The 230,686-nt window shown below is 54.5% G+C and carries 179 protein-coding genes and 2 tRNA genes (2 of these 181 cut by a window edge); 93 read left to right on the plus strand and 88 right to left on the minus strand.

Annotated features, from left to right (window positions below; translation table 11 throughout):
• Together EU557_RS04130 and EU557_RS04135 are read right to left on the minus strand one after the other, a co-directional pair.
• A protein-coding gene (locus EU557_RS04130; protein ID WP_135529129.1) for a sodium-translocating pyrophosphatase crosses the window boundary here: on the minus strand, positions 1-828 show its beginning. The gene continues 1,401 nt to the left of window position 1, outside the view; the window shows 828 of its 2,229 coding nt (coding positions 1-828); it begins with the start codon at positions 826-828; its stop codon lies beyond the left edge, outside the window.
• A gap of 199 nt (positions 829-1,027) precedes the next feature.
• Positions 1,028-1,942 (minus strand): M20/M25/M40 family metallo-hydrolase, encoded by a 915-nt coding sequence (locus tag EU557_RS04135; RefSeq protein ID WP_135529130.1) that lies wholly within the window; start codon positions 1,940-1,942, stop codon positions 1,028-1,030.
• A gap of 394 nt (positions 1,943-2,336) precedes the next feature.
• Between EU557_RS04135 and EU557_RS04140 the strand changes: the two genes are divergently transcribed.
• Positions 2,337-3,305, plus strand: coding sequence for a tol-pal system protein YbgF (locus EU557_RS04140; protein ID WP_245326161.1), 969 nt, complete (start codon positions 2,337-2,339; stop codon positions 3,303-3,305).
• A 10-nt stretch (positions 3,306-3,315) separates the two neighbouring features.
• Positions 3,316-4,686, plus strand: coding sequence for a hypothetical protein (locus tag EU557_RS04145; protein WP_135529132.1), 1,371 nt, complete (start codon positions 3,316-3,318; stop codon positions 4,684-4,686).
• Here EU557_RS04145 and EU557_RS04150 read toward each other — a convergent pair.
• Entirely contained in the window at positions 4,638-5,705 is a 1,068-nt protein-coding gene (locus EU557_RS04150; protein WP_135529133.1) for a glycosyltransferase family 4 protein, read from the minus strand. The genes EU557_RS04145 and EU557_RS04150 overlap by 49 nt on opposite strands.
• A gap of 170 nt (positions 5,706-5,875) precedes the next feature.
• On the opposite strand from EU557_RS04150, the gene EU557_RS04155 reads away from it, so the two are divergent.
• Positions 5,876-6,805: a glycosyltransferase family 2 protein gene (locus tag EU557_RS04155; protein ID WP_135529134.1), complete on the plus strand. Its 930-nt coding sequence runs from the start codon at positions 5,876-5,878 to the stop codon at positions 6,803-6,805.
• 1 nt (position 6,806) lies between these two features.
• Positions 6,807-7,955 (plus strand): dTDP-4-amino-4,6-dideoxygalactose transaminase, encoded by a 1,149-nt coding sequence (gene rffA, locus EU557_RS04160; protein ID WP_135529135.1) that lies wholly within the window; start codon positions 6,807-6,809, stop codon positions 7,953-7,955.
• Positions 7,956-7,976: 21 nt separating this feature from the next.
• Here the strand turns inward: rffA and EU557_RS04165 are convergent, their stop codons facing one another.
• From EU557_RS04165 to EU557_RS04215, 11 genes are all read right to left on the minus strand, one after another.
• Positions 7,977-9,212, minus strand: coding sequence for a glycosyltransferase (locus tag EU557_RS04165; protein WP_135529136.1), 1,236 nt, complete (start codon positions 9,210-9,212; stop codon positions 7,977-7,979).
• 22 nt (positions 9,213-9,234) lie between these two features.
• Positions 9,235-11,091 (minus strand): asparagine synthase (glutamine-hydrolyzing), encoded by a 1,857-nt coding sequence (gene asnB, locus EU557_RS04170; protein WP_167855083.1) that lies wholly within the window; start codon positions 11,089-11,091, stop codon positions 9,235-9,237.
• 72 nt (positions 11,092-11,163) lie between these two features.
• The gene (locus tag EU557_RS04175) at positions 11,164-12,075 is read right to left on the minus strand and encodes a glycosyltransferase family 2 protein (protein ID WP_135529138.1); all 912 of its coding nucleotides are present in this window, start codon (positions 12,073-12,075) and stop codon (positions 11,164-11,166) included.
• A 30-nt stretch (positions 12,076-12,105) separates the two neighbouring features.
• On the minus strand, positions 12,106-13,035 hold the full coding sequence (locus EU557_RS04180) for a glycosyltransferase family 8 protein (protein WP_135529139.1): 930 nt from the start codon (positions 13,033-13,035) through the stop codon (positions 12,106-12,108).
• A gap of 17 nt (positions 13,036-13,052) precedes the next feature.
• On the minus strand, positions 13,053-13,859 hold the full coding sequence (locus EU557_RS04185; protein WP_135529140.1) for a glycosyltransferase family 2 protein: 807 nt from the start codon (positions 13,857-13,859) through the stop codon (positions 13,053-13,055).
• Positions 13,856-14,749: a hypothetical protein gene (locus EU557_RS04190; protein WP_135529141.1), complete on the minus strand. Its 894-nt coding sequence runs from the start codon at positions 14,747-14,749 to the stop codon at positions 13,856-13,858. Before EU557_RS04190 ends, EU557_RS04185 begins: the two co-directional genes overlap by 4 nt.
• On the minus strand, positions 14,746-15,744 hold the full coding sequence (locus EU557_RS04195) for a hypothetical protein (RefSeq protein ID WP_135529142.1): 999 nt from the start codon (positions 15,742-15,744) through the stop codon (positions 14,746-14,748). Before EU557_RS04195 ends, EU557_RS04190 begins: the two co-directional genes overlap by 4 nt.
• Before the next feature lie 61 nt (positions 15,745-15,805).
• Positions 15,806-16,933 (minus strand): glycosyltransferase family 4 protein, encoded by a 1,128-nt coding sequence (locus tag EU557_RS04200; protein WP_135529143.1) that lies wholly within the window; start codon positions 16,931-16,933, stop codon positions 15,806-15,808.
• A 62-nt stretch (positions 16,934-16,995) separates the two neighbouring features.
• Positions 16,996-18,003: a glycosyltransferase family 2 protein gene (locus EU557_RS04205; protein WP_135529144.1), complete on the minus strand. Its 1,008-nt coding sequence runs from the start codon at positions 18,001-18,003 to the stop codon at positions 16,996-16,998.
• Positions 18,004-18,068: 65 nt separating this feature from the next.
• Positions 18,069-19,838, minus strand: a complete 1,770-nt coding sequence (locus EU557_RS04210) for an ABC transporter ATP-binding protein (RefSeq protein WP_135529145.1) — start codon at positions 19,836-19,838, stop codon at positions 18,069-18,071.
• A 161-nt stretch (positions 19,839-19,999) separates the two neighbouring features.
• The gene (locus EU557_RS04215) at positions 20,000-20,944 is read right to left on the minus strand and encodes a glycosyltransferase family 2 protein (RefSeq protein WP_135529146.1); all 945 of its coding nucleotides are present in this window, start codon (positions 20,942-20,944) and stop codon (positions 20,000-20,002) included.
• A gap of 442 nt (positions 20,945-21,386) precedes the next feature.
• Between EU557_RS04215 and EU557_RS25685 the strand changes: the two genes are divergently transcribed.
• Together EU557_RS25685 and EU557_RS04220 are read left to right on the plus strand one after the other, a co-directional pair.
• Positions 21,387-21,563 (plus strand): hypothetical protein, encoded by a 177-nt coding sequence (locus EU557_RS25685; RefSeq protein ID WP_210115975.1) that lies wholly within the window; start codon positions 21,387-21,389, stop codon positions 21,561-21,563.
• A 467-nt stretch (positions 21,564-22,030) separates the two neighbouring features.
• Positions 22,031-22,885: a glycosyltransferase gene (locus EU557_RS04220; protein ID WP_135529147.1), complete on the plus strand. Its 855-nt coding sequence runs from the start codon at positions 22,031-22,033 to the stop codon at positions 22,883-22,885.
• A gap of 449 nt (positions 22,886-23,334) precedes the next feature.
• Here the strand turns inward: EU557_RS04220 and EU557_RS04225 are convergent, their stop codons facing one another.
• From EU557_RS04225 to asnB (EU557_RS04305), 17 genes are all read right to left on the minus strand, one after another.
• Positions 23,335-24,141, minus strand: a complete 807-nt coding sequence (locus EU557_RS04225) for a glycosyltransferase (protein ID WP_135529148.1) — start codon at positions 24,139-24,141, stop codon at positions 23,335-23,337.
• A 26-nt stretch (positions 24,142-24,167) separates the two neighbouring features.
• Positions 24,168-25,403: a glycosyltransferase family 4 protein gene (locus EU557_RS04230; RefSeq protein WP_135529149.1), complete on the minus strand. Its 1,236-nt coding sequence runs from the start codon at positions 25,401-25,403 to the stop codon at positions 24,168-24,170.
• A 26-nt stretch (positions 25,404-25,429) separates the two neighbouring features.
• Positions 25,430-26,329: a glycosyltransferase gene (locus tag EU557_RS04235; protein ID WP_135529150.1), complete on the minus strand. Its 900-nt coding sequence runs from the start codon at positions 26,327-26,329 to the stop codon at positions 25,430-25,432.
• 9 nt (positions 26,330-26,338) lie between these two features.
• The gene (locus EU557_RS04240; protein ID WP_135529151.1) at positions 26,339-27,697 is read right to left on the minus strand and encodes a protoporphyrinogen/coproporphyrinogen oxidase; all 1,359 of its coding nucleotides are present in this window, start codon (positions 27,695-27,697) and stop codon (positions 26,339-26,341) included.
• Positions 27,698-27,704: 7 nt separating this feature from the next.
• Complete coding sequence (rfbH, locus tag EU557_RS04245) at positions 27,705-29,027, minus strand: lipopolysaccharide biosynthesis protein RfbH (RefSeq protein WP_135529152.1); 1,323 nt, start codon at positions 29,025-29,027, stop codon at positions 27,705-27,707.
• A 64-nt stretch (positions 29,028-29,091) separates the two neighbouring features.
• Entirely contained in the window at positions 29,092-30,006 is a 915-nt protein-coding gene (locus EU557_RS04250) for an NAD-dependent epimerase/dehydratase family protein (RefSeq protein WP_135529153.1), read from the minus strand.
• Positions 30,003-31,076: a CDP-glucose 4,6-dehydratase gene (gene rfbG, locus EU557_RS04255; protein WP_135529154.1), complete on the minus strand. Its 1,074-nt coding sequence runs from the start codon at positions 31,074-31,076 to the stop codon at positions 30,003-30,005. Before rfbG ends, EU557_RS04250 begins: the two co-directional genes overlap by 4 nt.
• Before the next feature lie 2 nt (positions 31,077-31,078).
• Complete coding sequence (gene rfbF, locus EU557_RS04260) at positions 31,079-31,849, minus strand: glucose-1-phosphate cytidylyltransferase (RefSeq protein ID WP_135529155.1); 771 nt, start codon at positions 31,847-31,849, stop codon at positions 31,079-31,081.
• Between the two features lie 177 nt (positions 31,850-32,026).
• A complete protein-coding gene (locus EU557_RS04265; protein WP_135529156.1) occupies positions 32,027-33,139 on the minus strand; it encodes a DegT/DnrJ/EryC1/StrS family aminotransferase in 1,113 nt (370 codons plus the stop codon).
• Positions 33,136-34,110, minus strand: a complete 975-nt coding sequence (locus EU557_RS04270) for a glycosyltransferase family 2 protein (protein ID WP_135529157.1) — start codon at positions 34,108-34,110, stop codon at positions 33,136-33,138. The genes EU557_RS04265 and EU557_RS04270 overlap by 4 nt, the downstream gene beginning before the upstream one ends.
• 64 nt (positions 34,111-34,174) lie before the next feature.
• Complete coding sequence (locus tag EU557_RS04275; protein ID WP_135529158.1) at positions 34,175-35,035, minus strand: GNAT family protein; 861 nt, start codon at positions 35,033-35,035, stop codon at positions 34,175-34,177.
• A 62-nt stretch (positions 35,036-35,097) separates the two neighbouring features.
• The gene (locus EU557_RS04280) at positions 35,098-35,493 is read right to left on the minus strand and encodes a sugar 3,4-ketoisomerase (RefSeq protein WP_135529159.1); all 396 of its coding nucleotides are present in this window, start codon (positions 35,491-35,493) and stop codon (positions 35,098-35,100) included.
• A gap of 88 nt (positions 35,494-35,581) precedes the next feature.
• Positions 35,582-36,568, minus strand: a complete 987-nt coding sequence (locus EU557_RS04285; protein WP_135529160.1) for a UDP-glucuronic acid decarboxylase family protein — start codon at positions 36,566-36,568, stop codon at positions 35,582-35,584.
• Positions 36,569-36,618: 50 nt separating this feature from the next.
• The gene (locus EU557_RS04290) at positions 36,619-37,968 is read right to left on the minus strand and encodes a UDP-glucose dehydrogenase family protein (RefSeq protein WP_135529161.1); all 1,350 of its coding nucleotides are present in this window, start codon (positions 37,966-37,968) and stop codon (positions 36,619-36,621) included.
• Between the two features lie 26 nt (positions 37,969-37,994).
• On the minus strand, positions 37,995-39,272 hold the full coding sequence (locus EU557_RS04295) for a hypothetical protein (protein WP_135529162.1): 1,278 nt from the start codon (positions 39,270-39,272) through the stop codon (positions 37,995-37,997).
• 1 nt (position 39,273) lies between these two features.
• Entirely contained in the window at positions 39,274-40,032 is a 759-nt protein-coding gene (locus tag EU557_RS04300) for a glycosyltransferase family 2 protein (RefSeq protein ID WP_135529163.1), read from the minus strand.
• Positions 40,033-40,072: 40 nt separating this feature from the next.
• Positions 40,073-41,980 carry an asparagine synthase (glutamine-hydrolyzing) gene (asnB, locus tag EU557_RS04305; protein ID WP_135529164.1) on the minus strand — a complete coding sequence of 636 codons (1,908 nt, stop codon included), beginning with the start codon at positions 41,978-41,980 and terminating at the stop codon, positions 40,073-40,075.
• Between the two features lie 127 nt (positions 41,981-42,107).
• On the opposite strand from asnB (EU557_RS04305), the gene EU557_RS04310 reads away from it, so the two are divergent.
• Positions 42,108-42,638 (plus strand): acyl-CoA-binding protein, encoded by a 531-nt coding sequence (locus tag EU557_RS04310; RefSeq protein WP_135529165.1) that lies wholly within the window; start codon positions 42,108-42,110, stop codon positions 42,636-42,638.
• 87 nt (positions 42,639-42,725) lie between these two features.
• On the opposite strand, the gene EU557_RS04315 is transcribed toward EU557_RS04310, so the two are convergent.
• Entirely contained in the window at positions 42,726-44,135 is a 1,410-nt protein-coding gene (locus tag EU557_RS04315) for an FAD-binding oxidoreductase (protein WP_135529166.1), read from the minus strand.
• Between the two features lie 192 nt (positions 44,136-44,327).
• Between EU557_RS04315 and EU557_RS04320 the strand changes: the two genes are divergently transcribed.
• From EU557_RS04320 to EU557_RS04330, 3 genes are all read left to right on the plus strand, one after another.
• Complete coding sequence (locus EU557_RS04320) at positions 44,328-44,855, plus strand: C40 family peptidase (protein WP_135529167.1); 528 nt, start codon at positions 44,328-44,330, stop codon at positions 44,853-44,855.
• A gap of 142 nt (positions 44,856-44,997) precedes the next feature.
• Positions 44,998-48,417, plus strand: a complete 3,420-nt coding sequence (locus tag EU557_RS04325) for a TonB-dependent receptor (protein WP_135529168.1) — start codon at positions 44,998-45,000, stop codon at positions 48,415-48,417.
• 278 nt (positions 48,418-48,695) lie between these two features.
• Positions 48,696-48,953 carry a hypothetical protein gene (locus EU557_RS04330; protein ID WP_135529169.1) on the plus strand — a complete coding sequence of 86 codons (258 nt, stop codon included), beginning with the start codon at positions 48,696-48,698 and terminating at the stop codon, positions 48,951-48,953.
• A 4-nt stretch (positions 48,954-48,957) separates the two neighbouring features.
• Here EU557_RS04330 and EU557_RS04335 read toward each other — a convergent pair whose 3' ends face one another.
• Both EU557_RS04335 and EU557_RS04340 read right to left on the minus strand, forming a co-directional pair.
• Positions 48,958-51,156 carry a bifunctional alpha,alpha-trehalose-phosphate synthase (UDP-forming)/trehalose-phosphatase gene (locus EU557_RS04335; RefSeq protein WP_135529170.1) on the minus strand — a complete coding sequence of 733 codons (2,199 nt, stop codon included), beginning with the start codon at positions 51,154-51,156 and terminating at the stop codon, positions 48,958-48,960.
• A gap of 74 nt (positions 51,157-51,230) precedes the next feature.
• Positions 51,231-52,061, minus strand: coding sequence for a cyanophycinase (locus tag EU557_RS04340; RefSeq protein ID WP_135529171.1), 831 nt, complete (start codon positions 52,059-52,061; stop codon positions 51,231-51,233).
• A 1,032-nt stretch (positions 52,062-53,093) separates the two neighbouring features.
• On the opposite strand from EU557_RS04340, the gene EU557_RS04345 reads away from it, so the two are divergent.
• Together EU557_RS04345 and EU557_RS04350 are read left to right on the plus strand one after the other, a co-directional pair.
• Positions 53,094-56,609, plus strand: coding sequence for a TonB-dependent receptor (locus tag EU557_RS04345; protein ID WP_135529172.1), 3,516 nt, complete (start codon positions 53,094-53,096; stop codon positions 56,607-56,609).
• 167 nt (positions 56,610-56,776) lie between these two features.
• Positions 56,777-56,850: transfer RNA gene (locus EU557_RS04350), tRNA-Ala, on the plus strand.
• Positions 56,851-57,062: 212 nt separating this feature from the next.
• Here EU557_RS04350 and cysK read toward each other — a convergent pair.
• Positions 57,063-57,983 (minus strand): cysteine synthase A, encoded by a 921-nt coding sequence (gene cysK / locus EU557_RS04355; protein ID WP_135529173.1) that lies wholly within the window; start codon positions 57,981-57,983, stop codon positions 57,063-57,065.
• A gap of 88 nt (positions 57,984-58,071) precedes the next feature.
• On the minus strand, positions 58,072-58,902 hold the full coding sequence (locus tag EU557_RS04360; protein ID WP_135529174.1) for a serine O-acetyltransferase: 831 nt from the start codon (positions 58,900-58,902) through the stop codon (positions 58,072-58,074).
• Between the two features lie 185 nt (positions 58,903-59,087).
• Between EU557_RS04360 and EU557_RS04365 the strand changes: the two genes are divergently transcribed.
• Positions 59,088-59,429, plus strand: a complete 342-nt coding sequence (locus EU557_RS04365) for a cupin domain-containing protein (RefSeq protein WP_135529175.1) — start codon at positions 59,088-59,090, stop codon at positions 59,427-59,429.
• Positions 59,430-59,760: 331 nt separating this feature from the next.
• Complete coding sequence (locus EU557_RS04370) at positions 59,761-62,664, plus strand: T9SS type A sorting domain-containing protein (protein ID WP_135529176.1); 2,904 nt, start codon at positions 59,761-59,763, stop codon at positions 62,662-62,664.
• Positions 62,665-62,733: 69 nt separating this feature from the next.
• On the opposite strand, the gene EU557_RS04375 is transcribed toward EU557_RS04370, so the two are convergent.
• Positions 62,734-64,719, minus strand: coding sequence for a peptidylprolyl isomerase (locus EU557_RS04375; RefSeq protein WP_167855084.1), 1,986 nt, complete (start codon positions 64,717-64,719; stop codon positions 62,734-62,736).
• Between the two features lie 160 nt (positions 64,720-64,879).
• Entirely contained in the window at positions 64,880-65,953 is a 1,074-nt protein-coding gene (locus EU557_RS04380) for an MJ1255/VC2487 family glycosyltransferase (RefSeq protein ID WP_135529178.1), read from the minus strand.
• A gap of 212 nt (positions 65,954-66,165) precedes the next feature.
• On the opposite strand from EU557_RS04380, the gene EU557_RS04385 reads away from it, so the two are divergent.
• Entirely contained in the window at positions 66,166-67,869 is a 1,704-nt protein-coding gene (locus EU557_RS04385) for a sensor histidine kinase (RefSeq protein WP_135529179.1), read from the plus strand.
• A gap of 49 nt (positions 67,870-67,918) precedes the next feature.
• Positions 67,919-68,326, plus strand: coding sequence for a response regulator (locus tag EU557_RS04390; RefSeq protein ID WP_135529180.1), 408 nt, complete (start codon positions 67,919-67,921; stop codon positions 68,324-68,326).
• Positions 68,327-68,437: 111 nt separating this feature from the next.
• On the opposite strand, the gene EU557_RS04395 is transcribed toward EU557_RS04390, so the two are convergent.
• Positions 68,438-69,379, minus strand: a complete 942-nt coding sequence (locus EU557_RS04395) for a hypothetical protein (protein ID WP_135529181.1) — start codon at positions 69,377-69,379, stop codon at positions 68,438-68,440.
• Between the two features lie 373 nt (positions 69,380-69,752).
• Between EU557_RS04395 and EU557_RS04400 the strand changes: the two genes are divergently transcribed.
• From EU557_RS04400 to EU557_RS04415, 4 genes are all read left to right on the plus strand, one after another.
• On the plus strand, positions 69,753-71,237 hold the full coding sequence (locus tag EU557_RS04400; RefSeq protein ID WP_135529182.1) for an FAD binding domain-containing protein: 1,485 nt from the start codon (positions 69,753-69,755) through the stop codon (positions 71,235-71,237).
• Positions 71,238-71,472: 235 nt separating this feature from the next.
• On the plus strand, positions 71,473-73,782 hold the full coding sequence (locus EU557_RS04405; RefSeq protein ID WP_135529183.1) for a xanthine dehydrogenase molybdopterin binding subunit: 2,310 nt from the start codon (positions 71,473-71,475) through the stop codon (positions 73,780-73,782).
• Positions 73,743-74,219 (plus strand): hypothetical protein, encoded by a 477-nt coding sequence (locus tag EU557_RS04410; RefSeq protein WP_135529184.1) that lies wholly within the window; start codon positions 73,743-73,745, stop codon positions 74,217-74,219. Before EU557_RS04405 ends, EU557_RS04410 begins: the two co-directional genes overlap by 40 nt.
• A gap of 82 nt (positions 74,220-74,301) precedes the next feature.
• Complete coding sequence (locus EU557_RS04415) at positions 74,302-75,297, plus strand: XdhC family protein (RefSeq protein WP_135529185.1); 996 nt, start codon at positions 74,302-74,304, stop codon at positions 75,295-75,297.
• A gap of 193 nt (positions 75,298-75,490) precedes the next feature.
• On the opposite strand, the gene EU557_RS04420 is transcribed toward EU557_RS04415, so the two are convergent.
• The 4 genes from EU557_RS04420 to EU557_RS04435 form a co-directional block, all read right to left on the minus strand.
• On the minus strand, positions 75,491-76,093 hold the full coding sequence (locus EU557_RS04420) for a DUF4136 domain-containing protein (protein WP_135529186.1): 603 nt from the start codon (positions 76,091-76,093) through the stop codon (positions 75,491-75,493).
• A gap of 60 nt (positions 76,094-76,153) precedes the next feature.
• Positions 76,154-76,651, minus strand: coding sequence for a GNAT family N-acetyltransferase (locus tag EU557_RS04425; RefSeq protein ID WP_135529187.1), 498 nt, complete (start codon positions 76,649-76,651; stop codon positions 76,154-76,156).
• A gap of 114 nt (positions 76,652-76,765) precedes the next feature.
• Entirely contained in the window at positions 76,766-77,719 is a 954-nt protein-coding gene (locus tag EU557_RS04430) for a bifunctional helix-turn-helix transcriptional regulator/GNAT family N-acetyltransferase (RefSeq protein WP_135529188.1), read from the minus strand.
• Positions 77,720-77,864: 145 nt separating this feature from the next.
• Positions 77,865-79,742 (minus strand): ABC transporter ATP-binding protein, encoded by a 1,878-nt coding sequence (locus EU557_RS04435; RefSeq protein ID WP_135529189.1) that lies wholly within the window; start codon positions 79,740-79,742, stop codon positions 77,865-77,867.
• Between the two features lie 344 nt (positions 79,743-80,086).
• Here EU557_RS04435 and EU557_RS04440 point away from each other — a divergent pair, with 344 nt between their 5' ends.
• A complete protein-coding gene (locus EU557_RS04440) occupies positions 80,087-81,691 on the plus strand; it encodes a hypothetical protein (RefSeq protein WP_135529190.1) in 1,605 nt (534 codons plus the stop codon).
• Between the two features lie 78 nt (positions 81,692-81,769).
• Here EU557_RS04440 and EU557_RS04445 read toward each other — a convergent pair whose 3' ends face one another.
• Positions 81,770-83,452 carry a catalase gene (locus EU557_RS04445; RefSeq protein ID WP_135529191.1) on the minus strand — a complete coding sequence of 561 codons (1,683 nt, stop codon included), beginning with the start codon at positions 83,450-83,452 and terminating at the stop codon, positions 81,770-81,772.
• Positions 83,453-83,631: 179 nt separating this feature from the next.
• Between EU557_RS04445 and EU557_RS04450 the strand changes: the two genes are divergently transcribed.
• From EU557_RS04450 to EU557_RS04475, 6 genes are all read left to right on the plus strand, one after another.
• Positions 83,632-84,813 (plus strand): MFS transporter, encoded by a 1,182-nt coding sequence (locus tag EU557_RS04450; RefSeq protein ID WP_135529192.1) that lies wholly within the window; start codon positions 83,632-83,634, stop codon positions 84,811-84,813.
• 180 nt (positions 84,814-84,993) lie between these two features.
• The gene (locus tag EU557_RS04455) at positions 84,994-85,758 is read left to right on the plus strand and encodes a class I SAM-dependent methyltransferase (RefSeq protein ID WP_135529193.1); all 765 of its coding nucleotides are present in this window, start codon (positions 84,994-84,996) and stop codon (positions 85,756-85,758) included.
• A 161-nt stretch (positions 85,759-85,919) separates the two neighbouring features.
• A complete protein-coding gene (locus EU557_RS04460; RefSeq protein WP_135529194.1) occupies positions 85,920-87,950 on the plus strand; it encodes a DUF3857 domain-containing protein in 2,031 nt (676 codons plus the stop codon).
• 321 nt (positions 87,951-88,271) lie between these two features.
• Positions 88,272-90,329: a transglutaminase family protein gene (locus tag EU557_RS04465; protein WP_135529195.1), complete on the plus strand. Its 2,058-nt coding sequence runs from the start codon at positions 88,272-88,274 to the stop codon at positions 90,327-90,329.
• Between the two features lie 2 nt (positions 90,330-90,331).
• Complete coding sequence (locus EU557_RS04470) at positions 90,332-92,287, plus strand: DUF3857 domain-containing protein (RefSeq protein ID WP_135529196.1); 1,956 nt, start codon at positions 90,332-90,334, stop codon at positions 92,285-92,287.
• A 272-nt stretch (positions 92,288-92,559) separates the two neighbouring features.
• The gene (locus tag EU557_RS04475) at positions 92,560-96,156 is read left to right on the plus strand and encodes a reprolysin-like metallopeptidase (protein ID WP_135529197.1); all 3,597 of its coding nucleotides are present in this window, start codon (positions 92,560-92,562) and stop codon (positions 96,154-96,156) included.
• A 67-nt stretch (positions 96,157-96,223) separates the two neighbouring features.
• Here EU557_RS04475 and EU557_RS04480 read toward each other — a convergent pair whose 3' ends face one another.
• From EU557_RS04480 to EU557_RS04490, 3 genes are all read right to left on the minus strand, one after another.
• Positions 96,224-98,338 carry a ComEA family DNA-binding protein gene (locus EU557_RS04480; RefSeq protein WP_135529198.1) on the minus strand — a complete coding sequence of 705 codons (2,115 nt, stop codon included), beginning with the start codon at positions 98,336-98,338 and terminating at the stop codon, positions 96,224-96,226.
• Positions 98,335-99,243 (minus strand): PorV/PorQ family protein, encoded by a 909-nt coding sequence (locus tag EU557_RS04485; protein ID WP_135529199.1) that lies wholly within the window; start codon positions 99,241-99,243, stop codon positions 98,335-98,337. Before EU557_RS04485 ends, EU557_RS04480 begins: the two co-directional genes overlap by 4 nt.
• 151 nt (positions 99,244-99,394) lie before the next feature.
• Positions 99,395-101,689 (minus strand): S46 family peptidase, encoded by a 2,295-nt coding sequence (locus EU557_RS04490; protein WP_135529200.1) that lies wholly within the window; start codon positions 101,687-101,689, stop codon positions 99,395-99,397.
• Between the two features lie 171 nt (positions 101,690-101,860).
• Here EU557_RS04490 and yidD point away from each other — a divergent pair, with 171 nt between their 5' ends.
• From yidD to fbaA, 3 genes are all read left to right on the plus strand, one after another.
• Complete coding sequence (yidD, locus tag EU557_RS04495) at positions 101,861-102,082, plus strand: membrane protein insertion efficiency factor YidD (RefSeq protein WP_135529201.1); 222 nt, start codon at positions 101,861-101,863, stop codon at positions 102,080-102,082.
• Positions 102,083-102,211: 129 nt separating this feature from the next.
• Positions 102,212-103,093, plus strand: coding sequence for an SdiA-regulated domain-containing protein (locus tag EU557_RS04500; RefSeq protein ID WP_135529202.1), 882 nt, complete (start codon positions 102,212-102,214; stop codon positions 103,091-103,093).
• A gap of 168 nt (positions 103,094-103,261) precedes the next feature.
• Complete coding sequence (gene fbaA / locus EU557_RS04505) at positions 103,262-104,350, plus strand: class II fructose-bisphosphate aldolase (protein ID WP_135529550.1); 1,089 nt, start codon at positions 103,262-103,264, stop codon at positions 104,348-104,350.
• Positions 104,351-104,434: 84 nt separating this feature from the next.
• Here the strand turns inward: fbaA and lgt are convergent, their stop codons facing one another.
• The 5 genes from lgt to EU557_RS04530 all read right to left on the minus strand — a co-directional run bounded on the left by lgt (position 104,435) and on the right by EU557_RS04530 (position 109,979).
• On the minus strand, positions 104,435-105,427 hold the full coding sequence (gene lgt, locus EU557_RS04510; RefSeq protein ID WP_135529203.1) for a prolipoprotein diacylglyceryl transferase: 993 nt from the start codon (positions 105,425-105,427) through the stop codon (positions 104,435-104,437).
• Positions 105,428-105,572: 145 nt separating this feature from the next.
• Positions 105,573-107,507: an NAD(+) synthase gene (gene nadE / locus EU557_RS04515; protein ID WP_135529204.1), complete on the minus strand. Its 1,935-nt coding sequence runs from the start codon at positions 107,505-107,507 to the stop codon at positions 105,573-105,575.
• A gap of 137 nt (positions 107,508-107,644) precedes the next feature.
• Entirely contained in the window at positions 107,645-108,367 is a 723-nt protein-coding gene (rnc, locus tag EU557_RS04520; protein ID WP_245326162.1) for a ribonuclease III, read from the minus strand.
• A gap of 26 nt (positions 108,368-108,393) precedes the next feature.
• A complete protein-coding gene (fabF, locus tag EU557_RS04525; protein ID WP_135529206.1) occupies positions 108,394-109,641 on the minus strand; it encodes a beta-ketoacyl-ACP synthase II in 1,248 nt (415 codons plus the stop codon).
• Positions 109,642-109,742: 101 nt separating this feature from the next.
• Positions 109,743-109,979 carry an acyl carrier protein gene (locus EU557_RS04530; RefSeq protein ID WP_019948606.1) on the minus strand — a complete coding sequence of 79 codons (237 nt, stop codon included), beginning with the start codon at positions 109,977-109,979 and terminating at the stop codon, positions 109,743-109,745.
• Positions 109,980-110,141: 162 nt separating this feature from the next.
• Between EU557_RS04530 and EU557_RS04535 the strand changes: the two genes are divergently transcribed.
• Both EU557_RS04535 and pyk read left to right on the plus strand, forming a co-directional pair.
• Entirely contained in the window at positions 110,142-110,570 is a 429-nt protein-coding gene (locus EU557_RS04535; protein ID WP_135529207.1) for an IPExxxVDY family protein, read from the plus strand.
• Positions 110,571-110,752: 182 nt separating this feature from the next.
• The gene (gene pyk / locus EU557_RS04540; protein ID WP_135529208.1) at positions 110,753-112,192 is read left to right on the plus strand and encodes a pyruvate kinase; all 1,440 of its coding nucleotides are present in this window, start codon (positions 110,753-110,755) and stop codon (positions 112,190-112,192) included.
• A 295-nt stretch (positions 112,193-112,487) separates the two neighbouring features.
• On the opposite strand, the gene rpsT is transcribed toward pyk, so the two are convergent.
• Positions 112,488-112,745: a 30S ribosomal protein S20 gene (gene rpsT, locus EU557_RS04545; protein WP_135529209.1), complete on the minus strand. Its 258-nt coding sequence runs from the start codon at positions 112,743-112,745 to the stop codon at positions 112,488-112,490.
• A gap of 251 nt (positions 112,746-112,996) precedes the next feature.
• Complete coding sequence (locus EU557_RS04550) at positions 112,997-113,587, minus strand: DUF4142 domain-containing protein (protein ID WP_167855085.1); 591 nt, start codon at positions 113,585-113,587, stop codon at positions 112,997-112,999.
• A 415-nt stretch (positions 113,588-114,002) separates the two neighbouring features.
• On the opposite strand from EU557_RS04550, the gene EU557_RS04555 reads away from it, so the two are divergent.
• Positions 114,003-114,989: a YheT family hydrolase gene (locus EU557_RS04555; RefSeq protein WP_135529211.1), complete on the plus strand. Its 987-nt coding sequence runs from the start codon at positions 114,003-114,005 to the stop codon at positions 114,987-114,989.
• Positions 114,990-115,018: 29 nt separating this feature from the next.
• Here EU557_RS04555 and EU557_RS04560 read toward each other — a convergent pair whose 3' ends face one another.
• The 5 genes from EU557_RS04560 to EU557_RS04580 all read right to left on the minus strand — a co-directional run bounded on the left by EU557_RS04560 (position 115,019) and on the right by EU557_RS04580 (position 119,511).
• The gene (locus EU557_RS04560; RefSeq protein ID WP_135529212.1) at positions 115,019-116,395 is read right to left on the minus strand and encodes a serine hydrolase; all 1,377 of its coding nucleotides are present in this window, start codon (positions 116,393-116,395) and stop codon (positions 115,019-115,021) included.
• Positions 116,386-116,838 (minus strand): MarR family winged helix-turn-helix transcriptional regulator, encoded by a 453-nt coding sequence (locus EU557_RS04565; protein ID WP_135529213.1) that lies wholly within the window; start codon positions 116,836-116,838, stop codon positions 116,386-116,388. Before EU557_RS04565 ends, EU557_RS04560 begins: the two co-directional genes overlap by 10 nt.
• Positions 116,839-117,072: 234 nt before the next feature.
• On the minus strand, positions 117,073-117,705 hold the full coding sequence (rsmG, locus tag EU557_RS04570) for a 16S rRNA (guanine(527)-N(7))-methyltransferase RsmG (protein ID WP_135529551.1): 633 nt from the start codon (positions 117,703-117,705) through the stop codon (positions 117,073-117,075).
• A 76-nt stretch (positions 117,706-117,781) separates the two neighbouring features.
• Positions 117,782-118,399, minus strand: a complete 618-nt coding sequence (locus tag EU557_RS04575) for an RNA polymerase sigma factor (protein ID WP_135529214.1) — start codon at positions 118,397-118,399, stop codon at positions 117,782-117,784.
• Positions 118,390-119,511, minus strand: coding sequence for a glycosyltransferase (locus EU557_RS04580; protein ID WP_135529215.1), 1,122 nt, complete (start codon positions 119,509-119,511; stop codon positions 118,390-118,392). The genes EU557_RS04575 and EU557_RS04580 overlap by 10 nt, the downstream gene beginning before the upstream one ends.
• 165 nt (positions 119,512-119,676) lie before the next feature.
• On the opposite strand from EU557_RS04580, the gene tgt reads away from it, so the two are divergent.
• The 3 genes from tgt (at position 119,677) to EU557_RS04595 (ending at position 123,008) form a co-directional block, all read left to right on the plus strand.
• Positions 119,677-120,807: a tRNA guanosine(34) transglycosylase Tgt gene (tgt, locus tag EU557_RS04585; RefSeq protein WP_135433374.1), complete on the plus strand. Its 1,131-nt coding sequence runs from the start codon at positions 119,677-119,679 to the stop codon at positions 120,805-120,807.
• Positions 120,808-120,881: 74 nt separating this feature from the next.
• On the plus strand, positions 120,882-121,961 hold the full coding sequence (locus EU557_RS04590) for an LptF/LptG family permease (protein ID WP_135529216.1): 1,080 nt from the start codon (positions 120,882-120,884) through the stop codon (positions 121,959-121,961).
• 132 nt (positions 121,962-122,093) lie between these two features.
• The gene (locus EU557_RS04595) at positions 122,094-123,008 is read left to right on the plus strand and encodes a DMT family transporter (RefSeq protein ID WP_135529217.1); all 915 of its coding nucleotides are present in this window, start codon (positions 122,094-122,096) and stop codon (positions 123,006-123,008) included.
• Positions 123,009-123,089: 81 nt separating this feature from the next.
• On the opposite strand, the gene ispE is transcribed toward EU557_RS04595, so the two are convergent.
• Positions 123,090-123,902 (minus strand): 4-(cytidine 5'-diphospho)-2-C-methyl-D-erythritol kinase, encoded by an 813-nt coding sequence (gene ispE / locus EU557_RS04600; RefSeq protein WP_135529218.1) that lies wholly within the window; start codon positions 123,900-123,902, stop codon positions 123,090-123,092.
• Positions 123,903-123,969: 67 nt separating this feature from the next.
• On the opposite strand from ispE, the gene EU557_RS04605 reads away from it, so the two are divergent.
• From EU557_RS04605 to EU557_RS04615, 3 genes are all read left to right on the plus strand, one after another.
• Positions 123,970-124,626 (plus strand): sugar transferase, encoded by a 657-nt coding sequence (locus tag EU557_RS04605; protein WP_135529219.1) that lies wholly within the window; start codon positions 123,970-123,972, stop codon positions 124,624-124,626.
• Positions 124,623-125,336: an acetyltransferase gene (locus tag EU557_RS04610; RefSeq protein ID WP_135529220.1), complete on the plus strand. Its 714-nt coding sequence runs from the start codon at positions 124,623-124,625 to the stop codon at positions 125,334-125,336. The genes EU557_RS04605 and EU557_RS04610 overlap by 4 nt, the downstream gene beginning before the upstream one ends.
• 150 nt (positions 125,337-125,486) lie before the next feature.
• A complete protein-coding gene (locus EU557_RS04615) occupies positions 125,487-126,641 on the plus strand; it encodes a DegT/DnrJ/EryC1/StrS family aminotransferase (protein ID WP_135529221.1) in 1,155 nt (384 codons plus the stop codon).
• Positions 126,642-126,752: 111 nt separating this feature from the next.
• Here EU557_RS04615 and EU557_RS04620 read toward each other — a convergent pair whose 3' ends face one another.
• The 3 genes from EU557_RS04620 to atpD all read right to left on the minus strand — a co-directional run bounded on the left by EU557_RS04620 (position 126,753) and on the right by atpD (position 129,842).
• A complete protein-coding gene (locus EU557_RS04620; RefSeq protein ID WP_135529222.1) occupies positions 126,753-127,877 on the minus strand; it encodes a trans-sulfuration enzyme family protein in 1,125 nt (374 codons plus the stop codon).
• A 133-nt stretch (positions 127,878-128,010) separates the two neighbouring features.
• The gene (atpC, locus tag EU557_RS04625; RefSeq protein WP_135433355.1) at positions 128,011-128,256 is read right to left on the minus strand and encodes an ATP synthase F1 subunit epsilon; all 246 of its coding nucleotides are present in this window, start codon (positions 128,254-128,256) and stop codon (positions 128,011-128,013) included.
• An 80-nt stretch (positions 128,257-128,336) separates the two neighbouring features.
• Positions 128,337-129,842, minus strand: a complete 1,506-nt coding sequence (gene atpD, locus EU557_RS04630) for a F0F1 ATP synthase subunit beta (protein ID WP_135529223.1) — start codon at positions 129,840-129,842, stop codon at positions 128,337-128,339.
• A gap of 267 nt (positions 129,843-130,109) precedes the next feature.
• Between atpD and EU557_RS04635 the strand changes: the two genes are divergently transcribed.
• The 4 genes from EU557_RS04635 to pth all read left to right on the plus strand — a co-directional run bounded on the left by EU557_RS04635 (position 130,110) and on the right by pth (position 133,006).
• Positions 130,110-130,182, plus strand: a tRNA-Gln gene (locus tag EU557_RS04635).
• A 179-nt stretch (positions 130,183-130,361) separates the two neighbouring features.
• Positions 130,362-131,291 (plus strand): ribose-phosphate pyrophosphokinase, encoded by a 930-nt coding sequence (locus tag EU557_RS04640; protein WP_135529224.1) that lies wholly within the window; start codon positions 130,362-130,364, stop codon positions 131,289-131,291.
• Positions 131,292-131,647: 356 nt separating this feature from the next.
• A complete protein-coding gene (locus EU557_RS04645) occupies positions 131,648-132,220 on the plus strand; it encodes a 50S ribosomal protein L25/general stress protein Ctc (RefSeq protein ID WP_135529225.1) in 573 nt (190 codons plus the stop codon).
• Between the two features lie 222 nt (positions 132,221-132,442).
• Complete coding sequence (gene pth / locus EU557_RS04650) at positions 132,443-133,006, plus strand: aminoacyl-tRNA hydrolase (RefSeq protein WP_135529226.1); 564 nt, start codon at positions 132,443-132,445, stop codon at positions 133,004-133,006.
• A 167-nt stretch (positions 133,007-133,173) separates the two neighbouring features.
• Here pth and metG read toward each other — a convergent pair whose 3' ends face one another.
• A complete protein-coding gene (metG, locus tag EU557_RS04655; protein WP_135529227.1) occupies positions 133,174-135,219 on the minus strand; it encodes a methionine--tRNA ligase in 2,046 nt (681 codons plus the stop codon).
• Positions 135,220-135,430: 211 nt separating this feature from the next.
• On the opposite strand from metG, the gene EU557_RS04660 reads away from it, so the two are divergent.
• From EU557_RS04660 to EU557_RS04705, 10 genes are all read left to right on the plus strand, one after another.
• Positions 135,431-136,054, plus strand: coding sequence for a hypothetical protein (locus EU557_RS04660; protein WP_135529228.1), 624 nt, complete (start codon positions 135,431-135,433; stop codon positions 136,052-136,054).
• A gap of 147 nt (positions 136,055-136,201) precedes the next feature.
• A complete protein-coding gene (locus tag EU557_RS04665) occupies positions 136,202-137,554 on the plus strand; it encodes a sigma-54-dependent transcriptional regulator (protein ID WP_135529229.1) in 1,353 nt (450 codons plus the stop codon).
• A gap of 137 nt (positions 137,555-137,691) precedes the next feature.
• On the plus strand, positions 137,692-138,819 hold the full coding sequence (locus EU557_RS04670; RefSeq protein ID WP_135529230.1) for a TlpA disulfide reductase family protein: 1,128 nt from the start codon (positions 137,692-137,694) through the stop codon (positions 138,817-138,819).
• Between the two features lie 360 nt (positions 138,820-139,179).
• On the plus strand, positions 139,180-139,254 hold the full coding sequence (locus EU557_RS26075; RefSeq protein WP_425351918.1) for a potassium-transporting ATPase subunit F: 75 nt from the start codon (positions 139,180-139,182) through the stop codon (positions 139,252-139,254).
• Positions 139,255-139,325: 71 nt separating this feature from the next.
• On the plus strand, positions 139,326-141,026 hold the full coding sequence (gene kdpA / locus EU557_RS04680) for a potassium-transporting ATPase subunit KdpA (protein WP_135529231.1): 1,701 nt from the start codon (positions 139,326-139,328) through the stop codon (positions 141,024-141,026).
• Between the two features lie 75 nt (positions 141,027-141,101).
• The gene (gene kdpB / locus EU557_RS04685; protein WP_135529232.1) at positions 141,102-143,147 is read left to right on the plus strand and encodes a potassium-transporting ATPase subunit KdpB; all 2,046 of its coding nucleotides are present in this window, start codon (positions 141,102-141,104) and stop codon (positions 143,145-143,147) included.
• 58 nt (positions 143,148-143,205) lie between these two features.
• A complete protein-coding gene (gene kdpC / locus EU557_RS04690; protein ID WP_135529233.1) occupies positions 143,206-143,775 on the plus strand; it encodes a potassium-transporting ATPase subunit KdpC in 570 nt (189 codons plus the stop codon).
• A 116-nt stretch (positions 143,776-143,891) separates the two neighbouring features.
• Positions 143,892-145,025: a porin gene (locus EU557_RS04695; RefSeq protein WP_135529234.1), complete on the plus strand. Its 1,134-nt coding sequence runs from the start codon at positions 143,892-143,894 to the stop codon at positions 145,023-145,025.
• Between the two features lie 17 nt (positions 145,026-145,042).
• On the plus strand, positions 145,043-146,224 hold the full coding sequence (locus EU557_RS04700) for a sensor protein KdpD (protein WP_135529235.1): 1,182 nt from the start codon (positions 145,043-145,045) through the stop codon (positions 146,222-146,224).
• Between the two features lie 237 nt (positions 146,225-146,461).
• A complete protein-coding gene (locus tag EU557_RS04705) occupies positions 146,462-148,228 on the plus strand; it encodes an ATP-binding protein (RefSeq protein ID WP_135529236.1) in 1,767 nt (588 codons plus the stop codon).
• On the opposite strand, the gene EU557_RS04710 is transcribed toward EU557_RS04705, so the two are convergent.
• The 3 genes from EU557_RS04710 to msrB form a co-directional block, all read right to left on the minus strand.
• Positions 148,221-148,583, minus strand: a complete 363-nt coding sequence (locus tag EU557_RS04710; RefSeq protein WP_135529237.1) for a hypothetical protein — start codon at positions 148,581-148,583, stop codon at positions 148,221-148,223. The two genes, EU557_RS04705 and EU557_RS04710, sit on opposite strands and share 8 nt — an antisense overlap.
• A 174-nt stretch (positions 148,584-148,757) precedes the next feature.
• Positions 148,758-149,555 carry a DUF3050 domain-containing protein gene (locus EU557_RS04715; protein WP_135529238.1) on the minus strand — a complete coding sequence of 266 codons (798 nt, stop codon included), beginning with the start codon at positions 149,553-149,555 and terminating at the stop codon, positions 148,758-148,760.
• A gap of 207 nt (positions 149,556-149,762) precedes the next feature.
• Entirely contained in the window at positions 149,763-150,338 is a 576-nt protein-coding gene (msrB, locus tag EU557_RS04720; RefSeq protein WP_135529239.1) for a peptide-methionine (R)-S-oxide reductase MsrB, read from the minus strand.
• A gap of 257 nt (positions 150,339-150,595) precedes the next feature.
• Here msrB and typA point away from each other — a divergent pair, with 257 nt between their 5' ends.
• The 7 genes from typA to EU557_RS04755 all read left to right on the plus strand — a co-directional run bounded on the left by typA (position 150,596) and on the right by EU557_RS04755 (position 161,754).
• On the plus strand, positions 150,596-152,404 hold the full coding sequence (gene typA / locus EU557_RS04725; protein WP_135529240.1) for a translational GTPase TypA: 1,809 nt from the start codon (positions 150,596-150,598) through the stop codon (positions 152,402-152,404).
• 114 nt (positions 152,405-152,518) lie between these two features.
• Complete coding sequence (locus tag EU557_RS04730; protein WP_167855086.1) at positions 152,519-153,472, plus strand: hypothetical protein; 954 nt, start codon at positions 152,519-152,521, stop codon at positions 153,470-153,472.
• A gap of 179 nt (positions 153,473-153,651) precedes the next feature.
• A complete protein-coding gene (locus EU557_RS04735; RefSeq protein WP_135529242.1) occupies positions 153,652-154,332 on the plus strand; it encodes a response regulator in 681 nt (226 codons plus the stop codon).
• On the plus strand, positions 154,329-155,693 hold the full coding sequence (locus EU557_RS04740) for a sensor histidine kinase (RefSeq protein WP_135529243.1): 1,365 nt from the start codon (positions 154,329-154,331) through the stop codon (positions 155,691-155,693). Before EU557_RS04735 ends, EU557_RS04740 begins: the two co-directional genes overlap by 4 nt.
• A 166-nt stretch (positions 155,694-155,859) precedes the next feature.
• Positions 155,860-157,185: a TolC family protein gene (locus EU557_RS04745; protein WP_135529244.1), complete on the plus strand. Its 1,326-nt coding sequence runs from the start codon at positions 155,860-155,862 to the stop codon at positions 157,183-157,185.
• A 164-nt stretch (positions 157,186-157,349) separates the two neighbouring features.
• A complete protein-coding gene (locus tag EU557_RS04750; protein ID WP_167855087.1) occupies positions 157,350-158,432 on the plus strand; it encodes an efflux RND transporter periplasmic adaptor subunit in 1,083 nt (360 codons plus the stop codon).
• A gap of 208 nt (positions 158,433-158,640) precedes the next feature.
• Positions 158,641-161,754, plus strand: a complete 3,114-nt coding sequence (locus EU557_RS04755; RefSeq protein WP_135529246.1) for an efflux RND transporter permease subunit — start codon at positions 158,641-158,643, stop codon at positions 161,752-161,754.
• Positions 161,755-161,853: 99 nt separating this feature from the next.
• Here the strand turns inward: EU557_RS04755 and EU557_RS04760 are convergent, their stop codons facing one another.
• The gene (locus EU557_RS04760) at positions 161,854-162,135 is read right to left on the minus strand and encodes an acylphosphatase (protein ID WP_135529247.1); all 282 of its coding nucleotides are present in this window, start codon (positions 162,133-162,135) and stop codon (positions 161,854-161,856) included.
• Between the two features lie 104 nt (positions 162,136-162,239).
• Here EU557_RS04760 and nagA point away from each other — a divergent pair, with 104 nt between their 5' ends.
• From nagA to EU557_RS04775, 3 genes are all read left to right on the plus strand, one after another.
• Positions 162,240-163,373: an N-acetylglucosamine-6-phosphate deacetylase gene (gene nagA / locus EU557_RS04765; protein WP_135529248.1), complete on the plus strand. Its 1,134-nt coding sequence runs from the start codon at positions 162,240-162,242 to the stop codon at positions 163,371-163,373.
• Positions 163,374-163,559: 186 nt separating this feature from the next.
• Positions 163,560-165,740 (plus strand): TonB-dependent receptor, encoded by a 2,181-nt coding sequence (locus EU557_RS04770; RefSeq protein ID WP_135529249.1) that lies wholly within the window; start codon positions 163,560-163,562, stop codon positions 165,738-165,740.
• A gap of 74 nt (positions 165,741-165,814) precedes the next feature.
• Positions 165,815-166,558, plus strand: a complete 744-nt coding sequence (locus tag EU557_RS04775; RefSeq protein ID WP_135529250.1) for a YqjF family protein — start codon at positions 165,815-165,817, stop codon at positions 166,556-166,558.
• 1,260 nt (positions 166,559-167,818) lie between these two features.
• On the opposite strand, the gene EU557_RS04780 is transcribed toward EU557_RS04775, so the two are convergent.
• From EU557_RS04780 to EU557_RS04790, 3 genes are all read right to left on the minus strand, one after another.
• The gene (locus EU557_RS04780) at positions 167,819-168,241 is read right to left on the minus strand and encodes a hypothetical protein (RefSeq protein WP_135529251.1); all 423 of its coding nucleotides are present in this window, start codon (positions 168,239-168,241) and stop codon (positions 167,819-167,821) included.
• Positions 168,242-168,531: 290 nt separating this feature from the next.
• Positions 168,532-169,041, minus strand: a complete 510-nt coding sequence (locus EU557_RS04785; RefSeq protein ID WP_135529252.1) for a hypothetical protein — start codon at positions 169,039-169,041, stop codon at positions 168,532-168,534.
• Positions 169,042-169,128: 87 nt separating this feature from the next.
• Positions 169,129-169,908, minus strand: a complete 780-nt coding sequence (locus EU557_RS04790; protein WP_135529253.1) for a DUF1223 domain-containing protein — start codon at positions 169,906-169,908, stop codon at positions 169,129-169,131.
• A gap of 262 nt (positions 169,909-170,170) precedes the next feature.
• On the opposite strand from EU557_RS04790, the gene EU557_RS04795 reads away from it, so the two are divergent.
• From EU557_RS04795 to EU557_RS04805, 3 genes are all read left to right on the plus strand, one after another.
• Entirely contained in the window at positions 170,171-170,893 is a 723-nt protein-coding gene (locus tag EU557_RS04795; RefSeq protein ID WP_135529254.1) for a cytochrome b/b6 domain-containing protein, read from the plus strand.
• A gap of 3 nt (positions 170,894-170,896) precedes the next feature.
• Positions 170,897-171,697, plus strand: a complete 801-nt coding sequence (locus EU557_RS04800) for a molybdopterin-dependent oxidoreductase (RefSeq protein WP_135529255.1) — start codon at positions 170,897-170,899, stop codon at positions 171,695-171,697.
• A 305-nt stretch (positions 171,698-172,002) separates the two neighbouring features.
• Positions 172,003-172,635 carry a DoxX family membrane protein gene (locus EU557_RS04805; RefSeq protein ID WP_245326178.1) on the plus strand — a complete coding sequence of 211 codons (633 nt, stop codon included), beginning with the start codon at positions 172,003-172,005 and terminating at the stop codon, positions 172,633-172,635.
• On the opposite strand, the gene EU557_RS04810 is transcribed toward EU557_RS04805, so the two are convergent.
• Positions 172,632-173,435: a TrmH family RNA methyltransferase gene (locus EU557_RS04810; RefSeq protein ID WP_135529257.1), complete on the minus strand. Its 804-nt coding sequence runs from the start codon at positions 173,433-173,435 to the stop codon at positions 172,632-172,634. The genes EU557_RS04805 and EU557_RS04810 overlap by 4 nt on opposite strands.
• 185 nt (positions 173,436-173,620) lie before the next feature.
• On the opposite strand from EU557_RS04810, the gene EU557_RS04815 reads away from it, so the two are divergent.
• From EU557_RS04815 to EU557_RS04870, 12 genes are all read left to right on the plus strand, one after another.
• Positions 173,621-175,135: a sensor histidine kinase gene (locus EU557_RS04815; RefSeq protein WP_135529258.1), complete on the plus strand. Its 1,515-nt coding sequence runs from the start codon at positions 173,621-173,623 to the stop codon at positions 175,133-175,135.
• A gap of 30 nt (positions 175,136-175,165) precedes the next feature.
• Positions 175,166-175,576, plus strand: a complete 411-nt coding sequence (locus EU557_RS04820; RefSeq protein ID WP_135529259.1) for a response regulator — start codon at positions 175,166-175,168, stop codon at positions 175,574-175,576.
• 537 nt (positions 175,577-176,113) lie between these two features.
• Positions 176,114-177,106, plus strand: coding sequence for a hypothetical protein (locus EU557_RS04825; protein WP_135529260.1), 993 nt, complete (start codon positions 176,114-176,116; stop codon positions 177,104-177,106).
• Positions 177,107-177,414: 308 nt separating this feature from the next.
• Positions 177,415-180,153, plus strand: coding sequence for a PAS domain-containing sensor histidine kinase (locus EU557_RS04830; protein WP_167855088.1), 2,739 nt, complete (start codon positions 177,415-177,417; stop codon positions 180,151-180,153).
• 12 nt (positions 180,154-180,165) lie between these two features.
• Positions 180,166-180,585: a response regulator gene (locus EU557_RS04835; RefSeq protein ID WP_135529262.1), complete on the plus strand. Its 420-nt coding sequence runs from the start codon at positions 180,166-180,168 to the stop codon at positions 180,583-180,585.
• Positions 180,586-180,769: 184 nt separating this feature from the next.
• Positions 180,770-181,519 (plus strand): endonuclease III domain-containing protein, encoded by a 750-nt coding sequence (locus tag EU557_RS04840; protein ID WP_135529263.1) that lies wholly within the window; start codon positions 180,770-180,772, stop codon positions 181,517-181,519.
• Between the two features lie 71 nt (positions 181,520-181,590).
• Positions 181,591-181,791 (plus strand): DUF5683 domain-containing protein, encoded by a 201-nt coding sequence (locus EU557_RS04845; protein ID WP_135529264.1) that lies wholly within the window; start codon positions 181,591-181,593, stop codon positions 181,789-181,791.
• 9 nt (positions 181,792-181,800) lie between these two features.
• On the plus strand, positions 181,801-182,073 hold the full coding sequence (locus EU557_RS04850; protein ID WP_135529265.1) for a DUF167 domain-containing protein: 273 nt from the start codon (positions 181,801-181,803) through the stop codon (positions 182,071-182,073).
• Positions 182,074-182,153: 80 nt separating this feature from the next.
• Complete coding sequence (locus tag EU557_RS04855) at positions 182,154-182,951, plus strand: ZIP family metal transporter (protein WP_135529266.1); 798 nt, start codon at positions 182,154-182,156, stop codon at positions 182,949-182,951.
• Positions 182,952-183,099: 148 nt separating this feature from the next.
• Positions 183,100-184,467 (plus strand): ATP-binding protein, encoded by a 1,368-nt coding sequence (locus EU557_RS04860; RefSeq protein ID WP_135529267.1) that lies wholly within the window; start codon positions 183,100-183,102, stop codon positions 184,465-184,467.
• A 19-nt stretch (positions 184,468-184,486) separates the two neighbouring features.
• Complete coding sequence (locus EU557_RS04865; protein WP_135529268.1) at positions 184,487-185,767, plus strand: tetratricopeptide repeat protein; 1,281 nt, start codon at positions 184,487-184,489, stop codon at positions 185,765-185,767.
• 37 nt (positions 185,768-185,804) lie between these two features.
• A complete protein-coding gene (locus tag EU557_RS04870) occupies positions 185,805-187,013 on the plus strand; it encodes a tetratricopeptide repeat protein (RefSeq protein WP_167855089.1) in 1,209 nt (402 codons plus the stop codon).
• A 132-nt stretch (positions 187,014-187,145) separates the two neighbouring features.
• Here EU557_RS04870 and EU557_RS04875 read toward each other — a convergent pair whose 3' ends face one another.
• The 3 genes from EU557_RS04875 to EU557_RS04885 all read right to left on the minus strand — a co-directional run bounded on the left by EU557_RS04875 (position 187,146) and on the right by EU557_RS04885 (position 191,115).
• The gene (locus EU557_RS04875; RefSeq protein ID WP_210115978.1) at positions 187,146-188,528 is read right to left on the minus strand and encodes an ammonium transporter; all 1,383 of its coding nucleotides are present in this window, start codon (positions 188,526-188,528) and stop codon (positions 187,146-187,148) included.
• Between the two features lie 419 nt (positions 188,529-188,947).
• Positions 188,948-190,144, minus strand: coding sequence for a threonine synthase (locus EU557_RS04880; protein WP_135529271.1), 1,197 nt, complete (start codon positions 190,142-190,144; stop codon positions 188,948-188,950).
• Positions 190,145-190,209: 65 nt separating this feature from the next.
• On the minus strand, positions 190,210-191,115 hold the full coding sequence (locus tag EU557_RS04885; RefSeq protein ID WP_135529272.1) for a LysR family transcriptional regulator: 906 nt from the start codon (positions 191,113-191,115) through the stop codon (positions 190,210-190,212).
• A gap of 486 nt (positions 191,116-191,601) precedes the next feature.
• On the opposite strand from EU557_RS04885, the gene EU557_RS25920 reads away from it, so the two are divergent.
• The gene (locus EU557_RS25920; protein WP_135529273.1) at positions 191,602-195,933 is read left to right on the plus strand and encodes a DUF2339 domain-containing protein; all 4,332 of its coding nucleotides are present in this window, start codon (positions 191,602-191,604) and stop codon (positions 195,931-195,933) included.
• A gap of 85 nt (positions 195,934-196,018) precedes the next feature.
• Here EU557_RS25920 and EU557_RS04895 read toward each other — a convergent pair whose 3' ends face one another.
• A complete protein-coding gene (locus tag EU557_RS04895) occupies positions 196,019-196,918 on the minus strand; it encodes a M28 family peptidase (RefSeq protein ID WP_245326164.1) in 900 nt (299 codons plus the stop codon).
• Positions 196,919-197,094: 176 nt separating this feature from the next.
• On the opposite strand from EU557_RS04895, the gene proB reads away from it, so the two are divergent.
• Together proB and EU557_RS04905 are read left to right on the plus strand one after the other, a co-directional pair.
• Entirely contained in the window at positions 197,095-198,186 is a 1,092-nt protein-coding gene (proB, locus tag EU557_RS04900) for a glutamate 5-kinase (protein WP_135529274.1), read from the plus strand.
• Between the two features lie 317 nt (positions 198,187-198,503).
• Positions 198,504-199,754 (plus strand): glutamate-5-semialdehyde dehydrogenase, encoded by a 1,251-nt coding sequence (locus EU557_RS04905; RefSeq protein WP_135529275.1) that lies wholly within the window; start codon positions 198,504-198,506, stop codon positions 199,752-199,754.
• Positions 199,755-199,925: 171 nt separating this feature from the next.
• Here EU557_RS04905 and EU557_RS04910 read toward each other — a convergent pair whose 3' ends face one another.
• Together EU557_RS04910 and EU557_RS04915 are read right to left on the minus strand one after the other, a co-directional pair.
• Positions 199,926-200,456 (minus strand): RBBP9/YdeN family alpha/beta hydrolase, encoded by a 531-nt coding sequence (locus EU557_RS04910; protein WP_135529276.1) that lies wholly within the window; start codon positions 200,454-200,456, stop codon positions 199,926-199,928.
• 125 nt (positions 200,457-200,581) lie between these two features.
• Positions 200,582-201,013, minus strand: coding sequence for a hypothetical protein (locus tag EU557_RS04915; RefSeq protein WP_135529277.1), 432 nt, complete (start codon positions 201,011-201,013; stop codon positions 200,582-200,584).
• Positions 201,014-201,123: 110 nt separating this feature from the next.
• On the opposite strand from EU557_RS04915, the gene EU557_RS04920 reads away from it, so the two are divergent.
• The 3 genes from EU557_RS04920 to EU557_RS04930 all read left to right on the plus strand — a co-directional run bounded on the left by EU557_RS04920 (position 201,124) and on the right by EU557_RS04930 (position 208,130).
• A complete protein-coding gene (locus EU557_RS04920; protein ID WP_135529278.1) occupies positions 201,124-206,694 on the plus strand; it encodes an alpha-2-macroglobulin family protein in 5,571 nt (1,856 codons plus the stop codon).
• A 19-nt stretch (positions 206,695-206,713) separates the two neighbouring features.
• Entirely contained in the window at positions 206,714-207,211 is a 498-nt protein-coding gene (locus tag EU557_RS04925; RefSeq protein WP_135529279.1) for an outer membrane protein assembly factor BamE domain-containing protein, read from the plus strand.
• A gap of 151 nt (positions 207,212-207,362) precedes the next feature.
• Complete coding sequence (locus EU557_RS04930) at positions 207,363-208,130, plus strand: protease inhibitor I42 family protein (protein WP_135529280.1); 768 nt, start codon at positions 207,363-207,365, stop codon at positions 208,128-208,130.
• Between the two features lie 96 nt (positions 208,131-208,226).
• On the opposite strand, the gene EU557_RS25695 is transcribed toward EU557_RS04930, so the two are convergent.
• The 3 genes from EU557_RS25695 to EU557_RS25705 are packed head-to-tail and all read right to left on the minus strand — an operon-like array spanning position 208,227 to position 210,972.
• The gene (locus EU557_RS25695; RefSeq protein ID WP_210115979.1) at positions 208,227-209,453 is read right to left on the minus strand and encodes an S-layer homology domain-containing protein; all 1,227 of its coding nucleotides are present in this window, start codon (positions 209,451-209,453) and stop codon (positions 208,227-208,229) included.
• Between the two features lie 7 nt (positions 209,454-209,460).
• Positions 209,461-210,600: a S8 family serine peptidase gene (locus EU557_RS25700; protein WP_210115980.1), complete on the minus strand. Its 1,140-nt coding sequence runs from the start codon at positions 210,598-210,600 to the stop codon at positions 209,461-209,463.
• A 3-nt stretch (positions 210,601-210,603) separates the two neighbouring features.
• Positions 210,604-210,972 carry a hypothetical protein gene (locus tag EU557_RS25705; protein ID WP_210115981.1) on the minus strand — a complete coding sequence of 123 codons (369 nt, stop codon included), beginning with the start codon at positions 210,970-210,972 and terminating at the stop codon, positions 210,604-210,606.
• A gap of 352 nt (positions 210,973-211,324) precedes the next feature.
• Here EU557_RS25705 and pbpC point away from each other — a divergent pair, with 352 nt between their 5' ends.
• The 5 genes from pbpC to EU557_RS04960 all read left to right on the plus strand — a co-directional run bounded on the left by pbpC (position 211,325) and on the right by EU557_RS04960 (position 221,350).
• Positions 211,325-213,709, plus strand: coding sequence for a penicillin-binding protein 1C (gene pbpC / locus EU557_RS04940; RefSeq protein WP_135529281.1), 2,385 nt, complete (start codon positions 211,325-211,327; stop codon positions 213,707-213,709).
• A 740-nt stretch (positions 213,710-214,449) separates the two neighbouring features.
• On the plus strand, positions 214,450-215,802 hold the full coding sequence (locus EU557_RS04945; RefSeq protein ID WP_135529282.1) for a TolC family protein: 1,353 nt from the start codon (positions 214,450-214,452) through the stop codon (positions 215,800-215,802).
• Positions 215,803-215,826: 24 nt separating this feature from the next.
• On the plus strand, positions 215,827-217,005 hold the full coding sequence (locus EU557_RS04950) for an efflux RND transporter periplasmic adaptor subunit (protein WP_135529283.1): 1,179 nt from the start codon (positions 215,827-215,829) through the stop codon (positions 217,003-217,005).
• A 98-nt stretch (positions 217,006-217,103) separates the two neighbouring features.
• Positions 217,104-220,331: an efflux RND transporter permease subunit gene (locus tag EU557_RS04955; protein ID WP_135529284.1), complete on the plus strand. Its 3,228-nt coding sequence runs from the start codon at positions 217,104-217,106 to the stop codon at positions 220,329-220,331.
• Positions 220,332-220,432: 101 nt separating this feature from the next.
• The gene (locus EU557_RS04960) at positions 220,433-221,350 is read left to right on the plus strand and encodes an alpha/beta hydrolase (RefSeq protein ID WP_135529285.1); all 918 of its coding nucleotides are present in this window, start codon (positions 220,433-220,435) and stop codon (positions 221,348-221,350) included.
• Positions 221,351-221,378: 28 nt separating this feature from the next.
• Here the strand turns inward: EU557_RS04960 and EU557_RS04965 are convergent, their stop codons facing one another.
• Complete coding sequence (locus EU557_RS04965) at positions 221,379-221,846, minus strand: hypothetical protein (RefSeq protein WP_135529286.1); 468 nt, start codon at positions 221,844-221,846, stop codon at positions 221,379-221,381.
• A gap of 217 nt (positions 221,847-222,063) precedes the next feature.
• Here EU557_RS04965 and EU557_RS04970 point away from each other — a divergent pair, with 217 nt between their 5' ends.
• The gene (locus EU557_RS04970; protein WP_135529287.1) at positions 222,064-222,942 is read left to right on the plus strand and encodes an EamA family transporter; all 879 of its coding nucleotides are present in this window, start codon (positions 222,064-222,066) and stop codon (positions 222,940-222,942) included.
• An 89-nt stretch (positions 222,943-223,031) separates the two neighbouring features.
• Here EU557_RS04970 and EU557_RS04975 read toward each other — a convergent pair whose 3' ends face one another.
• Both EU557_RS04975 and EU557_RS04980 read right to left on the minus strand, forming a co-directional pair.
• Positions 223,032-224,714 carry an OmpA family protein gene (locus EU557_RS04975; protein WP_167855090.1) on the minus strand — a complete coding sequence of 561 codons (1,683 nt, stop codon included), beginning with the start codon at positions 224,712-224,714 and terminating at the stop codon, positions 223,032-223,034.
• 294 nt (positions 224,715-225,008) lie between these two features.
• On the minus strand, positions 225,009-225,320 hold the full coding sequence (locus EU557_RS04980; RefSeq protein WP_135529289.1) for a hypothetical protein: 312 nt from the start codon (positions 225,318-225,320) through the stop codon (positions 225,009-225,011).
• Between the two features lie 183 nt (positions 225,321-225,503).
• Here EU557_RS04980 and EU557_RS04985 point away from each other — a divergent pair, with 183 nt between their 5' ends.
• Together EU557_RS04985 and EU557_RS04990 are read left to right on the plus strand one after the other, a co-directional pair.
• Positions 225,504-226,034 (plus strand): glycine zipper 2TM domain-containing protein, encoded by a 531-nt coding sequence (locus EU557_RS04985; protein WP_135529290.1) that lies wholly within the window; start codon positions 225,504-225,506, stop codon positions 226,032-226,034.
• A gap of 104 nt (positions 226,035-226,138) precedes the next feature.
• Positions 226,139-226,600 (plus strand): YybH family protein, encoded by a 462-nt coding sequence (locus tag EU557_RS04990; RefSeq protein ID WP_135529291.1) that lies wholly within the window; start codon positions 226,139-226,141, stop codon positions 226,598-226,600.
• 88 nt (positions 226,601-226,688) lie between these two features.
• On the opposite strand, the gene EU557_RS04995 is transcribed toward EU557_RS04990, so the two are convergent.
• The 4 genes from EU557_RS04995 to EU557_RS05010 form a co-directional block, all read right to left on the minus strand.
• A complete protein-coding gene (locus EU557_RS04995; RefSeq protein ID WP_135529292.1) occupies positions 226,689-227,591 on the minus strand; it encodes a manganese catalase in 903 nt (300 codons plus the stop codon).
• A gap of 183 nt (positions 227,592-227,774) precedes the next feature.
• Positions 227,775-228,185, minus strand: a complete 411-nt coding sequence (locus tag EU557_RS05000; protein ID WP_135529293.1) for a DUF779 domain-containing protein — start codon at positions 228,183-228,185, stop codon at positions 227,775-227,777.
• 74 nt (positions 228,186-228,259) lie between these two features.
• Positions 228,260-228,631: a hypothetical protein gene (locus EU557_RS05005; protein WP_135529294.1), complete on the minus strand. Its 372-nt coding sequence runs from the start codon at positions 228,629-228,631 to the stop codon at positions 228,260-228,262.
• A gap of 140 nt (positions 228,632-228,771) precedes the next feature.
• Complete coding sequence (locus tag EU557_RS05010; protein ID WP_135529295.1) at positions 228,772-230,298, minus strand: aldehyde dehydrogenase family protein; 1,527 nt, start codon at positions 230,296-230,298, stop codon at positions 228,772-228,774.
• Between the two features lie 180 nt (positions 230,299-230,478).
• Between EU557_RS05010 and EU557_RS05015 the strand changes: the two genes are divergently transcribed.
• A protein-coding gene (locus EU557_RS05015; protein ID WP_135529296.1) for an AraC family transcriptional regulator crosses the window boundary here: on the plus strand, positions 230,479-230,686 show its 5' end (the start). It continues 719 nt past the right edge of the window; 208 of the gene's 927 nt are visible here — the first part of the coding sequence; its start codon is at positions 230,479-230,481; its stop codon lies beyond the right edge, outside the window.

A 230,686-nucleotide genomic window follows, 5' to 3' on the forward strand; every position in this document is an offset into this window, starting at 1 on the left:
GATGGGGGAAAGCCCCTGAAACTGGTCTCCGCGGGCTACTACTTCACGGCCCAGCACCATGGTGGCAAGAATGGTGGCTACATACGAGCCGAACAAGTCGGCACCCATGCCAGCTACATCGCCCACGTTGTCGCCCACATTGTCGGCAATGGTAGCGGGGTTGCGGGGGTCGTCTTCCGGAATGCCTGCCTCTACTTTGCCCACGAGGTCGGCCCCCACATCGGCAGCTTTCGTGTATATCCCCCCTCCTACCCGTGCAAAGAGCGCAATGCTTTCAGCCCCCAGCGAAAAACCCGTTAGCACTTCCAGCGCCGTTTCCATCTCAACGCCATTGGCCCCGCCATTCCGGCTCACCACGAACATCTGATAGAATATAATAAACAAGGAACCCAGGCCCAGCACTGCTAGGCCTGCTACCCCCATTCCCATGACCGAACCACCCGAAAATGATACGTTCAGTGCATTGCTCAGGCTTGTACGTGCGGCCTGCGCCGTGCGCACATTTGCCTTAGTGGCAATCTTCATCCCAATAAAGCCCGCCAGCGCTGAGAATATCGCCCCCACCAGAAACGCCCCCACAATAATGGGGCTCGACTTCTCACCAGTGCTTCCCAGGTAGAACAGGAAAGCACTTGCAATCAATCCAAAAATCGTCAGCACCCGGTACTCCGCTTTCAGGAACGCGAGGGCTCCGTCAGCGATGTAGCCAGCTATTGTGCGCATTCGTTCGTCGCCGGCATCCTGACGAGAAACCCAGCCTGAGCGCACCCAGGTATACAACAAAGCCAGCACACCAAGCGCTGGCACCACGTAAAGAACATTCATCATACACGGTGGGAATAGGGTGAGGTATTGGGTTGGAGACTGACGGAACTGGATTCTGAAGGTAAAATAGAAGTTATTGCCTAATCCCCAAGCTTTCAGTCACTAACAGGAAGCTTTGCCGCTCCGCCGTTCCCCTTCAGCACATAAAAAAGCCGCCCAGGATTTACTAGGCGGCTCTTTCGTCACGAAGGGGCTATACGTATTATAGCTTTTGCATCAAGACTTGGTATAAGGCGAGCATGCTTTCGATGTCGCGCTTATCTACTATTTCATCCGGCGAGTGCACATTATCTTCTGGTGCTCCCACAAAACACCAATCCCAAGGTTGTGAGCCATGCTGTAATTCTTTAGCATCAGAGCCGCCACTACCTTCTACCTCCAGCTGATGCGGCACGCCAGCTGCTTGCGCAATTCGTCGGATGCGCTCCACATAACTGCGGCGCGGAACAAGAGAGTCGCGCAGGGAAATAACGACGCCTTGGCCAGGGTGCACTCCTTCTGTTACCCATGTGATGTCTGAAATCAGGGCTTGCCGTACGCCATAAGTTTCATAAATGTATTTAGCCAAGTAGGCCACCGATCCGCCACCGTGCTCTTCCCAACAGGAGAAAACAACGATGCCATCTTGCAGGGTCTCACACAAGCGGAGCGCATTCCACACTCCTAGCCGATTATCTAAGTAGCAACTCTGTACAGTAGTGTCTGTTTCCCGGAAGTCGCACTGAAATGTAAGCTCAGTACCTCGTTCAATCTCTCTACTATACACATAGCTCAATGCTCCACTCCGCTCATCTACTATAAGTGTGCATTCTATTGGCCCTTGTGAGTCCTGTCCCACTAACCTATAGCCCGATTCAGCATCCGGTCCTCCAATTCTTACCAGTTGATTACCGTACCGGACAGTAAACCCAATGCTGTCTATATGCGCAAAAACTGCCGTACGCGGCTTACCAAATACAAGAATAATACAATCCTGAAACTCTTCTCCATATACAACGGTTGGTTGATTCTGCCAACTCTGCTTATTCTGTTGAATATAGTTTAGTAGGTATTCAGATAAAGGGGCTTCATTGCCAGAGGGTGCTGCAATCTGACAAAGGGTGTGTAAAAGCTTCATAGCGCGGGGCTTATTTGTCCAAAACCAGGATAAAAGTCCTAATTTAGCCTTTCCGGAGGCAGTTTCGCCAGCTAGAAGTGTAAGGGCGAAGTCGACATTAGTAGTGATTATGATTCAAATACTCCGTTTTATCCTGTTGCTCTTCCTGCTGCCATTATCGGTTTGGGCACAGCAATCCGGAACAAACCATTCTCCCCTACCAGACACAACTCGGCAAGTGCAACTTGAGAACGTAGATGTTGCACCTAATGCTGTTGATACAAAGGGCTGGCTCTTGCTAGATAAAGATATCCAGACTGAGCTTGAAGGCGCAGTATATAACCTATACAACTTCAAGTACGACAAGGCTGAGCGCCAATTTCGCTCCTTGCGGCGCCGCTATCCGAACCACCCTATGCCTTACTTTCTGCTAGGCCTCAGCACCTGGTGGAAAATCGTCCCGACCAACAACCAGACGAAACAGTATGACAAGCTGTTTTTCGCCTACATGGATACGGCCATCACGAAGGGTGAGCAGCTCTACGAAGCCGATAAACACAACTACGAAGCTTGTTTCTTCTTAGCTGCTGCGTACGGTTTTGATGGTCGCCTGCACGCCGACCGCCACGACTGGCGCAAGGCTACTGTCAGTGCCAAGCGTGCTCTAGAATATCTTGAAATCAGCAAGGAAGCCAATGGGCTAAGCCCGGAGTTCCTGTTCGGCCAAGCGCTGTTCAACTATTACGCCGTTTGGATTCCGGATAACTACACGCTGCTGAAGCCGGTTCTGCTATTCTTCCCCAAAGGCAATAAAGCTCTAGGCCTGCAGCAGCTTCGCAACGTTGCCGACAACGGATTTTATGTAGGCCCAGAGGCTCGGGTTTTCCTGATGAAGATCCTGTTAAACGAGGAAAATAAGCCTGAAGCGGCTTTGCCCATTGCTCGTTATATGGCTTCTACCTACCCTGACAATGCCTACTGCCAGCGATTCTATGCCTTGGTTTGCTTTAACCAGGGGGAGTTTCGGGAATGCGAACGAGTGAGCCGAGAGATTCTTGACAAGCTAAATCAGGGCCTTCCCGGCTATGAAGCCATAAGTGGACGCTATGCCACCTACTTTCTAGGCTGGCTAATGCAGAACAAGTACAAGGACTTCACAAAGGCCAAAGACTATTACTTACGCTGCATCGTTTTCGCAGAAAGTACAGCCGAGACTAGTGGTGGCTTTTACCTGTATGCCAACCTTGCCCTTGCACGTATGGCTGATAAAGAAAAGGACACTAAAGCCGCAATACGCTACTATTCTGTTGTTCGCGATAAATCGGAGCGCAATTCGGAACAATACAATGAGGCGAAAGCGTATTTAAAGAAGAACAAACAGTAGCCTTCAGCGCATGGAATTAAAAGACCTTTTTCTTACCCCGCTATATCTAGGCCTGTTCTATGGGTTAGCATTTGCGCTACGCAAACGTTTCACTAACGCGCTAACAAGAAAATACTTTATTCCAGCCCTTTCGGTTAAATTTTTAGGAGCTATCGGGCTAGGATTAATATATCAATTCTACTACAGCGGTGGAGATACATTCAACTATTTTAATCATGTAAAGACTGTTTATGGAGCTTTTACAGATTCACTAACAGTTGGATTAAAACTACTGTTATCACATGGCGAATACGATCCAGAAACTAACCGTTACGCGGTTATGATGGAATGGTATCGAGCTCCTACTGAATTTTTTGTAATAAAAGTTGCCTCTTTCTTCGCTCTATTTTGCTTTAATACATACACCGTAATTGGCTTGTGCTTTGCATTATTTAGCTTCACAGGAATGTGGGCCATGTACCTCACTTTCATAAGGATATTTCCATTAGCTTATAAAAAACTTGCCATAGCTGTATTCTTTTTACCATCTGTATTTTTTTGGGGGTCTGGCTTAGGCAAGGATTCCCTGTGTATGGGAGCTTTAGGTTGGGTGTTTTACGGCTTTTATCATGCGATAATCCGTCCTCGCAACATGGCTACTGCTCTGTCAATGGGAATATTAGGAGCTTACATTATCGCTTCTGTTAAGATATATATTCTGCTCTCCTTTCTTCCGCCAGCACTTTTTTGGGTATTCAATGAGTACAACCAGAAAATCAAGTCAAGTGCATTACGCCTTATTCTAAAGCCTCTATTTATTGGGCTAGGGATAGTGGTAGGAGCGTTGGGTGCTAGCAGTCTTACAGCCGGAGATGAAAAATACGATATTGAAAAAATAGGTGAGAGGAGTAAAATCAACAACTACTATCTCACGCAACAGGTAGCAAGTGGCTCGGCGTATAACATCGGCGAGTTTGATGGCTCTGCGTCCTCTATTGTAAAAGTGGCGCCTCAGGCAATAGTAGTATCTCTTTTTCGCCCCTTTCTATTTGAAGCTCGAAATCCTGTGATGCTACTATCGGCGTTAGAGGCTACACTATTTATTTACCTCACTGTTAGTTTATTTTACAAGACAGGTATTTTAAAAAGCTTTAAATTAATTGGTGGTGAGCCAATATTATCCTTCTGCTTTATTTTTTCAATAATATTCGCCATCGGAGTGGGCGTAAATAGCGGCAACTTTGGCACATTAGTACGCTACAAAATTCCGCTGATGCCCTTTTACCTGGGCGCACTTTATATTATGCAATTTAAAGCGAGAGCACCTAAGCGGGTGGTTTCGCGGCGGCCAGTTCAAGTGAATAACGCCAGAAAATTGGGCCGGTTAGCCGTTACCGAGTAGCGCTCCTCAATAGTTAAACGCGCATTGTGGCCTAGCTCGCTCCGCAAAGCAGGCGTTTGCAGCAGTTTGCGCAAGGCACTTTCCCAATCCGCGGCATCTGAACAGACGTAGCCGTTGTAGCCATCCTGTACTACTTCAGTATTCATGCCTACTGGTGAAACTAGTGCCGGCTCCCCCAAAGCCATGTACTGAAGCGCTTTAAAGGCACATTTTCCTTTGGCCCAAATGTCGTCTTCCAGTGGCATCAAGCCCACATGAAAGTGCAGTAGATCCGCAATTTCGGTTTCCTTTTTCCACGGCACATACACCAGCGACTTAAGCGGCAGACGCGGCGGCTGATTGGAAATGACCCGAAACTCGAAGTCAAATTCCTGCTCCAGCTTGCTTAGTACGGGCACCACTTGCTCTATATACTTTAGCGTGGAGTGGGTGCCCGTCCAGCCAATTACTAAGCGGTCAGGAGTCAACTGATTGCGCACTTTATTGTGCAGATGCACCGTATCAATCGTTGTGGGGTTTACTACTACCCGGCTGTTGAATTGCCGGGCGTAGGCAGCTAGGTACTCATTGCCACAGCTCACCTTATAAGCCCACCGGCAGATACTTGCCACCTTATGATGCCACTTCACTCCAGCTACTATCTTATTTGCGTCTGAGGTATTGGGTAGCCAGATGGCATCGTCAAAGTCGTAGATTACCTTTTTTCGTAACAACTTAGCTATTAGCCACTCGAATACAGGCGGGCCAATAGGCGAGGCTTCCCTATGAATAAATACGTAGTCGTATTGAGGTACACTGAATAGCAAGGCAAACCGGCGCAGAAAGCCCAATACAATACCTGTTGCCTTAGCGAATGCATGGCCTGGCTTATACAGAATATCCCAGGTAGCTAGATCAATAAACGAAGCAAGCAGCCACGTATGCCCTGCCTCCGTGAGCAGCGGTAAGTATTGCTCAAACCGAAAGCGCTGAGAAGGTGCTTTCCCTGCCGGATACGGCACCACAAAAAGTATTTTCATATTTCTTTAGAAGCAAAAGATACTGGCCTAGCCTACTGGCAAGTCCGAGCGTAGCAGACAAAGGTACAAGATGCCTTACGTGTTATAGATGCTAGGCCCGCATTCGCGCGTTAGTATCTTTGATACACATCTGGGAGCTTCCGTGCCACCGATGCCTGAGCCTTTATTGCATGCTGTCTCCTACCCCCTACCTTTCCATTGTCAGCCCGGTGTATCACGCCGAGCACACGCTGCTCGAGCTGGTTCACCGCCTAGAGGCCGCTTTGGCAGGTGCAGGGCTGTCATATGAAATTATTCTGGTAGATGATGGTAGTCCTACGCCCGACTGGCCAATCATTCAGCAGCTTGCTACCCGCAGCGCGCAGGTAATAGGTCTCCGGCTCTCCCGAAATTTTGGGCAACACCACGCCATCACGGCGGGCCTGGCAGCGGCCCGGGGGGAGTGGATAGTTGTAATGGACTGCGACCTACAGGACCAGCCCGAAGAAATTGGGCGTCTGTTGAAAAAAGCGCAGGAAGGGTATGAAGCCGTATTAGCTAGGCGTGGTCAGCGTACCGATACATTCCTAACAATCTGGCTAGCGCGAGCTTTCTACCGTGTCCTCGGTTACCTCACAGGTCAGGATCAGGACCCGGAGGTAGGCAACTTCGGCATTTATCATCGGCGGCTCATTGATACCGTTTTGCAACTCCAGGAAAGCACGCGGTATTTCCCTACTATGGTACGCTGGGCTGGCTTTCGACAAACTTCCCTCTCCGTACCGCATGGCGTAAACGGTAGGCCACCTTCTTATACCCTATCACGTCGGTTTCAACTGGGCTTAGATATATTATTATCTAATTCTGACAAACCTCTCCGCTTGACTGTATTCTTAGGTCTGCTACTGGCTTGTGGTGCGTTTATCTTGGGCTTAGTTATGCTAATTCGTGCTTTCCTAGGTCGAATTGACGTGTTAGGCTACGCAAGTCTGATTGTCTCGATCAGCTTCTTCTCAGGTATCATTATAACGGTACTTGGCATCGTGGGTCTTTACGTCGGTAAAACGTTCGAGGGAGTTCGTAACCGCCCCTTGTATGTAATTGCCGAAACTACGTCGTAGTATGCCTTCTACTTCGCTCGATTATATTCCGTTTAACAAGCCTTACCTAGTTGGAAATGAGCTGCGCTACATTGCGGAAGCAGCCGCTTTAGGAAAGCTATCGGGCAACGGCATCTTTACACAACGCTGCCAAGACTTTTTCCAACGGGAATACGGATTCACACGGGCGCTGCTGACCAATAGTGGCACGGCAGCACTGGAGATGGCGGCGCTGCTACTAGACCTACAGCCCGGCGACGAGGTTATCCTACCATCCTTCACATTCACTTCTACCGCCAATGCGTTTCTGTTGCGCGGCGCCACCTTACGGTTTGCCGATAGCAGCCCTGACCACCCCAACATTGCTCCCGCAGAAATTGCCCGGCTGATTACCCCCAAGACACGCGCCGTAGTAGTAGTACACTACGCCGGAGTAGCCTGCGACATTGCCGCTATTCTCCCCTTAATTGAGCAACACAACCTCGTGTTGATTGAGGATGCCGCCCAAGCTATTGAATCATATCACCTAACCCGGAGACTGGGTTCCATAGGCCACTTGGCGGCCTTTTCCTTTCACGAAACCAAAAACATCAGTGCCGGCGAGGGTGGCCTACTAGCCATCAACGATTCTCAATTTGCCGACCGGGCCGAAATTATTTGGGAGAAAGGCACTAACCGCGCCGCCTTCTTCCGGGGCGAAACGGCCAAGTACCAATGGGTTGATATTGGCTCATCTTTTCTGCCGTCTGAAATGACAGCTGCCTTCCTGTGGGCCCAGTTGGAGCAGCGCCAGCGCATCCTGCAGCGGCGCCTACAGCAATGGACAACCTACGAGCAGGCTTTTGCTCCCCTGGCTGGTATAGGCCTACAGCTCCCATTTATTCCGGCCTACGCCAGCGCCCACAATGGCCACATTTTTTACCTGATTTGCCGCTCCGTAGAAGAGCGACAGCAGCTAATTCAACACTTGGCTGATCAAAACATTCTTGCCGTTTTTCACTACCAACCGCTTCATAGCAGTCCATATTTTCATCCCAGATACGCGGGACCAGCTCTAGGCCAGGCGGAGAACTACGCCCAACGACTAGTGCGCCTGCCCTTATACTTTGAGCTAAGTGAACAGCAGCAGACCCGTATCATCAACTGCGTGCTGAACTTTTACACTACCTAATAATTCAAGCGGGCTACACGCCTACTGGCCTAGCAGGCGCCTATACTCGCCCCGATACCGCCCAATAGCCGTTTCCAAGTCGTAATACTCCTGCGCTTTCTGCCGCAGACGCGCACCGTCTTTTTTGAGCAGTTCCGGAATGCTGCGGGCCGCCGCTTCGTAGCCGGCCGCATTCAGTTCAGACACCACAGTACCGCCATCCGTCTGCCTGATAATATCGGCTACGTCACCCACCCCGTCGTTGCAAATGACAGGTAAGCCCATAGCTAGAATTTCCCCAAGCTTGGTGGGTGAGCTGGCTTTTTTAGAATAGCTCTGCTTGATAAAAAACAAGTTTAGATCAGAGGCAGCCACCAGTTCTGGCACTTCTTTACGTGTGGCGGGCCTCACAATAAAGTCAGTTTCGGCCAGGCCAGTCACCTTACGCGCTGCTGCCAGTACCATTTCCTTCGGCTCTTGCGTGATGAACAGCATTTTTGCGCCTGAGTACTGCTGCTTAATCACGGCAAACTGAGCTAGCATCTCATCAAGCAGATACCACGCTCCAATTGACCCCAAGTAGCTAATCACCAACTCCTCCGCGCCATAACCTAGCTTCTGACGTGCTATCTGCCGGTCTTGAACCGTCAGCAAGGGGAATACTGAAAAATCGGCGCTACAAGGAATAACGGTGATAGGCGTGCCAGGATAGGAAGCCCAAGTCTGCATTTCCCCCTTGCCGTTTTCCGTCAGGCTAATGATGCCATCGGCAGCAGCAATAAACTCCGCCTCTTTACGCTTATACGTGCGGTAAGCGCGGCGATAAATGGGGCTTTGCAAATTCCACATGCCCCCTTCTACCCTCTCATCCACCCAGAACCCGCGCATGTCAAACAGAAATTTGACTCCAAACTTCTGCTTCAATAAAAGTCCAACCTCTGCACTGACGTAGCTGCGGCAATGGCTCATATCAAACTGCACCTCCTTATGCAGAGCCAGCGCCTTTTGCCGCAGCTGATACCGGTCGTAGAACTTAGCAAGTACGGGCGGCTTCCGCGTAAAAAAGATGTACTCCCAGCGAATTCCCGCCCGCTCAGTTATCTCCCGAATAGTTTTTTCGTGCTGAGCAAACCGCTCTTTCTTCTCGGTAGACAGTAACGTAACTTGATAGCCAGCCTGCGACAAGCCCACCAGGTACGGCAGTACCTGCGACTGGCCTAGCGGGTCTGTCATGCCGTCGTAAGAAATAAATAGAACGCGGGGCGCAGTTGAACTCATGGTACTGTGTAAAGAGAGAATATTAAGCAGTCAACTGATGCGTGGCAGCCCACTGGTGCAGTACAATCAGCAGCCACACACGGTTGTAGAGGTGGTCTTCGCCACCTTCAAAGCGTTGCACTAGCTCCCGCACTATTTCTGGCCGCACAAAGCCTACGCGCTCCAATACCGTCGGATTTAAGTATTCCTCAATAAGGTAGTGTAAGTCCTTTTTCAGCCAAGTTCCCAGCGGAATAGAGAAGCCCCACTTCGGCCGATCGAAGATGTGCGCAGGTACGTAATCATACAACACCTGCTTGAGCAGATACTTACTGACCCCGTTCTTCACTTTCAGGGCCGGGTCCAGGTTGAGGGCAAACTCCGCGATACGATAGTCGAGCAACGGCCCTCTCGTTTCCAGCGAATAACGCATTGATGCCCGGTCCACCTTCACCAATAAATCGTCCTGCAGGTAATACTGCATATCGAAGATGGCCTGCTGCTCAGCGGGTGTTAAGGTACGCGGGCTAGGCCACTGCTCGGGAAGGGCAGGTAGATCGCTCATGCCGGGCCGCAACAGTTTCTCAACTTCTTTTTCTGAGAACAGGTACTGCTCTTGTGAGAATATGTGGCTGCGAAGCCGCTCCTGGGCCGGATAGTTCAGCAGATCAGCCACCCGCTTATAGCGGTTGTTCATCTGCTGCATCACAAGCCGAGCCGGATGGCGCAACAGGTTCACGCTACCCTTAGCCAACCTGTTGGCCCAGGTATACATGCCGTACCCGTGAAACAGCTCGTCCCCTCCGTCCCCCGACAGTGCCATGGTTACGTGTTGCCGGGCCAGCTTCGATACCATCAGCGTCGGCACCGCCGAAGAGTCGGCGTACGGCTCATCATAGATAGTGGCCAGCTCCGCCATGCTGTCGCGGGCCTCTCGCTCCGTTACCGTGAAGCTAAGGTGATCAGTGCCGAGATGCTTGGCAACTGCCGCTGCGTAGCTCGACTCATTGTGCTTAGCAGAGTCAAAGCCAATCGAGAAAGTTTTTACCGGTGTGGCCGACACATCCTGCGCCATGGCTGTCACCAGGCTAGAGTCAATGCCGCCACTAAGAAAGGTGCCGAAAGGCACGTCGGCAATCATACGGTACTGCACGGAGCTATGCACGAGGTCATGCAACTGCTTTTTAGCCTCTTGCTCATCCCGCAGCACTTCAGCGCCAATCTTCTCTTCTAGCTTCCAGTAGCGTTCTTCGTTGAACTGGCTCCCATTCACCCGAATGTGAGCCCCAGAATCCATCTTCTTAATTTCATTGTAGATGGAACGGGGCCGCGGAATGTAACCGAGGTATAGAAATTGATTTACAGCGGCCTTATCTACAGTTAGTCGTTGCCGGATAGACGCCAGATTTACCAGGGATTTCAATTCCGACGCAAATGCGAAGGTATTAGCTTCCAAATAATAGTAGATGGGCTTTTTGCCCAGTCGGTCCCGAAAGACATCCAGCTGCTTTGTCTGCTTATCATAGATAGCAATAGCAAACATGCCGTTGAGTTCCTGCACAAAATCAGGCCCCAGCTTTACAAAGGCCTCCAGAATCACCTCTGTATCGGAAGTTGTGCGCATGTGCAAGCCTAGCCGGTCACGTATTTCTTGGAAATTGTAGACTTCTCCATTGAAAATAGTAACATAACGCTCGTTGTGCGAAAACATCGGCTGATTGGCCGCCGAGGATAAGTCCAGGATGCTTAGGCGCCGGTGGCCTAGGCCTATCTGCCCATCAAAATAAAAGCCATCCGCATCAGGCCCCCGATGTGCCAGACACGTGGTCATATTCCGCAGCATCTCTTCCGTGAAAGATGAGGCCGACGTACGATTCAAAAAACCAGCAATACCGCACATGGGAGAAAAAAAGGTATAGACAAGAAAAGAGCCGCTAGTAAGCGGCCCGGTTAACATGCGAAGAACGAGCAATTAAGAGCGTTTGGCAACCTTCTTCAGGAGGTTTACTCCCCCAACACCGATCAGACAGCGGGCCACTAATATGGTCGCCTGCCGAGCAGATAATGCTGGCAACGCTTTCCACGCGTATTGCAGCGCCTCTGCCCGGGCATCAGCAGCATACGCATGAATAGCACAAAGGTAGTAAATGTGCCCTAGCAGTTGCTGCCGCTGCTCCACCGTCAGGTGCAAATGTTGATCAAACCAAGGTGGCAACTTCAGCCAGCGGTTTGTCATCGTACGATAGTCAGCCCGCATCGACCGACTATCATGGTCATTCATGATAATTGTTACCGCGTCAACTAAGTATAATTGATCATGCTCCATATTCTGCAGCATAAACATCCAGTCTTCTATTGAAGCGTAGGTTCTATCTTCTTCAAAGAGAATCAACCCTGGATTTTCTCGGCGAACAGCAAAATTGCAGGCCACAGGGTTGCCATGCAGAAATAGGTCGAGCCCATAATAGCTAGCGGGCCGAGTAGCAAGGTCACTATCAATCAGGTGCCCATTCCGCTCTAGTTGAAACTTACAAGCAATGAAGTTGGGCTGATCTTGCTCATAGATTGCCTGATACAGTACAGCTAAATGATTTGGGTGCCATCGGTCATCTGAGTCAAGAAACAAAACATACTTACCACGAGCATGTGCTAGACCATAGTTACGAGCTGCCCCCCGTTCGGCATTCTTTTTTGGCAGATATTGCAAACGCCTATCCGCCAGCAAAGGCTCAACTACCTCCGCTGTGGTATCTGTACTTCCGTCGTCCACCAATAAAACCTCAAAGTCATTAAACTCTTGTCTAAAAACAGACTTAATTGTGTCAGTCACGAAATCTGCTCGATTGTAAGACGGAATGACAACAGAAAAATAAGGAGACACCATTCTTGAGAAAGCTAGCAAGAGAAAATCACCTTAACGCAGCAGCGTTTTAATACGTCGCCACTGTTGGCCTAAGGCAGGATTATCCATGTAAAGCTCACGCAAGCGAATACGAAGCAATGCAGGAACTTTCGATATAGAAAAATCAGAATACACTTTCTTATTCTTACTGGGCGAGCGCTGTAAATAATCCTGATACAGGTACCTGAACCTATTTTGACAAAGCATCGTCCACGGACGTTGTAAAGTAAAATGCAAAATTATTTTATCCTGTAAGAAACGGTTGAATTGCTTATGTGATAAGTCTTCAGGAATGTATGAATAAAGAGTATTAAAGCGCGAATCAATTTTTTTCCAATTGCCTATTAGCACAGCATTTAAGGCACATTGATCAACAAACTTAATTCTCTCAGGAAACTGCAATAAATATTCAAATGCTTTTTCAGTAATTTGCTGCCGACGCCACTCAGCTAAATCCATATATAACACACCAGAATTAAAGTAATCTCCCTCTTGTGTTATACCAAGCAGCGGCTGATTTTTCACCCAGTTGTCATAGACAGCAGCTACAGGCCTCCCTTCCAGCTCAAGCAAACTAAATTGCCGCAAATCGCCTACTACAAGTGTATCTGTATCTATATAAAGGAGATTTTCTACCGACTCTGGCACTAAAAAAGGAAAGAAAAGTCGATAATAAACCGCTGCCGTCCATGTGCCAGACAGCACGAATTTGCTAACTATATCCTGATCAATTGTATAAAATACAATGCTCGAATTAAATGAATTAACCCACTGCTGAATAAAACTTTTACAATCTTCATCAATTCCACTAACCACAGCATGCAGGCATATTAAATTATGCCTATTATTATCATAAATAGAACTTGCTAGTGCATAAAATTGCGCCAGATAATTTTTATCGAATGCAAGTGCCACATGTACCGCTGGCAAAGTCGAATCCATTCTTTCCAAGGTTGGTCTTACAACAATTTATTCACAAGCCTTATCATAACTCTATGCAAATAACCATAATTGCTTTTCATAAAAATTTGCTCATTCTTTAACATCATTTCGTTTTTAGCACCTGAGCTTCCACCCATTAAATGAACAACTTCAGCATCAGCAAAAAAGTGAATCTCATAACCTAACTTCTTAATATCCCAACACCACTGCATATCTTCATAATACATAAAGAATTTATCATCTAATTTTTGCCCTGGTAATTGATTCAAAATAGAGGCCGAAAACATAAAAAAAGCTCCCCATACCCAATCTGCTTTAACAGTTTTCTGGTGATCAAAAAAAGCACCCAGCAGTATTTCCCCGCTTATAGATTTCGGAACCAACTTTTGAAGTCGAAGTATTTCCGCTAAAGGCACGAAAACTGATGGAAAACGTTGAGCTACCGCCTGGTGCTGACCATCAGGATATACTAACCTGGCCGAAACAACTCCTGCAGCCGGAGTTCTCTCCATGTAGTCAAATACCTTGTGAATTGCATTATCCTTTAAATATGTATCGCTATTAAGTAGCAGTATATAGCGTCCAGTCGCACGTTGAATACCTAGGTTATTACCACCGGCAAACCCTACGTTCTCTACACTTTGAACTAAAATCAATTCAGGAAATTCATCCTTAAATAAAGAGGGGTTTATTTGTGTAGAAGCATTATCTACAAGAATTACCTCAATGCTTATATTTCGTGTATTCGCATATACCGAAGCTATACATTGCCTTGTCAATGCATAGGTATTATAATTGATTACAACAACAGAAACATCAATCATGCCGACGGAAAAAATCTACTAAACACACTTTTTATTCTAGATATCCATCTAGAATTACGCATAGCCAAAGCCAATTGACCAGGTCGCTCTAAAGGATTGTTCACATAATAATTCACAATATCATTTATAGAATCTCCTTCTATAAATATCAATTTTGGCCAATTTCTTGGATAAATAGGGTGAAAATTCACAAAGCCACGGTAATTATCTTCCGTCAAACTTTCCCAAAATTCTATATATCCGTTTATATCGAAATCATTAGAATGACCCCAATTTCGAACTTTTTGTTCTATTTCTTGTGAAGTCCTTGCCCAGGATTGATGAATTATTTCGTAAGGCACCAACACGTTAAACCAATCACTAATCCTAGCATGTTTATAAGCTGGCTTATTAGTTGCAGCTCCAATTATTTCTGAAGAAGCAAATTTTTCTGCTTCAACGGCCAGAAAACCTTTTTCTAGTTTTTTGAATAATGTAATAGATGGGCAAATTATATTAACTGGATAACTGAAGCTTGAATTTCTTAGCCATTGAGCAAACTTTCCAAAATTCACAAAATACTCATCTGCGTCAAGCTGCACGTGCCACCCTCCAGGGCCCTGGTGTTCAGCCATCAATTGACGTTGCCTTGAATCGTTCTCAATAGGCGTAAGCTCGGGCTTGTAAAACACATCTTCGTATACATCTATCTTATTCTTGTAATCTAATTTCTTTATAAGTTTTCTAAAACCTTGTTCGTCAAATAAAAATTCTTTTCCTGACCAACCTACTCTATTTTTGTCAATAGATATGCAAATCTTGTCTGCATCTTCATAAACTATTGGCAAAGATTGTTCTAATAGATACCAATCGTAGGCAACCACAAAACCCACCTTTATTTCATTCTTCATTTAGATTGGGCAAAAAATTGCTTTGAATGGTACAGCAAATCCTTTAAAAATGCCATATCTATCGAAAATTGGCACAAAAGTTTAAATGAATAGTAATAACCTAACTTATATTTTTTTTCATTAAAAGACTGTATAGCATGATCTTTTATGGCCAAGTGATGTGTAGCAAATAGTATTGGTAATGAAGTAGAGTACTTTTTGATATCGTATAGTTTTTTTTCTATATTTCTTGATTGGAATTGTTTATTTAGATATGTTGGCAGCAGCGAATCAATAATTTCTTTTTGTACTCTATGCCAATAATGATAAACATATTGATCACAGGGCTCTAGTTGAGTACGAGTTTGAAGGATGAGTGAAAACGCAGACTGCTCACTCCCATGACTTTTGCTAGGTGGGTAAAACTCATCTGTCAAACTATATACATCAGGTAGCCATGATGCCACCTGATACGGCAAACCCATAACCCCAGCATTCCAAGAAGCTTGCTGAGCAGTATATGACTCAACACCTTGGCTTGTAATAAATGTTTTACTCTCAATTAAATTTAGAAATGCTCTTTGCGTCTGTCCAGCTGGTAATGGCGCTTCCCGGCATGACTCGAAAGGATACTCTAATAAGTGCATAAAGCTTTTTCCGGGGGTGAAAGACTTCATCCATAGCGTAGCATCTTCAATAAAAAAAGTATCAGAATCGATATAAAGTATTGTTGCCTCAGGATACAGCAGAAACGTTTCCTCAATCAACGCAATCTTCATGCGATGTAGAAAATCAATTCTGCCACGCATGCTCTTCATCTTTTCAGGAGTTAGATGTACATAATGCACATCAATGTCTGACAGGTATTGCTGAAAGAAAGTGGAGTTGTCAGTGAAGATTACTGTTTTAACCACTTTTTTATCTCCACTGTATCTCGCCCAAAAACTTAGAACTGCGAAGACAGCTCGTCTATATTCGCTTTCCTTACCAAAGGACTGGGTTACAAGTAGATACATAATAGCAAAGAAGGTACAAGAGCTTGAAGTATGTATTGCAGAGTTGTCAAGAAATGAGCTACTATTCACAATACAGCTGTTCCAAAGCGCAAAGATATCTCTTTAGAGTAAACTGTTCTGCCACCACACTAACACCAGCTACTCGCAGCCGCTCACACAATACTGGATCGCTTAGCAAGCGCTCTATTGCTTTGTATATGGCCTCACTATCCATAAAGGGCACTATTAAAGCGTTGTCTTCATGTCGAATAAACTCTGGCGCAACTCCTGACAGCGTGAATACAGAAGGTATTCCAGAAGCCAGCGCTTCCACATATGTCTGCCCAAATGCTTCACTATGATCTGCGATTGGTGTGTGAACGTAAACATCGAATAGTTGATATAATGACACCAAATCATTCTCAAACGGTACCTGCTTGTAAGCATCCTTGGAGAGATATTGTTGAAGCAAAGCCTGAACCTGAGCATGATAATCTCCTTGGGCATTGGCTAGCACCAGCAGGGCTTTAGGGTACTTCTTCCGCAACTCTGCAAAGGCGGGAATGATATACTGAATACCCTTGAGCTCAGTCTGCCGGGCTATTACTCCTACGACTGGGTAAGAGTCATTTATTGCATATTTAACTCGCAAGGCAGCTACCTGATCGGCTTGGGGTTGCATAAACATGGCTAAGTCAAAGCCATGATGAATAAGCCGCACTTTACTTGGTGAAACTTGCTCCTGCTTTATTAGGACTTGCTTCACCATCTGGGTAATAGCCACAATGTGAGTAGCCAATGTATTCGTAAAACGGTCGTAGTATACTGCCCGGGGAAAGTACTGGTGGTGGTAGGTTGAGTGGTGCCGAGTTAAAATTCGCTTGGGAATGCCTAAGAACCGAGCAGCCAACAGACCTACTACGTTAGCGTCAAATAGGTGTGTGTGTACTACCTGAGACTGCCATCGCTTTAATTGCGCCTTTACCGCAACAATAGCACTGAATAAATCAGATTTACCACGGTATGACACTCTCACCACTGGCAAACCACGCTCACGCAAAAAACGCTCTAACTCCGTATCTACTGTATTTAGCAATATGAATGAAAGCTCGATCTTTTGTTTATCTAAAAAGGAAGCAATCCATTCAAACGATAGGGCCTTATTTATATGCGCGATTACATAGGTAACGCGAACTGGAGAAGAAGCCACTTTGTGTAGAATTCCTTATGTTAGAAGAGCAATTAAAACTTTTTGCAAATAGAAAGCATTATTTATCTACTTATTTTTGCTAGCATCTTATCACCTACAAACTGCCGAATACCACTCAACTTATTGCTAAAAAGAAATTTTGAGAATTCCCTGACGAATTTCCTCGCAAAGCCCGGATAAACTTGTGCTAGATTGTGATATATCTCATAATTACGTTGTAACGGAATCCGGTAATTAACCATGCCATAAAACCATTTTGGCAATAGACCATTTACCTTTATCTTATATAAGGCCGGATCAGGATTAAACCTTTTAAGTTTAACCATCATTTTTGCTTCTTCAGCGAAAGCTACTCCGCTCACCAAAGTTGCGCTTCGCACGTTGTTTGTATGCTGACGGAAATAGTTTAATGGCTCGGCCACAAAAGCTACATTCGTTATGGCAAGCATACAAGACCAGAACCACCAGTCACCTGACAGTTTCATAGTCGCATCAGCAGGGCCAACCTGATCACTCACGCTTCTACGCAATACAGCAGCGCTGGCATTAGGGATAACGCACATCAGCGGCATATAGCGTTGCACTAGCGTTAGACCAGGCATTACAAAGTCCTGCTCCCACAGTTGAGGGTCAGTGCGCCTGAAACCAAGGCGATGGTTGATATGATTTAAGTTGCCATTCTCATCTACGTCAGTAGACATACAGTACACTATTCCTATCTTAGGATTAGCATCAAGCTTGGCAGTTAGGACCTCTAAGAAGCGAGGATCGGCATAGTCATCGCTTTCTGCAATCCAGATGTACGGAGCCCGGGCTTCCGCAAACCCTTTGTTCCATTGTTTAAAAGTACTACCGCTGTTCTGCTCGTTATAGATTGTACGAATTCGGTCATCTTTTTGAGCATATTCGTCAATCACAGCACGACTGTTATCTGTAGAGCAATCGTCTAAAATAAGAATATCTAGATCTTCTTCTGTCTGATTTAATACACTTTCAATTCGCTGAGGCAGGTACTTAGAGTGGTTATAATTCGGAATTACAACAGTTACTTTAGGTTTTGCAGAAGCCATGTTGCAACACGTAAATTTATCTGAAAGCAGTTAAGAAAATATCAAAGAACTCTTACAATAAGCACTCAGTTGGCGAGGACATTTCTTACAAGTTCATCGTACGTTCGTTCTGCAATTAACCTACCGTCTTTCATTTCATATATTTTTGTACAGTCACGTAGGGTTGTGATTCGATGAGCTATTATAAAAATAGTTATATCAGTAGTAGCTAAACGACTTATAGCTTCATTCACTTCCCGCTCAGTTTCATTATCAAGTGCACTGGTTGCTTCATCCATAAGTAGGATTTCAGTACGCTTATAAAGTGCGCGTGCTATGCCAATACGCTGCCTTTGTCCACCAGAAAGACGTGAACCTCGTTCTCCAATAAGTGAATTTATCCCATCGGGTAGTGATTGTACAAAATCAGCTAATGAAGCCTGCTCAATGGCATATTGCAACCGTTGCTCATCCACATTTTTGTCGGCTAAAGTTATGTTGTCCCGAATAGATGCTTCCATTAAGAAAGTATCTTGTTTTACATAGCCCACAAGACGATACCAAGCGTCCAGATTGTGCTCAGTTAACGGATGGCCATCAATGAGTAACTGACCTTGTTGCTCTTCATAAAAGCGAAGCAATAGGTTCATCAACGTAGTTTTTCCTGAACCAGAAGATCCAACTAACCCTATACGCTCACCTTTGCTTACTTTAAAAGATATATTGTTAAGGACAGGTTTGATTGTTTCTGGAAATGCAAAAGTGACGTTGCGTAATTCAATTGAATGTTCAAATACCAACGGCTGTTGTAACGGTGCTACTTTTTCTTCCAAATGCCTATGCAAGCTTAAGTTATCGAATACAAACCTATGTTGCTTTAGGGAAACCAAGGACAAAATCAAGCGATTAACAGAGGGCATCAAACGGTATGCTGCAGCTGCAAACAAGCCGATAATAGTTACCAAATTTTCAGTATTTTCTGAGATCAGAAGGGAGTATAGAAAAATAGTAGCAACTGCGAGAATTGCCACCATCTCAATCATTTTGAGCGGCAGTTGGCTATATAAGTAAGAAACAGCTTCTAAATCTTGTAGTTCCTCTTGGTTCTCAAGCACCTTGTCTTTGACTTGAAATTGTTTGCCTGCTAATTTAAGCTCAACGTATCCAGCAAAGGCTTCTGACATTAGTTTGAAAGTAACCGGTTTCAAGACATCTGCTCTGATGCCTATACGCATGGACCTATTGCGCAGTACACGATATGTGAGAGAAGTAGCAGGGCCTAACACTACTGCTAATACAAGAAATAAAGCTGGTTGATAAATTAATATTGCAATTACGATAACTAGAGTTACAACTAATTCAGAAAAAAATTGAAACAACTGCCTTATTATTCCATTCACAAAAATCTGAGGCACTCCAACTGTGTAATGAATAAGATTAGAAGTACCTACTCTGCTAAAGTCCCAAAACGACAGATTATTATACTTACCAAGCTGGTTATTAACTACCTTCAAAGCAATTTCAGCAGTAAAACGCACCTGTTGATAATTTACTAAAGTAGTAAATGCATTTTTAACCAAAAAGAATATTATTAATCCTATAATCAGGAAGACTAGGAATGTTTTCTCCGATTGAAAATGCAAAGCATGATATACCCAATTAGTAATAGAGTTACGAAAAATTGAACCCGGGCGCGAAGCAGCTATAATAATGGGAACCAGTGAGGCTAGTCCAAATACATCTATTACAGATGACAATATTAATAGCAGAAACATCCAGGCAGCCTTGCGCTTTTGAACACTGGACAAATAGAACAGGAAATTGCGAACCGATTCGCTAATAATACCTTGGCTCATTCTTTTGTGTAAATGAAAATGCCTCTGCTGCAACTTATATCGTCAACCTTGTAATAGGCACTTTTTTCGCTACAAGCTGAACATGGTGGCCCTGAGTCGAGAGTTCTCAAGATTTGAACCACAAAGATAGGCAAACCCTAGCGATAGATGCTTCCAGAGGTCTACTCAGTGCGAGAACCTTTGTAGTATCCCGTGTATAAGGCTGTTCCCAGCAATAGATTAGTAATTCGAAAGTATAAAGGATCGAATGCTTGTTTATTAGGTATGAGTGTAAGTAGCTTCATTAAGAGTGGACGCAACACTGCGGTTGTAGTATATACACCCGACTTCAAGAACCCGTAGTGATATGCTAATTCGATATGACCAAGTTCAACTGCTACTCGTCGCGTTTCACCTCCACGTTGCCGACGAGATAACCAAGCCTGAACATTCATTCTATCAGCCTCATTATGATACATTGTGCTGGCAGGGTAGATATAAGGCTGAATATGGTTTTTTTCTAACCGTTGACTAAATTCATGATCCTCAAATCCTGCATGAGGAAAGTTCTCGTTATACCCGCCTACTAGCTCGAAGTCTGCTTTGCGAATAGCAAGATATTGGCTCGTAACCCCGGTAGCCGCAAACAATTGTTGGTCGTCCCAAGGTAATCCGCGACACCATCCTTTTAAAGAATCAAAACCATAGTAGTGCAGATAACGCCCAAATTGAGTACTCTGCACATACGCCTGTAGCTCTGGCGGATATATCCAGTTTAAGTTAAAGCACTTTGGCTGATGCGCGTACTGTTGATGCAACTCTAAAGTGGCCTTGATGTTATCTGCATTAATCCACATATCGTCATCCATGAATACTAGCAAGTCGGCGGCGGCTTGCTTACCGCCAAGGTTACGGGCTGAAGCCACACCACTTCTCGGATTGTCAATTACCCGAACTTTATCTTTGTATTCATTAGGAAGAGAAATGCTTTCTGTCTTTGAATCATTAATAATAAGCACCTCTGCTTCGATGCCTTTCAAGGCTCTGTAAACTCTTTCTAGAGTAACCGCCAGGATAGCTTTACGGTCTTTTGAAGCAATGATGAGACTTAACGTAGCTACAGACATGAGAACAATGAACTCTGATTGCGTAAATTATAAGCAAAGTTACACTGCTATGCTTTACTCTGGAGTAGTCCGGTAAAAACGGACAGGAAGTTAAGATATATTGACCTGGAAGTCGTACTCAAATTGGTGCGGTGAGCGGCAGGTTGGAGCAGAGGGTCGCCGGTCGAGGTTGAAGTATGTATCGAGATGGTAGGCTACTCCAATCGGGCTTCTTCGAAGTAGCAAATGGTGCCGCCGTGGGGCTACAATTCGCTTTTGAGCGTGCTCCAACCAGCCTCCTAGGTGTTAGTATACGCCGCGGTACAGCCGGCTATTGATAACTAGCACCGGCACTTTTGAGATGTGCGTTCGCGGCAAACTGGGCTGGTGTATTGACTACCGCGATTAGCGTAGACAACTAGGCTTGCTGATGGATAACGGCGGCAGTGTCAGGGCCTACTCTATGGCTGTGAACGTCAGCGCGAAGATATCTGTTAGCGAGGTACCAGTCCGCCACCTGCCGCGGATGACCATCGCGCTAATGAACAATAGCGCAGGGAATGGTGCAAAAAGCAGCGGTGGCCGCAACCTGCTCGATAAACTGGCACTGCTCATGATTGAGGTAGCTGCGAGAAAATAGTCACGGCGTTTTCTCCTCCTGATCCATGCATTTGAGTTAGGCGCACGAGCGCGCTTCATCTTGTCACTTTCCGCCCTGCGGAGCACGGCCTCAGCTAAGGGCCGGCGCTGCCAGCGGCCGAGCAAGACAGATATTATTCTCTGGGCATGGGCCACGTCTGTTTGCAGTGTGTCAGCGGCTGCTTAGCATACACAATCAGCTTAAAGAGCTGACGTATCTTTCTTGAGGATTTGCAACAAGCCTCTTAGGAATATTTTACTGATTATGAGTAGAGTAAGGCAATACTTCATATTGTCTTTTTTACTCAACTACTTCTTTCGATCAGTTGCATAAAATCACTGATAGAACAAGATTTTTAAACGTTCCAAGACAGGTTAGTATTTGTCTAATCAAACTGCTTCGTACTGCAAAGCTATAGCTTACTTATCTTTGGACCTTCTCAAAGGCATTTAGGCCATAACCTGCTCATGATATCAATAGTAATCTGCTCACGTGACCCGCAAACTCTAAGTGATGTCAGCCAGGATGTAGAAGCTACCATTGGCGTTCCTTACGAGATCATTGCTATAGACAATAGTCAAGGCAAGTACGGAATTTGTGCAGCGTACAATGCAGGAGCGGAACAAAGCAAATATGATATTCTTTGCTTTATGCACGAGGATATCAAGTTTCTAACCCCTAACTGGGGTACTATCGTAGTGAGAACTTTCCAAGATAAATCTATCGGGGCGATTGGAGTAGCCGGTAGCACTTACGTGCCTGTTGCACCTTGCCCATGGTGGGAAACCGGAGAAAGCAACAACAGAACTTATATTTCCCATACTGTAGAAGATACTATTCAAGAAAAGTTTTATAAGAATCCTAATAATGAATCACTCTCTGATGTAGTAGTTTTAGATGGTGTGTGGATTTGCACACGTCGCAGAATATGGCAGCAAAGCCCTTTTGATGAAAAAACTTTCCCAGAATTTCATTTTTATGATGTTGATTTTTGCAGTGAAGTTTATAAAAATCATAGAGTGTGTGTAACTTTTGATATACTAATAGAACACTTTTCTCATGGCACCTTAAATAGTAGCTGGGTAAAGAACGCTCTCAAGTACTATAAAAAGAGAAGCAAGGAATTACCATTAGGTAAAACCACGTATAGTGAAGAAGAAATGAAGCTCATCAACGAGGCGTTATACATCAAATTTATATACAGATTAAAGGAAGTTTCCGTAAAGCGAAAGGTAATAGCGAAATATGTTTATAATCTCTTCCTTCTACAACCCTTTAAAAAGGACAGTTTATATCATGTTAAGCAGCTTTTAAAAAGATAACCTTTATTATTAGTTTAATTTCAGATATGAGATTCTCACTAGAGTATATCGATTAACATTTATTACTATATTATATACGACAACTCCATCCTATCTGCGTAAGGTCTCTATATTAATAATACGCCTTTACATGACGACTTCCAGGTGCCAAAAGAGTTGAGAGTGAACTTCTAGATATCTAGAAGTTCACTCTCAACTCTTTTGGCTGTCTATATTGTAGTTCGATCAATGCAGAATTATTACTATTTACAAATAAATATGGTAGCGCGATAAATAGTCTACCAATACTAAAGCATTGCGCAATGCTCCTTACAAGTAACACAACGCAATGTTTTTATACTGCATTTTACAATGTAAATATTGCATACCACAACATATACTGCGAACTTAATTACGCTATTTTAATTACCTGCAATTTATACTTTACAAGAGCATAAATTGACTGTAATTTACAAGCCACGCCCTAACAGCAGCTTAACAATAGCTTTAGCCTTGTGCTTATTGATATAGTTAAACTTATTAGAATCGTGGAGTAGATGTGAAACAATTTTATAGCTATGTTTTTTATAAATATATTCTTTATTTAGCTCATGCTTATTATCGACATTTGTGACTAACATCGAACCAATAGTTACTCTATAGTAGAAGCATAATTCATCTAGAAAATAAAATCTTCCTCCTAAAAGGAACATATTAACCCACAGTTCCCAATCCTCATGCCCCATGGCAGGCATATTGCCATCATAGCCTCCTGCTTTTTCCCACATTGACTTCTTGTAGATAGCACAAGCATCAATATAGTTGCAGTCAACCATACGATTAAAATCAAATTCACCAACATAGTTATTACCAACATTTCGTACGCCATCATTTTCACCGAAAAACACAGAGTTACCATAAACAACGTCTATAGACGAGTCATCATCCAATATAGCAACAGCTTTAGTGAGATAATTAGCATGTAGCCTGTTATCGCTATCTAAAGGAAGAATATATTTCCCTTTCGCTAAAGCTATACCATTATTCCTCGCTGCGGCTAGGCCAGCATTGGGCTGTTGAATAACTTTGTACTTCTGAGTTGCCAGTTCTTTTATTTTTGTTTTAGTTAGTTCATCTGTTGATCCATCATCAACGATTATTATTTCATAGGCAAGATCACCGGCATTTTGCTCAATGCTCGAAATAGCCTCTTGAATGTAGGCGCCATGGTTGTAACATGGAATAATTATTGAAACTACCACACGGTTGAAGCTCATGATTTAAAAGCAAAGGCAAAACCCAATTATCTAGCTGTTTTTAATACTAATTGGTTGTAATAGCCTTCCATTACCCCCCCTATCTTCTCTTGATTATACGCTTGCAGCACTTTATGACGCGCAGCTTTTCCTAAGCTAGTACGTAGTTCAGGATCTTTTAGCAACTTAATAATGGCATTTGCTATTTCACGAGGTTGCATAGGGTCAACTAGTAAACCTGCTTCGGGTGAGCTGAGCATATCATACATCCCTCCCTGCTTGCTTGCCACAATGGCCCTACCGGCACTCATAGCTTCTAAGCACACATTAGGAAAGTTCTCCCATATACTCGGAAATACGCAAACGTCGGCTTGGGCTAATAACTTAGGAATTTCGGGGGCAATAGCTTGGGTGAACTCTAACTTGCTTTCATAGCCTGGCAAGTTCTTCTTGATGTACTCATCCATCATCATGCCTGGGACAATGGATGCTATAGGCTTTCCAACAAAGGTGAATGTAACATCAGGTACAGCCTCGCATACATACGGAATGGCCTTGGTCAATTCTACCAAGCCCTTCCGTATTTCTAGCCGCCCAATGAATGTAACTTTTTTAGTGACTGGATTCGCTGCAATTGGAATTTCTAGGAACTTCTCATTAGGTATAAAGGGGTAAGGGACGTTGAATATTTTCTCTCTAGGTATACCCCACTTTTCAGACACGTGGTCTCCAAGCGAAATGGAAGGCGTATGAATTTGATCGGCAATAGCTGTTACCTGGTAATCAATATCATTGATATCCTTTTTCCAGATATGTTGCTTCCAGTAAGGTTGGCGTATTTCTCCTCTTAGTAGGCCTCCTAGTATGTATCTGAGCTTTTGAGAGCCAGATAAGAGAATGTTGTACGTGAAGTTTATTTCATGGATGAATTGAGTTGGCGTATGCAATTTCACTACCATAGGTAGGGTTGAGAAACGCCTCTTTATTTCATATCCGTCGCCTTTATACTCTGGCGATTCTATCAGATCAAATTTGTCTTTGAGATGCCGCTCTTCAAAAACCGGCAGCACCAGCTTCGGAAACGCCTGCGTGTTATTGGTATGAATCCGGTGAACCAACAGGCCTTCGTATTCCTCGGATACAGCACGAGTTGGCGATGCGCTAAACACCTCCACATCGTGCCCCCGACTCTTCATCATCTTCGCCACCTGATTAACATAGGTAGCAATGCCCCCTACGGCAGTATCTGGTGGGTACTCAAAACTTATGAATGCAATTCTCATGAAACCTCCTTTTGGCCTGTAAAAATTTAATGTAGAATTCTTCTATAGATTGATCCTAACTTCCTTCTTACCCTAGATATTATTGAGTTATCAACATATGCAATAGGATAAGTTGCAATCTGCTTATCTATTGTACTATTGATTTCACCTTTATTAACCCCCATTTTCTCGAGGCGAATGGCATTTTTTTCAAAGAGAGACTTTTTAATTAAAGCAAGTTCATTTTTACTAATCTCTGTATTTATCTCTTTAATAGTATTCGTGTTGTGCACTCTGTAATTAACAAGAAAATCATTTAGATAATACACATCCCCATATAAGCACACTCTTAACCACATATCCCAATCACAGAAATACTTAGTATTAATATCAAATACACCAGATTTTTTAATCACTGAACTACGCAACATAACTGCAGGCATGGAAATCACATTCCATTCATAATACAATATTTTAAAGTACACATCTCCCTTAATTAAAGTATCTTTTTTATGAAATTTATCCCAATTTTTAGAATATGATTTCCCCCAATGACTTTCATCTACTATTTTATTATTTTCATCAATTATTTTAATATTTGAGTGGACAAGAACAACAGATTTGTTATTATCCAATACAGCCACCCTTTTGGCTAAACTTCCTTTAAACATTAAATCATCATCACTAAATATAGCTATATACTCACCATCAGCTAGCTCAAGTGCTTTATTATGGTTGTTTACAACCCCAAGATTTTCATCATTCCTATGATAAATTATTTTATCAGACTTAAATCCTAATACAGTCTCTTTGGTGTTATCAGAAGATGCGTTATCAGTTATAACAATATTAAAATCTTGGAAATCTTGAGACAAGATACTTTCCACAGCTTCCTTTAGAAATGCTGCTCTATTATAAGTAGGAATTATTATCGAAACCTTGGGCATAAAATCTGATTAAATTACAGTGCTTAAATACTTCCCTCTTAACACACAATCGTCAGACCAGAAGTAATTCCATTGGCCAAAACGACCAGCTAAAAATAGGCTGCCATCCTTTGCTGACTTTTCTTCACCAAATTTGGCATTCCAGTCCACCATTGGTTCTAAATCACCATCCTCTCTTACCAAGCCAAACTGTTCTAGCCAGGTATAGATAGTATTTAGTGCTTCCCTTCGAGAATGATCGAAAATCACATTCGCATACGCCGACCATTTGGTATGCACAGCATCTATATGTTGTAGTGATTTTACCAGCCCCATTTCGACCATTTCTTTACTGACAGCTGCAGCTATTTCTTCCTGGCTTTCTTTGGCGGTTTTGTATTTCGAGAAATACACTTCAACTTGAATACCCGTTTTCCCTTCAACACCGTTAGCTGGAGATAACAGCTCTGTGAAATTTATGCGAGAGCTATATTTATCCTCATCATAAACATACATCCAATTATTTTTTCGTTGGGTTGGATGATTAGCAATGATATTTACCAATAATACAGAAGAGCAGCTTAGTTCACTAGCAGCCTGTTTTATTTCTGCTGGTGCATCGCTCTGTTGAATTAGTATTGGCAAAGGGATAGTACTAACAAGCGTATTGAAGTGCATACTAGTACCATCAGAAAAATGAACTACTCTTTCAGAAAAAGAGGTAAAAGACACCTTTTTACCATACTCTACATTTGCTCCTGTTAGCATCTTTTGGGCAAAGGAAATATACCCACCCTGCTTAGGGTACCTAACGGTAGTTATGTAATGAGTTGATTTTTCTAGTGGGTGTTGAGCACCTTCTAGCACATCGCTTACTGCCGGGAAGTACATTCTACCACCTACCCAATCTGTTGTTAAGTTAGAAGGCTCAGTGGTCCAGTATTTTCTAGTGTAAGCAGCCGGGAATTGCTGCGCGAATGTCTTGCCATATGCAAATTCCAGCCACTCCTGGTAGTTAGCTGAAGCGAATTCCGCCTTTTCGGTTGCCTCCCTCATCGCCAAGAAATCCCTGACGCACTCTTCTCTCACAGCTTGTGGAGCGGCGTACAGATTGGTCTGAGCGGGATGCGGTATCCAAGAGCCTTTGTAGTAGTTAGCCGGGAATACGGGGTACTCTACATACTCAGTGCTGTCAGCAAATAGGCTACGTACGTACTCATGCTTTGTAAATGAGACGTGCGGGCCTTCATCCCAGGTGAAACCATCTCGGATTTCACTGTGGATGTGTCCACCCGCGTAGGTATTCTGCTCATATACGACACACCGCTCATGTCCAATATGATAGGAAGCGCTTATCCCTGCTAGGCCAGCTCCAAGAATTACAATCATCGTATCTCTACTTCGCTGCTCCTACTCCGACCGTCTGTAAGTATTTAGCCAGCACTTCCACGATGTAGTCGTAGTGTACTTCTTCTAGGCCAGGCCACACTCCTAACCAAAACGAGCGGTTCATGATCGTGTCGGTGTTTTCTAGGCCACCTACTACTCGATGCTCAATGTTTTGGTAGGCCGGCTGGCGAAGCAGGTTGCCCGCAAATAGCAAGCGCGTCCCGATTTTGTGGTCCTCTAGGTGCTGAATGAGATCTTGGCGCTCAATCGGGCTGTTTTCCCGAATGGTCAGCAAGAAGCCAAACCAGCTCGGATCGGAGTTGGGTGTGGCTTCGGGCAGGATGAAGTGCTCTTCAAACTGCTTCATCTTCTGGTACAGCATGGCGTGGTTCTCCCGACGGCGCTGCACGAAATGATCGGCTTTGTTGAGTTGGCTTAAGCCAATGGCGGCCTGCATATCGGTCACTTTCAAATTGAAGCCGATGTGCGAGTACGTGTATTTATGGTCGTAGCCGTAGGGCAACTGGCCTAGCTGCCAGCAAAAACGCTTGTTGCAGGTGTTATCTTTACCGGGTTCACAGTAGCAGTCGCGGCCCCAGTCGCGGAAGCTTTCCGCCAGCATCTTCAACCGGATATTGTTGATCAGTACTGCGCCGCCCTCGCCCATCGTGATATGGTGGGCCGGGTAGAACGAGAGCGTAGCCAGGTCGCCGAAGGTGCCTGTTTTCTTGCCATTGTAGGTAGCGCCCAGAGAATCGCAGTCGTCCTCAATCACCCATAGGTTGTACTTCTGAGCCACGCGCATTACCTCGTCGAGGTTGAACGGATTGCCCAGCGTATGCGCAATCATGATGGCTTTGGTTTTAGGCGTTACGGCTTGCTCAATCAGCTCAGGCTTGATGTTGTAAGTCGGGATATCTACGTCTACGAACACCGGCACACAGCCAAACTGAATCATAGGGTTTACGGTGGTTGGGAAACCCGCTGCCACCGTAATTACCTCATCGCCGGGCTTAATAGCTCGGTCGCCCAATTTGGGCGACGTGAGCGTGTAGAACGCCACCAGGTTAGCCGACGAACCCGAGTTGACCAGAATAGAGGACTTGCAGCCGAACCACTTCGCCAGCTTCTGCTCGAACTTAGGACCGAAGCGGCCGGTAGTGAGCCAACCATCCAGCGTAGCATCTACGCCATACAGAAGGTCTTCTGCATCTAATACTTTGCCAGTGACAGGTAAGTAATCCTGACCGGGAATGAATTTTTTAGTGGTGTTAGCCTCCGCTTTTTGCGTTAAAAGCTGCTGTAACTCGTCGCTAAAATTTTTGTACATGGTGTGAAAATTTTATTCCCTGTAACATCGATTAGCAACAGAGACCTTTTTTATTTAGACCAAATTAACTAGACAAACTGCCTATATATCTCCTAATACCTTCTTCGATTCCTATGGAAGGCCTCCATTCTGGTATTTGCGCAGAAGCTTTCTCAGAACTAATAGCTAAATATTTCATGCTTTCATCCCGAGTATTAGCTGTACCTAAAAAGGGAGTAGCGTCACGGTTGAAAATAGAAAATATATACTTTACTAAAGTAGCAATCTGAATAGGCGCCTCATTTGCCAAATTATAGATACCTATTGGCAAGTCATTTTCAGCGATTAGCCTTACCATTGATGCAACATCTGCACAGTGCAAGTATTGTCTAATTTGAGTACCAGCGCTTAGCTTCATAGGCTGCCCCTTCTGTAAAGAGTTTATTATATAAGGAATGAGTCGATTCGGATTCTCACGCTCTCCGTAAATAGTTGGAAGCACGAAATGAAATACCTTTACGTTATAGATATTATTTACTATAAACTTCGTAAGCAATCGTTTAGAAGAGCAATAATGGTTAGGTATATTAAAATAACTAGACAAAACCTGCTCTTCATTTAAAGGGGAAACCTGACTTGTATCACCTATCTCAAAGTAAGACCCAAAGCTGACCCACTTCCCTGAAAAACCATTTTCGCTTAAATAATTAAGTATTTTTATGGGGTAAAACGCATTCACATCATAAATAATATCACTATCGGCTTTACCACCTGCTTGAACACCAGTAGCAGCACAATAAACAATTACATCACAGTCAAGCAAAGAGGATAACTCTACCTTTATTTGAGGATATTGGAATAAATTAAATATAATATTATCTCGCTCGTCATCTTTTGCTTCTTTGCCAAAAAGAACGAGTTGGTAATTTTCTTCCTTGGAAAACTCATCAATGACGTAAGAGGCCAGAAGTGAGTTAGAACCTATGATGGCTACCTTCATAGTGAAGCATAACGTTGCACGGCCTCTATTGTGTACTCCGATGCATTTGAGGGATTATTACAGAAAATCTTGTACCAATTAATGGTTTCTGAAATAGCCTCCTTTGACGTATACTTAGGCAACCAACGTAGTTCGCTAGTTGCCTTGCTGATGTCAAGCTTTAAGAGCCCTGCTTCATGCGGCTGGTTAACTAAAGGTGGCGACACATAGCTACCGCTACCCCATATAGAAACAGCTGTTTCAACTACGTCACCCACCGTCTTATTATCCTCTGCATAAGGCCCGAAATTCCAAGCACCTCCATAGCTGAGTGGTTCGGCGGCAAGCTTGGCACCGAGCAACAGATAACCGCTTAGGGGTTCTAGCACGTGCTGCCAGGGCCGCACAGCTTTCGGATTACGCACTGTCACGGGCTGCTCGGCCCGTAGCGCCCGCACGATATCCGGAATAATGCGGTCCTTGGCCCAGTCGCCGCCACCGATTACGTTTCCGGCCCTTCCTACTGCAATACCTTTGCGGTGCTGCTCATAAGCGGCCGGGTTAAAAAACGACTGGATGTAAGAATTAATGACCAGTTCCGCGCAGGCTTTGCTGGCGCTATAGGGGTCGTAGCCGCCTAGGCGGTCAGTTTCGCGGTAGGGATATACCCACTCCTTATTCTCGTACACCTTGTCGGTGGTGATGAGAACAATGGTGCAGGGTTTCTCCAGTTTACGCACGGCATCGAGCACGTACGCCGTGCCAATGGCATTTACGGCAAAGGTTTCGGCCGGAATCTCGTAGGACAGCCGTACCAGGGGCTGAGCGGCCAGATGGAAGATGAAATCAGGCTGAAACGCTACAATTTCCTGCTCTAGCCTTTTATGGTCGCGCAGGTCGGCAAGGACTGATTCGCAGAGTGTGTCCCCTTGAATCAGATTATACAGGTCTTCCGGCTGCTCAGGAGCCAAGGCATAGCCTTTCACCTGGGCCCCGAGCAAGTGTAACCACTGCAACAGCCACGCCCCTTTAAAACCAGTGTGGCCGGTCAGAAATACCTTTTTGCCTTGATAAGTAGTTTGTAAATCCATCCTTACCACGTTTTCCACTGGGCTACTCCGTTCCGCAAGTCGGTTTCCAACTCTACTTTATCGCGGAGCGTGTCCATGGGCTTCCAGAAGCCGTGGTGCTTGTAGGCCTGCATCTGTCCATCGGCGGCAATGTGCTCCAGTGGCTCCCGCTCCCAAATAGTCGCGTCATTCTCGATGTAGTCAATTACGCCCGGCTCACACACGAAGAAGCCGCCGTTGATCCAGGCGCCGTCGCCCTTGGGCTTCTCCGTAAAGGAGGTTACCTGGTCTTGCTCACCAAAATTCAGGGCCCCGAAGCGGCCACTGGGCTGCACAGCCGTAACGGTACAGAGCTTTCCGCTTTGCTGGTGGTACTGCAGCGACTCTTTGATATTTACATTCGACACCCCGTCGCCGTAGGTTAGAAAGAAGGTTTCGTTGCCGATGTGCTGCTTCACCCGCTTAATACGGCCGCCCGTCATGGTTTCTAGGCCAGTATCTACCAGCGTGATGTTCCAAGGTTCTGCAAAGCTATCATGTACCTGTAATGAATTCTCCTTCAGGTTGATCGTTACGTCTGACTTGTGCAGGAAGTAGTTGGCAAAGTATTCTTTGATAACATAGCCCTTATACCCGAGACAGATAACGAAGTCATTAAAGCCATGTGCTGAATAGATTTTCATGATATGCCAAAGAATGGGCATATCACCAATTTCTACCATTGGTTTAGGCTTGAGCACTGTTTCTTCGGAAAGGCGAGTACCTAGGCCACCAGCAAGAATCACAACTTTCACAGGAGGAATTTGAATAAAGTTTATCTATTAACTACGCCTTGTCAGAGGAGCAGCATTATTCTAGTTTAAGCTACAAAGCTAGCTATTCTCATGTTAGCAGTTTACTGCAGTCAGGTAGGCAGCCATAGACAGTAGACTCTGGCTTGCTAAAAGGGCCTTTACTATAGGCATAGAAGTTTAATGAGTAGTAGCAAAAAACTGCTTTATACAAGCACAAATAAAAGTTACCTGCTCAAACGTCATTCCGGGCCATAGAGGAAGACTTAAGCTAGTGCGGGCCAGTTCTTCGGCAATCGGGAACTGCCCCTCGTGAAATCCTAACGCTTGATAGGCTGGCTGCAAATGCGGAGGAATTGGATAATGAATAAGCGTTTCTATTCCTTTCTCAGCCAAGTATTGTTGCAGCGCATCACGGCGAGTGCTCCGCACTACGTACACATGGTACACATGTGTACTTCCGGGTGCTATTTGTGGTAGCACGAGATCGGCTACATCCATTAATATTTTAGAATACCACGCTGCAACTTGTTGGCGTTGCTCAGTCCAGCAGGCCAAATACGGTAGCTTGACTCGTAATACGGCTGCCTGCAACTCGTCCAGCCGCGAGTTGTATCCTACAAGCTCGTTGTGGTATTTCTGACCGGATCCATAATTACGCAGTTTGGTTAGATGCTGAGCAAGACTTCTATCATTAGTTGTTATGGCACCAGCATCCCCTAGAGCACCCAAGTTTTTACCGGGATAAAAGCTAGTAGCATTCATATGTCCAAAACTTCCGGTAAGCTTGTCTTGATAGGTAGCACCCTGGGCTTGCGCGTTATCTTCTACTACTGCCAGCTGATACTGGTGCGCCACCTCCATAATAGCTTTCATCTCGCAGGCTTGCCCATATAAGTGCACTGGCATGATAGCACGGGAGCGACCAGTAATTGCCATCCGCAATTTATCTGGATCCATGTTGGCGGTAAGTAACCGGGGCTCGACGGGTACAATTGTAGCGCCCACATAAGATATAGCCAGCCATGAAGCTATGTAAGTATTGCTTGGAACCAATACTTCATCACCGGGCCCGATGCCTAACGCACGCAGAGATAGGTGCAGTGCATCAAGCCCAGTTGCTACCCCTAGTACATATGCCACAGAATTAAAGGCCGCGTATTCTTGCTCGAATTGCTTTACCTCCTCCCCTAGCACATACCAGTGACTATCGTATACTCGAGCCATGGCTGCTAAAATCTCAGCTCGAATAGGATCATGTTGACCAGTGAAAGAGAGAAAAGGAATTTTCATAGCGAGTCAGCTGACGTTGTACTTCGAGCAGTTGAAGGCTTTGGCTCGGCCACTTCCTTAACCACATACAGTGGCCGGTTGCGGGCAGCATCAAGGCCCCGCCAGACGTACTCGCCAATGATACCGAGCGCCAGCATCTGAAACGCAGAAACGAATAGCAGCACCACCATGAGCGACGACCAACCAGTGGGTTCTGATGAACCTAGCAGGCGCAGGATGATAATATACGTGCCATAGAGCAGTGCCAGTGTACCCAGAAGCATACCCGCTGTTGATATCAGCCGAATAGGCAGAAATGAGAAGGATACAAAGGAGTCAACGAACAGCTTGATCCGCTTCGCCAGCGTCCAGCGTGAGTGGCCTAGCTGGCGTGGGCGGCGCACATATGGGATGCTTACGTACGGGTAGCCTAGCCACAGCATTAGGTAGAATATATTACTGTTGCGCTCCTGCATTTTTAAGACTTCCACTGCCACCTGCCGGTCAAACAATGCAAAGTCAAAGCCTCCAGAGGGAATGTTCGGCAGAGCAAAGCGTTTCATAAGCCAGTGAAAGGTAGCTGCCAAGAAACGCTGCACCCCCGTTTCTGGCCGATCTTGCCGGTTACCAATCACGAGTCGTATGCCTTGCCGCCAGTAGCCGTACATCTCGACCAGCAAGGATAGTGGATCTTGTAAATCGGCGGCCAATACAGCTATACAGTCTCCAGTGGCATGTTCTAGGCCAGCTACCACGGCATTATGTGCTCCTACGTTACCGGCTAACTCCACTACGCATACCCGGTCGGGGTAGAGGCTGCGTAAGTGGTGCAGCGCTTCCACTGTCTTGTCGCCAGAGCTATCGTCTATAAAAACATACTCGAAGTTAACTTCTGCGGGAAACCGCGCTTCATTTGCAATTAACTCTGCTCCTGTTACCGGAATATTTGACTCATTGAAGTAACAGGGAATAATGAGAGAAATCTTGGGCATGCTGGCAAGATACGCAGCAATACAATTTGCTTAACCGGCACCTTATAGCCTCAAAGAAGCTTATTCAGCGGCCAGACCAACTAAGAATGTGCGTTACGGCAGCTAAACGAAACCCTAACTTTTCTTTGTTGCGAATAATTGCTTTGTTAGTAGCCTGTGTAGTAGAAACTATAGCCTCTACCCCATGCTCGTGTGCTCTATGCAATGCTTCGGCCAGCAGTTTGCGGCTCCACCCTCTGTTCTGAGGCCCTACCGCCATAACTACCGGGCGTCCTATTTTTAGGCCTAACGTGGCGGTATGTACTTGCTGATAATTTACGGTGATAAAACTATCCAATGGAATTCCTATTTCATCAGGAACTAGCACATCATCGCAGTAGCCATTCACGGCAGCTGCTGCGTAGGCCCCCAGAAAGGCATCGGCCTCTACTTTAGAAAAGAATGGGTCTGCATGAAATCGATCAAAGGGGTTAGCATTCTCTGCGGCAATGCTACTAAGCAATGTCTGCTCTTGAGGTATGGCTGATCTAACTGCATAGCGCTCGGGTGGAAGTGCCGCCAGATGTTCATGCACATATTGCAGCCTGGTTTCCACTAACAGCCACTCTGAGTGGCCTAGAGCCTGCAGCACCTGCGTATCTTCGGCAGGAATTTCTGTTATGCAGTGCTGAATGCCCAGAGAAGCAAGATGACGAGTAAAGCTCCGACAAGCAGCACGTAGATTTCTGGCGCTATCAAATAAGATAGCTCGGAGCTTAGCCATAGGTCGTTTGAAGAAGGCAGAGTCCCAACGCAGGTCAGTATACAAGAAGCAGCAACCGTTTTCGCTGTACCAACAATGCTCATCTACACCACTTCCAAACTGTAGAAGTTGAGTACGCTCCAACTGCCAAGAAGCCGTCGGATCTGGCAGTTGCTGCAACATGTGGTACGGAGAATAAAAGGGCAGTAGCGCTGCCCTCTCATTTAGTAGCCATTCCCTGGTGGTCATGCTTGTTTGAATTCGGAGTAGTCGCGGATGTAGTCAGTGGCATCATATAAGGTAGAGGCTAGTGCCAGCTGTACTGCCGTGTGCGAGTACTGCATGGTATGCCAGCAGTAAGGTGGAATATACACTCCCTGATCGGGTCTCTCTAGCACAAAGGTTTGTATCTCGCCGTCACGCAGTTCCGTCATCACTATAATGCGCCCCGATACGGCAACTAGCACCTGCGCAGTTTGGTGATGAGCATGGCGTCCGCGCACAATGCTTTCGGGCGTATGATACGTCCAAAAAACTCGCTTCACCTCAAATGGAATGGAAGCCACTACTTCCCCTACCGATATATAACCAATATCAGGGGCGCCCACCTTAGGAAAATCAAGTAGATACGGCTTAGTCATGCACTACAGCGTGTTGTTCTTACCCTCAAAGAACGTAAAAAGCCGGCTGCCTGAGGCAGCCGGCTTTTTACTACACGTTTTTAGTGGCTTAGAAGGAACGTGGGGTATTATTCACCTGCCCGGCGGTAACGCCCTGCACATGCTCTTTAAAGTATTCCAGCGTCCGGCGCAGGCCTTCAGCCCGACCTACTTGAGGCTCCCAGCCCAAAATTTCCTTAGCCTTAGTGATATCCGGCTTGCGTTTCATTGGGTCATTCTGGGGAAGTTCCTGGTAAGTAGGTTTAAACTCCACGCCCATCAGGTTGGCAATTTCCTCACCGAACTCTTTAATGGTGATTTCATCGGGGTTGCCAATGTTCACAGGCAATGGATAATCGCTCAGCAATAACCGATAAATACCCTCAATGAGGTCATCAACGTAACAGAATGAACGAGTTTGTGAGCCGTCACCAAACACCGTCAGATTTTCGCCGCGCAAGGCCTGCGAAAGGAATGCTGGCAATACGCGACCGTCGTTGAGGCGCATCCGTGGACCATAGGTGTTAAAGATGCGTACGATGCGCGTTTCTAGACCATGGTGGTTATGGTAGGCCATTGTAATAGCCTCCTGGAAACGCTTAGCCTCATCATAGCAACCGCGAGGACCAACGGGGTTTACGTTGCCAAAATATTCCTCTACCTGAGGGTGAATTTCAGGATCTCCATATACTTCAGAAGTGCTGGCAATCAGCATACGAGCTCCTTTCACGCGAGCTAGGCCTAGCAAGTTGTGCGTACCCAAAGAACCTACTTTCAGCGTCTGAATTGGGATCTTAAGGTAATCAATAGGCGATGCTGGCGAAGCAAAATGGAGGATATAATCCAGCTTACCAGGCACGAAAACAAATTTGGATACGTCGGCGTGGTGAAACTCGAAGTCCTCTTTACCGAACAGGTGCTCGATATTAGCCAAGTCACCAGTAATGAGGTTATCCATGGCAATGACATGGTATCCTTCGGCCAGAAACCGGTCGCAGAGGTGAGATCCTAAGAACCCCGCTCCACCAGTAATCAGTACGCGTTTTTTATCAGACATAGTAGGTAGATTAGAAAGTTGACGGCTTTGTGTACAGCTTAACAGAAGGCTTATGCTTCTTTCAAAGCCGGCTCATGATGGGCTGTACGGATACCAATGCAATGGTAAGCAAAGCCGGCTTCCTTCATTTCCGCCGGGTCATAGATATTACGACCATCAAAGATCACTTTTTGCTTAAGTAAACGCCCTACTACCTCAAATGAAGGTGAGCGGAACTCCGGCCATTCAGTTACGACAAGCAAAGCATCAGCATCAACGAGAGCGTCGAACTGATCTTTTGCGTAGGTAATGCTGTCACCAAGCGTATGCTTTGCTTCGGGCATTGCGACCGGATCGTAAGCCGAAACTGTGCAGCCTTCAGCCAACAACTTTTCTATAATTACCAAGGAAGGAGCCTCGCGCATGTCGTCTGTCTTGGGTTTGAAGGAAAGGCCCCAAATGGCCATTTTCTTGCCTTTCAACTCCGATCCAAAGTGTTTCTTTACCTTGCTGAACAGCACTTCTTTCTGCGCCTCATTTACGCCCTCTACGGCCTGCAAGACTTGCATTTTGTAGCCATTCTCAGACGCTGTTTTAATTAGCGCTTTTACATCCTTAGGAAAGCACGAGCCGCCATATCCTATACCAGGGTAGATAAACTTGGTGCCAATGCGGGCATCTGAGCCAATGCCTTTGCGCACCATGTTCACGTCGGCCCCCATAATCTCGCACAGATTGGCAATGTCGTTCATGAACGAAATCTTGGTTGCCAGCATCGAGTTGGCAGCATACTTGGTCATCTCCGCGGAAGGAATATCCATGAAGATAATAGGATGACCATTCAGCAGAAATGGCTTGTATAAGCGGCTCATCATTTCCTCTGCCCGCTCAGATGCAACACCAATTACAATACGGTCAGGCTTTAGGAAGTCGTCAATAGCAGCACCTTCTTTCAGGAACTCTGGGTTGGAAGCCACATCAAACTCAATGTCTTCACCACGCTTAGCTAAAGCTGTTTCTATTTCCTTACGCACCTTAGCCGCCGTACCAACAGGCACTGTGCTCTTGGTTACAATAACTGCGTAGTTGGTCATATTCTCACCAATGCTACGGGCTACAGCCAGTACATATTTTAGATCAGCAGATCCATCTTCGCCGGGAGGAGTGCCAACAGCAATGAATGCAACATCACAATCTTTGATAGCCTCACCAATATTGGTAGAAAAGTGTAACCGGTTTGCCGCGACGTTGCGAGAAACCATTTCCTCCAAGCCCGGCTCGTAAATGGGCAGAATGCCTTTGTGGAGGTTGTCAATTTTTTTCTGGTCAATATCAATGCATGTTACATCGATGCCAACTTCTGCGAAGCATGTGCCTGTGACAAGACCTACATACCCGGTACCTACTACTGCAATTTTCATATGAAAGGGAAATATGAGAAAGGGGGCTACTTAAGTTGAGACATTTGTCTCTTGGCATTATAATACTGATTCATTACATCAATCATTCTCCAAGCATATAATATCATAAAGGGTTCAGCATAGTAGCGCCATCTATATCCAACAAAATACAGCAATGTAACAGCGAATGAGCCAATAAATGGTGCAATTAAAATAAAATCTTCTTCATATACACTCTTGGTTAAAATTAAATACAGAACCATGCTAATAAACAGTATATGAACAGCAAAATTTATAGGATTATAAAAACTAGATGTTCGCACTATTTCCAAGTTTTGAGGAATAAAATATATAATAGATTTCCTAACCAACAAAACGACCTCTTGCAATGGATTAGATTTAATCCATTGAACAGCTAATTTTTTTCTTGCAATACTCTCTTCAAATTCATTCATATTATCAATACCAACTATATTTTCGTGAGCGTATTTGTATATAGGACTGCTCTTTTCACGCCAATTACCCATCCAACTTCCTCTAGCGGTAGGATTATGACCTTGTAATAGTTCATATCCAGATTGGGTGCTTAGAATATACTCACCAAATAAATCTTTATTTTTAATCAACACTGGAATATGTACTATACTTACGATAACACTAATGATTGAGAGAGATACTGCAAGGCCATAACGCCTCTTAAACAAATTCATGACTGTAGATAAAAAAAACAAAATTACATACACAGATAATACATTAGACTTAAAAATACAGCTTATGCAACTAAGTAATAATAGCAATAGAAAATCATTTAGCTTCATTTCTCCTTTTTGATACGTATGTACAAGCAAGAAAACTGTTATGACTAGCATTGGCATAACAAAGTTTTCATATGTTATGCAAGTACCTACATAAATAAGCACCGAAGGATAAAACAAATAAGTAAGAGTAGCGAAAAAAGCTACTCTACCATTTAAAAACTTGACACATAAATTATAAAAATAAAAAGCCGATATAAAGAACGTGAACAAAGAAAAAATACATATAAACAAACTCCAAGCATTTTTACTTATTCCGGCTTGAATAAGCCACTTGTAGATAAATACAGGAGTAGATGCATGGAAAGCAGAAGGCTCATATATACCATTTCTTAGCACAGTATACCCATGCCCTTCAATGTAATTTTTAGCTATGTAAAAAACCCCTTCATCATCAGGGTTCAAAAGCAGACTCCCTTTATATATAATGAAAAAAAGTATTATTCTAATGAATATCGATATCAAAGCAGCAATTGCTATTCTGCTGCTCATTTTTGCATCGACAAGCATATTATTTACCGATACCATATTTTATAATACAATATATTGCCCTGAATCCGTCACGCCACCCGATTTTCTTTCCCTCAGCATATGTTCGCCCATAATAACTAATACCTACTTCATAAATACGGACATTAGGAATCTTGGCAATTTTTGCAGTTACTTCTGGTTCAAAGCCGAATCGGTTTTCTTCAAGTTTTAAATTTTGGACTAAATCACGGCGAAATAACTTATAGCAAGTCTCCATATCTGTGAGGTTCAAATTGGAAAATGCATTAGAAAGCATTGTTAACCAGTGATTCCCGATGCTATGCCAGAAAAACAAAATGCGGTGAGGCTTCCCACCCATAAACCGTGAACCATACACAACATCAGCCATTCCACGTAATACAGGACGCAGAAGAATATTATATTCTTCTGGATCATATTCTAGATCAGCATCCTGGATAATAATATAGTCTCCAGTAGCTTCCCGTATACCTGTATGTAAAGCAGCTCCTTTACCTTGATTTACCTGGTGCTTACGATATTGAATAGGCAACTCTGGATTAGCCCTCATGTAGCGTCCAATAGCTTCTTCGGTATCGTCTTTTGAACAGTCATTCACAATAATCACTTCTTTCTCGATTCCTCCTATCAACTCTACAGCCTTAACATGATCTAAAATCAGATGAATAGTAGAGCCTTCATTATAAGCTGGAATGACAATGGAGAGCTTTTTAGGCGGAAAATGCACAGTATTCCCTGAGTTGGTTGTAGTATTGATCATCAAGAAGTTGGTAAAATCGAAGTTGAAAAACTGTGGATAATTAGCTTATCATCCATTTTTTCCACCACCACTGAAATACAATCAATGCCCAGATACGGGCATGTACATCACTAGGGCTGCGCGAAAACAATTGCGTTTTTAGCGCTTGGATAGCTGCTACATCAAATACTCCTTGTGCTTCGATAAAAGCATCAGAGAGCAGGTCATCTTCAATCAGCGGGCGTAGCTCACCACGGAACCACTTTAATAAGGGGACTTCGAACCCGTGCTTTGGGCGCTTATATAGCTCTTCCGGGAGCATGGGGCGGAAGGCATCCTGCACTATTTTCTTCTTCATGTTTGCGTCGATTTTACTTTCGACGGGCAAGGAGAAGGCGAAGTTGACCACGTTGGGGTCCAGGAAGGGAGGACGCACCTCCAAGGAATTAGCCATACTCATCAGGTCCACCTTCGTGAGCATGTCGTAAGGCAGTACCATCTTCGTATCGGCGAGCAGAACCTCATTGAGGTCACCGTCGCTGTGCAGGTCCTCCAGCAGTTCTTTTCGGCGCTTATCGGCTAGCTTTTTTCCTACTTTACGGCGGGCGGAGGCACTAAGCAGGTTACGAGCATCTTTCTCAGAGGCAAAGGAGGCCCAATCCCAGTAGCGGTCTTTGGGTCCACTAAGCATGCCGCGGGAGAAGCGTTGAAACTGACGGATTTTATTGCCGAAGAAAGAATTACGTGACTTTGGCAGGATATCCCACAGCAGGTTTAGACCAGTTACGGCTTCAGCTTTAAACCCACCCTGGCGAACCTGAAATTCGCCCATGTGCTTATTGTAGCCGCCAAAGAGCTCATCAGCGCCATCACCAGATAAGGCTACGGTAGCTTTCTCACGGGTACGTTTACTAAGAATATAGACTGCCAGAGCTGATGAATCAGCAAAAGGCTCATCGATGTAGTTCAAGACATCGAAGATATGATCGTAAAGATCCTGATTCGTCAGCGAGAAGACGGTGTGGTTCGTCTTGTACTTATCAGCTACGAGCTTGGCGTACTTCGTCTCATCGAAGAAAGGCTCATCGCGGTAGCCGATACTAAACGTATTCAGGTGAGGCGTATGACGCGACGCCAGTGCAACGATGACCGAGGAATCAATACCTCCACTTAGGAAAGCGCCAAGCGGCACGTCGGCAACCAGCCGGCGGGCAGTAGCGTCATCGAGCAACTCCACTAGCTTCTTCTGTTGCTGCTCGTACGTTAGCTTATTCTTCTCAACCTTTTTAGGGTCGTAGGGGATCTTGTACCAGCGCTTGCGAACTACCTTTTTGCCTTTTATATACAGATAATGGCCGGGCAACAATTTTTTAACGCCTTTAAAAATTGTTGCTGGGCCAGGGATGTAATTAAGCTGTAGATAATGGCTGAGGGCTACGTAGTCCAGCTTACGCGGAATTCCCAGTGCTAATAGCGACTTCATCTCTGAGGAGAAAAGAAGCTTGTCCTCATCACGATAAATGAGCAGGGGCTTCTCCCCCATCCGGTCGCGGGCGATAAAGACGGAGTCTTCTTCCTTATCGTAAATAGCAAAACCGAAGAAGCCATTCAGCTTTTTGATAAAGCTGCGCCCTTCAGAGATGTACAGGCGTAGAATTACCTCAGTATCAGTCTGCGAATGGAAGCGGTGGCCTTTGCTAATTAGCTTCTGGCGCAGCTCTTTGAAATTAAAGATTTCGCCGTTGAAGACAATAGTATAACGACCTGATTCATCCGTCATGGGCTGATTACCATCGGCGGTGAGGTCAAGGATAGCTAGACGACGAAAGCCTAGGCCACACCGGTCATAGACGAAGTGCCCCTGCGAATCGGGGCCTCGGCTAATGATAGCGTCGGTTGAGGCGTGCAATGAGGCCAGCGCGCTGCGGCCTGCGTCAGTAAAGGCGAATACTCCGGTAATTCCACACATAGGGCGGGCAAAAGTACGAACTATCAGGACTTGAGTTCGGAAAAACTACGGCCGCCGCTCGCAACCAAAGCCGTGCCACGTTAGTACACCCTGTAGATTCTCTCCCATCCTTACCTCGACCATAGCCATGAATTTACAAGATCAATTGACTCTGCAGCAAGAGTTTGAAGCGGCTGTTTCGCGTGTAGATAACCTTCCCGGTGACCAAGCCGCCGCACATATGACGGACCTCTACGGCTTATATAAGCAAGCGACAGATGGTGACCATGACGCTGAACGTGACGAAGTAGGCGATGATACGCCCGATAACCCGGATGGCCCCAAAGGTCTTTCGCAAGCTCAATGGGATGCCTGGAGCAAATACAAAGGGGTCAGCCATGATGATGCCCGTCGTCAATATATTGCAAAGGTGGCCGAAATAGCCGGTCCAGTGGGGGAATCGACCACAGTCATTACGGGCAACGGACAACCCGCTACTGGGTCTCAGGTGGGTGGAGCTGATTCCAGTTCCGGACCCGAGGTTCAATCGAATGACAATACTACGCTCTCGCAACAGCCGACCTCACAGCCGGGCATATCCCAAGGAGGCCTACGTGGTGACATTACAGCAGGTGCGCCCTATGGTGGCGAAGACAAGTTAAAAGGCGATCAAAGCTAATATTTGCTAAAACACCTTTTTGCGATACTCACAAAAAAGCCTCTCATGATTGAGAGGCTTTTTTGTGGGAGAAAAACCCAAAACAGGTTAAAATATTTTCCCAGGGTTCATTATGCCTCGCGGATCAAATACTTGCTTGATGCCGCGCATTAGATTGAGCTGCGCTTCCCCGATGGCAATACCGATGTAAGGCTTTTGTACTAGGCCTATCCCATGCTCACCGGAAATAGTCCCTCCTAGGCTCACGCATAACCGAAATAACTCCCGGATTGGCTCCTGTAGGCCACGATGCCACATCTCATCATCCAGCTCGCCTCGGATAATATTGACGTGCAGGTTGCCGTCGCCGGCATGACCGTAGCAAACCGAGTTAAAGCCGTAGCGGCTTCCAATTTCTTTTACTCCTTTTAACAGCGTGGCCAGTTCGGCACGAGGTACTACCGTATCTTCTTCCTTGTAGACGGAGTTATAGCGAACGGCATTCCCAATGTTACGACGAATGCGCCACAGATCATCCTTCTGAGCTGCCGTATCGGCCAGCAGAATTTCGTCTACGTCGTACTTTTCCAGCACTGCATACACAGCTTCCGCTTCCTTATATAGTTGATCCAAGTCCTGCCCATCTAATTCGATAAGCAAATGCGCCCGAATATCGGCTGGCAAACTGAGCGGGATGTTGAGGTAGCGCGATGACCATTCAATAGCCTCGCGCTCCATAAACTCTAGGCCAGATGGTACAATGCCAGCTCTGAAAATAGCCGAAACGGCCGTAGCGGCTTCGTTCTCATCGCGGAAGGGTGCTAAGAGAAGAAGATTCTGCTGTGGATAAGGTAGCAGTTTGAAAACAATGCGTGTAATAACACCCAGTGTACCTTCAGAGCCGATCAGTAGCTGCGTAAGATTATAGCCGGTGGCGTTCTTTAGCGTGTTAGCCCCGGTCCAAATGATTTCCCCGGTGGGCAGTACTACTTGCATATTCAGCACATAGTCCTTCGTGACGCCATATTTTACTGCTTTAGGGCCACCACTGCTTTCACTAAGATTGCCCCCCAGAAAACAGCTGCCCTTACTAGCGGGGTCTGGAGGATAAAAGAGGCCTACTTCTTTTACAGCATTCTGAAACACTTCCGTAACTACCCCAGGCTCTACGGTTGCCTGCAGGTTGCGCTCATCAATTTCAATGATGCGGTTAAGTCGCTCAGTGCTTAGCACTACCCCATGATGAATGGGAAGTGCCCCACCCGATAGGCCAGTACCAGCACCACGGGGAGTAACGGGAATGTGATACTCGTAGCACAACCGTACAATTTGACTTACCTCTTCGGCGTTTGCCGGGCGCACCACAACGTCGGGAGCAAAGTGTAAGTCTTCTGTATGGTCGCGGCCATAATCAGCATAGACGTCCGCTTCTACGCGCTGGGCTGTGAGTACGTGCGCCTCACCAACGATGGCCTCAAACTGGGCGATTAATGATGGGGTTAAAACTTGATATTCCATATATAGAGGAGCAAAATGACCTGTTCACCTATCTTTGCACCGATGCGGGAACACGTTACGAAGGTACGGCATTCGGCGCACTGGCGCCGGTGGCTGCCAGTGCTACTGATAGGACTGCTAGGTTGGCTGGCTGCGTGTAGCGGTGCCAAGAAGGTAAACTACCGAAACGGCCGATATTACTCGGCCCGAGATATGGCTCGGATCAAGGCCAACGAGCGACGACGCGGTATTTCACCCGCCAATAAGTCGAAAGCTAAGATAGCTACGGCAGCTGGTAAGAGCAAAGTAGTGGTGAAACGACCTAACGCGCGACCCACCCCAGCTAACTTGAGGCGTGAAATTGCTTCCGTTATTGAAACGGCTCGCTCATTTGAAGGAACACCTTACAAATTTGGTGGTACTACTCGGCTCGGCATGGACTGCTCCGGGTTATTGTTCATGTCGTTTGCAGCCATCAACGTAACCATTCCCCGCTCTAGCAATGAGCAGGCGCTGTGGGGAGACCCAGTGAAGCCCCAGAACCTACAACCCGGCGATTTGGTATTTTTCGGAGGTTCGCCTGGCAGTTCAACTATTACTCACGTTGGTTTAGTAACAGAAGCCTCAGATGAGAGCGTGCAGTTCATTCACTCTTCCAGCTCTTTAGGTGTAATCGAGAATGCGTTAGAATCGGATTACTATCTAAGCAGATTCATTAAGGCAGTACGACCAAAGTTGTGAATTTGCCTCTTACCTTTGTGCCCGAAAACAAACCTTGTGTACCAGAAGAGTTTATAGAAACTCGACGGTAGCTCAAAATATAGTAGAGTCTTTTACTTCTTAGTAGCCTTTCACACAGCACTTTTTCACCAATCCCCCCTTTATGAGACGCAATCTTTACGCCTCAATGGCCATGGTGCCACTGGCGGTCTTGTCAGCCCACTTAAGCTGGGGCCAGGCCACGACCACCTCGGCGATGAACGGTATTATTACCGATAAGTCGGGAGCGGGCCTGCCTGGTGCTACGGTTATTGCCGTGCACACTCCAACAAACACGCAGTACGTTGCTCCTACTAACTCGGAAGGTCGTTTCAGCCTGCAGAACATGCGCGTGGGTGGCCCTTACACCATCCGCGTAACTTTCATCGGCTATAAGGAGGCAGTTCGTGAAAACATCTTCCTGACGCTAGGACAGAACCTGCGCCTCGATATCAACTTGAGCGACTCGGAACAGACGCTGGGTGAAGTAGTAGTACGGGGCAACGACACCCGCTCGGTACTTAATGCTGAGCGTGCTGGTTCTACTACGAACATCAGCACGCAGGAGATTCAGCGTTTGCCCACTATTCAGCGTAGCTTGAATGATTTTACGCGTCTGACGCCTCAAGCAAACTCTGGTAGTACTGGCGCAATCGGTGGTGGTAACTTCCGTCAGAACAATATCACCATTGACGGTGCGGACTTTAATAACAACTTTGGTATTGGGGGTAACCTGCCAGCAAACGGCAACCCAATTTCACTGGACGCCGTGCAGGAGATTTCAGTTAACGTAACTCCTTTCGACGTACGTCAATCCGGTTTCATTGGTAGTGCTATCAATGCCGTTACTCGCTCTGGTAGCAACGACTTTTCTGGCTCAGTTTACACTTACTGGCGTAATCAGAATCAACAAGGTAACAAGGTTGGCGACCAAACTTTCATTAAACAGGATCTGAACGAAAAGCAGTATGGTTTCCGCTTCGGTGGTCCCGTAATTAAAGACAAGCTTTTCTTCTTTGTTAATGCAGAGAAACTGGACCGTACTAGCCCAGGCCAGCAAAACGTAGTTGCCACTGCGGGCCAGGTGTATGGAGCTGCTGGTACGCCCAGCAACGTAGTACGGCCTTCAGGAGCATTCCTCGACGAGGTAAGTTCGTTCCTACGTGAGAAATACGGTTACGAAACTGGTCCTTATCAAGGATACTCGTTTAAGTCTGACCGTACCACTCTACTAGGCCGTGTTGACTGGAACATTAATACTAACAACCGCCTCTCAGTTCGCTATAGCCAAGTAGAAAGTAAGTCGCCGAGCTTTGTGAGTACCTCACGCAGCCCACTAACAGCTTTCTCTAATACCCGGACAAGTAATTTTGCCCTGCCGTTCTCCAACTCCAACTACTTTCAGGAGAGCAACTTTTATTCACTGGCAGCTGAATTGAACTCCACTATTAGCGGGAGGTTCTTCAATACCCTGCGTGGTACCTATACCCACCAGAAGGACCCTCGCAGCTCAAACAGTGAAGTGTTCCCATTTGTAGATATTCTCGATGGAACGCGTAATGCAAACGGCACCTATACCACGGGGGTAAACCCACTCACCTCTTTTGGTTATGAGCCCTTCACTTTTGGTAACCTGCGTGATGTGGAAACGTACTCGGCGGTAGACTATGTTAACTACACGGCGGGTATCCATAACCTTACGGCAGGTGTTCAGTTCGACTTACAGAGCACGAAGAATGGCTTCCAGCGCTTCGCTACTAGCTATTACACGTATAACTCATGGGATGAATTCAAAGCTGGAGGGCAGCCCCGTGATTTCGCACTAACCTACTCATTACTACCTGGCTACGAGCAGGCATATCCTCGCTTTAAAACTGCTCAGTACTCTGCCTATGCGCAGGATGAAATTAACTTGAGCGAGAAGTTACGCGTTACAGCTGGCTTACGCTTGGAGTTGAACTCTTACCTGAATGTTAAAGAAATTCAGACGCATCCATTGGTAGCTGGCCTACGCTTCGCTAACAATGAGCAGATTGACACGGGTGTTCTACCAAAGAACCGCGTATTGTGGTCGCCCCGTATCGGTTTCAACTATGACATTAAAGGTGACCGGACCCTGCAGTTGCGTGGTGGTAGCGGTATCTTCGCTGGCCGCGTACCCACAGTATGGATTGTGTCGCAAGCAGGTGATGCTGGCTTGATCCAGTTTACGACTACTGCATCAGGGGCTGACGCTCCTAAAGAATTTAACCCTGACCCAGCGGCTTATCGCCCTTCGACGGTTCCAACCCCTGGCACACAGGTTCCTGCTACCCTCAGTGCTACCGACCGAAACTTCCGCAACCCACAGGCTTGGAAGAGCAGCTTAGCGCTTGATGTCCAACTACCATTCGGCATCGTTGGTACTCTGGAAGGTATCTACAACAAGGATCTCACAATAGCATTGGGTCGTAACCCCAACTTAGTAGATCCAACAGCCTTGAATACTGCGGGCTACCCAGATAACCGCCCAGTATATCCAGTATTGAACCGTGACCGATTTATCAACCCCTTAACGTCGTCTACAGTAAGCGCTACCAACCCGGTGCCTAACCAGCCCGTCCGGACTGGCGACACCCGTGGTACGCAAGCCTTCAATACGGTAGTTCTTTACAACCGTCACCAAGGCTATTACTTGTCAGGAACTGCCAAACTGGAAAAGCGTTTCGATAACGGTCTCTTCGCTTCGGTAGCCTACGTACGTACCCAGCAGAAGGTATTATTTGATGGTGGTGGTGACCAGTTGCTGAATACTTGGTCAGGTACTCCTATCGTGAACAATTCGAACGATCCGGAACTAAGCTATTCTGGCTTCGCTGTACCGGATCGGGTGATTGCTTCGCTTTCTTACCGCAAAGAGTATATCGGTCACTTGGGTACTACTCTCTCAGTATTCTACGAAGGCTCTTCACAAGGTCGCTTCTCGTATATCTATGGAGCTGACTTCAACCGTGATGGTCAGACCAATGATTTGATCTACGTACCGAAAGATGGGTCAGAAATTATCTTTACTGACTTCAACTATGGTACTACTGCTGCGCCAAACATTGTTTCGGCCGCACGTCAGAAGGAGTTGTTCTTCCAGTACATTGACCAAGACGACTATTTGAAGAAGCGCAAAGGTCAATATGCTGAGCGCAACGGAGCTAAACTTCCTTGGCGTAATCAAGTTGACATCAAGTTTGCACAGGATTTATTCACGGATCTGGGTGGTAAGAAAAACACACTACAATTCTCGCTGGATATCTTCAACTTTGGCAACCTTCTCAACAAAGACTGGGGCTTGGTACAACAGTTCAACAATGCCTCTATCCTTGTTCCAACTAATACAACGGCTCCGTCAAGTAACCCAAACTTGCCGGTTTACACGGCTGGTGGCACGGTTAAGCCTACCTTCCGTCTAGCTACAGACCGTAGTCAGCCCATTACCAATACGTTCCGTTACAACAACGCTCTGGCCTCTACTTACTACATGCAGTTTGGACTGCGTTACATCTTCAACTAAGCTTAGTTGATTAAGTACCTGAAGAGGGTTGACGTTTTCGTCAGCCCTCTTTTTTTGTCCTTTACGAAGTCAGCATTACACGCTTAGGAGGCTCAGCTGTAAACAGCAGATATCATTGTTCTTGCTGGTTACTCAATAACTTATCTTACAGACTGAAGACTTTATAATAGTTCAGCTTTTGTATTTTTCTACAGTTGGGCTAGCCTTGCTTTTCTTTGTTTTCTCGAATCCAGCTAAAGAAGTTGTCGTAAATGGAGGGAAACTATTTCCTCCTTGCCATGCCATTGCACCGCGAACTAGATAAGAAGCTCAGCAAGACCTTTGAACCCTCATCTCGAATTGATGATGTATTTAAAGGGTATGATATCACCTTCGTGACAAACGAACACGGAGAGCCAGTAACCCTGTTCTTTGGTAAGCGTCGGCCTGACGGGTTAATTGCGGGGGAGCGATACACCCGTACTATAAAACGCCAACCCGGTAGCCTGGAAGTCAAGTCCAGCCATTGGGACCTACGTGGAAAAATAATGGCCTAAGTATTTAGGCCATTATTTTTTCCTCACCTATTAATAGGCTCTGCAATAAGCTGCGTGCGGTAGTTGAATCGCTTACGCAGTAACGGGCTAATGACCGCGCAGCATTACCTACTTTTATTGTGTAAGCTTCAGGCGGCAATACGCCAAACGTATCCTCATCGGTGCGACCATCACCGATGGCTAGAATGAATTCTGAGGTCTCCTGGTTTAGCCAACGCGCTACGGCAGTGCCTTTATTAATGCCGGCATTCTTCACTTCTAGCACTTTACTTCCTTCCAGCACCTGCAAATCAGTGTTGGAAGTGATGAAGGAAAGGTGGCTAAGTAACTCTCGGGCCCGAACGGCTCCTAAGTCGGCATCAACCCGCCGGTAGTGCCAGGCAAGAGAGTAGTCTTTCTCCTCCACGAAAGAACCAGCAGTACGGCGCACATATAGCTCCATAATAGGGCGTAACTCCCGTTTCCATTCGGCGCGAAGCTCCTGAAAGAGCTGCCAGTCTTCTCCGGCGCGACGCAGCCAGATACCATGTTCGGCAATGAAGTCGACAGGCAAGTGGCCTAGCCATTTTTCTAAGGTACTTCTGTCGCGGCCACTGATGATGACTACGCGGTTGCGCGGGTCTTCAGCTAGAGAGCTTAATAACTGGAGTAGCCCCTCATCAGGCTGAGCTCGTTGCGGGTTAGAATGGAAGCGCACTAGCGTACCATCATAATCTAGCAGCAACAACCGGCTGGTAGCCGTTTCATACGCTGCTTGCAAGTAAGCTTTAGCCTCCTGATCCAGGGAATCAGTAGTATAGATATGCTGCTTGATCTTGCTATAGGCCAGTCGATCCATGAATAGCTTGGTCCAGGCAAATACATCGTACTGTTTTACCAGTGCCCGCAAATGGCTCATGCGGGTGGCTTGCTCTTCCTCGGGCATTAACAGCGCTTCGTTCAGTGCATCAACCAAGTGGTTGGTGTCGGTAGGATTGATAAGCAAAGCATCCGACAGCTCTTGGGCGGCACCGGCCCGCTCGCTTAGAATCAGGACTCCACGCTCGTCGTTTCTGCAAGCAATGTATTCCTTGGCCACCAAATTCATCCCGTCGCGCACGGGCGTTACCAGGGCAATATCAGCCAAACGGTAAAGTGCGACTAGCTCTTCGAAGGGGAAGGAACGGTAGAAATAATGGATAGGCGTCCAGGAAATGGTACTGTATTGGGCATTCAGTCGGCCTACTAATTCATCTATTTCCTCTTTCAAGCTCTGGTATTGAGCCACTTGGTCGCGAGATGGTACCACTACCATGAGCAGGCTGACTTGCCCACGCCACTCGGGGTAGCGTTCCAACAGCCCTTCAAAAGCCCGTAATCGTTGGGCAATGCCTTTGGTGTAATCCAGTCGGTCAATAGAAAGAATGATGCGTCCTTCGCGCAGAGCCTCGCGGTAGGCCAGTACGTGCTGGGCTACTGCCTCTGAGTTAGCTGTTTCCGCGTAGTGCTGGTAGTCAATACCCATGGGAAACGCATCAATGAGCACGGGACGACTAGGCGTATCTATTTGACCGCTCTGGTTAGGGTAGCCCAGCATATGCGAAACGGCACTAATAAAATGGCGCTGATAGCCGAAAGTATGGAAGCCAATGAGGTCGGCCCCCAACATTCCTTCTAGCAACTTGGCTCCCCACGGCAGTACCCGCACTAACTCATACGAGGGAAACGGAATGTGCAGGAAAAAGCCAATAGTTGCTTTGGGCCGCTCGCGGCGAATCATTTCCGGCAGCAGCAGCAGTTGGTAGTCGTGCACCCAGATGGTATCATCAGGTCCAGCTAGCTCCAATACTGCCCGGCAGAATTTCTTATTTGCTGCTACATAGGCCTCCCAATGTGCTTGCTCATAGAGCGCATATTCACTAAAGTAATGGAACGTAGGCCACAGGGTACCATTGCTGAACCCCTCGTAATAGTCATGAATCTCACTTTCAGTGAGAAACACTGGGGCCATACTATCTGCCTGCAGGCGCTCAGTTACCTGTTGTTGCTCATTAGGGTCGTCGACGAACATGCCGGGCCAGCCAACCCATACGTTGTCATCGGCCCGATAAATGGATCCTAGGCCAGTAGCCAGCCCGCCTTCGCTAGGCTGAAACGTGAGGCCCTGACCAGTACGCTGCACTTTAGTAGGCAGCCGATTAGAAACTATTATGGTACGGGACATCTGGCAAATGAAAAGGCCATGCTCATGCTGGCGCTGGTATACTTACACACTGCTACTCTTTACGCCGTGGCAGGTTACACAGGCAGGGTATAGCACTGCCCTTTAGCAAGTAGGTGCAGTCGTAAATCCCGGATCGAAAAAACTTCGCCGGGCTTAATCACTGCAATAGTGTTGCCCGTGCATTCATGTCCATCTACCACCACTACTAAGCCGTTACCGATAACCTCTAAGTCTCGGCCTTTCGTTACGAGCACGGCAGTGTCTTCTTCCAGGCCTAGGCCTATGCAGCCGGGGTTGGTGGCAATAATTTGCGCCATGCGCACAATCCGCCCCCGAGCAACAAAGTGCGTATCAATGGCCACATCGCGCATGAACTGCAGCCCCGTGGTAATGTGAATTTCATCTTTAACGAAGCCAGCATCATTGCGACCCTGATAAATCATGGGCGTGCTCATAGCGGCCGCTCCGGCGCTGGTTCCAGCAATCACAATCGGGTCATGCTGATACCGCTCTGCCATGCGCTTAAGCAACTCTGTACCGCCGAAGATGGAGGTAAGACGTAACTGGTCGCCGCCGGTAAACATGATACCATCGGCCCGATTAATCATGGCTAAGGCTTCGGGGTCCTTGGTCTCTTCTCTGCTCCGGATGTTGAGCACTTCAACGTTCTTAATACCTAGCTCAGAGAAAACATCTATGTAATCTTGAGCCGCTTCATCAGGCTCTTCTGATGCCGTAGGAATAACGACAACGGTTTCTTTAGATGATAATTCATTAACAAAACGCTCTAGAATAAAATCAGCCGACTGCTCGATGCTGGTATCTCCTTCGGTTTTGGTTTTGCGTTGTTCATGGCCACCAATTGCTAACAGGCGGCCTTTAGGGGCAGAAGAGTGGGTCGTCATAGAAGAGAAAAGAAGTAACGGGACCAACGGAGCGTGAAGTTGCCTACGGCTTGAAAAAGCAATGGCACCACCGCTTAGGGTTGGAACTGCGAGTCTGAGGCAGTAGCCTACAGCTCAAGTGACAACTTTTTTACGGCCCGATTTCGCGCGTAGCAGTGCTATAAATACGGATTTTGCTATTCGGCAAACTCGTATTCGCATAAGCTATTCTACTCCTGCTCCCCTCCTTTCCCGTGGTTCTCCCCACTGCAGCCTGTTAGCGTGGCGGGCCTAGGCCACTTGCAGCGTGCGCCACTCACTGTTCACTAGGTGCACTAGGCGCAACAGTTCTGCTTCAGTGCGGACTGGCCCGCGGTAGCACAGTTTGCCCTCAAACAAGCTGCCGCTATAAACTTCAACCTCTCCCCCAGCGGTAGGTACAAAGACCCGTAGTATCTCACCAGCGCTCGGCCGCACATAAGTTGTGCCAGGTGCGAGGTCAGATACATCCCAGCTGATTGGAAAGAAGCCAGCTTCGTGTAAATGCACAGTCAACATATTGGGCGTACTATTAATAAGCAAGTTTATAACGACAAAGCTCCAGATAATGAAGCTGTTTGCTCTCAGCAGAAACCCGGAAACGACTACATATTAATGCGGGTTTTGCACCTGCGTATTTGTCGCCTCACCCTACAGTTTGTTTTTAAACTGAACCGCTTATAAGTATTAGTGGCCCGCTTGCTATTTCACCGATTTCGACTATCTGTTGGCCTTTCACACATCATAGCACTGCCTGCCACTTACACTGTGCCAGTATTTTGTGGTTTAGCTGATGACTCAAGAATGAACGATGGTGAAAGGTAGCAGGCTGATAGTGAGTACCCACTTATACATTATTCCAAAGAATTGATTTGCAGCTAAATAAGCAAAGTTATAAATATGTTAACAGCCCTATCATAGCAAGCTATTGCTTTAAGTTGGTAACATTAAAATAACATTAACCACAAGAATCAACCTAGTAGTTTTGTGTCTGATTTTCATCAATCTCCTCTTATGAGACGCAATCTTTACGCTTCTGTGGCTTTAGTGCCAATGGCGGTTTTGTCAGCTCACCTCGGTTGGGCGCAGGGTACTACTACCTCGGCTATGAACGGTGTTATCACCGACAAGTCGGGAGCAGGCCTGCCTGGTGCTACGGTTATTGCCGTGCACACGCCCACCAACACCCAGTACGTGGCCCCCACTAACTCGGAAGGCCGTTTTAACTTACAGAATATGCGTGTTGGTGGCCCTTACACCATTCGCGTTTCGTTCGTGGGCTACAAAGAATCAGTGCGGGAGAACATCTTCCTGACGCTAGGACAGAACTTGCGCCTCGACATCAACCTGAGCGAATCGGAGCAGACGCTAGGCGAAGTAGTAGTAAGTGGTCGTCAGGACCCAGTTATTAATGCTGGCCGGACAGGTGCCGCAACTACAGTACAGCGCGAGCAAATTGAGCGTCTGCCTACCCTGAACCGTTCGTTGAACGACTTTACTCGCCTTACGCCTCAGGCGAACGGCCAGAGTTTCGGTGGTCGTAATAGCGGCTTCAACAACATTACTGTTGATGGCGCAATCTTCAACAATGCCTTCGGTCTGCAGTCGACGGTAGGTGGTCAGGCTGGTGCTCAGCCTATTTCCCTGGACGCTATTGACCAGATTCAGGTAAGCATTGCTCCTTACGACGTTCGTCAGGGCTCGTTCACGGGTGCTGGTATTAACGTTGTTACTCGTTCGGGCACCAACAAATTCTCGGGCTCCATCTATGGTTTCTACCGCGACCAGGACCTAGTAGGTAAGAAGGTAGGCGACTTCAAACAAGATTATCCCAACTTCCGCCTGCACAATGAGGGCTTCCGCGTGGGTGGTCCCATTATCAAGGATAAGCTGTTCTTCTTCGTGAATGCGGAGCGGGAGCGTCGTAACGACCCGCCAACCGGCAACTTTACAGCCAACCGTTCCGACTCGCAGCCAGTTGCCGGCTCCCAAACCTCGCAGGCCCGGGCCCGCGACCTGGAAACGTTGGGCAACTTCCTGCAGGAGCAGTATGGCTACAACGCGGGTGCTTTCGAGAACTACAAGCTCCGTTCGAACAGCGACAAGGCTACGATTAAGATTGACTGGAATATCAACCAGAATAATCGCTTTAATATCAAGTACAACTACCTGAAGTCGTACGCGGATATTCCACCAAGCACCTCGGGCGCCATCAATAACCAACGCTCGCAGTCGCAGTTCGGTCTGCCCTTCTCGTCGTCGTACTACACGATCAACAACAACCTGAACTCGTTTATCGCGGAACTCAATAGCACCTTGGGTGGTGGTAAGTTCTCGAACAACCTGACGGCAGGTTACTCTGCTTTCCGCGACTTCCGCGAGAGCAGCGGGGGTATTTTCCCGTTGGTTGACATTGGCACGAGCGAAGGCCGCAGCACCTCAACGGCTGCTCTGAACGGCATTAACGCTGCTAACTCGCTGACATCCTTTGGTTACGAGCCCTTCTCGGCATTCAACATCCTGAACTCGGATGTATTCCAGGTGGGTGACAACTTCACGGCGTACTTGGGCAAGCACAACGTGACGCTGGGTACTTACAACGAGTACTACAAGTTCCGTAATGGCTTTGCTCCGAACTACTACGGCAACTACTCGTTCAACTCCCTCGAAGATTTCTACGCTTCAGCAGGATTTGATTACAACCGCAGTACGGCTACGTATACTCCGCTAGCAGCCGGCGCTACCCGTCCTGGCCCAGCACGCTATAACCTGCAGTACTCGGCCCTGCCCGGTGGAGAGTTTCCCTTCGCCGACATTAAGGCCGCTCAGCTAGGCCTGTACTTGCAGGATGAATGGTCGGCACGTAATAACTTGCGTGTAACTTACGGTGTACGCGCTGACTTGCCCTTCCTTACTTCAGATTTGCCTCAGAATGACAACGCGGCTAACTTGACCTTCCGCGACGGGGTAAAAATCAATACAAGCTCCGTACCGAAGAAAAGCGTGCTGTTTTCGCCCCGCGTTGGCTTCAACTGGGACGTGATGGATAACAAGAAAATGCAGGTGCGGGGTGGTACCGGTATCTTCACGGGTCGCGTACCGTTTGTATGGCTTTCCAACCAGGCCAGCAACAATGGTGTGCAGTTCGGCTCTTACAGCCTGAGCGGTTCCAGCACCATCAACCCCACCACAGTTACACCTACCTCTCCCGGTACTCCTTCCTACTTTAACCCAAACGTAGACGCTTACCGTCCGCAGAACGCCACGGCTAACACGGCTTACAACTTGGCGGTAACAGATAAAGACTTCAAGTTTCCGCAGGTGTGGCGTTCTAACATTGCTATAGACCAGCAGCTAATTGGCGGCATTATCGGTACGCTGGAAGCCTTTTACACCAAGGATCTCAATGCCGTTTATCACCAGAACGTGAACCTGCCGGGCAGCGAGGCCGAGCCTTTTGCTAGAGCCAACGGTGCCGACAACCGCCCTATTTTCTACACCTTCGGGGCTCCTCAGACGGGTGCAAATGCTGGTTTGGTAACTGCTAACCGCAACTACCAGATTTACGGGGCAGTGCCGGCTTCCCAAGGTGGCAACACGGCGGCTCGTCCGAACATCAGTGATGCCATCCTGATGAAGAACACTAATAAGGGTTACTCATACGCCCTGACGGCCCAGCTTCAGAAGTCGTTCAACAACGGACTTTACCTAAGCGCCGCTTACACCTACTCCGACTCACGCTCGGTTAACGATGGTGGCTCGATTGCCCAGTCAATCTGGCGTGACCGCTCTATCTCGGGCGACCCGAACGCTGCAGCACTGAGCTACTCACAGTTCCTGCAGCAGCACCGGGTAATCGGTTCGGTATCGTACCGGAGAGAATACCTAGGCCACTTGGGCACCACTCTATCGCTGTTCTACGAAGCTGCTCCTGCTGGCCGCTTCTCTTATGTGTACTCGGGCGACATGAATGGCGACAACCAGACCTCGAACGACCTAATGTATGTACCGCGCGACCAGAGCGAAATCAACCTGCGTGATATCAATCTGACGGCGGCTCAAGGTGGTGGCGTATACACGGCTGCTCAACAGTGGGCTGATTTGAATGCCTATATCGATCAGGACAAATACCTGAGCGACCGTCGTGGTAAATACGCTGAGCGTAATGGTGCTGTGCGCCCCTGGCAGAACCGCCTAGATGTACGCTTGCTACAAGATGTATTCACCAACATCGGTGAGAACCGCAACACGCTGCAGCTAAGCTTGGATATCTTCAACGTGGGCAACCTCATCAACAGCGATTGGGGCGTGTTCCAGACGGCTAACCGCGTCAACCCGCTAACCTTCGATGGCTATAACGCCCAAGGTCAGCCCGTGTTTGAGTACCGCTACCTGACCAACCCGGTTGGTACTGCAACAGGTGGGGTTACTACGCCGGGGGTACCGCTCACAAAAACCTTCCGCAACGATACCGGTGGTATTGGCTCGCGTTGGCAGGGGCAGATTGGCTTGCGCTATATCTTCAACTAAGCCAACAGGTTACCTTTAAAAAGTGGGCTAGCGTTAGCGCTGGCCCACTTTTTTTGTGGCCTAGACCACATCTTTTTTGCGTTTTTTTGAGCGCGGCTCTTGCAGATTCAAAAAGCCGGCGTACTTTTGTCACACCAAACGCAACCGGCGGGCGGCAACTATAAAACGGGGGATTAGCTCAGCTGGCTAGAGCGCTTGCATGGCATGCAAGAGGTCATCGGTTCGACTCCGATATTCTCCACTCCGTTCTCAAAAGCCCAACCTTACGGTTGGGCTTTTTTGTTTTTAGCTTCTGCTGTGTAGCTCTATACATTTCTACTTTTTAGTCCAGAGAAATTAGAAATGGCAAGTGAGCCTGTTTTCACAAAGTGCATTAGGCCTAGGCCAGTACATAATAGAAAAGGCTCCTCATGCGGGGAGCCTTTTCTATTATGTACTGGCCTAGAAGGTCGCTTATACAAACAAACCTTCTACCGACAGATACCGCTCACCCGTATCGTAGCAGAAGGTTAGCACACGACCACCTTCGGGCACTTCATCAAGCTTCTTGGCTACGGCGGCCAGAGATGCTCCGGACGATACGCCCATAAAAATGCCTTCTTCGCGGGCGGCGCGCCGCGCCATATCAAAGGCTTCTTGCTGACTTACTTGAATGGTACCGTCGAGAACTTCACGGTGCAGGTTGGCAGGAATGAAACCTGCGCCGATTCCCTGGATGGGGTGCGGACCTGGAGCACCACCGCTGATTACGGGAGAAAGCTCAGGCTCTACGGCAAAAGTCTTCATGCGTGGAAACAGGGGCTTGAGCACCTCCGTCACAGCTGTAATATGGCCGCCGGTGCCTACACCCGTGATGTGGAAGTCGAAGCCCTCGGGCATGTCGCGAAGGATTTCCTGGGCCGTAGTTTCAGCATGCACCCGAATGTTGGCGGGGTTTTCAAACTGCATGGGCATCCAAGCACCGGGAGTGTCGCGCACAATTTCGCCGGCCTTTTCAATAGCGCCTTTCATACCTTTTTCGCGGGGCGTAAGCTCTAGGTTGGCTCCATAGGCGGCCATGAGGCGGCGCCGCTCAATGGACATACTCTCGGGCATTACCAACGTGAGCTTGTAGCCTTTTACGGCTGCTACCATGGCTAGCCCTACGCCCGTATTGCCGGAAGTAGGCTCTACAATTAAAGAGTCCTTATTCAAGAGGCCATCTTGTTCGGCCTGCTCAATCATGGAGAGGGCAATGCGGTCTTTAATGCTGCCACCGGGGTTTGAGCGCTCCAGCTTCACCCATACCTCCACATCGGGGCGGTGAGCGAAAAGGCGGTTGAGGCGCAACAAGGGCGTGTTACCGATGGTATCCAGAATGGAATTAGCTTTCATGGGGTAGGCTGTAGGTTTAGGGAGTGGCAAAAGTCAATAACAGGCCCAGGGGCTACAAATTCTTTTCTAGGCCTGTGTGAGATGATACTTAAATGGAAAACGTGATGTCGGCGGCAGGGTCTTCGGCACGCGTAACCTGAATTTGGGCCCGGTGGTACACCCGCGAATGCGAGGGCACGCTCTCCGTCAGCCACACATTGCCGCCAATGATGCTATGACTGCCGACCACCGTATTGCCGCCCAAAATAGTGGCCCCGGCGTAAATCACCACATGGTCTTCAATGGTTGGGTGGCGCTTGATGCCTTGTAGGTGCTTGGCCACGCTTAGGGCCCCTAACGTAACGCCCTGGAATACCTTGGCATGGGCGCCAATTACGGCCGTTTCGCCAATTACGATACCCGTGCCGTGGTCGATGCAGAAGGAACGGCCGATGCGGGCGCCTGGGTGGATATCAATGCCCGTACGCTGGTGGGCGTACTCGCTGAGCAGGCGCGGCACCCGGGGTACCCCGCGCTGGTACAGGCCGTGAGCAAAGCGGTGCAGGGCAATAGCATAGAAGCCCGGGTAGGTAGCCACAACTTCGGCCAGGCCTTCTGCAGCAGGGTCGGCGGCAACAATGGCCTGGGCATCGAGCAGCAACATTTCCCGCAGCACAGGCAGGCTGGCTACGCAGTCGGCGGCAAGCTCTGCGGCAGGCTGTGGGGTTTCTACCGCCAGCAGCAGGGTGGTAAGGTCGTCTTGCCAGATGCCTAGCGTAGCCGCAACAGCATCGGCATTGCGCAGGGGGCGCTCAGCGCGCTCCGGAAACAGCAAATTGAGGAGTTGCTCGGCGAGGTGGCAAAATCCTGGGCCGGGCAGTGGCGCAGCGGCTTGCTGATGAGCCTGAGTTAGCGCCTGAATGAATGCATCGTGCGACATGCGATGTGAAACTACAAGGGTGGCCTAGCAAGCGTTAGCTCTGCTGAGCCGTAAGATATAGGCCTAGGCCCAGTCAGCAACCCCTTGCGGGCCGGAAGGTTTAGGCTTGGCCTCGGCAGCAACCGCTACAGATGACTTTGCGTTAGCCTATCAATTCCCTTCCATTTACCTAATCATACGGCACTATGTCTGATACGACCATCACGAAAGTAGATTCCCGGCACTCACCTAAAGGAGCCGAGGGTGAAAAATACCTGGCCTCAGGCAAGCACGTGGCCATGCGCATGTGGGAAAACGAGTCGCCGGCAGAGGCCAAGGAGCCTACCGCCCGTCCGTACGAAACGGTTGGGTACGTACTGCAAGGGCGCGCAGAACTGCACATTGAGGGGCAGATGGTGTTACTGGAGCCCGGCAACTCCTGGGTAGTGCCTAAGGGTTCTTCTCACACGTATAAGATTCTGGAATCCTTCACGGCGGTAGAAGCTACCTCTCCCCCAGCCCAGGTTCACGGCCGCGACGAGGACTAATAGTGTAGCCCTGCTGGCTGCGATTAGCTTGCACAAACCCTAGCCTAGCTCTTACTCAGAGCTAGGCTTTTTTTTAGCTGTTTGGGTTAAAACAAGTTGAGAGTGGCGCACGTACTAGCAGCATCTGCGTCACAACATAAGCTAATTAATTATGAAAATTATTTACTTATCGAGTCGATTATAGATAACTTATTCTTAGAACGACGGGGCATGATCTCACGTGGCAGGAGATATGCGCAGCACTGCTTAAGCAGGCAATTGAAGGACGTGTTTTTTCTCACCTGAGGTGCTTTGCTCCCAGGCAAGCACCACCGCTTCTTACACTTTTGCTATGAACCAATCAGTACTCCTGCTGGCTGCAGGCCTGCTATTGCCTGGCCTACAGGTAACAGCATCTGCTCAATCCCTGTACGTTAACGACCTAGGCTCAGCGGGTGACGTGTACACCACCGCCCCGGGCAGCCCCACTGGCAATGGTACTAGTAGTGCTCCGTTTGCTACGGTAGCTGCGGCCCTACAAGCCGCCAGCCCCAACTCTACTATCTATATTGATGCAGGCACTTACTCAGAGCGGGTAGTGCTGGATAAAAATGTTAGCCTGCAGGGCGCTGGCAGCGCTACTATCTTCGATGGTGGCCTAGCAGCTGGCAATGGCCAAACGCAGGAAGCTGGCTTCTTTATTACGGCTGCGGGCGGATCGAGCACTCCGGTAAAGCTCTCCAAGTTTACGGTGCGCAATTATGACTTTGGCATTCTGACCTCGGGCGGACCTACCAGTAATTTTGTGGTGGAGGATGTGGAAGCTGTTTCTAACCGACAGACTGGTATATTCTGGAACAGCCTGAGTGGCACTCAGAACCTTACATTTCGGCGGGTACGGGCGGCGCAAAATGCTCTGCCACCCAATACTAATAACAATGGCGCGGGCCGCGGACTTTTCATAGTAAACGGTCATAAACAAAACATTCTGATTGAAGACAGCCGCTTTGAGCAGAACCGCCGGGGTGGCCTAGACGTCAACGACGGTAGCGTAAGCGGCTTGGCTATTCGAAACAACCAGTTTACTCAGAATGCTGGGGCGGCCCTGGCCGTGCTGGGCGCGGCCGGCGAGCGGGCCAGTGGTGTATATACCAGCATTGCCGCCCTGATTGAGAATAATGCCATCCGCGACAATGCCTCTAACGGCATGGAGCTGAAAGCTTGCACCGGCACTGGTCTCGGGAAAGGGGCAGGGAGCTTTGTGGTGCGCAATAACTACATAGCGCGAGGCCTAAGCCAGCCAACGAACCTTAGCTTCGATAACGCGGGTATTGCGTTTGTTGACCGTGACCGGAATGTTATTGGTATCGGCGGTGGCATTACCGGCGACTTGGAAACCGGTGGCGCCTTCATTCAGAGCAACACTGTACGGGGCTACTTGTCAACTGGCCTAGGCGCTACCTTGCTTAACATCAATGGCTTTGGCGTGGTGCTGGAAGGTGGCAACAACAAGGTATTTAATAACATTATTGCCCAATGCCAGCGGGGCGTGCAGGTGCAGGACCGGCCCGCTACTACTACAACCACTAGCACCCCTTTCTTCGACATCGACCGAAACACCGGAGTGGTTTCTATCAACGACAGCATCCGCTACAATCGCATTGATAGTTGTGCTACTGCTTTGAGAGCGGTAAACCTAACCAAGGTGGTAGAAGCGGGTCTGAACTGGCTAGGATCCAACTCCTTTGAGGCCGTACGGGGAGCCGACGGTACCAACGGTGGTGTGGTGACACTGGGTGGACCGACAGGTTTTGCGTCACTTTCCGCCTTTGAGCCAACTGGTTTTATTACCTACTCTCCGTTCCTCAACTCCCGCACTGATGCCTCGGCTACTCCGGGCTTCCAGGCAGATTTATCCTTCCTGAACGTTGACCGGTTTTGCCCTACTCCGGGTCCAATTGCCTGCCTGCAGAAAGGCGTGAACTTAGTGACCGAGAACGGAACGGTGCACATGTTTGCGGCCATGTATGACCAGGATGTCATTATCGCTAAATCACTGACCCTGACGAATTCGGGCTCACCGACTACTATCCAAAACCTAACCCTGAATGGTCTGAGCAAAGTGGTAACTCTCGGCTCACCTCTCCGCATCAATGGCAACTTAGCGCTGGTTAATGGCTTTATTAACTCCACTGCTACTAACCTGCTGACCATTTTGCCCACCGCTACCAGTACGCCTGGCAGCAGCACGTCCTTCGTGAATGGCCCGGTGCAGAAGATTGGCAACACGGCCTTCATATTTCCCATTGGGAAAGACACATTTTGGGCTCGCCTGGGTATTACCGCCCCATCTACTGCTACAGCCAGCTTCACCGCGGAGTACTTCCCAACGGCCTACGCTAGCGCGGAAATAACTAGCCCGCTACGAACGGTAAGCCGCGTGGAATACTGGAACCTGAACCGCACAGCGGGCACCGATAACGTGCAAGTTCAGCTTTTCTGGGAGAATGGCGCGCGCAGCGGCATTACTGAGTTCTCTCCTAATCTGCAGGTGGCACGCTTCAATGGCACTGCCTGGAGCACCGAAGGCAACGGCGGCCTCGCTGGTAGCCTTGCCGCTGGCTCTGTGTTATCGGCTGCTCCTGTAAGCGAGTTTGGCGCCTTCACGTTTGGCTCCGTCGCTCCTCCCCTCCCGGTTGAGCTAGTGCGGTTTCAGGCCACGCCTATAGGGAACAGCCGCGTACAATTGCGTTGGGCTACGGCTACGGAGCTTCATAACGAGGGCTTTGGTTTAGAGCGCAGCCTTGATGGAAAAAAGTGGCAGCAAATTGTCTTCGTGCAAGGCAAAGGCAGCACCAGCCAACAGCAAGAGTACACCTACTCCGATCAGCCCAACCTCTTCGATCAAACACTTTACTACCGCCTGCGCCAGCAAGATACTGACGGCAAGAGCACCTATTCTTCAGTGGCCACTGTAACTCTTTCCGTCTCTAGTTTAGCCAGCAGCATCAGCGTGTACCCCAACCCTGCAGCTCTCGCCGAACACGTGAGACTAGCCCTCCCCCGCCCCCTGGCAACGGCTACCCACGTTCAGCTCCTAGATCTGACCGGCCGCCTCGTGCTGACCCAAATAGTGCCCGCCAACGCCACGGAGGTAACTCTACAGCTCTCAGATGAATTAGCGAAGGGCACCTACCTTGTTCAGGTAACTGGCCTAGAGAGCAGCGGCAAGCCCATACGCCTGGTGAAACAATAGGCTTCTCTTACACCCAGCATTTAACAAAACGGCCTCCCTGTGTGGGAGGCCGTTTTGGTTTTACTATTACTACCGAACCAATTCAATCTTGTCAATTCGGTCACCGATTTCAAGCTTACTTACCACATCCATTCCGCTCACTACTTGAGCAAAAATGGTGTAGCGACCATCGAGGTGGGGGGTGGGCGCGTGGGTGATGAACCACTGGCAGCTTTCGGTGTCTTTGCCGGCGGAAGCTAGGCCTACGGCTCCTTCACCGTAGTGCCGGTCGGCTAGTTCAGAGCGCAGGTTGTAGTCGGAGCTACCCCAGCCGTCGCCGCGCGGGCACCCGCCTTGGGCTACAAAGTTGGGCACTACGCGGTGAAAATTGCGGCCGTTGTAGAAGCCCTGGCGCGTGAGCTCTACGAAGCTAGCCACTGAGCCGGGCGCGTCTTCAACCAGCAGGCGCAGTGTCACATCGCCTTTCTCCGTGTGCACCACGGCGCGCTGAGCGGCGGGCAACTCTGCCACCAAGCTCCAATTTATGGGGTGCGTGGCGGCCGTGGCCACGGGCACGGGCGTGGCTTTCTTTTTCTGCAAATAGTCGATGGTTTGCTGCAACGACTGCCAAGCCTCCAGGTCGCGGGGCAGCACCAGCCGGTCGCGGGCCTGCACTAAGAAATCGGCAGTAGGCAGCAGACGGCGTAAGTCGAGCTTAGGGTCGCGGATGGCTTCGGCGGCAATGCCCATGCGAGCCACATCCTGACTAAGTACCCCCTGGCGTAGCGTCAGCGCAAACTCGGCGTGCTGGTTTACGGGGAAATCGGCTTGGTTGCGCATTGCCACCAGTGCCTCCATCCCGTAGGTCCCGATAACCACCGACTGGTTGGGGGCGAAAGTGGCCTGGCGCACAAACTCAAATGCCGCCGGGTCCTCGCCTAGTGCTTTCAGCAGGTATCCTTTCTCGTAGGGGCTGGTAGCGGTGGCATAGCGCGCCTGCACCGCCGACCGCACGGCCTCGCGGCCCGTAGTTTCCTGCTTTAGCGCGGCCGCCAACAGAGTACTCCGCACGCGCCACTGCGGCAACTTATCAGCCTTTTCTAAAAAGAGGGAGCCCGGCTCATTGGTGGCGTTAGCCAGAAAGAATTCTGCTGCTGACAAGGCCACCTGCGCATTGGCATCGGTTAGTGCCGCCCAGGCGGCTTCCTTCACGGGGGCGTACATGGCTGCGTTCATGGCCCGCAAGGCACTCACCCGCACCCGATAGTCAGGGTCGCGGCGCGATAAGCTGGCCAGTAGGCCAGGCACTACCGGGTCTTGCGTTGCCTTCCCCAGCGCCGAAGCGGCAGCGCTACGCACAGCATAATGTGGGTCTTGCTGCGCTGCTGCCCCAATGAGCATGGCATATGGCCCCAGGTTAAGCCCCCGAGTACGCGCTAATGCATTGGCAGCAGCCAGGCGAGCCCCGTAGGGGTTGGTGCGGCCCAGCAACTGCACCAGCCGGGCTACTGCCGCTTCAGAAGTAAGCCCCCGTAGGCCCGCCCGGTAAAGGCCCCACGCTTGTCCGCTGAGCGCGGCCGTATCCGTAGCTAAGGCAGCTGGCAAACGCACCAGAGTGCCTAACCCAGCGCGGGAAGTGCACCGGCCGAGCGCTTCCAACTCATAGCGCCGCACCGTAGGGTCGGGTTCTTGCAGGATATAGTTGTTCAGGCTAGCCTCAGCGGTTGAGTCGGCGGTTTGGCCCAGCGCGTATGCTGCCGCTTGGCGCACCGGCACACTTACATCCTGCAGGCGAGCTATCAGAGCACTGGTGGCCGTTTTGCTTTGCACGGAGGCAAGAGCCATAGCTGCTTCGCGGCGGTACTTAGCCTCTGGGCCTTCCAAGAAGGGTAACAACGCAGCCGTGTTGCGCTCATCCTGGGCCGTGGCTATCTGGCGCAGGGTGGCATCTTGGGTGAACTTATTGGTGGTAGCGGGAGCAGTAGCAGCCGGCGGATGAGCGGTGCAGGCCAGCAGCAGCGCGCAACCCGTACTAGCAACCGTAGCCGCCATGCGGCAGAAGGCAGAATAATTCATGGTTGCCCAAAATACGGGTTTCGGCGGAGGTAGAGGCGAATACACCTGAAAAGAAGCGGTTTTACTGCCCTCCCCTGGCCTAGAACCCAACATTGCCGGTTATCCTTATGCAGAACAACCGGCGACTAGTCTAGTGTTGCCTGTGTTATCAGTAGGCCACCTAACGCTGGGGGAGCACCTCCTGCACGCCCGCCAGCACTTGCTGGAGCTGGGCAAACAACAGCTCGTTGCCCTGCTGTTGGTAGCCGCTTAGCGCCGTCTCAAACCCGCTGAGGTCGTAGAGGAAGGCCCTAAGATTGTCGGGGGTGATGGCGCTGAAGTGGCGGCCGTAGCCTAGTTTCTCAATCTCGGCGGCGTTGAGAAATTGCTCAAACTGCGCTGGAATAGGCACGGCGCATACGGGCTTGTGCAAGTACACTGCTTCACTGATCAGGGAAAAGCCGCCGTTGGTTACTACTGCCCGGGCACTAGCTAAATCGTCGATAAAGCCCTGTTCACTGAAGGCGCGTAGCTGCACGTTGCCGTGGGTTTCTTCCTTGTTAAACCCGTACACCCTGAACTCTTGACCCGGCAGTTCCTGGAGCTGAGCTACCAAGTCTTTCTGCGTAGTGGCCGACTGGTACACTAGTACATGCTGACCAGCGCTTGGCCTAGCACGCAGAATTTCGGGCCGGATGATGGGTGGTACCAGCGTAGTATTCTCCTTAATAACCGGCAGCGCAAAAAAGCTGGTAATCAGGTAATGATGGCTACGAGGCAGCTTGGCGCGCACAATCTCACGGGCTACGGTGAGGTTGCCCCGTTCTGAGGCGGGCACGGCAATATCTAGCTTAGCCCGGCTGATGATCTGCATGTTATCAATGCTGACAACCGGAATTCGGCGCCACTTGGCAAAGAAATAACTAAACGACTCGAAGTCAGAAATCACCAGCTCGGGCTCAAAGTCGCAGAGCAGCTCTTGGTACTTGCGGAAGTTTACTACCAGGTTTTCAGGGGCTGTGCGCAAGGTTAGGGCCGCAGTGCGCAGCTTGGAAACGGTAAGTTGCCGGTAGGCCAGGTGAAACCCCCGAATCTCGTGGACGCGGCCAGGGAAATTTGCTGCCAGCATCTGGAAAGCGCGTGAGCTGCTTACCACGCACACGTTGTGGCCCTGCTCCAGCAGGTGCGCAATAACTACTTTGCTGCGGGTAGCGTGGCCTAGGCCTTCACCCGGCACTCCGTAGAGAATATTCATAGAGGATACTGTTGAGGATATCTCTGGCGTGCTAAAGTGAAGTTTTTGTCCCAGACCATTGGCCCTCGGTTGATGGCTTAAGCCTCTTCATCGCCACAATGGGCAAGATGTGCCCGAAGCGAAACAGCTAAAAGTACAAAAGTAATGAGCGTTAGTGCTCCGCATGCCCCTATATTCAGCTGATATTAGGCGTATAGCTACTTATTGTAAGAATGAAGATTCCTATCTCACTCTGGCGAAGTTCACTTAGTGGGTATGCGGTGGCAACCCTGCTGCTGGTAGGGGTAGCGTTGATGACTTACCGGAGCTTGGCGCGCCTTCTAGATCATGAAGCCCGGGTAGAGCATACCCATGTGGTATTGGTGCGGCTGGAAAGTGTGATGTCGTTGCTGAAGGACGCTGAAACGGGCCAGCGTGGCTACCTGCTAACCGGCGAGGACGCATTTCTGGAGCCGCTGCGCATAGCCGAGCGCCGCACCGCGCAGGAGCAACGAGCCCTCGATAGCCTTACCGCCGACAATTGGGTGCAGCAACGGCGGCTCGACACGCTGCAAGCCCTCGTAGCCAGCAACTACGCTTTGTTGCAGGCTGATTTGGCCGCTTACCAAAGCCATCAGCGCTACAACGTAGCTGACCTGCGGCAGTCGAAGGCCCTGATGGACCAGTTACGTGGCCTAGTTAGGCGCCTGCAAGCCGAAGAGGAGCACCTGCTGGTCGTGCGTCGGCAGCGCTCCGATGACTATGCTCGCCTCACTTACCCGCTGATTTTGGCGTTGACGCTTTTTGTAGCTGGGCTGGCCAGTTGGCGACTACAGCGGAGCCAAGCCGCCGAACACCTCTCGAAGCTAGAAAGCAGCGCCCGATTTGCGCAGTTGCTTGAGAACTTGCCCCACCTGGCCTGGACGGCCTCCCCCGATGGAACCTTCACCTACTATAACCGGCAGTGGGCCGACTACACAGGTGCCAGCCCGGAGCAATTAGCCCTAGAGGGAGTAGTTCCCTACATGCACCCCGACGACCAACTGCAGGCCAGAACCGCGTGGCGGCATTCTTTAGAAACCGGGGAGCCCACGCCCGATCTGCGCGTTCGGTGGAGACGGGGCCACGACGGGGAATATCGCTGGCATTTGGCCCGGACGGTTCCACTGCGTAGCATCAGCGGAGAGATAATCATGTGGATGGGCACCAGCACTGATATCCACGCCCAACAACTACAGCAGCAGGAGTTGGAACGCGTAAATACCGACCTCGACAACTTCATCTATTCTGCCTCCCATGACTTAAAAACGCCCATCAGCAACATTGAGGCGCTACTAACTGCATTGCGGGAAGAGCTAGCTCTACCTCCACAGGCCTCTGACATTCCACCTCTGCTCAACTTTATGGAAGGGGCCGTAGAGCGCTTTAAGCGCACCATTTCCCACATGACGGAGGTAGTAAAGCTGCAAAAGGCCAATAGCGAACCAGCCATCAGCCTTGTGGTGGCCGATGTTGTGCAGGAGGTATGCCTGGATTTGGAGCGCGTAATTAGCACTACCAAGGCAGAGATTAATCTAGACTTGGCCGGCTGCCCCACTCTGAACTTCGCCGAGAAAAATCTGCGAAGCATTGTATATAACTTACTCAGCAATGCTCTGAAATACCGGCACCCAAAGCGGCCGCCGGTGGTGCAAGTGCGCTGCTACCGAGCTGGTGGCTACCACGTGCTTAGCGTGCAAGACAATGGACTTGGCTTAAACTTAGGTTTGGAGCAGGAGCAAAAGCTTTTTGGGCTCTTCCAGCGCTTACACGACCACGTGGAGGGCTCTGGCGTGGGGCTTTACATGGTCAAGAAGATTGTGACCAACAATGGCGGACACTTAGAAGTAGAAAGTCAGCTCGGCCGCGGCTCAGTCTTTCGAGTATACTTGCCGTAGGATTTCTTCCTATGTTACAGCACACATCCGTTAGTTCTTCCCTTTCCTTATGCTTCCTGCTATTCTGTTGGTTGATGACGACTCAACAACCAACTACCTCAATAGGCGTTTGCTTGAGCGCCTAAATGTGTGTGATGAAGTGCTGGTGGCACTAAACGGACAACGAGCTCTGGACCTATTGCAAACGCGCTGCTCCTTTGGCGAAGGTGCCTGCCCAGCGCTGATTTTGCTGGATGTGAATATGCCAGTGATGAATGGGTTCGAGTTTCTGGAGGCTTTTGTGCAGGTTCCAGCGCGTCAGTCGGTCGTAATTGTGCTGCTCACCAGCTCACAGCTCGAGGAGGACTTGGTAATGGCCCAGCACCTGCCTGTGGCAGAGTTTGTGAACAAACCCCTGACTCGCGAGAAAATTACGGAAGTACTGAATCGGTACTTCGACCAGCTCTTGCCCAACTAACTGCTAGGCCACTACCCTACCTACCCCACCACAATAAAGCCCGCGTACTGCGCTTGGCTCAGGCCAAGAACACCAGTACGCGGGCTTCTTACTTTCTGCTAGTGGCCTAGATTACCGGCGCGAAGTAGGTACGCGGAACTGTAGGCCGATGCTTGGAATGAACGTTACGCCTTTCAACGAGGCAGTGCGGTTGTTCAGCAGCTGGTACTCGCCATAGTTCTGGTAGTACACTGAGAGAGCCGGGATAACGTAAGCGTAGCGGTAGCCTAGCTTCACGTTGATGAAGCCCCCAAACGAGGAAAAGTTCTGCTTGGCTACGGGCAAGTTTGGAATCTTATCGGCGACGGAGCCACTGCCGGGGCCGTTGTACACGTTGCGTGGCTCGAAGCCGTAGCGCAAGAAGCTGTGGGCGTACATGACACCATACGAAATGGCGCCAATCTCCTCCTCAGGTCCAAACGACTGGCTGAATACCAGCGGGATAATTAAGTCGTGGCGGCTGGCTTTGAAGCCCAGCACATCGTTCACGTTATCGAGGAAGGGCACGCTGGGCAGCTTGGCGCGCTGGGTAGCGTATTGTAGCCCGATGCTGCCGTACGTTACGCCCGTTTCGCGGCTGCCGGGGCTTTCAGGCGTACCCGTAGTGCCCATGAATTGGTACATGGCGTCGAAGACGTGCGAGCCAAAAGCATACTTGTAGCCAACATCTAGGCGCTCTGCCAGGCCATAGCGCACATACAAATCGGAGGAGGGGCGCACAGGGTCGAGCACGAAGGCTAGGGCCGCTACCTGCAGTTTCTCAATGGTTTGGTTGTAGCGTACGGTGTCCTTGTTGGCGGTTTCGCGGGCGGCGGTAATCAGGGCCGAACCGGTCTTGCTGATAGTTTCGGTGGGCACATTGAAGGCCATGTTGCCACCAATTTTAAACTCGCCCTTAGGCGTTACCTTACCAGTGCTAACAATGGCGCGGGGCGCCGTGCAGGAGGCTGTAGCGAGCAGGCCGGCCACCATGGCCAGCGCCGAAACCGAGCGGAGAGAGGAGAATGCTTTCATAAGAGCGAAACAAGGAAGAACTGGCCTACAGCCACAGAGCGGGCTGCTGGCGAAAACCGGGCCGAAAGTAGGCAAAGCGCGCGTAGCCTTATAGGGGGTAGGGGCTATATTTCAAGCCACCCGGCCCTCGCGTGCTTGAACGCCGGCTGGTGCTGAGCATTGTGCAGCAGGGCATTCTGACTTATATTTCATTCCTGACAGTACGCTTCTGGGCAGAGCAGCTTGGTTGAGTAGGCGTACACGTGCGCTGATTTTTGGCTGATCTAGGGGCTTGGCATCCCTTCCAACGCCCAGCCGTCATGTTACCGAATTGTTACGTCGAAAGGCTAAAAAGCCGTAACTTTCCCTTCCGATTCTGTTTTTTGCCTTGCCCATGCTTCAGTTTTACCTCAACGATCAGCTCATCCGCACTACCCAGCCAGCTGGCAGTACGTTGCTTGACTTCGTGCGCTACAACCGCCACCTGACGGGCACAAAAATCGGGTGCCGGGAAGGCGACTGCGGAGCCTGCACCGTGCTGGTGGGCGAGCTGCAGCCAGACGAGCAAACGGTGGCCTACCAGTCGATGACGTCGTGCCTGACGCCGCTGGGCAATGCCCACGGCCGCCACGTGGTAACGGTGGAAGGCATTAACGCGGCGCGGGGCACGCTCACGCCGGTGCAACAAGCCATTGTAGCGGAGGGTGGCTCGCAGTGTGGGTTTTGCACGGTAGGCTTCGTGATGTCTCTAACCGGGCACTCACTCAGCCAGAAACCCGGCACCCCAGAAACGGCGCTGGCGGCCATTGATGGCAACATTTGCCGCTGCACGGGCTACAAGTCGCTGGAGCGGGCCACGCTGTACTTGCAGGAGCAACTTGCCGCGCGGCCGCAGGAGCAGCCGCTGGCTTGGTTAGCAGAGCAGGGCTTTGTGCCAACGTATTTCCAGGAAATTCCGGTCAAGCTTATGGCGTTGCGGAGCGCCATTGAGGCTTCGGCAGTAAGCGTACAGATACCGCAAAATGGTCATTCCGTCACTGTAACTGGCCTAGACGCAGCCACGGCAGCGCGCGCTCAAGTATTGGGCGGTGGCACCGATTTGCTGGTGCAACGCCCGGAGCAGTTACGCGAGATACCGGTGCAGCTGGTGTACGGGCAGCCAGAGCGCCGCGGCATTCGGCGCGAGGGCACCAGCATTGTGATAGGTGCTGCCACCACAGCGCAAGAGCTGATGGAGTCTGCGCTAATGCGGGAAGTGCTGCCGCGCCTACCCGAGCACCTGAAACTAGTATCGAGCACGCCTATCCGCAACATGGGTACGGTGGCTGGCAATTTCATCAACGCCTCCCCCATCGGCGACCTAACCATTCTGTTCCTGGCTCTCGGGGCCAGCCTCACGCTGGAGGATACTGGCCTAGGCCAGCGCCGCGAGCTGCCGTTGCAGGAGCTGTACCTGGGGTACAAGCAGCTGGCCAAAACCGCTGATGAACAGGTACTAGAATTCCGCTTCCCCGCGCCACTAACTACTGACTATTTCAACTTCGAGAAGGTCTCGAAGCGCACCCACCTCGACATTGCCAGCGTGAACTCGGCGGCGTGGTTGCGGGTGCAGGGTAGCCTAGTAGAAGCCGCGCGCTTCTCGGCCGGTGGCGTGGGCCCCGTTCCGCTAGTGCTGCCGCGTACGGCCGAGTTTTTAGTTGGGCGTGAAATCAGCGCCGCAGTAGTACGTAAGGCGCTGGAGCTAGCGCAAGAGGAAATCAGCCCAATCAGTGATGTGCGCGGCACTGTGCAATACAAGCGCCTGCTGCTGCGGCAGCTGCTGGCCGCCCATTTTCTGCAGTTCTTTCCTGAGCAGTTGAGCTTGGCTGACTTGCTATAGCAACGCAAAAGGGAACGTCCTGCTGAGCCTGTGGCGCATCAAGCCAGTGCTAGAAGGCACTTTACCGCTTCGTTACAGAACTCTAGGCTAATAGTTATGATGCGGTAGAGATACGTGAACAAGCTCAGTAGGACATGCTGCGAACGTATTGGAGCAGCCGCAATTACTCACCAACTGGCCTAGGCCAGTTACTCAATCAATCGCGTTGCAGTAGCCTCGCGTTATTTTTTCCGTCATGAATCACCTCGACCCGGCCCGCCACGTGCGCGGCGAATCGCAGTACCTCGATGATATTCCGGTGCAACAGGGCACACTGTACGCGGCCGTGGTGGAGTCGCCGGTGGCGCATGGCAAGCTGTTGAGCATTGACTTTACCGCCGCGCTCAATCTGCCCGGTGTGGTGCGCGTGCTCACGGCAGAGGATATTCCGGGGGAAAACCAGATTGGCGGTATTGTGCCCGATGAGCCCCTGCTGGCGGAAGGTCACGTGCACTTCCGCGGGCAGCCGGTGGCGTTGGTTCTGGCCGAAACCGAGCATCAGGCCCACGCCGCGCTAGGCCACGTGCGCGTAGAAGTTTCGCCGCTGCCCATCATCACCGACCCGCGCGTAGCGGCCGCTCAGGATGAGTTGATTGTACCACCGCGCACTTTCCAGATTGGTGATACGCAGGCGGCTTGGGCGCAGTGCGCGCACGTGTTTGAGGGCGTGGCGGAGTCGGGCGGGCAGGAGCATCTGTACATTGAAACACAGGGTGCGTACGCATTCCCCACCGAAATGGGCGGGGTGCGCATGGTATCCTCTACCCAGGGGCCCACGGCCGTGCAGCGCCACACGGCGCGGGTGCTGGGCGTGGGCATGCACCAAGTAGAAGTAGATGTTACGCGCCTTGGGGGCGGTTTCGGTGGCAAAGAAGACCAGGCCACGACCTGGGGCGCCCTAGCCGCATTGGGTGCCTTTACAACACGTAGGCCAGTGAAGCTGGTGCTCGACCGCATGGCTGACATGCGCATGACCGGCAAGCGCCACTCCTACTCTTCCGACTTCAAAATTGGGTTTGATGAGAACCTGAAGCTAGTGGCCTACGAGGCTACGTTCTACCAGAATGCCGGCGCCGCAGCTGACCTTTCGCCGGCCGTGCTGGAGCGGACGCTGTTTCACGCTACCAACAGCTACTTTATCCCGAACGTAACGGCCACGGCCTACAGCTGTCGCACCAACCTGCCGCCCAATACCGCCTTCCGGGGCTTTGGGGGGCCGCAGGGTATGTTCGTGATGGAGTCGGCGCTGGCGTGCGCGGCCGAGCAGCTGAGCGTACCGGTGGCGGAGTTGCAGCGGCGCAACCTGTTGCGTGAGGGCGACGTGCTACCCTACCGCCAGCCCACCGAGGGCTGCCACGCCGAGCAGGCCTGGGACACGGCCGCCAGTATCTACAACCTCCCTGGCCTACGAGCCGAGGTAGAAGCCTTCAACGCCCGGAACCAGCAGTTCAAGAAAGGGCTGTCGGTGATGCCCATTTGCTTCGGCATCAGCTTCACCAAAACGCCCATGAACCAGGCCCGCGCGCTGGTGCACATCTACACCGATGGCTCGGTGGGCGTGAGCACGGGCGCGGTGGAAATGGGCCAGGGCGTGAACACCAAGATTATGCAGGTGGCGGCGCGCACGCTAGGCATTTCGGCGGAGCGCGTGAAGGTGGAAAGCACCAACACCACCCGCGTAGCCAATACCTCCCCATCGGCCGCCAGCGCCACCGCCGACCTCAACGGCAAAGCCACCGAAATGGCCTGCTTAGCCCTGCGCGAGCGGCTGCTTCGCCTCGCGGCCACCGAGCTACAAATGGACTATGAAGGCCTGACCATTGAAGGCGAGCAGGTGCTAGCTGCCGGCACGCCCGCCGATACCACCTGGGAGAAGCTGGTTTCCGCGGCTTACTGGCAGCGCGTGAGCCTAACCGAAAACGCCCACTATGCCACACCCGGCATCCATTTCGATGCCCAAACCAACCAGGGACACCCCTTTGCTTACCACGTGTACGGCACGGCCCTCACTACCGTCACCGTTGACTGCCTCCGGGGCACCTACACGTTCGATGCGGTGCAGATTGCGCACGATTTCGGCCAGAGCCTGCACCCACAAATCGACCGGGGCCAGGTTGAAGGTGGCCTCGTGCAGGGCATTGGTTGGATGACGCTGGAAGAGCTGGTGTTCAACGGGGAAGGCCGCCTACTCAGCAACTCCCTCAACAGCTACAAAATTCCTGACCTGTACTCAGCGCCCAAAACCATTGCTGTGCACTTCCTGGATACGCCCGGCCACCCCAACGCCATCCTGCGCTCCAAGGCCGTGGGCGAACCACCCCTGATGTATGGCATCGGGGCCTACTTTGCCGTGCGCGACGCTATCCGCAGCTTCCGTCCCGGCGCTACCCTCCCATTTTCCGCTCCCATCACCCCCGAAAAGGTATTGCTCAGCCTCTACCCCGACGTTTTACTTACCACCCCCGCTTGCGCTTCAACTACCGTAACCACGTCCGTGGCTCCCTGATTTACGCCGCCGGCGACACAGCCGCGGCCCTGCTCCAACACGATTTTTCCTGGTCCCGCCTGCTCGGCATTGCCTTTATTGCGGGCACTATTTACGCTTGGGAAGTACCCACCTACTTCCGCTGGATTGACCACCGTGTGCCGCACCGCCCCGGCTGGACGGCCCAGCTCCGACGGGCCTCTTTGGCGCTGGCCTACTTCAACCCCCTCTGGATTGCGCGCCACTTCGTATTCATTCGCTTGTGCTCGGGCCAGCTCGATCAGATAACCTGGGACTTGCTCCCGATGGCTGCCCGCTCGTTTCTGCTGAACGCGCCAGTGTCGTTGCTGGTGAACTACTACATTCAGAACAAGCTGCCAGCTGATCGGCGCTTTCTGGTCAGCGCCTTATTTTCGGGCGTCATGGCCGTGTACTACGCCCTTAGCGCTAACTGGTAACAGGCAAAGTAGCACGCACTTTAGCTATTGCCTTACCACGGCTAGCCGCTGGGCCCGTACTCTTCCTCTAACTACACTCTCCTTGGATACTCACTCCTACGCCTCGCCTGCCACTCCGCGCGACTTACCCGTCTGGCAACACGCGGCCGCCAGCTTGCGGGCTGGGGTACCGGTAGCGCTGCTATGCGTACTGGCCAGTGAGGGCAGCAGCCCCGGCCGGCAGGGCTTCAAGATGAGTGTAACGGCCGATACTACTGCCGGCTCCATTGGAGGCGGCGTGATGGAGCACAAGTTTGTAGAACTGGCCCGCACCCGCCTTCCCGAGCCGGAGCCTAGGCCACTGCTGCGCCCCCAAATTCACCGCAAAGACTCTCCCACTGACCGCTCGGGCATGATTTGCTCAGGTGAGCAGTGGGTGCTGTTTTTGCCACTGACTCCGGCGAATCTGCCAGCGGTGGAGGAGTGCGCGGAAGCGCTGGGCAATAACACGAGTGGCCTACTGAGGTTATCGGCGGCTACTGGCCTAGAAGTATTGCCGGTGCCAACTAGTGAAACCCGATTTACATTTCAGGCGGGAGAGCAGTGGCAATATCAGGAGCGTCTGGGCTTTGCTTCGCGGGCAACCATCATTGGGGCCGGGCACGTGAGCCTGGCACTGTGCCGTGTGCTGGCGGCGCTGGATTTTGAGTTAACGGTACTCGACGACCGCCTGGATCTACCAACGCTACTCGCTAACCCCTTCCCCCACCACAAGCGCACGGTGGCCTACGATGCCATAGCCACAGAAATTCCGGAAGGCCCCGATGAATACGTGCTTATCATGACCGTTGGGTACCGCTCCGACCTGGTAGTGCTACGCCAGCTGCTAGGCCACCAGCTTCGCTACCTGGGAGTACTAGGCAGCCAAGCCAAGATAGGAGAGCTACTGGGCACTCTTCGCAGCGAGGGAGCTAGCGAGGAGCAGCTTGCTCAAATATCGGCCCCCATAGGCCTACCTATTCACAGCCGCACCCCAGAGGAAATTGCCATCAGCATAGCCGCAGAACTTATTCAGGTGCGGAATAGCTGTGAAAGGTGAATGAGTGAAGTATCATTTCGAGGACGAAGGGCGATACAATCCTTCGCACTCAATGTGCGCAATCTTCGACAGCAAAAAGCCTTTACTTCCGCTGGGGATGTAAAGGCTTTTGAATAAATCAATGTTTTGCGCACAAACACAGAAGGCTTGGTTCGCACTGCTCGCAATGGCACTTCACCCAACCACGACTCACTTATTCACTACTGCCCCCGCCATTATTGCCTTGCAGGTAGCCTTCGGTGAAGATGTGGTATTGGTCGAAGATGGAGCGCACGGAACGGCGCAGAATTAGTTCGCCCTGTGGGCCGGTGGGCACGGAAACGCCGGAAGCATAGCCGTTCCAGACGGCTCGGTTGGTTTGGTTGTCGATGAGGGTAACCAGCAAGGTACCATCCAGCAGCAGCATCCTGACGGGGCTGTAGCCTTGGCGCTGGTCGCTGGGCGTTTCATCGTCATCGGCGTAGCCCGTTTTTACCCAGCGGGAGAAATCAGGCTGTTGGTAGCCGCGAAAACGCATGGTACCCTCAAATAGGCGGAAGTTAACCAGCAGATCGGGGCGGCGCTTGGCAGGGCGGTAGCCTTGTACCTTCATGCGGGTCCGGATGGCGTCGCGCACGGCCTCACCTAGGCGGCTGGTGTCGGAGGCAATACCATCACCGCTTACAAACTCATAGGTACGGTAGCGCCGGAACTGCCCGGAAAAGCTATAGTCGGACTCTACACGAGCCTCCCGGGACATCAGACATCCAGATAAGGCCATACTGAGCCCTACTAACAGAAGTACAAACAGTTTCATAGACAAGAAAGCACAGGGTGGAACCTTGTCTAAGGTACGGTGCTCGTTATCAAATATCAACTACTTCTTTGTAGCATAACTTTGTGCCTCAGCCGTTTCGGGAGCCGCAAGTTCTTTCTCCAGCACGATAACCAACCCGTGCGCTCCCTGCATGGTGCCCACAATATCGAATCCTACCCGCAAGTTTAGCAGTAGCATGCCGCGCCATTGATTATAGGTTTGGGTTCGGATGCGTTGATAGCCCCATTGCTGGCACCAGGCATGCTGCTGGCGCATCAGCTCGGCCGCGGTGCCTTGGCCCCGAAAAGCAGGTTCTACGCCACCCAGCCAACTGTAATAGTGCCCTGGCTTGCGCTCATAGCCCAGCTTGCAGCCGACTAGCTTTCCTTCACTTTCTGCCAGCCATACCTGCACCGGGCTGCGGGCCTGTTGGTAGCGCAGCTCAGCCGCCTGCGCCTGATCATCCAGGGAGAAGATGGCAGTAAGCAGCGCAAGCAGGTTATTCCAGTCTGGGCCAACGGGCGGCAAGTCGGGCAGAAATCGAAACGAGATAGGCATAAACCAAATTACGGATGTGTTGGTAATGCAAGCGCTATGCTCAGTTACTGCAGGCTGGTAGTAGCATATGCTGTAACTAGAGCTAGTAGGATAGCAAGGTTAACAGCTGCCTATTTAGGCAGTGAGAAGCTTTTCCATCTGGATATTACAGCGCTCATAGGGGGAAGGCTGCCCGGCTACGGTTTTGCGGAAGCCTAGCTTGTGGTAGAGTTGCAAAGCCGGTGTGAGCTTGGTGTTGCTCTCTAGGTAAAGGCGCCGGGCCCCTAGTGCCTGCGCTTTGGCAATGGCGGCTTCGCCCAACCGAAACCCGATACCCAGCCCCTGCGCAGTGGGCGAAACGGCCATTTTTGCCAGCTCAAAGGTCTCATCTTCCATGCGCAACAAGGCGCAAGTGCCTACAATCTGCCCCTGGTATTCGGCTAGCAGGATGTGGCCGCCACGCTGCAGAATGTACTCATCGGGGTGGTCCAGGGCTTTAAGGTCGGCCTCTTCTACCCGGAAGTAGCGCTCAATCCATTCTACATTCAGGCGCTTGAAATCGGGTTGGTGTTGCGGTTGGTACTCCAAGAGCCGCACTTCTCCCGCCACGCGCGCGTCGCGGATGGCTTTCACCCGGCTCGCTAGGCTCTGGCGCGACAACGCGTACTCCATCTCACTTAGGGCCAGCCATAGGTTGTGCCGGGTTTCTGCTAGCAGTTCTTCCGTGGCCTGCCGCACGTCGGCGGTCTGCTGCTGCAGGGCCGTCCACAGTTCGGCACCCTTGTCGGTGAGCGATACTTCGCTGCGGCGCTGATCCACCTCGGCTCGCTGCACGGCTACTAACTCGTGCTTGGCCAGGTCTTTCACCACTTGACTTACTGCCGCGTGGGTCTGACCAATGCTTTCCGCAATATCACCAATGTGGCGGCCAGCCTCCGATGCCACCGTGTAAAACACCGGAAACCAGCGGGGCTCAAAGGGCACGTGGTACAAGCTGTACACTTCTGTGGCCTGACTGGTCATCATATCGTTCAAACGCCGCAGCCTACTCCCCAGCGCAGCGGTACCTACTTCATCGAAGAACTTCATAGCACAAATAAAAGTATTTATGTAAGCACTTACAAATATCAACCATACATGCTGAATTTATTTGATACCTCGCGTACTCAAGCGGCTTTATAAACACGAAACAGGCCTAGAAATATTTCTAGGCCTGTTTCGTGTTTATCACATCTTAGCGGTAGCCGGCAGCCTGCAGTTGAAACAGCTCTGCGTAGCGGCCACCTTTGCTTAGTAACTCCTCATGGCTTCCGATTTCCACGAACTGCCCATTTTCAATTACGAGAATCCGGTTAGCCATTCGCACGGTGCTGAACCGGTGCGAAATAAGCACGGCAGTTTTGCCTTGGGTAAGGTCGTTGAAACGCTGAAACACTTCGTACTCGGCGCGAGCGTCGAGTGCCGCAGTCGGCTCGTCGAGAATCAGTAGTTGGGCCTCGCGCATGTAGGCGCGGCCTAGCGCAATCTTCTGCCACTCGCCCCCACTAAGGTCGACGCCGCCATTGAAGCGCCGACCAATCATCTGGTCGTAGCCCTGGGGCAGCTTGGCAATAACGGAGTCGGCAAGGCTCTGGGCTGCCGCCTGCTCAATGCGGGGGCGGTTGTCTTTCTGCTCAATGCGGCCTACGGCAAGGTTCTGACCAGCCGGTAGCTGAAAGCGCACAAAGTCCTGGAAGATGACGCCGATTTCCTGGCGCAGCTCGGCGGGGTCGTACTCGCGCAGGTCGTACCCATCGAGCAGGATGCGGCCTTCGGTGGGGTCGTAGAGCCGGGAGAGCAGCTTCACAAGTGTAGTTTTGCCGGCGCCATTTTCACCTACCAGGGCCAGCTTTTCGCCAGCTTGTAGGGTGAAGTTGAGGTTACGTAAGGCCCACTTCTCGGCGTTGCGGTACTTGAAGCCTACATTCTCGAAGGTGAATCCCTGCCGGATAGGGTGCGGAAACGGCCGCACCGGCTGCGTTTCATCGCGCCGGATGCGGGGTTGCAGGTGGAAGAAATCGAAGAAGTCTTGCAAGTACAAGGCCCCTTCGGCCACAGAGCTGAAACGGCTCAGAATACCCTCTAGCAGCCCGCGCATCCGGCCAAACGAGCCCGCCAGAAACGTAAGCTGCCCAATACTCACGCGCCCGTACACAGCTTGGCTGATGATGTACACGTAGGCCGCGTAGTAGCCCCCTGCTCCTACGGCCGCGAAGAACGTGCCCCAACCAGCCCGCCGAATCACGAGGTCTTTGTTCTTCTGGTAAAACTCATCCGACAGCGTCCGGAACCGGTCAATCAGAAAGCCCGACAGCCCAAAGATCTTAACCTCCTTGGCTGTTTCATCGGAGGCACCGGTCTGACGCAGATAATCCAGTTCCCGCCGCTCGGGCGTCCAGCCGTGTACCAGCGAGTAGCTGCGCTCATTGAAGTGCGACTCGCCGAGGAAAGCGGGCACCACGGCTACCAGTAACAGCAGCAACAGCCAGGGGTTAAAGGCCGTGAGCCCGACGGCTAGGAACGCCATCGTGATGAAGTCCTGCGCCTGGCTAAGTACCTGGGCCATGAGCACGGTGCGGGAGAGCGTTTGGCGCCGGGCGCGCTCCAGCTTGTCATAGAACACGCTGTCTTCGAACTGATCCAGATCGAGCTCAGCGGCGTGCTCCATCAGGCGCACGGAGGTTTGGTTGGCAAACAGGTCACCCAGCAGCGAGTCTAGCAACGCCACGCCACGGCCCAGCGCATCCGACAGAATAGCCAAGCCAAATTCTAGCGCCACTAGGCCCATAACCGGAGCCAATGCCCGCTCCGCAGCGGGCTGCCGGCTCAGCTGCACTACCGTGTCGAGAATTAACTGGCCTACGTAAAGCATGGCCACTGGTAGCGCGGCGCGTAGTAAGCGTAGGCCTATATTCCCGAGGGTTAAGGCCGGGCTAGTTTGCCAAACCAGACGTAGAAACTCAGGCAGGTTTTTCAGAGCCGAAAACCGCTCCTGTACCGAAAGCGCCGGCTTGCCATCGGGGCGTGGTTTCTTAGCAGATATAGTAGAGAAAAAAGAATCAGAACGAGCCATATACTACTGTACGGCACACTTCGCGCCGAATTCGAAACGCGGCCGTTTTGGCAGTATTTCCGGCGACAAGGCAGTGGCCTAGAGGCAGTTCTTGCCTGGTTCTGCTAGGCAGCGGCTGCTGCAGTAGAGCTTCATACCATTCTCCTACTACTTCCGAAGCCTGCTTACTCCCGCCGCCGTGTTGTATAATGCAGCCAGAAACAGTAGCGTTATAGGTAAGCACCTGAGAGCCGCCTAGGCCAGTCCCGTTCTTGGCTAACCTCCGGACGAAGCTGCGCGCTATTACGTATTGCTTCCGTAGCCACTACCAAGGCACCTAGTGCTTTTTCTTTTTCACCTCCCGCATGCTGCACAGCCTCCTCTATACTCCCTTCGCTGACGCGGCTCGCCAAGCCCAGTATGAGGCAGTGCGCGCCGCTCTGCTAGCCGACCCCACCCCTACCACTGCGCTGCTGCTCGGTAATTTTGAGGTAGAAGGAGAGGTGATTGATGCTCTAGTGGTGCGCCCCCGCAGCATTACGGTACTGCTTTTTGTGCCCGAAGGGGGCCTACTGGAGATTTCCACGCAGCCAGATGCCGCCTGGCAGCTTGGCTCCTACACCTTGCACGGCGACGAGCACGCAGCTAACCCATTTGAGCAGTTTTTGCACCAGCAGGAAGCCGTGGCCACTTGGCTGGCTGACCAGTTGCCCTCTACCTCTATTCTGCCCGAATACATCACGGGCATTGTCCTTTTCGCTGATACCGTGCAGTTCGGGCCGAGCGTGGAGGCTTACCTGCGGCGGCAGCCGGGTGCCGAGAACTTTCAGCTTCTGGGCACCACTACGCAGCTCCCCCGCCGCCTGCGGCAGCTAGGCCACTCCGAGCTCAACCTCTCCGACGATGAGCTTTTAACCTGGGCTAACGACCTGACGGCGAGCATAGCAGCTGGCGAAACGCTTAGTGATACTCCTGAGCCCGGCTTTTGGGAACAGAAGGCCCGCCAGCTCTGGTACTGGCTGGGCGCCGTAGATATTCCTGAAGATGCACCGTACGGAGCTCCGGCCGAGGCCGTAGCCGCGGGCCAGCAAGAAATGCAACGGCTGGAGCAGCTTAGCCAACAGGTACACACCGAGCTAAACGCCCAGCGCCAGGCTATGGAGGCCCGGGAGGCTGAGCGCGAGCAAAGTATTGCGCAGTTGCGGGCCCAGCTAGAGCAGGCTCCATCTGCCGCCGCTGAAGCCGCTGAATTGCGGGCCCGGTTACAGCAGGAAAGCCAGGAAAAAGCAGCGCTAGAAGAAGCCATCCGCGCGGCGCGGGCAGAAGCCGACGCCCGCAACAGGGAGCTAGACGCTCGTATTCAGCAGCTAGGCCAGTTAATTGAGCAGATGCAGCAACGGCCGCCCAGCCCGGCGCCTGCAGCTACCCCAAGTACCCCAGCGGCTCCGGCTAGGCCCGTGCCACCTGCGGCGGCGCGCAAGCCTGCTGCTACAATTAGGCCAGCTGTACCTTCCAGCTCCAAAGCCGCCACTGTACCAGCGCGGCCTCAAACTGCGTCCCCTCTGCATGGGCTACGGCGCCTGCAGGCCACTAACCTGCGGCTGCCGCGCGTTGCGCTGGTGGTGGCAGTACTCATCTGCGTGGCGCTGGCGGGTTGGGCTATTGTACGGTCGTCGAAGAGGTTGTTGCAGGAGCAAGATCAAACGCCCGCCCGCACTGCTGCGCGCCCTCAATATCAACCCGAAGCGCAAACGGATGAGTCGGAGGCCACGCCGCCTACTATTGAGGACATCATGCCTGATACAATTGATGTGACCACCGAAGAACGCTCTTCTCCGGAGCAAACCACTCCTAAAGCGACTGAGGCAATACCCCCCGTCTCCGACTCAGCTGAAGCAACCTCTGAGGAACCTGCTACGGAAGTACAGCAAACGGATACAGTCGGCCAGTCAGCCCCCATCAACCCCTAGAATTTAAGGGCATGCACCCCAACAAAAAAGGCTCCTACCGTAGTAGGAGCCTTTTTTGTCTTCAATCCAGATGGAGGATTAATATGGTTTCGCATCGTGAGCAATAGCCTCAGCTTCGGCCACGGCATCAGAGCCTTTGCTTTCATTGTACTGATTGCCGCCTTCGGCTTTTTTGCCAGCGCGGGCTGCCTTCAAGCCTTCTTCCAAGCGGCGACCCCAATCAGGGTCACAGTTGGTGCATAGCTCTACCATCTTGTCGCTCACCTTGTGGTTGGCATCCGTTAGGGCGCCTACCATGTTGTTGATGAGGTCGTCACGTTCCCAATCTTCGTGCAGACGGTACCGCTCGCCGGCCTGCTTGAAGTTGTTTTGACGGTCGATGGTCTGACGCATCAGGCGGCCCGTGTATTCCGGCATGTGGTCGGGGGCTGAGCGAGGTGCTTCTTTCAGACCGTTGAGGCTGCTGGGCTCGTAGTTTACGTGCAGGTTCTGATTGGGCGCCGAGTCAACGTGGTAGGCCATCTGACCGTCGCGCTGGTTGGTGGCTACGTGCTTTTTAGGCGCGTTGATGGGCAGCTGCAAATAGTTAGTGCCTACGCGGTAGCGCTGCGTATCGGAGTACGAGAAAGTGCGGCCCTGCAGCATCTTATCGTCGGAGAAGTCGAGGCCATCTACCAGTACGCCCGTACCAAACGCCGACTGCTCTACTTCGGCGAAGTAGTTTTCGGGGTTCTTGTTCAGCGTCATCTTGCCCACAGGCAGATGCGGGAACTGGTCTTCGGGCCAGATTTTGGTGTCATCCAATGGGTCGAAGTCCAGCTCGGGGTGCTCGTCGTCGCTCATGATCTGCACGCGCAGCTCCCACTGCGGGAAGTCGCCCTTCTCAATGTGCTCGAACAGGTCTTGGGTAGCGTGGTTGAAGTTTTTAGCCTGAATGGCTTCTGCTTCCTGCGCCGTTAGGTTCTTGATGCCCTGCAGCGGCTCCCAGTGGTATTTCACCAACACGGCTTCGCCCTGCGCATTTACCCACTTGTATGTGTTCACGCCCGAGCCCTGCATCTGGCGGTAATTAGCCGGGATGCCCCAGGGCGAGAACAGGAACGATACCATGTGCATGGCCTCCGGCGTGTTCGAGATGAAGTCGAAAATCCGCTCCCCAGTCTGGCGGTTGTGTACTGGGTCGGGCTTCTGGGAGTGAATCAGGTCTGGGAACTTCATGGCGTCCCGGATAAAGAACACCTTCAGGTTATTGCCTACTAGGTCCCAGTTGCCGTCCTCGGTGTAAAATTTCACCGCAAAACCGCGCGGGTCGCGCAGGGTTTCCGGCGAGTGGCCACCGTGGCCTACCGTGCTAAAACGCACGAATACGGGCGTTTGCTTACCCGCCGTGTTGAACAGCTTAGCACGGGTGTATTTCTCGATGGGCTCATTGCCTACTTTACCGTAGGCCTCAAATACGCCATGCGCGCCGGCACCGCGGGCATGCACTACGCGCTCCGGGATTCGCTCACGGTCGAAATGGCTGATTTTTTCAATGAACTGATAGTTCTCGAGCGTGGCTGGGCCACGGTTACCCACGGTGCGGGTGTTCTGGTTATTGGTTAGCGGGTGTCCCTGGCGGGTGGTCAGCGTCTGGGCATTTTCCCCAGCCGCCGTACGCGTATCCTCAGAGGTTCCGGCGCCGGTTACGGCCGTACCTGTGCCATTGCCGTTGCTGGCATGACCATTGGATCCGGTGTGGTTTTCTGGTTCTTGACTCATGGTATCGGAATTTAAGGATGGAAACCTTGCCTAAACTACCAGCTAGGCCAGTAGGCTGTTCAAAATACAGCTTATAAAATTTGGGGGTTCTGCCTGCACGCGGCTAGCAGCACTGGGAGTTTTCTGCGGCGTCCTCGCCGGGCATCCTACCTTTGTAGCCTATTCGCTTAGCGTAACTCATGCCTTCTTTTCGCTCTTCTACGTATACCATCGGCTTCTGGCTGATGTGCCTGTCGTCGTTCTTGTTCTTCATGAGCTTCAACATGCTCTTGCCGGAACTGCCCGACCACCTCACCCGCCTGGGCGGCGCCGACTACAAAGGCTTCATCATTGCCCTCTTCACGCTTACCGCTGGTCTTTCGCGCCCCTTTAGCGGTAAGTTGGCCGATACCGTAGGCCGCATCCCCGTGATGGTATTTGGCTCATTAGTGTGCTTTATCTGCGGCTTTTTTTACCCCTGGGCCACCACTGTTACTGGCTTTCTGTTGCTACGGCTGCTGCACGGCTTCAGCACGGGCTTCAAGCCCACCGGCACCGCCGCCTTTATTGCGGATATTATCCCGTATGAGCGGCGCGGCGAGGCAATGGGCCTGCTCGGCGTGGCGGGCTCCCTGGGTATGGCGGCCGGCCCCGCCATTGGTGGCCTACTGGCTCAGCACTTTTCGCTTAACACCATGTTCTACTCCTCGTCGGGTATGGCTCTGCTGAGCTTAATTGTGCAGGGTACCATGACGGAAACCTTACCCCAGGCCCAGCGTCAGAAATTTAGCTGGAGTTTGCTGAAGCTGGATTGGAGCGAAGTGCTGGAGCCCCGCGTGCTGGCCCCGGCCCTCGTGACGCTGCTGTGCCTGTTCCCGTACGGTGCCGTGCTCACCGTCATTCCCGACCAGAGCCGACTGCTGGGCATCGAAAACAAAGGGCTGTTTTTTACCTGCTACACTGTAGCCTCGCTGGTGGTGCGCCTGGTAGCGGGCCGCGCCTCCGACACGTACGGCCGCGTACCGGTGCTGCGCTGGTCGTCGGGGCTGCTGATGGTGGCGCTAGGTCTGTTATCGTTTGCCACTACGCCCCTGCTGTTCCTGACGGCGGCCGTACTGTTTGGGCTGGCTACCGGCCTCAACTCCCCCACCCTCTACGCCTGGACCATCGACCTGAGCCACCCCGAGCGCCGGGGCCGCGCCGTGGCCACCATGTACATTGCCCTGGAGGCCGGCATAGGCCTAGGCGCTCTACTGGCCGGTTGGATATACAGCAACCTCTCGGCGCGTTTGCCTTACGTGCACGCCCTCAGTGCTAGCTGCGTGCTGCTGGCCCTAGCTTATCTTATAGTGGCTGTGCGCGAAAAGCCAGCAGTGGCCTAGCCGTTGGCTGAACGTATAGTAGTTCACAGGTCCATCACATACCCGACTCTAAACAAGCATAAGAGTCAGGTAAACTACTAACTATGTAAAGTGAATATCATATTAAATTTCACTTTACCTGGTTTAATTAGCATATTCTAGTACTTTAGGCTGTACATCACCTGTAATGGCTACGCAAGTATGCTAACAACTAAGCAAAAGGCCGATTTAGGCATCTTGTTTAAAATCCCTAACGAAATCAGACTGGCCTACCTACGTCTTAAGTTTGCTGGCGATAAAGTTATTTGCCCTTGCTGCCAAAGTACGTTTCGTGAGTTTGCGCCATTTAGTATTTGGAAAAAGCCAAATTCTTGGTGCGTTCAGTGCGAAAGCTTAGAAAGACACCGGGCATTATGGATGTACCTCGAAACTAAAACTGATATTTATTCTAAGCCACTGAAGCTTTTGCATGTTGCACCGGAAGACATGTTTTTCAAACGCTTTGAAAAAGAGCCTAATATAGAGTATTACCCGGCTGATATTTTACCATACCTCTATCGAAAAGGCACAAAATATCTGGACCTTTTGAGTCCTGATATTCCTGATAACACCTTCGATGTAATTATTTGCAATCATGTATTCGCCTATATCGAGGACGATAAAACGGCTATGCATAACGTCTATAAAATGCTCAAACCCGGCGGATGGGGTATTCTTCAGGTTGCTTTAGACCCAACAAAAGCCGTAACGCACGAGGATTTAACTATAACCGATCCGAAAGAGCGAGAGAGAATATTCGGGCTTAATGATCATGTACGCCTTTATGGGTTAGATTATGCCGATAAATTAAAAGAGGCCGGGTTTGACGTACTTATCGATGATTATACTGCTGAATTCTCTGATGAAGAGATTTTTAAATATGGATTCTGGAAGGGCGACCCTTTTTATGTAGTATCCAAGAAATAAACCCCTTATAAAACACCACAGCAAATTCATTGTCAGTGGGCAATTGGTTAGGTATTACAGGTAGTGCCCAGTATAGTTACTGTGAGTTAGTTTCTAGTTCTTTGTCATAAATCCGCACTGCTTAGGTGCGGCCTCGCTTATATATTCAGCTTACTTTCTACATGTCGCTATTTTTACCCCTTCGCTATTGGGCGCTAGGCCTATCTATGTTACTGAGCAGCTCCGCGCTGGCACAAAAAGCTGCCGCTCCTCCTATCAAATTCGGCACCGTAACGAAGGCCGATTTTGAGGCTCAACCAACTGCTACTGATAGTACCACCGCTCCCGCCGAATACCTCTGCGACTATGGCACCAGCAAAATAGTGGGTGGCAACGGCGACTTTAAGGTAGTATTTGAGCGTACGGCCCGCTTGCGCATTCATCAGAAAGCAGGCTATGAGTACGCCACGGTGCGCATCCCGCTCTACACCCGCGACAACAAGCAGGAGCGCATCAGCTCCCTCAAAGGCCTTACGTATAACTTGAAGGATGGCCGCGTGACGCAGACTAAGCTGGTGGCTGATCCGCAGATAGCGAAGGAAAAGCTCGATAAAAACCACGTGCAGTTCTCCTTCACGATGCCGGACGTGCGTGAGGGCTCAATCGTGGAATTTACCTACAGCGTTACCTCCGATTTCATCTTTAATCTGCAGGACTGGCAGTTTGAGCACGAGATTCCGGTCCGTTGGAGCGAGTACCGAGCTAACATTCCGCAGTTCTATTCCTACAAAACTGTTACCCGCGGCTACCTGCCCTTTGCCGTGCAAGAGTCCCTCACGGTGCCCTATTCCACTAGCTATACCTCGGCAGGCGAAGGGTTAGCACCGGGCGTTAACTCCCAGATTGCTGGGCTGGCCCTGCAATTGCGCTGGGTGCTAAAAGATGTGCCTGCCTTTCGGGAGGAGCCCTTCATGACCACCGACCACGACTATTTGCGCAGCGTACACTTTGAGCTGGCCGGCACTAACTTCTCGGGCAACGACTACCACGACGTAACCGGTAAGTGGGACGCCCTGTGGAAGCTCTTGCAACAGGATGAAGAATTTGGCAACGCCATTTCTGGCACTGCTCCCTTGGCAGCCGATGCGCAAAGCCTAAAAGCACGCTACCCCGATCCGAAGGCCCGGGCGGCGGCGGTGCTGGCCTTGGTACAGCGCAGCATTAAATACAACGACCAGCCCGCCGTGTTTGTGTCGCAGCCCTTGCGCCGGAGCTTTGAGCGCCACTCCGGTAACGCCGCCGACGTGAACCTACTGCTAGTTCAAACGCTTCGGGCAGCAGGCCTAGAGGCCACACCGCTGCTCATCAGCACCCGCAGCCACGGCATGGTGCAAACCGATTTGCCGGTTATCACGCAGTTCAACTACGTGGCTGCCCACCTGGCGCTGCCCAACAATACCGAGGTGCTGCTAGATGCCACCGAGCCCAGTTTGCCTTTTGGCGTGCTGCCAGAGCGCTGCCTGAATGGGCAGGGCTGCCTGGCCAATGCCGCGGGACGGTGGGTCCCACTTAAGTCTGCCACCACCTATACTGAGCTCTGGACTACTCGGCTGCGCCTTACGCCCCAGGGTGACTTGCAGGGAACCACTAAGCTGGAGTACGCAGGGTATGCGGGGCTGCAGGCGCGCCGGCAAATCCGGCAAAGCTCCTCTGGTGAGTATCTGGCTTCGCTAGGCCACCGCTGGTCGGAGTGGCAGCCATCTAAGCTCAACCTGCTCAACGCCGATTCGGTGCACAAGCCTTTGGCAGTCGAAATGAATCTGAATTTCGCAGGTCCGGAAGAACAGCCCGAGTTGCTCTACATCCCGCTTCTAAAATCATTAGGCGCCGTCTCAAACCCATTTACATCAGAGACACGGCGTTACCCCGTCAACTTTGGAATGCCGCACGAGTACACGTCGCTCGTTACGCTGACGCTGCCGGCGGGGTATACGGTGCAGGAAATGCCAGCTTCGGTGGCCCTGTCCTTGCCCAACAATGGCGGCCGTTTCCTCTACCAAGTTTCGCAAACTACCCCCGAAACGGTGCAGCTCGTCACTCGGCTGCAACTCATGAAGGACGAATACACGCCTAGCGAGTATACTTCCCTGCGTGCCTTGCACCAACAGGCTACGGCCAAATGCGCCGAGATGCTTGTGGTGCGCCGCAAATAGGCCTAGAGCCGGCTGTTTATATACGTCGGTTTATCACCTTGGCTTCCTGTACCCTCTGCAAAAGACAGATGTTTTAGGCTGTAGTTCTTAGGTACAGGCAACAAGCATGGTCATAAAAATTTGCCGCTACAGATTGAATTATACCACACTTTCCCGACGCTTCATATTTTCTTCATCAGGCACATAAACACAACCATATATTTCTCACCTTTATACCTAATCTGAGTGCTTTAGCCCCCGCTTTACTATATCCTACTTATCGTCTACTCCAGCTACTAGCTCGGATCAGCGTGCCAAGATTGCCTTTCTAACCTACCTTATATGATTTTACCTATACTGCGACGGCTAGCGTTGCTAGCTGTATTAGGTGGTGGTGCCATTGTGCCCACCTTGGCCCAAGCCCCTGAGCCTATCAAATTCGGGAAGCCTAATCCGGAGGATTTTGAAGCCAAAAGCTTCGTTGGCGACAGTACTGCGGAAGCCGTGGTACTCTGCGACTACGGCTTTTCCCGCTTTGTATTCAGCGACGATGATTTTCACATCGTCTTTGACCGGATAACCCGCATCAAAATCCTCAAAAAATCGGGCTACGACCGCGCCACGGTGAAAGTGCCCCTTTACCATAAGAACACCAGCGAGGAAAGGCTCACTAAGCTGCGTGGTTTCACCTACAATATGGTGAACGGGCAGATGGTGAAGGAGAAGCTAGAATCGGAAGCTATTTTCAGGGAAGAGGCGAGTCCAAACGTTACCATCCGCAAGTTTACGCTGCCCAACGTGCGCGAGAACTCGGTGATAGAATACGCTTACACCGTCACCTCCGACTTCACCTTCAACTTCCAGGACTGGCAGTTCCAGGATGATATTCCGGTGCGTTGGAGCGAGTACCGCGCCAGCATTCCGAAGTATTACGACTACAAGATGATGATGCAAGGGTATGCTAACGTCGATGTATCGGAGCATACTACGGGCAGCATGCAAGTTACTCTTCGCGAAGGTGGTGGTTTTGTAGGCAGTGGCTTTAATGTTCAGCGCGTTGCGAGCTCTAGCGCCATTGTACCCGTGGAGGTCAAAGAGCACCGTTGGGCAATGAAAAACGTGCCTGCTTTCCGCGACGAGCCCTTCATGACATCTTCGAAGGATTACATCGCTCGTATTGACTTCGAGTTGGCCGGTGTGCAATGGGAAAACCAGCCTTACCGGGCCGTAGCTAACTCTTGGGACAAGATTAATGAGGAGCTTATCAACAATGAGAATTTTGGTACTCAACTAAAGCGTTGCAGCTTCCTCAAGGACCAGATTACTCCTCTGATGGCCAAGGAGACTACGCCTGCCGCTCAGGTAGCTGCCATCCACAACTTGGTACGCAAGGCCGTGAAGTACGACGGCCACAACTGGATGTATAGCTCTGGCCCAGTACGCAAAGCCTATGACCAACACCGGGGCAGTTCTGCCGACGTCAATTTGTTGTTGATTGCGGCCCTGCGCGAAGCCGGTTTTCAAGCCAACCCGGTACTGCTCAGCACCCGCGACCACGGGTTCGTGGAGCCAGAAATTATGCCGTTGCTCTCGCGCTTCAACTATGTAGTAGCTCATGTAGCGCTACCAGATGGAAAAGAGGTGCTGGCCGATGCTACCGATGAGTTATTGCCGGTAGGGATGCTGCCCACTCGCTGCCTCAACAGCGTAGGGCGCTTGATTATGCCCACGGCCTCGGCCTCCCGCTGGATTAGCCTGGCGCCCCAGCACCGCCTGACAGAGTATCAGCAAATTCAGCTCACGCTGGATGAAAAGGGCGGCTACGTAGGCAAAGTACACGCTGAGCACGGCGGCTACGCAGGCCTCATGCAGCGTGACAAGTTGCGCGACAAAGGCGAAAAGAAATTTGTGGAAGAGTTGCTCAAAGGCCGTGAGGGCTGGAGCATAGACAAGTACCAGTTTCTGCAGCGCGACGTGCTAGAAAAGCCCCTCACGCTTGACTACGAAATGACGGTAGCCGGGGGTGAGGCGCCGGCAGGCACGCTTTACCTGCGCCCGTTGCAGCACTTCGGCAATTCCCGCAACCCCTTCGTGCATGAGAGCCGCTTGTTTCCGGTAGACTTCGGCTTCCCCCTTGATGAGATACTGGTGCTCACCATCAATCTGCCTTCTGGGTACGAGGTGGAGGAACTACCTAAACCAGCCTCACTAGCGCTTCCTGATAATGGTGGACGCTTTATATTCCAGGCACAACCTAATGCGGGCGTACTGCAAATCACAAGCCGTCTGAATTTGAGCCGCCCGATATACAGCGCCGAAGAATACAGCTCATTGCGCGAGTTTTACCGGTTGGTGGTGGCCAAGCAAATGGAGCAAATTGTTCTGAAGAGAAAATCGTGAAGATGACTTCAACTCTCTGGGCCCGAACGCGGCTAGGTCTGCTGGCTGGGGCAGCGTTTCTGCCAACAGACCTACTGGCCGGGCCTGCCCCTAAGTACCCGGTGGCGGCCATGGCTGGCGAGCTGCGCGAAAATGCCCACGCCGTAATCCGCGACGCCGACGAAACCTTCTTGGTGAAGTCTGTTGGGCGCACGGTGCAAACTGTGCGGCGGGCCGTGACTATTCTCGATGAGGCGGGCTCCCGCTACGGGCGCGAAGTGGTGGTGTACGACCAACTGAACAGCGTCACTTACTTCCGCGGCTCCGTGTACGACGCCGAGGGCCGCCTGCTACGCTCCCTGCGAGCCGCGGACATCAAAGACATTGCGCTTTCTGATGGGTTTAGCCTAGCCACGGATGGCCGGGGCCGCACCGCCGACTTGCGCCAGCCAGTGTACCCCTACACGGTGGAGTTTGAGTACGAAGTTGCCTCTACTAACACGCTGTTCTATCCTACCTGGCGCCCCCAAGATGACGAGGAGGTTTCAGTAGAACATGCTTCCTTCAGGGTGCTTACGCCCATTAACCTGCCACTGCGCTACAAAGAGCGCGACCTGCCTTCAGGCGTAGCCCTGCGCAAATCAACCCAGCCTGGTGGCCTAGAGGCCTACGAGTGGCAACTGAGCAGCCTGACGGCCACAGAAGAAGAAGTTGACGGGCCACCTATCACGGAAATTACCCCCACAGTATACACTGCCCCTAGCAGCTTTGAGGTGCAGGGCCACACCGGCATGCTCACTTCTTGGCAAACGCTAGGCCAGTGGAACTATGAGCTGAACTTAGGGCGCGATGAGTTGCCCGAGGCGATACGCACCAAAATTGCCGCTTTAGTGCAGCAAGAGCCCGATGAGCGGGCCCGCATCCGGAAGGTGTATGAGTGGCTGCAGGCAAATACGCGCTACATCTCGGTACAATTAGGGATTGGGGGCTGGCAAACCTTCCCGGCCAGCAGCGTGGCCAGCAACGGCTACGGCGACTGCAAAGCCCTTACCAACTACTGCCAGGCGCTGCTGAAAGCGGCTAATCTGCCCTCTTACTGCGCCCTGGTACGAGCCGATGCACCTGACATTCGGACTGATTTCCCGAGCCAGCAGTTCAACCACGTAGTGCTATGCGTGCCCCTGCAGAAGGCTGCCAAACCCGATACCGTGTGGCTGGAATGCACTAGCCAAACCAACCCATTTGGGTATATGAGCAGCTTCACCGGCAACCGCCACGCCCTGCTCATCACGCCGCAAGGCGGCAAGCTGGTTCGCACCCCTCGTTACGAAGCCCCTGACAACCGCCGTGAGCGGCGCACCGAGGTATTCATGGATGCTACAGGCAATGCTACAGCCAGCATCCTTACACGCCGCACTGGCCTAGAGCAAGATATGTACGATCAGCTTACGCACGCGCTCAATGCTGCCGATCAGAAGAAGTACATAGCGGAGCATCTACCCTTCTCAAATTTCAGCATCAATAAGCTGGCCTACGCGGCCGACCAGCGGGCTGCAGTGCCGGCTCTCACCGAAACGCTAGGCCTCACGCTGCCGGGCTGGGCCTCCGTGTCGGGCAAACGGGCCTTTCTTACTCCCAACCTGCTGAGCCGCTGGAGTGCCCTGCCCGCTACCGTGGGGGAACGACGCACTCCCATCTGGCTCGACAACGCTTTTACGTATTCGGATACCGTACGCATTCACGTGCCCGCAGGCTTCCGGCCTGAGAGCCTGCCTACGCCGGTGCAGCTGACCACCGTGTTTGGCACTTATTCTAGTCAGCTCCAGCCTCTTCCCGATGGCACGCTGCTTTACGTACGGCGCTTGCTCATGCCGCGCACGCGCTTTGCCCCTACGGAGTACCAGGCGTACCGGGAGTTCCGGCGTAAAATCAGCGCGGCGGATAAAGCCCAGGTGGTACTCGTGAAAACCGATACCTAGCAGACTGGGGCGTGCACCTCTAGTGCAGCCTAAGCCACTGCTCACTAATAAGAAAGCCCGCACACAGTGGGCTTTCTTATTAGTGAGCAGTGGCTTCCGTTATACTGAGTCTACTTGCAGGATCAAGCTGACCACTCTAGAAAAACTACCCGAACATCTACCGAGAAGGCTAAGCTGCAGATATTTGCCCTATTTAGCGCGTAAAACGCTTACATTAGGTTAACTACCCGTACCTCTCCGCTGGTACGTTCCTTCCCCTCTTTCAGGCCTTCATGTTCAAACGACTTACTCTACTCCGGCAGTCCGGCAAACCGGCCTTGCTGGGTGGCCTACTGGTGGCTACACTGAGCGTATCACAGTCTGCCACAGCCCAACGCGTACTGTGGTCTGATGCTCAGGTGCCGGCCGTTGCGCGACAGGCAACGCAGCCCCTGTCTCAGTTCAGAGCGGTTAGCTTTCAGCTCCAAGCCGTTCGTGAGGTCCTGAATACAGCTCCGGCTCAGCAAAAGGGAGGAGCCCGCAGCTCTGCTACTGTAGTTTCCTTACCTCTGCCTGATGGCACCTCCCAGCGCTTTCGTGTGGTGCAAGTGCCCGTTATGGCACCAGCCCTGGCGGCCCGCTACCCTTCCATCCGGACGTACGCGGCCCAGGGCATCGATGACCCTGCCGCCACTGCCCGCCTCGACGTGAGTCCGGCTGGCCTACACGCCATGATTCTGGCATCTGACAAAACGGTATTCATTGACCCGGCGGGGCAAGGCTCAGATACGCATTTAGTGTTTGAGCGCCGCTCTATGAACCGAGGTACTTTCACCTTTGTGTGTGCTACACCCAGTGCCGACGAGTTGGGAACCACTGCGCCAGTAGCTAACCGCGCCCTGGTAGCCAACGGCACCACCCTGCGCACCTACCGAATGGCGCTGGCCTGCACCGGCGAGTATGCCACTTACTATGGTGGCACCAAAGAAGGTGCCCTGGCGGGCATGGTAGCCTCAGTAAACCGGGTGAGCGGCATCTACGAGCAAGAGCTGGCCGTGAGACTGGTGCTGATTCCGCAGACAGACCAGCTAATTTACTTAGACCCCGCCACCGACCCCTACACGAATGATGACGGGGAGGTGATGCTGAATGAGAATCAGAAAAACATCAGCACCATCATTGGGGAAGCTAACTACGATATTGGGCACGTATTCAGCACGGGTGGGGGCGGTATAGCCCAACGCCCCTCTGTGTGCTTGCCCACCAATGCCAGCTTTACGCAGGGCAAAGCTCGAGGCGTAACTGGCCTACCGGCTCCTATCAACGACGCCTTTAACATTGACTTTGTAGCCCACGAAATAGGCCATCAGTTTGGTGCCGACCACACGTTCAATAGCGTTAGTGGCAATTGCGGAGGCGGCAACCGCTCAGCCTTTTCAGCCTACGAACCTGGCTCTGGCACTAGCATCATGGCCTACGCCGGCATTTGCGGCAACGACAACCTACAGCCCAACTCTGACCCGTACTTCCACTCGCGCAGTTTTGATCAGATTGTATCGCACATTAATGGAGCCGGCAACTGCTCGGTGAATACTGCCACTGGCAACACACCGCCTGTGGTTAATGCAGGCCGTAACTACGCCATTCCTATCAGCACTCCCTTTGTGCTCACGGGTTCAGCTACTGACGCCAACGGCGATGCCCTCACCTATTCCTGGGAACAGTATAACCTAGGCCCCTCGGGCTCCGCCAATTTGCCCTCGGGCGATGCCCCGTTGTTCCGCTTCTTCTCCCCCACGGCTAGCCCTACCCGCAACTTTCCTCGCCTCACCAGCCTGATTAACAACACCCAAACAATTGGCGAACTGCTACCCTCTTACGGGCGGCGCCTGATTTTTCGCCTGGTGGCCCGCGATAACCGCGTGGGGGGCGGAGGTATCGATTATGACTCCATGAACGTGGTAGTGGTTGGTAGCGCAGGCCCCTTTGTGGTGACGCTGCCCAACACGCCCACCACATGGCTGGCTACGGCTCCGCAGCAGGTTACCTGGAACGTGGCCAACACCACGGCGGCCCCTATCAATGCGACCAATGTGGATATTCTGCTTTCCACCGATGGTGGCCTGACCTACCCCACTACGCTGCTAGCTGGCACCCCCAATGATGGTGTAGAAACAGTTACCATCCCCGCCAGCGTGGGTAACACTAGCACTGCTCGAATCAGGGTGCAGGCCACGGGCAACATATTCTTCGATATCTCAAATCAGAATTTTACCATTCAGGTACCCACCGGTCCTACCTTTTACCTGACCGCTGCGGCTAACCCTACCATTCCGGTGCTATGCCCTGGCACCAACTCCGTAAGCCTGCCGGTTGCGGCAGGAGCCTTGCAGGGCTTTACCGGGGAGATTACGCTGGGCGCCACGGATCTGCCTGCCGGCGCTACCGTAACGTTTGGTAGTACATCTCTGAGCCCGGGCAACTCCACTACATACATCATCAATACTTCGGCAACTACGCCAGCTGGCACATATACGGCTACGCTCACGGGTACCAGCGGCGGCATTACCCAACGCCAACAGTTCCGCTTCACGGTGTTGCCCGCTACCACTCAGGCGGCGGTTATTACCACCCCGGCAGCATCTGCGCGCACTACATTACGCCCGACTCTCGCCTGGAATCCGGTGCCCAACGCCACCTCTTACGACGTGCAACTAGCCACCGACCCGGACTTTACCAACTTAGTACTTAACCTAACGGGCATTACCAGCACCTCTCTCACGGTCGGTGCCAGCCTGCTGCCCAGCACTACCTATTACCTTCGGGTACGGGGAGTAGGTACCTGCGGAGCAGCACCGTACTCCGCTACTATACCTTTCCAGACGGGTGTACAAAACTGCCAGACTGTAGCTGCGGCCGCTGTTCCCGTAACCATTTCGGCCACCGGAACGCCCACCGTTACCTCTGTTATCAACATTACCAACACTGAGCGGGTATCTGACCTGCGAATTCGTAACCTGGCTATTACCCATCCGAATGTTGGGGAGCTGGAGATATCACTCACGAACCCAGCTGGGGCCCGGGTGGTCCTGTTTTCGCGCCTCTGCGCCGGAACAGCTAACCTTGACCTGAGTTTTGATGAGGCTGCCCCCACGGCTCTGGCTTGTCCGCTTACTAGTGGCAGTACTGTGCGGCCGGCCAATGCGTTGAGCGCGCTGCTAAATTCGCCCGCCAACGGCAACTGGACCCTAACCATTTCTGACAATGCTTCTGGCAACGGTGGCACCCTCACGGGCTGGTCGTTAGAGCTGTGCACGCTGGCGGCGGCTCCCAATGCCCCTACCTCTCTTACTACTCAGGCACCGGTTACATCAAACAACCGCGCCAGCATAGACCTGCTTTGGCTAGATGCCTCAGCTAACGAAACAGGGTTTGAGGTAGAACGCTCAACTGATAACGGAACCTTTGCCCGCATTGCCACGCTCCCTGCCAACAGCACGTTCTACACCGATCAGGTGAGTACCAATAGCCGCTACTGCTACCGCGTGCGGGCCATTAATAGCACCGGCAACTCCGGTTACAGCAACGAAAGCTGTCAGACTGTTTCTACCATCACGGCCGTGCGCAATGCGGCGCTTCTGCAGGGCATAGAGGTATTCCCGAACCCCAGCAAGGGAGTGTTTGAAGTAAGAATTGGCAATACCCAGCGCGGCGCCATCACGTTGCGCGTAACGGATGCTCTAGGCCGCACCATTTCATCTCAGACTTTCACTAAAGGAACCGCTACCCTTAATCAGTCCCTCGACTTGAGTACCCTCAGCAACGGCGTCTACACCTTGCACCTCGACATGCCCAACGGCTCGGCAGTAGTGCGCTTGTTGAAGCAATAGAATAGCAGGCACTATTACTTACAAAGGCGGCTCCTAGATGGGAGCCGCCTTTTGTTTAGAACCGAGATTAAAACCGGTAACGAACTTGGGCTTTAATATCTGACCGGCGCGGCCCCTGAATCTCCTCCAGCCCTGAGCCGATAACCTGCTGGTGGCGATAATGCGTTTCGGCGTAGCGCAGCCAGAGCGTAAGATGGCGGTTCACCTCTAGCTGCGCGAGCACGTAGGCGCGGGTGCCACGCCCGGCTAGCACGGGCACTGAGAATGCGTAGAGCACATCCTGCTCATACACGTATTGCCGGGTATCATAGTCGTCGGTATCGAAGAGAGCGTACCGGCCAGATAGGCGCAGACGAGGCCGAGGGCTCACCGCTATATCCTGAGCCAGCACGTAGCCGCGGCGGCGCGCCCCATCATCTTCACGGTATTGCGTGCCCTGCACGCGGGTACGCAGGCTAAGGATGGGCAATGGGCTAGCATCATACAACAGCAAGAGGTTTTGCCGTTGGGTGGGCACCGGCAAGGGTGCCGCGCGTAGCGTATCCGCATCATAGGCTTTGGTGCGTTGGCGCAGTTGGGCGTAGAGCAGGCTGGTTTTGGTGGGGCTAAACGTTACCCGCAGCAGCCAGTCGTGGCCCTGTGAGGGCGCGCCCACTTGGTATTTCAACCACGGGAAGCTGAATTGATCGTAGTAGCCGGAGACCTCCCACCGCGCGAGGGGCCGCAATTTCATGCCCAAATATATCCCATTCTCATTGATGTTGCGCGTGTTTTCACTTAGCGCGTTACCATAGAACGAATGAAAATTTCGGGCGTAGGAACGGTAAAGAACCGATACATCTAAGTTCGGGGCGAGGCTGGCCAGTAGGCCATTCACAGTGCCTAGGCCACCACTGCTGCTACGCCCTGTTTCGCCAAACAGCAGCAGGTTTTGCCACACGTAGCTGTAGTGAGCACTGAGAGCTAGGTTTTGGCGGCCACTAAACTCATAGGCATTGTATGCCTCAGTGCGGCGCAGCAATGGTTTATCAAACTGTGTGCTGATGGCCGAGAGGCCTAGAGCCAGGTCACCACTGAGGCTGGCGTAGCTTAGGTTGCCACCCAGTACTGTTTCGCGGAGTGCCTTCCGGTTCGCCAGCTCTGATGGTGTGCGGTGCATACCCGTCAGTTGCAGTGAGGATGCTACTTCAGTATAGTCTTCGAGCGTATCCTGGCGCTGGGCGAAACTAGCATCTACTCGCTTCCTAGATATAAAGGCCGTGGCTCGTATGGTCGCATTCACCGCCACGGTGGCCGCTGCCCCCCGGAAGAATGTATTTTCTAATACTGAAGAATATGGCCTTAGCCCAACGGAGCTGCGCCGCAGCGTGGTGATAGTCTCGGCCCCTTTCCCCACCGCTAGCCCCGACGAGAGCAACAGCCCTTGCCCAAACTGCAATTGGTAGTCGCCGAGAGCAAGGGATTTGAGGCGGCCACGCTCCTGTACCATGAAATGGCCGGAGTAGAAATCGGCACCGTAGCGGCGGGTGGCGGGGCTCCAGGCTAATGGCTCGCCGGCGTCTTTTTCGGCCGTAAAGCCTAGGCTAAAATCACGGGCCCTACTCACGCGGTAGCGCACCAACAGCTTATCCGGCGAGCCGAGGTAGCGCGTGGCGGGCCGCCCCCCAGACACGGTATCGGGCGCCGCATAACCGCGCCGCTGCTGTAGGCCTCGCTCATAGCGAAGAAACAAGGCATTATTCTCTTCCTGCCGGATGCGCTGCCACAGCGGGCCTCGCGTGGCATTGGGGTCTGTGGTTTGTACCGTCACGAAGGGCGCGGCCCGATAAATGGTGCGCAAGTCAAACCCATCAATGCTCTGCAGTTCATACAGGCTCAGCAGCCCGCCCGTACGCTGCCTATGCTCAAGCAAATTGGTAATTTGAACTTCTGAGAGCAGCAGCAAGCCCCGCAGTTCCTCGCGGGTTGCGGTGTTGAGGTTGAGCGGCGTTTGATAGTACTGCAGCAGCGTTTCATACAGATCCTCATAAGGCACTTGGTCGCTCTGTACTTCGGCGAACAACTCCTGGGTAAGTCGGTCGAGGTCGGGTATTGCCGGCCGCGGATACTCTTGTGCCTGCGCCAAATTAGCTAGGCCCAGGCACAGGCCTAGTCCAATCATTGCCCTCAAAATGCGCTTCATGGCTGCCGTTGCTCCCACTGTAGCACAATGCTCACTTGTTGGCTAAGGCCCAAAGACTGCTGCCACGCAGCGGCATAGTCCACCTGAAATGCCCCTGTTCGAAACCCAACACCACCCGTAGTCTGGTGAGTAAGTGCTGCTAGGCCACCTCGCAACGCCAACACCGGTACCGGGCGATATTCTAGCCCAGTCTTAAAGTCTGCATCCTGCTCCACATCTTTCTCCGTCTCCGCCAGCACCAATACCTTCTCCGAAGCGCGCCACCTCAAGCCTGCCCGCAGCACTGTGGGTACCCGCTCATCCTGATAAGACGCCACCCGAGCCTGGTTGAGGTTATAGAGCGTAGCCCCAAACGTTAGCTTGTGCGGAATGATATCTGCCTGCCCTGCCAGTGAGGCAGCCACAGTGCGGCGGCTGCCCAGCCCCTCTAGGCTTATCTGCAACACCTCCACACGGGCCCCAACGCGCACCGTGCCCAGTTGGTACCCATAAGCTACTCCCAGCGCTTGCTCAGAATACAGCTTACCCCCAAATCGCTGGGCCGTGACGCCCACCACCCCAAAGCGCGGAACTTCTGCCGCAGCTACCGCAGCCGGAACACCTGCAACCGTTCCGGCTGCGGTAGCCCGGTGGCCTAGAGGCATTGCTACTGCGACAGAAGCTGTATTGAGGGAAGGCAGCAAAAACTTGTTCGCGGCTCCAAACCCTACGGCGGGGCGTGTTAAACCGCCTAGCGCCGCAGCATTGTTTGTAGCCACCCAAACGTCGTTTTCCAGTACAGTGCTTACCTGGCCTAGGCCTGCAGCGCGGGCACCTCCGGTTCCGAGTGTGCTTACCTGCGCTCGTACGTCTTCTACTCCTGCTCCTAAAATGAGCAGAGAACTTACTATGTATAGTTTCACCATCAATACTTACTAATCAACTATAAAAGATTCTATTGCAGCAAAATAATCACACGCTCCACCTCTAACAATCTTATTCGATCAATGGCATAAAAAAGCCTCTGTATCACTTGATACAGAGGCTTTTCATTAGCTGCCAGTAGCTAAGCAGCCTTTACAGCATAGCGGCGTCCTTCTTGCGCTTGATCTTGGTTTTGCCATCTTTTTCGGTCTTTACCTTCATCTTCTCCACATCGCTCATGTCGGCGGAGGCAGAGGCGGCGGGGCCTACTCCAGGGTTAGGGCCATTGTTGACGATGGTCATTTCGTCGACGAGGCTTTTGGCACCTCCCAGCTTCTCAATGCACCAGAGCACGTACCGGATGTCGGCGTTGATGCAGCGCTTGAGCTCGGGGTCGTAGGCCAGGTCGCCGGTCATGGCTTCCCAGTTACCATCGAAGGCAATGCCGATAAGCTCACCACGGCCATTGATAACGGGTGAGCCGGAATTGCCGCCCGTGATATCGTTGTCGGTAATGAAAGATACGGGCAGGTTGCCCTGCTTATCAGCGAAGCGGCCATAGTCTTTCATTTTCAGCAACTCCAGCTCTTTCTTGGGCACCACAAACTCGGGGTTGGTGGGGTCTTCCTTTTCCAAAATGCCCTGAGCCGTGGTTTTATAGTCGTAGGCCACTGCATCGCGGCCTTTGTAGGGGCGCACGGTGCCGTAGCTGAGACGAATGGTAGAGTTAGCGTCGGGTGAGTACACCTTCTGGCTGTTCTTCTCGCGCAAGGCGGCCACATAGAGACGGTTGGCACGGCCCAGGCCAGCCTGCAGGCCCTGCAGCTTGGGCAGAACGTTCTGCACATAGTTCGTGTACACCGACTGGTACGTTTTGTAGCCAGGATCAGCCTCCAGCTTTGCCAGCGTAGGGTTAGCCAGGAAGGCATTCACTTTAGCTTCTGAGGTCAGGAAGGAGTTGCTGAACACGTAGTCGGCATATTTCTGCATAGAGCCACCGTACTGCTTCTGCACCGTCTGGAACACGTCGGGTTGCTGGTCTTTGGGCACATCCTGCATGTAGAGGCCCATGAGAGCGGCAAACACCTTCTTGTCCGTGGAGGCGCTGTAGTCCTTGAAGTACTCGGCTACGGGCTCTTTCAGATCGGCTACAGCTTTGCTGATGGCTGCTTTGTCGGTGGGTGAGTTTTTCAGAGTAGTGTAGAGCGGCATCATGCGCGCAGCCAGCGTTACAATCTCCGTTCCGAAGGCGGCTTCCTGCACGTACTGCGAGCTAAGGTTGTACTGGCGCATCCCAGCGTAGGCCTGGTTGATGGTGTTTAGAGCCTCACCATACTGTTGAGCACGGTTCTGGTCCTGAGCAATCCACTGCATCAGAGAATTTTCCTCAGCTTGCTTGGCTTCTACCGTTTTCAGGCGCTTCATGCCTTCGTTCTGGCCGATGTAATACTTCCAGTAGTTGGCAATGCCGGCGTACTTCGAGGCATACTTCAGGCGCAGCGCCGCATCCTGGTCCATATCCTCTTTCCAAAGCTTCAGGCGAGTGTCACGCAGCTTGATGCGGGCAGGGTTGGTCTGGTCCAGGGTCATCTGCAGGCCGGCAGCGGGCAGGAAACGCTGGGTGCGGCCCGGGAAGCCGAACACCATGGCAAAGTCTCCTTCACTCACGCCTTGCAGGCTTACGGGCAGGTGCTTCTTGGGCACGTAGGGCACGTTATCGGCCTGGGGCTGGGCGGTGGGCTTGTTGTTTTTGTCGGCATACACCCGGAACATCGAGAAGTCGCCGGTGTGGCGAGGCCACATCCAGTTGTCGGTGTCACCGCCAAACTTACCTACCGCTTCCGGCGGTGCCCCTACCAGGCGCACATCGCCAAAGCGCTGATACACGAACAGGTAATACTCGTTACCACCAAACATGTCTCGCACGTAGGCCACGTACTGGCCGTTTTCTTTGGCGGCATCGGCTAGCTCGCGCTGGCGCTTCTGCACGGCGGCTATGCGCTCGGGCTCGGGCGTGCCGGGCGTAATGCCTTCCAGCACCTTGCCTGTCACTTCTTCCATGCGCACCAGAATATCCACGAACAAACCGGGGTTGGTTTTCTCTTCCTGCGGGGTGGTAGCGAAGAAGCCGTTCTGGAGGATGTTGTTCTGGGGCGTGCTGTGGGTTTGCAGCGCATCGTAGCCGCAGTGGTGGTTGGTCAGGAGCAGGCCTTGCTTACTCACAAACTCGCCGGTGCAGAAGCCCCCAAGCTGCACTACGGCATCTTTGAGCGAGGCATTGTTGACGTTGTAAATTTCTTCTGCCGTGAGCTTGAGGCCTTTCTTCTGCATGTCGGCCTCATTGAGGCGTTTCACGAAGAGGGGCAGCCACATACCTTCGTCGGCGTGGGCCGCAAGGGGTAGCAGCAGCGTCAGTAGCAGGACTTTCGCCCAGTGATTCTTGCGCATAAAATGGGGTGGTATAAGAGAAGGAAACTATCCGGCTAGGCCAGGCGGCGAATTTACAAAAAGCCCGGTTCCCGGCGAGTGGCCGCAGTTCTCTGCCTAACACGCGGGAGCTTACAGTAGTGAGTTCCGCCCGCTGCAATCATTCGGCGCGGGTTGCGGTTATTTGCGGGTATGTCGTACCTGTTTCGCCAGCTATTGCTAGGCCTGCTCTGGGTGTACCGCCACCTGATTTCGCCCCTCACGCCGGCCAGCTGCCGCTATATGCCCACCTGCTCAGCCTACGCGGTGCAGGCCATTCACAAATACGGCCCATGGCGCGGTGGGCAGCTGGCGCTGCGCCGCATTAGTCGCTGCCACCCGTGGGGAGGGAGTGGTTATGACCCCGTTCCTTAACAATCAGGTAGAGCTACTTATGTGAGTAGAATATTTCTAATTCACCATTTCCTCGCTCCTGCGTATAGAATTGCTGTGTATCGCGGCAGCCCTTGGTTTGCCGCGTTTTTCTGACATCTAACATTTTTTATGCGCATCCTATTCCTTGCTGCCCTCTTTGCCGGCTCCCTGTTGAGCAGTAGCTGTTCCGAAGCCCAGACCGGAGACAAACCCGAAAAGCAGGAGAAATCCGGCAAGAAGAAAGACAAGAAATCAAAAAAGGGAGCCGACATTGAGAACCTAAACCAGGTAGGCACCCTCGATCAGGTGCCCGAAAGCTCGGGGCTGGCACTTACTGGCCAGCCGGGCTCCTTCTACACGCACGGCGACGATGGCAACCGCCCCATCCTCTACAAGGTGGATACGAAAGGCAAGCTGCTGGAAGAAATTGAAGTGCAGACCGACAGCTTCGACTGGGAAAGCGTCACGCGCGACGACAAAGGCTACGTGTACATCGGTGACGTGGGCAACAATAACAACACCCGAAAAAACTTGGTCATTCATCGGCTCAAGCCAGAGGCACCTAACCAAGTAGCCGATATCCACCTCAAATACGCCGACCAAAAGGACTTCCCGCCCTCTAAAAGCGAACGAAATTTCGACTGTGAAGCCACTCTGTGGCACCAGGGCCAGATCTATATGTTCACCAAAGACCGGGCGCAATCCTCTACCAGCAAGGTGTATACCGTGCCCGATCAGCCAGGCTCCTACACTGCTAAGCTGCTCACCAAGCTAGCTATTCCGGGGCAGGTGACAGATGCTGCACTCAGCCCCAACGGGCGCCGGTTGGTGCTGCTAGGCCGCCAGGAAATGTTTGTGCTGGAGGGAAGCAACCTGGCTGATATTCTGAAGGCAACACCCCGGCAAATCTCGCTGTCCGGAGCGGGGCAAACGGAGGGCGCTGTTTTTACGGATGATAACACGCTCTATATCAGCAGCGAGCAAGGCTCTCTCTACGAATACACGTTCTAGAAGCCACTATTTTGTACTATCAGGGCCTAATCATGGCTGATTAGCAATGAGGTTTTAGCCTTGCTGCTTGTTAAGCTATGGATAGGCCCTGTTCTTTCCTTAAGTTTGGCTTCTGATTCCGTAACCCGGCGCGACCTTCCCCTAGCCCGCGTCATCATCCCCCAGCAAATGGCTGAACAATCCACTCTTACTGGCCTACGCGCCGGTGTGCTGCACGGCGACGAAGTGCAGCAGCTCTTCGAATACGCCAAGGCAAACAACTTTGCCCTGCCCGCCGTGAACGTAACCGGCACCGATACGGTGAACGGTGTGCTGGAAGCTGCCCGCGACCTAAACTCGCCGGTTATCATCCAGTTTTCTAATGGTGGCGCCCAGTTCTTCGCTGGTAAAGGCCTCCCGAACGACCAGCAGCAGGCAAGCATTGCCGGTGGTATCTCGGGTGCCCAGCACGTGCACCTGATGGCTGAGGCCTACGGTGTGCCCGTGATTCTGCACACCGACCACGCTGCCAAGAAACTACTGCCCTGGATTGATGGCTTGCTAGCCGCTGGCGAAAAGCACTTTGCTCAGTACGGTCAGCCCCTGTTCAGCTCGCACATGCTCGACCTATCGGAGGAGCCTATTGAGGAGAATATCGAAATCTGCAAGGAGTACCTGAAGCGGATGGACAAGATCGGGATGACGTTGGAAATCGAGCTGGGCGTAACCGGCGGCGAGGAAGACGGCGTGGATAATTCCGATGTGGATTCCAGCAAGCTCTATACCCAGCCTTCGGAAGTGGCCTACGCTTACGAAGAGCTGAGCAAAATCAGCCCCCGTTTCACTATTGCGGCCGCTTTCGGCAACGTACACGGCGTGTATAAGCCCGGCAACGTGAAGCTACAGCCTGTTATCCTGAAGAACTCGCAGGAGTACGTGAAGGAGAAGTTTAACCTGATCGATGAGCGCCCCATCAACTTCGTATTCCACGGCGGTTCGGGCTCTTCGCAGGAGGAAATCCGCGAAGCTATCAGCTACGGCGCCATCAAGATGAACATCGACACTGACTTGCAGTGGGCGTTCTGGGATGGTATCAAGAACTACTACCAGAAGAATGAAGGCTTCCTGCAGAGCCAGATTGGTAACCCCAACGGTGAAGACTCGCCCAACAAGAAGTACTACGACCCCCGCGTGTGGCTGCGCGAAGGTGAGAAGACCTTCGTAACCCGTCTGAAGTCGGCCTTCGAAGATCTCAACGCCGTAGGTAAGCGCCCCTAGTGGCCTAGCTTTCGGTACGCAAAACGGCCCCGCTCTCAGGTGAGAGCGGGGCCGTTTTATTTATGTAAGAACCACTAACCTAGCCTAGCGGGACGTAATTGCCTCCTTGGCTTCTTCCTGCCCTAAGTCACGCGGAGCGTAGCCGTAGGGATTGTTGGGGTTCTTGCCGGCGCGCCAGAACACGTAGAGGCCAATAAATACCAAGGGGACGCTCAGCCACTGCCCCATATTCAGGGTCATGCCCTTCTCAAAAGCTACTTGGTCTTCCTTCAGGAACTCTACCAAGAAGCGGAAGGAAAACAGCAGCACCACAAACAGCCCGAAGAGTTGGCCGCGCGGGGTGCGCTCCTTAGTGCGGTTCCACATGCCATAGAGAAGCACGAACAGGAATACACAGAATAGCGACTCGTAAATCTGGGTAGGGTGACGAGGTACGGCTACTTCCGAGCCCGGCGTTATGCTGGTGCTCATCGGTTGCGCATCTACTTTTATGCTGCCATCGGCCTGCCGCGTGCGTTGTACTTGGTAAGAACCTTCGGGCACGGGTTGGTCGGGGCTATAGGGCTGCAGGTGCTCTACATCGCGCGGAAATACGAAGGCCCAGGGCTTGTCGGTGGGGCGGCCTACAATCTCGGAGTTCATCAAATTGCCCATCCGAATGAGGGCACCGCCCACGGCTACTACCAGCACAATACGGTCGAGGGTCCAGAGCACATCAAACTTGTTGTTGCGGCTGAACAGCCACACTGCGAAGATGATACCGATGGTGGCTCCGTGGCTAGCTAGGCCACCGTGCCAGATCTTAAGGATTTCCCAGGGTTGGTCTTTGTAGGAAGCCCAGTCGTAGAAGAACACGTGGCCTAGCCGCGCGCCCAGCACCGTGCCAATCAGCACGTAAATGGTAATGACATCAACCCAACGCGGCGATGTACGTTCCGACTTGTAGATGTGCGACAGAATAAATGTGCCGACTACAAAGCCCGACATAAACAACAATCCATACCAACGCAACGTCAGTGGCCCGATGTTAACGATATCGGGGTCGGGGCTCCAGAGAATAGCGCTTAGAAAGCTCATAAGCAGAAAAGGAAGAATACAGGCCCGAAAGTACGGAAACGGTTTTAGCTGCGCCTATAGTGTTACGTCAAGGTAAGCGCGGAATCTGGCAGGTGGCCTAGCAGCCTCTCCAAACTCCGCGCGCAGCTTACCTATGCAAGGGCCTTTACAAGCCGTTCAATTCCTCAGTGTAGCCGCCGCTCAGGATGGGGAAGCGCAGCCAGGAGCGTGGGTCCACGTTGTAGTCGTCGAGGTGGAAAGCAGGAGCAAACCGCTCGCGTTTCCACTGGTTGCGGCTCCAGAGGCTATAGAAGCGCTTCACATAGGTTTTCAGCAGTTCAGGGTCAGTACCGGCCTCTTCTCCTTGCAGCACATTGAATACCTGACGCGGGCTGAGCCGGTCGTAAAAAGCCAGCCGCTCGATGCGGTTGAGTAGCGGGTACGGCATCAAGTCCCGCTCATCGGTCTGCTTGTCTTCGGGTGGGCGCAGCTCGGCGGTGGGCTGCAGCGCATTCACGTGGCGCAAAGCAGGGTAGTTCAGTGCCGTTTCGGCCCAGCGGAGCCAATCTTTTACAAACGCCTTGTCAACACCAGCAATAGGCGAGATGGAGCCGGCGGTGTCGCCATCCATTGTGCAATAGCCTACGCTGGCCTCTGAGCGGTTGGAGGTGGTCATCAGCAGCGCATTCTGGATGTTGGCCAGCATCCAGATAGCAGGGGCGCGTACCCGGGCCTGAATGTTTTGCAGGGTTAAGTCGTCGGTCTTCCAAGTTAGCTCACGGCCTAGCACGTGCTCAATCTTGCCCACGTAGCCCGTCACCTCATCGTCGATGGTCCAGTTATAGAACACGGCTCCAATAGAATCGGCCAGCTCTTTTGCCGAGTTAAAGGTGTCGTCGGAAGAGTTAACGGTGCCTTGATAGGCGCAGGTAAGTAGTCGGCCCGTGAGCTGCTGATTTACGCGAGATTGCTCCCAATCAGGCTCTGAGTGCGAGGCATCCTTAGGCCCCGGGGCATTTTGGTCGGGCACGGGCGCTACCGGGCCAGCCAGCGCCTCAATGTCTTCGGTGGTAAAGCACCCGGCCCGGCGCATAAACTCGGCGGTGCCTAGTTCGGCGGTGCCTAAGCGTACTAGCTCGGCTACGGCTACGGCGCACATTACGGAGTCGGCGCCGCCGCTCAGACTTAATACAAAGCCACGGCTCCGGGCTTTACGCAGGTAGTCAAACAGTGCCAGGCTGAGAGCCTGGTTGAGTTCCCGGTACTCGTCGGGAGTGGGCAATGGCTGAATTTCCTCGGCGCGCACCTGCTCCGTAGCGAAATCTACGTCCACGCATTCCATATCCACCTCCTTGAAGCTCATGAGTTGGTTGCGCAGCAGCAGGTGCCCGTTGCGAGCCACCAAAATCTCACCATCGTAAATAATACGACCGGCCTCGTTGCCTAGTAGGTTGGCGTAGAGGTACGTGCAATTGAAATTGCGGGACGCATTCAGCACCAGCTTGTACCGTAGGTCGGTCTTGCTCATGGCAAAGTGACTGGCCGATGGATTCACAATCATATCCACCCGGCCCTTGAGGCGACAAGCGGGCCGCACATCATCGGGCCGCCAAGCATCTTCGCAAATCTCAAAGCCAAACTTTACGCCCTGGTGCTCAAAGATCATGTCGCCCAGCGTCCACTCCTCCCCTTCCCACTGTACAGTAGTTGTCTCACCAGCGGGCCATGGGTGGAAGAAGCGAGGCTCGTAGTGCACACCATCGTTAGCCAGAAACTGCTTGGCAGCAAAGCCTAGAATCTGCCCATCGCGCAATACAGCCGCCGTATTGTACGTCCGGTGGTTAAGTCGTACGGGCAGGCCTACCACCACACAAATACCATCGGTCCAGGGGCGCACCTGCTGCAGGTGCTCCAGTGCCGACTGGGGCAGCCACTCACTCAGAAACAGGTCTTCGCAGCCGTAGCCCGTCAGGCAGAGCTCGGGCAGGCAAAGCAGTTGCACACCGGAGGCTTTGGCTTGCTCAATGGCTTCGCGGATGGTTCGCAGGTTATGGGTCCAGTCGAAAGGTATCTGGTTGATGGCGGCGCCGGCTATTCGCATGGGTCTGGAAATCGAAAAGGAAGATCGTTCTGCAAAACAACTCTATTTCCCCAGATCAGGTTGCCGCTAGGCCACTCCCAAAACGCAAAAAGCCCTGACCAACGCCAGAGCCTACGATTTATGACCAGCAAAGTGGCCTAGACGCCTAATACTTCTAGGGCGCGCTCGGCCGCTAGTTGCTCGGCTTGCTTTTTCGAGAGCCCCATTCCGGTTGCCACGGGGTTTTCGTCAACTACTACCGTAGCCGAGAACTCCATAACGCCACCTGGCCTAGGCTCACCGGTTAGGTCGTAGCGCATGTTGCGGCCGTTACGCTGAGCCCACTCAATCAGCTTGCTTTTAAAATTGGTGGTCGTCGTCGTCATCGACTTCACATCGATAAACGGCTTAATCAGGCGGCTCAGCACAAACTTGCGGGCTGTTTTGTAGCCATGATCGAGGTAAATAGCTCCCACCAACGCTTCCAGCGCATTGCCATTCACGGAGCGCGAACGGGCGGCGCGGCCTTGGGCGGGGTCAAGCTGCACGAGCTTATCGAGGCCAATTTTTAAAGCCAAGCCATTAAGACTTTCCCGATTTACGATGCGGCTGCGCATCTCCGTCAGGAAGCCTTCCTGCTCATAGGGAAACTTACGGAACAGGTACTCCGCTACCACCGTGCCCAGCACGGCGTCGCCGAGAAACTCCAGCCGCTCATTACTTTGGTGCCGCCCTACCTCCGGCTGCTGCCGAATAATGGAGGAGTGCGTAAACGCCAGATGATAGAGCCGGATATTGTCCGGCGTGCTGCCCGTAACGGTGGCAATAGCCTGCCGAAAGGCCCGGTCATGGCCCAACAGTCGGCGAAAAAAGCCGAACAACGGAAGGGGCTGACCGGGCCTTGGCATTAGTCGCGAACTTTACGGAAGATGACCGACGTGTTGTGGCCACCGAATCCAAAGGTATTGCTCATCGCCACGTTTACCTCGCGGGGCTGAGCCGTGTTGAACGTGAAGTTCAGCTTAGGATCCAGCTCCGGGTCATCGGTGAAGTGGTTGATGGTTGGTGGCACGAGGTCGTGTTGCATCGCCAGGATGCAAGCTACGGCCTCAATGGCGCCAGCACCACCCAGTAGGTGGCCCGTCATGCTCTTAGTGGAGCTGATGTTCAGCCTGTAGGCATCTTCACCAAACACTTTCTGGATAGCCTTCACCTCCGCCCCGTCGCCGAGGGGGGTGCTGGTACCGTGGGTGTTGATGTAGTCTACATCTGCGGGTGAAATACCGGCATCGCGCAGGGCGTTCTGCATCACCAGCACTACGCCATTGCCCTCGGGGTCGGGGGCGGTAATGTGGTAAGCATCCGCCGACATACCGCCGCCAATGAGCTCAGCGTAGATTTTCGCGCCGCGGGCTTTGGCATGCTCATACTCTTCGAGCACCAGCGCACCAGCACCTTCGCCGAGTACGAAACCATCTCGCTCCTTATCATAAGGGCGTGAGGCCAGCTCGGGAGCGTCGTTGCGCTCACTCATGGCCTTAAGGGCGTTGAAACCACCCACTCCCGACTCAGTGACAGCTGCTTCGGAACCGCCCGTTACCATTACATCAGCCATGTTCAGGCGGATGTAGTTGAAGGCGGAGATGATGGAATCAGAAGATGATGCACAAGCCGAAGTCGTCACGAAGTTCGGACCGCGGAATTTGTGCTTGATGGAAATATTGCCCGACGCGCTGTCGGCAATCATCTTCGGAATGAAGAAAGGATTGAAGCGAGGGGTACCGTCGCCATTGGCGAAGGCAATGCACTCAGCTTGCAGGGAAGTAAGGCCCCCGATACCGGAGCCCCAAATGACACCCACACGGTCTTTGTCCACTCCCTCCAGGTTGGCATCCTGAATGGCCTCATCGGCGGCAATCAGGCCAAACTGAGTGAAGATGTCCATTTTCCGACCTTCCTTGCGCTCGAAGTAATCATCCGGATTATAATCCTTCACTTCACACGCAAAGCGAGTCTTGAACTTGGTGGCATCGAAACGGGTGATGGGCGCGGCGCCACTAACGCCGGCCTTCAGGCCCTCCCAATAGGCGGGGGCGGTTTTGCCGAGCGGGGTAATAGCACCCAGGCCGGTCACGACAACTCTCCGAAGAGACATAGGCTGGCTCAGAGAAGCGAAAGAAAGGAATGGTAAGAAAGCAAAACGGCCGGCGGCGAGCCGGCCGGTAAGCACTCAAAGGGTAAAGAGCTTGCCTTGGACTACTTGGCGTGCTCTTCGAGGTAGCTGATGGCTTGGCCCACGGTACCGATGTTCTCGGCCTGGTCGTCAGGGATAGACACGTTGAATTCTTTTTCGAACTCCATAATCAGTTCAACAGTATCCAGCGAATCAGCACCCAGGTCGTTGGTGAAGCTAGCTTCGGGGGTTACTTCAGAAGCTTCTACGCCGAGTTTATCGATGATGATGGCTTTTACTTTTTCTGCAATTTCAGACATTTCCGTGGGGGTTTAAGGAAAACTCGGCACAAATAACACCATCTTCCCTAACATTGTCAAACTTCGCCCCCCTAATCTTCCGGGTACAAGATTATGACCGTGGAGGTTCCATAGGGCCGCTCGCCTGCTTAAATTTGCCTCCTCTGCCCCCCTTTACGCCCTATGAAAACCTTAACGCTAGACGTAGAATATGACTGCGACTTCGACCTATTCGGGCTCGTTTCGTCTTCGCGGGAGCACACGCTGGCCTGGACGCTAAACCGCTTGTTGCACTTGCGTTTGGTGAAACAGCAGGACCTAATTTACGACCTGCTCACCCGTGGACGCCTCGTTATCAGCAACTACCTGCATGCTACTGAGCATTACACGCTGCGCCTGTTGCGCAACCGTTCCGTAGACCCGTCGCCCCTGAAAAAACCTTTTTTGGCTCCCGACATAAAAGAGTACGATTACTTGCTGCAGGTAAGCAATGGCACGGGCGTACTAGCTGCAGAGGCTTTGCTCTCGTGTTTAACCGCTTTGCCGGAGGTGCAACTGGTTAGTCAGTTGGACCCAAATGACCTAAAATTCAAAGAAAATCTGCTCTTTTGAGCTTCCATTGCGTCCATTTCCTACCTAGCGTACGCGCAGCGAAGGACCTTCTCACGTCTGCCACACCTGCAACAGAGCCTCTGTTTCTGCGTCCTGTGCTCACGTAAGAAGGTCCTTTGCTGCGCGGCTGCCAGCTTTGGAACCGACATATCAATCTCTTCAACCAGCCCATACCTCACTGCATGGAACCTCGTCCGCATTTTAATAGAACCAAAATTGTGGCCACCGTTGGCCCGGCTTCTAATACCTACGAAAAGCTGGGCATGCTCATCCGCGAAGGCGTAGACGTCTTCCGTTTGAACTTCTCTCACGGCAGCCACGAAGACCATCTGTCGGTGATTAACACGGTGCGCCGCCTCAATAAGGATATGCGCACCCACGTAGGCCTGCTTCAGGACTTGCAGGGCCCAAAAATTCGGCTGGGTGAAGTAGAAGGCGGTGCCGTTGAAATCAAGGCAGGCGACCGGATTAAATTGGTGTGTGGTGAGAAGGAAATTACTACAGCCACGCGCTTAAGCACGATTTACTTAGGCCTAGCCCGCGACGTAAAGGCCGGCGACATGATCCTGATCGACGACGGTAAGATTGAGCTGCGCGTGCTGGCTACCGACCGTGATAAAGAAGTAGACGTAGAGGTTATCTACGGTGGCACTGTAAAGCCCCGCAAAGGCATTAACCTGCCCGACTCCGAAGTATCCGCTCCATCGATGACCGAGAAGGATATTGAGGACTTGAAGTTTGGTCTGGAGAACGATGTTGACTGGATTGCCCTCTCATTCGCCCGTCGTGCCGAAGATATTCGCTTCATCAAAGGCCTGATTGCGGAGAGTGGCAAGACCGCCAAAGTAATTGCCAAGATCGAAACGCCAGAAGGTCTCAAGAACCTCGACGAAATCATTGCACTGACCGATGCCGTAATGGTGGCCCGTGGCGACCTGGGTGTAGAGGTGAAGATGGAGGAGGTGCCAATGGCCCAGAAGATGATTGTGGAGAAGTGCAATAAGGCTGGCAAGCCCGTTATCGTAGCTACTCAGATGATGGAGAGCATGATTACGGCCCCCCGCCCTACCCGCGCCGAGACCAGTGATGTAGCCAATGCTGTAATCGACGGTGCTGATGCTGTAATGCTTTCTGCTGAGACGGCCGTGGGTGCTTACCCAGCGGAGGTTATCCGCTCAATGGTGGCCACTATTATGAGTGTAGAGACTCGTATGCCGAGCCTCTACAACCACTGGTTCCCCATCGACCCTACCTCACAAACCTTCATGGTGGATAGCGTGCTGTCGGCGGCTTGCCACTTGGCCAAGAACACCGGCGCCAAAGCCATTACCGGTATGACGCACCGTGGCTACACGGCCTTCCAGATTGCCAAGTACCGGCCCAAGGCGAACATCTTTATCTTCACCGATAACCGTTCACTGCTGACTACGCTGAGCCTAATCTGGGGTGTGCGTGGTTTCTACTACGACCGCATGATCAGCACCGACGGTACCGTTTCAGACATCAAGTATGCTCTGACTGCTTCCGGGCATTTGCAGAAAGGTGATGTGTTTATCAACACCGCCTCTATGCCGATCAACGAGAAGGGCAAAACCAACATGGTAAAAGTAAGCGTGGCCTAGCGCTTCCGCTGCTTAAAAAAAGCCCGGCTGATATTTCGGCCGGGCTTTTTTGTGTGGTTGTGTGTAGGCTTAGTAGGCAGTAACTCTTTTGAGTAAAGTGTTGCAGCCTCAAATACTCTGTTTTGTGCCTAGCAACTGGCCTAGCATTCGCATGCTACGCACGTATGATGCATTATCTAGCTCTGCACGTTGCTGAGATCCACTTCAGAAAGTGCTAGGCTTCTATACACGAAAAGGCACCGCGCTGCAGCACGGTGCCTTTTCTATAAAAGAGCAGAAACGCCAGTTTTGCCGTTTAGGCAGCCAGCGTCTTCACGAACTTGGCCAGCTTCGACTTGTTGTTAGCGGCTTTGTTCTTGTGAATGATGTTCTTCTTGGCCAAGCGGTCCAGCATCGACGATACTTTCTGGAGCAGCTCTTGAGCAGCCGAAGCATCGGTGGTAGCACGCAGCTTCTTGATAGCGGTGCGAGTGGATTTAGCCTGGTAACGGTTCAGCACGCGCTTCGCTTCATTGGAGCGGATACGCTTCAGGGCCGACTTATGATTTGCCATGGGTTAAGAAAAATGGTCTTCTGCTCGAAATCAATTCAATTGGGTTGGCAAAGGTAAGGGTTTGGTTTGAAATAGCAAACCCTCAATGTAGATGAGTGGAGCAATAGTAGCTCTAACATGGTGGTTTAGTGGAAATACAACCGTAGTTACCCTTATAGGCCAGTTGTGCCTCAAATGAAATCCCTGCTTGTGTTGGTACAGGCAGGGATTTCATTTAAGGCATAACTAGCCTAGCAACTTGTTTGGAAAGGCTAATCAACCTTTTTCTCTAAATCACTAGCCATTTTCTCGTGTGAGCGTAGCATCGGAAGGGTTTGAGTAGCAAAGGACTTCACGGTTGGGGTGTCTGCCGCTTTGTCCTTTACCTCAAACATGGCTACATCCATCTTATGGGCAGTTTCCATGGCATCCATGTAGGCCTCGTCAAATTCTTTACCTGATTTGGCCAGTACCTTATCGGCCATAGCTTGGTGAATGGGCATTAGGGTTTGCGGCATGGTAACGCCTAGAGGCGTAGCAACACTTTTAAGCTGTTGCGTAGCCTTGGTGTGGTGGTCCACCATCATCTGTGCGAACCGCTTTACTTCAGCGTTTGAAGCGCGTTGAGCCGCTGCCTGGCCTAGCTGAATTTCCAGCAAGTTGCTGCTGGCGGCTGTCATCAGAAACACTGGATCCTGCATGGTGGCAAATGTGCCCATAAAGGCAGTCATGTCGGTGGCAGATGTTCCGCCTACAGGAGTTGTGCCTGGGTAGGAGCTGCTAGAGCGCATGTCGGTACCAGTATTATTGGTACCTAAGGTTGCCCCAGTGTCAGCTGAACCACTGGTAGCGTCCGTATTCATACCAGAGCCAGCTGAACTGCCCGATGTCGTACCAGAGCCGGCACCAGTATTTGAGGTAGAACAAGCAGTGCTAAATAGTAGAGCACTGGCTACAAGAAACTGTGGAAATACGTTTGTTGTCTTCATAGTGTAGAGAGTTAGGACTTAGGTAAGGGTATACGCGTTTTATTAGAAATAGTAAATATTTTTATTGCTTATCAAGCACTAAGCTCATCTTTTAACCTATTACTGCTGAGATTATAGCATCGAAAAACCCTTACACTATTTGCAACAGCAAACGCAACAATATTATATTACATAATCCCATAAATCACTGTATAACAAGAACAATTGCCAGATCTTATTTGTATGCATGCATACTTATTACTCAGGCTTTATTTTATCTGACTGACGCTTCACTTTTGCTTGCTGACTTATGCCTCTCGTTGCTAACTCTTCGTACCAACCTCCGTTCTACCTGTTCAATGGTCATCTGCAGACCATCGTACCGAGCTTGTGGCGGACAGTGCCGGACGTACGCTACCAGCGCGAACGAATAGAAACTAACGACGGTGACTTTCTGGACCTCGACTGGTCGCGGCAGCCGGCTGATCAAGCTTCTGATGGGCTCGCCATCGTCTCGCACGGTCTGGAAGGCGATGCCTCCCGGCCCTATGTGCGTGGCATGGTGCGGGCTCTAAACCAAGCTGGCCTAGATGCCCTAGCGTGGAATTATCGTAGCTGCAGCGGTGAGATGAACCGTTTGCTGCGCTCTTACCACCTCGGCGATACCGATGATCTGGACTTCGTAGTCCGTTATGCTTTAAGCACCGGCCGCTACCGCCGGGTGTATCTCACAGGTTTCTCGGCGGGCGGCAACGTTACACTGAAATACTTAGGCGAAAAACCAGAACGAGTACCTCAAGAGGTAAAGCGAGCTGCTGTATTCTCTGTACCCACTGACTTGAAGGCTAGTTCCTACCAGATAGCTCGTCCGGAAAACCGGATTTATCAGCGCCGGTTCCTAAAGAGCCTGCGCGCCAAAATGCGGCAGAAGGCGGAACTGCTGCCCGGTCAGGTAGATCTGCACAACCTAGATCAGCTACAGGACTTCCCTCAATTTGATGAGCGTTTCACGGCTCCTATGCATGGGTTTAAATCGGCCGATGACTACTATGAGCATTCTAGCTCCGGGCGCTACCTCAGCAACATTCAGGTGCCCACGTTGCTTGTGAATGCGCAGAACGACCCGTTCCTCTCCCCTACTTGTTTTCCGAGGGACGTAGCTGCTAAGAGCCCATATGTGTTTCTGGAAACGCCTTCGGACGGCGGCCATGTGGGCTTTGCTGAGGGCACACCCGATGGTGCTTATTACTCTGAACGACGAGCTGTGCAGTTTTTGACCGCTGAAGTACCAGCCTAGGCCAGTGGGCAGTAATGACAACCAGTTCTCTATAGTGCGCCCTGGTTTCTTTCTGATTGGCGAGCTGTCTTCTGTTTGAGCATTGTTTCTTTTACTCCGCCCTTCGTTAAGACTAGAGCGTACACCCTTCCTTTGGAAGTAGTTAAGAACTCTACTGTGCGGTCGGGATTGTCTTGACGAAAGAACTTGCGCGGTGACTCTGCCACCAAGGGCGTTTTCATATCCTGCAGATACAGCTGGCCGTTAGCGTGCAGAATAGTAACCGCCCCATACTGTCCCGCATACGGCAGCACACTGGCCGGTGCTAGCGTAATAGGCTGGTGGCTGTAGGGCACCTCCACGGGTTTGCCGAATAGAATGGCCGCCAGTCCGTAGCTGATCCAATGTGATTCAGCCTCATTATTCGACAGCACTATTACCAAAATCCCGTCATTGGGGTACCGGTCCCAAGTGGTCATGGCTCCAAAGAAGCCTCCGCTATGGGTTAGTAGGTAATGGCCCTGATTATAGTACGGATTCACAAACACCCCGTACCCGTACCGGTCAATAAAGCCATTGCCTGGAAACTGCTTGTTGTGCTGAGTGACCATGAGCGCCTTTGAGCTTTCTGACAGTAGCGCTGTTCCTTGCAGGGCCTGGGTCAGTTTGGCTAAATCGCCAGCGGTAGAGTACAGCCCATCGTGCCCCAAGTTGAGGTCCCAGTTGATGTAAGGGTTCTTCACGAATGCTCCTCCCTCTCGGTAGTACAGTCGGGCCAGGCGTGGTACTAGGGTGGTATTGCTGTTTAGACCGGTGCTAGTCATACCGGCTACATCGAGGATGTTGCGCTGCAAGTACTCTCCATAGGTTATACCGGAGGCCTTCTCAATGATCTGGCCTAGCAGGTAATACCCAACATTGCTGTAGCCTACCCGAGTACCGGGCGGAAATTGCACGGGCAGCCGCTGAATAAAGGCTAAAGCTGAGTCGCGTGATACTGCCGTATGGTCCAGGTACTGCGACTCAAAGTCCAGGGCCAGCCCTGAAGTGTGGGTCAGCAACTGGTGCAGAGTAATAGCGTGGCCGTTAGGGAAGCGGGGAAAGAACTTATCGAGTTTGTCTGTGAGTTGCAGTTGGCCCCGCTCCGCCAGCTGCAACATAGCTACGGCCGTGAAGGATTTGGTGATGGAGGCCAGGGCAAACTTAGTGTCAGGGGTATTAGGCACGGCCCACTCATAATCGGCTAGCCCGTAGGCCTGGTGCAACAGTACGGAGTCGTGACGGGTAACCAGCACTACCCCAGCGAAGTGGTTGATGTCATGCTGACCCTGCATATAGGCTGCCAACCGTTGCTGCACGCCTTGTTGGGCTAAACCAGAACTAGCGCCCAATAGCCAAATCAAGAAAGTAATGAGGGCTAAGCGCATGGTGGCGGCGCTACGCAGTTGGCAATAATTTTCTGCAAAGTCTGGTGGAACTGCTGCAGTTCTGCTTGCTCTAGGCCTGCCAGCGCCGTTTGCTGGTTGAGTAGAATTGTGTCGCTTAAGCGGGCCAAAATATGTTTGCCCTGTGCCGTAATGGACAGCGCAAACTTGCGACGATCCGTGGGGTGCAACTCCCGGGTCAGCAATCCTTTCTGAATTAAGAGCTCAATGATGCGGGTAATGGAGGCCTTGTCTTTAAAGACTAGCTCGGCAATTTGCTGCTGATTGAGGGAAGGATGTTTATCCAGCACTATCAGAGTGAGAGCCTGATCTACCGTAATATCACCGGCGACAGCATCCAGATTATGCTGACACAGCTTACGATACGCTTTGATGGCTTGCTCAAGCGTGTAGAGAACAGTCTGAGTGGGGGTATCTACAATCATATGGCACACTATAGTTGATGTAAATATAGTTGATATATCAACAGAAAGGTACAGAATGCTCGATTATAGTCCACTGCGTTACTACTCTTCAGGAAAATTTAGAAACAAGGCCTCTTCCTGGATGCTCTTTATAACTCAAAAGCCCTTGCTTCATAAGAGAAACAAGGGCTTTTGCTACGCTATGGCGTTGTATTGAAAATGCAAGAATTGGCCAACCATCCTCTCAGGAGTGGCCTAGCGCTGCTTAGCTGAACTGGCAGGTACGTAAACTACTTTCTTCGTCTCGAAGAACTCCTCCTGATAGAACTCTTTTAGATCATGAACCGTGGCTTTCAACCCTGATTCCTCAATTTCTTCGGTTAGGTCACCGCCTTTGAGATAATAGAGGCCGCTGTTGGCGTGGCCGTTGGGCTTGTAGCGATGCGCAATCCAGGTATGGAAAGTGGCTAGGCGGGCTACGGCGCGGCTTACCACGTAGTCGTATTTCGGGCGTAGCTGCTCAGCCCGGGTTTGCTCGGCCGTGACGTTGGAGAGGCCTAGGTCGCGGGCCATTTCTTGCACAGCATGAATTTTCTTGCCGATGCTATCAACCAAGTGAAACTTCACCTCCGGAAACAGAATAGCTAGCGGCAGGCCCGGTAGGCCACCTCCCGTTCCTACATCCAGCACCGACGCACCCGCCGGAAACTCCACCACTTTCGCAATGCCTAATGAATGCAGAAAATGCCGCTCGGCAAGGTTGTCGACATCGGTGCGGGCCACTAGGTTGAGGCGCTCGTTCCAGATGCGGAATTCAGTTTCGAGCTGTTGAAACAGCCGCCGCTGCTGTTCTGTGAGGTGTGGGAAGTAGTGGTTGATAATATCCATCGTAGGCGCAAAGGTAATGTTGCTACCCAATGTGTTTTCCATAAAAAAAGCCCTGGCCTAGGCCAGGGCTTTTACACTAGATGATTTCCTTCTTGTTCTTCACCATGTCATAGAGCAACTCACGGGCGCGGTGCAGTTGCGCTTTCACGGTGCCGAGGGGAGCTTTCAGCTCCTGGGCAATTTCTTCGTAGCTGAGCTCATCAAAGTAACGGAGCGTTACGAGGCGCTGATATTTCTCGGGCAGCCGTGATACCACGTGCTGCATGATTTCGATCTTTTGGTTCTTGATGGCCGACTCCTGGGGGTTCAGGTTCTGGTCGCGGAAGTCAATGGTGATTTCGTCGCCGTTATCGATTTTGATAGCGGAGTCAATCGACATCGTTTTGATTTTATTCTTGCGAATGAAGTCGATGCAGTTGTTGGTGGCAATGCGGAACAGCCACGTGCTGAATGCAAACTCCGGGTTGAACTTGTGCAGGTTTTTAAACGCCTTCGCGAATGCTTCGATTGTCAGGTCCTCGGCATCATCGGGGTTGCGCACCATCTTGAGCACCACGTGATACACCGGCTTCTTATAAATCTGCATCAGCTCAGCATACGCCTTTTCATCACCTTGCTCTACGGCAGCGCGAATCAGCTTGAAATCATGCTTTGCTTTGGCGGAGAACTGTTTTTCCTGATTATTTACTTCCATCGGAGAGTGCGGTAGAGGAACAGCGAGATTCCCAGAGCGAGATAATAAAAAAAATAGACAGCGTCGAGGAGTGGCAGCCACGCTAGCGGCAACCGGTCATCGAGCCGGCGGCCAAGCCGGGCATATACTGCCGTGACGCACACGGTACGAATACACCAGGCTATAGCCAAAGATACCCAATTGAGCGGGGAAAATAGCAGGCCGATTGCCGTGCCATAGAAAACCAGGTTGGCGCCTATAAAGATACCAACCCGGAGACGGTCAGAGAGTTTATACCGGCGCCCCGCGGAGAGATGCCGGCGCTTCTGAAGCCACCATGCCCCCCACGTTTGCGCCGGCTCACTCAGGGTGTGAGCCCCCGGCTCCGCCACTACCGCCACCCGTGCGCCTTGGGTCACGGCGTCCTGCACGAGCAGGTCGTCGTCGCCACCGAGACTACGGATGTGGGAGGCAAAGCCTTTGGTAGAATGAAAGACTTGACGCGTGTAGGCTAGGTTGCGCCCGACTCCCATATAAGGAAAACCACGCCATGCGAAAGACAAATACTGTGCCCCCGTCAGGAAGGTTTCAAACCGAATCAGCTTATTTAAAAACCCAGGCTCCGGGGCGTAGGCCGAGTAGCCCACTACCATATCGGCCGGGCGCCCGAAGCCGCGCTGCATATAGTTGAGCCACTGATTGGTGGCCGGAATGCAGTCGGCGTCGGTGAACAGCATGCGCGGGTGACGGGCTATTTTTATCCCCAGCGTAAGGGCGTATTTTTTTGGTGACAAACCGTCAGGCGTATTCTTGACAGTGACCATTCGGACGTGCGGATAGTACTGCGTGAGCTGCTGGACATACAGAAATGTGTCATCCTCGGAACGGTCATCCACTAGAATAATCTCGAAACCGGCTGGGTAGTCTTGCTGCAATAGCAGGGGGAGCAAACGGCGTAGGTTTTCCAGCTCATTATGGGCGCACACCAGCACTGATACGGGCTCCGGGGCCGGTCCTTCGGTGGGCTCGGGTGCCCGGCGGGCAAACGGCAAGAAGTAGTAGGCCACATAGTACAGCTGCACTGCTATACTCAGCAGCAACAGGCCTAGGGCCGGGGAAACGTGAAAAGACAAAGCGCAGAACGTGAATTAGTCCGCAAAAGTAGGCATTCGGGGTGGGCAGAGTACCTTTGTAGTTGGATCAGTTGCGGGTTGCGGGTTGCTAGCTGCCAGGTTGTTTAGTTGAAACACCTCAAGCTTGGCAACGGCACCTTGCAGCTGCAACTCACTTCTGCTAGAATGACCTTCGATTTAGTAACTCAGGACCCGCATACCAAAGCCCGCGCCGGCGTGGTGCACACCGACCACGGCGCCATTGAAACCCCCATTTTCATGCCCGTAGGTACGGCGGGCACCGTGAAGGCCGTGCAGCAGCGCGACCTCAAGGACGATATTCAAGCCCAGATTATCCTCGGCAATACCTACCACCTCTACCTGCGCCCTGGCCTAGACGTGCTGAGCAAGGCAGGTGGCTTACACAAGTTCAACGGCTGGGACCGGCCCATTCTCACCGACTCGGGCGGGTACCAGGTGTACTCGCTGAGTGGCACGCGCAAGATCAAGGAGGAAGGCGTGAAGTTCCGCTCTCACATTGACGGCTCCCAGCACCTGTTTTCGCCGGAGGGCGTGATGGACATTCAGCGCACCATCGGGGCCGATATTATCATGGCCTTCGACGAGTGCACGCCCTGGCCCTGCGAGTATGACTACGCCGCTCGCTCCCTCGACATGACGCACCGCTGGCTCAAGCGCTGCATTCAGCGCTTCGACAGCACCGAGGGCCACTACGGGTATTCGCAAACCCTTTTCCCCATTGTGCAGGGCTCCACGTTCAAAGACCTGCGCGTGAAGTCGGCGGAGTTTATTGCCGAGCAGGGCCGCGAGGGTAACGCCATTGGCGGCCTGAGCGTGGGCGAGCCTGCCGAGATGATGTACGAGATGACGGAAATCGTCTGCGACATTCTGCCCCAGGACAAGCCCCGCTACCTGATGGGTGTGGGCACGCCGGCTAACATCCTCGAAAACATTGCGCTAGGCGTAGATATGTTCGACTGCGTGATGCCCACTCGCAACGCCCGCAACGGCATGCTGTTCACCACCCAGGGCATCATGAACATCAGCAATAAGAAGTGGGCCGAGGACTTCGAGCCGATTGATGCGGAGTTGGGCGGCTACGTGAGCACGTTTTACTCCCGCGCTTATGTGCGCCACCTGTTCCAGAGCAAGGAGATGCTGGGCCCCCAGATTGCCTCTATTCACAACCTGAGCTTTTACCTGTGGCTGGTGAAGCAAGCCCGGCAGCAAATCCTAGCTGGCACCTTCCGCGAGTGGAAGGAGAAGATGGTGAAGCAGGTGATGACACGATTGTAGGCCTCTTTCCGTTTGGTGTTAAACGCTATCAATCGTTCCCCTTCAACTACCTCGGTTTGTTCTCTTGAACACCAATGCTCAGACTCCTCGATAAATACATTCTCAAGAAGTTTCTCACCGCGTTTTTCTTCACGGTAGTGCTGCTGGTGTCCGTTATCTGCGTGATTGACTTCACGGAGAAGAACGACGACTTTATTCAGCACGACCTGGGGGCTTGGCAGATCATTTCGGAGTACTACGTGAACCTGTTCCCGTACTTCGCCAACTTACTCTCCCCCATCACGGTGTTTATTGCGGTAGTGTTCGTGACGGCGCAGTTGGCCTCTCGCACCGAGGTGGTGGCCATGCTGGCTTCGGGCATCAGCTTTAAACGGTTTCTGCTGCCATACGTGATGGGTAGCGCTATTTTGGGCGCCCTCACGATGGCCATGACGGGCTGGCTGATTCCGATTGCCAACAAAACGCGCGTGCAGTTCGAGAAGGCCTATATCAAGAACCCCTACCGCTTTAGCGGGCGCAATGTGCACTTCAAGATTGGGCCCAACTCCTACGCCTTCATGGAGAGCTACGACAATGTGAACAACGTGGGCTACAAGTTTGCGCTGGAAACCGTGGAAGGCACTCTGCTCAAGCGCCGCCTCACCGCCGAAGCCATTAGCTGGGACTCCACCAAACACGCCTGGAAACTCACTCCCCAACTAATTCGCACCTTCAACGGCGAAAAGGAAACCCTGAAAAGCGTACCCGCCCGCGACACCACGCTCAACCTCTACCCCAAGGATTTCGCCAGCACCTACCGCCTCGCCGAAACCCTCACGCTGCCGGAGCTCAACAAGTTTATTCAGCAGAAAATTGACCGCGGCGCCGACGATACCCAGCTCTACCTGAGCGAAAAGTATGAGCGCTACGCCTACCCCTACGCCATGTTCATCCTGACGGTGATAGGGGTAATTATGAGCGCCCGCAAGAGCCGGGCCGGCGTAGGCGGGCAAATTGCGCTGGGTTTCGTGCTGGCTTTCGTGTTCATCATCTTTGTGATTCTGAGCCGCAACCTAGCCTCAGTAGGCACATTGCCGCCGCTGTTGGCCGCCTGGGTGCCCAGCATTGTCTTTACTGGCATCGGCCTTATCCTGTACCGCGTCGTTCCGCAATAAAAGTGATTTAGTAACTGAGTGACTAAGTGAATGGAATGGGCCAGTGGCCTACACTGTGCGTATGGCGCGGTTCGAGCTAATCGAATGTCAAACTCACTTTATCACTCAGTTACTAAATCACCACCTCCCCTTATGCTCAAAGACTACCTTCGCCTGCATTTCATTGTATTGCTCTGGGGCTTCACGGCCATTCTGGGCAAGCTCATTTCAGTGCCGCCGGTGGAACTGGTTTTTTGGCGCACGCTGCTGGCCGCTACTGGCCTAGCGGTGCTGCTGCTCGCCCGTAAGCAGCCGTGGCGGGTACCAGCTGGCGAGGCTTTGCGCATGTTGGGTGTAGGCGTGTTGGTAGCAGCCCACTGGATAACCTTTTTCCTGGCCGCGCGCCTTTCCTCCGTAAGCGTGTGCCTAGCTGGCATGGCTACGCTGGCTCTCTGGACGTCGTTCCTGGAGCCCCTAATTTTGTGGCGACGCATCCGGTTTTACGAGGTAGGCCTAGGCCTGCTGACGATGGTGGGGCTATACTTGGTATCGCAGGCCGAGTTTGATCAAATGGCGGGCCTGCTGGTCGCTATCCTTTCGGCAGGATTATCGGCGCTCTTCAGCGTGCTAAATGTGAAACTGGTGAAACGCCACGCCCCGCTCCGACTCACGTTTTATGAGATGAGCGGCGCCTGCCTCAGCATTGCGCTTTTCTTCCCCATCTACAGCCACTATTTCACCAACGGCACTGGCCTGCAGCTAGCCTGGCGTGGCTTCGACTGGCTGTGGCTGCTGGTGCTGGCTGGCGGTTGCACCGTGTATGCCTTTTCCTCATCAGTGGAGCTGATGAAGCGCCTTTCAGCGTTTGTTATCAACCTCACCATCAACCTAGAACCAGTGTACGGCATTTTGCTAGCTGTGCTAATTTTTGGCTCGCAGGAGAAGATGTCGAATGGGTTCTACCTCGGTACGCTAGTGATTCTATTCAGTGTGCTTATCCACCCCGTCATTGAACAGTGGAATAAGCGCCGCCAACGCCAGCCAGAGCCTGTGGAGGCAGTGATATAATTCTCTAGAATAAGTTTTCGGAACGACCTGCTTTGCCGTAGTAAAGCAGGTCGTTCCTTTTTATCCTGACTAAGGTGCAGCTTATAGCCGACCGTCCCATACGGTATATTCTGTTGGCAAGGCTATTTGCGGCGGCACTTCTAGGCCAGGGAACAGCCCATATACAGCCGAGCCCGAGCCCGATAAACTAGCATAAACCGCTCCGGCAGCGTACAGGGCCTGCTTGATTTCGCCCAACACCGGGTAAAATGGCGTCAGAGCATCCTCAAAGTCATTGCTGACGGTTTCGCGCCAGGTTTCCAGGGGCTGCGCCAGAGCAGCCCGTAGCTCGTGTCGCGGCGGCTTGGCCGTTACGCGGCTGTAGGCCTCGGCCGTGCTGATGTGTAGGCCTGGATACACGACTTTGCACGCCACGCCCGTCAGATCTAGCGAAATACCCTCAAATACGTCGCCTTTCTCATAGGCGAATACGGGTTTATTCTGGATGAAGAAGGCGCAGTCGGAGCCCAGGCGGCGGGCGTAGGCCTGTAGCGTTTCGGTGGGTAGCTCCAGCTTAAACAGCTCGTTCAGGGCGCGTAAGGCGAAGGCCGCGTCGCCAGAGCCTCCGCCCAGGCCAGCCCCAATGGGCACCAGCTTGTGCAGATGCATTTGAACTGGCGGCAGGTTGAAATCAGTTTTCAGCAGCTCGTAGGCCCGCAGGCACAGGTTCGTTTCCGGCTCACCAGGAATTGGGATGCCGGTGAGGGCGAGGCTGATTTCAGCGGCGGGCAGCACCTCCAACGCATCGGTCCAGGGCAGCGGCACAAACACCGATTCAAGATTGCGGAACCCATCGGGGCGCTGCCCCGTGATATAGAGGCCTAGATTGAGCTTGGCATTGGGGAAAACGAGCATGCGGCAAAGCTAGCGCTCTGCTGCTACTTGCGCTATCTGTCGGCCAAGACAAGTAGATTTGTCCTGCATGTCTTCTGCCTCATCTGCTTCTTGGTACGCCCGTTACGGCAAGCGCCTGCTCGATGCGGCCCTGGCAGCGCCACTGCTGCTGCTGAGCCTGCCTGTGCTGCTGCCGGTTGCGCTGGTGCTGGCCGCGCAGAACCACGGTGCGTGGCTGTTCCGCCAGCGTAGGCCAGGTTTGGCCGGACAGATATTCGTGCTGTACAAGCTCCAGACCATGACCTCCCATCGAGATGCGCTAGGCCACCTCCTGCCCGATGCAGACCGCCTTACCCGGCTCGGCCGCTGGGTGCGGGCCACGTCTCTGGATGAGCTGCCCCAACTCTGGAACGTGATGCGCGGCGACATCAGCTTGGTGGGCCCTAGGCCACTGCTAGAGCAATACTTGCCGCTGTACTCCCCTGAGCAAGCCCGCCGCCACGAGGTTCGGCCAGGTATCACGGGCTGGGCTCAGGTAAATGGGCGCAACGCCATTTCCTGGGAGCAGAAGTTTGCGCTTGATGTCTGGTACGTAGATCACCTCAGCTTTTGGCTTGATTTACGTATTCTGTGGCGCACCGCCTCGCGGGTACTGGGGGCTTCGGGCATTACCGCTCCTGGGCAGGCTACTACTACCGCTTTCACCGGCACCCCCACTTCCCCCGATTCATCTCGCACCACATGAGCACTTCCCAGCTGCCTTCCCCCAGCCTCTCAGAACCAACTATGCTACCACCAGCTGACGCCCTACCGCGTCTGGTAATTGTGGGCGCTGGTGGCCTAGGCCGGGAGGTGCTGGTGCTGGCGCGCCAAATCAACGAAGCTCGCTTAACATGGGACATCCAGGGGTTCTATGATGATCGGGCGCCGGCCACTCCTACTATTCACGGGCTGCCTTACCTGGGCTCTAGCACTGAGTTGAACGCAACACCCGAGCCGCTGTACGTCATCATTGCCGTGGGGAATGGACAGAGTCGGGCCGCGCTGGCCGCTCGACTTACGTCTCCCCTCCTCACCTTCGCTACCCTTGTGCACCCAGGAGTGGCCTGCCAGCCCTATCAACAGCTGCAGTTTGGGCCCGGCTGCATCATTAGTCAGGGCTGCGTGCTCACCTGCGACATTCGGCTAGGCCACCACGTGCTGCTGAATCTCGGCTGCACCATCGGCCATGATGCCGTGTTGGAAGACTTCTGCTCCCTCATGCCGCATGCCAACGTGGGCGGCGAGGCGTATCTGGAACGAGGTGTGTACTTGGGCACTAACGCCACTGTCATCAACCAGGTGCGCATCGGGGCCCGCACCATCATTGGGGCCGGCGCCGTGGCCGTGCGCGATTTACCGGCCGATTGTACGGCCGTAGGTGTTCCGGCCCATGCCATTAAGCAGCACAAATAGCTACGTAAGTCCGATGCTTCTTGCAGCCCGGTTAGCAGGCTTAAAGTCGAAAGATATCCGATAAGCGGCTAGGCCCCTGCCTGATATTCCTATCTTGCGGGTACGGCATCGGTCTTACCCGACACGAGTTGCTTCAGCTTACCCCTCTCTATGCGCAGTCAGGATTACGACCGGATTTTTCTTTCTCCTCCCCATCTCGGCCGCCACGAGTTAAACTACCTGCACAAAGCTATTGAGGACAACTGGGTCGCGCCGGCCGGTCCAAATCTGGATGGCTTCGAGCGCGACATCTGCGAATTTACGGGCGCCGGCCATTGTGTGGCGCTTACCTCAGGCACGGCAGCCATCCACCTGGGCTTACGGCTGCTAGGTGTAGGGCTCGGCGATGAAGTACTCTGCCCATCCTTCACGTTTGTGGCCACGGCCAACCCCATCGTTTATTTGGGGGCTACCCCGGTTTTTGTTGACAGCGAAGCAGACACCTGGAATATCTGCCCGCAGCGGCTACGTGAGGCCATCGAAGACCGGATTCGGCAGGGCCGCACGCCCAAAGCACTCATTCTGGTTCACCTCTACGGTATGCCAGCTAAAATACAGGAGGTACTGGAGATAGCCGCAGAGTTTGACATTCCGGTTCTGGAAGATGCCGCCGAAGCGCTTGGCTCCCGCTACGATGGCCGCCCGCTGGGTACGTTTGGGGCCGTGGGCGTCTTCTCCTTCAACGGCAACAAAATACTTACTACCAGCGGGGGCGGTGCCTTGGTTACCAACAACCAGGAGTGGGCACAAAAAGCCCGCTTCTGGGCCACGCAAGCCAAAGACCCGGCACCGTATTATCAGCACTCCGATATCGGCTATAACTACCGACTCAGCAACCTACTAGCGGGTATCGGCCGGGGCCAGATGGAGCTGCTGGAAGACCGAGTAAAAAAGCGCCGCGAAACCTACTTGTGGTATAAGCTCAACCTGCAGACCGTACCTGGCCTAGCCATCAGCCAGACGGAGCCCGCTGGCAGCCGTTCTAACCGCTGGCTTACCACCGTGCTCCTCGACCCAGCTCACACCACTACTACCCCGGAGCAATTGCGACTGCATCTGGAAACCCATAACATTGAGAGCCGGCCGCTGTGGAAACCGCTGCACCTGCAGCCGCTTTTTACTGCGGCTCCCATGTACGGCGGCAGCGTTTGCGAGGAGTTATTTACCCACGGCTTGTGCCTACCCTCGGGGTCTGCACTCACAGAAACTGACTTGCACCGGGTTGCCGACGCGATTAAAGCCGCTGTGAGAAGCAAAGAAGCCTAGCTAAATCAGTACAAAACATGCTAGGCCAGTACATAAAGTTCCTTATGCAGTACTAGTGGCACAAACCGTCGAAAGTTTGGTACAAGAAAAGTTACATAAGTATAAAAGCACCTAGCCTTTGAGAGCTTGCTGCAGGTCGTTTAGCAGCTCTTCAACCGGCTCAATTCCCACTGACAGGCGAATCAGCCCAACCGTAATATCCAGGTCTTGCTGCTGCTCCGCCGTGAGGTAGCGGTGCGAGGTACCCAGCGGATACGACAGTGAAGAATCGACGCCAGCCAACGATGGCGCAAATGGGAAACGCTGGCACCGCTGCATAAAGCCATTGACTACCGCTGCATCGTCGGCTAAGCGGAAGGACATCATCCCCCCAAACAACCCCTGGCCCTGCTCTTTTGCGAGTGCATGTTGGGGGTGTCCTTCTAGGCCAGGGTAGTACACGGCCCGCACAGCAGGCTGCTCCTGCAGAAACCGGGCAATAGCCAGCGCATTGTGGCTGTGCTCCCGCACCCGCAGGCGCAGGGTTTTAAGCCCCCGCACAGCCAGCCAGCTTTCCATGGGGCTTAGGGTAAGGCCATAATGCATACCAATCTGCTTGAGTCGGGCGGCTACCTCTGCATCGGCTGCCACCACTACGCCAGCTGTTACATCGGAGTGGCCAGAGATATACTTGGTTACGCTATGCAGCGTAATATCGGCCCCCAAGCCTAGCGGCTTCGTAATAATGGGCGAGGCGAAGGTGTTATCTACAACCAGTTTTAAGCCATGCTTATGGCACTCAGTAGCGAGCTGGCGCAAGTCTGCTACGCGCAGCAGTGGGTTGCTCAACGTTTCGGCTAGCAGCAGGCGCGTGGTGGGCTGCACGTACTGGCCTAGGTCGTAGAGTTGCTCAAAGGGCACGTAGGTAACTGTAATGCCCATGCGGCTCAGCTCCGCGTTTAGCAGGCTCGAGGAGCCGCCATAAATATCAGCCGCGCACAGCACATGGTCGCCGGCTTGGCAGAAGGCTAGCAGGGCCGCAAAAATGGCAGCCATACCCGAGCCCGTGGCAATGGCTCCTGCCCCACCCTCTAACTTATTTACCGCTTCCGCCAGCTCATCTGAATTCGGGTTGCCATTCCGCGAATACATGTAGCGGCTCCCTGGCTCCCCAAAGTATTGCTCCAGCTCATTCAGATCATCAAACTTGAAAACGGAGGTCTGATAAATAGGGGTGATTTTGGGGTGGATTTCCATGCGGAGTGAGGGGGCCGAAGCGAGAATAGAAAACGGGTAGTGGCGGAGCAGTGGGTGCTGCTCTAGGCCAGGCTAAAAGCAAAAAAGCCTTTCCCGCAAAGGAAAGGCTTTTTACCATGTGTCTGAGCTTAAATTACACCGAAGCGCCTTCAGCCAGCACGATTACGTTGTTGCGAAGCACCTCTACCACGCCGCCCTCAATACGGAACGACTCGCGGCCGGCGCCACCATTCACCACTACTTCACCAGCTTTCAGGGCCGAGATAAGTGGGGCGTGGTTGTTCAGAACTTCAAACAGTCCATCGGTACCCGGAAACTGAGCCGACGAAACTTCGCCTTCAAATACTTTCCGGTCCGGCGTGATGATTTCCAGATGCATATCGTTGGTTGTTGATGGTTGACAGCTGATTGTTGGAAGCTGAATGGCGCGCAATCAACTTCCAACAATCAACAACCAAATTACTTGGCTTCCGCCATCAGCTTCTCACCTTTGGCTACGGCATCTTCAATGTTGCCTACCAGGTTGAAAGCAGCCTCGGGCAGGTGGTCGTACTTGCCGTCGATGATTTCGTTGAAACCTTTGATGGTGTCTTTGATGTCAACCAGTACACCTTTCAGACCAGTGAACTGCTCAGCCACGAAGAAGGGCTGCGACAGGAAGCGCTGCACACGACGGGCGCGGCTTACTACCTGCTTGTCCTCCTCGGAGAGTTCGTCCATACCCAGGATGGCGATGATGTCCTGCAGTTCTTTGTAGCGCTGCAGAATCTCTTTCACACGCTGAGCGGTGTTGTAGTGCTCGTCGCCGAGAACGGCGGCGTCGAGGATACGCGAGGTCGAGTCCAGCGGGTCAACGGCGGGATAGATACCCAGCTCGGCGATTTTGCGGCTCAATACCGTAGTGGCATCCAAGTGGGCGAAGGTGTTAGCCGGAGCCGGGTCAGTCAAGTCATCGGCAGGTACATATACTGCCTGTACCGAGGTGATAGAACCACGCTTGGTAGAGGTAATACGCTCCTGCATGGCACCCATTTCAGTAGCCAGCGTGGGCTGGTAACCTACGGCCGAAGGCATACGGCCCAGCAGAGCCGATACTTCTGAACCAGCCTGGGTAAAGCGGAAGATGTTGTCGATGAAGAACAGGATGTCGCGGCCAGCGCCGGTGCCATCACCATCACGGAAGCTTTCGGCAATCGTCAGACCCGACAGGGCTACACGAGCACGGGCTCCGGGGGGCTCGTTCATCTGGCCGAACACGAGGGTAGCCTGCGACTGCTCCAGCTCAGTTTGGTCAACTTTCGAGAGGTCCCAGCCGCCTTCTTCCATCGAGTGCTTGAACTCCTCGCCGTAGCGAATGATGTTGGCCTCGATGAATTCACGCAGCAAGTCGTTGCCTTCGCGGGTACGCTCGCCTACGCCAGCAAATACCGACAGACCCGAGTAGGCCTTGGCTACGTTGTTGATGAGTTCCTGGATCAGTACGGTCTTGCCTACACCGGCACCACCGAACAAACCAATTTTACCGCCCTTTACATAAGGAGCAAGCAAGTCAATTACTTTGATGCCGGTGAAGAACACTTCTGAGGAAGTAGCGAGTTCTTCGAAAGCGGGAGCCTGACGGTGAATTGGCAGACGGGTAGTGCTGTTCGGCTGCGGAATGCCGTCGATGGCATGACCGATTACGTTGAACAGACGGCCCTTGATGCTGTCGCCGGTGGGCATAGAGATGGGGGCGCCCAGGTCGCTAACTTCAGCGCCGCGGGTCAGGCCTTCCGTCGAGTCCATGGCGATGGTGCGCACACGGTCTTCGCCGAGGTGTTGCTGGCATTCCAGAATCACCACCTGGCCGTTGTCTTTCGTGACTTGGAGGGCGTCGAGGATGTTGGGAAGCTTAGAGCCTTCACCCGCGAAGCTTACGTCCACGACGGGACCAATAACCTGGGTGATTTTGCCGGTATTCGCCATTGCGTTCTTATATAAGGGATGGGGTGCAACGTTTGAGGCCGCAAAACTACGGCTTAATCCCGGCATTGCCAAAGGCGCAGACGAGCCGCAGCCACCAACTTTTTTTTCAGCGTCTGAGAGGCTGAAAATCAGATCAGAAAGGCCTTTTTCAGCTGTATCAGCCCAAACTTTCGCAAAAAATTTTTGCAAGAATATTTGCCTTGAAAAAAAGCCTTGGTACATTTGCACACCGAAACGGCACAACCACTTGGTTACCGCAAGGGAAATTGTCCGATGGTGTAACTGGCAACACGCTTGATTTTGATTCAAGAAAGTCCAGGTTCGAGCCCTGGTCGGACAACCGACTAAGTAAAGCGAAAGGCGCTGATTCTTCCTCCTCCGGAAGAGTCGGCGCCTTTCGCTTTTTCAGTTTTTACCCATTCTGAGTGCGGCAAGCAACCTCAACAGTTAATTTTGAGCTGCTTAGGTCGCTTACCGCACGCTGGAGTGGCTGCTTTTCCTCCTCTACCCCCTACCCCCATGTCACAGCAGGTAAAAATATTCGCGGGTAATGCCTCCCGCGAACTGGGTGAACAGATTGCCGCCGCCTATGGCACGCCCCTCGGCGACCTGAGCATCCAGCGCTTCGCCGATACGGAGCTTGGCCCCAGTTTCAATGAAAGCGTGCGCGGCTGCGCCGTATTCCTGATTCAGAGCACCAGCCCTCCGGCCGAAAACCTGATGGAGCTAATGCTGATGGTAGACGCAGCCAAGCGCGCTTCGGCCTATAAGGTGAACATTGTAATGCCCTACATGGGCTATGCCCGCCAAGACCGCAAAGACAAGCCGCGCGTGAGCATCGGGGCCAAAGTAGTGGCTAACATTGTACAGAGCGTTGGCACCGACCGTCTGATGACCTGCGACCTGCACGCCGGCCAGATCCAGGGCTTCTTTGATATTCCGGTAGATCATCTCGACGGAGCTACGGTAACGGCGCCCTACATCAAGTCGCTAAACCTCGACAACCTCATCTTTGCTTCCCCCGACGTAGGGGGCGTGGTACGTACCCGGGCCTTCGCTAAGAAGTTTGGGGCCGAGATTGTAGTCTGCGACAAAATGCGCCTGCGGGCCAATGAGATTGCCTCTATGCAGGTAATTGGCGATGTAGCTGGCATGAACGTCGTGCTCGTCGACGACATTGTGGATACGGCTGGCACTATCTGCAAGGCGGCGGAGCTGCTGATGGAGCGTGGCGCTAAATCGGTACGCGCGGTTATCACCCACGGCTTGCTAAGCGGCCCTGCCCACGAGCGGATCCGCAATTCAGCCTTGGAAGAACTGGTAATTACTGACACGCTTCCGCTGAAAGAGGAGAACCACAAGATCAAGGTTATCTCCGTGGCGGGCCTGTTTGCACAAGCTATCCGCAATGTGGTGACGCACGAGTCGATTAGCTCGCTGTTTATATAAGCTAGTCGAAGAACGTGCTACTAAGCACGTGGCGCGTTAGAGTTGCAGACGGGGCTAGCATGCGTACTGGCTCTGGCTATAACTAACACATAAAGCACGTCATCCTGACGAAGGAAGGATCTTAGCACGTTAGACCGAGCTGTTCTAGGCCACTGGTCCATTTGTGCTAAGATCCTTCCTTCGTCAGGATGACGTGCTATTTTGTATGGTGATGATTACAGGCACACTGACTGGGCCTACTCGTTGGCAGATGAGGTTCTTTTATATATAGCCTTTTCTTTCCCAAACAATAGGCCTATCTTTGCGGCCCGTTTACCTGCTGTGGGTGAGCGTTATTTCCTCAAAAGCACACTTTTATGAAAAGCCTCGAGATTGTAGGGTTTAAAAGAGCGAATCTCGGTAAGAAGGACGCCAAGGCGCTGCGCCTGGACTCGTACGTTCCTTGCGTACTGTACGGCGGCACCGAGCAGATTCACTTCTCCTCGCCAGCTATCCTCTTCCGCGAACTGTTGTACACTCCTGAAGTTCACATCGTTGAGCTGAACATCGAAGGCGACATCCGTCGCGCTATCGTGCAGGACGCTCAGTTCCACCCCGTGAACGAAATGCTGCTGCACGTTGACTTCCTAGAGCTGCAGGAAGGCAAAGAAGTGAAAATGGAAGTTCCTGTTAAGTTCGTTGGCGTTTCGCCCGGCGTTCTGGCTGGTGGCAAGCTGGTTAGCAAGCTGCGTAAGCTGAAAGTGAAGGCTACCCCTGAGAACCTGCCCGATTCCGTAGAAGTAAACATCTCGGACCTCGAGCTTGGCAAATCGGTTAAGGTGAACAAGGTTGAGCCTAACGGCTACACCATCCTCACTAACCCATTGGCTCCGGTTGCTACCGTAACCATCCCACGTGCTCTGAAAGGCCAGATGCAGGCCGACAAATAAATCACGGATTAAGACGGATTTTTCGGATTACACGGATGTCGTGCCCGAGTTATCCCGTCTACCGAAAAAGCCGTTCTGCTCTAGCAGAGCGGCTTTTTTATTGTCTGCTTGATTAGGCTGGCGCACTAGCCTAGGCCACTCATTTAGCCAGCAAAGGAGGCAAACCGCAAGCCGACAACCGAATCCGTTAAATCCATTCAATCCGTCTAAATCCATGATCTTATGAAGTTTCTTGTTCTGTGCCTAGGCAACATTGGGCCAGAGTATGCTGATACGCGGCACAACGTAGGCTTTATGGTGGGCGACTACTTGGCCAAGAAGCACGAAGCTCGCTTTGAGCTGGGCCGCCACGCCTTCACCGCCGAAATCAAGCACAAAGGCCACACGTTTGTCCTAGCCAAGCCAACCACTTACATGAACCTGAGCGGTAAAGCCGCCGCGCACTGGCTCAGCACACTCAAGATTCCGAAAGAGCAGCTGCTGGTAGTGACGGATGATTTGGCCCTCCCCTTCGGCAAGCTACGTCTGAAAGGCAAAGGCTCAGCCGGTGGGCAGAACGGACTGAAGCACATTCAGGAAACCCTTGGCTCTGACGAATACGCCCGCCTGCGCTTCGGCATCGACTCCAGCTTCAGCAAAGGCCGGCAGGTAGATTATGTGCTCAGCCCCTTCTCGGCGGACGAAAAGATTGATCTGGAAGGCCGTTTAGAGAAAGCCGCCGAAGCCGTGCTGTTGTTTGGCACTGTAGGCCTAGAGCGTGCCATGAACGTGGTTAATGTGAAGTAGAGACTGGCCCAAGCCACTAGTGAGTAAATAACAAAAGCACGTCATCCTGAGCAGCGCGAAGGATCTTATCACGAAAGAACAAGACGTTATTGTGTCAATTGTTCAGGTGTTGTAAGATCCTTCGCGCTGCTCAGGATGACGTGCTTTTTTCTGATTCCAGAGGTGGGCTAGGCTACCCCAGAGCCGGGGCGCACGGGGCTGCTGGGTTGCATGAGGCTCAGGACGCCATCGGCATTTTCGGCCATCAGGAGCATGCCCTGGCTTTGGATGCCTTTGATTTCGCGGGGGGCTAGGTTGAGCAGTACCTGCACCTGCTGGCCTACGAGGGCTTCGGGCAGGAAATGCTCGGCGATGCCCGAGACGATGGTGCGCGGCTCATCAAAACCCAAGTCTACACTGAGCTTAAGGAGCTTCTTGGTTTTGGCTACTTTCTCGGCGGCCACGATGGTACCAATGCGCAGGTCCATGGTCTGGAAGTCCTCGAAGCTCACGTCAGGCTTGGCGGGTGCGGCTACGGCAGCGGCTAGCTCGTTGGCTTTCTTGGTGTCGAGAAGCTTCTGCACCTGAGCTTCCACGGTGGAATCTTCAATTTTGGTGAAGAGCAGCGCGGCTTCGCCCAACTGATGACCAGCGGCCAGGGCGTCGGGGCGGCCGGCGCTAGGCCAGGTACCGGGAGCCAGATTCAGCATGTGGCCTAGCTTCTGGGCCGAATACGGCAGGAAGGGCTCCATGAGCGTCACGAGGCTGGCGGCCAGTTGCAGAGCCACGTGCAGCACGGTGCCGGTGTGCGCTTCATCCGATTTGATGAGTTTCCAAGGCTCCGTATCGGCGAGGTACTTGTTGCCGAGGCGGGTCAGGTTCATCAACTCGTTGAGCGCATCGCGGAAGCGGTAGGCCTCTATCAGGTCACCGACGCGCTGCGGGAACTCCCGCAACTGGCCTAGCACATCCTCATCTTCGGTAGTGAAGCCCACGGCGGCGGGTACCTGGCCCCCAAAGAACTTGTGGGTAAGCACCAGGGCCCGGTTCACGAAGTTGCCCAGGTTGGCGACCAGCTCGTTGTTGTTCCGGGCTTGGAAGTCCTTCCAGGTGAAGTCGTTGTCTTTGGTTTCGGGGGCGTTGGCGCAGAGTACGTAGCGCAATACATCGGCTTGGCCGGGGAAATCCTGCATGTACTCGTGCAGCCACACGGCCCAGTTCCGGCTAGTGCTGATCTTGTCGCCTTCCAGGTTCAGGAACTCGTTGGCAGGCACGTTATCGGGCAGGATGTAGTCGCCGTGGGCCTTGAGCATCGCCGGGAAGATGATGCAGTGGAACACGATATTGTCTTTGCCGATGAAGTGCACCAGCTTGGTGCCCTGGTCTTTCCAGTACGTCTCCCAGGTGTCGGGCAGCAGGTCTTTGGTGGCCGAGATGTAGCCGATGGGCGCATCAAACCACACGTACAGCACTTTGCCTTCGGCGCCGGGCACCGGCACGGGCACGCCCCAATCCAGGTCGCGGGTTACGGCGCGGGGGTGCAGGCCCTGGTCAATCCAGCTCTTGCACTGGCCGTACACGTTGGTTTTCCAGTCTTGCTTGTGACCTTCCACAATCCACTCCCGCAGCCAGGGTTCGTACTGGTCGAGGGGCAGGTACCAGTGCTTGGTTTCGCGCAGCACGGGCTGGTTGCCGGAGAGCATAGAGCGTGGGTTGATGAGCTCGGTGGGGCTCAGCGAGGAACCACACTTCTCGCACTGGTCGCCGTAGGCATTCTCGTTGCCGCAGTTGGGGCAGGTACCCACAATGTAGCGGTCGGCCAGAAACTGGTCGGCCTTTTCATCATAGTACTGCTGCGAGGTCTGCTCAATGAACTTGCCTTCCTCATACAGCTTCTTAAAGAAGCCACTGGCCACTTCGCTGTGCGTTTTGGAGGAAGTGCGCGAGTAAATATCGAACGACACGCCAAAATCCTGGAAGGAGTCGCGGATGATGGCATTGTACTTATCTACCACTTGCTGAGGCGTAACACCCTCCTTCTGGGCCCGGATGGTGATAGGCACGCCGTGCTCATCGGAGCCGCAGATAAACTTAACATCGCGCTGCTGGGCGCGCAGGTAGCGCACATAAATATCGGCGGGCAGGTATACACCGGCCAGGTGGCCGATGTGTACGGGGCCGTTGGCATACGGCAGGGCTGCCGTAACGGTATAGCGTTGGGGAATGCTGGACATGAGAGAGAATTCGGAAATTCAGAAATGAAACAGGCCACCGGAGCAGACTATTCGGGCGCAAAGGAACGAGTAAAAAAGAGGAAAGGTGCGCGGCGGCTACTCTATAAACAACGGAACCTGCAAATCCTTCTATATTTAACAGACTACTGCGGAGTTTACCCGTATCTAGCTGAACATACACCTGCACCATACCCCTCACTCTTATTCAGTCATGAAAAACACCGATCAGGAGAAACCTGCTAAAAAGGGCAAAAAGGAGAAGAACGCCGCGGAGAAGGCAGAGCGTAAAGCCGCAAAAGCCGCGCAAGCTAGCACCGCTAGCCTTTCAGATCCACGCACTGGCAAGAAATCAGATCAGAAGAAGGCGCTTAAAACGGCTGCCAAGCAGTTGCAGAAGGAGCTGGATATGCGCATGAAGGAAATGGTGAAGCGTATTCGCAAGGAAACGAAAGCCAAGCTCCAGGAAGTGGTGAAAGAAGCTACTCGCCGCCTCGATGCCGACACGGAGCGCCTGTTTGAGCAAGCTCTGCACTCCATTGTGCAACACCACGAAAACGGCACGCCGGCCGCCTCTGATAGCATCTCTACGGATGTTGTAGCCCCAGTAGTGGCCAAAACTCCTCGCTCACGCCCCGCCGCTGCCCCGCCCGTAGTGCCGGCTCCCGCAGCGGCCCGGCCTAGGCCAGTAGCCAAGCGGGCAGCTGCTCCGGCAGCTTCAGCAGGTGGCACAACCCGCAACCGCTCAGCTGCCAGCCGCACACCCGCAGCCCCCAGCCAAAACAGCAACGGCGTAGCCCAACCAAACGAAGGCACTAGCAGCGACACAGTTCAGTAAGCTACGTTTACTGCTTAGCACCGGCCCGTTGCTCTCCATTAGGAGGGCGACGGGCCTTTTGCTTTCAACAGACTGGCCTAGGCTCCTTCCCAACGGGGTGCCTACCTTGCTGCCCTATTCATAGCTCACAATTATCCTGTTTGCACCATGCCCAGTGGCACTCTGCTCCTCATCGACGACGAAGCCACCCTTCGCCAAGCTATCAGCCGCATGCTAGAGCTGGAGGGCTACACGGTGCTACAGGCCCCTGACGCCCGTAGAGGCCTAGAAGCGCTGCGGCAGTACGCGGAGGAAGTATTGGTCGTCTTGTCGGATGTGAAGCTGCCCGACGGGTACGGCCTCGACCTGCTGCCCCGGTACAAGCAGGCCGCGCCGCTGGCGGAGGTTATTCTGCTGACGGCCTATGGTACTATTCCCGATGGGGTACGGGCCATGAAGGAAGGCGCCTTCGACTACCTGACCAAGGGCGACTCCGACGACCAGCTGGTGGTAGTGGTAGATCGGGCCGCGGAAAAGGCCCGCTTGCAGCGGCGCGTGGCCGACTTGGAGAAGAAAGTGGGCTTGCAGCACAGCTTCGAGAGCATGGTAGGCCACTCGGCGGCCCTGGAGCAGGCCAAGAAGCTAGCTCAGCGCGCCGCCCCCACCGATAGCACGGTGCTGCTGGAAGGGCCCACTGGCTCCGGCAAGGAGCTGTTTGCCCAGGCTATTCACCAGGCGAGTGCGCGCCGGAGCAAACCGTTTGTGGCGGTGAACTGCTCGGCTTTCCCGAAGGATTTACTGGAGTCGGAGCTGTTTGGTTACCGCAAGGGTGCCTTCACGGGGGCGCTGGCTGATAAGAAGGGCCTGATGGAGGAAGCCAACGGTGGCACCTTGTTTCTGGATGAGATTGGGGAGTTGGAGCTGAACGTGCAAGCCAAGTTTCTGCGGGTACTCGAAACCCAACAGTTCACCAAGCTGGGTGATACCAAGCCTACCAGCGTGAACGTGCGCATTGTGGCCGCTACCAACCGCAACCTGCGCCAGGAAGCCGAGCTAGGCCACTTCCGCCCCGATTTGTACTACCGCCTCTCTGTATTCACGGTGCCGGTGCCGGGCCTCAACGAGCGGCGCGATGATGTGGACGTGCTAGCCAATTATTTCCTGCAGTTCTTCGCCGCTAAGCTACGCCGCCGCCTGAGTGGCCTAGAGCCTGAAGCCCTGGACCAGCTCCGCCGCCACGACTGGCGTGGCAACGTGCGGGAGCTGAAAAATGTGCTGGAGCGCGCCGCCATCCTCGCCGACGGCGACACCCTTACCATCGACGACCTCCCCGCCGAGTTTCACCACTTCGCCCCTGAGGCCACCGCCGACGAAGCTTCTGACAGGTCGTTGCGGGCGCTGGAAAAGCGGCAGATCCGGTTGGTGCTGCAGGAAACCGGTGGCAATAAGATGGAAGCCGCCCGCCAGCTCGGCATCGGCACCAAAACACTTTACCGTAAGATTCAAGAGTACGGGTTGTAGGCTATGTAAGAAATTATGCCCTGAGTGGCCTAGCGTTATATTATTACATCGTTATTATCCGTTACTTACTCCGGTAGTACTCTGCAGATCAGAGCCCTACTTATCAGTTCACGTTCTATCCTATACCCACCTCATCTATGAAGAAGCATTTACTAGGCCTCCTGCTGTTCGCACCGTGGTTGGCCAGCGCGCAAACGTCAGCGCCTTTCACTATCAAGGGCAAGCTTGGCACGTTGAATGCGCCTGCCAAAGTATACCTGGTGCGGGGAATGACCGTTGCGGATTCAGCTACCCTCAAGAACGGCGTCTTTGAACTAAAGGGCACCACGGAAGTGCCCATTACCGCCGACCTTGTTTTCCGGCCCAAGGGCCGTTTGACTAGCATGTATGGTCCATTAGACCGCACCCGCGTTTTCCTGGAGCCTGGCACCCTGCTCGTTACCAGTCCCGACTCACTGGCACATGCCACCTTAAAGGGCGGCCCAGCTACCACAGATTATGTGCGACTTGGTGAATCGATAAAACCTGTTCTCGCCAAAATCGAGGCATTTGGAGCTGAGGCGCAGAAGGCTACAGAACAGCAACGAAAGGACCCCGCCTACCAAGAGCAGATGAGGGACAAGTTTGAAGCAGTCAATAAACAGATTGCCAATGCCCATTATGCCTTCGTGAAGGCGAACCCAAATTCATGGGCCAGCCTGGATGCTCTACTGGGTATGCAGATGATGGATTTACCGCAGTACAACACGGTAGGCCCACTTTATGAGGCGCTCAGCCCAACCCTTAAGAACAGCCCCCAGGGTCGGGAATATGGGGAGCTAGTACGCGGTCTAAAAGCCGTGGCCATCGGGGCCCAGGCTCCTGACTTCAGCCAGAAAACTCCCGAGGGCAAGACCGTATCGTTGCGCGACTACCGCGGCAAGTACGTGCTGGTTGACTTCTGGGCTTCGTGGTGTGGCCCCTGTCGCCAGGAAAACCCATCTGTAGCCAAGGCCTACAACGAGTACAAGGGCCGCAATTTTGAGGTACTGGGCGTATCGCTCGATAATGAGAAGGATAAAGCAAAGTGGGTGAAGGCCATACAGGATGATCAGCTGCCCTGGACGCAGGTATCGGACCTGCGCGGCTGGGAGAATGAAGCTGCCCGAATGTACCAGGTGCGCGGTATACCGCAGAACTACCTGATTGATCCTAGCGGCAAAATCATAGCCGCTAACCTTAAAGGCGCTGACTTAAGGACCATGCTGGCGCAGCATATCAAGTAGCTCTTTCTACTTTCCGAGGCAGCTACCGCAGTTCCTCCACCCTATCGAACCGGGTTATTCTGACCGACACACCGGGTCAGAATGACCCGGTTTTTTGCGTCTAGGCCTCTCCTATTTTCTGCCTCAGCAAATTATTTAAACTGACCAACAATCACTTATAGAGCATTAGGCTACTATCAGAGTAACTCGGGCCGGGATTGGTAAGCAGGTCGGCACACGCTTAACCACACTTGCTTATGGCACCTGCCTTATTGATTCCGCTACTCACGGCCGTTGGCTGTGCCGGCTTCTGGTTCTTCTACAAATCCGTCGAAGTGTTTAAGCGCATCTGAAACTGACATACCGCTTCTCACCATGATGATGATCCTATTTGTGCTGGCGCTGGCCACTTTCTGCTACCTCAGCTACGTGCTACTGCGCCCTGAACGCTTTTAACCGTTCGTCGGCGTCCGTGCAGAGCCTTCGACTATCCTTTCAGCGCCAGCCGACTACTTACCTAATCTTACATGAACACTGAACTTCTCGGCATTGCCACCATATTTCTGGCTACGGTGGCGCTGGCTATTCCGCTAGGCCACTACCTGGCGGCCATGTACCGCGGCGACCGTACCCCCACCGATTTCCTGGCTCCGCTGGAACGCGGCCTGTTTCGCGTGGCGGGTATCAATCCCGCAAAAGAAATGAGCTGGCAACAGCACCTACTAGCGCTGCTCACCATCAACCTGGTGTGGTTCTTTTGGGCCATGTTGGTGCTTTGCACCCAAGGCAGCCTGCCGCTAAATCCTGATGGTAACGCCTCCATGTCGCCGGATTTAGCTTTTAACACGGCTATTTCCTTTCTGGTAAACTGCAACCTGCAGCACTACTCCGGCGAGTCGGGCCTGACTTATCTCTCGCAGATTGTGGTCATCATGTTTTTGCAGTTCGTGACGGCGGCTACGGGCCTAGCGGCCGCCGTGGTGGTATTTAATGCCCTACAAAACCGCAGCACCGAGAAGCTAGGCAACTTTTACAACTACTTCGTCAAGAGTATTACGCGCTTGCTGTTGCCCTTGTGCGTGGTTATCGGAGTACTTCTGGCTTTTAACGGCTCACCCATGACGCTGCATGGCAAGCAGCAACTGGTTACGCTGCAGGGAGATTCGGTAGCCGTGAGCCGGGGCCCGGTGGCAGCTCTGGTGGCTATTAAGGAGCTAGGTACCAATGGGGGCGGCTTCTTCGGAGCTAATTCTGCTCACCCGCTCGAAAACCCCAACTACTTCACCAACGCTGTTGAAAACGTTGCGCTGGCCCTGATCCCTATGCCCATGGTGTTCGCGCTGGGCTTTTACCTAAAGCGCCCCCGCCTGGCCTACATGATTTTTGGGGTGATGACCATTGGCTTTCTGGCGTTGCTTGCCCCTACGGTGTATTACGAGCTGCATGGCAACCCCGCCATTTCCAGCATAGGAATCAGCCAGAGCTTAGGAGCATTAGAAGGCAAGGAAATGCGCTTTGGCGCGGCGGCATCTGCTTACTGGAGTATCACCAACACGGTTATCAGTTGCGGGTCGGTCAATTCCATGCACGACTCCTTTATGCCGCTTTCGGGAATGAGCCAATTGCTGGGCATGATGACCAACGCCTTCTACGGTGGTTGCGGTGTAGGCCTGCTCAACTTCTTTGCCTACCTCATTATTGCCGTGTTCATTGCCGGCCTGATGGTGGGCCGCACCCCGGAGTTCTTGGGAAAGAAAATTGAGGCCCGGGAAATGAAGATTGCCGTCATCGTCACGCTGCTGCACCCGCTGCTGATTTTGGGGGGCACAGCACTGGCCGCCCACACTTACGCCGGCAACCCCACCGAATATGCTGGCTGGCTGGCTAACCCCGGCTTCCATGGCTTCTCGGAGCTGCTCTATGAGTTTACGTCCTCCTCGGCCAACAACGGGTCTGGCTTCGAAGGCCTCGGCGACAACACACCGTTCTGGAACATCAGCACGGGCGTAGTGCTACTGCTCTCGCGTTTCCTGCCCATCATCGGGCCGGTAGCTATTGCGGGGCTGCTTGCCAGCAAAAAGTACATCCCGGAAAGCGCCGGCACCCTGCGCGCCGACACCGCCACCTTCGGGGTGATGGTACTAACTGTCATCATCATTGTGGCGGCCCTGGCCTTCTTTCCTGCCCTAGCCCTAGGCCCACTGGCCGAGCATTTTAGCCTGTATTAGGCCGTCTTAGAGCGGAGTTTTTTCCCTCGTTTTACCTCCTAGCTCTAGGTTTTACCCTCTGAGTTCTACCCTCTCATGTCTTCCAAAGAACAATCTCTCTTTCAACCCGCGCTGGTTTCTGAGGCCGTAAAGCAGGCCTTCGTGAAGCTGGACCCGCGCGTGATGTTCCGCAACCCGGTGATGTTCACCGTGGAAATTGGAACGGTAGTCATGCTGCTCGTGACGCTAGGCCTGCTGGTGAACCCCGATGCCACGCAGGGCTCGTTCGGGTACAACTTCACCGTATTTGTGGTCCTGTTCCTGACCTTGCTGTTCGCCAATTTTGCTGAGGCCATTGCTGAGGCCCGCGGCAAAGCCCAGGCCGAAAGTTTGCGCAAAACCCGCGAAGAAACGCCGGCCCGCGTTATCGATGAAAAAGGCAACATCAGCTCTGTTTCATCGTCGCAGCTACAAAAAGGCCAGATGTTTCTGGTAGAAGCCGGCGAAATCATTCCCACCGATGGGGAAATCATCGAAGGCCTAGCTACCATCGACGAGTCGGCCATTACGGGCGAGTCGGCGCCGGTAATCCGGGAAGCTGGCGGCGATAAGTCATCGGTGACGGGCGGCACCAAGGTGTTATCAGACCGCATTAAGGTAGTAGTGACGACGGCCCCCGGCGAGTCGTTCCTAGACAAGATGATTGCCCTGGTGGAGGGCGCCTCACGGCAGAAAACGCCCAATGAAATTGCCCTCACCATTCTGCTGGCGGGCTTCACGCTGGTGTTCGTGCTAGTGTGCGTGACCTTGCAGCCCTTCGCGGAGTACTCCCGCACGCCCATTGCTATTTCGGCCTTTATTGCCTTGTTCGTATGTCTGATTCCGACCACCATTGGCGGGCTGCTCTCGGCCATCGGTATTGCTGGCATGGACCGCGCCCTGCGGGCCAATGTGATTACCAAGAGCGGCAAAGCCGTGGAAACCGCCGGCGACATCGACGTGCTGCTGCTGGATAAGACCGGCACTATCACCATTGGCAACCGCAAAGCCACCCACTTCTGGCCTGCCCCCGGCGTAGACGAGCGGCAGTTCATCGAATTTGCCACCCTTTCCTCCCTCACCGACGAAACGCCCGAGGGCAAGAGCATTGTGGAGCTGGCCCGCGAACAACAGGTGAGCCCCGAGGTTCTGCAGCCGCGCCTGCAAGGCGCTGAGTTGATCAAATTCACGGCCGAAACCCGCAGCAGCGGTGTGACATTGACCAGTGGCCTACGCATCCGCAAAGGCGCTTCCGACGCCATCCGGCAGCTTGTCAACAAAGCCAACCAGCCCTTCCCGCAGGAAACCACCCAGCGTGTGGAAACCATTGCCAGCAACGGCGGTACGCCCTTGGTGGTAAGCGAAAACGACCGGGTGCTGGGCGTAGTAGAGTTGCAGGATATTATTAAGCCTGGCATTCAGGAGCGGTTTGAGCGCCTGCGCAACATGGGTATAAAGACGGTGATGGTGACCGGCGACAACCCGCTCACGGCCCGATTCATTGCGGAAAAGGCCGGCGTTGATGACTTCATTGCCGAAGCCAAGCCCGAAGACAAGATGACCTACATCCGGCGGGAGCAGCAGGAAGGCAAACTGGTAGCCATGATGGGCGACGGCACTAATGACGCCCCCGCCCTGGCCCAGGCCGATGTGGGAGTAGCTATGAACTCCGGTACCCAGGCCGCCAAGGAAGCTGGCAACATGGTCGACCTCGACAACGACCCCACCAAGCTCATTGAGGTAGTGGAAATTGGGAAGCAGCTGCTCATGACCCGTGGCACGCTCACTACCTTCTCCATCGCCAACGACGTGGCCAAGTACTTCGCCATTGTGCCGGCCTTGTTTATGGTGGCCATTCCGAGCCTGCGCGCCCTGAATATCATGGGCCTGCACTCGCCGCAGTCGGCTATTCTGTCGGCCGTGATTTTCAACGCCCTCATTATTCCGGCGCTGGTGCCGCTGGCCCTGCGCGGTGTGGCCTACAAGCCCATTGGTGCCTCGGCGCTGCTGCGCCGCAACTTGCTGGTATATGGCCTGGGCGGGGTGCTGGTCCCCTTCATTGGCATCAAGCTGATTGACCTGCTGGTGGGCGTGTTTGTGTAGCCAACCGCCGATTTGCATTGCGGCCTTCGCCGCTTACCCCATCATTCCCTCTTACCTCATGAAAACGCATTTTTTTCCGGCGCTTCGGCTTTCCGCAGCCATGCTCGTGCTGTGCTGCCTCATATACCCGGCGCTGGTGTGGAGCGCGGCCCAAATAGTGCCCGGCCACGGCCAGGGCGTGCAGCTGACGCACAACGGCCGGGTAGTCGGCTTTGCCAACGTAGGCCAGAAGTTCGACCGGCCCGAATACTTCAACTCCCGCCCCTCCGCCGTGAACTATGCCGCCGATGGCTCGGGTGGCTCCAACAAAGGCCCCAGTAACCCCGAGTACCTAGCTACGGTGCACACCCGAGTGGAGGCGTTTCTGAGCCAGAACCCCACTATAAAGCGTGCAGATGTACCCGCGGAGCTGGTTTCGGCCAGCGGCTCCGGCCTCGACCCACACCTCTCGCCAGCTGGGGCTTATGCGCAAATAGAGCGGGTAGCGCGCTTGCGGAACTTGCCCATTGCCCAAGTTCGGGCGCTGGTGGCTGCTCAGGTAGAAGAGCCGCTCATTGTATTCTTCGGTCCCGCCAAAGTGAACGTGCTGCGTCTGAACCTGGCCCTCGATTCCCTGCAAGGCCGGTAGGGGCCTAGGTGGTATTGCATTCAATATTTATTCTGTTGCTTTAGCGCATCGTTACGCTACAGCTATTTCTCCCTTCTTCGCGCTGGCAAACAACTGATTTGCGGCGTCCTCTTCTCATGAAAGCTCTTTCGCTTCTCGCCCTAGGCCTGCTCAGCGCTTCCGCCGTAGTGGCTCAAACCACCCCAACTACTGATTCCACCCTGGCAGTACCGCCGGCTGTGGCTCCCGTTGAGGCCACTGCCAAACCGCTCACCACATATGGGTTTGTGGATGGATATTACGGCTACGATATCAAGCACGCGGCTTCCAATACACGGCCCGGCTTCCTATACTCTCACAACCGCCAAAACGAGTTTACGGTGAACAATGCTGTGCTCGGGATGCGCTATGATAATGGGCAGGTACGGGGGGCATTAGGCCTGCACGCGGGTACTTACGTGGCGGCCAACTATGCCAATGAAGACCATGTATTCAAGCACATTTATGAGGCCTACGCGGGCTTTCGGCCGTTTGAAAAAGCCTGGCTAGATGTAGGCATCTTTGGCTCTCACATCGGCTTCGAGTCAGCCCTAAGCAAAGACAACTGGACCCTTACTCGCTCTCTGATGGCCGAAAACTCGCCTTATTACGAAGCCGGGGCGCGCTTCACCTACGAAGTTGACCCCAAGCTGACGCTGACGGCGCTGGTGCTGAATGGCTGGCAGAACATCCGGGAGAACAACCAGAAGAAAGCTGTGGGCACCCAAATTCAGTGGAAACCCACGGATAAGCTGCTCATCAACAGCAGCACGTTCTACGGCAACGAGCAGCCTCAGGACCTAACGAAGCGTCGCCGCTACTACCACGATTTCTACATTAGCTACGCCGCCACCGACCGCCTAAGTGTGGCGGGCGTGTTTGACGTGGGCAAGCAGGAAAAAGTCACCCGCGGCAGCAAAGCTGATACTTGGCACACCGGTGCCGCCTTTGTGCGCTACAAGCTGGCCGACAAATGGGCCGCCGCCGGCCGCGCCGAGTACTACTACGCCGACCACGGCGTCATTATCAACTCCATCTCGCCCAACGCCACCGACGCCAACTTCAACGTGAAGTCGGCCTCTCTCAACCTCGACTACCTCCCCACCAGCAACGTGGCATTCCGGGTAGAAGGCCGCGTGTTTCACTCGGGCCAGAATTTTCTGACGGATCGTAACGGCCAGCCTACCAACAACTACGGCAACATTACCTCCAGCATTGCCCTGTCGTTCTAGGCCACTCTTACCCGCTCATGACACCGCCCGACGATCTATCTGCTGACAACACGCGCGACCATTCGGCGGAGAGGTTTCTGCGGCTGGTGCAACAGAAGCGCCGGGGGCGGCTGAAAGTGTACCTGGGGCTAGCCGCGGGCGTAGGCAAAACCTACCGCATGTTGCAGGAAGCCCACGAGCTGCGCCAGCACGGCGTAGATGTGGTGTTGGGCTACATCGAAACCCACAGTCGGCGCGAAACCGTGGCCCAGGTGCGCGACTTGCCCCAGGTGCCCCGCAAAACGCTGTTTTATAAGGGCCGCGCCCTCGAAGAAATGGATGTGGCGGCCATTGTGCAGCGCCGGCCGGCCGTAGTGGTAGTAGATGAGCTAGCCCACTCCAACGTGCCCGGCTCGCAGCATGACAAGCGCTGGCAAGACGTGGAAGAACTAGTAAAGGCGGGGATTTCGGTGATTACGGCCTTGAACGTGCAGCACCTGGAAAGCCTGCACGACCAGGTGCTGCGCATCACGGGCATCGACGTGACAGAGCGCGTGCCCGACCTGCTGCTCAAGCAGGCCGATGAGGTAGTAAACGTAGACCTGACGGTGGGCGAGCTACGGGCTCGCCTGGAAGAAGGGAAAATCTACGACCCACAGAAAGTACCCACGGCCTTGCAAGGGTTTTTCCGGCCCGATAACCTGCTGCAGTTGCGGCAGCTGGCCGTGCGGGAAGTATCGTTGCTGCTAGGCCACCAGATTGAGTCGGACGCGGGTGGGGCCGCGCCGGTGGCACCGGAGCGCCGCACCACCGACCGACTTCTGGCCTGCATCAACTCCAACGCCGCCGCGGCCAAGGAAATCATCCGCAAAACCTCCCGCCTCGCCGACCGCCTTTCGGCCGCGGCCTGGTACGTGCTCTACGTGCAGACCACGCGCGAATCGGCGGAGCGGATTGGGCTGGCCACGCAACGCCACTTGCTGGGCAACCTGCAGCTGGCTACCGAGCTGGGCGCCCAAATTTTGCGCGTAAAAGACGACGACGTGGTGGGGGCCATTCAGCGGGTGGCCCGCGAGAAAAACGCCACGCTGCTCGTGTGCGGCGTCACGGGCGAGAAAGACCTGTGGGAGAAAATCAGCCACCGGAGCGTCACGCAGGACTTGGTGCGGGCGGTGGCCCGTTCTGGCCTGGAGCTCGACATTTTTTTGGTCACGTACTGAAGAGTGTGGACGGCAAGCAACCAGACTGTCATGCTGAGCATGTGGCGCATCAAGCCAAAGACCGAAGCATCTCTACCGCTTTTCTAGGCCAGTAATTAGCTGGAGGTAGAAATGCTTCAGCTTCGCTCAGCATGACGGGCTAGAAAATTTAAGAACACGATTTCAGGCTACTGTCAACAAGCTCTAACCAACCGTTCTGCTGCTCTTTCTTCGCCTGACAATCAAGATTTCTGCGTCATGCAACTCAAAACCAAAATTACCTTGGGCTTCGTGGCCATGCTGGCGCTATTGCTGATTATTGGCGGCTACGCCTACTATGCGGTGCAGCGGCTCGATGCCAATTCACGCACGGTTCTGCGGGCGAACTTCTACACCATTGAGCTGGGCCAGCAGATGCTGCGGGCCCTCGACAAGATGGAAACGGCCCCGACGGCCCCCGATGCGCTGCCCCGGTTTGAGCGGGCCCTGACCCGTGAGGCCGGCAACCTCACTGAGCCCGGCGAGCAGGCTTTAGTTGACTCCCTGACGCATAATCTGGCTGCCTACCAGCAACTCATAGCGACGGCTCCGGCCGCAGCTCAGCAAACCCAACTGGAAGAACTGCGGACCCAGACTCACCGCATGATTGACCTGAACGTGCGGGCCCTCACCACGAAGAATTCCGCCTCTAATCAAGCCACTGAGCGTGCCAGCCACTACCTGCTGGCCTGCATTTCTCTGGCCCTGCTGGTAGGCCTGGGCCTGGTACTGAGCGTACCCGAAGCCGCCGTAACGCCACTGCGCAAAGTAACAGCCGCCATCCGGCACGCCAGCCAGGGCAATTATCACCAGACCATCCCCGTAGAAAGCCACGACGAGTTTGGCACCGTAGCCAGTGCCTTCAACAACTTACTGATGCGGCTGCAGGAGTTCCGCTCATCCACCACTGCCGACCTGATTACGGAGCGCAACCGAATGGAAAGCTTAGTGAACAGCCTCGATGAAGGCCTGTTGCTCATCGACCAGCACCGGCGCATTTTGCTGGCCAACCCTACGGCCGCCGAGCTGCTGGGCGTGCCGGTTGCTCAGCTGGTAGGGCAGCCCGCTGATGAACTGGCGACACAGAACGACCTGCTCCGGTCTTTGCTGACGCCCCTGGAGGCGCCGCGCCGCCAGCAGGCCCTGGCCGAAGCGCCGCTGTTCACCATCACGCAGAACAACGAGGAAGCGTACTTCCGCCTCACCGTCCACGACATTGTCTCGTTCAATAAGGCCGCCGATGAAATGCAGTTCGTAGGCCACATACTGGCCCTGCGCAACGTGTCTGACTTTAAGCGGCTGGACCAAGTGAAATCAAACTTCCTGGCTACCGTATCGCACGAGCTGAAAACGCCTTTATCGAGTATGAACATCAACCTGCGTCTGCTGCAGGATGAGCGCGTGCCCGCCGACGAGCGCCAGCGCATTACTAGTAGCATTCGGCAGGAAACGCAGCGCTTGCAGCGCATGGTAAGTGAGCTATTGGATGTGTCTCGCCTCGATGCCGGTGCCGGTATTCAGCTTAATGTACACCCCACTGATCTGGGCCAAGTGGTACGCTACGCCACCGATACGGTGCAGGCGCAACTGGATGACAAGCAGCTGCGCCTGGAAATCGACCTCCCTCCTAACCTGCCCCAGGCCTACGCCGACGTTGAAAAAACTACCTGGGTGCTTATCAACTTGCTTGCTAACGCTATTCGCTACTCCCCTACGGGCGAAAGCCTCATCGTACGGGCCGAGGTAGCGGGGGCGCTGGTGCAAGTGTGCGTGCAAGACCGCGGACCTGGTATTGCCGCCGAGCACCACGACCGAATTTTTCAGCGCTTTGCCCAAATTCCGGACAAAACCGGCTACCGTGGTGGCTCTGGCTTAGGGTTGAGCATTGCTCGCGAGTTTATTACCAGCCAGGGCGGCCGGTTATGGGTAGAAAGCGAATTGGGCACGGGCAGTACTTTCTGCTTCACGCTACCCCTGGTTAGTTAGGTGCCACGGGCAGGCGCACGGTATCCACCGCAGCGCCATTGAGCCGCCGCAATCGGGTTTCTGGAGTCGTGTTGTTATTGTCGTTGGTGTTTAGGCTCTCGGGGCGCTTGCGGGAGTTGATACCACTAGCCTGCTCCCGGATTGGGACGCGGCCGGGCGTGGCATCTGGCACGGAGCCGCCGTAGCCGGCACCGCTATTGTAAGCCGCCTGGCGGTCGGCATCGGTGCGGATTTCCGTGGGTAGGCGCCCTGGGCGCTCCTCCGCGCTTTCCTGCGTGGCAGTGCAGGCAGATAGCCACAGGCCTAGTAATGGCACCAGCGCACGCAGCGGACGGAACAGAACTCGAAACTTCATCACACAATACAACAAGAGCCCATCCGGCAGTGGATGAGCTCTTGCTACAACGCGCCGTGGCGCTGGTAAGTTGGCGTAAGTTTTCATTGCGAGCCGCGGGAGGAATCTGGTTTGCCTTCTAATGGTTTGACCCATATTCCTCGCTACGCTCGCAATGACAGTTCCGGGCCTGCTCTATGCCACTTTAGGCTGGCCTAGAGCTTCGCGAATCCCATCCCAGAGAGCCACGCGGGCCTGCATGCAGCGGGTGGCTACTTCCTGGCTTTCCTGCCAACGCTCCGCATCATTGCCGCACAGGTCGCGCACCATTTGCTGGGCCAGTGGAGTGTGCACCTCCTCATCCAGCTGAATGTGGCGGTTGAGGTAGTAGGTGAACGTATCAAGCTGACCAGGGAAACGCTGGCTCAGGTCGCCTACCAAGTGGCGGAACATGTCGGGAATTACATCTTCGCGGCCAAAGGTGAAGGCCGCCGCCACGGCGTGCGGTTTGCCCGACTCAATGATGCGGAATGTATCCAGCACGAACTCCCGCACCGAGGCGGGCGCCTGGGCCTGCTCCAGCGCCTGGCCTACGGAAGGGCCTTCGGCCAGGGCAGCCAGCAGGCGTTCAATGGGCGCGGTATCGGCGCCGCACTCGCGCATGGAGCGCAGGTAGAGCTCGAAGTGGCTGGCGGGGTTGCCCTCGGGGTCTACGTCGGTTTCTTCTTCCAGCACAATGTCGTTGATGAGGCGACGCGTGGCGGGGTTGCCGCGCGGCACCCACGGCACCTCCACGCAGGTCAGCTCCCGCTGCAAGGCTTTCAGCAAGGACATAAAATCCCACACCGCAAACACGTGATGCTGCATAAACACGCGCAAATCTTCCAGCGAGTGCAACGACTGGTATACACCATGGGCCACAAGCTGCTCGCGGGCCGGTGCTAAGGCATCTTGCAGCTCGGCAATCGAATCAGAATGAACTTGAGTTGACATAAGGCAAAGAGAAAAATACGGCTGAGCTTTCGCTTTAGGCCACAACAAACGAAACGGCCCGCCGGCTTGGATTGCCAGCGGGCCGCCACAAAATTACAGTTGAGCTATCATTCCGAGCATGTCGCGCATCAAGCATGAGAAATGGAATCAGGCTATAGGCCTAGAGGCTAATTCAAATTTCTCGCTACCGCTCGGAATGACACACTGTTACTTCGTCTTTTCGAAGATCATGCCATCGGAGTCCATGCAGTAGCGCTGGCCGGTGGGCTTGGGGCCGTCATCGAAAACGTGGCCTAGGTGGCCACCGCACTTAGCGCACACCAATTCGTCGCGGCTCATGCCCAGGCTGTTGTCGGCGGTTACTTTCAGGCTGGCTTCGGTGGCCGGGGCCCAGAAGCTAGGCCACCCCGTGCCCGACTCAAACTTGGTTTCGGAGGAGAACAGCAGGTTGTGGTCGGCGGCGCAGTAGTAGTTGCCCTTCTCGTGGTTGTTGGCATACTTGTTCACGAAAGGCCGCTCAGTGCCCTGCTCCCGCAGAATAAAATACTGCGCGGGCGTAAGCTGGGCTTTCCACTGCGCATCAGTTTTACGAACGGGGAATTCGTCGGGCTTACCTGTGACGAGCTTGGGCTTAGGATATGCTTTAGCTGATGCCGACGGATTGGTTACGGGGCGGGGCGAATCTGCGAGGTCCATTTTCGCGTCGCGCTTGCTCTTATTTTGCGAGCAGGCGGAGTTGAGCGTCAGGGCAGAAAGCAGCACAATCAGAAGGGAAGAACGCATGGGTTGTAGTGAGAAAAAGAAGTTCAAGAGAAGTGGCCTAGCGCACTCAGGCGGGCTACTTGCACAACATACGGAGCTGGTCTACAGTTCGGTCTTGGCTCAGCAGAAAGTTCTAGGCCAGTCCGTTGGGGAACCTCAGCTACCCAAGTAGTTGTCTTGCTATCCGCGCGCCGTTTCTTCCCCGCTCATTAACAATTAATTACCCGCAAGTTTTTGCGGTAAACATTCCGTACCTTTGCGCCCGGAAAACCCTTTGTATGCAGAACATTCGCAATATCGCCATCATCGCGCACGTTGACCACGGCAAGACTACGCTCGTGGACAAGATCATTCACGCTTCCAAGCTGTTCGACGAGCACCAGCAGTTCGACGACCTCATCCTGGACAACAATGACCTGGAGCGTGAGCGAGGCATTACCATCGTTTCGAAAAACGTATCGGTACGTTATAAAGACGTAAAAATCAACATCATCGACACCCCTGGTCACGCCGACTTCGGTGGTGAGGTGGAGCGCGTACTGAAGATGGCCGACGGCGTACTGCTGCTCGTCGATGCCTTCGAAGGTGCCATGCCCCAGACCCGTTTCGTGCTGGGCAAAGCCATCGACCTGGGCCTGAAGCCCATCGTGGTGGTAAACAAAGTCGACAAAGAAAACTGCCGTCCCGACGAGGTGCACGAGCAGGTGTTCGACCTTATGTTCAACCTGGGTGCTACGGAAGATCAGCTGGACTTCGTGACGCTGTACGGCTCGTCGAAGCAGGGTTGGATGAGCACCGACTGGAAAACCAAAACCGATAGCATCATTCCGCTGCTCGACGCAGTAGTAGAGTCTATCCCGGCTGCTCCTCAACTTGACGGCACTCCTCAGATGCAGGTTACCTCGCTCGACTACTCGTCGTTCGTGGGCCGTATCGCCATCGGCCGCGTGCACCGCGGTACGCTGAAAGAAGGCGCCAACATGAGCCTGATCAAGCGCGACGGCACCATCAAGAAGGTTAAAATCAAAGAACTGCAAGTGTTCGAAGGCCTGGGCCGCACGAAAGTAGCCGAGGTTAGCTCGGGCGAAATCTGCGCCGTAACGGGTATCGAAGGCTTCGACATCGGCGATACGCTGGCTGACGCTGAAAACCCCGAGGCACTGGCGGTTATCAGCATCGACGAGCCGACGATGAACATGCTGTTCACCATCAACAACTCGCCGTTCTTCGGCAAGGAAGGTAAGTTCGTGACCTCGCGTCACCTGCGCGACCGTCTGTTCAAAGAGACCGAGAAAAACCTGGCTCTGCGCGTAAAGGAAACCGACCGCGAGGATTCGTTCCTGGTGTACGGCCGTGGTATTCTTCACTTGTCAGTTCTCATCGAGACCATGCGTCGCGAAGGCTTCGAGCTGCAAGTAGGCCAGCCCCAGGTACTGTTCCGTGAAGACGAGAACGGCAACCGTCTGGAGCCTATCGAGCACTTGGTAGTTGACGTACCAGAGGAAACTGCTGGTAAGGTTATCGAGCTGGTGACGATGCGCAAAGGCGAGCTGACCATCATGGAGCCCAAGGGCGACCTGCAGCACCTGGAGTTCAACATCCCCGCTCGTGGCCTGATTGGTCTGCGTAACAATGTACTGACCGCCACCGCTGGTGAGGCCATCATGAACCACCGCTTCTCGGCTTACGAGCCGTACAAAGGCGTGATTCCGGGCCGTATCTCTGGTTCGCTGATTTCGATGGATACGGGTGCTGGCACTGCATACACCATTGATAAGATGCAGGACCGCGGTGAGTTCTTCGTTGATCCAGGTGAGGAAGTGTACGCTGGCCAGGTTATCGGTGAGCACACCCGCCCCAACGACTTGACCATCAACATCCAGAAAGGCAAGAAGCTCACCAACATGCGTGCTTCCGGCTCCGACGACAACGCCAAGATTATCCCGAAGCGTCAGTTCTCACTGGAAGAAGCCATGGAATACATCCAGAAGGATGAGTACCTGGAGGTGACGCCCAAGTCGATGCGGATGCGCAAAATCCTGCTCGACGAGAACGAGCGTCTGCGCTCGGCCAAGAAAGTAGACTAGTTTTTCTAGTTCAGCGTACTGAAAGGAGCACAACCAATGGTTGTGCTCCTTTTTGCTTTTGGGCAACTCGTTTCCTCACTGATAACCGAGGAAATAAAGTTTCTACCTGACGATATGCTGAAACGCTACTGCTGTATTCTCCTGCTTGCCTTTACTGCCTGTGTGGGTACGCGCCCGGCTACTGGCCTGCGCGTTGCGGCTGGCTACTGCGACCCTCCTACCCCCTACCGATACGACTCAGCGTTTGTGCCGGTACGTGATTTTGAAGCCGCTCTTACCCCTGCACTCTTAGCGCGTTATCCGCAGCGCACGTTGCAAACCGCCAACGCCGTGGGTATTCTACCGCTCTTGCAGCAACTGGTGGCACTGGAAAACCAGAAGCGCCAACACTCACCCCTCACTGAAGAAGTAGCTTTGCTGGATCTACGTCAGCGTATTCTCGCTCAGATAGCCCTAGTAAGCACCAGCATAGCCAGCGTGGCGGCTGAACTGGACTGCGAGGGAGAACGTGCCGACCAAATTGCCACCTACCTCCGGACACAGGATGACCGACGCACGCAACGGCTCAATGTGCTTTCTATCAGCATTGGGGCATCTAGTGGCATTGGCACCACTGTGCTTGACAACAAAGCGGCGCAGTACACGCTGGGTATAGGAGGTGGCTTACTATCGGCGGGGCTGGGCCTGCTGACATTGACTGGTGGACACTCGGTGGAATTCATGCACCCGCGCAATTTGCTGACTGATGTCTGGCGAGAGCAACCAACGTCTGTGCTTTTTCCGCCTAGTGTGTGGTACATGCTTATCACGCCCGCTTTCAGCAACAGCGGCAAGCAGAGCATTGCCTATAACACCCGTAAGCGGTGGGAGCACTACGGCGAGCTAACCCAGCCCGAAGCCCAGGCAGGCCAGGAACTGGCCACGCTTCTATTTGGGTCGGGCGGCCAGTACACCGCTGAACAACTAGTGATTCGGGCCGACATGCTGAACGAGTTACAGTCGGCCGTCTATTTGCTTAACCAGGAGATGCAGGGACTGTTGGCAGCCCTGAATATTCCGGCTCCATAGGCACCAGCTTTGCGTTGTAAAACCTCCCGAGTGGCTGTGCTCGATCTAATCTAATAGAGTTCTAATACCATCAGGAAGGCAGTGCCGGTACCTTTGCGGGGGCATTACTTCTAGGTGCCATATTACGCTACGGCATGATGTAAGCCCATTTTGGTTGCCCTTTTTCCACTCTAGTCCCTATGAAAATCCTCCTGGTAGAAGACGAGTTAAAAGTAGTCTCGACCCTGAAAATGGGCTTTGAGGAGGATGGGCACGAGGTAGATGTAGCGTTCGACGGCAAGGTAGGCCAGCACTTGGCCCTTAGCAACCGGTACGATATCATTCTGCTTGATGTAGGCTTGCCCTACCTCAATGGGTATGAGCTGTGCCAGCTGATTCGGCAGCGCGACGCGACGGTGCCTATTTTGATGCTTACCGCCTTGGGCACCACTGATAACAAGGTGGAAGCCTTTCAGTTGGGTGCCGATGATTACGTGGTAAAGCCGTTTGCCTTCCGCGAGTTGATGGCCCGCGTGCACGCCCTTGTTAGGCGGGCCGGGCCGCGCGCTACGGATGAGTTGGTGGCCGCTGACCTAGAGCTGAATCCCCTCACGAAAGTAGTGCGGCGGGCTGGGCAACTGATTACGCTCACTGCCCGCGAATTTGCATTGCTGCACCTGTTACTTCAGCACAAAAACGAGGTCTTGTCGCGGCCAATAATTGCCGAGAAAGTCTGGACGCTCAACTTCGATACGGGCACCAACGTGGTAGATGTGTACATCAATTACCTGCGCAACAAGGTCGATAAGCCCTTTAACACCCAGCTGATCCAAACGGTGGTAGGCATGGGCTACGTGCTCCGCGACGAGCCTGGCGCATGAGCATCCGGACCCGGCTAGCCCTGCAATTTACGCTGCTGGTAGCCTTGCTCATGGCTATGGGGCTGAGCGTGATTTATTACCTGGAGAAAGAAAGCACTCAACACTTGTTTGAGCAACGGCTATTGGAACGGGCCCGCATTACAGGGGCCCTGTTTCTGGAAGCCGATGAGCAAAGTAGAGCCGCCACGGAAAAGGTGCAAAGGCGCTTTATGCAGGAGCTGCCCGAAGAACACGTGGGCATCTTTGATGCACAGGGCAATGCCCGGTTTCTAGAGCAGCCCAGTAGCTTCCCCAATGACTTGTTGCAGCAGTTGCTCCGCAAGCGACAGGTCTCGGTGATACAGAACGACCGACAAACTGTAGGCCTCTTCTACCACGACAACCAGGGCGACTTTAGAATTTTGGCATCGGCTGTCAATGTGAACGGGCTAGAACGACTGGCCTACCTGCGGCTGGTGATGTCCGGCGTGCTGGTAGTGAGCCTAGCTATGAGCTTTGTCCTAGGGCGCATCTTTGCCCAAAGTGCGCTGGAGCCGGTGCGCCACATTGTGCAGCACGCTCGCAATATTGGGGCTTCTGACCTGCACCTGCGCGTACCCGTAGGCCAAGGCCGCGACGAGCTGACGGAGCTGGCCGAAACCTTCAACCTCATGATTCAGCGCCTGGAGGCTGCTTTTCGGCAGCAGCAGAGCTTTATCTCCAATGCCTCGCACGAACTGCGCACGCCCCTCACCGCCATGATTGGGCAGATGGATATTATCCTGAACCGGCCGCGCCCCACCGAGATGTACCAAGAGGCCCTGCACTCTTCGCTGATAGAAGCGCAGAAACTCAAGGACATTGTAAACCGGCTCTTGCAGCTGGCTCAACTGGATGCCAACGAAACAACCCTGCCCGTAGGTGGCTCGCTTCGCCTGGATGAGGTACTGTATGAGGCCTGCGAAGAAATATCGGTGGTACAGCTGGACTGCAAGGTCTCGATTCAGGTGCAGCAGCTGCCTGAAGATGCAGAACGCCTCACCATTCCTGGCGACCGAAATCTGTTCCGACTTGCTCTCACTAACCTGATCAGCAACGCCTGCAAGTTTTCCAACAACTACCCCGTAGTGTGCACCCTGGCCTACGAAGCCAATCAAGTCTCTTTGTGTGTCATCGACCACGGCATTGGCATTGCACCCGAAGACTTAGCGCACGTCCGGCAGACGTTTTTCCGGGCCACCAACGCCCGGTCGTTCGGGGGGTTCGGCGTGGGCCTAGCATTAGCCGAGAAGATTATTACCCTGCACGGCGGGTACTTGGAAATTGAGTCGGAGCTGCACAAAGGCACTACCATGCGCGTGGTGTTGCCGCTAGTGGCCTAGCGCCCGAGAGCCGCAGGGGTTTAAAGACGATGGTGAGGGAGGTGCGCCCGCCAGTAAGCTGGCGAGCTTTCTAATACCGATCTAATGGACTTCTAATACCCCTGTAATTTAGCGCTTTACCAGCCCCGGTACCTTTGCATGAACATTCCGGATTACTCCGCGACTCATGCTTAGATATCTGTTTTTCAATCTGTTATTCCTTGCCTTACTGGCGGCACCTGGGCCAACCCGCGCCAAGGTTGCCCCCCCGGCGCTAGTTACGCCCGTGGGGGTGGCGCAGCCCACCGATACGCTTCGCCTGACCCTGGCGGAGGCCGAGCAACGCTTCCTGGCCACCAACTTTGAGCTGCTGGCTCAGAAGTTCAACATCACGGCGGCCCAGGCCCAAGAGGTGCAGGCGCGCCTGTTTGATAACCCCGAAATTTCTGTTGAGCGCAACGCGTACAACCCCTATAACCACCGCTTCTTCGAGACTAACGAGGACCGCAAGCAGTGGGTAGCCACTTACCAGCAGCTGATTCTGCTGGGCGGCAAGCGCCGCAAGAACGTGGAGTATCAGCGCATTGGCACCGAGATTGAGGGCCACAACTTCAACGACTTGGTGCGCACCCTGCAGTATGAGCTGCGCAGCAACTTCGTGAAGCTCCACTATGACCTGCAAACGCTGGGCGTGTACCAGCGCCAGCGCGAGGCCCTGCAGCGCACCCTCACGGTGTACCAGGCCCAGTTGGAGCGCGGCAACGTGGCCCTGAAAGAAGTGGTGCGCCTGAAAGCCGCTTTGTTTTCCTTGGAAAGCGAGCGGAAAGAGCTGGTAAATGACATCAGCGAGTACCAGGCCACCCTCAACCTGCTGCTGGGCAGCCGCCCGCCTCGCCCCATCCAGCCGGTGCTTACGGTTAATCCGGTAACCACCCTGCGCTTAGAGGCATTGCCCCTGGCCCAGGCCCTGGAAATTGCCCGTGAGAGCCGGCCCGATTTACGGGCGGCGGAGGCCACGGCCCGCCAGGAGCAGCAAAACCTACTGGTGCAAAAGTCGCTGGCCGTGCCCGACCTCACGGTGGGCGGCATTTACGACTTCAATGGGGCCGTGGGCAAGAACTACACGGGAATTACTGTGGGCATGCCGCTGCCGCTGTTCAACCGCAACCAAGGCAACATCAAGTCGGCGGAGGCTCAGATACGGGCCAGTGAGCAGGTGCTGAACCAGCGCGCTACGGAGGTGGAAACTGAGGTAGCTGAGGCCTACGCCAAAGCCGCCGAGGCCGAGCGCCTGGCCACCAGCTTCCCCAGCGAGTACTTCACCGACTTCAATAAGCTGCTGGAGGGCGTGCTCACCAGCTACCAGCGCAAAGCCATCGGCACGCTGGAGTTTCTCGACTTTTTGGAGTCTTACAAAGACAACATGGTGCAGCTCAACGATGCCCGCGCCGACCAGCTCAACGCCTTCGAAAGCCTCAATCAGCGCCTCGGCCGCCGCGTGTTTACGTGGTAAGCAGCCCCATCCGCGCCACTCAATTTTAGCTCGGCCAGGCTCAGGCCGGCCGGGCGCTCCTCCTTCACTATCCCTCAGACCTTATGTGGTTATCTGCTTCTAGCCGCCCATCTACGACTTTCACTAACCGCCCCACCAGGTGCTGGCTACCCTCCGGGCTCTGCATGCTCCTGGCGCTGGTGAGTGCTGGCCTGACGAGCTGCAGCAGCCCCGATACGAACAAGGCTGCAGCCCCGGAGCCATCCTTCGTGCTCACCGACTCCCTGCTGAACCGCTTGCAGCTCGACACGGTGCGCCGGGCCCCAATGCGGGCCGAGCTCAAGCTCACCGGCAAAGTGGCCTACGATGAAGAGCACGTCAACAAGATTTTCCCACTGGTCAGCGGCATCGTCACGAAGGTAAACGCCAGCCTAGGCCAGTATGTGAAGGCCGGGCAGGTGCTGGCCGAGCTGGAAAGCTCCGACATTGCTGGCTTCCGGAATGAGTCGACGGCGGCCCGCGCCACGCTGGCCACGGCGCAGCGGGCGTTGGCCAGCACCCAGGAGCTGTACCAGGGTGGCCTAGCCTCGGAGCGGGAGCTGGAAGAAGCCAAGCAGGAGGTGCTGAAGGCCCGCGCCGAGGTGCAACGCAACCAGGCCGTGGGCAACATCTATGGCACCCGCAGCGCCAACGGCCCGTCTCGCTACCAGGTGAAGGCGCCCGAAGCGGGCTTCGTGGTGGAGAAGGCGGTAAACCCGCGCACCCTCATCCGGCCCGACAACGACCAGACCATGTTCACTATCTCCGACCTAAAATCGGTGTGGGTGACGGCCAACGTGTTTGAGGATGACATTGCCCAGGTGCAGCCCGGCCAGCAGGCTACGGTTACTACGCTGGCCTTTCCGGGCAAGAAATACCAGGGCACCATTGATAACGCCTACAGCGCCCTCGACCCCGAAAGCAAAGTGATGAAGGTGCGCATCAGGCTGAAAAACCCCGGCAATCTGCTTAAGCCCGAGATGTTTGCCAACGTCACGCTCACTTCTCACACCGACTCCGTGATGCTGAGCGTGCCTTCGTCGGCGCTGGTGTTTGAGCGCAGCCGCAACTTCGTGCTGGTCTTCCACGACCGCAACAACATTGAAACCCGCACCGTGACGCCCACCAGCAGCGCCGACGGCGTCACGTACCTGCGCACGGGCCTGAAACCCGGCGAGCGGGTAGTCAGCAAAGACCCCTTGCTGCTCTATCACGCGCTCAACAAGTAACCCACATTAAGCCTCCGCAGGCGAGGCTTCTGCTATAAAGTCCAGGGCCAGAAGCGAGCTGCGCTCCTTTTTCAGGAGGGGTCAAAGGAGCCTTCGTGCGGCGCTGCTTCTGGTCTCTGGCACTACTCACAACCATGTTGCTGGCCTACCCCGCCCTCCTTACCCCAGGAGGGTGGCCAGCCGCTGGTTTTCCGTTACTCCCCCGCTTATGCATAAGTTGATTCAAGGTATTCTGGGCTTCTCGCTGCGCAACCGCTACTTCGTGTTTTTCTGCACGGCGCTGGTGATTGCCGCTGGCGTGTATAGCTATAAGCACACGGCCATTGACGCGTTTCCGGACGTAACCAATACCCAGGTAACCATCATTACGCAGTGGCCCGGCCGCTCCGCTGAGGAGATTGAGAAGTTCATCACGCTGCCCATTGAGGTGGCCCTGAACCCGGCCCAAAAGAAGAACACCATCCGCTCCACCACCCTTTTTGGGCTGTCGGTGGTGAAGGTGATTTTTGACGATGAGGTGGACGATGCCTACGCCCGGGTACAGATAAACAATCTGCTGCCCGGCGCCGCGCTGCCCGATGGCGTCGACCCCGAGGTGCAGCCGCCCTACGGTCCCACGGGCGAAATTTTCCGCTACACGCTCACCAGCAAAACCCGCGACGTGCGGGAGCTGAAAACCCTGCAGGACTGGGTGATTGAGCGCCGCCTGAAAGCCGTGGCCGGGGTGGCCGACGTGAACAGCTTCGGGGGCGAGGTGAAAAGCTTCGAACTGAGCATCAACCCCCGCCGCCTACAGGCCTACGACATCACGCCCCTCGACGTATACGAGGCCGTGTCGCGCTCCAACATCAACGTGGGTGGTGATGTGATTGAGAAGAACGGCGAGGCCTACGTGGTGCGCGGCATCAGTTTGCTCACCAAGCTCGACGACATCAACGACATCATCATCAAGAACATCAACGGCACGCCCCTTCTGGTGCGCAACGTGGCCGAGGTGCACGAGTCGGCGCTGCCGCGCCTAGGCCAGGTAGGCCTCGACCACAACAACGACGTGGTGGAGGGCATTGTGGTGATGCGCAAGGGCGAAAACCCCTCCGAAGTTATTGCCCGCATCAAGGCAAAAATCACGGAGCTAAACGAGAAAATTCTGCCCGGCGACGTCAAAATCAAGCTGTTCTACGATCGGGAAGTGCTCATCAACTTCGCCACCGATACCGTGATGCACAACCTGCTGGAGGGCATTTTGCTGGTGACGGTGGTGGTGTTCTTATTCATGGCCGACTGGCGCACCACGGTTACCGTGTCGGTTGTGATTCCGCTGGCTTTGCTGTTTGCCTTTATCTGCCTGCGTTTGAAGGGCATGAGTGCCAACCTGCTGAGTATGGGCGCCATTGACTTCGGTATCATCGTGGATGGGGCCGTGGTGATGGTGGAAGGCTTGTTCGTGGCCCTCGACCACAAGGCTCATAAGGTAGGCATGGAGAAATTCAACCGTCTGGCCAAGCTCGGCCTCATCAAAAAGACCGGTACTGAGATGGGCAAAACCATCTTTACGGCCAAGCTCATCATCATCACGGCCCTGCTGCCGATCTTTTCCTTTGAGAAAGTGGAAGGCAAAATGTTCTCGCCCCTGGCCTGGACGCTGGGCTTTGCCCTGCTGGGCGCGCTCATCTTCACGCTCACGCTGGTGCCCGTGCTGGCCAGCATCATGCTGAAGAAAAACGTGCGCGAGAAGCACAACTACTTCGTGGATTTCGTGACCCGCGGGGCCCTGTTCATCTTCCGGCGCGTGTACCGCAATAAGGCCATCAGTTTGCTGGTGGCGGCGGTGTGGCTGGTGGTAGGCATTGGGGCGTTCCGACTGCTGGGCTCCGAGTTTTTGCCTCAGCTGGATGAAGGCTCGCTCTACGTGCGCGCCTCCTTGCCCATGAGCATTTCGCTGGATAAGTCGGTGGCCATGAGCAACCAGATGCGGGAGTCATTGCTCTCGTTTAAGCAGGTGCAGCAGGTGATGAGCCAGACCGGCCGCCCCAACGACGGCACCGACCCCACCGGCTTCTACAACGTGGAGTTTCACGTGGATACTAAGCACACGCCTGAGATGAAGGACCCCGCCTACCGCGCCGCCCTCATCGACAGCATGCAGCAAAAGCTAAACGTGTTTCCGAGCGTGGTCTTCAACTTCTCGCAGCCCATTCAGGACAACGTGGAAGAAGCCGTATCGGGTGTGAAAGGCTCCATTGCGGTGAAGATTTTTGGCGAAGACCTGGAGTTTCTGGAGCAGAAGGCCGATGCCGTGTACAAGGAACTAAGTACCGTGGAAGGCATTGCCGACCTGGGCATTGTGCATGCCGTAGGCCAGCCTGAGCTGCGCCTTGACCTAAGCGAGCGGCGCATGGCCCGCTACGGCGTGAGCCCCGCCGACGCTAATGCGGTGGTGGAAATGGCCATCGGCGGCAAAGAAGCCACCCAATTCTACGACGGCGAGCGGCGCTTCAGCATCCGGGTGCGCTACCTGCCCGAGTTCCGCAAGAGTGAGGAGGAAATTGCGCGCCTGATGGTGCCTACTATGAACGACACCAAGATTCCGCTGCGCGAAATTGCCACCATCAGCACGCTCACCGGTCCGTCGCTCATCTTCCGCGACAACACGGAGCGTTTTATTGCCATCAAGTTCTCGGTGCGCGGCCGCGACATGGGCAGCACCATTGAGGAGGCGCAAAACAAAGTAAACCAGGCCGTGCCGCTGCCTAAGGGCTATACCTACGCCTGGGCCGGCGACTTCGAGAACCAGCAGCGGGCCACCGAGCGCCTGGCGCAGGTGGTACCCATCTCGCTGCTGCTGATCTTCTTTATCCTGTTCGTGCTGTTCGGCAATATGAAGGATGCGGGCCTGGTGCTGCTGAACGTGCCCTTTGCCATTACGGGTGGTATTGCGGCCCTGCTGCTCACGGGTACCAACTTCAGCATCTCGGCCGGCATTGGCTTCATTGCCCTATTCGGTATCTGTATTCAGGATGGGGTAATCCTGATAACCGTATTCAAGCAGAATCTGCTGAAAAAGATGCCGCTCGATGCCTCCATCTACGAGGGTGTCACCAGCCGCATCCGCCCTGTGCTCATGACGGCCATGATGGCCGCTATCGGCCTGTTCCCCGCTGCAATCAGCACCGGTATTGGCTCCCAAACCCAGAAGCCACTGGCCATTGTGGTAATTGGTGGCCTAGTGACGTCCACCATTCTTACGCTCTTCATCTTCCCGCTCATCTTCGAGCGCACCCACCGCGGCCATGACGCCACGCTCAAGAGAGTGGAGAACTAAGCTAACATCTTTCTCAAGCAGCCCGGCCGGGCAGATGCACTCGTTGTATCTGCCCAGCCGGGCTGCTTATGGGTTAAGGTTGAAAGCCCGCCAAGTGGCCTAGGCCTCTCGTTTTACTTCAAACTCCTCGTAGCCTTGTATTGGGCCGGGCTTTGCGGCCACACGCTCAACGTGGGCAGCGGGCGGGCCCTGGTGGCACCAGGCCTCTAGGGCATCCAAAGCGTCGGGGGCGCCTTCTGCTTCAATGGTCACGGTGCCGTCGGGGTTATTGCAAACGGTGCCCGATAAGCCTAGGCGGCGGGCTTCGGTGCGGGTGCTTTGGCGGTAGAAGACGCCCTGCACGCGCCCGTGCACATGAATGGTGCGGTGTTCGATGGACATGAAATAGGTAGTTTTGATTGCAGGCTTGTACGAAACAATCCGTGAAACTGGTCGTTTGGCTGCCTGCTTCCGTTCCATGCTTCCACCTTGCTCTCCCCTTGCTCATGCGCTACCTGCTCCGCAACTGCACGTTCTACACTGGCACTGCTGTCCTCACCCAACATGCCCTGCTAGTCGAGAACGGTAAAATCGGTGCCTTCCTGCCCGATGCTCCTGGCTTACCAACCGATGGGCCCGTAGTAGACGGCCGGGGCCTAAGCGTAGCGCCGGGTCTGCTTGATCTGCAGATTTACGGGGCGGCGGGGCAGCTTTTCTCGGTGGCACCTGGCCTAGAAGCCTTGGAGGCACTGGCACAGCATACCTTCCGCCACGGCACTACCGGCTTCATGGCCACCATGCCTACCAACTCCTGGCAGATGATGCGCGCAGCCTTGGAAGTGGGCCGGGAGTTTCAGCGCCAATACCCGGCGCTAGGCCTGTTGGGCATTCATCTGGAAGGGCCCTATATCAACCCCGTTAAGAAAGGCGCCCATAAGGAGGAGTTCATTCACGCGCCCACCGTAGCGGAAATAGACGAGCTGCTAAAGCTGGCCGATGGCGTATTGAAGATCATGACCCTGGCCCCTGAGGTAGCCACACCCGCCGTGGTAGCGCGGCTGCGAGAGGCTGGCGTAGTCTTATCGGCGGGGCACTCTAACGCCACGTATGCCCAGGCTGCTGCCGGTTTTCGGGAGGGCTTTACGGCCGCTACTCACCTATTCAATGCCATGTCGGCGCTGCAGGGCCGAGAGCCGGGGATGGTAGGCGCCATTTACGATGCTGCCGAGGCCCACGCCAGTATCATTGCCGATGATATTCACTGCGACTTTGCCGCCGTGCGCATCAGCCAGAAAATTCTCGGCGAGCGGTTATTCCTCATCACTGATGCCGTTACCGACAGCACCCACGGGGCCTACCGCTTCCAGTTGCGCCACGACCACTACGTGGACGAACAGGGCATCCTGGGAGGTTCAGCCTTGACCATGCCCCAAGCCGTGCGTAACTGCGTGGAGCACGTAGGCCTCTCGTTGGAGGAAAGCCTACGCATGGCCACTCTCTACCCGGCCAGGGTTATAGGTCTGGATGATCGGCTGGGCCAGTTGCGGGAAGGCTATGCCGCTGACTTCTTCTTGTTTGATGCTGACCTGCAGGTACACGCCACCGCCCGCCAAGGTGAGTTGCACTGGCACCAGGCCTAGCGGGACCCCACCCCCGGCCCCTCCCCTCCGGGAGAGGGGTGCGTTCTGGCTGCAATGAGCAACAGAGCCATTGTTCATTAACCTCGTCTGGCACCCCTCTCCCGGAGGGGAGGGGCCGGGGCCGGGGTCACACTTCAGCCATTCTTCATATAGCCTGGCAACCTTGTACCGTATATTCCCTTTCCTATGCGGTTTCTCATCTTGGCGCTGCTGCTGTTGGTTGGTCCGGCAGCGCTAGCCCAATATTCCATTCGTGCGGTAGTGCGCGACAGCCTCACCCAAGAGGTGCTGGTGGGTGTCAGTGGGGCTGTGCGCGGCACGCCCAACGGCGGTGCCACCGATGTGCAAGGTCAGCTCACGCTGGACAACATCTCGGGGCCTACTGCCGAGCTGGTGTTTAGCTACCTGGGCTACCGCGTGAAAACCATTACGGTAGCCTTACCACAAACCGGGGAGCCGCTAACCGTGCTGCTCGGGCCCGACTCCAATGCCCTGGAAGAAGTAGTGGTGACCAGCACGCGCACCAACTCCCGCATCGAGGATTTGCCCACGCGCATTGAGGTGTTGGGCGCCGAGGAGCTGGAGGAGGAAAGCGGCATTAAGCCTGGCAACGTGGCCAGCATTCTGGGCGACGTGGCCAGCATCCAGATTCAGCCAACTTCGGCCACTACCGGCAACGCCGACCTGCGCATTCAGGGCCTGCAGGGCAAGTACACCCAGATTCTGCGCGACGGGCTGCCGCTGTTTGGGGGCTACGCGGGTTCCTTCGGGATACTGCAGATTCCGCCGCTTGATTTGCGCCAGGTGGAGATAATCAAAGGAGCCAGCAGTACGCTGTATGGGGGTGGTGCCATTGCGGGCATGATCAACCTGATTTCCAAGGAGCCCCAGCTTAGCGGCCCTGAGCGCACGGTATTAGCCAACCTCAGCACCCTGCGCGAGTCCAACCTCAATGGCTTCTTCTCGGGCCGCAACGAGAGAGTGGGCTACACGCTATTTGTGGGCGGCACCCGCCAGCAAGCCGTTGATGTGAATGGGGATAGTTACTCCGATGTGCCGCGCCTGGGTAGCGTGCTCATTCACCCGCGGTTGTTCCTCTACCCCTCCCAGCAAAGCAAGCTGGTGATTGGCTACACCGGCACCTACGAGCGCCGCCGCGGTGGCGATATGCAAGTGCTACGGGAGCAGCCCGACGCCACCCACCAGTTCTTTATCAACAACGACAGCTGGCGCCACACTGCCGATGCCCGTTACGACCGCACTACCGCTGAGCGGGGCGACCAATTGGTGCTCAAAGCCAGCCTAAGCAGTTTTCAGCGCAACGCCACCACCAATACTACCGGCCTAAACGCGCGCCAGCTTTCCTACTACACCGAGGCCAGCCAGCTCCTCAAACTTTCGCACCACGATGTGGTGCTGGGCGCTAACGTCACGGGCGAGTCGTTTCGGCCGGTGCTGGTGCAAGGCCTGCAGCTCCGCGCCTACGACTACGTGACGCCCGGCGTATTTGCCCAGGACGACTGGAAGCCTACTCCTGCTTTTACCCTGCAGAGTGGCCTACGCATCGACCACCACAACCGCTATGGCACGTTTGTGCTGCCCCGGCTGAGTGCGCTGCTAAAGCTTGGGAACCACTTCTCGTCTCGCCTCGGGGGTGGCCTAGGCTATAAGGCGCCGTCCTTCTTCGTGAATGAGCTAGATGAACGTGACTTTGCCCGGGTGCTGCCCTTCACGGATGCCAACAAGGCCGAGCGCTCCACGGGTGCTAACTGGGATGTGAACTATGCGGCCGTGGCGGGCCAGGGCGAAGAAGCCTTGCACATCACCATCAACCAGTCGTTTTTCCTGACCCAGATTCAGCACCCCTTACTGCTTAACACAGATTCTAGAACGAGCTATATCACGTTTTCTAACGCTGACCAGCCTTTCCTCACCCGCGGCTTCGAGACCTACGTGCGCCTGCGCCAAAACGAAACAGAGCTTTACCTGGGCTACGTGTTTACCGATGCGCGCCGCCTCGATTTGCCTGGCCACCCGCGTCTCAGCCTCATTGCCCGCGACAAGCTGGCCAGTGTACTCTCCCGTGAGTTCAACGAGCACTGGCGGGCGGGCATCGAAGCGGCCTACACCGGCCGCCAGCACCGCGACGACGGCCCCCTGACGCCGGGCTACCTGTTTATGGCCGGCATGGTGCGCTACAGTACTGGCCCCATGAGCTTTGTACTGAACGGTGAGAACCTGCTCGACTATCGCCAAACCCGCAAGGAAACCATTTGGTCGGGCGACCGAACCAACCCCGCTTTCCGCCAGCTCTGGGCCCCCATTGAAGGCCGCGTGATTAACCTCTCAGCCACGGCCAAGTTTTAGTAGAACTCTCGAGCTTCTCCCCTACTTTTCCCTCAACAACACAGCTAGAAACTCTGTAGAGTTGTTGCTAGGATATGCCCGAAGCTCACCCCGCTCGCCCCACCCGTATTCCGCTGCTGCATCAGCGGTGGAGTGAATTACTATTCGCTCACTGGCCTACCGCCCCCGAAGTGCTGCGCCCCTACTTGCCGCCGCGCCTAGAGCTGGATTTGTTTGAGGGGCAGGCGTGGCTGGGAGTGGTACCTTTTTCTATGAGCCAGGTGCGGCCCCCAGGCCTGCCGGCGGTACCCGGTTTGCGCTCCTTGCACGAGCTGAACGTGCGCACCTATGCTCACCTTGATGGCATTCCGGGCGTGTGGTTTCTTTCCCTTGATGCCAACAGTCCGGTAGCCGTAGAGCTGGCGCGGGGGCTGTTTCATCTGCCGTATCTGCACGCCCGCATGTCGTTTATTGAGCAAGCTGATGGGCTGCACTTCCAGTCTGTTCGCACGCACCGCCGCATGCCGCCGGCCACCTTTGCAGCCTCCTGGACGCCCGGCGCTGCCTTGCCTCCCGCTCAGCCTGGCTCGCTGGAATACTTCCTTACCGAGCGCTACCACCTGTACACCTCGGGCCCCAACCTTATGCACGATATCAAAGGGACAAACCTCTGGCGCGGCACGCTCTGGCACGAGCCCTGGCCCCTGCGCCAAGCCACCCTGCACCACTGGGACTCTACCTTGGTAGAGAGCCACGGCCTGCCCACGCCAGTTGGGCCACCTCACCTATTGGCCGCCGACGGAGTTGATGTGCGAGTAATGGGCCTGAAGCGCGTATAGCAGTAGTGGTGCGGTTGTACGTGCCTTGCTTTACACTTGGGTTAAGCGCTTTAATGCAAGAGGGCTTCACTCATATTGCTCAGCACTCCAAATTGCTATTCTATTGCGCATATACCGCAAACAGGCTTACACTACGCAGACGAGGCAGACAGATAGCCTTCTTTGCAGAGTACGATTATAGACGATTTATAACTTCCTTCAAGTAAGGGCCAATAATAGTCGTTTATCAGTCCTCAAAGTGGCAGGATGTACTAGACATTCCTTGCAGTTACGGCCGTAGCCGGACTCTCAACCAGAGTAACAGACACAGCGCCAAGTATCTCCCCGCCGCGTGTGGGGTAAGCCGAACAGCAGAGCCGAGGAAGGTGCCCATCATGAGCCTGAATTTTGTATTCCAGTGAAGGAGCAGAGCCGACCAATGAGCAGGTGGTAGTCATCTCCGGTGGTTTTCTTTCTATGGGCTAGAAGAACGGACCGACGGGGGTGCCATATTTCGAGTATTTCAACTTCATACGGGCTCTCTACTTGCCGAAAGTCAGTGACCTCTGCCCACGTGAATACACGAGCCCGGCCATACAGACGGCTGACGGGGGTGCACGTAAGCTCTTTGGCGGTAACAACGACGTGTACGTGGAAGTACTTCAACAAGCCCAGTACCGGAAATAACCCAATTGTAACCACAGTAAAACACACGATAGATAGCCACGGATCGTTGATATGTAAGAGGGCCATTACAGGAAAAGCGAGCACACTTGGCGCAATCATTTGCAGTCCATAAGCGACCCGCGAGAATGCCCGAATACGGTAGGTAGTGGGTTCTAGGTCCATGTATAGGAGGCAGGTAGTAAGCGCGAAGCTATGATAAACAACCTATTCAAGTTTGGGCCACTTGTGCACAGGTGATGACGTGGTGGCACTGGCTTGAGGGGGAGCAAGCACTCCTTTCAGTGAATGTCACGAATCTGTTCAATGGCTGGTGGCCAACCAGCTTTGTAGTACTAGGTGCGTTCACTAGCCCATTTACCATTCAAGATTTCGGAAATGTCCCGCAAGCATACATTTCATACATGCTCAACGTGGTGGCTTGTCCCCATAAAGTACCACGCTGATTGCCCTACGCTAGGCAGCTCAAAACCATCACTTTTCACGCCCATAAAAGCGCTGGGCGAGGTATTCAGGGAGGGGGAGTTATTCCCACCGAAACGAAGCAGTAGGCATCTTTTACTTAAACCTGCTTTTCAGGTTAGTTTCCTCTAATAATTACTGCATATTGGCTATACTTTGTATTAGCCACCATCCTAACGGCAAGACTGTTAGAAGGAAGTAAAGCCAGAAAACATAAAAGTCCCGGTGACGAACGTATTGGCTCTCATGCGAGAGGCGGAAGAAATACTCGTGGTGCTTATTGCGGTGATACACTAGCCCATAGTTAATAATCGCCAACACTGTTAATAGGGGTATTACAAGTAATGCGTGTTCGGCTTTGCCCGTTGGAACCCTATCCCCAAAGACCATCTCACGAAAGGACACGCCGGAAATGCCTGCTACAACTAGCAGAATTTCAAGGATATTAAAGAATATAAGTAGCACCGTTACCAGACATGCCTGAAAAGCTGGGTCTGGCGACCATTTCGCGTAAAACGCGTGAATGTAGCTATTGGTGAGCAGCAGCAGTCGAAACAAATGATAGAAGATAGGGGCCGCACAAAATATAGGCCTAGTTTACAAAATAGCCCTTTGTGATGCGTTTTTAACGCTATGACTGTAACTCATTCCTCGGTAAAGTATTATACAGGGCGTAACGCTGAACGTGCCAATAACCGCACTGATTCCTAAAGCTGTCTAATAAGTCATTTTATATTTGCTGACCGCTGTATAAGCTTAGATTGGTTTTTACAGTGTGAGATGAAGTAAATCCAGGTATGCGTTGTTCACTCATCGATTTTATCAGGGACGATCTACCAGCGCACTGTTTACCAACCTGCCAGTGCCCTTCGCACACGCCGATGAAACACCGCCATTTCCTTAGGAAACAGACGAAGTGCCTCTTCCAGTCGCGCTTCACTACCAGTATCATATACCATCGCCACGGCCCTAAACTCGGAAAGCCGATATGCCAGTCCGTGGGGAGTGGGAGTTAAGTGTACTTGGTAGATCAGGCGCCAGATGTTCCAGTCGTATACAGAGTCTACGGCACCAGTTGAGGTGGGCTCATAGGTGAGTGAATCAAAATAGGCTTGGTTCGGCAGTCCTGCAAACGTGGTTAGGGCGGTAGTTCGCATCGCGAATTTGCCGGGCTTTGGCGGCGAGAGCTTCGTAGTGTACCACTGCCGCACGAGGGCCTGTTGCTGTTCCAAGGAGGGAGCCGCGATTGGCCAAGGCAACACTCCGGAAAACTCTACCCGCCCAGTAAGATCGTTTCGTGGCCACTGCTGTATTTCTTGCGCAAAGGGCTGCATGGGCAAACCGAGCAGGAAAAGCATGATATGCAGGATATACCGCGAAGAGTTCATGCGGCAAGGTACTGCCCTTACAAGAGAGTGCTTAAACAGGCCTGGCTATAGCAAAAGCTAGTTTACGGCAGCTAACGGCGTACGCAGGGGTAGGCTGCCCACGCCTACAATATGGCGCGAGGCGTTTTCCTGCACTAGCACCACGGCCTTCAGGTTGGCGGCCTTCCACTTGGGGTCGAGCGCCAGGGGCGGCGTGGCGGCGAATGTGCCATCGGGTTTAATGCTGCCCAACGGGCGCAGCTCGCGCACTACGGCAGCGTGGCGCAGCAGGCGGCCTGAGTTTTCCCCGCGCCCTACCTGCGAGGAGAGACCGGTTTCAGTGAAGGCCAGCAACACGGTGCTCGCGCCCGTACCAGCCGGTAGCTGGCCTACGCGCACGTGCAGGGCCGCACCGGCGCAGGTAAGCTCCTCTGCCGCTCGGGGAGCTTTAGCAGCCTGTTCGATGGCCGTACCCAAAGCTGATTGTCGGCTCCCGACTAGCTCAGTGCGGCCATTAACTACCGCTTGCGGTGTGTAGCTGTTGGTGTTGAACGCTGCCGCATATTGACGCTGCCGCTCCGTGAAAGCGGCCGCAGAAAATGGGTCTTTCCAACCTAGTCGGTTCCAATAGTCTACGTGCTCCCCGAGTGCCAATACTTCCACTCCCGCCACCGATTGTGCGGTTTCCAGCTGGCGGAGGGCATCGTCGGCCGCCGGGCAGCTGGAGCATCCTTCGGAGGTGAACAGCTCTACCACTACCGGCACCCGGTTACCTACCACGGGCGGCGTGGTATCAGAAGTGCTTAGCAAGCCACCTACGGCCACTAGGCCACACAGCGCAAGGACAGAACGGAACATATGAGTAGGGTAAGATGAAAGAAGGCACTACAGCATCTATTGACGAACAACCAGGCGTTACCTTACATCAGTTAAAAAATTAAGCCTGCTGGTGCTGTAAGGATGCCGGCCGCTCAGCGTCTACCTGCTTACAGCTAACCTCCTCAGTTGTTCTCTCGGTCTGGTAGCTCATCACAGCGTTGGCGCTAGGCCACCTTATCATTAAAAAACGATAATTTATCCTGACTATCAAGCGCATACCTTCACCTTTTGCTCCTTCGCCATGAAACAGCTCGTTGAGAAGCATCCGTTGGCCATTCGCTGGTTTCACTGGGTCAATTTCCCGGTTTTGGCTCTGATGATCTGGAGCGGCATCTGGATTTACTGGGCCAACGACGTGTACCGCCTGGGGTGGGGCCACACTACGCTGCTGAAGTTCTTCCCAAAGTCGTTCTACCAGGCTTTCCACATCGACCACAAGCTGGCCCAGGGCATGGCCTGGCATTTTGTGCTGATGTGGGTGTTTGCTCTCAACGGGCTGCTGTACGTGGCCTACACGCTGATTTCGGGGGAGTGGCGGGCCCTGCTCCCCTCGCGGCATTCCTTCGCCGAAGCCTGGCAGGTAGTGCGCCACGACCTGGGCCTGCGCCAGGAGCCGCTGCCGGCGCGCAAGTTCAACGGTGCCCAGCAGATTGCTTATACCGCCGTTATTCTGATGGGCGCGGGCTCTTTGTTGACTGGCCTAGCCATTTACAAACCCACCCAGCTGGCCTGGCTGACTACCGCCCTGGGCGGCTATGAGTGGGCCCGCGCCGAGCACTTTATCCTGACCATTGGGTACGTGTTGTTTTTCGTGGTGCACATTGCCCAGGTAGTTCGGGCGGGCTGGAATAACTTCCGGGCAATGTTAGCGGGGTTTGAGGTGGTAGAAGTGCCTCCGCCTGCTCCCCTTCCTGCTGCCCAGCCCGCGTCTGCTTCTTCCATTACGCCTCCTCTTTCCGCCTAACCCATGGCTGATTCTACTCCCCTTCCCTCTTCTGAAGCCCCCAACGATGCGGCTGTGGAGCGCGAGGCCACGCGCCGCTCCCGCCGCTCCTTCCTACTGCTGGCCGCTACTGGCCTAGCGGGCCTGGGCGGGTGGCGCTGGCTCGTGTCGCGCCCCACCGACGACGGGGTGCCGTGGCCCCTGCGCCGGGTGCTGGACGCCAACGGCCAGCTGGCGCAGGAATATTTCAGCAATGCCCACCTAGCCCCGGTTTTCCCGAAGGCTCAGGCCCGTGCCCCACGCGTAAACGGCGACATCGGCCTCCGCTCGGCTCTTGATGCGGCTGCCTGGCGCCTGCGGGTGCTGGGGTATGCCCCCGCTGGCCCGGCCCGTGCGCAGGAGTTTACGCTGGCTGATATTCAGGCCCTGCCACGGGTGGAAATGACCACCGAGCTGAAGTGCATTGAGGGCTGGAGCGTGGTGGTGAGCTGGGCCGGGGCGCGGCTCTCGGACTTCCTGCAGCGCTACCCGCTGGCCACCGACCCGCGCCGGAGTGGCCTAGCGCCCTACGTAAGCCTCTTCACCCCCGATGAGCAGTATTACGTGGGCCTGGATATAGAGAGTGCCTTGCACCCACAAACCCTACTCTGCTACGAGATGAATGGCCAGCCACTCACGCCCGAGCACGGGGCGCCCTTGCGGCTGGTTACGCCCCTCAAATACGGTATCAAGCACCTGAAGCGCATTGGCACCATAGCTTTCCTCCATCAGCGCCCCGCCGATTATTGGGCCGAGCAAGGCTACGACTGGCACGCCGGCCACTAAGCAGGCTCCTGTGTAGCCCACCGCTTCCCTAGGCCACTCCTCGCGCCTCAATTCTGGCATGCTTCCTTCCGTTAAGATCCCTGAGCCCCAACTCTGGCTAGAGCGATATGGCGCCGACCTTCACTGCTTTGCCTTGTCTCGGGTGCGGCGACTATGGCGAAAGAACTAGTGTTGGTGCAGGAAGACTTAATTAACTGCCACCAAGCCTGCTCTTCTGTTGCACTTGCTAACTTTCTATCCAAAGTCTCGAAAGCTGCCGTAGCTTGCCTGACATGGAGGTGTCGATACTATATGTCCTAACCTTGGTGCTACCAGCTGCGGCGGTAGTCATTGCCTTATACTTGGGTGGCTGGTGGCGGCGCTTGTATGTGGTGGCAGCGCGGCTGCTATTAGGGGCGCTTATGCTGGGAGGTGGCCTATATAAGCTCTCCGACAACCACCTGCCAGGGCTGATGGGCCCACCCATGAATCATGCTTTTCTTACTGAGCATGGTCTAGTTCTCTTTGCCCAGTTCATTGGAGTAGCTCAACTTGTAATTGGTGCCCTGCTGCTAACTGGCCGCTTTGCACTGTTGGGCGCCGTATTGCTGGTGCCCATGTGGCTGAACATTATATTCCTGACTTGGTCGCTGGGCTGGCAAGGTACTCCTTCACTTACGGGCGGCTTTCTGATCTTGACTATAGGCCTGCTACTGCACGATTTTGACCGGCTTAAATTTCTGCTTTATCCTCCGCGAAGACCCGAGGACCTTCATACATTACCTTGGCTGACCGCCGGTTCGGCTTTGGAAGGCACTTGGTGGCTGGGCCTGGGCATCCTACTTACGGGCAGCCTTTTATACCCTATTTCTCTGGCAGCAATGCTTCGAGTGATGGGAATAGGTGCGACTGTACTTCTCGGCGCTACCCTTTGGAGCTGGCGCCAGCAGCGAAACTAACCCTCCCGCTGCCGCACCGCCTCAAAAGTCAGGATTGCGGTGGCAGTGCTGACATTGAGTGAGTCGATGGCGCCGCGCATGGGAATGATGATGGTATGGTCACAGGCCGCCATAAGCTCGGGCGTGAGGCCATCGGCTTCGGTACCCATTACCAAGGCCGTGGGGCCGCGAAAGTCACAGGTGGTGTAGGCCACTGCCCGGTCGGTGAGAGCGGCGGCGTAGGTCTTGATGCCGTTTTGCCGGCACCAGGCTAGTAACTCCTCACGGGTGGTGGCAATAGTGGGCACCGTAAACGAGCACCCAATGCTGCTACGGATGGCGTTGGGGTTGAACAGGTCGGTGCGCGGGTCGCAGACGATAACGGCGGTGGCTTGGGCGGCATCGGCGGTACGCAGAATGGCGCCTAGGTTGCCGGGCTTCTCCACCGCTTCCAGCACCAGCAGTAAGGGGGCGGCAGGTAGCTTTAGTTCTGGTAGCGTTAGGTGGGGTGGCTTAGCCAGGGCCAGCACCCCATCGGAGCCTTCGCGGTAGGCCACTTTCTCAAACACGGCCTTCGACACGTCGAACCACTCCGTTTCTCTCCCAAACAAGGCGCGCAATTCTTGCTGGCGCTGCTCGCCGGCCAGCTCAGCGCAGACAAACAAGGCGGGCACCGCCACGCCAGCGCCGTGCGCAATGGTCAGCTCCCGCAGCCCCTCAATGATGGTGAGGCCCTGGGCCCGCCGCTCCGACGATTTCTGCTGGAGCTTCAGCAGGTTCTTAATGCGCGGATTCTGGGGGCTGGTAATTGCGTCGGGCATGGCAACAGCGGGGTGCAAACGAAGGAATAGGAGGTGCTTTCTGGCGTCCTCGTGAGGGATGCGCCAAGTGCACTGGCGCCGCGAAGATACGCAGGTCAACCCGCCAGTACAGCGCGCCGTTGTAGGCCACTACTGTGCTCCAGCTTGTATCATTGCAGTCGGAGCTTTTTTCACCCCACAACTGCATGCGCTTACAGCTTAACACCAAGATTATTCTGGGCTTTTCCATTGCCCTGAGCGTGCTGCTGCTGACCTCCCTCCTGGCCTGGTACAGCATTCAGCAGCTCAGCTATTACACGCAACGGGTTGAGCATACCTACCAAGTTCTGCAACGCACCTCCGACCTACGCATGCGTATGCGCGACGCGCAAAGCCAAGTGCGCGGTTATTTGCTGCTGAATGACACTACTCAGAAATCGACCTTTCAGGACGTACTTCAGCAGGCCCGCATAGATTACGACACCCTTCGCAACCTGACGCTGGACAACCCCTCGCAGCAGATGCGCCTGGATACGCTAAAGACAATTATTGCCCAGGAAACCCGGTACCTCAGCACGTTCCTGCTGGAGACGCCTTCAGTGTCGGCGGTGCAGCGCCTGGTTATCGGCGACCGGGCCATGCAGGAGAAGCTCCGGCTGTTGGTTGAGCACATGAAGGCCGAGGAGGAAGGGTTGCTACGGGAGCGTCGGCAGCGACAAGGAATGTACGAGCACACTACCCCTGCCGCCATTATTGTATCGGCGGTGCTGGCGGCCATTATTGTGCTGTGGCTCTTCAACAAGATTTACCGGGAGCTCAAGGCCAACGCCGACTTGCAGCAGCAACTCACGCAAACCAACGAGGAAGTGGCGCGCCGTATTCAGCTGATTGAAAGCCTTGCCGAACGCGTAGTGCAGGGTGACTACAAAGTCAAAATCAAGGACCGGGGCAAAGACAGCTTGGGCAACTTAGCCACCTCGCTTAACCGCATGACCCAAACCCTGGACGAGAACTTTACCATGCTGGAAACCCGCAACAAGGAGCTCGACCAGTTTGCCTACGTGGCCTCCCACGATCTAAAAGCGCCATTGCGCGGCGTGGTAACGGTGGTGAAGTGGATTGAGAGCGAGCTGACCAATGAGCTCAGCGACCAAATGCGGCAATACCTAGACATGATGAAGGGCCGGCTACATCGCCTAGAGGACCTTATCAATGGCCTACTGGCCTACGCCCGCGTGGGCCGCACCGAGCAAAAGCTAGAAGAAGTAAACGTAGGCCAGCTGGTGCGCGAAGTGCAGGAAATGGTAGTACCCGAGAGCTTCCGGGTGGAAACGGCCACTTCTCTGCCTACCCTGGTTACCGACCGCCTGAGCCTGCAGCAGGTATTTACCAACCTCATGGGCAACGCCGCCAAGTACCATCATAAGTCGGAAGGCACTATTACCATAAGCTGCCAAGAACTGAAGAACGACTACGAGTTTACCGTCCGTGACGATGGGCCCGGCATTGCGCCCCAGTTTCACGAGAAAATCTTCCTGATGTTTCAAACCCTGCGCGACCGAAATACGGCCGAAAGCACGGGCATCGGGCTAAGTATCGTCAAGAAAATTCTCGACGAACAAAAAGCCAGTATTCGGGTAGATTCCGCGGAAGGCGAGGGCACGGCCTTTATCTTTACGTGGCCGAAGCAGCCCACACCCGTGGCTCAGCCAGTGCTCTAGCCCGTACTAGCCAGGCCTTACTACTCCCCTATGCGTTCAGTACTGTTAGTCGAAGACGACTTTTTTGATACCATGACGGCCCAGAAAGCTTTCGAGCGTTTCAGCGTGCCGCATAAACTCTACACGGCTTTCAATGGCATTGAGGCCCTGGACCTGCTACTGGGCCGCAACGATGTAGAGCCTATTCGGCCGCTGCCGGAAGTGATTCTGCTGGACCTGAACATGCCCAAAATGAACGGGCACGAGTTTCTGGCCGAGCTACGCAGCATGCCCGAGTTCAGCCAGATTCCGGTGTTCATCACTACTACTTCGGGCATGGACGTTGACCGCCTCAATGCGCAGAATCTGGGCGTGAGCGGCTACATTCTTAAGCCCCTCGATTTTGAGACCAGCTCCAACATGGTAGATAGCATGAACCTGCTGGAGCAACTGCTGAAATAGCCCCAACAAAAGCCTGGTTTCCTACGACCGGCGCGGCTTCCTGCCTACAGGGAGACGCGCCGGTTTTTTGTATCCTCCTGGTTGGCTGGCCTAGGCCTGTAACCTTGGGAGCAGCTTCCGACAGCCCGCCGCTACCGCCCATAATAAGCACCGTATAGAGGGCCTCTAGGCCAGTAGCCACGGCCCCTATGCCATAGCTTGCGGGCGGCGTAAGCAGGGGCTGTATTTTTCCAAGCCGCTCAGTACACTACCCTGATTCCTTACGCGTTATGATGAGGTAGATGAATGCTCCCGCTAGTGTTGGTAGAGGCCGCTTGCAACTTTTAACCGCATGGCACGATCCTGCGACTAGTAGTGTCTCTTCAGTTGAGGTACCTTGCTCCGGCCGTACGTAAAATCTGCGTACATTTTTTAAGTTGCTAACAGCTTGCTCAAGCAGCCTCGGCGGCGTGGCTTGCGAGCAGCGGCGGTGCAGTCTTCACCTAAATTCCACCTCGCTCCTGGCTTTTTTGGTTTCTTGCTACCTTAAGTTCCTATATGCAGCTCCGCTCTCTCCTACTGGCCGTGCTTTGCACGCTCTCTGTTTCGGCTCTGGCCCAAGAGACGCCCCGGCAGCTTAACACGCTACCCGGTGCTCCTACTCCGCCCCCAGCTACCACTCCTATAATTCCCCCTGCTACGTCCTCGCCGGCGGTGTTACCGTCCTCGGCCGTTGCGCCCGCTGACACTGCCCGCCGCGTAGCCACAGAGCAGCGCGCCGTGGCTGCCCCGCCCGCCGTGCCCGATTCTGAGCGCGAGCAACAGCAGCAACGTCGGCAGCAAATGGCTATTCCATCTGCTAACACTACGCGCTACGCCGTGGGCCTGAAAACGGGCCAGGTAGTGCGCGGCTACGATGTAGAAATCAAGCAACCCGTATTTGGGCGTAGCTTCCTGTTAATAGATGGGCAGCAGCGCTTTGAGCTTGATCAGGTGCGCTACTACGAGGATGAAACGGGCTTTTACGTGCGGACCACGCTGCCGGGCCGCTCCAGCCGCGAGTCTACGCTGCGCCGCGACCGGGTAGGCCGCATCAGCTTGTACTCCATCACCAGCACGCAGTACATGAACAACCCCTATGGCGGCCTGGGTGGCTACGGTTTTGGCCGCTATGGCTACGGCGGGTATCCGTATGGGGGCTACCCCTACGGCGGCTACCGCACCGTGAAAACCGACTACTTCAGCAAGGACAATGGCCCCATTGAGAACCTCACCCTCAAAAACCTGCAACTAGCCACCGCCGACAACCCAGGCAGCGTGAAGCTCCTGCAGGACGCCCGCCGCTACCAGACCTACACCACGCTCAGCTACATTGCGGCCGGTGGCCTGATGCTGGCTGGTACGTTCTCCAGCTTCTCGGGTAGCAACGGCTTTGCCGTGTCGCCGCTGGTATACGCCGCTATTCCGCTGGCCATTGTGCCCCTGGTTATTGGGGGTAAGCAGCAGAACAACATCAAGCAGGCTATTTTGCTCTACAACCGCGGGCAGTAATCTTTCGCTTTTCTCCTAGGCCACTTAGCGTGGCCGCAGGAACAGACTACTGGGGTTTCATCCCCCATAAATATAGAAGCAGTAGGCCACGTGGTCTGCTGCTTTTTTTACGGGGTTACTCCTCACTGCTCATTGCACCAGGCTCATAAAAGTCGTTTTGCGCCTGCCGCTTCTGCACTCGCTTGGCTGGCCCTATAGTGCCCACCGCTACGGTTAGGCAACAGAATTTGCGTTTCAACCAAGTGCTGGCACACCGTAGAATTTATTGTCGAGCTTAGGCAACTTACGACGGGAGTTGTCGCCTAATTTTGCAACACTACCGTACAGCCGATATCGGTTTGCTGCTTAACCACCGGTTGTTTGCCCAAATGTCTACTGAGCACTTGTCTTCATCAGCTACTGGGCCCACTCAACCAGCCTCCTCCCTCCTCCACAACCTAGGGATGCTGCCGGAGGTATTTGCAGCCCTGCCCGGCGCCTATCTGCTGCTCACGCCCGACCTGCGCATTGCCGCCGTCAGTGATGCCTACCTAGCCAGTACGTTCATCTCCCGTAGCCAGCTGGTAGGCCACTTCTTGCTTGATGCCTTTGCGGCGGAGCCGGGCACACCTGAGGCCGCTACCATGAGCAACCTGCGTGCTTCTTTGCAGCAAGTAGTAACAACGGGCCAGCCCCAGCAAATGCCCGTGCAGCACTACCGCATTCCAAATCCGGAGGTACCCAATGCGGTTCTGGAACGGTACTGGCAGTCGCTCAACACCCCTGTGTTTGGCCCCGATAAAACGGTTATTGGCTTTGTTCATAGCGTGACCGACGTAACCGCAAGCCATCAGGCGGCGGCCCATTTGGCAGGGGCCCAGGCCCGCGAGCAAGCAGCACTGGCCGTGTTGGAGCGTGAGCGTCTGCAGCTGAAAGCTCTGCTTGAGCAAGCTCCTGTGGCCATTGGGTTGTTTGAAGGGCCTGACTTGCGCATTACTGCCGCCAACCCCTTACTCAGCGCCATGTGGGGGCGCAGCCAAGAGCAGGTCCTGAACCGTCCTTTATTAGAGGCGGTGCCAGAGCTACAGGGGCAAGGCTTTCAGGAGATCATGCAGCAAGTAAGTGAAACCCTTGTGCCCTATGTTGGTAAGGAGGTGCCCGCCCACATGCTCCGCAATGGGCAGTTAATGACCTCCTACTACAACTTCGTGTATCAGCCTTTCTTCGATCAGCAGGGCACTGTGCAAGGAGTACTGGATGTAGCCGTTGAGGTAACTGAGCAGGTACTGAACCGGCAGCGCATAGAAGCCCAGGAGCAGCAAACCAGCTTGCTTAATGAGGAGTTACAAGCCGCCAACGATGAAATTCTGGCTAATAACGTGGAGTTGGAGTACGCCCAGCACCAGCTTCGCCAACTGAATGCCACCCTAGAAGCTCGGGTGCTGGAACGCACGCATCAGCTGGCAAACCAGCAGCTCTTGTTACAGCAGATCATAGGCCAGGTACCTGCGTTGGTAGCCACGCTCCGTGGGCCTGATCATCGCTACTCATTCTTTAATCCTTACTACGACACGTTCACGGCCGGTCGTGTCCGCCTTGGCGCTTCTGTGGCCGAGGTGTTGCCGGAACTTGTAGAGCAGGGGTTCGTTAAGCTGCTTGATCGGGTGTATGCCACGGGCGAGCCGTTTGTGGGTCGTGAAATAGCCATGCTGCTACACAACCCCAACATGGGCCAGGATGAGCAATATTATCTGGACTTCGTTTACCAAGCTTTGCTAGATGGCCAAGGACAAACCCAGGGCATTCTGGTGTTTGCCGTAGACACCACCAAGCAGGTACTGGCGCGCCGCCAAACCGACACCCTGCAGGCCGCCGTACGACGCCAGAAGGAGGAACGCGAAAACGTATTTCAGCTCTTTGAGCAGTCGCCGGCAGTTATCTGCCTGCTGCGGGAGCCCGACCACCGCATCGATTACCTCAACCCTGCCTACCAGGCTTTGTTTCCTGGCCAACAGCTTCGGGGCCGCACGCTGGCCGAGGTGCAGCCTGAGGCCAAGGCGCTGCTGGCCCTATTTGATGGGATATACCAGACTGGCACCATGCAGTTTCAGACGGAAGTGCCCGTCACAATCACGCCCCCTAATGGGCAGGCTACCTCTACGCGCTACTTCGACTTTACGTACCAGGCTTATCTGGAGCAGGGCGGCATTGCAGGGGTTGCCCTCTTTGGCCTTGATGTAACGGAGCAGGTTCTCTCTCGCAGCCGAGTGCAGGAGCTTAACGAGGAGCTAGCGTCTATCAATGAGGAGTTGCGGGCCAGCAATGAGGAGCTGGGCGACACCAACGAACAACTCTCGCGCACCAATGCCGACCTGGACACCTTTGTGTACACGGCCAGCCACGATTTGAAAGTGCCCATCACCAACATTGAAGGCCTGCTTGATGCGCTCAGCCGCGACCTGCGCGGGCACTCCACGGCCGAGTCGGTGCCCCGGATTTTAAGCATGATGAAGGAGTCGGTGACGCGCTTCCAGCAGACCATTGGCCACCTGACCGACATCTCCCGTTTGCAGCAGGAAAGCAGCACAGAAGTAGAAAGCCTGACGCTGGCCGCCACCATCGCCGACGTACAGCTGGACTTAGCGCCGCTGCTGCAGGCAACTGGCGCCCACATCACCGTAAGCATAACCGAAGTGCCTGAGCTCCCACTTTCACCCAAAAATCAGCGCTCAGTGATGTATAACCTGCTCAGCAACGCCCTCAAGTATCGCCACCCCGACCGGGTGCCGATGATTCATATTCACGGGCGCCGGCAGGCCGATGGCGTAGAGCTACAGGTACAAGACAACGGTCTGGGCCTGGAGCACTGGCAGCAGCAACGCCTATTTGGTTTATTTCAGCGGCTACACAGCCACGTTGAGGGGGCAGGCGTAGGCCTGTATATGGTGAAGAAAATTATTGAAAACGCGGGCGGCAACGTACGAGTACTCAGTGACACTAACACGGGCAGCACCTTCACCATCACGCTGCCTCTGGCCCCCGACCGCTCGGCGTTTATCAGCGCCTAACACTCCTCTCTATTGCAAAAGCTCTCCAGCATTTTACTCGTGGATGATGATGCCACGACTAACTACCTCAACGAGTCCCTGCTCCGCTCCCTGAATGTGACGGACAAGTTTATCATCGCCCGCGACGGCCTCGAAGCCTTGTCTTTACTTCAGAGCCAGTGCGTGGCGCCCACTACCTCGTGCCCGGCCCTCATTCTGCTGGATGTGCAAATGCCCGCCATGAATGGCATCGAATTTCTGGAGGCCTACCAGCAGCTGCCTCAGGAGCACCGAGAGGCCATCATCATTGTAGTGCTAACCACGAGCATGCACTCCCGCGACCTGGCCCGGCTTCATGAGCTGCCAATTGCCGGCCTCGCAAGCAAACCCCTAACCGAGGAGAAAATCAATACCATTCTCCAGCTTCATTTTAAGCGTCAGTTGCCGCACTAACGTGTGGCCTAGGCCACTACATGTACTCTTGAGGCCACAGCGCCTTGAGGCTGGCACTTAATGCGCGCTCCGGAGAGTGGCCTAGCTCACGTGTACTGGGCCCTGTGCTATAACCACCGAGGCCAGAGCAGGACTATTTTGGCTTTCCCCAACCTCAACCGCGGCTCTGCGCGTAGGCAAGTTGGTGAAGCCTACCCCACCCTCCGTTGCTGATTTCGATGCCCGCCGCGACCTGGCCCTCTGGACCCATGAGCGGCTCTGTACCCAGTACGGTGCTCCGTTTCGGTTCTTCAGCACCAAAGACCCGCTCAGTGAGCTCATCAGCGCACTGCTTTCTCATCGCACCCGCAACCAAGATTCGCACCAGGCCTACCAGCAGCTGCGGGCCCGGTTTGAGACCTGGGACGCCGTGCGCGATGCTCCCACGGAGGAAGTGCAGGAGGCTATCAAGGCGTGTACCTGGCCCGAGCAAAAAGCGCCCCGCCTGCAACATGTGCTGCGGGAAGTAGGCCACCGCTGCGGCGGCCCCTGCAACCTGGAGTTCTTGGCCGACCTGCCCATTCCCGAAGCGCGGGCCTGGCTGGAGGCGCTACCGGGCGTAGGGCCCAAAACCAGTGCGGCTGTGCTGCTGTTCAGCACCATGCGGCGGCCCGCTATGCCCGTAGATAGTCACCACCACCGCGTGGCTCAGCGCCTGGGCCTCATTGGCCCCAAAGTGGGCGAAGCTGCTGCTCATGCTCAGCTGGAGGCCCTACTCCCACCCGGCTGGGATGCTCAGCAGGTGTATGATCACCACGAGGCCTTTATGTTTCATGGGCAGAAGTGCTGCTACTTCCACACGCCCGCCTGCGGGCGCTGCGTACTGCTGGAGCGCTGCCCCACGGGCCAGGCCCGCACCCACCACAACCCCGTATCAGAACCGTCGTTATTTTGAGTAGTTTGCCGCTCATGGTGACAGCCGCCTGCTGATCTAGCCACTTTCTTCGTCCTTTTCGCTTGTCAATTATGCAACAGACGTATGGCTTACCCGCTCTTCTCTCCATTTTCATTCCTGGCCTAGGCCAGTTGGTGAAAGGTCAGTTTATTAAAGCGTTTCTGATTTGGGCCGTAGGCGGTGTGCTGGGTTTTCTGCTGGCCTGGACGCTGGTGGTGCCTTTCCTGATCTGGGCCTGGAACGTGTACGACGCCTACAACTCTCCCGCCTGATTTTAGTAAGTGCCTGTTCTTCATCTCAAAGCCAAGCCCAACGCCCGCGCCAACCATCTCTCGGTTGCGCCCGATGGCACTGTTACTATCCGCCTGAAAGCGCCCGCGCAGGATGGCAAAGCCAACACCTGTCTTTTGGCGTACCTGGCGGAGGTGTTTGGGGTAGCGAAATCAAGCCTCACTTTGGTTGCAGGCCATACCGCCCCGTTTAAGAAGGTAGAAGTGGAGGGCCTAACAGAAGACGCTTTCCGCGCCACTCTGGAGCAGTTTCGAGAGGCCTAGCTCTCTTCGCAAAACTCCACGCCAGGGGGGCCGTACCTCAGGGGCAAGACCTACTCTTTCTCCCCTCAACTCCCCTCTTTATGAATTTTCCTACCTGGGCCGTGGCCGGCTTTTGGGGCCTGGTATCGGGCTCCGCATTGCTCATTGGCGCGGCTATTGGCTACTTTCTGCAGGTTCCGCAGCGGTTGGTAGCCGCCATTATGGCGTTTGGCAGCGGCGTTCTGATTTCAACTCTTTCCCTGGAACTCATGGAAGAGGCCTACGAGAAAGGCGGCTTCGATGCTACGGCCATCGGGTTTGTGGGCGGTGCCGCCGCGTACACGTTTGCCAACTGGCTGCTGGCCCGCCACGGTGCCAAACACCGCAAACGCTCCGGTGACCAGCAGAAGCAAGAGCGGGCATCGGTTAACTCCGGCCAGAAGGAAGCAACTGATTCGGGCGATGACAACGGTATGGCCCTCGCCATTGGTGCCTTGCTCGATGGCATTCCCGAGAGCATTGTAATTGGCCTGAGCATGTTGGCCGGCGGGGCCGTGAGTATGGTAGCCGTGGTAGCTATTTTCCTATCCAATTTGCCCGAAGGGCTTTCCAGCGCAGCGGGCATGAAAAAGGCAGGCCGTACGCCGCAATATGTACTGCTGCTCTGGGCCGGCATTATGGTTATTTCCGGCCTGTCCTCTTTGCTTGGTTACACCATTTTCAGTGGCTTCTCCGACAATGTGGTAGCTGCCACCATGGCCGTTTCAGCCGGAGCCGTGTTGGCCATGATTGCCGACACCATGATTCCGGAGGCCTTTGATGTGGCCCATAACTTCACTGGCCTTATCACGGTGTTAGGCTTTCTTGTGTCGTTTGTGCTGAGCAAAATGGGCGAATAGACAGTGAGATTGTGCAGTGGTGCCTTTGTGAACTTCCCTCGCGTCGTGCTTCCTCATGATAGTAGGGTATTGAACTCTCCGTTTCACAATTTCCCCACTTCACAATTGCCTCCTTCGTAGCTTGCGGTATCAGATTAGAGCATCCATTATGGCCCTTCCTCCCGATTCCGCAGCTATCCAACCGCTATTAGAAGCCCTAGCTTTTTCACCCGAGAACCTGGCCTTGCGCAAGCACGTGGCCGGTTTGCTGTTGCAAAGCGGCCGCCTGCCCGAAGCCGAAGAATTATACCGGACTGGCCTACGCCAAGCCCCGCAAGATGCTGATCTGCAGCTAGGGTTAGCCGAAACCTATGCGGGTTTGCGCAAAACCTCGGCGGCCTTTGTAGTGGTGGAAGAACTGCTGGAAGCGCAGCCCGAGCACGCCCGCGCCCACCTTCTCCACGCCCGCCTGCTGGCTGATACCGACCAACTAACGGCCGCCATAGAGGCTTATCAAACCGCGTTGGCCTTTAACCCTACCCTGGAAGATGCCGACCTGGCAGCCCGCCTGCGCGGCCGGGCACCAGCCCAGGGCGGCGCGGCCCCCGAGCACCACACCGCGCCCAACGACCTCATTAACGAGCAGACGCTGTTTGGTGGCCTAGAGCGCCCCAGCATCAACTTCTCGGACGTGGGCGGCATGGAAAGTCTGAAGGAAGAAATCCGCCTGAAGATCATCCACCCCATGCAATTCCCGGATTTGTATAAGGCCTACGGCAAAGCCACGGGCGGCGGCCTGCTGCTTTATGGCCCGCCCGGCTGCGGCAAAACCTACCTGGCCCGGGCCACGGCCGGTGAGGTGAAAGCCTCGTTTATTCATGTCGGCATCAACGACATTCTGGATATGTGGCTGGGCAACAGTGAGCGGAACCTGCACCAGATTTTTGAGCAGGCCCGCCTACAGGCGCCGTGTGTGCTGTTTTTTGACGAGGTAGACGCCCTGGCCGCCAACCGCCACGACCTGCGCCAGAGCGCGGGCCGCACCGTTATCAACCAGTTCCTTTCTGAGCTTGATGGGGCCACTCGCTCCAACGAGGGAGTACTCATCATGGCCGCCACCAACGCCCCCTGGCAGCTCGACGGCGCCTTCCGTCGCCCCGGCCGCTTCGACCGGATTCTGCTGGTTACCCCGCCCGACGAGCCCGCCCGTGCCGCCGTGCTGGAGCTGCTGCTGCGCGAGAAGCCCGTAGGCCAGTCTATCAACCTGCCCAAGCTGGCCGCTCAAACCGCCGGCTACTCCGGCGCCGATTTGAAGGCCGTGGTAGACGTAGCCATTGAAAGCTGCCTGCGCGAATCAATGAAGGCCGGCAAACCGCTGCCGCTGGAGCAGCGCACCCTGCAGGATGCTATTGGGAAGGTGCGGCCCAGCACGCGGGAGTGGTTTGCCACGGCCAAAAATTACGCCCTCTACTCCAACGAAGGCGGCCTCTACGACGACATTCTGGTGTACCTCGGCATCAAGAAGCCCTCGGCGTAGGCTTAGTTTAAGTAGCAGCATGAATCACGCTGAAACCGACCAATGGCAGGAAGCGGCGCAGCATTTACTAGCCGTAAATCGGCCAGAGCAGGCTGAACGGCTGGTACGCCAGCACTTGGCTCAGCACCCGCGCCACGCATTTGCGCATGTAGTGCTGGCTCTTACGCTCTTTCGGCAGCAGCGGCTTCTAGAAGCTGACGAAGCGGCCAACAGCGCTATCCGGCTAAACCCGCAGGAAAGCGAGGCCTTCTATATGCTTAGCTTAGTGCAAGCCAACGCCGACAAGGCTGCCCTAGCCGAAACGAATATCCGGGAAGCACTTCGCCTTTCCCCTATCAATAGCAAGTACCTAGGTACTCTGGCCTGGATACTCAACGCTACAACGCGGCCCACCGAAGCAAAAGCGGCGGCTGAAATGGGCCTGCGCTATGACCCCGCGCACGTAGAATGCCTAACGCAGCTTGCACAGGCGCAGGAGTTGCTCCAGCAATGGGACCCTCTGCTCAGTACGTTGCACTACTTGGTGAGCCTGCGGCCTCAATCGTCGGTGGCTCATCAATGGCTAGGCCAGGAGGCGTTACGGCGGGAAGAGTATACCCAGGCTCAAGCACATTATCAGGAGGCATTGCGTCTGGACCCTACCAACTCAAAAGTGCACCAGGGCTTGTCGCAGACCTTGCGCTATCAATCCAAAATAGGCCGCCTAGCCCATGGGCTCAACCGGTACTTAACGTTTGTTTCTGAAGGCACCAAAAACCGAGTACTGCGGGCCTGGGGCCACTTCTTTCTGATTCTGATACCGCTTTCCCTCCTGTGCATTCCGCTTCTCTTGTTCCTGGGGTTTGAGTCCCTGTACTGGCGGTTACATCCAGAGGTGCGGCAATTACGCAATCGGCCAGCTGGAGCCCCCTCTTACCTGCGAGAAACCTTCTACCGATATGGTGCCGTGGTTTCATTCGTGTTTTTGCTGGTGGCGTTTCTACCACCTGTCATCTGGATTATGCTGAAGCTAGGCTTTCCCGACAGTGCTTTGGGGCCTGGCCTGACCGGGGGCCTGACCATATTAGTAATGAGCATTGGTCAAGCCCTGAAAAGTGCAGCGGAAATGCCTTTGCCCGATAAATCACCAGCGGGGTGGTTGCTGCTGGCTACCTTGGTACTGGTAGCCAGCCTGGGCAGCTCACTCTGGTCAGCTCTGTGGCCGTGGGGGCCTCCTGCCGTGCTGGTAAGCAATGGCCTGCTCTTTTACTGTCTGGTCCGGGGCGTACCTTTTACCCAAGCGGGTAGAACACTCCGATAGTATCTTGCCTGCTGCATTCCAAGCCCATCATTTTTTCATGGAACAACCCAACTGGCCCGACCGAATTCTGCTGCTGCTCCGGCAGGGCCGCGCCGCGCAGGCCGAGCAGGAGTTGCACCGCGTGCTGCACGCCGACCCTAACGATGCCCATGCGCATGCCCTGATGGCGCTTGCCTTACTGGAGCAGCACCGCAACGAGGAAGCCCTATTGCACGCCCAAACTTCGGTAGGCCTGGCACCAGAGCACGATTTTGCCTACTACCTCCTGAGCCTGACTCAGCAGCGCCTGCAGAACACTGAGGCTGCCCGTGAGGCTATTGAGCAGGCCCTCTCCCTTGACCCCACCGACCCCAACTACCACCACACGCTGGGCATTCTGCGCTTCACGCAAGGTCAGTGGGGCGCCGCATTGCGCGCCGCCGAAATGGGACTGGCCTACGACCCCGAGCACGTAGACTGCCTGGGCCTGCGGGCGCGCTGCTTAGCCCGCCTGGGCCGTTCTGAAGATGCCGCCAGCTCCTTGTCGCAAGCCCTGCACTACGACCCCGACGATGCCGGCACCCACGCCGATGCTGGCTGGGTAGCGCTGGAAACTGGTAAGCATAAAGAGGCGCTGGAACATTTTCGGAATGCCCTGCGGCTGTCCCCTACTTCGGAGTACGCCCGCAGTGGCCTAGTAGAAGCCCTGAAAGCTCGCTACTGGTTGTATCGGGCCTTCCTGCGGTTTACCGTCTGGAGCGAAAACCTGAATGGCATGGCGCGGCGGGTGCTGTTCATTGGCCTCTACATCTTGGTGCGCTTTGTGCCGCTGCTGCTGCCGCTGTACCTGCCGCTCGTGTTCATGAGCTGGTTTGCCGACCCGCTTTTCAACGGCTTGCTATTGCTAAACCCTTACGGCCGCCATGCCCTCTCAGACGAGCAGCGCCGACAGGCACTGGGTTTTGTGGTAGTGCTGGTAGCGGCAACGGCGGCATTTACTGTTTCCTCCCTGGCCCATCAAGCCTGGCTTGGCGCCATCGGCCTAGGCCTGTTGGCGGCCATTTTCCCGCTAATGGTAACTCTACGCCCGCGCGTGCCCAAACGGACGCAGCGCTGGGCCCTAGCTGCTACCGTGGCGCTGATTCTACTAGGCCTGCTGGGTGGCGGGCTGCAACTAGTTGCCCCCGATTCCCAGGCCCATACCGGTACTATGGGGCTGCTATTTATTATTTGGCTGCTGTTTATCTGGACGACGGCGATGAGCTAACAGCTCACTTAAGCTCACCTCCTTACACACGAAAAGGCCACCGGTTCCCCACCCGGTGGCCTTTTCTTCCCACGCCTAATTTTACTGTAATCAATTCCCTGCCAATGGCCTAGCAGGCGTATAAAAGCTTAATTATGCGTTTTGCGTAACTGGCTCACGGCGATACGTGCGCTCAAATTCTTCGTCGATGTGGTAGGTAGATTCTTCGTGCTGGCTGAGGTCGAGGCCAAGTTCTTCTTCCTGCAGCTTCACGCGCAGCCCGAAGATGCGGTCGGTAATTTTCAGCAGCACCCAAGCCCCAATGAAAGAGTAGGCCACCACAATCACGAGGCCCAGAACATGGTACCCAAACAGGCTGGTCTTGCCGTAGAATAAACCATCCTTGGCGGCGAAAACACCCGTGAGCAGCATACCCACAATGCCCCCGAGGCCGTGGCAAGGAAACACGTCCAGCGTATCGTCGATGGTGGTGCGGCTGTTCTGCCAGTGTACAGCGGCGTGGCTTACCAGGGCACCAATCACCCCAATCAAAATGCTCTGGCCATAATCAACGTAGCCAGCAGCGGGCGTAATGGCTACTAGGCCTACTACCGCACCAGTGCAGGCACCTACAGCCGTAGGCTTACCGCCGCGCACAATCTCCACCAAAATCCAGGCAATGAGGGCGGCACCCGAGGCCAGGTTAGTATTCACGAATGATACAGCGGCCAGTTCGTTAGCCCCTAGCGCCGAGCCGGCGTTGAACCCAAACCAGCCAAACCACAGCAGCCCCGTGCCCAGCATTACGTAGGGCACGTTGGGAGTAGAAAACGAAGTAGGGCGCAGGTTGGCTGAGCGGCGGCCCAGCACCATAGCTCCGGCCAGCGCTGCAACGCCCGCCGAGATATGCACTACCGTGCCACCCGCAAAATCCAACACGCCCCACTTATGCAGGAACCCCTCGGGGTGCCACGTCCAGTGGGCCAGGGGGCAATAAATGAACAGGCTAAACAGCACCATAAACGCCAGATACCCTTTGAAGCGCACGCGCTCGGCGAAAGAGCCTGTGATAAGGGCAGGCGTGATGATGGCAAACTTGAGCTGAAATGCGAAGTAGAGTACAAACGGGATGCTGGCCGCAAAAGCCGGGTTAGGCGCCGTGCCCACGTTGCGCAACATGGCAAACGTGAGGGGGTTACCAATGAGCCCGTGCCAGGAGTCGCCGTAGCAGAGCGAGAAGCCCACGAAGTAGAACAGAACAGAAATCACGCCCAGTGCTACAAAACTCTGCAGCATGGTGCTGATCACGTTTTTGGGGCGCACCATCCCGCCGTAAAAAAACGACAAGCCCGGCGTCATGATCAAGACGAAGGCAGTTGCCGTGAGCATCCAGGCCACATCGGCGGCGTTGAGCGTGCCGGGGGCCGCTGCTGGGTGCGGTACCTGGGCAACCGCAGCCAAAATGGCTAGGCCCAGCAGTGCAATCAGTGCAAACAAACTGAAACTAGGCCGGAGAGCAGGTGCGTCAGACTTCATTTGATTCATTTTTGATATCATCCCCTATTTTCATAGGCAAGATAGATCAAAAACACCTATTTACTTCTTTCACACTCTAAATTTTAGGGTCAGTTCATAAAATATACTATCTAAGTAACATTCTACACTATGTAATTTACACCCTCACTGTTATGAAGAAGTGCCTTAAATATCTGATGCCATCCTTAGCTAAGGGCGGAGCCTGCTATTAAGCAGAATAGCGAGACCTTCCAGCCTTATAGATCCTACGTTATCTGATCAAAAGAATTACTTGGCCAGTCAGTGACCTTAACTCCCCTCAATGCCTCGCTTAGCTGTACCTTACTTACCTGCCCTATACACACCGGACTGGCCTACAACATCTAGTGAGATGCCGTAGGCCAGTCCGTGAATAAGGTAGGTTGTGGAATTGGGGAGCTTTAGTATCGGCCCTCCACGTTGTCGAGGTACTTCTGGCCGGAACCGGTATTGAGTAGCAGGATTTGCTCCTCAGGACGCAGCCAGCCGGTTTCTAGTAGTTGGCGGGCGGCCATCCAGACGGCGGCGCCCTCGGGCGCTACAAACATGCCCTCTAGGCGGGCTAGCTCCCGCATGCCTTCCAGCATCTGCTCGTCGGTGATGGCTACGGCCAGGCCATTTGATTCATCAAGCACCTGCAGCATCAGCGGCTCGCCGAGGGGGCGGGGCACCGCCAGGCCGTTAGCAATGGTGGGCTGGCCTACGTAGCTGTGGCAGTTAGCTTGCCGGCCAGCGCGGGTTTCTACCAACGGGCAGCAGTTAGCCGACTGTACGGCCACCATGCGGGGCAGCTTGGCATCGGCTGGGAGCCAGCCTAAAGCCTGCATTTCGCGCAGGGCTTTCCAGATGCCAATGAGACCGGTGCCACCACCGGCGGGGTAGAGTAGCACGTCGGGCAACGTCCAGTTAAGCTGCTCGGCCAGCTCGTAGCCCATAGTTTTCTTGCCCTCCAGGCGGTAAGGCTCCTTCAGCGTCGATACATCGAGCAAGGAGTTGTCGGCGTTGAGCTCCCGTACGCGGGCGGCGCAGTCGTTGATCAGGCCATGTACAAGGTGCACTTCGGCCCCGTACCAGTAGCACTCCTCTTTAAATGCTTTAGGCGTGTGACTAGGCATAGCCACCACAGCCCGCATACCGGCACGGGCGCAGTAGGCGGCCATGGCCACGCCCGCATTCCCAGCGGTGGGAATGATGCAGCCCGTAACGCCCAGCTCCTTGGCTTTGGAAATGGCCATGCTCAGCCCCCGGGCCTTGAAGGAACCGGTGGGGTTCAGGCCTTCGTCCTTCAGGCGCAAGTCGCGGAGGCCATAGCGGCTACCTAGGCGCTGGAGCTGCAGCATGGGCGTCCAGCCCTCGCCCAGGCTCACGCGGTTGGCATCGTCGAGGAGGGGCAGCAGAGAGTGGTAGCGCCACATGGAGTTTTCTGCCTGGTCGATGCCCGATGCGCGGGTTAGTGGCTCGTGTAGATCGTAACGGGCTACCAGCGGCTGGCCGCAGCACGTGGATACCCGCTGAAGCTGGAAGGCAGAGTAAGGCGTATTACAGGCGGCGCAGTGCAGATCCTGCAGGCGCGTTTGGGTGTCGAGGAGAGTTTGCATAACGGAGAGTTCAACGCAAAACTCCCCGGCTGCTATTTCTAAAACAAACGGCTATTTGGAATAGGCTATTCCTTCCGGGAATAGTAACGGCGAGCAAATTGCACAAAGTCGCGGTAGGGCACATTGTTCTCGGTACCCTTGCGCTGCACGAAATCAAAGTGCCGAACCAGGTTGAGGTCCCGCACCCTTACTTCCATCAGCTCCCCTGTGGCCAGTTCCTTCATCACTGATTGACGCGGCAAAAACGCTAGGCAAGTATCTACCCGCACAAAGTTTTTAAGCGCCTCGGTGCCGCCTAACCGCACTTTTACTGGTAGGTCTGTAGCCTTAATGTGCTTTTCGGCCAGAGCTTCTTCCAGCACCGCCAGCGTGCCGGAGCCGGTTTCGCGCAGGGCCACGGGTACGCGCAGTAAATCCCGCGCCTCTAGCTCCTGCCGATACAGCGGGTTACGCCCCGAGCACACTGCCACTACTTCATCAGTGAGCAGCGGCGTGTAGGTAACATTGCTGACTTTGTGAATTCCCTCAATGATGCCGAGGTCAATCTCATGTTCCAGCAGGGCCTTCAGGATGTTTTCGGAGTTGCGGTTTTTGAGGGTAAGCTGCGTGTTGGGGTACTGGCCTAGGTACGCCGACAGCACCGGCGGAATCACGTACAGCGAGATAGTGGTACTGGCCCCAATGACCATGTGGACCTGGGGCGAGAAGTCGGGGCTGAGCTCCGTGAACTCTTGGTGCAGCTCATGCTGCAGCTGCTTAGCCACCAAGAGCTTGCGGTAGAGCAGCTCGCCGGCTGGCGTAAGTATCACGCTGTTGCCCAGACGCTCAAACAGCCCGGTTTTGTAGTGCTCTTCTAGCGCCTTTACCTGCTTGCTTACCGCCGACTGGCTCAGGAACAGCGTTTGCCCCGCCTTGGTAAAGCTGAGCTGGCGAGCAACTTCCAGGAAGATTTCGTGCGGGTGGGAAAGCATGTTCGTGCGCTGAGTTACCGGGGCAAAGTAAGAAGCAAATCAGCCAATAAGCGTGAGTGCCACTCCAAGCAAGTGGCCTAGACAAGCCTAGGAAAGGCCCACCTCATTAAGCCTATTCCATATTTAACAGTAAGACCATGTGAGTAGAGGTACCATGCTTTACAGCTACTTAGTAACCAAGTTCACCCTTTGTCTCAAGGCTAACCAGGAAGCTGAAAAACATAAGAACACAATATCTTATAAGTCAATATTCTATCCCCCTAAACCCTGATTGTTTTTAGCTCCCATGTTACCAATCAAAAAAATAAATGTGTAAAATTTTGTCATTCACTTAATCATTATTCCAAGAACAATCTGTAGCTTCCATTCTCTATCCTACTGTGGGCTATGAGCTGCGGCGATTATGCTACCTGCCGCGCCTTGCCTACGCAATTATCGGCCGCTCGACGGCGGCCAGTTATGTTCTATTCTTTACCCCATTAGCGTATGGATACCCCCCTGCTTACGCTGGTCGTCATTATTGCCGGCCTGCTGTATCAGAACCTTTCCAAACGAGTCCGGGAGCTGGGTCAGCGCCTGAAGCGCCGCGAGGACGAGCACCAGGAGCTACTGCTGACTGTTGAGCGCTTGCACCAGCAGTTGCTCACGCTTCAATCCGCTCCCCCACGCCCACCTACTCCGCCCCTAGCTACTGCTGCCGCACCTGTAGCAGCGCCAGTTCCTCCAACGGCGGCAGAATGGTACAAGGCCCCGGCGGAGGCCCCAGGCGTAGCCCCGCCCGCACTAGTGGACGTTGCGCCACCCCTTCCGGCCCCCGTGGCACCCGCACCGGCTCCCGCACCGGAACCTTCCGTGGCTAGTACTCCTCCCGCGCCACCCGTTCTGCCTACTCCGCCCGCACCTAAGCCGGCTCCTCCTGTACCGTCCCCTGAGCAACCTGCCTTGAAACCCCAGCCGGCCCCAACTCCGGTGGCTAGGCCAGTACCTGCGCCGGTTCTGCCGCCGCGTCCTGCTCAGCGGCCGGCTCCAACTCCAGTAGCGGCTATGGCACCGGCCGGCCCAACCTGGTGGGACCGCGCTGAACAGATGCTCCTTGATAACTGGACCGGCATCCTTGGTGCCATTATCCTCGTGACGGGCATTGGCTTCCTGGGTATTTACACGGCGCTCCGCGTGAGTGCGCCTATGCGCTTCGGCATGATTACGGCCTTTGCCGGCGTGCTGCTAGGCCTCCATTACTACTTGCGCCCTAAGCCATTTGCGGCGCAGCTGCACGTGTGGCTGCAAAGTAGCGCGGCGGCCGTTTTCCTCTTTGCCTGCGTGGGTGCTGTGAGCGTACCAGGGCTGCAGTGGGCGGGTCCTCCGCTAAGTTATCTGCTGCTATTGGCGGGCGTGGCTGCCAATCTGTGGTTGGCCTGGGATGCCAGTCGCGAATCAGTGGCCACCTTGCACGGGGTGCTTAGCCTAGTGGCGCTAGCAGTACTGCCGCACACGCTGCTTACCCTGGCCGCCGCGGCGGGGGTTACGGCGTTCAGCATCGGGATTACCTACCGCCAACGCTGGAAATACCAGCTCTTGCTCAGCATTGTTAGCTTCTTCGTATTTCATCAGTACTGGCATCACGCTGTGCCTAGTGCCGCCGGCTCAACCAGATTAGTTGCCATGGCGCTAGTGCTGCTGGTGGGGGTAGCGGCGGCCGTGGTGCAGTACCGGAAGGTATACGCCCACGCCCGGTTTGATGCGCTTCTATTCTCCGCTCACGTGCTCAACTGGACGTGCCTCGGCATCAACCTGTACCAGTACAGCACGGGCTCGCCCTGGAAAACGGTGCCGCTAGGCCTGGGTGCCGTGCTCACCTTCTGGGTGGCGCGCCAGGCCCGGCAACTGCAGATCCACTGGCTGTTCCGTACCGATAGTATCATCTCCCTGATGCTGGCGCTGTTCACAGCTTTCTCCCTGCAGGGTTGGCATGCTTCGGGCACCCTCATTCTGCTCTTTATGCTGCTGGAAACCTTGCTGGTGGCATTTGTCATGGCCCGAGAGCGGGAGATGATGGTGTTCAATGTGGCCTCGGTGGGTGCTTTGCTGGCTTCTGGGGCACTGCTGGTGCTCAATATCAGCCTGATTGGCTCCTACTCAGCCGTTGAGCTGTATCGTAATGCCCTGCTGCTACTGCTCTCGGGCTTGCTAGGCGCAGGCTACTACCAGCTAGTGCGGCGGCAGCCCCTGTTTGAGCAGGAAACCGGCACCAATGGCCAGGAGCTATACCGTGGTTTTGGGGGCCTGGTGGGCGCTTTGTATATGGGAGCGGCAGCCTTGCTGTTGCGGGCCCTCTTTGGCCTGCCCCACCCCGCAGTAGTCACGCTGTTGAGCAGTGCCGCGCTGGCGGCCGGTACCTTGTTTGGAGTGGCGTGGTGGCTACGCACTTCGCGCGGCTGGTTCAGCACCATGCACCTACTGGCGGGTCAGACTCTGCTAACGGTAGCATTGGTTGGGCTACATAAGGCGGGCCTCGGGTGGCCGGCTACTACTGCCTTGCTCTACTTGGAAACCCTCCTGCTGGCGGGCCGCCTAGGCCAGGTACGGGAGCGGTCAGCCTACTATATTCTGCTAATTTTCACGCTCCTGAGTGGCAGCTGGTTTATGTTGTCTACCCTGCAGCAGTTTGGCCTGGTGCCCGCGCAAGAGCTGCACACCCGGATGCTCCTGTTATTGATGACTGGCCTAGCCAGCTCGGTGCTGCTTACCCTGCCAGCTCGCCTCCCTAGGTTTACGCAACTGCTGACGCCGGCTTCCCAGCCCCTGTACGTGGGGCTGCAGGTGCTCACGGTGCTCTTTTATCTTACGGGTACTGGCCTGCTCCTGCAAGGCTTGTTCGGGCTAGGCCATTCCTCGGTAGCACCGCTGCTGGGCGGCGCCGTTGGGGCCGCGGGCTTGCTCTTTGGGGTAAGCGTGTGGCTGCGTGGCAATACCGGTTGGTTCCGGCCGGCTCACCTGCTGCTGGGTCAACTGGTGCTGATGGTAGCTGTGCTGGGCTTGCATGAGCTAGGCCTCTCGTGGCCCGCCACCAGCACGCTACTGTACAGTGAAGTCCTGGGTATGACGCTAATACTCGCCTGGCGGGCAGAGTGGCTGGTTTACCGCGTGCTGCTCTACGTGGCCCTGGTGCTGGCGGCGGCACTGCCCCTGCTCGTGTATCGCCCTGGCCTACTACCCAATTCTCAACGGGCCGGGCTGCTGGTAGTGGCGGCACTGGCTTCCCTGGGAACCCAACTGCTGCTCACCCGGCGGGGCGCCCCGGTGCATGACCTGGTCCCGCTTTCCTATAACACTCTCTACCGCCTCCGGCTGTTGAGCCTGCTGCCTGGGGTGCAGCTGCTGGCCGCGGGCAGCTTGGTGTACCTGCACACTTGGGCTAGCTGGGCGGCGGCCGGACTAGGCGTGGCCTTGCTCCTGACTCGCCGTTTCGGAAAGGTGCCGGGCTTGTGGCTAGGCCTGGTGGTGGCCACCGTTGGTTATCAGGCCCTGCAATGGAGCCAGGTGCTGCCGGTTGGCCCTAACTTCAGCCCTGGGCCGGTGCTTGGGTATCTGCTCCCCATGCTGGCTGTGCCGGTCGCTGGCCTAGCCTGTTCGTGGTGGGAAGGCAAGCAACAACACGTGCGCTGGCCTTGGCTTTACCTGGGTGGCTTGCAGCTACTGGTGGCTACGTGGGCTGCCCTAGTACCCCGCACTGAAGCCTTGCCCATTCTGGCCTGGACTCTGCTGGCCGCCGTCACGGCACTAGCGGCGCAGCTAATTCGGCGCCGTTTTGCCTCCAGTGATGCCCTCACCCGCGCCGGCTCCCCCGACCGTTTCCTGCTGCATATCACGTATGCGTTGCTGGTGGTAGCCTTCCTAGGCCACTTCGGACAGTTGGTTTCCCACTCCCCTGATGTGTTGCTGGGCTGGCCAGTGCGGCGCCTCACCGCCGGGGCGTTGCTGATAGTGCTAGCAGGCTGGGCCTGGCAACGCCCACCCGCCACGGCTCCGGTGTATACCTCATGGCGCTATCTGCACCCGCTACTGCCGGAAGCGGTACTGTTGTTCGGCAGCTTTACGGTGTGGCATGAACTGAAGCTGGAGTGGCACTCCGCGCTTTGGATTGCGGCAGCTTTTACCCTCACCCTGGGTGGGCAGTACCTGCCCTTGCGGCTGCGGCGCGTGCGGGTGTACGGGCTGCTGTACTTTGGAGCGGCGGTAGTGTGGAGCAGCTACGTAGCCCTGACGATGTTGGCCCCGGGTCAGTTATTCACGCTGGCGGGCCTCACCACCATGGCCACCACGGTAGGCCTGTTCGCCTACACCGCCGTGGCGCTACAGCACTTCCCGAGTACTACCACAGCCACCTGGCCACGCCTGCTGGCCCCGCTGGCTGCCCTGGGTCGGCTACCGGTTTCAGTGCTGATACCACTGCTGCTCTACCCTGCCTTCGGGGTGCTCACGCTACTGTTGCTGCAGTCCTTCGATAACTCCATCCTCACGGTGCTGCTTATGCTAGAAGTGCTGGCGGCGTTTATCAGCAGCCTGCTGTTGCGGCGCCAGGATTTGCGCTACCTCTCGCTGGCGGGCACCGCGCTGTGCTTCGGCCGCCTGCTGCTCTACGACCTCAGCCAACACGGTACCATCACGCGGGCCATTGTGTTTATTCTGATGGGCGTGCTGCTGCTGGGGATGAACGCGCTCTACGCCCGCTTCAAGGGCCGATTCTCCCTGCCAGATGTTGAGGCTCCCGCCGAGCCGGATATCTCGGAAGAAAACGTAGCCGATTCTATAAGCTAAGCAAGAATCGGGGCTGGAGTGAGTGGCACCGCCTGCTTATTCCAGCCCCGATTTTTTGTAGCGCCTTATGCTACTCCATACTTCATCACAGGCCCAGAATAGCGGCGTAGGTACCGTTCACTACTTCCGCCATGCGCTTGAAATCGAGTGTTTCGATGGTATCGGAGGGTTGGTGGTAATTGGGGTTGCGCAGGAAAGAGGTGTCGTTGATCATGAGGGCCTCGTAGCCGTACTTCCAGTAGTTGCGGTGGTCGGAGAGGCCCGCGAGGCCCATTTCGGCGGGCAGGTTGATACGCTGCACATCTACTTTAGCCTTGGTCTGCATGAGGGCCTGCACGCGCTCAGTAAACTCCTCCTGGCCGGTGCGGCCCACCACCGTGATGAAGTTGCCGGTGTTGGGGTACAGCGCCGCCAGTTGCTCATTGGGGAAGCGCTGAGAGCCGGGCTCATCCTTAAAGTAGCCAATCATCTCGTAGCACAGCATGGCGCGCACGGTCACGCCCGCATCGTGCAGAGATTTGGCGTGCACGGCGCTGCCCATGTACTGGGTGGCGAAGTAGGGCGGCTCCTCGTTGGGGTAGGCCACCAGCTCTACCCGATACTTCAGATTAGAACCGTAGATGTGTAGTAGGCGCGCGGTTTCTAGCAGGCCCGCCACGGCGCTGGCGTTATCGTCGGCGCCGGGCTGCTCGCCGCACACATCGTAATGGGCGCCCACTACCAGGCGGGGCGCATCGCGGGAGCCGAAGGCTAGAATGATGTTGCGGTACTGCCGTCCATCGGCCTTAAACGTTTGCTCCTCCACCCCGCCATCTTCTACTTCCAGCTTCTCAAATTCCGTTTTTATGTAGTCGGCGGCCTCGTTCAGCGACCGTAGATTACGGTAGTGGCGGGCAGGTTTGAGAGAAGTCAGGAACTTCACATCAGCATAGAGTCGGTTTTGATCGGCACCCATAGTGGTATCAGATTGGGAAGGAAGAGCCATGGCTTGCGGGCTGCGCCGCGAGTTGGAATGCTCGCAGGCAGTAAGACTGAGCAGCGCTATCAGCAGCCTGCCCCCATGACTTCGGAGATGATGCATACTTAGTAAACGAGCCGCGGGCCGATATGGTCAACCAATTCTCTCTCCCTACCTTACGGCCCAGAACCTATTGATCAGCTATGGCGCTTCCTTACCACCGGATCATTGTCAAAATCGGTTCCAACGTCCTGACCCAGGCCAACGGCCTGCCCGACCACGCCCGCATAGGCCACTTAGTAGAGCAGATTGCCGGCCTGAAAAAGCAGGGCAAGGAAGTGATTGTGGTGTCGTCGGGGGCAGTGGCCTCGGGCCGCAGCTTGGTACAGGTGCCGGAAAAGGCCGATGCCGTGACGAGCCGGCAGGTGCTGGCCGCCGTAGGCCAGGTGAAGCTGCTGGCTACCTACGCCGAGCTGCTAGGCCACCACGAGCTGCTCTGCGCCCAGGTGCTAGTAACCAAGGAAGATTTCCGCGACCGGCAGCATTACCTGAACATGCAGAACTGCTTCCGGGCCCTGCTCCAGAACAGCATCATTCCCATTGTAAATGAGAACGATGTGATTTCCGTCACGGAGCTGATGTTCACAGACAACGATGAGCTGGCCGCCCTGGTAGCAACTATGCTCAATGCCGATGCCCTGCTGATTCTGAGCAACGTGGACGGCATTTTCAACGGCAACCCCCAGGACCCAGCCGCCGAGCTGATTCCGGAAATTGAGCCTACTACCACCAGCTTCTCGTCGTTCGTGACCACCCAACGCTCGCAGTTCGGGCGCGGCGGCATGATTACCAAGTGCCACATGGCCCATAAAGTGGCGCAGCTGGGCATTGCAGTACACATTGCCAACGGCAAGACCGAGAACATCCTGCCCCGCCTGCTCAATCAGGAAGTGGTGAACACCCGCTTCCTACCCAGCAAAACGGCCTCCAGCAAGAAGAAATGGATTGCCCACTCCGACTTGGCCGCGAAAGGCGCCGTGCAGATCAATGCCGGGGCCAAAGCGGCCCTCACGGAGCCGCATAAAGCTACCAGCCTGCTGCCCGTCGGCATTCTGGGCATCATGGGCACTTTCCAGAAGGGCGACATCATCCGGATTCTGGATGAAACCAGCAAACCCATTGGCCTAGGCATGGCCGAATACAGCTCCGACAAAGCACTCGAACGGCTAGGCCACCAAAACCAGAAACCCCTAGTACATTATGACTATCTGTTTCTGTCGGCAGAAATCAGCTAATTTTTCCGCTAGCTGACTATTGAAACGCACCCGCACCCATCATTCATGTCGAGCTTGTCGAGACATCTCGCGTGCTGATGTTGTATTGTCAACCATACTAGCACGTCATTTTGAGCTTGCGAAGGATCTACTCACGTCAGCCCGAGGTGCTAGGCCAGTCGTTCTATCGTGAGAAGATCCTTCCTTCGTCAGGATGACGAGTGGGTGTAGTAATTACTGAGGGATACCTTCAACAAGCCTAACACTACTGTCAATAACATAACACCCAAAAGTTCAGTACAAGCCGCCAAGTATTCGTCCGCACTCGCTATACAACCATGTCGCTTCAAGATACTTTCCGGGCAACACAAGTAGCCAGCCGCACCCTAGGCCAGGTTCCCGCCGCAGCCATTCAAGCAGTGCTGCTAGACCTGGCCACGGCCGCCGTAGCTGAAACCCCTTTTCTGCTCGCAGAAAATGAGAAGGACCTGGCGCGCATGGCGCCGGATGATCCGAAATACGACCGCCTGAAGCTAACGGAAGCCCGCATAGCTGCTATTGCCGAGGACATCTGCAACGTGGCCTTCCTCCCTTCGCCGCTAGGCCAGGTACTGCAGCAACGGACGCTGCCCAATGCCCTGCACCTGTCTAAAATCAGGGTACCATTGGGCGTGGTGGGTGTTATTTACGAAGCCCGCCCCAACGTGACCTTCGATGTGGCGGCGCTCTGCCTAAAGACTGGCAACGCCTGCCTGCTTAAAGGCGGCTCTGACGCCGCTCACTCCAATCAGGCCATCAGCACGGTAATTCAGCGGGTGCTAGGCCAGCATGGCCTTGACGCCAACAGCGTCACGCTACTCCCCCCCGACCGCCAGGCCACGGAAGCCTTGCTGCAGGCTATCGGCTATGTAGATGTATTGATTCCGCGCGGCAGCCAGCAGCTCATCGACTACGTGCGCCAAAACGCCAAAGTGCCCGTCATCGAAACCGGTGCCGGCATCGTGCACACCTACTTCGACGAAACCGCTGACTTGGTGAAGGGGCAAGCCATTATTCACAACGCCAAAACCCGCCGCGTCAGCGTCTGCAATGCCCTCGACTGCCTGCTAATACACGAGGCTCGTTTATCTGATCTGCCCTCACTGCTGGCCCCACTAGGCCAGTCGGGCGTGCTGCTTTATGCTGATACCCAAGCCCATCAAGCCCTAAACAGCGCTTATCCCACCGAGCTACTGCAACCCGCCATGGAAGAGCACTTCGGCACCGAATTTCTCTCCCTGAAGCTGGCCGTTAAGACCGTAACAGGCCTAGACGAGGCCCTAAGCCACATTGCCGCCCACAGTTCCAAGCACAGCGAGGCCATCATCTCGGAAGATACCGCCCACATCGAGCAGTTTCTGAACCAAGTAGATGCGGCGGCCGTGTACGCCAACGCCTCCACCGCCTTCACTGACGGCGCCCAGTTCGGCCTCGGCGCCGAAATTGGCATTAGCACCCAGAAGCTCCACGCCCGCGGCCCCATGGGCTTAGAGGAACTCACCAGCTACAAGTGGCAGGTAAGAGGTGATGGGCAGGTGCGTAAAAGCTAAAATTTATAACTAGGCTCCCCTCCTCAGATGAGGAGGGGTTGGGGGTGGTTGATGTGGCCTAGAACTGATTTTAAAACTAGAGCTAGTTATCGTTCAACGACTGTTCAACCACCCCCAGCCCCTCCTCATCTGAGGAGGGGAGCTTAGTTTAGCCTTAGCTTTCAATACCCTCTACTCTACCAATTCTTGCAGCAGCTCATGCCCTTCCGGCCACAGCCCGAGGCTGGATGCGGAGTTGATGTGGCCTAGCGCACCTACGTTCACAAACCGACTTCCCCACACCTCGGCAAGGTGCTGCGCCCGCTCCAGCGTTATGTACTCATCGTTGGTGCTAGCTACCACAATGCTTGGAAACGGCAGGCGCGTCAGCGGGATAAGTGCAAAATTCATTACCTCTGGGGGCATATCAGCGCGGTCTACATCGGCAGTAGCAACCAGCAGGGCACCTTTGATGCGGTGCCGCGTAGTGCTGGCCCAATGCGCGATAGTAACGCAGCCTAAGCTGTGGCCAACCAGCACCACGTCGGGTCCAGCCGTAGCCACAACGTCTTCTAAGTTCTGCACCCAATCCGCGAGTACTGGCTGGTCCCAATTTCCTTGCTGCACGCGCGAGTAGCCGTAGTGCTGCTCCCAGTAAGTTTGCCAGTGTTCTGGACCAGAATTGCCCAAGCCGGGCACGATAAGGATATTGGGTTGCTGCATGGGCACGAAAGTAACAGGCGCGTTGCGAGGTTTACACACATGGCCTACTTCTGGTGCATGCATTGCCAAAGTATAATGTGTACAACGGTGTTTTTAAGGGTATATACTTAAATTGATAAAGCCAATTAAAAGACATGTATTTCCTGTAATTCAAGGGAAACAGAGGTTGGCATATATAACACGTTGAACGTAGCCGTTACGTCACTCCATTTTCCGTTCAGAGGCAGACTAAACCATATTTCTGCAACTATTAATACGTTTTCAACTTTGTGCTTTCGAGGCATGTGGAAGTCTATTTCCGCATAAGGATTATTACCATCTGTCACAGCTTCTTCCATCGAAGTGACCTTGTAGACTTCTGAGTCAGCTTCGTATTCCGGAAATCCATATCCATAAATAACATCTCTCATTAGTTCAGGTGTCCATTCATAATAAGGATCCTGAAATGTGTACTGGAAGGCCTCCTCGTACCTCTCCAGCTCTAGCAGCTTCACCCATATGCGAACTGCTTCTAATATATCTTCATCTGAAGCATCTAAGGGCAATGCGACGGGCATATTTCAAATCCTAACTATTGAAGTTTTAGCCAATTTACCAGGAAGTAAACCACATTATACATTCGCGTTTTTATATACCTTCCAGCGTCTATTTAAGCTCCTCCCTATCCATGCTATTCCGCTCCGTTTCTCGCCTGCCGCTGCTGGTGCTGCTGGCTTTGCTATGTGCCTGCTCTAAGTCGGGCTCCGATGCTGGTCAGGACCCTAACGGCGAGGAAATTGACCCGTACCAGAACTTGGTGTTTCAGTTTGCCGATGCCGTGGCTAGCCCCGAGCAGCAGGACCGTTGGGATACCGTGCAGGTAGTGAAGTTTGAGCCGGCCATGCGCGGCAAGTTCAAGTGGACTTCGGACAGAGAGTTGATTTTCTCGCCTACCACGCCCTTTAAGCCCAGCACCGCCTTCACTGCAACCCTGCGCAAAGAAGCCCTGCCGGAAGGCAAACACAACGTAGAGCTACCTGAGAATCGTCAGAAGTTTCACACCCCCTACTTACAACTGCAGGAACCCCAGGCGTTCTGGGGCCGCTCGGAGCGGGCCGCCGGCACGGCCGAAATGCGCGTGGAGCTTCCCTTCAACTACAGCGTAAAGCCCGCCGATGTGAAGCCCCTGCTGCGCGTGACCCAGGACGGGCAGCCCGTGGCCTTCGAGGTGAGTGGGGAGCCGGGCCAAGTGGTGCGCGTGAGCCTCAACCAGCAGGTGCGCCCCGGCTCGCCCCTTACCGTGGCCCTAGGCCAGGGTCTGCGGGCCCAGGGCAGCGACCAGGCCTCTACTGCCGACTACGAAAAGCAGGTGCAGGTACCCGACCCGGAGGAACTGGAAATACGCGCCATCACCGGTACCCTGCAAGCGGCCGACCCGGTTATCACCATCCTGACCAGTCAGCCGGTCACCACGGGCGATTTGCATAATGCCCTGTCGGTGTCGCCGCAGGTTGCCTACGAGGTGGAAGAGCTGGAAAATGGCTTCCGGCTTAAGGGTGGCTTTGAGGTGGGCAAAAGCTACCAGTTGAGCTTGCGGCAGGGGTTGCGGGGTGGCCTAGGTGGGCACCTCAGCGAGGACTTTACTCAGACGGTGAGCTTCTCCGATGAGCGCCCAACCATCAGCTTTGCCAGCGCCGAGAAGGCCATGTACCTTGATGCACTAGGTTCGCGCAACCTGGGTGTGCGCATCAATGAGGTGGATAAGGTGAAGGTGACCATTGCTAAAGTGTACGCCAACAATATTCAGCAGCTGTTGCGCAGCGGCACCCAGTACGGCTACCCCGGCTACGACGGGGAAGAATCGGAGGGTGAGGAAGAGGAAAGTGAGGAAGGCGGGTACGTGGACCGCTCCTACCAGTACTACGATGTGGAAAACCTGGGCAATGTGCTTACGGAGCGCACCTACACCGTGTCGGGGCTGCCGAAGGCGCAGGGGCTGCGGTTGCTGAACCTGAACCTCAAGGACCTGGAGTTTTCGGGCGGGCTGAAGGGCCTTTACATCATTAAGGTGCAGGATACCGAGCGCCAGTGGCTGCAGGTGAGCAAGCTTGTGGCCGTGTCAGATATTGGCCTGATTGTGAAGCAGGGCAAGGCTGGCAGCACGCTGGTGTTTGCTAACTCCATCCGCAACGCCAAGGCGCTGAGCGGCGTGGAAATGCGCTTTATCAGCACCAACAACCAGGTGATGGGCACTGGCCTGACGAACGGCGACGGGGTAGCAAAATTCGACAGCACCGCCCAAAATAGCCGCTTTAAGCTGGGCATGGTGATGGCCCAGCAAGGCAACGACTTCACCTTCCTCGATCTGAGCCGCAGCCGCGTCGAAACCTCCCGCTTCGAGGTAGGTGGCCTACAAAGCAACGCCGCCTGCTACCAGGCCTTCCTTTACGGCGACCGGGACTTGTACCGCCCCGGTGACACCATTCAGACCAACACCGTCATCCGCACCGAGGATTGGCAGGCGCCGCCCAAGGGCCTGCCGGTAAAAATCCGCCTGCTGCTGCCCACCGGCAAGGAGTACGCCAGCCTGCAGAAAACCCTGAACGCGGCCGGCTCCTTCGAGGCGCGCTTCCTGCTGCCTCCCGCCGTCATGACCGGCCTCTACACCCTGGAAGTGCTGACGGGCAACGACGTGTTGTTGGCCTCCCGCCAGATTTCGGTAGAGGAGTTTATTCCGGACCGCATGAAGGTGACAGTGAAAGCCTCTAGGCCTGTCGTGAAACCCGGACAGGCTATTTCGGCGCTGATTACAGCTCAGAACCTATTTGGCCCACCCGCCGCTGACCGCAAGTTTGAAGTAGAGTTTTCCTTGAAGGAAAAACCCTTTACCCCGAAGAATTACACCGACTACACCTTTGCCATCAACAGCGGCGAGCGGCAGCGGGGCAGCTACGGCGACCAGGTTTCCACGCCGATATCCGACCGGTTCGAGAAGACCACCCGCGAAGGCACTACCGACGCCGCCGGCCGCGGCACCGCCACCTACGAGGTGCCCGATTATTCTGACCTCGGCATTCTGGAAGGAGCAGCCTTCACGACGGTATTCGATGAAACCGGCCGCCCCGTAAACCGCCTAGCTACCTTTGAGGTGCAGACCCAGCCGGTGCTGTTTGGGGTGAAGAATATGGATGAGCTGGTGCAGACCCGTCAGGCCCTGCCGGTGCGGCTGGTGGCCCTCACTCCAGCCGGCACGCCGACCTCGGCCCAGGCCACGGTGCGCGTAGTGCGCCTGCTCTGGGAAACCGTGATTGAGCGTCAGGGCGGCCGCTACATCTACAACTCGCAGAAGCGCGAGCAGGTGGTGCTGAGCCGCACCGTGACGGTAGCCAGCGGCGGCTCCGATGCCGGCCTGGGTTTCACGCCCACTTATTCGGGTGAGTACGAAATCCGGGTTTCTAGGCCAGGGGCCGTGACTTACGTGGCTCAGCGCGTGTACGCTTACGGCTACGGCGACACCCAGAGCAACTCCTTCGAGGTGAACAACGAAGGCGAGGTGACAATTGAGGCCGATAAGGCCAAGTACGAGCCCGGCGAAACTGCCAACCTCCTGCTGAAAACGCCCTTCCCCGGCCGCGTGCTCGTGACGGTGGAGCGCAACCGCGTGCTGGACCACTTTTACGTGAACACCGACGAGAAATCGGCCCGCGTGAGCATTCCCATTCGCACCGGTCACGTGCCCAACGTGTACGTGACGGCCACCGCCATCCGCGAAATCAGGGACAACCGACTACCTCTCACAGTAGCTCGCGGCTTCGTGCCGCTGACAGTAGAGAAGCCCGGCGCCAAGCTGCAAGTGGCTATTAAAGCGCCTGCGCAAAGTCGTTCCCAAACCGCCCAAACCATTGAAGTAACCACCGCCCCCGGTGCCCAGGTAACGCTGGCTATGGTGGACGAGGGCATTCTGCAGATGAAGGACTACCGTACGCCTGACCCCTATGGCTACTTCTACCAGAAGCGCGCCCTAGAAGTACAGGCCTACGACGTGTATCCCTTCCTACTGCCCGAACCCGGGACCAGTAGCACGGGCGGCGACGGCTACGACCTCTCGCGCCGCACCACGCCCGTGCCCAACCGCCGCGTGAAGCTGCTCGCCAAATGGAGCGGTGTACTCACCGCCGATGCCAGCGGTAAGGCTCGCTACAAGCTGCAAGTGCCTCAGTTCAGCGGGGCCGTGCGCGTCATGGCAGTGGCCTACAAGAACGACGCCTTCGGTTCCGCCGAACACGCCATGCGCGTCGCCGACCCGGTTGTCATCAGCACCGCCCTCCCCCGCTTCCTCAGCCCCGGCGACACGATTGACGTGCCCGTAACCTTGACGAATACGACGGGTAAACCGATGTTCGTCACGGTTACTACGTCTTCGAACGGCCCACTAAAAAGTTATTTCGGTGCCTCAAACAAAGGCTTTATTAATGGGCCTAGAGATTTAAAAGGTACGATTCCCGGTGAGCAAACCACTTTTGGCTTAGCACCAAACAGTGAGCATCGGCTAACATTCCACGCTCTGGCTCAACACTCTATTGGAACTTCGAATTTCATAGTAACAGCAGTTCATCAAGATGGGCACGGTAAGACAATTGAGAAATTCACCGAAACCATTGAGCTACCTATCCGTCCTGCTTCGCCGCTGCAGAAGCGCACGGGGTCGGGCGTGGTGGCGGGTGGCGCGGCCCAGCAGCTGAACCTGCGGACCGACTTCCTGCCTTCGTCGCTGCGGAGCCAGTTGGTGGTGAGCCGCTCGCCCATGACGGAGTTTGCCAAGGACCTGCGCTACCTGCTACAGTACCCCTACGGCTGCCTGGAGCAAACCGTGTCGGCCGCTTTCCCGCAGCTGTACTACGGTGACTTAACCGCTACGCTAGGCCAGAAAACGGGCAAACCTGGCAAGGCCGGCCTGTTCAACCCCAACTACCACGTGCAGGAAGCCATTCGGAAGGTGGAAGCCCAGCAGATGTACAACGGCTCCCTCAGCTACTGGCCCGGCGGCGACTACGACAACTGGTGGGCCACCACCTACGCCGCTCACTTCCTGCTGGAAGCCCAGCAAGCCGGCTTCGACGTCAACAAGAACGTGCTCGACCGAGTATTGCGCTACCTGCAAGTCCGCGTGCGCAAGCGCGAAACCGACACCTACAACATCATCCAGACCGGTGGTGTAATTCAACCCGTAACGCTGGCCAAGAAGGAAGTGGCCTACTCCCTCTACGTGCTGGCCCTGGCCGGCCGCCCCGATGCCGTGGGCCTCAATTACTATAAAGCCAACCGCCCCCAGCTGGCCGAAGATTCGCGCTACCTGCTGGCGGCGGCCTTCGCCCTGAGCGGCAACCAGCGCGGCTACCAGAGTACGGTATCCACCCGCTTCGGGGCCGCGCCCAGCATCGCCGGCCGCCAGCTAGATGGGGCCTTCTCCTCCCCCATCCGCGACGAAGCCCTGGTGCTCAACGCCCTGCTCGCCGCCGACCCTGCTAACCCGCAGGTAAACATCCTGGCCCGCCAGCTCAGCCGCCAGGTAAAGCAGGCCGGCTGGCTCAATACCCAGGAACGGTCATTTGCGCTGCTGGCCCTGGGTAAGCTGGCGAAGAAAAATGCCGGCAGCACGGTAGTAGCTAGCCTGCTGGCTGATGGCAAGGCTATCGGCAACTTCTCGGGCAAAGACCTAACGGTAAGCAACGTGGCCAACCGCCAGCTGCAGTTGCGCACCAGCGGCAAAGGCAGCCTCTACTACTTCTGGGAAACCGAGGGTATTTCGCCCACCGGCCAGGTGCGTGAGGAAGACGCCTACCTGCAAGTGCGCCGCCAGTTCCTGGACCGCAACGGCAATCTGGTTGGTTCTACCTCATTCAAGCAAAATGACCTGGTAGTTGTCAAAATCACCATCCAATCAGCCGAGTCAGCCGGAGAAGTCAAGAACGTAGCTATTACTGACCTACTGCCCGCCGGCCTGGAAATTGAGAACCCACGCATCGGGGCCGTCCGGGACCTGACCTGGGCCAAGGACGCCGCCCAACCCGATTACCTCGACGTGCGCGACGACCGGATCAACCTGTTCACCACCGTCACCACCGAGCCTAAATCGTTCTACTACCTCTGCCGCGCCGTCAGCAAAGGCACCTTCAAGCTAGGCCCCGTCAGCGCCGACGCCATGTACAACGCGGAGTACCACAGCTACGCCGGCAGCGGCGTGGTGCGGGTGCGGTAAACCTTCTTAATTTATTTGTATGCTATTGGCAATGCTCTGGCAAACCGTCCTATTCTACACAGTCTTGCTGCTATGCGTGGGTCTACTAGGCCTGCTTGTTTTCAGAGCAGCAACTTACCTGGTTGCTCGTTTCTGGCCATCAATGCAGCGGCCGACTAGGATAGCTCTTCCAGCAGCTATTCTTATTACTCCGCTGCTTTGCGTGGCAATTCCCAATTTATTTCTTGCGCTCTATCTGTACTACCCACATCGGGATTTCAACAAAGCAGATTGGGCTACTAACTTGCCTAAACGGCATGAACTAGTAGACGATTTAGTGGCTTCTCACAAGCTGGTTGGTCTTACCGAACAACAAGTGGTTGAATTGTTGGGAGCACCTAATACAGAATCTAAATGTGATGCTACTTGGGAGTATTATTTAGGCATGACACCCAAACTCATTCCTATTGATGGTGACGCGCTGTCGTTGCAATTCAGTAATGGGAAAGTGGTTCGTTATTGGATTCACGAAATGTAAGTCCCAGATAGCGACACTAGGCCTAGCGAGTTAGCTCAACCGCAGCCTTTTCCATCTACACGCGTACAGCTTATTACCGCTTTTCACGCAGCCGGCACTTCGCAAGTAGCCGGCTGTGTTGCTGTTATGCATTTGCGCAACTGTGAGTTATATGAAACCGACTTCCCTGGCTACTGCAGCCTTTCTGCGCTTTTCTATACTACTCCTACTCGGGGTAGCGCTGCTGAAACCAACCGTAGCCCAGGCTGATATTGTTACTCTCAATGCCAACGACAACGGCAAACAGGTACAGCTCAACGTAGGCGACCAGTTGATTGTGCGGCTGCCAACCATTTCACCGCGTTTCGGCTGGCGCCTAACCCAGGCATATCCGGGGCAGTTGGCGGTATCAACGGTTCACAGTTTGCCGGGATTAAGCAGCGGCGTACCCGGAGCACCAGCTACGTTCGAAATTCACTTTCAGGCGGTTGGCACTGGTGGCCTAGACTTAGCCTTGGTGTCGGCGCAACCGGGGACCAGCTATTCCAGCTTAAACGGCTTCTTTCATGTGTTCGTCACTATTGACAAGCCAGGCGTAGCCAAAAACGTAAACGTAACGGAGTATGGCAACCACAGCCGCGTGCAAGTGAACAAGGGCGACCAGCTGGCTATTCGGCTTGATAACACGGCGGGCTCTCAGTACCAATGGGAGGTGATGCCCATTGCCGATAACGTTATTCAACTCATTACGCCGCCCGCTGCACCGACGAGGAAGAAGCCAAAGAAAACGGGCAAGGAGGAAGATGTTACGTTTCAGTTCCAGGCCCTCAACCCGGGCCAGACGACGCTACGCTTCTTGTACCGGAACGCAACTGATAACAACGCGCCACCAAAGCGCGACTTTGAGCTGCAAGTAGAAGTGCCCGAGCCACCTAAATAATGCCTCAGTATCACCCCTTGGCAGTCCAAGGCGGTTCAATAAAAAAGGCCTGCTCCATTTGGAGCAGGCCTTTTTACAGGTTAGGTAGTGCCGTGCTTATTGTACCAATAGGCGGGTAGTAGAAACCGACTGCCCTGTTTTTACTCGGAACAGGTAGGTGCCACGAGCTAAACTGCGGGCATCAAACTGGAGCTGATGGCCACCGGCAGCCTCAGAGGCCGACACCAGCGTTTGTACTTTCCGCCCTAGCGTGTTATACACCTCCACGCTCACGGGTCCTTCCTGGGCCACGTAGTAGCTGAGGGTAGTAGTACTAGCCGCTGGGTTAGGATACGCAACGGTTTCCTTGCTTACGCCCATAGCCGAAGCAGAAGCAGTACCCAGGGCCGTAGCGTTGCTGCTTGCCTGAGCAGTTGGCTGCGTCTGCGCTTCATATTGCGAGAACGTGCGGCTCACGATGACGGCAAAATCAGCGCGCGACACGTTCTGAGCTGGCTTGAAAGTGGCGTGCAACGTGGGCTGCTGGTCGTAGGGGCCTTGGCTGAGCGAGTAGTAGGCATTAATCAGATTCAACTCTAACGCAATGCTCACGTAGCCCCTCAGTGCGGCTGGCACGTTGGCGGCATCATCAACCGGAATGGTTTGCCCACTTACTTGCACCGTCAGGGGCTGGCTGTTGCGGGCCAGCGCCTGCTCCTGGAAGCCCAGGCTCTGCACCAGCGAGTAAGCCAGCGAGGCCCGGTTCACTAGGCCACTCGGCGAGAACGTGCCGGTAGCGGTGGGTAGCATCACGCCGCTAGCCCGGTTAAACCGGTCGCGCAGGGCGGCACCTTTGGCTACTACTGATTCCGTCAGGAGTATTTCGGCAGGTGTTGATACATCGGTGAAAGAACGGGCGCCGCTGAAGGGCAGCAGCTGCCGGATGCCCTGGCCCACGAGCAGGTAGTCGGCTAGCTGGATGCGGGTAAGAGGAGCATCAGGGCGGAAGCCGTTGCTCAGGCCATCAACCAGCCGGTTAGCTACGGCCATTTTGATGGATGCCTCCGCCGGGTGGCCTACAATGTCGTTCAGGTTAGTAGTGCCCGCGGCCGTTAGCACAGTAATGTTGCCGTTAATGGTTTCGGGCAGGTCCACGCCCTGCAAGCCATCAACTTTCAGCGTCCAGGTGCCCGCTACGGGTGAGGCCACTGCCACGCTGCGGTCGGTGGAGAGCGTGAAGGTTACGGGAGTACCCGAGCGGTATTGCACGCCGTTGGGGTCAACCAGAATTAGGTTGGTGAGGTTGCCAGTCTCTCCCAGCAAGCCCGTAGAGGAGATTTTCACTTCCAGGCTATTGGTACCGGCTCCTACCGGGAAGGTAAATTGGTTGCCAGCGGCCAGCGGGGTTATAGTTGATGGTGAAAGGTATGGCCGTTGTCCGGGCATCAACACTGCTGTTGAAGCTGCGGCTAGCGTTGACCGTAGAGCCATACGTGGCCGAGCGAAACGCCATATCTACGGCGGCATAGGCGTTTACGTAGCCAGCTCCCACCTCCCACGACTGACGGCCGGGCATATTAGTAGCCGTTTTCTGCAGTAGCTCTTTTACCTGCGCCGGGTTCAGCGTGGGCTTGGCCTCCAGCAACAACGCCACAATACCTGCTACGTGTGGCGTAGCCATAGAAGTACCGCTGCTGTGGGTATAGAAAGGAAGTTCTGCTGGGGTCAACACCTCAGCATCCGTCTGAATGCCCAATGATGATACCGGAGCAATGGCCCGAGTAGAAACTACATCTACGCCAGGACCCACAATTACGGGCTCGTTCTTGTAGGTCCAGGTTTCGCCATCTACCGTAAAGGTGCCCTGCTCACCCCGCACCCCGCGCGAGGAAAACTCTGCTAGCAGTCCGTTTCGGTCGCCGGCCCCTACCGAGATAGTCCAGGGCGCAATGGCGTAGGGATTGTGCGTATCAGCGCCGGGGCCTTCGTTGCCGGCAGCAAACACAACCACCATGCCGCGGTCGTAGCACTTCTTGGTGGCCACGTTCAGCGGGTCATTGGGGTCGAAGTCGCCGCTGCTGCCAAAGGAGTTGCTGATTACCCGGATGTTGTACTGAAACTGGTGGGTGAGAGCGTAGTCGAAGCCCCCCATGGCATCGAGCACCAACAGCGCCCCTCCCGAGCCATAGCCCAGCAGCGAAGCGCCCGGCGCTACTCCTTCGTACTTACCTCCTGAGCGCGCCCCGGTGCCGCCTACCGTGCCGGCGCAGTGCGTGCCGTGGCCGGAGTTAGAGTCAGTGTTCGGCACGCCCTCCAGGTAGGTAACGGGTAGCATAGCACTCAAGGAGTTGAGGTTGGTAGAGCCCAGCGTATTCTGCACCAGGTGCGTACCAAACTTCAGATCCTCGTGGGTACCATCTACGCCGCTATCATTGATGAGTACCCCCACGCCCTTACCCGAAACCGGCAGCCCACCATTGCGGGCCGTCATCTGCTAGTCGGTGCGCAGGCGCTTCACGCCCGTTAGGTTGGTGTCGTCGTAGTTGTAATAGTCTAGGCGCTTGTTGATGTAGAGGGAGCGCACCTCGGGGTTTTGCGCCAGCGCATTTACCTGGGCAGCCGTAGCCACTACCCCAGCTACCGGCAACGCCTGTAGTGTAATACCGCGTGTAATGCCCAACCGTTGCAACAGGCCTAGCTGGGTAAGACCAGGGGCCCCATTGCCTTTGAAGGTAACGATGACCTGCGCCGTGGGATTGGATGTGAGGGCTGCCCGCAACTCGGGGTCGACGGTTGCCTGCCCAAACGACACACTGATGCTAGCACCAGCCAGCGCGAGCGAGAGGAGAAATTTACTTTTCATGTAGGGTTGTGGAATAGGGAAGGGATGAGGGTGAAAAGAGGACTGTAGCGCGGCAAGCATTTAGTTGATTGGGAGGCCAAAGTCAATCAACAGCAGGAACTACTTGCGCTGCTCTGTCACGGAATACCTACGGACCATAATTACAGGCTGGATTCACCCCAATTAAAATTTTGCTAATCATATGTGACTTCAATTGTAAAAATCATAACTATATCAACTAAATACTATCATATAAGCAACAAACACAGTCGTCGTTTTTCGTTTCGTCCCTGGGCGCTACTGTGCATACCGTAGGAGTGCCAGTTTCCTGAACGAGCCCCACGATTATGAGGTAGCCGGTATATTTGAGCGTATGAATCGGCGTACTATCTCGCGTGTCTTGGCGGCCGTAGGCCTGGTGCTGCTGCTCCTACTCGGGCTGAATCTGGCGTTTCCGCTGCCGCCTGCGCCCCACTATTCGCCTATTGTGCTGGCAGCTGATGGCACGGTGCTGCACGCCTACCTTAACCCCACCCAAAAGTGGCGGATGAAGACTGAGCTGCGCGAGATTACGCCCGTGCTGCGCAAGGCTATATTGGAGAAAGAAGACCGATGGTTTCGGTGGCATTTGGGGGTGAACCCGGTGGCACTGGTACACGCCGCGGGGCGTAACCTCTTCGGCACGGGGCGTACTACGGGGGCCAGCACCATTACCATGCAGGTTGCCCGGCTACTGGAGCCCAAAGAACGCACCTTCGGCAACAAGCTACTGGAAATGCTTCGTGCTACCCAGTTGGAGCTGCACTACAGTAAGGAGGAGATTCTGCAGCTTTACCTGAACCTAGTGCCCTACGGTGGCAACGTGGAAGGGGTGAAGTCAGCAGCGCTACTCTACTTCCAGCAAACGCCCGATTATCTCTCCCTGGCCCAAACGGTAACGCTGGCCATCATTCCGAACAGGCCTAGAGGGTTGGTGCTAGGCAAAAACAACGCGGCCGTACTGCACGAGCGCAACCGCTGGCTGCGGCGCTTTGGGGCGGCCGGGCTATTTCCGCCGCAAGACGTGGAGTATGCCTTGCTCGAGCCGTTGGATGTGCAGCGCCACGCGGCACCCGCCCTGGCCCCTCATCTGTCGCGGCGGCTGGTGCGGCAGTTTCCGCGGCAGGCCATTATCCGGAGTGGCCTAGAGCGCAACAAGCAAAGCAAAGCCGAAGAGCTAACCCGCAACTACGTGCGCCGCCTCCAGGAGCTGGGCATTACGCAGGCAGCTGTGCTAGTAGTGAACAACCGCACCCGGCAGGTGGAGGCCTACGTGGGCTCCGCCGATTTCCGCGACTTCGCCAGCCGGGGGCAGAATGATGGAGTGCTGGCCGTCCGCTCGCCGGGTAGCACGCTGAAGCCTTTTCTGTATGCACTGGCTATGGATAGGGGCTTGGTTACGCCCAAGCAGATGCTGCCCGATGTACCCACCAACTTTCAGGGCTACCGCCCCGAGAACTTCGATAAGCACTGCAACGGCGAGGTAACGCTGGAGCGGGCCCTGGCTTATTCGCTCAACATTCCGGCTGTGCGGGTGCTCAACCAGCTGGGTGTACCAGCCTTCACCGATAAGCTCCGTCAGGCTGGCTTTGAGAATGTAACCCGCAACCGCACGCGGCTAGGCCTCAGCAGCATCCTGGGCGGATGCGGCGCGAGCCTGGAGGAGCTAACCAGTTTGTACGTGACGCTAGCCAATGGTGGCCAGTATGCTCAGTTGCAGTACCGGCTGCCTTCTCTCCTGCCTGCCTCCGCTCAGGGAAAGGAGGGGCCCGACAATTCGTCCAAAAACTCTACCCCTCTCGCAGTGGGTCGGGAGCCAACGAACATGGTTCCGCTTATCTCAGAGGCTTCTGCATTCCTTATCACCGATATTCTGGCGCAGCTCACCCGCCCCGACCTCCCCATTAACGCGGCCAGTAGCATGCGGCTGCCCAAAATTGCCTGGAAAACCGGCACCAGCTACGGCCGCCGCGATGCTTGGAGCATTGGTTACAACAAGCAGTACACCATTGGCGTGTGGGTGGGCAACTTCAGCGGGCAGGGTAGCCCGGCGCTCAGCGGAGCCGAAGTAGCCACGCCCCTGCTCTTCGATCTGTTCAATGCAGTGGCCTACAATTCTCCCAACAACTGGTTTGTGCCGCCGGCCACGCTCGATTTCCGGCTGGTATGCGCTGAGAGTGGCCTAGTACCGGGCGAGAACTGCCCAAACCAGGTGATTGATTATTTCCTGCCGAACATATCTCATGGGCAGCGCTGCCAGCACCAGCGCGAGGTATTGGTTTCGGCCGATGGCAGCTTCACTTATTGCCGGGCCTGCGCACCGGCGGCTGGGTATCGGCGCGAGCTGTACCCTAACCTACTGCCAGAAGTATCCGCATATAAGGAAGCCCAAGGCATCCCGTACCGCCGCCTGCCCCCGCATAACCCGCAGTGCCAATTGGTGCGCGGCGGACAAGAACGCGCCCCCAGTATTACCTCCCCCACTGCCAACACCGAGTACGTGCTCAACCGCCACGAAAAGCAACAGCTGCTGCTCACCTGCACCACCGACAACGAGGTGCGCCAAGTGTTCTGGTACGTCAACGACAAGTTTCTGCGCGCCGCCACCGCTACCGAGCGGGTCTTTATTCAACCACCACCCGGCCCCTTAAAAATTTCTTGCGCCGACGACCACGGCCGCAACACCGATGTACTCGTCACGGTGACGGAGCTGGACTAGGCCAGTAGCCGAGGTGAATAGCTACCCCCGTCTGACTCTAGCTGGTCGGAATGCATTGGAGTTGCTTGCTTTTCTAGGAGGATGATTCTGCGCTGCAAATTGCGTGGGGCTAGGCCTATTCATATGGCCTAGAACCATCCTACGCCACCTTTCTCCCGCCCGTGATGTGGAGCTGGCTGAAGCATCTCTGCTGCTTTGGTGCGTGTACCTAGGCTAGGTGGTTTGCTATAGGCAGCAAGCTCAGCATGAGGGTTTAGGTACTCAGCGCGTTGGCACTTCTAACCTCTTGATGAATGAGAAGGGGCTTGGTTTCAGCTGTGCTTTGCAACGTGGCTAGGCCACTTTAAGGGAGAATATCATACCAAGGGATAAGCACAATAGCCCTAGAGCTACTGCCGACTTGTTGGCTCTACTATATGATAGCATTCCTACCATTTGCACTCTAAAAACATACACCTGTTAGTTAAAATCATTTTACGAGAGGCATAACCTTTTAACAAGATGCTGGTTTACCTGCCTTGTAATCCTACCCGGAGGAAGTATTGAGTACCGAAAAATCTTAATCGGATACTATACTGACTATCAAGAGGTGCGCGAGTTTTTGAAATAAAAATAGTGGTTATGGGCAGCGTGCAGGGCGGTAAAAGTGTCCTTGCGCGTGATGTCTGGAATGAAGACTGGCTTACACGTTAGCCAGCAGGGTTTGAGCTACGTAGTGCAGTAGCTGCTTTTACTAGAATATGAAACATATGAAACGGGCGCTTCGGCTACTGCTTGGTCTACTTCTGTTAGCCCCGGCTTGGTCGTGGGCACAGCCTACGGCCCCTCCTCCCCCCAATGGTCAGCTTACGCTGGAGCAGTGCTTAAACTTTGCGCTGCAAAACCAGCCGGCGTTGCGCCAAGCCCGCATCGACGAAGAGACGAATGAGGCCAACATCCGCATTGGCCTGGCCGGCTGGCTGCCACAAATCAACCTTAACGCCACGGGGCAGCACTATTTCCAGCTGCCTTACACCGTATTTCCGAACGCGGATGGCGTGAACGTGCCGCGGCAAATTGGCCTTAAAAACACCTCTACTCTAGGCCTAGCCGGCACCCAAGCCCTCTACAACAACGATGTGCTGCTGGCCTTGCGTAGTGCCCGCCCCTCGCGCCAGTTCTATCAGCAGAACACCGTGGGAGTGCGCATTGATGTGGTAAGCGATGTAAGCAAGGCTTTCTACGACGTGCTGCTGTCTCAGCGTCAGCTGGATGTTCTCAACGAGGACATTGTGCGGCTGCAGCGCAGCTTACAGGATGCCAAAGCCCGTTATGATGCCGGCATTGTAGACAAAACCGACTATAAGCAGGCTGAGATTCTGCTCAATAACTCCGTGGCGGCGCGCAAGCAGGCCATTGAGGCCATCAAGGCAAAGTCGGCGTATCTGAAGGAGCTGATGGGCGTACCGGGTGCGCAGCCCTTGGCCCTGCAGTACGACACGCTGAAGCTTATGCGCGAAGCCATTCTGGATACCACCGTGACGCTGGAACCCACTAACCGCATTGAGCTTCAGCAGCTGCAAACCCAGAAAATACTGCAGGAAGCTCAAATCAACTATTACCGCTACGGGTTCCTGCCGTCGCTGTCGGCGTTTGGCAACTACAACGCCGTGTTTCAAAACAACAACTTCAGCGACCTATATAGCCAGCGCTTCCCTAACTCGTACGCGGGCCTGCAGCTGAGCTTGCCCATATTCCAGGGCACACGCCGCCTCCAGAACCTGCGGCGGGTGCGGCTCGCTGATCAGCGCATCGACCAGGATATTGTGGCGGCGCGCAACCGCATCAACACGGAGTTTGAGCAGGCGCTTTCTACCTACAAAGGATACTACACCGACTACCTTATTGGGCAGCGCAATCTGGCTCTCTCCAAAGAGGTGTACTCCGTGGTGGACCTGCAATACCGGGAGGGTATCAAAACCTACCTCGATGTGATTGTAGCCCAAACTACCCTGCGCACGGCGCAACTTAATTATTACAGCGCCCTCTTCCAGGTGCTCAGCAGCAAGGTTGATTTGCTGCGCGCCCAGGGCAACCTGCCCACTTCCTTCTAAGCCTCCGCTGCCTCTCGTATGTATATGAAGAAGACCCTTATTGCCCTTTCGTACGCCGCCGGCCTGTTTGCCGGGGCTAGCTGTGGCAAAAAAGAAGATGAAAAAGCGGCTGGCCCGCCGCCGGCCACACCCGTTACGCTGGTAGAAGCCAAAGCCACCGACGCCGTGTATTACGATGAGTACCCGGCTACCGTAGTTGCCATTAACAACGTGGAGCTGCGCAGCCAGGTGGCGGGCTTCATTACCAATATCTTCTTCAAGGAAGGTGATGTGGTGCAGAAGGGCAAAACGCTCTACGAGATTGACCGCCGCAAGTACCAGGCCTCTTACCAGCAGGCGCTGGCAGGCCTACGCAGCACCCAGGCCACTGTGCAGAACGCCCAGGTAAACCTTAACCGCTACGAGCGGCTACTGGAGCAAGACGCCGTGGCCCGCCAGATTGTGGACAACGCCCGCACCAATTACGCCACGGCTCAGGCCCAAGTAGGGGTAGCCCAGGCCAACGTAGCTGCCGCCCGCACCGACCTCGACTACTCGCTCATCAGAGCCCCCTTTTCGGGCCGCATTGGTATCTCGCAAGTGCGCCTTGGCTCGCAGGTTAGCCCTGGCTCTACTCTGCTCAACACCATCAGCGCCGAAGACCCTATGGGCGTTGACTTTGTTATCACGGAATCAGACCTGAACCGCTTTGCTGACCTGCAGCGCCAGGCTGGCGGCAAGGGCGACTCTACCTTCCGCCTGGTACTGCCCGACGGCACCCGCTACGACCAGCCCGGTAAAATTCTCGCCATCGACCGGGGCGTGAACCAGCAAACGGGTACGGTGCAGATTCGGGTACAGTTTGCTAACCCCAAGCGCCAACTGAAAGATGGCATGAGCACTGTGTTGCGCGTGCTCAACCGGCAGTCGGGCCGCCGCGTGGTGGTGCCCTACAAAGCAGTGGTGGAGCAGATGGGTGAAAACTTCATTTTCGTGGCCGGCGACAGCAGCAAGGCTCACCAGCGCAAAGTGCAGCTGGGCCCGCGCCTGCGCGACCAGATTGTGGTAATGGAAGGCATCAAGCCCGGCGACCAAGTAGTTACCGAGGGCTTGCAGCGCCTCCGCGATGGCGGCCAGATTCAGGCCGGTGCTCCCGCCGGAGCTAACACCCAGGGTACTGGCACCGGTACCGGCACGCCCCCGGCTGGCGGCAGTGCCAAATAAGTTAATTAATACAGCTGAGTGTAGCCTTCTCACTCAGCTGAGCTAGGAAGCTAAGCTCAGGCTTACGCCTATTAAGCGCATCCGCTAACAGCCTCATCATGATTGCAGAAACCTTTATCCGGCGCCCCGTTACCGCCATTGTCACCTCCCTGGTGATTGTGTTGGTGGGGGTGCTGGCCATCCTGAACTTGCCCGTAGGCCAGTATCCGGAAATTACGCCGCCCACCGTATCGGTGAGCGGAACGTACACCGGCGCCGATGCCCAAACGGTAGAGCAAACGGTAGCCACGCCCGTGGAAGTGCAGGTAAACGGCACGCCCGGCATGACCTACCTGCAGAGTAATAGCACCAGCAACGGTCAGATGAGTATGACCGTGAACTTCGAGGTGGGCACCGACATCAACATTGCCGCCCTCGACGTGCAGAACCGGGTGGGCATTGCCCAGCCTACGCTGCCCCAGGAAGTGCAGCGCCTAGGCCTAGTAGTACGGAAGCGTAACCCCAGCATCCTGATGCTGGTGGCTCTGTACGCCCCCAAAGGCACCCACAACACCACCTTCCTCGACAACTACGCCAACGTGTTCATCAAGGACGCCTTGCTGCGCACGAAGGGGGTAGGTGATATTGTATCCCGCGCCGATGACTTTTCGATGCGCGTGTGGCTCAACCCCGATAAGCTCTCCCAGCTGGGTGTTACGGCTCAGGAAGTAACCGCCGCTATTCAGGAGCAGAACGCCCAGATTGCGGCTGGCTCCATTGGTGCCCCGCCCTCCCAGAAGGGCCAGACGTTCGAGTACATTGTATTCGTGAAAGGTCGTTTGACTGATACGGAGGAGTTTGGCAACGTCATCGTAAAGACCCGGCCCGATGATGGCTCCGTGGTATATCTCAAAGACGTAGCGCGCCTGGAGCTGGGTAAGTTTAACTATGCCAACAATTCCTACGTGGATGGCAAGCGGGCCGCCTACCTGCTGGTGTACCAGGCCCCCGGCGCCAACGCTCTGGAGACCTACGAAAACGTAAACGCCACGATGGCGCAGCTGAAAAAGCAGTTCCCCGTCGACCTTGATTACGTAGTGCCCTTCGAGGCTGCTTCCGTGGTAAAAGTGTCCATTGAGGAAGTGCTGCACACGCTGGTAGAGGCGCTGGTGCTGGTAATTATTGTGGTGTTCCTGTTCCTGCAGAGCTGGCGCTCCACGCTTATCCCGGTGCTGGCAATTCCCGTATCTATCATCGGAACGTTCATCATGTTCATTCCGCTGGGCTTTACCATCAACACGCTCACCATGTTCGGCTTTGTGTTGGCCATTGGTATTGTGGTAGACGACGCTATTGTAGTGGTGGAAGCAGTGGAGCACAACATGAACGAGCGAGGCTTGAACCCGCTGGACGCCACCCTGGCGGCTATGCGGGAAATATCGGCCCCGGTTATTGCCATTGCCCTGATTCTGGCGGCGGTGTTCGTGCCGGTGGGCTTCATCCCCGGCATCACGGGCCGTTTATACCAGCAGTTCGCTATTACCATTGCTATTTCAGTAATCATTTCCGCCTTCGTGGCCTTGTCGCTCACGCCGGCTCTGTGCGTGCTGCTGCTTAAGCCTCACAAGCGTGGAGAGCAGTCGAGGGGCCTGGATAAGCTGTTCTTCAAGTTCAACAACTGGTTTGAGAGAGTTACTTCCAAGTACAGCAGCGGCGTGCAGCGGGGCATTAAACACTCCCGCTTCGTGGTTATCATCCTAGTCTGCATTGTAGCGGGCACCGGTTTGCTGTTTGCCAAGAAGCCCGGCGGCTTTATTCCAACTGAGGATGAAGGCCGTATCATTATCACCTTCAACCTCCCCGAGGCTTCTGCCACGGAGCGCACCGTGAGCACGCTGAATGCCATTATGAAGGAGCTAAGCCAGACTAAAGGCATTCGCCATTATGCTGGCCTAGGTGGCCTGAACGCCGTAAACTTCTCTTCAAAATCGAACAGCGGCACCGTCTTTTGCCAGCTCGAACCGTGGGAAGATCGGAAGGATGCCGAGCTGCAATTGCAGGGCCTTATTGCCACCGTGCAGAAGCGCCTGGCTTACTTAAAAGAGGCTAACATTGTAGTTATCTCTCCGCCCGCTATTCCGGGCCTCGGTAACACAGGCGGTTTCTCCTTTGTACTGCAGGAGCGCGAAGCTGGCGGCGACATTAAGAACTTCGACGCGCAGCTGCAGAACTTCCTGGGAGCTCTGCGCAAGCGCCCCGAAATTACGGGCGCCTTCTCGTTCTTCACCGCTAACACGCCGGGCTACGAGCTGACAATTGACCGGGAGAAGGCCAAAAAGCTTGGCGTTTCTATTTCGGACATCGGTACCGCCCTGCGCACGTACCTCGGCTCCGCCTACGTGAACGACTTCACGGTCTACGGCCGCAACTTCCGCGTCGTAACCCAGGCCGACTCTATGTACCGCGGCGATATTTCGAACCTAGGCCAGTACTACGTGCGCAACAGCTCGGGGGGCATGGTGCCCCTGAGCACGCTCACAAGCTACAAACGCTCAGAAAGTGCCCCGCTCATCTCGCACTACAACCTGTTCCGCTCCGCAGAAATCAACGGCAACGCCGCGCCAGGCTACAGCTCTGGCGACGCCATCAAAGCGCTGCAGGAAACGGCGGCGCAAGCATTGCCGGCTGGCTACGGCTTTGAGTTCTCGGGCCTGACCCGCGAAGAGCAGTTGGCGGGAGGCCAAACGGTGTACATTTTTGCGCTGTCGCTCACCTTCGTGTTCCTGTTCCTGGCCGCGCTTTACGAGAGCTGGTCGGTGCCGTTCTCGGTGCTGCTGGCCGTACCCCTGGGGGCCTTTGGCGCTATTTTGGCGCTCATTTTCCTGCCCAAGCTCACCAACAACGTGTACGCCCAGATTGGTCTGATTACGCTGATTGGTCTGTCGGCTAAAAACGCCATTCTGATTATCGAATTTGCTAAAGAGCGGGTTGATAAGGGAATGCCGCTGGTGGATGCTACCCTGGAAGCGGTGCGACTACGCTTGCGCCCCATCGTGATGACCTCGCTGGCCTTCATTTTGGGCGTTCTGCCGCTGGTATTTGCCTCTGGCGCTGGTGCCCAAAGCCGCCAGACCATTGGCTGGACGGTACTGGGTGGTATGCTTTCGGCTACGTTGCTGGCTATCTTTATTGTACCGGTGCTGTATGTGCTCATCACGCGCTTCGCCTACGGCAAAGAGAAACTAGCTGAGCTGGAAGCCAACTACAAGCCCGATGAAGAGCACGGCGGCCCCAAAGAAGAAGGCCCCGGTGAAGGCGACCATTCGGCTGTACCTAGCCCCGCCTAGGCCACTCCGCTGAAATAAGAAAGAACGTCATGCTGCTACCCTAGTCAGCATGACGTTCTTTTTTACATTAGCGCCACAGCTTACTCTACTGCCTTCCTGCTATGCGCAAACTAGTTTTCCTCCTTTTCACTTGCCTGACCACCGTGACCTTCGCGCACGCTCAAAACCAACCGGTTATTCCCCTCTACTCGGGTGCTGTACCCAATTCTAAACCGAGCAAAACGGCAGAGGCCGTAACCAAGAGGCCCGATGGCAGCCCCCGCATTTCGCAGGTAGTACAGCCCACTCTTACGGTGTATAAGCCGGCCAAACCCAATGGCACGGCGGTTATCGTTTGCCCCGGTGGCGGCTACGCCATGCTGGCCATGGACCACGAAGGCCACGATGTAGCCCGGCGGTTTAATGAGATGGGCATCACAGCTTTCGTGCTGAAGTACCGCCTCCCCCTCGACGCAAGCCAAACCGACAAGTCCATTACGCCGCTGCTCGATGCCCAGCAGGCCATCCGGCTGGTGCGGCAAAAGGCGAGCGAGTACGCCATCAACCCTGCCCGCGTGGGACTGATGGGCTTTTCGGCAGGCGGCCACTTGGCTTCTACGGCGGGTACGCACTTCGCTAGGCCAGTTGGCGACGTGAAGGACCAAACTTCTGTGCGCCCCGATTTTCTGATGCTGATCTACCCCGTTATCAGCTTCTCCGATAGCCTGACGCACATGGGCTCCCGCACTAACCTGCTCGGGGAAAAGCCCGCAGCGGAGCAAACCAAGCTGTACTCCAATGAGCTACAGGTAACTGCTCAAACGCCACCCACCTTCCTGGTGCACGCCCAAGACGACAAAGTGGTGAAAGTGCAGAACGCCCTGGTGTTTTATGAAGCCTGCCTGCACCACAACGTACCGGTAGAAATGCACTTGTACCCTCAAGGCGGCCACGGCTTTGGCATGAATAACAAGACCACCAAAGACAACTGGACCGACCGACTGCAGAACTGGCTGGAGGCTGGTGGCTGGCTCAAATAGTGGCCTAGCGGGTTCAGCGGCCAGTACGTTAGTACAGGGCCCGGGCCTGCTGGGCGGCGCTTATAATGGATGGGGCATTTTTCACGGTGGCCAGCACAAAGCGCTTCGCCGACTCCTTCACTTCGTCTTTGGTAACCTCTTTGGCTTCTTCCCGCACAAACTCACCTATGGTGTGAAAGGCATCGGCAATGGCTTTGTGCTTGGGCTGCTCTGATTTCAGCTGCGCCCGCACAATGGCTACCTGGGCATTGATTTTTTCTCGCCGCGAGCTAAACACAGAGTCATTCTCTAGGTGCGGCTGAATTCTTTCCAGTAACTCAAACAACGGGCGAAGCTTGGTAGCAGTGGAGACTATTTTCACCGCCAATTTATCTCGCTTACCTAATTCTTTGCTCGACGACTCTGCGGTGGCCATGTCTTGCCATAAAGCGGCCGGCAGTTCTTGATCTACCACTGCGTGAACAGGCCTATCGATTGGCTGATTATCTAAATGCATGGGTAATAGCTAACAAACCTATATGCTTTACTAAGATACACGGAAAGCCATAGAATGGGGCTTGTGTTACTCCTTAAAGAAGCTAAGAACCGTGGGTTTGCTGGGCTAGCGAATAAGGAATTGGGGCTTACGGCAGGCATAAAGTGTAGCTCTGCTTCTACCTTCGTTGCGCGGGCATGGCGCTGTTGCCTCAATGCCCGCACCCTACGCTGTACCCATGCCCTCCTCCCCTAGCCGCTTTACATTACCGCCGCTGCCTGCGGTATTACTCGCTATTGTAAGTGTGCAAGGTGGGGCTGCTATTGCCAAGGGCTTATTTCCTGCACTCGGCGCGGCTGGTACGGCTAGTGTACGCATCGGCTTTTCGGCCCTGTTGCTGCTAGTGACCGTGCGGCCTCACCTCGGACGGTTGCAGCCTCAGCAGTGGCGCGCCGTGGTGCCTTATGGCCTTGCCTTGGGTAGCATGAACTTTCTGTTTTACTGTGCCCTGGCTCGCATTCCTCTGGGGCTGGCCGTCACGCTGGAGTTTGTGGGGCCTTTAACGTTAGCGCTGGTGGGCTCGCGGCGCTGGACAGATGTGGTGTGGGTGCTGCTAGCAGGAACGGGCATTGCCCTTATTGCCCCCTGGAGCGGCCACGGCCTTGATGTGCTAGGCCTATTGTTTGCCCTGGCAGCCGGCGCAGCCTGGGCCATTTACATTGTGCTAGGCCAGCGCACGGCCGCCGTACTGCCTGGTTCGGTGGCGGTAGCCATCGGAATGCTGGTGGCTAGTCTACTGATTCTGCCGTTTGGGCTGGGCAGTGGCCAGCTTACCAACCTAACGCCGCATTTACTCTTGCTAGGCGGCCTGCTGGCTCTATTCTCCAGTGTGCTGCCCTTTACGCTTGAGATGCAAGCGCTGAAAGCAATGCCCACCCGCACCTTCAGCATCCTGATGAGCCTGGAGCCGGTGGCAGCGGCGGTTTCGGGGTGGCTTCTGCTCGATGAACACCTCACTGGCAGCCAGTGGCTGGCCGTGGGCTTTATTGTGCTGGCCAGCGTAGGCGCTACTCTTACCTCCGGTAAAACGCAGCCAGCGGTGCCGGTTAATGAGTAAGCGCTTGCCATTACAGGCCTACGGCGTCTAGCAATAGTCCACCGCTCAACTTGCACCATGGCTAGGCCACTACCAGAGGCTCAAACCTCCTACTTACCCTTCGTGGCAGTGGGGCGTACTGTTGAGGGAGTTGCTTTTTTGCTACCCACCTTGGTACGGCTAGGAGTAGCCGCACCCTTCGTAGCACCTGGGCGCTGCGGCTGCTTGCGGGCCGCAGCTTTCTGGTTTGCCCGCTTCGAGGAAGTGTGCTTTTTACCCGGAATTGCTTTCGCGGGCTTAACTGGCACGGCGGGAGCAACGGTTGGCTCAGCCCCGTATTTTACTTGAGCGGTGCTAGGGTCGCCGGTTAGGTACAAGTCGAACTCTACGCGCCGATTCTGCGTGCGTCCCGCCTCGGTATCGTTGGTAGTAAGCGGCTGACGGGAGCCGTAGCCACGCAGTTCCACACGGTTTTCGGCCACTCCTTGGGTAAGTAGGTAGCGGCCAGCGGCGGCCGCCCGCTCCCGCGAAAGGCGCAGGTTAAAGGCCGCAGGTCCACGGCTGTCAGTGTGGCCTGCAATGCTCAGGGAGTAGTCGGGGTACTGTTTCAGAATGCGAGCCAAGGTATCCAGGGTGGGGGAAGAAGCCTGCAGCAAGGTAGCCTTGTTTAGCTCGAAGCCGATGAGCTTGGTAGCTTCCTGCAAGCGTTGGCGAGTAGTAGCCGTTATCTCTGGGCAGCCCTGGTTGGTAGCTGGGCCAGCATGATCGGGGCAGCGGTCTTCCGCATTAGGCACTCCATCCTTGTCCGTATCTTCAGGGGTAGCCGGTGCCACTACGGGGGCCGTAGGGCAGCCGCTGCCATCTACATCTGCTCCGGCGGGCGTGTTGGGGCATTTATCCTCCTGATCGGCAATGCCGTCATTGTCCGTATCGGGGCAGCCTCGCAGTTCGGGCTTCCCGGCCACCTCCGGGCATACGTCGTCCGTGTCGTCTACTCCATCCCCATCGGTATCGGGGCAGCCGTTGGTCTGTGCTGTACCAGCTTGGTCGGGGCACTGGTCTTGGTAGTTGGGCACTCCATCCTCGTCATCGTCAAGGGGGCAGCCGTGGTCATCTACGTCTACGTCGCGGGAAGTATTGGGGCATTTATCCTTGGCATCGGGCACGCCATCCTCATCCTCGTCGGGCGTCTGGCCGAGGTTAAACGTCAGCCCGACGGTATGCTGTAGGAAGCGGTCGGACCACCGCGGCGTGCTAGCTTCTAGTGAGCCATCTAGGTTAGCCCCCATGGGCATATGCTGGCTGCTTTGCACGAATAGGCCTACGCCACCACCTAGGCGCACGTTAATGCCCGCCCCCATCATTACATCCAGGTAGCTGTGGTTTTCCTCGAACTGATTGCTATCGGGCAAACCAGCGCGGCTAGCGAAAGTCCAGCCGCCGCCGGCCAGCAGGTAGGGCTGAATAGGAAAGCTTTCCTTCAGCGCCCAGCCATTATTGAGCTTCAGCTTAAAGGCCACATTGGCGTTGACCAACGTGGTAGTAAAACGAGTAGTAGGCGTGGTTTGTCCAGATAGCTCTCCGTAAAAAAGCTGGGCATTCAGATCTAGGCCCTTGGTGAGGTACTGGTTAAGCGCTATCCCGGGCGTATACTGCTTGCTGTTGGTAAACTTCCAGTAGTCGGAGCCAAAGTCGCCTTTGTATTGCAGCACATTGGCGTTAATTCCTATGCTAGTCCGACGCTCCGAGGTTTGGGCCAGACTACCAAGCGGCTTAACCGTTTGCAGAATCAAAAGCAGTACTAAAATCCGAGAAGCAAGTAGATAATTCTTCATCAAGGGGCGGCCAACAGCTATGCTACGAAGCAGCAAGATAGTTCTACTTACGGGTTGATAAAAATAGAAAATACCTAATGCCGCCAGATCGGCTATCAGAGGCGTTAATCACATAATATTGCTCATTACCAAGCAACTACCAGCACCCAACAAGCGCTACAACACCCTCCGTTCAACCCAAAATAATCCTGTTAAAAGACAGTTATAATATCGTTGAAAGTATCATTGACCTAGCGCGTTTCGCCGCTTTGCTTACCACCAAGGTGCTTCTTCTCCGGTCCACCACACTTCCGTCCCGGACGGTGGCATAGCAGTATTCTCTTGCGTGAGCAACAACACGCGTTCAGTTAGGCCGGGCTCTGCGGTGCTGCTAGGCCGCGAAACTTCTTCTACCGTAGCTATAGAGCGTTCCTCGAGGCCATTGGGCTGGCGCAAGCGCAGTTGTAGGGCAGTGTGTAAAGCAAAGTTGCTTAACTGCGTGGCCTCTGAGGCTGGAAACAGTAAAATGCCCAACCCCGTTAGGCTCACGCTCTCTCGCACACTTAGCAGCCACTGTTCTTCCATGGAAGAGCTATACGCTAAACAGCCCTCACGGAGTTTAACAAGGCTTTTCTCCGACCTGGCATGATAGTAGCGTTCTGGTTTCAAGCATTAACCTCATGCAAGCTGCTTCCGTATTGGCATGGTGCTTGTAAATGCAATTATCACAGTTAAACACAAGCCTCCTGAACCCTAAAGTTTTTAGTCATGAAAAAGGTCAGTGTAATTTTCGCCTTTGTAATTCTTTTCACCACTATTTTCAGTGGGTATGCGCAAGCGCAGAATAGAATTAGCTCTAGCGCCAAAGGCGCCGTGATTGGTGGTATTGGTGGCGCTGCCGCCGGTGCGCTAATCAACAAGAAAAACCGCGTAGTAGGTGGTGCTGTGGGGGGTGTTGCCGGAGGTGGCCTAGGCTACGCTATCGGCCGTAATGCTGATAACAAGCGCCGCGCCGAAGCTGCTCGCGTAGCCGCCGCCCGTCGGGCTGAGCAGCAGCGTGCCGCTGCGTATCGCAAAGGCTTAGCCCAAGGTGCTGCTCGTAGCAAGGCAAACACTGCCCTCGCTGCTGCCCCTGTAACGGCTGCTCCTGCCGCTGCTGCCCCAGCCATGATGAACAGCTTTGCTTCTCCCGGTGCTCCTAGCACGTTTGCCGTGAACTCGGCCTATTTGCCTAACTCGGCTTTCGGTCAGCGCGATGCTGCTTACCCTTCTTCGGAGGTGCGTCGTAAGAGCTGGTAATCTTTCTTTTATCTAATTGCCCAAAGCCCAGGTCGTAGTACCTGGGCTTTGTGTTACTTAGCATTTTCTTTCTCGTTCTGCTCTCTTACCAAACCCTTGTTTCCATGAAACCCTTTCTTGGCCTCCTACTAGGGGGCGCCTTGCTGGCCTCTTGCTCCGGTCCGAAAACTGATGCCACTGCTGTAAACGTGCAAACGCTCAACCAACAGTTCATTGGGGCTTGGAATGCCAAAAACACAGCCGCCCTCGATACGCTGCTGGCCGACGACGTACAGTACGCCCAGGGAGAAACGCGCTTCAACGGCAAGTCAGAAGTATCGGACAAGTGGGTGCGCGCTACCATGGGTACCATCTCCGACCTGAAGACCTACACCACCAGCACGGGTGCCGGTGATAATATTGCTTACGAGGCCGGCACGTTCTCCACGGATGTGCTGCCCGAAACTCCCGGCCAGCCCCACGGTGAAGGCGAAGGTAACTTTATCCTACTTTGGAAAAAACAAAAGAACAATAACTGGAAACTCAGCTACGTGCAGTTGGAAGGTTTACCCGTGAAGGTGCGCTAACCAAGTATACCTCGTTATAACCCATCAAACAAAAGAGGCCTGGCAGTACTGCCAGGCCTCTTTTGTTTGATGGTGGTAAAGCAATTACCTATTCAGGTGAGCCACCGCTGCCGCTAATGGCACCCTTCACTTTATCGGCTACGGTGCCAATTACCGTATCTGCCATGGTCATTTGTTCTTTTTGCGCGTGACCTTCGGGTACTGGAGGAGCCAGTTTGGGCTCACCGCCCAGCGGAGCGGCTTTTTTCAGGTGGAACTCGCCTTTGCCGTCAATGGAGTTGCCTTGCGTCCAGCGGCCGCCCTCGGTGGTTTGGTTGCCGATGTAGGTGCTCACGAAGGCGTAGTTGAAGTCTTTTACTTCCTCGCTTTGTGGGAAAGAGTTCGGGATGGGGTGCACGCCGTGAAGGCCGCCCAGTTCTTCCAGCACAGCCAACCACTGGTTTTGGTGCATGGTGTCACGGGCAATCAGGAAGGAAAGCATGTCTTTCATACCGGGGTCGTCGGTCATTTCCCAGAGCCGGGTAGCCAGCACCCGACCCGTACTTTCGGCCATCACGTTGGCGTACATATCGGCGGCCAGGTTGCCGCTGCCTACTACCCAAGAGCCGTTAAATGGTACCCCGTTGGAGTCAACGGCCATGGCTGCCATACCCGACGACAGGATGTGGCGCGGGTCCATGCCGCCCAGCACGGCGCCCACTACTTTATCCTTAGCAAACTCATCCTGCATGCTGGTGGGGGCACCTTCTAGGTTCAGGGCCACAGCCGTAGCCAGCATCTCGATGTGCGCCATTTCCTCGGTGCCGGTTTCCAGCAGCATGTCGCGGTACTTCACTGGGCCACGGGCACCCCAGGCCTGAAACATATACTGCAGACATACCCGTATTTCGCCTTCGATGCCGCCAATAGCTTGTTGCAGCATGCGCGCAAATGCGGGGTTGGGTTTGTCAACCCGGACTTTGTACTGGAGTTCTCGGTCGTGATAAAACATGAGGTGGTAAGATGATGGGTGAAAGGATAGTTCGCTAGGCCACTGCTTGTTATTAGTGGCCCTGAATAGCTATACGCCCTCCTCCCGCCTTCTTACCAGGCAGGAAATACGGGTTTTATTCCGCTTTTATACGGGTTCCCTTCCGTATATCTTACTACAATCTCGACCGTTTATAGGGTTTTGCTACTCCGCTACCCGCCGATCTATGTATTCTTCGCCATCATAAACTGGGGCCATATTCGCCGACTCTTCTTCGGTGAACAGGCGCGAGCGAATCAGAAACCGTACACCCAGCGGAATTTCCAAAGAAAAGCTTGCGCCCCGGCCTTTGGTCACGTCGACGGTGAGCTGCGTGTGCTTCCAGTACTCAAACTGCGAGGCGCTCATAAAGAAGTCGCAGCCGTGAATCTGGCCTAGCCACACATCGTTGGCACCCACCCGGAACTCGCCGGCCGCGAAGCACATGGGCGATGATCCGTCGCAGCAGCCACCACTCTGGTGAAACATGAGGGGGCCGTGCTCATCGCGTAATAAATCGATAGTAGCTTCAGCGGCGGCCGTTACCAGCACGCGTGGGGTGGGTTCAGTAGACATACGTAGGGGTCGGAGTTTACTTACAAACAGGCCTAGCGAGCTGCATATAGTACGCGCTTATGCGTAGGCCACTCTCAATTTGCTTTGAGTTTTCCGGTTCTTTCAGGGGCACGTTGATACGTGTAGACGGTGCCAGTTTCCAGGTTCTGCACGCGCACCCACCCGCGTTTCTGCTCTTTCAGATTGTATCGGATGTTATGCTTGGGGTCGTATAGAATGTGCCAATTGCCAGCACTGTCGAGGGTACCACCACTTATTTTAGGCGACGGCATGGGCACTGGCCTAGGTTGCGCGGCCAGCAACTCAGAAGAGAAGAGCTCTTCCGTTTTCTGCAGCTTCCAGTCGGGATTTTTCTGGCCTGGCACCGGCAATTTCTGCGCGTGAGCAGCGAGGCTGGTCAGGCCCCAAAGCCCGGTAACTATTGCGGCTAACGGAATAGTATGCATACTAGCTGAGATAAAATATTGCTCAGATAAAGACGTACTTACCTACAACAAGTTGCTATTCTTCAAGTAAATGAAACAACGTCTCACCACTCTGTAGTGATGAGACGTTGTTCTTTCCGCAGACTCCGGCGGTTACTGGCCTAGAAGAAGCCCAGCTTCTGCTGGCTGTAGCTGATGAGCATGTTCTTGTTCTGGCGGTAGTGCGAGAGCATCATCTTATGGTTCTCGCGCCCGAAGCCCGACGACTTATAGCCGCCGAACGGCGCACCCGCGGGATAGTCGTGGTAGCAGTTCACCCACACGCGGCCGGCCTGAATGGCGCGGGGCACTTGGTAGAGCTCGTGGGCATCGCGGGTCCAGACGCCGGCTCCTAGGCCATAAAGCGTGTCGTTGGCAATGGCAATGGCCTCCTCGGTGGTTTTGAAGGTGGTTACCGATAGCACCGGCCCGAAGATTTCTTCCTGGAAGATGCGCATTTTGTTGTGGCCCCGGAACACGGTGGGCTGAATGTAGTAGCCCTCAGCCAAGGCCCCGTCTTCCTGGTGGTAGGCATCGCCGCCGGTCAGCACCTCGGCACCTTCGGCCTTGCCAATTTCCAGGTAGCTCAGGATTTTTTCGAACTGGTCGTTGCTGGCCTGGGCACCCATCATGGTTTCCATATCCAGCGGGTTGCCCAGCTTGATGGCCTTCACGCGCTCAATCACGCGGGGCATCAGCTCGTCGTAAATGTCTTCGTGCACCAGCATGCGCGAGGGGCAGGTGCAGATTTCGCCTTGGTTGAGGGCGAACATCACGGCCCCTTCAATGGCTTTATCGAGGAAATCGTCGTCGGCATCCATCACCGACTTGAAGAAGATGTTCGGCGACTTGCCACCCAGCTCCATCGTCACGGGGATAATGTTTTCGGACGCGTACTGCATAATCAAACGGCCCGTAGTGGTTTCACCCGTAAACGACACCTTCTGAATGCGTGGCGACGAGGCCAGCGGCTTGCCCGCTTCCAGCCCGAAGCCGTTCACCACGTTTACCACGCCGGGCGGCAGCAGGTCCTGAATCAGCTCCATGAGCACCATAATGGAAGCGGGGGTCTGCTCGGCGGGCTTCATCACCACGCAGCAGCCGGCGGCCAGGGCCGGAGCCAGCTTCCAGGTAGCCATTAGCAGCGGGAAGTTCCAAGGGATGATCTGGCCTACCACGCCCAGGGGCTCGTTGATGTTCAGTGATAGTGTGGTTTCGTTCAGCTCCGTAGCGGAGCCTTCTTCGGCCCGAATAACGCTGGCGAAGTAGCGGAAGTGGTCTACCACCAGCGGGAGGTCGGCGTTGAGGGTTTCGCGGATGGCCTTGCCATTCTCCACGCACTCCACGGCGGCCAGGTGCTGCAGGTTTTGCTCAATCACGTCGGCAATCTTCATCAGCATGTTGCTGCGCGTGGTGGCCGAAGAATGCTTCCAGGTTTCGAAGGCTTTGTGCGCCGCATCCAGCGCCAGCTCAATATCTTCCTTGGTGCTGCGGGCTACTTTACAGAAGGCTTGCCCGTCAATGGGCGACGGGTTTTCGAAGTACTGACCTTTCACCGGAGCCACCCACTTGCCGCCGATGAAGTTGTCGTAGTGGGACTTGAACTTGGGCCGATCAACGAGAGTGGTGGGTTTTTCTAGGGTTTCCATGGTGCGAGTGGGATGTTGGTTTTGGATAATCCAAGCTAGGTTTCTTATTCCGGGCTACGGTTCACCTATCCTCTCACAAAAGCCACCTATCGTCGCAATGTGGTAGCATACTAAGTGATGACTCACTATCTTGTACTACCTGCGCGTTCATCCTGGCAAGAAAGTTTTACTAAACAGCCCATGCCTACCTCCCACCTGCCCGCTCCTATTGCTCTGCACCACCCCGACCAGCTCTCTACACTGGTGGAAAACCGCACAGTGTACGCGCTGGAAGCCTTCGAGCTGAACGTGTTTGAAACCCATCAGGCCGCGCACCGGGTGCCATTGAGCATGGGCAACTTGGTCCTGACTACTATGCTGCGCGGCAAGAAAATTATGCACCTGGCCG

The sequence above is a fragment of the Hymenobacter wooponensis genome (assembly GCF_004745865.1).
GTDB classification, from domain to species: Bacteria; Bacteroidota; Bacteroidia; order Cytophagales; family Hymenobacteraceae; genus Hymenobacter; species Hymenobacter wooponensis.

Excerpts from the sequence above, each read along its gene's own strand:
- EU557_RS04135 (WP_135529130.1), bottom strand. The coding sequence starts at position 1,942 with ATGAAGCTTTTACACACCCTTTGTCAGATTGCAGCACCCTCTGGCAAT.
- EU557_RS04140 (WP_245326161.1), top strand. The coding sequence starts at position 2,337 with ATGCCTTACTTTCTGCTAGGCCTCAGCACCTGGTGGAAAATCGTCCCG.
- EU557_RS04145 (WP_135529132.1), top strand. The coding sequence starts at position 3,316 with ATGGAATTAAAAGACCTTTTTCTTACCCCGCTATATCTAGGCCTGTTC.
- EU557_RS04150 (WP_135529133.1), bottom strand. The coding sequence starts at position 5,705 with ATGAAAATACTTTTTGTGGTGCCGTATCCGGCAGGGAAAGCACCTTCT.
- EU557_RS04155 (WP_135529134.1), top strand. The coding sequence starts at position 5,876 with ATGCTGTCTCCTACCCCCTACCTTTCCATTGTCAGCCCGGTGTATCAC.
- rffA (WP_135529135.1), top strand. The coding sequence starts at position 6,807 with ATGCCTTCTACTTCGCTCGATTATATTCCGTTTAACAAGCCTTACCTA.
- EU557_RS04165 (WP_135529136.1), bottom strand. The coding sequence starts at position 9,212 with ATGAGTTCAACTGCGCCCCGCGTTCTATTTATTTCTTACGACGGCATG.
- asnB (WP_167855083.1), bottom strand. The coding sequence starts at position 11,091 with ATGTGCGGTATTGCTGGTTTTTTGAATCGTACGTCGGCCTCATCTTTC.
- EU557_RS04175 (WP_135529138.1), bottom strand. The coding sequence starts at position 12,075 with ATGGTGTCTCCTTATTTTTCTGTTGTCATTCCGTCTTACAATCGAGCA.
- EU557_RS04180 (WP_135529139.1), bottom strand. The coding sequence starts at position 13,035 with ATGGATTCGACTTTGCCAGCGGTACATGTGGCACTTGCATTCGATAAA.
- EU557_RS04185 (WP_135529140.1), bottom strand. The coding sequence starts at position 13,859 with ATGATTGATGTTTCTGTTGTTGTAATCAATTATAATACCTATGCATTG.
- EU557_RS04190 (WP_135529141.1), bottom strand. The coding sequence starts at position 14,749 with ATGAAGAATGAAATAAAGGTGGGTTTTGTGGTTGCCTACGATTGGTAT.
- EU557_RS04195 (WP_135529142.1), bottom strand. The coding sequence starts at position 15,744 with ATGTATCTACTTGTAACCCAGTCCTTTGGTAAGGAAAGCGAATATAGA.
- EU557_RS04205 (WP_135529144.1), bottom strand. The coding sequence starts at position 18,003 with ATGGCTTCTGCAAAACCTAAAGTAACTGTTGTAATTCCGAATTATAAC.
- EU557_RS04210 (WP_135529145.1), bottom strand. The coding sequence starts at position 19,838 with ATGAGCCAAGGTATTATTAGCGAATCGGTTCGCAATTTCCTGTTCTAT.
- EU557_RS04215 (WP_135529146.1), bottom strand. The coding sequence starts at position 20,944 with ATGTCTGTAGCTACGTTAAGTCTCATCATTGCTTCAAAAGACCGTAAA.
- EU557_RS25685 (WP_210115975.1), top strand. The coding sequence starts at position 21,387 with ATGGCTGTGAACGTCAGCGCGAAGATATCTGTTAGCGAGGTACCAGTC.
- EU557_RS04220 (WP_135529147.1), top strand. The coding sequence starts at position 22,031 with ATGATATCAATAGTAATCTGCTCACGTGACCCGCAAACTCTAAGTGAT.
- EU557_RS04225 (WP_135529148.1), bottom strand. The coding sequence starts at position 24,141 with ATGAGCTTCAACCGTGTGGTAGTTTCAATAATTATTCCATGTTACAAC.
- EU557_RS04230 (WP_135529149.1), bottom strand. The coding sequence starts at position 25,403 with ATGAGAATTGCATTCATAAGTTTTGAGTACCCACCAGATACTGCCGTA.
- EU557_RS04235 (WP_135529150.1), bottom strand. The coding sequence starts at position 26,329 with ATGCCCAAGGTTTCGATAATAATTCCTACTTATAATAGAGCAGCATTT.
- EU557_RS04240 (WP_135529151.1), bottom strand. The coding sequence starts at position 27,697 with ATGATTGTAATTCTTGGAGCTGGCCTAGCAGGGATAAGCGCTTCCTAT.
- rfbH (WP_135529152.1), bottom strand. The coding sequence starts at position 29,027 with ATGTACAAAAATTTTAGCGACGAGTTACAGCAGCTTTTAACGCAAAAA.
- EU557_RS04250 (WP_135529153.1), bottom strand. The coding sequence starts at position 30,006 with ATGAAGGTAGCCATCATAGGTTCTAACTCACTTCTGGCCTCTTACGTC.
- rfbG (WP_135529154.1), bottom strand. The coding sequence starts at position 31,076 with ATGGATTTACAAACTACTTATCAAGGCAAAAAGGTATTTCTGACCGGC.
- EU557_RS04265 (WP_135529156.1), bottom strand. The coding sequence starts at position 33,139 with ATGAAAATTCCTTTTCTCTCTTTCACTGGTCAACATGATCCTATTCGA.
- EU557_RS04270 (WP_135529157.1), bottom strand. The coding sequence starts at position 34,110 with ATGCCCAAGATTTCTCTCATTATTCCCTGTTACTTCAATGAGTCAAAT.
- EU557_RS04275 (WP_135529158.1), bottom strand. The coding sequence starts at position 35,035 with ATGTTGCAGCAACTGCCAGATCCGACGGCTTCTTGGCAGTTGGAGCGT.
- EU557_RS04280 (WP_135529159.1), bottom strand. The coding sequence starts at position 35,493 with ATGACTAAGCCGTATCTACTTGATTTTCCTAAGGTGGGCGCCCCTGAT.
- EU557_RS04285 (WP_135529160.1), bottom strand. The coding sequence starts at position 36,568 with ATGTCTGATAAAAAACGCGTACTGATTACTGGTGGAGCGGGGTTCTTA.
- EU557_RS04290 (WP_135529161.1), bottom strand. The coding sequence starts at position 37,968 with ATGAAAATTGCAGTAGTAGGTACCGGGTATGTAGGTCTTGTCACAGGC.
- EU557_RS04295 (WP_135529162.1), bottom strand. The coding sequence starts at position 39,272 with ATGCTTGTCGATGCAAAAATGAGCAGCAGAATAGCAATTGCTGCTTTG.
- EU557_RS04300 (WP_135529163.1), bottom strand. The coding sequence starts at position 40,032 with ATGATCAATACTACAACCAACTCAGGGAATACTGTGCATTTTCCGCCT.
- asnB (WP_135529164.1), bottom strand. The coding sequence starts at position 41,980 with ATGTGTGGAATTACCGGAGTATTCGCCTTTACTGACGCAGGCCGCAGC.
- EU557_RS04310 (WP_135529165.1), top strand. The coding sequence starts at position 42,108 with ATGAATTTACAAGATCAATTGACTCTGCAGCAAGAGTTTGAAGCGGCT.
- EU557_RS04315 (WP_135529166.1), bottom strand. The coding sequence starts at position 44,135 with ATGGAATATCAAGTTTTAACCCCATCATTAATCGCCCAGTTTGAGGCC.
- EU557_RS04320 (WP_135529167.1), top strand. The coding sequence starts at position 44,328 with ATGGCTCGGATCAAGGCCAACGAGCGACGACGCGGTATTTCACCCGCC.
- EU557_RS04325 (WP_135529168.1), top strand. The coding sequence starts at position 44,998 with ATGAGACGCAATCTTTACGCCTCAATGGCCATGGTGCCACTGGCGGTC.
- EU557_RS04330 (WP_135529169.1), top strand. The coding sequence starts at position 48,696 with ATGCCATTGCACCGCGAACTAGATAAGAAGCTCAGCAAGACCTTTGAA.
- EU557_RS04335 (WP_135529170.1), bottom strand. The coding sequence starts at position 51,156 with ATGTCCCGTACCATAATAGTTTCTAATCGGCTGCCTACTAAAGTGCAG.
- EU557_RS04340 (WP_135529171.1), bottom strand. The coding sequence starts at position 52,061 with ATGACGACCCACTCTTCTGCCCCTAAAGGCCGCCTGTTAGCAATTGGT.
- EU557_RS04345 (WP_135529172.1), top strand. The coding sequence starts at position 53,094 with ATGAGACGCAATCTTTACGCTTCTGTGGCTTTAGTGCCAATGGCGGTT.
- cysK (WP_135529173.1), bottom strand. The coding sequence starts at position 57,983 with ATGAAAGCTAATTCCATTCTGGATACCATCGGTAACACGCCCTTGTTG.
- EU557_RS04360 (WP_135529174.1), bottom strand. The coding sequence starts at position 58,902 with ATGTCGCACGATGCATTCATTCAGGCGCTAACTCAGGCTCATCAGCAA.
- EU557_RS04365 (WP_135529175.1), top strand. The coding sequence starts at position 59,088 with ATGTCTGATACGACCATCACGAAAGTAGATTCCCGGCACTCACCTAAA.
- EU557_RS04370 (WP_135529176.1), top strand. The coding sequence starts at position 59,761 with ATGAACCAATCAGTACTCCTGCTGGCTGCAGGCCTGCTATTGCCTGGC.
- EU557_RS04375 (WP_167855084.1), bottom strand. The coding sequence starts at position 64,719 with ATGAATTATTCTGCCTTCTGCCGCATGGCGGCTACGGTTGCTAGTACG.
- EU557_RS04380 (WP_135529178.1), bottom strand. The coding sequence starts at position 65,953 with ATGAATATTCTCTACGGAGTGCCGGGTGAAGGCCTAGGCCACGCTACC.
- EU557_RS04385 (WP_135529179.1), top strand. The coding sequence starts at position 66,166 with ATGAAGATTCCTATCTCACTCTGGCGAAGTTCACTTAGTGGGTATGCG.
- EU557_RS04390 (WP_135529180.1), top strand. The coding sequence starts at position 67,919 with ATGCTTCCTGCTATTCTGTTGGTTGATGACGACTCAACAACCAACTAC.
- EU557_RS04395 (WP_135529181.1), bottom strand. The coding sequence starts at position 69,379 with ATGAAAGCATTCTCCTCTCTCCGCTCGGTTTCGGCGCTGGCCATGGTG.
- EU557_RS04400 (WP_135529182.1), top strand. The coding sequence starts at position 69,753 with ATGCTTCAGTTTTACCTCAACGATCAGCTCATCCGCACTACCCAGCCA.
- EU557_RS04405 (WP_135529183.1), top strand. The coding sequence starts at position 71,473 with ATGAATCACCTCGACCCGGCCCGCCACGTGCGCGGCGAATCGCAGTAC.
- EU557_RS04420 (WP_135529186.1), bottom strand. The coding sequence starts at position 76,093 with ATGAAACTGTTTGTACTTCTGTTAGTAGGGCTCAGTATGGCCTTATCT.
- EU557_RS04425 (WP_135529187.1), bottom strand. The coding sequence starts at position 76,651 with ATGCCTATCTCGTTTCGATTTCTGCCCGACTTGCCGCCCGTTGGCCCA.
- EU557_RS04430 (WP_135529188.1), bottom strand. The coding sequence starts at position 77,719 with ATGAAGTTCTTCGATGAAGTAGGTACCGCTGCGCTGGGGAGTAGGCTG.
- EU557_RS04435 (WP_135529189.1), bottom strand. The coding sequence starts at position 79,742 with ATGGCTCGTTCTGATTCTTTTTTCTCTACTATATCTGCTAAGAAACCA.
- EU557_RS04440 (WP_135529190.1), top strand. The coding sequence starts at position 80,087 with ATGCTGCACAGCCTCCTCTATACTCCCTTCGCTGACGCGGCTCGCCAA.
- EU557_RS04445 (WP_135529191.1), bottom strand. The coding sequence starts at position 83,452 with ATGAGTCAAGAACCAGAAAACCACACCGGATCCAATGGTCATGCCAGC.
- EU557_RS04450 (WP_135529192.1), top strand. The coding sequence starts at position 83,632 with ATGCCTTCTTTTCGCTCTTCTACGTATACCATCGGCTTCTGGCTGATG.
- EU557_RS04455 (WP_135529193.1), top strand. The coding sequence starts at position 84,994 with ATGCTAACAACTAAGCAAAAGGCCGATTTAGGCATCTTGTTTAAAATC.
- EU557_RS04460 (WP_135529194.1), top strand. The coding sequence starts at position 85,920 with ATGTCGCTATTTTTACCCCTTCGCTATTGGGCGCTAGGCCTATCTATG.
- EU557_RS04465 (WP_135529195.1), top strand. The coding sequence starts at position 88,272 with ATGATTTTACCTATACTGCGACGGCTAGCGTTGCTAGCTGTATTAGGT.
- EU557_RS04470 (WP_135529196.1), top strand. The coding sequence starts at position 90,332 with ATGACTTCAACTCTCTGGGCCCGAACGCGGCTAGGTCTGCTGGCTGGG.
- EU557_RS04475 (WP_135529197.1), top strand. The coding sequence starts at position 92,560 with ATGTTCAAACGACTTACTCTACTCCGGCAGTCCGGCAAACCGGCCTTG.
- EU557_RS04480 (WP_135529198.1), bottom strand. The coding sequence starts at position 98,338 with ATGAAGCGCATTTTGAGGGCAATGATTGGACTAGGCCTGTGCCTGGGC.
- EU557_RS04485 (WP_135529199.1), bottom strand. The coding sequence starts at position 99,243 with ATGGTGAAACTATACATAGTAAGTTCTCTGCTCATTTTAGGAGCAGGA.
- EU557_RS04490 (WP_135529200.1), bottom strand. The coding sequence starts at position 101,689 with ATGCGCAAGAATCACTGGGCGAAAGTCCTGCTACTGACGCTGCTGCTA.
- yidD (WP_135529201.1), top strand. The coding sequence starts at position 101,861 with ATGTCGTACCTGTTTCGCCAGCTATTGCTAGGCCTGCTCTGGGTGTAC.
- EU557_RS04500 (WP_135529202.1), top strand. The coding sequence starts at position 102,212 with ATGCGCATCCTATTCCTTGCTGCCCTCTTTGCCGGCTCCCTGTTGAGC.
- fbaA (WP_135529550.1), top strand. The coding sequence starts at position 103,262 with ATGGCTGAACAATCCACTCTTACTGGCCTACGCGCCGGTGTGCTGCAC.
- lgt (WP_135529203.1), bottom strand. The coding sequence starts at position 105,427 with ATGAGCTTTCTAAGCGCTATTCTCTGGAGCCCCGACCCCGATATCGTT.
- nadE (WP_135529204.1), bottom strand. The coding sequence starts at position 107,507 with ATGCGAATAGCCGGCGCCGCCATCAACCAGATACCTTTCGACTGGACC.
- fabF (WP_135529206.1), bottom strand. The coding sequence starts at position 109,641 with ATGTCTCTTCGGAGAGTTGTCGTGACCGGCCTGGGTGCTATTACCCCG.
- EU557_RS04530 (WP_019948606.1), bottom strand. The coding sequence starts at position 109,979 with ATGTCTGAAATTGCAGAAAAAGTAAAAGCCATCATCATCGATAAACTC.
- EU557_RS04535 (WP_135529207.1), top strand. The coding sequence starts at position 110,142 with ATGAAAACCTTAACGCTAGACGTAGAATATGACTGCGACTTCGACCTA.
- pyk (WP_135529208.1), top strand. The coding sequence starts at position 110,753 with ATGGAACCTCGTCCGCATTTTAATAGAACCAAAATTGTGGCCACCGTT.
- rpsT (WP_135529209.1), bottom strand. The coding sequence starts at position 112,745 with ATGGCAAATCATAAGTCGGCCCTGAAGCGTATCCGCTCCAATGAAGCG.
- EU557_RS04550 (WP_167855085.1), bottom strand. The coding sequence starts at position 113,587 with ATGAATACGGACGCTACCAGTGGTTCAGCTGACACTGGGGCAACCTTA.
- EU557_RS04555 (WP_135529211.1), top strand. The coding sequence starts at position 114,003 with ATGCCTCTCGTTGCTAACTCTTCGTACCAACCTCCGTTCTACCTGTTC.
- EU557_RS04560 (WP_135529212.1), bottom strand. The coding sequence starts at position 116,395 with ATGCGCTTAGCCCTCATTACTTTCTTGATTTGGCTATTGGGCGCTAGT.
- EU557_RS04565 (WP_135529213.1), bottom strand. The coding sequence starts at position 116,838 with ATGATTGTAGATACCCCCACTCAGACTGTTCTCTACACGCTTGAGCAA.
- rsmG (WP_135529551.1), bottom strand. The coding sequence starts at position 117,705 with ATGGATATTATCAACCACTACTTCCCACACCTCACAGAACAGCAGCGG.
- EU557_RS04575 (WP_135529214.1), bottom strand. The coding sequence starts at position 118,399 with ATGGAAGTAAATAATCAGGAAAAACAGTTCTCCGCCAAAGCAAAGCAT.
- tgt (WP_135433374.1), top strand. The coding sequence starts at position 119,677 with ATGACCTTCGATTTAGTAACTCAGGACCCGCATACCAAAGCCCGCGCC.
- EU557_RS04590 (WP_135529216.1), top strand. The coding sequence starts at position 120,882 with ATGCTCAGACTCCTCGATAAATACATTCTCAAGAAGTTTCTCACCGCG.
- EU557_RS04595 (WP_135529217.1), top strand. The coding sequence starts at position 122,094 with ATGCTCAAAGACTACCTTCGCCTGCATTTCATTGTATTGCTCTGGGGC.
- ispE (WP_135529218.1), bottom strand. The coding sequence starts at position 123,902 with ATGCTCGTTTTCCCCAATGCCAAGCTCAATCTAGGCCTCTATATCACG.
- EU557_RS04605 (WP_135529219.1), top strand. The coding sequence starts at position 123,970 with ATGTCTTCTGCCTCATCTGCTTCTTGGTACGCCCGTTACGGCAAGCGC.
- EU557_RS04610 (WP_135529220.1), top strand. The coding sequence starts at position 124,623 with ATGAGCACTTCCCAGCTGCCTTCCCCCAGCCTCTCAGAACCAACTATG.
- EU557_RS04615 (WP_135529221.1), top strand. The coding sequence starts at position 125,487 with ATGCGCAGTCAGGATTACGACCGGATTTTTCTTTCTCCTCCCCATCTC.
- EU557_RS04620 (WP_135529222.1), bottom strand. The coding sequence starts at position 127,877 with ATGGAAATCCACCCCAAAATCACCCCTATTTATCAGACCTCCGTTTTC.
- atpC (WP_135433355.1), bottom strand. The coding sequence starts at position 128,256 with ATGCATCTGGAAATCATCACGCCGGACCGGAAAGTATTTGAAGGCGAA.
- atpD (WP_135529223.1), bottom strand. The coding sequence starts at position 129,842 with ATGGCGAATACCGGCAAAATCACCCAGGTTATTGGTCCCGTCGTGGAC.
- EU557_RS04640 (WP_135529224.1), top strand. The coding sequence starts at position 130,362 with ATGTCACAGCAGGTAAAAATATTCGCGGGTAATGCCTCCCGCGAACTG.
- EU557_RS04645 (WP_135529225.1), top strand. The coding sequence starts at position 131,648 with ATGAAAAGCCTCGAGATTGTAGGGTTTAAAAGAGCGAATCTCGGTAAG.
- pth (WP_135529226.1), top strand. The coding sequence starts at position 132,443 with ATGAAGTTTCTTGTTCTGTGCCTAGGCAACATTGGGCCAGAGTATGCT.
- metG (WP_135529227.1), bottom strand. The coding sequence starts at position 135,219 with ATGTCCAGCATTCCCCAACGCTATACCGTTACGGCAGCCCTGCCGTAT.
- EU557_RS04660 (WP_135529228.1), top strand. The coding sequence starts at position 135,431 with ATGAAAAACACCGATCAGGAGAAACCTGCTAAAAAGGGCAAAAAGGAG.
- EU557_RS04665 (WP_135529229.1), top strand. The coding sequence starts at position 136,202 with ATGCCCAGTGGCACTCTGCTCCTCATCGACGACGAAGCCACCCTTCGC.
- EU557_RS04670 (WP_135529230.1), top strand. The coding sequence starts at position 137,692 with ATGAAGAAGCATTTACTAGGCCTCCTGCTGTTCGCACCGTGGTTGGCC.
- kdpA (WP_135529231.1), top strand. The coding sequence starts at position 139,326 with ATGAACACTGAACTTCTCGGCATTGCCACCATATTTCTGGCTACGGTG.
- kdpB (WP_135529232.1), top strand. The coding sequence starts at position 141,102 with ATGTCTTCCAAAGAACAATCTCTCTTTCAACCCGCGCTGGTTTCTGAG.
- kdpC (WP_135529233.1), top strand. The coding sequence starts at position 143,206 with ATGAAAACGCATTTTTTTCCGGCGCTTCGGCTTTCCGCAGCCATGCTC.
- EU557_RS04695 (WP_135529234.1), top strand. The coding sequence starts at position 143,892 with ATGAAAGCTCTTTCGCTTCTCGCCCTAGGCCTGCTCAGCGCTTCCGCC.
- EU557_RS04700 (WP_135529235.1), top strand. The coding sequence starts at position 145,043 with ATGACACCGCCCGACGATCTATCTGCTGACAACACGCGCGACCATTCG.
- EU557_RS04705 (WP_135529236.1), top strand. The coding sequence starts at position 146,462 with ATGCAACTCAAAACCAAAATTACCTTGGGCTTCGTGGCCATGCTGGCG.
- EU557_RS04710 (WP_135529237.1), bottom strand. The coding sequence starts at position 148,583 with ATGAAGTTTCGAGTTCTGTTCCGTCCGCTGCGTGCGCTGGTGCCATTA.
- EU557_RS04715 (WP_135529238.1), bottom strand. The coding sequence starts at position 149,555 with ATGTCAACTCAAGTTCATTCTGATTCGATTGCCGAGCTGCAAGATGCC.
- msrB (WP_135529239.1), bottom strand. The coding sequence starts at position 150,338 with ATGCGTTCTTCCCTTCTGATTGTGCTGCTTTCTGCCCTGACGCTCAAC.
- typA (WP_135529240.1), top strand. The coding sequence starts at position 150,596 with ATGCAGAACATTCGCAATATCGCCATCATCGCGCACGTTGACCACGGC.
- EU557_RS04730 (WP_167855086.1), top strand. The coding sequence starts at position 152,519 with ATGCTGAAACGCTACTGCTGTATTCTCCTGCTTGCCTTTACTGCCTGT.
- EU557_RS04735 (WP_135529242.1), top strand. The coding sequence starts at position 153,652 with ATGAAAATCCTCCTGGTAGAAGACGAGTTAAAAGTAGTCTCGACCCTG.
- EU557_RS04740 (WP_135529243.1), top strand. The coding sequence starts at position 154,329 with ATGAGCATCCGGACCCGGCTAGCCCTGCAATTTACGCTGCTGGTAGCC.
- EU557_RS04745 (WP_135529244.1), top strand. The coding sequence starts at position 155,860 with ATGCTTAGATATCTGTTTTTCAATCTGTTATTCCTTGCCTTACTGGCG.
- EU557_RS04750 (WP_167855087.1), top strand. The coding sequence starts at position 157,350 with ATGCTCCTGGCGCTGGTGAGTGCTGGCCTGACGAGCTGCAGCAGCCCC.
- EU557_RS04755 (WP_135529246.1), top strand. The coding sequence starts at position 158,641 with ATGCATAAGTTGATTCAAGGTATTCTGGGCTTCTCGCTGCGCAACCGC.
- EU557_RS04760 (WP_135529247.1), bottom strand. The coding sequence starts at position 162,135 with ATGTCCATCGAACACCGCACCATTCATGTGCACGGGCGCGTGCAGGGC.
- nagA (WP_135529248.1), top strand. The coding sequence starts at position 162,240 with ATGCGCTACCTGCTCCGCAACTGCACGTTCTACACTGGCACTGCTGTC.
- EU557_RS04770 (WP_135529249.1), top strand. The coding sequence starts at position 163,560 with ATGCGGTTTCTCATCTTGGCGCTGCTGCTGTTGGTTGGTCCGGCAGCG.
- EU557_RS04775 (WP_135529250.1), top strand. The coding sequence starts at position 165,815 with ATGCCCGAAGCTCACCCCGCTCGCCCCACCCGTATTCCGCTGCTGCAT.
- EU557_RS04785 (WP_135529252.1), bottom strand. The coding sequence starts at position 169,041 with ATGCTTTTCCTGCTCGGTTTGCCCATGCAGCCCTTTGCGCAAGAAATA.
- EU557_RS04790 (WP_135529253.1), bottom strand. The coding sequence starts at position 169,908 with ATGTTCCGTTCTGTCCTTGCGCTGTGTGGCCTAGTGGCCGTAGGTGGC.
- EU557_RS04795 (WP_135529254.1), top strand. The coding sequence starts at position 170,171 with ATGAAACAGCTCGTTGAGAAGCATCCGTTGGCCATTCGCTGGTTTCAC.
- EU557_RS04800 (WP_135529255.1), top strand. The coding sequence starts at position 170,897 with ATGGCTGATTCTACTCCCCTTCCCTCTTCTGAAGCCCCCAACGATGCG.
- EU557_RS04810 (WP_135529257.1), bottom strand. The coding sequence starts at position 173,435 with ATGCCCGACGCAATTACCAGCCCCCAGAATCCGCGCATTAAGAACCTG.
- EU557_RS04815 (WP_135529258.1), top strand. The coding sequence starts at position 173,621 with ATGCGCTTACAGCTTAACACCAAGATTATTCTGGGCTTTTCCATTGCC.
- EU557_RS04820 (WP_135529259.1), top strand. The coding sequence starts at position 175,166 with ATGCGTTCAGTACTGTTAGTCGAAGACGACTTTTTTGATACCATGACG.
- EU557_RS04825 (WP_135529260.1), top strand. The coding sequence starts at position 176,114 with ATGCAGCTCCGCTCTCTCCTACTGGCCGTGCTTTGCACGCTCTCTGTT.
- EU557_RS04845 (WP_135529264.1), top strand. The coding sequence starts at position 181,591 with ATGCAACAGACGTATGGCTTACCCGCTCTTCTCTCCATTTTCATTCCT.
- EU557_RS04855 (WP_135529266.1), top strand. The coding sequence starts at position 182,154 with ATGAATTTTCCTACCTGGGCCGTGGCCGGCTTTTGGGGCCTGGTATCG.
- EU557_RS04860 (WP_135529267.1), top strand. The coding sequence starts at position 183,100 with ATGGCCCTTCCTCCCGATTCCGCAGCTATCCAACCGCTATTAGAAGCC.
- EU557_RS04865 (WP_135529268.1), top strand. The coding sequence starts at position 184,487 with ATGAATCACGCTGAAACCGACCAATGGCAGGAAGCGGCGCAGCATTTA.
- EU557_RS04870 (WP_167855089.1), top strand. The coding sequence starts at position 185,805 with ATGGAACAACCCAACTGGCCCGACCGAATTCTGCTGCTGCTCCGGCAG.
- EU557_RS04875 (WP_210115978.1), bottom strand. The coding sequence starts at position 188,528 with ATGAAGTCTGACGCACCTGCTCTCCGGCCTAGTTTCAGTTTGTTTGCA.
- EU557_RS04880 (WP_135529271.1), bottom strand. The coding sequence starts at position 190,144 with ATGCAAACTCTCCTCGACACCCAAACGCGCCTGCAGGATCTGCACTGC.
- EU557_RS04885 (WP_135529272.1), bottom strand. The coding sequence starts at position 191,115 with ATGCTTTCCCACCCGCACGAAATCTTCCTGGAAGTTGCTCGCCAGCTC.
- EU557_RS25920 (WP_135529273.1), top strand. The coding sequence starts at position 191,602 with ATGGATACCCCCCTGCTTACGCTGGTCGTCATTATTGCCGGCCTGCTG.
- EU557_RS04895 (WP_245326164.1), bottom strand. The coding sequence starts at position 196,918 with ATGGCTCTTCCTTCCCAATCTGATACCACTATGGGTGCCGATCAAAAC.
- proB (WP_135529274.1), top strand. The coding sequence starts at position 197,095 with ATGGCGCTTCCTTACCACCGGATCATTGTCAAAATCGGTTCCAACGTC.
- EU557_RS04905 (WP_135529275.1), top strand. The coding sequence starts at position 198,504 with ATGTCGCTTCAAGATACTTTCCGGGCAACACAAGTAGCCAGCCGCACC.
- EU557_RS04910 (WP_135529276.1), bottom strand. The coding sequence starts at position 200,456 with ATGCAGCAACCCAATATCCTTATCGTGCCCGGCTTGGGCAATTCTGGT.
- EU557_RS04915 (WP_135529277.1), bottom strand. The coding sequence starts at position 201,013 with ATGCCCGTCGCATTGCCCTTAGATGCTTCAGATGAAGATATATTAGAA.
- EU557_RS04920 (WP_135529278.1), top strand. The coding sequence starts at position 201,124 with ATGCTATTCCGCTCCGTTTCTCGCCTGCCGCTGCTGGTGCTGCTGGCT.
- EU557_RS04925 (WP_135529279.1), top strand. The coding sequence starts at position 206,714 with ATGCTATTGGCAATGCTCTGGCAAACCGTCCTATTCTACACAGTCTTG.
- EU557_RS04930 (WP_135529280.1), top strand. The coding sequence starts at position 207,363 with ATGAAACCGACTTCCCTGGCTACTGCAGCCTTTCTGCGCTTTTCTATA.
- EU557_RS25700 (WP_210115980.1), bottom strand. The coding sequence starts at position 210,600 with ATGACGGCCCGCAATGGTGGGCTGCCGGTTTCGGGTAAGGGCGTGGGG.
- EU557_RS25705 (WP_210115981.1), bottom strand. The coding sequence starts at position 210,972 with ATGAAAAGTAAATTTCTCCTCTCGCTCGCGCTGGCTGGTGCTAGCATC.
- pbpC (WP_135529281.1), top strand. The coding sequence starts at position 211,325 with ATGAATCGGCGTACTATCTCGCGTGTCTTGGCGGCCGTAGGCCTGGTG.
- EU557_RS04945 (WP_135529282.1), top strand. The coding sequence starts at position 214,450 with ATGAAACATATGAAACGGGCGCTTCGGCTACTGCTTGGTCTACTTCTG.
- EU557_RS04950 (WP_135529283.1), top strand. The coding sequence starts at position 215,827 with ATGAAGAAGACCCTTATTGCCCTTTCGTACGCCGCCGGCCTGTTTGCC.
- EU557_RS04955 (WP_135529284.1), top strand. The coding sequence starts at position 217,104 with ATGATTGCAGAAACCTTTATCCGGCGCCCCGTTACCGCCATTGTCACC.
- EU557_RS04960 (WP_135529285.1), top strand. The coding sequence starts at position 220,433 with ATGCGCAAACTAGTTTTCCTCCTTTTCACTTGCCTGACCACCGTGACC.
- EU557_RS04965 (WP_135529286.1), bottom strand. The coding sequence starts at position 221,846 with ATGCATTTAGATAATCAGCCAATCGATAGGCCTGTTCACGCAGTGGTA.
- EU557_RS04970 (WP_135529287.1), top strand. The coding sequence starts at position 222,064 with ATGCCCTCCTCCCCTAGCCGCTTTACATTACCGCCGCTGCCTGCGGTA.
- EU557_RS04980 (WP_135529289.1), bottom strand. The coding sequence starts at position 225,320 with ATGGAAGAACAGTGGCTGCTAAGTGTGCGAGAGAGCGTGAGCCTAACG.
- EU557_RS04985 (WP_135529290.1), top strand. The coding sequence starts at position 225,504 with ATGAAAAAGGTCAGTGTAATTTTCGCCTTTGTAATTCTTTTCACCACT.
- EU557_RS04990 (WP_135529291.1), top strand. The coding sequence starts at position 226,139 with ATGAAACCCTTTCTTGGCCTCCTACTAGGGGGCGCCTTGCTGGCCTCT.
- EU557_RS04995 (WP_135529292.1), bottom strand. The coding sequence starts at position 227,591 with ATGTTTTATCACGACCGAGAACTCCAGTACAAAGTCCGGGTTGACAAA.
- EU557_RS05000 (WP_135529293.1), bottom strand. The coding sequence starts at position 228,185 with ATGTCTACTGAACCCACCCCACGCGTGCTGGTAACGGCCGCCGCTGAA.
- EU557_RS05005 (WP_135529294.1), bottom strand. The coding sequence starts at position 228,631 with ATGCATACTATTCCGTTAGCCGCAATAGTTACCGGGCTTTGGGGCCTG.
- EU557_RS05010 (WP_135529295.1), bottom strand. The coding sequence starts at position 230,298 with ATGGAAACCCTAGAAAAACCCACCACTCTCGTTGATCGGCCCAAGTTC.